The sequence below is a fragment of the Streptomyces sp. NPDC079167 genome (genome assembly GCF_040686735.1).
Classification (GTDB): domain Bacteria; phylum Actinomycetota; class Actinomycetes; order Streptomycetales; family Streptomycetaceae; genus Streptomyces.
Genome location: NZ_JBFBLO010000006.1, coordinates 167958 through 389472 on the forward strand (window position 1 = coordinate 167958; position 221515 = coordinate 389472).

The following is a 221515-nucleotide window of genomic DNA, read 5'->3' on the forward strand; positions in this document are numbered from 1 at the left end:
ACCCGGTGATGTCCGGCAGCTTCGTCGTCGCCGGAGGAGGGGCGTTCACCGCCACCAAGGTCGGCCGCGAGGCCTACGCCGCCCAGCTCGCGGAGGAGGCGTCCCGCTTCACCCTCGTGCAGTCCGAGCTGCGCAGCGGCATCAGCACGATCCTCAAGTACGTGACCTGGATGATGGTGCCGACGGCGATCGGCCTCATCGTCAGCCAGCTGGTCGTCAAGGACAACAACTTCAAGGACTCGGTCGCCCGCACGGTCGGCGGCATCGTCCCGATGATCCCCGAGGGGCTGGTGCTGCTCACGTCGGTCGCCTTCGCGATCGGGGTCATCCGGCTCGGCCGCAAGCAGTGCCTCGTGCAGGAGCTGCCCGCCATCGAGGGCCTGGCCCGGGTCGACGTCGTCTGCCTGGACAAGACCGGCACCCTCACCGAGGGCGGCATGGACGTCACCGAGGTCCGCCCGCTGAACGGCTCGGACGAGGAGTACGTACGCCGTGTCCTGGGCGCCCTCGGCGCCTCCGATCCCCGGCCCAACGCCAGCCTCCAGGCCATCATCGACGCCTGCCCGGACGGAGAGGGCTGGGTCGTCACGCAGGCCATGCCGTTCTCCTCGGCCCGCAAGTACAGCGGGGCCGCCTTCACCGAGGGCGACGGTGACGCGTCCGCCTGGCTGCTGGGCGCCCCCGATGTGCTGCTGGCCGCCGACGACCCCGCGCTCGCGGAGACCGGCCACCTCAACGAGCAGGGGCTGCGGGTCCTGCTCCTCGCCCGGGCACGAGGCGACCTGGACGCCCCCGACGCCGCCTCCGGGGCCGAGCCCACCGCGCTCGTCGTCCTGGAGCAGCGGCTGCGGCCCGACGCCGGTGACACGCTGGCCTATTTCGACGAACAGGACGTCGCCGCGAAGGTCATCTCCGGCGACAACGCCGTCTCCGTCGGCGCCGTGGCCCAGAAGCTGGGGATGCCGGGTGCCGAGCACCCCCTGGACGCCCGCCGGCTGCCGGAGGGCGGCGACGAGATGGCGACGGAGATCGAGCGGAACGCGGTCTTCGGCCGGGTCACCCCGCAGCAGAAGCGGGACATGGTCGGGGCGCTCCAGTCACGCGGGCACACGGTCGCGATGACCGGTGACGGCGTCAACGACGTGCTGGCGCTGAAGGACGCCGACATCGGGGTCTCGATGGGCTCGGGCTCGGAGGCGACCCGGGCGGTGGCCCAGATCGTGCTCCTGAACAACAGCTTCGCGACGCTGCCCTCGGTCGTGGCGGAGGGCCGCCGGGTCATCGGGAACATCACCCGGGTCGCCACCCTGTTCCTGACGAAGACCGTCTACTCGGTGCTGCTGGCGATCCTGGTGGTCTGCTTCCAGGTGGAGTACCCGTTCCTGCCGCGCCATCTCACGCTGCTGTCCACGCTGACGATCGGCGTCCCGGCGTTCTTCCTGGCGCTCGCCCCCAACAAGGAGCGGGCCCAGCCGCACTTCGTACGCCGTGTCATGCGGTACGCGATCCCCTCCGGGGTCATCGCGGCGGCGGCCACCTTCGCCACGTATCTGATCGCCCGGCACCACTACGCCGGCACGGGGGCGCTGGACGCGGAGACGAGCGCGGCGACCCTCACGCTGTTCCTGGTCTCCATGTGGGTCCTGGCGATCATCGCCCGCCCCTACACCTGGTGGCGGATCGCCCTGGTGGCGACGATGGGCCTGTGCTTCCTCATCGTGCTCGCGGTGCCCTGGCTCCAGGACTTCTTCGCGCTGAAGCTGGTGGGGACGACGATGCCGTGGGCGGCGGTGGGGATCGCGGTGGTCGCGGCGGCCGTCCTGGAACTGGCCTGGCGTGTGGTCGGCCGCCGCTTCCGCTCGTGACTACGTCACGACTGCTTCCCGACTACTTCACGTCGACGAAGTCACCCGCGGTCGTGACGGCCGGGGTGGTCGAGGTGCCGGCGAAGCTGTAGCGCCAGAAGCCGTCCACCGATGCCTTGGACGTGGTCTTCAGCGCACCGGTGTTGTTCGTCTTGATGGTCTTGACCGTGGTGTAGGTGTTGCTGGTCTTCTTGCGGAACTGCAGCTTGACGGGCTGCACGGTGTAGCCCATGTACGTGCCGTTCTCCCAGTTGGCACGCGACAGCTTGCCGGTGACCGTGATGGTCTTGCCCTTCTTGACGGGCTCCGGCGCGGCGTTGACGGTCAGCTTGGAGAGGCGCTGGACGCGGGCCGTGGCCTGGTAGTCGTTCCACGCGATCGACTGGTCGCCCGCGAGCGCGCCCGCGGTGACCTTCCAGGTACCGGCCAGCGTGTTCTTGTACAGGTCGTAGCCCGGGTACGCCGTGATCGTCATCGAGCAGGTGGCGGTCGTGGCGTTGACGTTCTTGCAGGACGCCGCGTCCTCGTTCGGCAGCAGCACGCCGTCGAGACCGGTGTCCACGTTCGTCCCGTGCCACAGGTCGATGTAGCCGTCGACGATGCCGGACGGGTGCGAGGCGGTGACGGAGACGGTGAACTTCTTCGCGGCCGTGGTGCCGACGACGACGTCCTTGCCCCCGTTGATGACGACCTTCGAGATCACCGGGGTCGCCGCGACGGCGCGCGCCGCCGCGCGAGGGGCCTTGGCGCCGGTGCCGAAGACCTCGGCGGCGGTGGGCCTGTCCAGGTTCGGGACCTCCTGGTCGCCCGCCTGCGCGGCCGGTACGGCGAGAGCGGACAGAGCCAGGGCGCCGGAAACAGCGGCGACTGTGGCACGAATACGCATGTGTTCCCCTGTGGGGCAGGGGACCTCCCCGGAGGTGGTGTCCTCCCGGCGGGTCCCGATTGGTCGATGAGTCTGGTGACTCGCACCAACAGACAGTGAACGAGTGTGAAAGGTTGTGCCCAAGACGCAACTTTCCTGTGAAGATCGCATAGATGGGCCGAACCGGGGTAGGCGCTCGTTTTTCTGCCTCGGGAGGGATGCGTACATGATCGACCCGCTCACCGGAGTCATCGCGGCCGTGATCTGCGGAGCGCTGGGTGTCGCCGGCGAACGCGCCGCCCGCAGACGGAAGCGCGCGTTCTGGGACCGGTACGGAACCTACGAGGGGTTCCGTACGCAGGTCGACGAGGCCAAGGTCCGCTCCGTACGCGAGGCCCGCGGGGACGTCGCGGCGGTCAGGGCCGTCCGGGAGGACCACCCGCTCGCCTCGCTGGTCATCGCGAACCGGTACGTCCAGGAGTTGTGAGCCCGGCGGGGCGCCCGGTCGGCCGGCACCCGGCCTCAGGCTCAGTCGAACCAGCGGTCCCGGGCCAGCTCCTCCGTGCGGGACGGGTCCTCCAGGAGCGCCGCCACCTCGAAGCGGCGCGGCCACTGGCCGGCCGCCCAGGCCAGGCCGGCCGCCACACCCTCCAGCGTCGACGCGTGGACCACACCGTCCGGGGTGCGGCGCCAGTCCAGCTCCACTCCGCCCGCGCGCAGTTCGCCGTGCTCGACGTAGGTGTCCGGGGTCCCGGCGCCGAGCAGGATCCGTACGGACTCCGGAACCCGGTGCTCCTCGCCCTCCGTCGTCACCACGGCCTCGACGCTCTCGCCCAGCCGGCGCACCTGGAGCAGGTCCGCCAGCTCGGCGGCCCGCGCCGGGGCCACCGGGAGGAGCGGGAGCCCGCCGGTCAGCGGCAGCAGGTCGGGGGCGTCGGCGATCACGACGTCCGCCGCGTCGGCCACCCGCACCTCGTCGTCCACGACGGCCCGCAACTCGTCGGGCAGCGTGACCTGTTCGGGGTCCAGCTCGGCGAGCGCCGTGTAGAGCGAGTGCAGCTGTACGGGGCCGACGGGACGGTCCTCGTCGGCGAGCCGGCCCAGCAGCTCGGCCGCCCCGCCCGGCTCGTCCAGGAGCGCCGCCACCGAGGTCCGTACGCCGAGGGCGCGCAGCACCTGGGCGTCGTCGAAGCCCGTCGCGTCGGCGGAGTCGTACAGGCCCGCCAGGCGCGGGTCACCGCCCGCCGCGCGCAGACCGGCGGGGCGGCGGCCGTCGAGCACGGGGTGGTCGCGCAGCCACCACGCGGTGTAGGGCCGCACCGACTGCGTCGTACCGTCCGGGAGCAGCACCCGTACCGGCTGGGTCAGCGCGTCGCGGAGCGGCGGGCGGGCGAGCATCGCCAGCGCCTGCGGCCAGGCGTCGTCGTCGACGAGGTCCAGGTCGCGTACGGCGACGAGCTCGGTGGCGACCGGCGGGACGGGGGTGTCCGGAAGCTGGTCCAGGACGTCCTCGCACCACACGTCGACGGCGTCGAGCAGCCCGGCGTCGTCCGGCTCGGCGAAGTCGGTGTCGCGGGGCTCCAGTTCGTCCGGGTCCAGGACGACATCGGTGGCGCGTACGAGGGCGAAGGTGGCCAGCACCCCACAGGCGGTCAGGGGCTGCTCGCCCCAGCGTCCGGCCAGCTCGGCGTCGCACAGGGCGAGTTCGCCCTCGCGCATCACCTGGGCGAACGGGCTGTCCGGCAGCACGAGTTCGCCGGCGGGGGCGGGTTCGCCGTCCTCGTCGGGCAGGGCGAGAGCGCCCAGCCAGGGCTCGTCGCCGGGCGAGAGGTCCGCGTCGCGTACGAGCGTGAGGACGGTCTCGGCGAGCTCGTCCCCGTCCAGGGCGTCCTCGTCCCAGATCTCGCCCGCGTCCAGCGACCCGGCGACGGCGGCCCTGACCTGCGGGGTCGTCAGTACGGCCCGGGGGGTGGCGGGCAGCGCGCCCAGCTTCTCCAGCAGGGGGTGGGCGGCGTCCGGGTGGGCGACCTTCAGGCCGAGCCGGGCCAGCCGGGCGAGCACGGGTGAGGTGAGCGCGTCCGGCAGCGGCAGGAGCACCTGGCGGGGGCCGATGGTGGTGCGGGGCGGCGCGCCGGCGGAGCCCGCGAGGGGCACGGGCAGCCCGGAGAGCCGGTCGGGGTCGACGCCGGTCAGGCTGTCGTAGAGCCGCCGCCACCAGTCCGGGTCACGCTCCAGACCGGCCAGCCGGTCGATGGCCTCGGTCAGCGGGACCCGGGCGACACCGAGCGTACGCAGCTCGACGCGGCGTTCGAGACCGGCGGGCAGCAGGCAGGGCAGGACCTCGGCGAGGACCCGTACGGTCCGGTCGCCCACGCCCTCGACCACCTCGGCCTCGACGGGCCGCAGCGCGGTGGTCCCCGGGGCCGGGGCCCCGGCGCCGTCCCAGTCGTCCCACTGCGCCGCGGCCTCGGCGGGGTCGCGGGGCGCGGCGGGCTCCAGGAACGCCACCCGGGGCAGCCGCTCCAGGATCGCGGCGCGCAGCGCGCCGTCGAGCTGCCCCTTGCCGAGCACACCCGGCACCAGCGCGATCGTGGCGGTGGACACGGGCTCCCACCCGGCGAGCAGTTCGGCGTAGGCGTCGGCCGCGCGCTGCACCAGGAAGTCGGTCAGCGGGCCGGGCGCGGGGTGCCGGCGGGTGGTGTCCAGCGGCAGCGAGGCGATCAGCAGGGCGGGGACACCGAGGGGCTCGTCCGTGGGGGTCGGCGCGTGCACGACGGGCGCCGTACGGGGCTGCTGGGGCGCCCCGTCCTCGCTCACGGGCACGGCCCACGTCACGGACCAGTGGGGACGCAGCCGCTCCTCGACGGGCCGGTCGGCCAGCAGAGCGGGCTCCAGGGGGCCCTGCCGGGCGACGGTGCGCCAGCGGTGGAGGCCGTGCGCGGAGTCGTCGACATGCGTGTACGGGCCGTGCTGCGAGCGCCGCAACGTCCGTACGCCTTCGGGGGTTTCGATGACGACCTCGTCGAGACCGGACAGGGTCAGCAGGAGCGCGTCGTCGACGCCGTCGAGCAGCCTGCTCACGAGGTCCTCGGCGACTCCGTCGCGGAGCGGCAGGACGACCACGGTGTCGTAACCGTCGGGTGCGGTGCCCTCGGCCGGCAGCGGGAGCCGTAGCAGCGGTACGTGTCCGTCGCGGCGGCGCAGCTCGTCGCCGAGGCCGGGGCTGCCGACGGCGGCCTGCCGCGCGAGGTCGCGGGCCTCCGCGAGGGACCAGCGGACGCCTCCGTGGCGTCCGATCACGGCGGGCTCGTCACTGACGGCCAGCACGGCGGCGAAGCCGACACCGAAGCGGCCCACGGACGACTCGTGCCCCTCGCGCTTGGCGGAGGCGCGCAGGGTGCTCAGCGACTCGACGCCGGTCGCGTCGAGGGGCGCGCCGTTGTTGGCGGCGGCCAGGACGGCGGGGCTCCCGCCGCCCGCCTCGTGCAGGGTGAGGCGGAGCCGGCCGGGGACACCTGCGCGGGCGGCGGCGTCGGCGGCGTTCTGGGCGAGCTCGACGACCAGGCGGTCGCGGTAGCCGCCCAGCGCGAGGTCCTCCTCGGCGTTGGCGTCCTCCCGGAAGCGGGCCGGGCCCGCGCCCCAGGCGTCGAGCACGCCGCGCCGCAGTCGCGCCGTCCCGAACGGATCGGCCCCCTCGGTCGCATTCATGCTCACGTTCGTACTCCGCTCTTCCGGTTACCCGTGACGCCCAGTGTGCGCCCGAAGGTACCGCGACCGGGAAGCCCTCCAGGCCGGCCGGCCCCGAGACCAGCGATACACAGGGCCCGGCAAAATCAAGCCCGTGGGGGGTCCCCCGGACGAAGTCTGGGGGAGATTGAGGACAAGCCGGTCCCAGGGACAGCAGCGCCCAGGCCCGCGATCAAGCCCGCCACCCGCCGGGCCGGCGATGCGCGGGCACCGCCGGCCCGGGCCCCACAGCGGGCAGGAGCGTCAGGAGTGGCCCAGGTCCTCCGTCGCACCGTCCGGACGGTCCGGGACCGAGCCGGAGCCGTCGGACGGGCGCAGGGAGTAGTCGTCCACCCGCATCGTGTCGAGGGCGTGCGGCGCGGGCTTCGGCGGCTTCGGCATGACCGCCGCCTCGGAGTGGCCCCCGCAGCCGTACGCCAGGGAGACGACCCGGCCGTCCGCCGGGGCGAACTCGTTCGCGCAGACCCCGAAGGCCTGCTTCAGCGAGCCGGCCATCGGCACCAGGAACGCACAGCTGACGCAGGACGCGGGCGCCGCCTGCGCCATGGGCGTCCGCGCGCCGAACTCCTCGTCCCACCGGTCCGCCGCCAGCCGCAGCCCGTACCGGGACAGCACCCTCGCACGCCGCGTGCCGAGCTCATCGGCGACCGCGGCGATCGAGCCCCGGCTCGTCGCGGGCAGCGTCGTCAGCTCCGCGTCCTCGACGTCGGCGAGAGCGGCCAGCTCCTGCGACACCTCGGAGACCGCGGAGTTCGGCAGGGGCTCGTCCTCGCCCGTCCAGCCGGGCTCCAGGCGCGGGTCCTCCGCCTCGGTGGGCAGCAGGTCGCCGGGGCCCATGTCGCCGGGGCGCAGGCGCTCGCTCCAGGGCACCCACTCGGGGGCGAGGAGCGCGTCGGCTCCGGGCAGCAGCACCGTTTCGTCAAGGGTGACCTTCTTGGCGCGGGAGGCCCTGGCGACCGTCACCGCCCAGCGCCAGCCCCGGTAGCCGGGCTCCTTGGCCTCGAAGTAGTGCGTGACCACCCGGTCACCTTCGGAGACCAGGGCCACGTGTTCACCCACCACTCCTGGGGCGGCGGCCTCCTCCGCCGCAGCGCGTGCGAGGTCTACCGCCTCGGCGCACAGACGGTCAGGGGCGGGGGTACGGGCCGTACGGCTTCGCGTCGTCGCAGCACTCACAGGTCTCGCTTCTCTCCATACGCCGTCTCACGAGCGCGCCAGCAGCTCCATCGATGTCCGATTTCGGCCATGACAGTTGTGAGCGGAGCGGACCTGGGGGCCGCGTCGACGTCCACACCCGTTGTGCCTGCCTCGGGCGCGCCTTCTGCCACCCATTCTGCGGGATCGCGGAGAGGCGCGCGGCCAAGAACAACCGCCGGTGGCGCGTGAGTGCACGCTACCCTCTCCGCCGCCCCGCGCCCACCTGCCCGTCCCAAACTGGACCGGAACCCTTTCCCGCCGGTTCGGGTCCGCGGCCAGGCGGAGGGCGGAATCGCCCGGGTCCGGCGGTGCGTACCGGCCATTTCCCGGCCGGGGCGACTCACCCGACGGAGCGTCCGCCGCCGCGCCCCGGCCCGATCATGGGTTCGTGACGGCAGGGGGTGGGGCACTATGACCACGTGGCCGCCGCCAGGTCGTCCGACGGATCCGGCCCGCTCCGCAGGGCGGGACGGGCGATGGCCCGTGCCCTGCGCGCCCCGTTCACGGGCACCGCGCGGGGGATCAGGAAGGCGACCCACGCCCATGGGGCGGGTGAGTCGGGCCTCGGCAAGCTGATCGAACTGCACGCGGTCAACGGCGCCGGTGACGTCATGATCACCGTGGCGCTGGCCTCCACGGTGTTCTTCTCCGTGCCGACGGACGAGGCCCGTGGGCGCGTCGCCCTGTACCTCGCCGTGACCATGGCCCCCTTCACCCTGCTCGCCCCGGTGGTCGGCCCTCTTCTGGACCGTCTGCCGCACGGCCGCCGCGCCGCGATGGCCGGTGCCATGTTCGCCCGGGCGGTCCTCGCGATCACGATGTCGGGCGCGGTGGCCACGGGCGGCCTGGAGCTCTATCCGGCGGCCCTGGGTGTCCTGGTCTGCTCGAAGGCGTACGGGGTGGTGCGCAGTGCCGTCGTGCCCCGGCTCCTGCCGCCCCGCTTCTCCCTGGTGAAGGCCAATTCGCGGGTCACCCTCGCCGGTCTGCTGGCCACGGGTGTCGCGGCGCCGATCGGGGCGGGGCTGCAGAGCGTCGGATCCCCGTGGCCGCTCTACGGCGCCTGTGCGATCTTCCTGGGCGGTACGGTCCTCGCCTTCACCCTGCCCCACAAGGTCGACTCCGCGAAGGGTGAGCGCAAGGCCCGCCTCGTCGTCCCGCACGAGGAGACGGCCACTCCACCGCCCCGCGTCAACACCTCCAGGAGCAACCGGAGCGGCAGCACGAGGCTCAGGAGGAGGAACGGGCGGGAGAAGCCGCCGGGGCTGCGGTCCGTCGGCCCGTCCGTCCTGCACGGCCTCCAGGCGAACGGCGCGCACCGCGCGCTCTCCGGCTTCCTGATCTTCTTCCTGGCGTTCCTGCTGCGCGAGCACCCCCTGGCGGGGCAGAGCGCCGCCGTCTCCCTCGGGATCGTCGGGGTCGCGGCGGGTGCCGGGAACGCCTGCGGCACGGCGGTCGGCTCGTGGCTCAGGGCGCGCGGCCCCGAGGTGATCGTCGCGACGGTGCTGGGCCTCGCCCTGGGGACCGCCGTCCTCGCGGCGGCGTTCTTCAGCACGGTGATGGTCGCCGCGCTCGCCGCGGTCGCGGGTTTCACGCAGGCCCTGTCGAAGCTGTCGCTGGACGCGATGATCCAGCGCGACGTGCCCGAGGAGGTGCGTACGTCGGCCTTCGCCCGGTCGGAGACGCTGCTCCAGATGTCCTGGGTGGCCGGCGGCGCGATCGGTATCGCGCTGCCGCTCAACGGAGTACTCGGCATGTCCGTCGCCGCGGGGCTCCTGGCGCTGGGCGCCGCCGCCTCCGTACGGGGTCTCCTGGGGGCCGCACGGCGCGGCTCACCGCACCCCCGCGTGGCGTGAGCGGCACCGACCGATAACCTTCGGCGCATGACCGTTGCGTTCTTCTCCGGTAAGGGCCGTCGAATCGGCGTCGCTCTTGGTGCCGTGTCCGCGGGACTCCTTGTCCTGTCCGCCTGCGACAAGCCGACGCCGCTCGCCACCGTGACGGTCGGCGACAACTCGGTGAGCACCGAGGCGTCCTGCTACAACGACGGCAAGGCCCTCAAGGAGTCCGAGATCCAGGGCTGCCTGAACAAGAAGGCGGAGAAGTCCGTCAAGGTCGCGATGGACGACAAGGTCCGCTTCGGCGTCGACCCCGAGGTCGCGGACCACGGCTGGACCCTCTTCATCAACGGCCAGCAGGCCGAGCAGGAGCCCTACAAGAAGACGTACCGGTCGATCCCCGGCAGCGCCTTCTTCGCCAGCCAGACCGGTGAGACCACGGCGGACAAGACGCAGGTCAGCGTCGTCGAGACCAAGGGCCAGAAGCTCACGGGCGTCTGGCACTTCCAGCTCACGAAGACCTCCTGACCGACCCTTCGACCCGGAGGACCACCGTGCGGGTGCTTGTCGTGACCGCCGTCCCGGCCGAACGGGACGCGGTCACGCGCGCGTTCGGGGGTGATCCGGAGGTACGGGAGGTTCCCGGCGCCGAGCTGCACCGGGCGGGCCCGTTCGACGTCCTCGCGGGTGGCGCGGGTCCGGCCGCCGCGGCGGCCGCCACCGCCTTCGCCCTCGCCGCCGCGCCCGCCTCGCAGCCGTACGCCGCCGTCGTCTCGGCCGGCATCGGCGGCGGTTTCGCGCCCGCCGCGCCCGTCGGCTCCCTCGTCGTGGCGACCGGGATCGTCGCCGCCGACCTGGGCGCCGAGACCCCGGACGGCTTCGTGCCCGTCACCGGTCTCGGCTTCGGCAGGGACACCTTCCTGCCGCCCGAGGCCCTCGTACGGGACGTGGCGGAGGCCACCGGCGCCGTGCCGGGCCCCGTCCTCACCGTCTCCACCGTGACCGGGAGCGCGGCCCGCACCGCCGAGCTGCTGGCCGCGCACCCCGGAGCCGTCGCCGAGGCCATGGAGGGCTTCGGCGTCGCGGAGGCCGCCGGCAGGTTCGGCGTGCCGGCGCTGGAGCTCCGGGCCGTCTCGAACACCGTCGGGCCGCGCGACCGCGCGGCCTGGCGTATCGGTGACGCCCTGGCGGCGCTCACCGAGGCGTTCGGGAAGACCGCACCCGTAGTGGAAAGTTGGACCTGGCATGACCGACTCGACCGAAACCGTGACTGACTCCGCGACCGACTCCGTCGACGCCTCGCTCCCCGCGCTGCGGATCGCCTTCTCGCCCTGTCCCAACGACACCTTCGTCTTCGACGCCTGGGCGCACGGAAGGGTCCCCGGCGCGCCCGCCCTCGATGTCACCTTCGCCGACATCGACCTCACCAACGGCATGGCCGAGCGCGGCGAACTCGACGTGCTGAAGGTGTCGTACGCCGTCCTTCCATGGGTGCTCGACGAGTACGCCCTCCTGCCGTGCGGAGGCGCCCTGGGGCGCGGCTGCGGGCCGCTCGTCCTCACGAAGGAGGCGGGCGCGGACCTGACGGGGAAGACCGTCGCCGTGCCGAGCGAGCGCTCCACCGCCTATCTGCTGTTCCGGCTGTGGGCGGCCGAGGTCGTGCCGGACGGCGTGGGCGAGATCGTCGTGATGCCGTTCGACGAGATCATGCCGGCGGTGCGCGACGGCCGGGTGGACGCCGGGCTCGTGATCCACGAGGCCCGTTTCACCTATCAGAACTACGGCCTGCACAGCCTCGCCGACATGGGGGAGCACTGGGAGTCGACCACCGGCCTGCCGATCCCGCTCGGCGCGATCATCGCGAAGCGCTCGCTGGGCGAGGAGACGCTGAACAGGCTGTCGGAGTCGATCCGGACGTCGGTGCGGATGGCCTGGGACGACCCGGAGCGTTCGCGCCCGTACGTCCTGGAGCACGCCCAGGAGATGGACCCGGCCGTGGCCGACCAGCACATCGGGCTGTACGTGAACGAGTTCACCGCCGACCTCGGCGAGAGCGGCTACGCGGCGGTCCGCGGCCTGCTGACCCGGGCCGCGGCCGAGGGCCTCGTGCCGGCCCTGGCCCCGGACGCGTTCTCCCTCGCCGGTCGCTGATCGGGGACGCCCGGGCCCTGCCCGGGCGTTCCCGCGTACGTCAGACGTCGAGCTGGTCGGCGACCGCCCTCAGCAGGCCGGCGATCTTCGCGCCCGCCGCCTTGTCGGGGTAGCGGCCGCGCTCCAGCAGCGGCGTGATGTTCTCCAGCACCGTCGTCAGGTCCTGCACGATCGAGGCCAGCTCGTCCGGCTTGCGCCGCTGTGCGGCGGCGACGGACGGGGTGGGGTCGAGGATCACCACGGAGAGGGCCTGGTCACCGCGCTGGCCGGCGACCACGCCGAACTCGACGCGCTGGCCCGGCTTGAGCGCTTCGACGCCGGCCGGAAGAACGGAGGAGTGGACGAAGACGTCGGCGCCGTCGTCGCGCGAAAGAAAGCCGAAGCCCTTTTCCGAATTGAACCATTTGACCTTACCCGTGGGCACGTCTGTCCTCGTCCTCGTACTCGTCGGTGCGCGGGAGAGCCGTGAAACGGCTCCGGATAGCAGTACAGCGGGTCTTCCGACCCGCCATGCCCCAGGCTAATGGTCCAGGGGCCGGACACAAGACGTCGCCGGATGGTTCCGCCGAGCTGGGAACTACCCTGACCGGGTGAGTACTACTCCTTCCGGCGCAGGCGACCGGCTCGTACAGGTCGGCGCGATCATCTTCTTCATCGGCGCACTGGCCACACTGGTCACCGTGGCCCCGCTGTTCCTGGGCACCGACCCGTTCCCGTCCATCGCCTACGCGGTGTGCATGCTGATGGGTCTGGGCTTCCTGATCGCGGCCGCGGGGGTGGTGCGGTCGGTGTGGAAGAACTCCCCGAAGCGCGCCGCCGCGAGGTAACGGCCGGATCCTCCCCGCGGAGCGTCAGGCCGCGGCGAAGGTCCGCAGCCAGGCGGGGAACACCGTGAGGTCCGGCAGGATCACATCGGCTCCGGCGGCGCGGAGCTCGTCCTCGTCGCACGGGCCGGTGGTGACGGCGACCGACAGGGCGTCCGCCGCCCGCGCGCCCCGTACGTCCCCGGTGTGGTCGCCGACGTAGACCCGCGCGCCGTGCTCCAGGAGCGCCTGTGCCTTGCCCTCCGCCCAGAGCCCGCCGATCAGCACGTCCGCGCCTATGCCGAGGTGCGCGAGGTGCAGCTTGGCGTTCGGCTCGTACTTGGCGGTGACGACCATCGCCCGCCCGCCGAGCGCCTGGACCGCCTCGACGGCCTCCCGGGCGCCGGGGAGCGCGGTCGTCGGGGTGATCGCCGTCTCCGGGTACAGGGCGCGGTACCGGTCGCACGCCTCGGCGACCGCGTCGGCCGGGAACCAGTTGCGCATCTCGTCCTGGAGCGGCGGGCCGAGCCGGCTGACGACCAGGTCGGTGTCGATGTACACACCCGTCTCGGCGGCCAGTTTCTCGTAGGCGACCTTGATGCCCGGGCGGGAGTCGATGAGCGTCATGTCGAGGTCGAAGCCGACCGTCAGGCTGGATGAAGGCATGACGTCCATTGTGCCGGTGCCCCGGACCGGGCGTCCCGGCCGTCCGAAGTGCGGGCCCACCACCCGCCCCCTACCGAGGAACGTCCGTTGACCCCGTACTCCCTGGCCTTCTACGTCCATGCCGTCACCACCGGCACCGTGCTCGGCCTCCGCCCCGACGCGTCCCCCGAGGAGGTCGCCTCGGTCCTGGGGACGGACTTCGCCGAGAACGACTTCGGCCGGGCCATGTGCCGTGACTACGGCCTGGCGGAGTTCCACTACCACCGTGCGCGGAGTCGAGACCCGTGGGAGGGGCACCACTTCAGCATCCAGGTGCACCGGCTCGCCCGCCGCGACCGCACCCTCCCGGGCGAGGTGCTCCTCGCCCGCTACGGAAGGTTCGCCCCGCGGCTCCGGTTCGAGAAGCTGGAGCGCCTTCTGCGGCGGCGGGGCGTCCCGCTGGTGGAGATACCGGAGTACCCGGGGAACGCGCCGTACTTCCGCACGTTCTGGCAGCCCGGCTCGCGGACGGCCGTCTCCTTCGTCGCCGTACGCGGGGAGTACAGCACGCCGGACGGCCTGCGCGTGGGGGACGTCTGCAGGATCCAGGCACCCGTCACCGCCGAGGACGTCGCCCTGCGTGGGGCGAGGGCCCGGTGACGCAGCCCATGGGCCCCCTGCCCGGCCTCATGGACCACACATAGACTTAGCCAAGCCTTACCTCGCAATGCCCCGATCCTCGCAGTTCCCGGCTCTCGCTCACCCCGATTGGTTCCGATGGCAGCCGCCGCTCCACGCCTGTCCAGACGCGCGCTGGCGACCGCTGCCGCCGTCGTCGCCCTGCTGCTCTCCGTCCTGCTCAGCCTCGCCGTGGGGGCCAGGACCATCGCGCCGTCCGCGGTCCTCGACGCCCTGCTGCACGGCGGGCACTCCGACGCCGCTGAGGTGATCCGGCAGATGCGGGTGCCGCGCACCGTGATCGGGCTGATGGTCGGCGCGGCGCTCGCCCTCGCGGGCACGGTCCTCCAGGGCATCACGCGCAACCCCATCGCCGACCCGGGGATCCTCGGGATCAGCCAGGGCGCCTCGGTGGCCGTCGTGCTGGCGATCGCCTACGCGGGCGTCCACACCCTCACCGGCTACGTGTGGTTCGCCTTCGGCGGGGCCGCCGTCGCGTCCGTCGCCGTGTACGCCGTCGCGGCCCGGGGCCGGGGCGGCGCGACGCCGGTGAAGCTCGCGCTGGGCGGCGCCGCGATCAACGCGCTGCTCGTGTCGGTGACCATGGCGGTGCTCACCACGAAGGCGTCGGCGCTCGACGAGTTCCGCTTCTGGCAGGTGGGCTCGATCGCCGGCCGCGAGGCCCAGGTCGCCCAGCAGATCTGGCCGTTCCTGCTGATCGGGGCCGTCCTGGTCGTGTCCGTCGCGCGCGGGCTCGACGCGCTGGCCCTGGGTGAGGACGTCGCGAAGGGTCTGGGGCAGAACGTCGCGGCCGTCCGCGTCATCGGCGGTGTCGGCGCGACCCTGCTCACCGGCGCGGGCGTCGCGGCGGCCGGACCCATCGCCTTCGTCGGGCTCGCGGTGCCGCACATCGCCCGCGCGATCGTGGGCGGCGACCACCGGTGGGTGCTGCCGATGGCGGCCCTCGTCGGGCCCGTGATGCTCCTCGTCTCCGACGTCGTCGGCCGGGTCCTGTTCCCGCCCGGCGAGGTCCCGGCAGGCGTCATGACGGCGCTGATCGGCGTGCCGTTCCTGGTCACCCTCGTACGCCGGAAGGCGGTGCCCGCATGAGCGCGGACACGGCAGTGCCCGCACGTACCCCGGTCCGCCCCGCCGGCTACCAGGTCGTCCGGGTCGGCAAGCGGGGCCGCTTCCTGCTCCACCGGCGGGCCGGGCTCGTCGCCGTGGCCCTCGCCGTCCTGCTGGCGGCGGTCTGTGTCGCCTACCTCTGCACCGGTGAGAGCTTCGTGGCGCCCGCGGAGGTCGTGAAGGTCGTCCTCGGGCAGCCGTCGCCGGACGAGCTGGTCGTGGGCACCCTGCGGCTGCCCCGCATGGTCGTCGGGCTGCTCGTCGGCGCGGCCTTCGGGATCGCCGGGGCGCTGATCCAGACCGTCGCCCGCAACCCGCTCGCCAGCCCCGACATCATCGGCATCAGCCAGGGCGCGAGCGCGCTCACGGTCGGCGCGATGACCTTCGGCCTCACCTCGTACACCGTCCTGCCCTACCTGTCCGTCATCGGCGGCGTCGCCGCCGCCGGGCTCGTGTACCTCTTCGCGTGGCGCGGCGGACTCCACGCGACCCGCTTCGTCCTCATCGGGATCGGCTTCGCGATCGCGCTGCGGTCGGTGACCACCCTGTTCCTCACGAAGGGCGACTACCTGGTCGCCCAGCAGGCGCAGATCTGGATGACGGGCTCGCTCAACGGCCGCGGCTGGGACGAGGCCGCCCCCATCGGCTGGGCGCTCCTGGTCCTGCTCCCGGCGGTCCTGTGGGCGGCGCGCGCGCAGCGCACCGTCTCGATGGACGACGACACCGCGACGGCGCTGGGCGTCCGCCTCGGGCGCGTACGGCTGGGGCTCGTCGCCCTCGGGGTGATCCTGGCGTCGGTGGCGACGGGGACGGCCGGTCCGGTCGACTTCGTGGCGCTGCTCGCCCCGCAGGTCGCCCGACGGATGACGCGTACGGCGCAGATCCCGCTGCTGTGCTCGGCGCTGCTCGGCGCCGTGATCGTCGTCCTCGCCGATCTGCTGGCCCGCAGGCTCTTCTCCCCCACCGAGCTCCCGGTGGGTGTGCTGACGGCGGCGGTCGGCGCCCCGTATCTGATCTGGCTGATCATCCGTGGCCACGGCGGCCGCAGTGGAGGCAACGCATGACGACGACCCGTACGCAGGACACCGCCACGTCCAGGCTCACGGCGCGCGCCCTGACCCTCGCCTACGACGACCGCACCGTCGTGCACGAGCTGGACCTGGCCGTGCCCGACGGGTGCGTGACGGTCATCGTCGGCCCCAACGCCTGCGGCAAGTCGACGACCCTGCGCGCGCTGGGCCGGCTGCTGAAGCCGGCCGGCGGTTCCGTGCTCCTGGACGGTACGGAGCTGTCGCGCATCCCCACGCGCACGATCGCCCAGTCGGTCGGGCTGCTCCCGCAGACCCCCGTGGCACCCGAGGCGATCACCGTCTCCGACCTGGTCGCCCGGGGCCGCCAGCCGCACCAGCGCTGGTGGCAGCAGTGGTCGGACGCGGACGAGCGCGCGGTGAGCGACGCCATGGAGCGCACGGACATCACCGCGCTCGGCGACCGGCCGGTGGACGAACTGTCCGGGGGCCAGCGCCAGCGCGTGTGGATCGCGATGGCGCTCGCGCAGGACACGGATCTGCTGCTGCTCGACGAGCCGACGACGTATCTCGACATCGCGCACCAGGTCGAGGTCCTGGACCTGGTGCGCCGGCTCGCCGCCCCGGCCGCGGACGGCAGCCGGGGACGGACCGTCGTCACCGTCCTGCACGACCTCAACCAGGCCGCCCGTTACGCCGATCACCTCGTCGCCATGAAGGCGGGCCGCATCGTCGCCGAGGGGCGGCCCGGGGACGTCGTCACCGCCGAGCTGGTGCGTGAGGTCTTCGGCCTGGAGGCCGTCGTCGTCCCTGACCCGGTCACGGGCTCCCCGCTCGTCGTACCCGGCGCGCCCTGGACTCCCGCCCCCTCCTCCTCCCCTTCCGGAAAGGCTCTCTAGCCATGCCCCTCCCGTCCCGTCTGCTCATCACCGGTTCGCTGGCCGTGACCGCCGCGCTGGCCCTCACGTCCTGCGGCTCGTCGGACTCCGGCTCCGGCTCCGGCTCCGGCTCCGGCGACTCGGCCTCCTCCTCCGGCGGCGACAAGACCCACACGGTCGCCACGGCCATGGGCAACATCAAGGTCCCCGTCGCCCCGAAGCGGGTCGTCGTCCTGGACACCGCGGAGCTGGACTCCGCGCTCACCCTCGGCGTGAAGCCGGTCGGCGCCACGCACACGGGCACGGAGTCGGGTTTCCTGAGCTACCTGCCGAAGGAGAAGGTCGCGGGCATCGAGGACGTCGGCGAGATGATGACGCCGAACCTGGAGGCGATCGCGGGGCTGAAGCCGGACCTGATCCTCACCAGCAAGATCCGCCACGGCGACAAGTACGACGCGCTCTCGAAGATCGCCCCGACGGTCATGACGGAGAACACCGGCTACCCCTGGAAGGAGAACTTCCAGGTCCACGCCAACGCGCTCGGCAAGGTCCCGGCGGCCGAGAAGGTCATCGCCGGCTACGACGCGCACGTCGGCGAGGTCACCGAGGCGCTCGGCGGCAAGGAGAAGGCGGCGGCCACCGAGGTCAACATGGTGCGGTTCGTCGAGGGCGCGGACATCCGCATCTACGGCCGCCAGAGCTACATCGCCACGATCCTCGCCGACGTCGGCCTCGGCCGGCCCGCGATCGTCGACAAGGCGAAGGACGGCTTCTCGTACGACGTCAGCCCGGAGAAGATCGACCAGGCCGACGCGGACGTCGTCTTCCACTCGACGTACGGGGACGCGGAGAAGTCCAAGCAGAAGCAGACCGTGGGCAGCGGGCTGTGGAAGAACATGGGCGCGGTGAAGGCCGGCAAGGCCTTCCCGGTCGAGGACGAGCTGTGGATCCAGGGCATCGGCTACACGGCGGCGGACAAGATCCTGGACGAGCTCCAGGCGGACCTGACGAAGTAGCCGGTCATCCCTCCCGGTTCCGGCGCCCCAGCGCCTCCCGGAGCCTGACGGCCGCCGAGGCCACGAGGAGCGGGGCCACGATGCCGCCCAGCGCCGCGTAGCCGGCCGAGGGGTACTCGCCGCGGACGAAGACGGAGAGGCTGTCCGAGCGGGTGCCTCCCCTGCCGCCGAGCGTCGTCGTCACCACGACGACGCCGGCGGCGCCCAGCAGGCCGCAGCCCGCAGCGAGCAGGCCGTGACCGGCCGCCCCGGCGAGCCGGCGCGGCGCACGGCCCCGGCGCCATGCCGTGACGCTCTCGAAGAGGCCGCCCAGGCCCACGACGACACCTCCCACGCACGGGAAGAGCACGAAGCCGGCCGACGCGGCGAGGCGAGGCCGTAACCGCCTCCGGGCCACCGCGGGGCGACGTCGCGCCACACGTCCTCCGGCAGGGGTGAGAGGAACAGCAGCACAATTCCGCAGACGACGGCGGCCAGGACCAGCACCGCGGTCACCGGCCACAGCTTCCCGCGCCGCTTCTCGCGGCGTTCCCCGCTGCCGTCCTCGGACACGGTCCGCTTCCCGGCGAGCCGCGCCTCCTCGGCCCGCCTCGCCTCGCGCCTGCGCCGCGCCTCCCTGGCCCTTGCCCCGGACCGGCGTGCCATGGAGCCCAACTCCCCTCGTAGAGCGTGAGGGAGATGGTCTCATCGGTGGAGAAGCCTGTGGGGCGCGGTGTCAGGTCCGCGCCCCACAGGCGGTTCGGGTGGGCGTCAGACGCCGGACGTCATGCGGAGCACCGCCAGCCGCGTCAGCTCGCGGTCCTGCGGCTCGGTGTCGAGGGACCGGTGCAGGGCCAGCCCCTCGATCAGCGCGTCCAGCTGGCGGGCCGTGTCCGGGTCGAAGTGCTGCTCCAGCAGGCGGCGGCTGCGGTTCATCCACGCGTGGGTGAGCTCGCGGTACTCGTCGCGCCGGGCGGCCAGTGTGTAGAGCTCCTGGGTGAGGACGAGGTCGCGCCGGGGGCCCTCGGAGAGCACGTGGATGAGGTCGGTGACGGCCTCACGGGCCTCCTCGGGGGTGTCGACCCGGCCCAGGTACAGCTCGAAGACGGCCACGATGTGGTCGGCGAAGCGCGTGAATGCCTCGCGCAGCAGGTCGTCGATGCCGTCGAAGTGATACGTCATCGAGCCCAGCGGGACGTCGGCGCGGCCCGCGATCTTGCGGTGGGAGACGCCGACGACGCCCTCCTCGGCGATGTGGTCGAGGGTGGCGGCGAGGATGCGCTCCCGCCGCTGCGGATCCGTGCGTCCGGTGGCCATGGGCGGGCGGGTCAGACGCCGCGGACGACGCGGGCGGGGTTGCCCACGGCGACGACGTCGGCGGGGATGTCCTTCGTGACCACGGCACCGGCCCCGATCACGGAGTTGGAGCCGATCGTCACCCCGGGGCAGACGATGACCCCGCCGCCGAGCCAGACGTTGTCGCCGATGGTGATGGGGAGCGCCGCTTCCAGCTTGTCCCTGCGGGGTTCGGGCTCCACGGGGTGGGTGGGGGTCAGGAGCTGGACGTTGGGGCCGATCTGGCAGTCCTCGCCGATGGTGATGCGCGCGACGTCCAGCGCCGTGAGGTGGTAGTTGACGAAGGTGCGGGCGCCGATCGTGATGTTGCTGCCGTAGTCGACGTACAGCGGCGGGCGCAGGTCGACGCCCTCGCCCACGGAGTCCAGCAGCTCGGCCAGGATCGTCCTGGCCGCGTCGGCGTCCTCGGTGTAGGCGGCCTGGAAGCGGGCCGCGAGGCGCATGGCCCGCTGCTGCCGCTCGGCGATCTCGGGATCGTCGGCGATGTAGAGGTCCCCCGCGAGCATGCGCTCGAGGTTGGTACGCGGATCGTCGGCAAAGTGGTCCGTCGGCATGCCCGCGAGCGTACACCCCGGAGTGTACGGACGTACACTCTCCGCGCGGGCCGCTCACCCCACCAGCCTGCGCGACCGCCACACCAGATACAACGCCGACGACACCGCCGCCACCCGCACCACCACGGGCCAGACGTCCGTCATCGCGTCCCCCATCGCGTCCGCCGCGAGGGGTTCGCCCCAACGGCCGTCCGTGCGGCCCCACAGCCAGACGAAGGCCCCGGCCACGACCACGCCCGGCAGGCCCAGCGCGACCCACTTCGCCTCGGCGCGCGAGAACTTGCGCGAGCTGTACGCCAGCAGCCAGCCGCCCGCGAGCGCCAGCCACGACCCGGACACGGCGCCGGCCACCAGCAGGGCGGCCGCCAGCAGCAGCAACGGGTTGGAGAGGCGGGGCCGCACGGCGGCCTCACCGTCCACGGCGGCCCGCCGGACGCGGCGCAGCCGCAGCTTCCGCCGCCGGGGCGCCGGCGGCTCGGCCTCCTCCCCGGCCTCCGCAGGCCCGGGCGCCTCCGCCCCGGGCGCCTCCGCGTCGACCGGCACGCGCGGCCCCGGGGCCTTCGGAGCACTCGGCAGTCCGAAGAGCTCGGGGCTCTCCAGCCCGCCCACGAACCCCGGCACGGCGGTGCCGGGACCCATCGCCCCGGGCGCGCCCTGCCCGCCGGGGCCGCCTTCGCCGAAGGGCCCCGGCTCGATCCGCCACCACTCGGGCTCCGCCCCGGCCGGTGCCTGGTCCAGTCCCGCCATGTGCGGCGCGGACGCCGACGGCCAGCCCGGGTCCGGCTCGCCGGCCACCGGCCCCTCGATGTCCGGCTCGCCGGACACGGGCCCCTTGATGTCCGGTTCCCCCCGCACCCGCTCCGGGCTGCCGGCGGCGCTCCGGGGCTCCTTGCGGACGGACGACGCGCCCTTGCGCGACGCGGCTTTCCCGAGCACGCTCCGCCGCGCGCGCGGCAGCCCGCGCGCTTCCGCCGCGTCCGTGGCCGTCCCCGTGGCCGTGACCGGCCTGGGTGAGGGCAGGGACACCGCCCCGTCGCCCGACTCGGCTGCGGCGGCCACGAGTTCACCCGGGACGCCGAGCCGTCCGAGGATGCGCCGGACCGCCGCGGGAGAGTCCGAGCCGTCCGTGGAGCGCTGCCGGTCGATCTCTCCCCGGAGCGTCGCGACGAGCCTCATCCGGGCGCCCGAGGACAGCTGTTGCTGCTGCGCCAGGTCACCGACCCGGCTGAGGTAGTCGTAGACAAGCTGGTCGCTCTCGATCCCCACGCGATCCTTCTCCCTCCACCGCCCTGCCCCGACGGTAGCGTTCCAGGGGCTACCGTGGGACGGATGGGGACGACCACACCACCGCGCACGCTCGCCGAAGCTCTGCGCGCCCGGGGCGACGAATCGCTGGCAGGGCTGCTGCGCGCCCGCCCCGACCTGCTCAGTCCCGTGCCGAACGACATCACCCAGCTGGCGACCCGGGCCGGCACCCGCGCCTCCGTCGTCCGTGCGCTGGAGCACCTCGACCGCTTCGCCCTGCAGACCGCGGAGGCGCTGGCCGTGGCGCCGGACCCGGCACCCTACGACACGCTGCTCGCGCTCCTCACCGGGGACGGCCAGGACGACGGCGACGGGCGTGACGACGCGGGCGCCGCGATCACCGCGGCGCTGCCCGCCGCCCTCACGACGCTGCGCGAACAGGCCCTGGTCTGGGGCGAGGACACCCGGCTGCACCTCGTGCGCACCGCGCGCGAACTGCTGGCCCCGTCGCCGCAGCACCCCTCCCCCACGGGCCTCGGCCCGACCGTCGCCGAGGCCACGGCGGGGATGTCGCCCGGCAGGCTCCAGGAGATCCTGGCCGCCGCCGGGCTGCCCGCCACCCACGACCCGGTCTCCGCCGTCTCCGCGCTGGCCGGGCTCTTCACCGACCGCACCAGGATGGCCGAACTGCTGGACACCGCCCCCGTCGAGGCGCTGTCCGTGCTGGACCGGCTGGTCTGGGGGCCGCCGTACGGGGAGGTCACCCCGAATCCCGCGCCGCCCGTGCAATGGCTGCGCGACCGCGGGCTGTTGCTGCCCGTGTCCACGCGCACCGTCGTCCTGCCGCGCGAGGCGGCGCTGCATCTGCGGGCGGGCCGCGCCCACCGCGTGCCCGAGCCCGTGCCCCCGGCGATCGTGGCGGCGGCCGAGCGGGACCCCCAGGCTGTGGACAGAGCGGCGGCGGGCCAGGGCTTCATGGCGCTGTCCACCGTCGAGGAGCTGCTGAAGCTCTGGAACGACGGCGGCCCGGCCATCCTCCGCGCGGGCGGCCTGAGCGTGCGCGAGCTGAAGCGCGCCGCGAGCGCGCTCGACGTCTCGGAGGCCGTCGCCGCCTTCTGGATCGAACTCGCCTACGCGGCGGGCCTGCTGGCCTCCGACGGCGAGACGGACGAGCGGTACGCCCCGACCCCCGCCTCCGACGAGTGGCTGGACCTCCCCGCCCAGGACCGCTGGACCCACCTCGCCACCGCCTGGCTCGCCGCCACCCGCACCGCGGGCCTGATCGGCGGCCAGGACGCCAAGGGCAGGGCCCTGTCCGCACTCGGCCCCGACCTGGACCGCTCGGCCGCCCCCGAGGTACGCCGCCGGGTGCTGGCCCTCTTCGCCTCGCTCCCGCCGGGAACCGCACCCGACCCGCAGACGCTGCTCGCCCGGCTCCGCTGGGAACGGCCGCTGCGCTCCCAGGCCCCGGGCGGACCGCCGGCGCCGGGCGACGCCTCCGACCTCCGCTCCCGGATCGCCCTGTGGACGGTCAACGACGCGGAGCTGCTGGGGATCACCGGCCGCGGGGCCCTCTCCTCCCAGGCCCGCGCACTGCTCGACGAGGGCCCCGACGCCGCCGCCGCCCGCCTCGCCCCGCTGATCCCCGAGCCCTTGGACCACGTACTGCTCCAGGCCGACCTGACCGCGGTCGCCCCCGGCCCGCTGGAACGCCCGCTCGCCGACATGCTCTCGGTGCTCGCCGACGTCGAGTCCAAGGGCGGCGCGACGGTCTACCGCTTCACCCCCGGCTCCGTACGCCGCGCCCTGGACGCCGGGCGGGCCGCGACGGACCTGCACGCCTTCCTGGCCACCCACAGCCGTACGCCGGTGCCGCAGCCGCTGAGCTACCTCATCGACGACGTGGCCCGCCGCCACGGCCATCTGCGGATCGGCGCCGCCTCCGCGTACGTACGCTGCGACGACGAAGCCGTGCTCAACGAGATCCTGGCCGACAAGCGCTCGGCCACCCTGCGGCTGCGCCGCCTCGCGCCGACCGTCCTGGCCTCGCAGGCGGACCCGGGGTCGCTCCTCGAAGGGCTGCGCGAGATGGGGTACGCACCGGCCGCCGAGTCCGCCGAGGGCGACGTCCTGATCACCCGCGCCGGCGCCCGCCGCACTCCGCCGCGTACGCCCCCGACCCCGGTCCCCGAGGGTCCGCCGGTCCCGGACGCCACCCTGCTGAACGCCGCGGTCCGGGCCATCCGGGCGGGCGACACGGCCGCCAGGGCCGTGCACAGGGACGGCCCGGACACGGCCACGACGGGCTCGCTCCCCCGCACGTCGCCCGCCGAGACCCTGGCCACCGTGCAGGCGGCCGCGATGACCGGCTCGGCCGTCTGGATCGGCTACGTCAACGCCGACGGCGCGGCCAGCCAGCGGGTGATCGCGCCGGTCAAGGTGGAGGGCGGCTTCGTGACGGCGTACGACCACACGGCCGACGAGGTCAGGACGTACCCCCTGCACCGCATCACGGGCGTAGCCGACCTCCCCGACGACGACGCCTGACCGAGCCGTTGGGAGGTTACGGACACCCATCGGCCCCATTTGCCCGTTACAACCGTCCGTAACCTCCCAACGACCGGGCCGTCCGGAGGACGTCGACCAGCATGGGCATCGTCAGGCGGCCTGTGTACGTGTTGCGCTGGCTCGGGTGGTAACTGCCCAGCAGGTGCAGTTCCTGTCGGCGCTCCGTGGCGGGGAGGACGGCGTGCGCGCCGTGGGCGAAGGCGGGGCGGGGACGGGGCAGCCGCCAGCCCGCCTCGGCGAGCACCGGGAGCACCGCCTGCCAGCCGAACCCGCCGAGGACGACCACCACGCGCAGTCCGGGGCTCAGCAGGTCCAGCTCGGCGGCCAGCCAGGGGCGGCAGTTGTCGCGCTCCTCGGGCGTGGGCTTGTTCGCGGGAGGTGCGCAGTGCACGGGGGAGGTGAGCCGTACGCCGCGCAGGGCGAGCCCGTCGTCGGCGTGTACGGAGGACGGCTGCGAGGCCATGCCCAGGGTGTGCAGCGCGGCGAAGAGGAAGTCACCGGCCGCGTCGCCGGTGAACATCCGGCCGGTCCTGTTCCCGCCGTGGGCGGCGGGGGCGAGCCCGACCACCGCCACCGTGGCGTTGGGCGGCCCGAAGCCGGGAACGGGCCGCGCCCAGTAGTCCCAGTCCTGGAAGGCCGCGCGCTTGGCCGCGGCCGTCTCCTCCCGCCAGGCGACCAGCCGGGGGCAGGCGCGGCACTCCGTGACCAGGGCATCCAGCTCGCCCAGCGCGCCGCAGCGCGGCGCGTGGTGGGCCGGGAACCCCCGGTCGTCGGCCCCCGGCGTCCGTCCGGTGGCTCCCTCTCCGTCCATCCCCCCACGCTACGGGCCCGCGGCGTCTGCCCGGGTCAGCGCCAGATGAACATGGCCAGCAGCACCGCCCAGCACACACCGACCAGCGACGGCAGGGCGATCATGATCATGCCCGTCGGGGAACTGCGCAGCCATCCCATGCCCGCGTCGCCCACTTCCCTGCCGACTATGCGCTGGCCGCCGTGCCAGGCCATGTACTCCTCCAGCTCCATGGCGGCGCGCTTGCGGCTCAGCAGGTAGCGGCGGCCGAAGCGGAGCATCTGGGAGAAGGCGAGCGAGGTCAGCAGCCCGATGACGGCGATGATCACGCCGAGACTCCTGGCGTACTCATCGGCCTCCTTCTCCTTGCCGAGGGTCACGGCGAGCCCCGCCGCCAGGGCGGCGGTGATGTAGAAGAAGTTGTTCAACTTGTGCCAGTTGGTGGTGTCCTCGTGTTTGTAGAGGTCCACCGCTATGCCGTACTGGGCCTGGAGCATCGACTCCCGGGGCTTGCGCCACACCCAGACCATGCGCGGCATGCCGTCGGGCGGGGTGAGCCGGGTCAGCTCCTCGAAGCCCAGCTTGCGGTGGAAGCCCGTCGAGGCGTCGTTGGGCGGATCGCAGACGACCGCGGCGATCACCGGCGAGCTCTGCCACTGCTGGAGAACGTGGTGGTAGAGGAGGGAAGCCACCCCTTGTCTGGCCGTCTGGTGCGCCACACAGATCTGCTTGATCACCAGGAACTGGCCCAGAGCCGTCTTGATCCGGTTGTTCAGCCACTCGTCGGACTCCACCTGACCGTCGCTGTACGCCATCAGGAAGCCCAGGACGTCGGAACCCTTGACCGCGACCCAGAAGTGCTCGGCGCTCGTCAGGCGCTGGCGGTAGACGTCCTCCGTGAACGCCGAGACGAGGAACCCGTCCCGGCCGGCACGCGGATCGCCCGGGACCAGCGTGCGCGACTCCGCTAACGCGCAGATCGCCCCGAGGTGCTCCTCGGACGCCCGCACGACCTCGATGCGCTGTTCGACCCCCGCCATACCGCTCCATCCCCTGGTCCGTCCCCTCGGGAACGGACGTCGTCCGTGCCATGACGTGCGTCACAGGCGATCTCAGGGTACGTAGGCGCGGTGCCCGCTTCCAGAGGCGCCGGGGCACAGGAGCCCCGCCCGTCGGCGGCCGATGAGGCACACTGGACGTTTGGCCGTTCGCACCCGGCGGCCACCCCACGCCGGAAAGGGCCGACGCGCGTGACCGGACCCCTCATCGTCCAGAGCGACAAGACGCTGCTCCTCGAAGTCGACCACGACCAGGCCGAGGCCTGCCGTCGTGTCATCGCACCCTTCGCCGAGCTGGAGCGTGCCCCCGAGCACATCCACACCTACCGGGTGACCCCGCTCGGCCTGTGGAACGCCCGCGCCGCGGGGCACGACGCCGAGCAGGTCGTCGACGCGCTCGTGGAGTACTCGCGCTACCCCGTGCCGCACGCGCTCCTCGTCGACATCGCCGAGACGATGGCGCGGTACGGCCGCCTCACCCTGTCCAAGCACCCGGTCCACGGGCTGGTGCTGACGTCCAACGACCGGCCCGTGCTGGAGGAGATCCTCCGCTCGAAGAAGGTCCAGCCGCTGGTCGGGGCGCGTCTCGACCCGGACACCGTGGCCGTGCACCCCTCGGAGCGCGGCCAGATCAAGCAGACGCTGCTGAAGCTGGGCTGGCCGGCCGAGGACCTCGCCGGATACGTCGACGGCGAGGCGCACCCGATCGATCTCGACCAGGACGGCTGGGCGCTGCGTCCGTACCAGAAGCAGGCCGTCGAGGGCTTCTGGCACGGCGGTTCGGGCGTCGTGGTGCTGCCGTGCGGCGCCGGTAAGACGCTCGTCGGGGCCGGCGCCATGGCGGAGGCCAAGGCGACCACGCTGATCCTGGTCACCAATACCGTCTCCGCGCGGCAGTGGAAGCACGAGCTGGTGAAGCGGACCTCGCTGACCGAGGAGGAGATCGGCGAGTACAGCGGTACGCGCAAGGAGATCCGGCCGGTCACCATCGCCACGTACCAGGTGCTGACGACCCGCCGTAAGGGGATCTACCCGCACCTGGAGCTGTTCGACTCCCGTGACTGGGGGCTCGTGATCTACGACGAGGTGCACCTGCTGCCCGCGCCCGTCTTCAAGTTCACCGCCGACCTCCAGGCCCGCCGCCGTCTCGGGCTCACCGCGACGCTGGTGCGTGAGGACGGGCGCGAGTCGGACGTCTTCTCGCTCATCGGGCCCAAGCGGTTCGACGCCCCGTGGAAGGAGATCGAGGCGCAGGGCTACATCGCGCCCGCTGACTGCGTGGAGGTCCGGGTCAATCTGACGGACTCGGAACGGCTCGCGTACGCGACGGCCGAGGCCGAGGAGAAGTACCGGTTCTGCGCCACGACCGCGACGAAGCGGAAGGTCACCGAGGCGCTCGTACGCAAGCACAAGGGCGAGCAGACCCTGGTCATCGGGCAGTACATCGACCAGCTCGACGAGCTGGGTGAGCATCTGGACGCCCCGGTGATCAAGGGCGAGACGAGCAACGCCCAGCGCGAGAAGCTGTTCGAGGCGTTCCGTCAGGGCGAGATCAGTGTCCTGGTCGTGTCGAAGGTCGCGAACTTCTCGATCGACCTGCCGGAGGCGACGGTCGCCATCCAGGTGTCGGGGACGTTCGGCTCCCGCCAGGAGGAGGCACAGCGGCTCGGCCGGGTGCTGCGGCCGAAGGCGGACGGGCACGAGGCCCGGTTCTACTCGGTGGTCGCGCGCGACACGATCGACCAGGACTTCGCGGCGCACCGCCAGCGGTTCCTGGCCGAGCAGGGTTACGCGTACAGGATCGTCGACGCGGACGAGTTGCTCACGGAGAGCTGAGGGCCCGTCCTCGGTTCAGCGGTGGCGGCGGACGACGCCCGCCTCCTCCGCGTACTCCCCGAGGACGGCCACACCGAACGCGGTGCGTGTGAAGACCGAGACGGCACGCACCGCGTTTCCTATGCGGTGGCCGCGAGGGTGACCGGTGGCCGCCGTGGCGCCGTGCGCGGGGCCGGTCCTGCGTGGGTTCAGGTAAACGGTGCTCATGCGTTCCATGGTGCTCCGCCGGACCGCTCCCCTGCATCGGCCGACCGGCCGAAGAACGCGCGGATCCGGGTCGGCCGAAAGAGGGACCCGTCCCCTACGGGACGGACGGGGCCCACGTTTTATTCGTTCGCCCCCGGGGGCGGCGGTCGATACAATCGCCGGTCTGCCCGCCTCCCGCACCGTGGTACCGGCCAGCCCTTCGAGCGGCCGGCAGCCGGGGGAGCGCCGCCGACCGGACGGAAACCGGCCGACAACAGCCGCACGCGCCCACCCCGCGTGCGCATCTGTGTGAACGTCCCCGAGCGGACCGGGCGGTGAGCCCTGTCCGCCGTCCTGCGTCGAAAAGCCGGAGGCAACACCGTGCCCGCGCACGAAGAGTCAAGCAATCCACTGGTCAGGGAGCGGGCGCACCTCGCCGCGTCCCGTGCCGCGCTGCGCGCCATGCGCGAGGACGTGCAGGCACTCGACATCCGCGACGTCACCGCGAACTGGGTCAACGCCGCGGTGCTCCAGTCCCAGATCGACGACCGCATCAAGGCGCTCGCCGATCTCTCCCACACCCCGCTGTTCTTCGGGCGTCTCGACTACCTGCACGTGGTCGGGGGCGAGAAGGCGGAAGGAGCCGAGGGAGAGCGGTTCTACATCGGCCGGCGTCACGTCCACGACGCACATGGCGACCCCATGGTCATCGACTGGCGCGCCCCGGTCTCGCAACCGTTCTACCAGGCGTCCAGGAACAACCCGCTGGATGTCGACCACCGCCGCCGCTTCGGTTACACCGGCGGGGAGCTGACCGCGTACGAGGACGAGTACCTCACCGACCCGGCGGAGACCGAGCAGACCAGCAAGCTCCTCCAGGCGGAGATCGAGCGGCCCCGCGTGGGTCCCATGCGCGACATCGTGGCGACGATCCAGCCGGAACAGGACGAGATCGTCCGGAGTGATCTCGGCGGCACGGTCTGCGTCCAGGGAGGTCCCGGGACCGGGAAGACGGCCGTCGGCCTGCACCGTGTCGCCTACCTGCTGTACGCGCACCGCGAGCGCCTCGCCCGTACCGGCACCCTCGTCGTCGGCCCGAACCGTTCGTTCCTCCACTACATCGAGCAGGTCCTGCCCGCGCTGGGCGAGCTGGAGGTGCAGCAGGCCACCGTCGAGGACCTGGTGGCGGCGCGCGTCGAGGTGCGCGGCACGGACGAGGCCGCCGCCGCGGTGATCAAGGGCGACGCCCGGATGGCGGAGGTGCTGCGGCGGGCGATCCGTTCGCATGTGACGCCCCCGGTGGAGCCGGTCGTGGTGGTGCGCGGCTCCCGCCGCTGGCGGGTCCCGGCGTACGAGGTCGAGGAGATGATCGGTGAGTTGCTGGCCCGCGACATGCGGTACGGGGCCGCCCACGAGGCCCTGCCGCAGCGCATCGCCCACGCCGTCCTCGTACGGATGGAGGAGGCCGGCGAGGCCCCCGACGACCGGGTGCAGAACGCGGTGGCGCGCAACCCGGCGGTGAAGGCGGCCGTCAAGGCGGTGTGGCCGGCGGTGGAACCGGCGAAGCTGGTGCTGCGGCTCCTGACGGACGCGGAGTTCCTGGCCGCGCACGCGGAGGGGATCCTCACCGACGACGAGCAGAAGCGGATCCTGATGGCGAAGCCCGCCCGCAGCGTGAAGTCGGCGAAGTGGACGGCGGCGGACGCCGTCCTGATCGACGAGGCGGCCGACCTCGTGGCCCGGACGCATTCGCTGGGCCATGTCGTGATCGACGAGGCGCAGGACCTGTCCCCGATGCAGTACCGCGCGGTGGGCCGCCGCTGCTCGACCGGTTCGGCGACGGTGCTCGGTGACCTGGCGCAGGGGACGACGCCGTGGTCGACGGGGAGCTGGGAGCAGGCGCTCTTCCATCTGGGCAAGGCGGACGCGGTGGTCGAGGAGCTCACGGCCGGCTTCCGTGTGCCGCGCGAGGTCATCGCGTACGCCTCCCGGCTGCTCCCCGCGATCTCGCCCGGCCTGGCCCCGGTGGAGTCGGTGCGTGAGACGCCCGGCTCCCTCGCGGTGCGTGCGGTGGCGACGGCCGGCGAACTGGACTCCGCGGTGATCGCGGCGTGCGAGGAGTCGCTGCGGCACGAGGGCTCGATCGGTCTGATTGCAGCCGATGCCCGCGTCCCGGCCCTGTCTGCGGCGCTCGACGCGGCGGGCCACACGTATCTCTCCCCCGGCGAGGAGACGACCGCCGAGTCCCGGCTGACCCTGGTGCCGGCCTCGCTGGCCAAGGGGCTGGAGTACGACTACGTGGTGCTGGACGAACCGGCGGCCGTGGTCGACGGCGAACCCGACGAGCGCACGGGCCTGCGCCGCCTGTACGTGGCCCTGACCCGTGCGGTGTCGGGCCTGGTCGTGCTGCACGCGGCGGAGCTGCCGGAGCAACTCGGCTAGGACAGGACCGGCACACGAAGGCAGAGGCCGGCACACGCCGGACCGGACCGGCCGACTCGGGGGCAGGCCGGCACACGCGGGGGCAGGCCGGTTCAGGTCAAGCGGTCACCACCACCGTGGTGGCGACGGTGACCGCCACCATCGCCGCCTGCATCTCGCGTATCGCCGTGCGGACGCCGTCGCCCGCCCACTGGCCGTCCGCGATCTTCTCCATGCGCGGTCTCACCTCCCGCGCCGGCACCTCGGGGAACGCGAGCCGGTGCAGCTTGGCGGCGTGGATCAGGGCGACGAGGCCGGCCGTGCGGTCGTCCGGATCCGTGCCGCGCAGCACCACCGAGGCCAGGCGCTCGCGCAGCTCCGCCTCGGTCGCCCCGTCCGCCTCGGGGTAGCGGCGCACCGGGAAGAGGCCGAGCACCTTGCGCTGCTCCTCGCTCACGAGCCCGCGTGCCCGCAGGCTCTGTGTCGTGGCCCCGACCGCCTTGCCGTGGTCCCTCGTCAGCCAGTCCGTCACCTTGGGCGGCTTGCTCTTCTTCGCCGCCCAGGCGTCGATCAGACCGAGCCGCTCGTCGAGCAGGGCGACACCGGTGGGCGTGCGGTCGGTCACCGACAACCGGCCGCGGTCCACCGAGAGCCGTCCCGCCAGGACGAGTTCGAGCAGGATGCCACCCGCGACGGCCCATCCGGCGGCCTGCCGGTCCTTCGCCGCTCCGGACTCGTCGTCCAGAGACAGCAGCATGATCTCTTCGCCCAGCGTGACCGACATGGTGTCACTCCCCGTTCATTCGCTTACTCCTAGTGACGATCTGGGGCGGCAATCAGTTCCCGGCCACCTGGACTTCCGTAACTCCCGCACGTTGCAGGGAAGTTGCAGCGGTCGCTGGGCGAGGCGTTTACAGACCATCCGGTGCGCGCTACGTTTTTGGGAGCGCTCCCACAGACCTCGCACTCTCCTTCATCCCCCCAGAGGAGATCAACCTCATGGCCATGCGAACCATCTTCCGGAGAACGTCCCCGCTGCGCGCCCCCCGCGTACTGAGCGCCCTGGGAGCAGGCCTGTTGGGCCTCACCCTGGCCGGTCTGCCCTCCCCCGCGTCCGCTCACGGTGTCGCCATGGACCCGGGCTCGCGCAGCTATCTGTGCTACAAGGACATGATCGCGAGCGGCAACCAGATGCCGTCCAACCCGGCCTGCGCCGCCGCGGTCGCGGCGACCGGCACCACTCCGCTGTACAACTGGTTCGGCGTCCTGGACTCCAACGGCGGCGGGAAGACCAAGGGTTACATCCCGGACGGCGAGCTCTGCAGCGGCGGTCACAACGGCCCGTACAACTTCTCGTCGTACAACGCGGCCCGCAGCGACTGGCCGACGACCCATCTCACGGCGGGCACCACCACCCAGGTGAAGTACAGCAACTGGGCCGCGCATCCGGGCAAGTTCAACGTCTACGTCACCAAGGACGGCTGGTCGCCGAGCCAGCCCCTGGCCTGGGACGACCTGACGCTCACCCAGACCGTGAACAACCCGCCGCAGGCGGGCGGGGCGGGCTCGGACGGCGGTAACTACTACTGGAACCTCCAGCTCCCGCAGGGCAAGTCGGGCAAGCACATGATCTTCATCCACTGGATCCGCTCGGACAGCCAGGAGAACTTCTACTCCTGCTCCGACGTCGACTTCGACGGCGGCAACGGCGAGGTCACCGGCATGAAGGGCAGCGGGATGTCGGCGGCCGAGCTGGCGGCAGCCGAGAAGAAGGCCGGGATCGAGCCCGCACAGGTCCACGCGGAGCACGCCGGGCACGCGGCGGCAGCCGGTGAGGCCGAGCTCGCGGCCTCCGCCCAGGATTCCTCGGCCGGTTACCTGCCCGTCGCGACGGCGGTCTCACTGACCGGCGCCGCCCTGATCTTCGCCGCGGGGGCGGTCGCCCAGAGCCGGCGCCGCCGACAGGCCGGACAGGACTGACGGCGCGGGACGGTTCGTGGCCCCGGCTCGGTGATCACCGGGCCGGGGCCACGGGGCGCGCCCCCGCATCACCCGTCCAGCGCGTCGCGCCACTCACGTACCGCCGCCTCGTCGACCGGGCCGGTCCAGCCGCCGGGCCGTGCCGCCCCTCCGATGTGGAAGGCCTTGATGCCCGCGGCGCGCAGGCGCGGCAGGTGGTCCAGGCGCAGGCCGCCGCCCACCATGATCTGCGGTTCGTAGCCGGGCAGGTCGGAGTGGACCGCTTCGGCGAGCAGCGTCTCCATGCCCGCGTCGACGCCCCTCGGTGAGCCCGCCGTGAGGTAGGTGTCCAGGCCGGGGAGGTCGGCGAGGTGCTTGCGCAGGACATCACGGTCGGCCGCGCGGTCGATGGCACGGTGGAAGGTCCATGAGCAGCCGTTCAGCGCGGCGACGAGCCGCTCGACGGCCACCAGGTCGACGTGGCCGTCCTGGTCGAGGAAGCCCAGGACGAATTCGTCGGCCCCGGCGGCGCGCATCGTGCGGGCCTTCTCCACGAGGACGCCGATGTCACCGGCCGCGAAGCCGTCAGCGACCCTGAGCATGACCCGCAGCGGGATCGCGACGGCGGCCCGGATCTCCTCGAAGACGGCGAGCGAGGGGGTCAGGCCGTCGGCGGCCATGTCGGTGACCAGTTCGAGGCGGTCCGCACCGCCCGCCTGCGCCGCGACCGCGTCCTCCGCGTCGAGAGCGATCACCTCCAGGAGTGCACGGTTGCTCATGGTGTTCCCATCCTTCGGAGCGGCTACGGACTACAGGTCTAGTCCAATAAACCAGACTACGGGTCGGCCACCCGGCGCGCAGCTCCCCACGGGGACGCCTGCGTGGAAATGCACGAGGCCGCGGCGGCATCCGTGGAACGGACGCGCCGCGGCCTCGTGGGTCACGGGAGGGGGCAGGTCAGGGCTGGAGCGGCATCGACCAGCAGTTGGAGGCGGCCTTCCTGCCGGAGAGACGGTCGGTCATCCAGGAGATGGCGCTGCCCTGGTCCGTGAGGTAGGGGGCCAGGTGGTTGGTGAGGATCTTGTCGCCGAGGTTGGGCAGCTTGACGGCCTCGTACGTCACGTTCGCACCCTTGGCGCACCAGTCGACCGCGAGCTGCCTGGCCTGCCGGTGACCGACGATGTCGTCGTGCACCCCGGTCGCCAGCCGCACCGGGGCCGCCGGCTTCAGCTTGCCGATGCGCTGCTGGGCGAGGATCGCCTGCAGCTTCGGTTCGGCCGCGATGATGTCGGCCAACGGCTTGCCGTTGGCGGTCCACTTCTTGCTGTCGGTGAAGGCGTAGCCGAGGATCGCGTCGCCCACGCACATGGTCGAGGTGTTCTCGAGCGCGGCCTTGCCCGCGTCGTTCGTGTGCGCGTCGACGACCGCCTTCAGCGACGGGTCGGACTGGACGAAGCCGTTGATCGACCAGCCCAGCGCACCGGCCAGGGCGCTGCCGTCTATGCCCTTCATGACCTCGGTGAGGTCGGCGGGCGGGGCTCCGGCGTAGGTGCCGGCCAGATTGACGTCGGGCGCGTACGTGGCCTGCAGCTCGGCGGCCGACGCGCTCGCGCCGCCGCCCTGGCTGTAGCCGTAGAGGCCGACCCGCGAGGCGGAGGTGACCGAGGCGCCGGAGACGGAGAGCGCCGCGCGGGCCGCGTCCAGGAGGGCGTGCCCCTCGTCGACGCGGTTGACGTAGGTGTGGAGCCGGTCGGTCGCGCCGAGGCCGGCGTAGTCGGTGACGACGACGGCGGCACCGGCGGCGAGGAAGCGGTAGACCGCGATGTTGTCGTAGCCGATGGAGACCGTGCCCTCGCCGATGGTCAGCGGGTGCTGGAGCGAGAGCGAGGGGGCGCACTGGTCGCCCTGGCCCATGGTCCCCGAGGCCAGCGCCACCAGGGGGCGGGGGCCGTCGCCCTTCCACGCGGCGGACGGCTCGATGTACGCGCCGGTGACGGCGACGGGCCCGCCGCCCGCGTCGGTGGACTTGTACATCAGCCGCGTCGCGGTGCCGGGCATCCGGCGGCCGTCCAGGCCGGGCAGGCTGATCCCGAGCGGCAGCGGCTCCGTACGCACGAGGGACCCGTCGGCGGAGGGCAGCCGCGCCGGCGGGTTGTAGAAGTCGGGGATGGTCACTCCCCGGGAGACCACCGGCTCCGACCCGGCGGAGGCGGACGTGGCGGCGGAGGCGGGCACGGCCGCCGCGCCCAGACAGGCCGCGGCGGCCACCGAGGCGGCCAGCAGGCGCCCCGTCCGCCGGAACCCAAGGAGGTGGGGGGTCTTCACGGTCGAGCTCGAACGGGTGGTCTTGCGCGGACTCACGGCTCACTCCTCGCTCTGCTCCGATGAATGTCAGCGCAAGCTAGCACCGTGGCGTTACCTGAGGTAACTCGTCAGTAAGTTACGCTTCGGTAACGTGACGTCCCGAGCCCGAGGGCGGACCCGTCCCCTCTCCTACCGGGGCCGCTGCCCGATCCCGTCCACCACCCCGGCCTTCACACGCCCCCTGACCTCCGTGTACTTCTCGCCGCCCACCAGCTCCTTCCCCACCGTGCGCGTCCCCCGCACGCCCTCCAGACGGAGCCCGAGGTAGGCGTACGTGTCCTGCTGGAAGACGAGCCCGATCGTCATGCCCGGATACGAGACTCCGATCCCGTGCCGCCCGAGCGCGTCCACCTCGTCGTCGTCCAGCACGATCCCGGGCAGCTTCGCGAGCGCTTCGAACGCGGCGGCCTGCAGCCCCGGAGGCATGACCCGCGGGCCACGCATCAGCATGAGGAAGTCCATGTACGTCGCCATTCCGGAGCTGCTCGCGTCGAAAAGCGCGAGCAGTTCGTCCGGATCGGTCGGCAGCTCCGCCAGCTTCGAATACTCGGTGGGCGGCCACATCACTTCGTGATCCAGCGGGGGCTCGTCCTGGACCCGCCCGTCGTAGACGTACCGGGAGCGCCGGGACCCGTCCACGGAGATCCAGAACTCGTCCATGTGCGTCGTCCGCTTCCCGCTCCTCACGATGGTCCGCGTGTAGACCTCCTTGGAATAGAGGTACTGGTCGTCGCGCGGAACCGGCATCCCGGCGCCGTCCGCGCGGGACCTGTCCGCCGCCCGGTCCAGCACCTGGGCGGCGGACAGGGTGGTCATCCGCGGTCCGCCCCGGTCCGTGGCCACGACGACCGTCCCCGTCACCGCGGCGGCCGCCGTGGCGACGAAGCCGGCCCGCAGCACCAGCCGGCGGGACAGCACACCGGCCCACCGGCTCTCCTTCGCCATCGCGCCCGCCAGCCGGGCGCGGCCCGCCGCACGGGCGTCCGTGGTGAGCGCGGGTACATCGGCCTCCAGCTCACGCAGCGCGGTGAGTTCATCCATGGCCGGGCTCCTCGTGGTCGTCGTCGTGCGAGCGGGTGGGATCCGAACCGCCCAGCGCCTCGCGCACCTTCTTCCGCGCCCGGTGCAGCCGTGAGCGCACGGTGCCCACCGGTATGCCCAGCGCCTGTGCCGCCTCCGCGTAGTCCAGGTCACCCCAGGCGACCACCAGCAGCACGTCCCGGTAGCGGGCGGGCAACCGCGCGAGGGCTCCGGCGAGTTCACCTCGGACGCCCTCGGCGCTGACCCGGGCGGCCACCCGGTCCGCCAGGGGCTCGCCGTCACCGCTCGCGGCGCCCGGAGCGGTGGACGCGGCGCGGGACAGCGCCCTCAGGCGCCGGGCCTCGGCACGCCGGTGGCCTCCCACCAGGTTGGTGACGATGCCGTACAGCCAGGGCCGGGCCTGCGGCCTCGACAGGTCGTACCTGCGGCGCTGCTGGAAGGCGATCACGAAGGTCTCGGCCATCAGGTCGTCGGCCGCCTCGGTGCCGAGCCTCCTGGCCGCGTACCGGTGGATGTCGTCGGCGTACCGGTCGAACAGCACGGCGAAGGCGTCGGGGTCCTCCAGGGAACGCCGGACGACCGAGGCGTCGGACTCGGTGCACTCGTCGGCGCCGGCGGGGGCCTCCAGCACTTCGGACCCCGGCGGGGCGCTCACCGGTCGGTTCCTGGGCTCATGGGCATCCCTTGCTGAGGCGGGTTCGGTCACCTCCTGTTGGCCGATGTCCGCGTCCGGGTTCCCGTCATGCCCGTACGAAGCGCACCGGCGTCCCCGGGGCCGCCTGCGCCGCGCCCGCCAGCGCGGCTTCGGCGACCACGCCCACGACCGGGTAACCCCCCGTCGTCGGATGGTCGTTGAGGAACACCAGGGGCAGGCCGTCCGGCGGGACCTGGACGGCCCCCAGCACCATGCCCTCGCTGGGCAGTTCACCGTCCCGGGCGCGCCGCAGGGCAGGCCCCTCCGTGCGCAGCCCGATGCGGTTGCTGCGCTCCGAGACCCGGTACGCGGCGCTCGTGAGCGTGCGCAGTGCCTCCTCGGTGAACCAGCTGTCGCGCGGGCCCCGGTGCAGGGGCAGCACCAGCTCGGCCGGAGCGCCGGGCCAGGGCACGGTCCCGGCGTACGGGGCGGGGCCCGGCCGGCCCAGCGGCAGGACGTCGCCGTCACGCAGGACCGGCGGGCCGAGCCCGGAGAGCAGGTCGGCGGACCGGCTGCCGAGCACCGGCTCAGGCACCAGGCCGCCCGCGAACGCCAGGTAACCGCGCACCCCGTGCACGGCGGGGCCGGCCTCCAGCACCGCGCCGGCGGGCACCCGGACGGGCGCGCCCCAGGCGACGGGACGGCCGTCGACCGTGACCCGGCACCCCGCCCCGCCGACGACTGCGTACACCGGCCGGGTGCCGGTCACCCGGACCGCGCACCCCGTGAGCGTGGTCTCCAGCACGGCCGCGTCCGGCGCGTTGCCGACGAGCCGGTTGGCCAGCCGCAGGGCGGGAGCGTCCAGCGCCCCGGCCCTGGGCACGCCGAGATGGGCCCAGCCCGCCCGGCCCTCGTCCTGCACCGTGGTCAGGGCGCCCGCCCGGACCACTTCGAGCCCCGCGCTCATCCGGACACCCCCGCCGGCACGAAGCGCACACGGACCCCGGGACCGAGCAGCGCGGCGGGTTCGCGCGCCGGGTTCCAGAGCGCGTCCGGTTCCGGCATCCGGCCGATGAGCTGCCAGCCTCCGGGCGACTCGCGCGGATAGACCCCGGTGTAGGGCCCCGCGAGGGCCAGCGCCCCGGCCGGCACCCGGGTCCGGGGTGTGGCCCGGCGCTCCACGCTCAGGTGCCCCGGCAGTCCCGTCAGGTAGCCGAAGCCGGGCGCGAACCCGCAGAAGGCCACCCGGAATTCGGTACGCGCGTGGATGCGCCCCACCTCCTCCACCGCGACGCCCCACGCCCCGGCCACGTCGGCGAGGTCCGGGCCGTCGTAGACGACGGGTATCTCTACGGCCTCCCCCGCGTCCCGGCTCAGCGGCTCCACGGTCCACGACCGCAGCCGTCCGGCGAGCGTCCGGTCCTCCACCCCGTCCAGCAGCACGGTCCGGGCGCCGGGGACGATCTCGCGTACGCCGGGGAGCTCTCCGGCGGCCCGGCGGCGGAGCAGCTCCGCGTGGAATGCCTCCGTCTCCTCGCCGGACGCGAGCTCCACGAGCAGGGCGCGGGGCCCGGCCGCCAGGACCCGGATGCCGCTCACGCGAAGGCCCGTACGCGGACACCGGCTTCTTCCAGTGCCGTCCGCACCCGCAGGGCGAGCGCGGCGGCCCCGGGGGTGTCCCCGTGGACGCACAGCGACCGGGCCTCGACAGCTATCCGGCTGCCGTCCACCCCGGTCACGGCGCCGTCGACGGCCATGCCGACACTGCGGCGTACGACCTCGTCCGCGTCGTGGACCACCGCACCGGCCTGGCTCCGTGGCACGAGCGTGCCCTGCGGGGTGTACGCGCGATCGGCGAAGGCCTCCTCGACGGGGGTCAGTCCCGCCGCCTCCGCGTGGGCGAGCAGCCGCGAACCGGGCAGCCCGAGGACGGCCGGCCGGCCGCCCGCGAGCAGTACGCCCGCGACGACGGCGGCGGCCTGCTCCTCGTCCCGGACGACGCGGTTGTAGAGGGCGCCGTGCGGTTTCACGTACGACACCGTGGAACCGGCCGCCTCCGCGAAGACCCGCAGGGCGCCGATCTGGTAGGCGATCTCGGCGGTCAGCTCGTCCGCCGGCACGTCCATGGCGCGCCGCCCGAAGCCGGCCAGGTCGCGGTAGGAGACCTGCGCCCCGATGCGCACACCCCGCTCGGCGGCCGTGTCGCAGACCCGCCGCATCACGGAGGCGTCGCCCGCGTGGAAGCCGCAGGCGACGTTGGCGCTGGTGACACAGGTCAGCAGCGCCTCGTCCTCGGTGAGGGTCCAGCGTCCGAACCCCTCCCCCAGGTCGGCGTTGAGGTCCATCGACCGCGCGGGGCGCGTCACACTCGTCAGATCCGTCACGGGCGCACGCTAGCGATTGTTCAACAATCTGACAAGGGGCCGTCCACCGCCGGGGACGCCCGTACGGTTCACTGGGCACTGAACACAGCTGACGGGACACCAGGCAAGGGGCGGGGCATGGCGGGGACGACGAGCGGCGGACGGACCGGCGGCACCCCGGACCTCTCGGAACTGGCGACGCACAGCGCCTCCCTGGAGCGGTCGGGCACGGCCGAGCGGGTCGCCGCCATCCTGCGGGACCGGATCACCGAAGGCTACTTCCCGCCGGGCAGCCGCCTGTCCGAGGAGAGCATCAGCGGAGCCCTGGCCGTGTCCCGCAACACGCTGCGCGAGGCCTTCCGCCTGCTGTCGCACGAACGCCTCCTGGAGCACCGGCTCAACCGGGGCGTCTTCGTCCGCATCCTGGCCGTGGACGACCTGGTCGACATCTACCGGGTGCGGCTCCTCGTCGAGTGCGCGGCCCTGCGGGCCCTGGGCGAGCCCCCCTTCGACCTGGCAGCGGTCGAGGCGGCGGTGTCGACGGGCGAGCAGGCCGCCCTGCGCGACGACTGGCCCGCCTGCTCCACCGCCAACATCCGCTTCCACCAGGCGCTGGCCGGCCTGGCGAACAGCCCCCGCACCGACGAACTGATGCGCAACGTCCTGGCGGAACTGCGGCTCGCCTTCCATGTGATGGCCGACCCCCGCCGCTTCCACGAGCCCTATCTCACCCGCAACCGTGAGATCACGGACAGACTGGCCAAGGGGGACGCGGCCGGGGCCGAGCGGATGCTCGCCTTCTACCTGGAGGATTCCCGGCGCCAGCTGGCGGAGGCGTACGCACAACGGCTCACCGAGCGGTAACCCCGGGATTGTTCTCCGGTCCGACCCCGTGCGCCACGCCCGAAAGCCGCCTTCCCGCCCGTACCGCCCGATTCCGATCCATGTAGCCCACACTCTTGTGGGATTGTTGAACAACGCCCTAAGGTCTCGCCTAATAACCCCCGTCTGAGCAGAACCGTGCACCGCCACGTCTCTGCGCGGAAGAAGGCCGACGCGTGATCGTTCTCCTCGGCGTGCTCGTGGTGATCCTCGGATTCGCCACCCGCCGCAATCCCCTCCTTGTCGTGGGTGTCGCAGGCATCGTCACGGGGCTGCTCGGCAAGATGTCCCCGCAGGAGGTGCTGGCCTCCTTCGGGGAGAGCTTCGCCTCCGCGCGTTCCGTGACGGTCTTCGTCATCACGCTGCCGGTCATCGGGCTCCTGGAGCGGTACGGACTCCAGGAGCAGGCCCGTACGCTCATCGGCCGGCTGGGCAAGCTGACCACCGGCCGCTTCCTGACGCTCTATCTGCTGATCAGGCAGCTCACCGCCGCCGTCGGCCTCACCAGCATCGGCGGACCCGCACAGAGTGTGCGGCCGCTGATCGCCCCGATGGCCGAGGCCGCCGCCGAGACGAAGGCGGGTGGTCCGCTGCCGCAGAAGCTGCGGGAGAAGGTCCGCTCGCACGCGTCCGGCGCCGACACCATCGGAGTGTTCTTCGGTGAGGACTGCTTCCTCGCCATCGGTTCGATCCTGCTGATCACCGGCTTCGTGAACTCCACGTACGACCAGCACCTGGAGCCCCTGCACCTGGCGATGTGGGCGATCCCCTCCGCGATCTGCGCCTTCCTGATCCACGGGGCCCGGCTGCTCAACCTGGACCGGCAGCTGGAGCGCGAACTCGCCGTAGCCGCCGCCGAGAACGACCTGACGGCACACGCCGGGCTCCGGACGGAGGACGCCAAGTGATCAAGTCCGAGTACTTCTTCTGGCTGGTCGGCGCGGTGTTCCTCGTCATGGCCGCGCAGATGGCCATGGACCGCACCAACCCGAAGCGCTTCGGCTCCGCCGGCTTCTGGGGTCTGCTCGGTGCCGCGTTCTTCTACTCCACCGGAGTCGTCGACAAGTCCCTCCCCGCCGAACCCCTGGGCGTCGTCGTCCTGGTCCTGATCGTCCTGGGCGGCTTCGGCCTCACCGGCAAGGGCGAGTCACACACCCCGGCCCGCGAGAAGCGCGCGGCCTCGGCCGCCCGCTTCGGCAGCAAGCTGTTCCTCCCGGCTCTCACCATCCCCGTCGTCGCCATGATCTGCGCGACGCTCGTGAAGAACTGGAAGATCGGCGGCGAACCGGTCCTGGAGCCCGGATCCGAGACGATTCTCGGCCTCGGCGTCGGCGCGATCGCCGCGCTGGCCGTGGGCATGGTGCTCCTGCGCGAGCGGAAGGTCTCCGTGCCGCTGCACGCGGGGCGCAACATGCTCGAATCGATGGGCTGGGCCCTGCTCCTCCCGCAACTGCTCTCCGTCCTCGGCTCGATCTTCCAGACCGCCGGTGTCGGGGAGCAGGTCGGAAAAATCACCGAGGCGGTACTGCCGGACGGCCAGCGGGTGGTGGCCGTGGCCGTCTACTGCTGCGGCATGGCGCTGTTCACCATCGTCATGGGCAACGCCTTCGCCGCGTTCCCGGTGATGACCGCCGCGATCGGCTGGCCCGTCCTCATCGAGCAGATGAACGGTAACGCGCCCGCCGTCCTCGCGATCGGCATGCTGTGCGGCTTCTGCGGCACGCTCGTCACGCCGATGGCCGCCAACTTCAACCTCGTCCCGGCGGCACTCCTCGAACTCAAGGACCAGTACGGCCCGATCAAGGCCCAGCTCCCCACGGCAGCGGCCCTGCTGGTCTGCAACGTCGCGATCATGGCCCTCTTCGCCTTCTGAGCCCTCTGAGCCCTCTGAGCCCTCCGACCCGAACGACCCACCCTCTGGCCCTCTGGAGTGACCCCGATGTCCCCCGCGCTCCCCGCTGCGTACGCCGTCCCCTTCGCGGAACTGGCCCTCGCCAACGTCGTACGCGAATACCCCAACGCTCCCGCCCACCTCTACGCCGGGCCCGAGGAACTCGTCGCCCCCCGCACGCTGCACCCCGCGTTCTACGGGGGCTACGACTGGCACTCCACGGTGCACATGCACTGGCTGCTCGTCCGCATCGTGCGTCGCTTCTCCACCACCGGCGACCTCCCCGCCACCCTGACCACGCGCATCCGCGAGGTGCTCGACACCCATCTGACCCCCGCGAACATCACCGTGGAGGCGGACTACCTGCGCGGCCGGCCCCACTTCGAGCGCCCCTACGGCTGGGCCTGGCTGATCGCGCTCGCCGGGGAGTGCCGGGCGCTCGGCACTCCCGACGGCGACCGCTGGGCCGAGGCACTGGCCCCCGGCGTGGCAGCGGTCGGCGACCTGCTCGGCGGCTGGCTGCCCAAGGCGACCTATCCGGTACGGCACGGCGTCCACAACAACAGCGCGTTCGGACTGGGCCTGATCCTCGACGCGGGCGGGGCCGCCGGGCTGCCGGAACCGGTCCTCGACGCGGCGGCGGACCGGCTGCGGACCTGGTTCACCGACGACCACGACGCCCCCGCCCACTGGGAGCCCTCCGGCCAGGACTTCCTCTCCCCCGCCCTGGCCGAGGCGGACGCGATGCGGCGGGTGCTGCCGACTGCGGAGTTCCGTACCTGGATCGCCACGTTCCTGCCGGATCTGGTGTCCGCCACGCCGGGCTCCACGCTGCTCGACCCGCCGGTGGTCTCCGATCACGCCGACCCCCAGATCGGCCACCTCCTCGGCCTCACCCTGAGCCGGGCGGCCGCCCTCCGTTCGATCGCGGGCGCGCTCCCGGACGGCCCGGCCCGCACCGCGCTCCTGGCCTCGGCCGAGGCCCATCTCGCGCTCGGCCTGCCGACGGTGTCCTCCGGGGACTTCTCCTCGGACCACTGGCTGGCGACGTACGCCGCTCTGGCCCTGGACACGGCGCCCGGCCACTGACCGGCGGGGCGCAGGGGCTCAGGCCCTACCCTCGGCGTATGAGCGACAGCGCCCCCGACACGTCCGGCACCTCCGCGCTCCGTGGCCGGTGGCGCGAGGCCCTGCTCGCCGCACGCGGTGGCACGGGCCTCGCGCCCGACCCCGATCCGTACGCCGACGCCCTCCTCGCCCGCTGGGCCGAACCCCAGCGGCGCTACCACACCACGGCTCACCTCACCCAGGTCCTGGACCGCGTCGACACCCTGGCCGGCCACGCCGCCGACCCGGACCTGGTCCGCCTCGCCGTCTGGTTCCACGACGCGGTGTACCGCCCCGACCGCTCCGAGAACGAGGAGCGCAGCGCCGCACTCGCCGAACGGGCCCTGCCCGAGGCCGGTCTCCCCGACGCGGGGACGGCCGAGGTGGCCCGCCTCGTCCGGCTCACCGTGACGCACGACCCGGCGGACGGCGACACCAACGGCGAGGTGCTGTGCGACGCGGACCTCGCGATCCTGGCGGCGCCCCCCAAGGAGTACGCGGCGTACGCGGCGCAGGTCCGGGAGGAGTACGGCTTCGTCCCGGACGACGCGTTCCGCGAGGGGCGCGCCGCCGTCCTGCGTCAGTTGCTGGAGCTGCCCTGCCTGTTTCGCACGCCCCACGGGTCGGCGGAGTGGGAACCCAGGGCGCGGCAGAACCTGACCACGGAACTGGAGCTGCTCACCCACTGAGACATGGGAATGACAGGGACGAAAGCACTGTTGGCCACTGTCATGCCCGACTCCGCTGTCACGCCCGATCCTGCTTCCGGCCGCTCCCGTATGCCGATGGCCGTCTACATCCTCGGCCTGTCCGTCTTCGCCCTCGGCACCAGCGAGTTCATGCTGTCCGGGCTGCTGCCGCCCATCGCCGACGACATGGACGTGTCCATCCCGAAGGCGGGCCTCCTCATATCCGCCTTCGCGATCGGCATGGTGGTCGGCGCCCCGCTGCTGGCCGTCGCCACGCTGCGGCTGCCCCGCCGCACGACCCTCATCGCCCTCATCTCGGTCTTCGGGCTCGGCCAGGTCGCCGGTGCGCTGGCGCCGACGTACGACGTGCTGTTCGTCTCCCGTGTGGTGAGTGCGCTGGCGTGCGCCGGCTTCTGGGCGGTCGGTGCGGCGGTCGCCATCGCGATGGTTCCGGTGAACGCGCGGGCCAGGGCGATGGCCGTGATGATCGGCGGGCTGTCGATCGCCAACGTGCTCGGGGTGCCGCTCGGCGCCTTCCTCGGGGAGAGCTTCGGCTGGCGTTCGGCGTTCTGGGCGGTGGGCGCCGCGTCCGCCGTGGCGCTGGTCGGGGTCGTCACCCGCATCCCGCGCATTCCGCTGCCGGACGAGAAGCCGCAGCTCAAGAAGGAAGTCGCGATCTACAGGGACCGTCAGGTGTGGCTGTCCATCGTGATCACCGCCCTCGCGGCCGGCGGTGTGTTCTGCGCGTTCAGCTACCTCGCGCCGCTGCTCACCGACGTGGCCGGACTGGGTTCGGGCTGGGTCCCGTGGGTGCTCGCGCTGTTCGGACTCGGCGCGATCATCGGTACGACGATCGGCGGCCGGGTCGCGGACGCGCACCTCTTCGGCGTGCTGCTGAGCGGCATCAGCGCCTCGACGGTCTTCCTGGTGGCCCTCGCCCTCTTCGCGTCGAACCAGGTCGCCGTCGTCGTCCTGGCGTTCCTTCTGGGGCTGTCGGCGTTCTACACGGCACCGGCGCTCAACGCCCGGATGTTCAACGTGGCGGGGGTGGCCCCCACGCTGGCGGGTGCGACGACCACCGCCGCGTTCAACCTGGGCAACACCAGCGGCCCCTGGCTGGGCGGTGCGGTGATCGACGCGGACTTCGGCTTCCGGGCCACGGCCTGGGCGGGTGCCGCGATGCTGCTGCTCGGCCTGGTGGCCGTGACGGTCTCCCTGCGGCTGGGCGGCGGGGGCAAGCCGTCCCGGCGCATCGCGTCGGGCACACCGGCGCGCGTCATCCCGGCGCAGGACGCCCCTTCGGCCTCCGCAGCCCCGCGTCCGTGAGCCGGCGCACGATCTCCTTCGAGCCGACCTCCAGCGCCCCGGCGCGCACCGCGTCCGCGTAACGCGCCTCGGGCACGTCGTAGTGGTCGCGCTCGAAGGCGCGGGGCGGGCAGCCGATCGTGGCGGCGAAGGCGTGCAGCTCCTCGAACGACACGTCGCTGACCAGGTGCGACCACAGGCGGCCGTGGCCCGGCCAGGTCGGCGGATCGATGTAGACGGTCACCGCCCGAGCACCTCGGCGAGCGAGCCCACCCGTGCGACGGAGACCGTCGCCTTCGTGCAGACCCAGTGCGGATCGGTGCCGAGCTCCGGCTCGACGTCCAGGGCGTGCGGCCCTCCCTCCGTACACACCGGGCACAGCGGCCAGCGCCCGTGCCGCTCCAGGAGCGCGTCCTGGACGTCCTGCGCCACGAGCCCGGTGACGAAGGCCACACCCTCGGGCCACTGCTCGACCCACCACCGCCGGTGGGCCACCGCGTCCTCGACCATCGAGACGATCCCGGCCTCGGCCACGTCACCCGCGACGAGATCGGCCATCACCAGCGCCCGCGCGGTATGCAGCTCCTGCTCAACCCCATTCAACTCCATCCCCCCATTCTCCCCCGCGCGCCGTGCCCCCCAGCCGGTCGGGGGGAAGCTGTAGACGCGAGAAACGGACATAACCCCCACGTTCCTGTCCGTAATCTCCCAGTGACGGATGAGGGATTGACTGGGAGGGGGGGTGGAAATAACTTTCAGGTGTGACCAATGACGTGAAGGAAAGTTTCAGCCCGGAGTCCCCGCCTGCGCCTGCGGCTCTCGCCGCCAAGGTGCGTACCCTCGCCCCGACCATGACCCGTTCCATGCAGCTGGTCGCCGAGGCGGTCGCGGGGGACCCCGCCGGGTGTGCCGCCCTCACCGTCACCGGTCTCGCCGAGCTCACCGGCACGAGCGAGGCGACCGTCGTCCGCACCGCCCGCCTCCTCGGCTACCCCGGCTACCGCGACCTGCGTCTCGCGCTCGCCGGCCTCGCCGCCCACCAGCAGTCCGGCCGGGCGCCCGCCGTCACCGCCGACATCGCGGTCGACGACCCGATCGCCGACGTCGTCACGAAGCTCGCCTACGACGAGCAGCAGACCCTCGCCGACACGGCGGCCGGTCTCGACACCGTGCAGCTCGGAGCCGCCGTGGCCGCCGCCGCGACCGCCCGCCGCATCGACGTCTACGGCGTCGGCGCGTCCTCCCTGGTCGGCCAGGACCTGGCCCAGAAGCTGCTCCGCATCGGCCTGATAGCCCACGCCCACATGGATCCGCACCTCGCCGTGACCAACGCGGTGCAGCTCCGCTCCGGCGACGTGGCCATCGCGATCACCCACTCCGGTTCCACCGGCGACGTCATCGAGCCGCTCCGGGTCGCCTTCGACCGCGGCGCGACGACGATCGCGATCACCGGACGCCCCGACGGACCGGTCTCGCAGTACGCCGACCACGTGCTGACCACGTCCACCGCGCGGGAGAGCGAGCTGCGGCCCGCCGCCATGTCGAGCCGCACGAGCCAGCTCCTCGTCGTCGACTGCCTCTTCATAGGGGTCGCCCAGCAGACGTACGAGACGGCCGCACCCGCGCTGTCCGCCTCGTACGAGGCGCTCGCCCACCGCCACACCCCCCGCAGCCGCTGACCCCGGCAGCACCCGCACCCGCGAACCGTACGAGCCCGAGAAAGCAGAGCCGCTGTCCATGACCTCCACCACCGACCCCAGCACCGACGCAGACGCCGACGCCGCCGGCGGCTACGGCGAACTGCGCGCCCAGCTCGCCACGCTCACCACCGAGGCATTCCGCCCCGAGCTCGCCGAGATCGACCAGCTCCCCACGCAGGACATAGCGCGGATCATGAACGGCGAGGACACCACCGTCCCCGCCGCCGTGGCCGAGAAGCTGCCGCAGATCGCCGCCGCGATCGACGCCACCGCCGAGCGCATGGCGCGCGGGGGCCGGCTGATCTACGCGGGCGCCGGCACGGCCGGCCGTCTCGGTGTGCTCGACGCCAGCGAGTGCCCGCCCACCTTCAACACCGACCCGTCCGAGGTCATCGGCCTGATCGCGGGCGGCCCCTCCGCCATGGTCACGGCCGTGGAGGGCGCCGAGGACAGCAAGGAGCTGGCCGCGGCAGACCTCGACGGTCTGGGCCTCACCGCCGACGACACCGTGGTCGGCGTCTCCGCCTCCGGCCGCACGCCGTACGCCATCGGGGCCGTCGAGCACGCCCGTACCAGGGGCGCGCTCACCATCGGCCTCTCCTGCAACGCGGACTCCGCGCTCGCCGCCGCGGCCGAACACGGCCTGGAGATCGTCGTCGGCCCCGAGCTCCTCACCGGCTCCACCCGCCTCAAGGCGGGCACGGCACAGAAGCTCGTCCTGAACATGCTCTCGACGATCACCATGATCCGGCTCGGCAAGACGTACGGGAACCTCATGGTCGACGTGCGCGCCTCCAACGAGAAGCTGCGCGCCCGCTCCCGGCGGATCGTCTCGCTCGCCACCGGCGCCTCCGACCAGGAGATCGAGGCGGCGCTCGCCGCCACCGACGGCGAGGTGAAGAACGCCATCCTCACCATCCTCGGCGGGGTCGACGGCCCCACTGCCGCCACCCTCCTGGCCGACTCCGACGGTCACCTCCGCGCCGCCCTCGCGGCCGTCCGAACCACCTGACGCACCACTCCCCGCACAGCAAGGCACCACGCACCATGGCTACTGAAGACAAGAACCGCGCCACTGCCGCCGCGATCCTGCCGCTTGTCGGTGGCGCCGCGAACGTCAGCTCGATCGCCCACTGCATGACCCGGCTCAGGCTCGGCCTGCACGACCGTTCCCTCGTGGACGACGAGGCCCTCAAGGCGGTCCCCGCCGTGATGGGCGTGGTCGAGGACGACACCTACCAGATCGTCCTCGGACCGGGCACCGTCGCCCGGGTCACCCCCGAGTTCGAGCAGCTGGTCGAGGAGGGCCGGGCGGCCGGCACCCCCGCACCCACACCCACCCACACGGCCGAGGAGCTCGCCGACAAGGGCGCGTCCCTCAAGGCGCAGCAGAAGGCGAAGAACGCCACCCCGTTCAAGCTGTTCCTGCGCAAGATCGCGAACATCTTCGTCCCGCTGATCCCCGCCCTGATCGGCTGCGGCATCATCGCCGGCCTCAACGGCCTCCTGGTGAACCTCGGCTGGCTGCCCTCGGTCACCCCCGCCCTGGCGGCGATGGCCTCCGGCTTCATGGCCCTGATCGCGGTCTTCGTCGGCTACAACACGGCGAAGGAGTTCGGCGGTACGCCGATCCTCGGCGGTGCGGTCGCGGCGATCATCGTCTTCCCCGGCGTCGCGAACATCGACGTCTTCGGCCAGACCCTCTCCCCCGGCCAGGGCGGCGTCCTCGGCGCCCTCGGCGCGGCGGTCCTCGCGGTGTACGTCGAGAAGTGGTGCCGCCGCTGGGTGCCGGAAGCCCTGGACGTCCTGGTCACCCCGACCCTGACGGTCCTGGTCTCCGGCCTCGTCACGATCTTCGGCCTGATGTACGTGGCCGGTGAGGTCTCCTCCGCCATCGGGACGTTCGCCGACTGGCTGCTCTCCACGGGCGGCGCGGGCGCGGGCTTCCTGCTCGGCGGCTTCTTCCTGCCCCTGGTGATGCTGGGCCTGCACCAGGCCCTGATCCCCATCCACACCACCCTGATCGAGCAGCAGGGCTTCACGGTCCTGCTCCCGATCCTCGCGATGGCCGGTGCCGGCCAGGTCGGCGCGGCGGCGGCGGTCTACCTCCGCCTCCCCCGCAACGAGTCGATCCGCAAGACGATCAGGTCCGCCATGCCGGCGGGTCTCCTGGGCGTCGGCGAACCCCTGATCTACGGCGTCTCACTCCCGCTGGGCCGCCCGTTCATCACGGCCTGTGTGGGCGGCGCGTTCGGCGGCGGCTTCGTGGGCCTGTTCAACCAGCTCGGCGACTCGGTCGGCTCGACGGCCATCGGCCCGTCCGGCTGGGCCCTGTTCCCGCTCCTCGACGGCAACCACGGCCTCGGCTCCACGATCGCGATCTACGCGGGCGGCCTGCTCGTCGGCTACGTCGCGGGCTTCGTGGCGACGTACTTCTTCGGCTTCAGCAAGGCACTCCTGGAAGAGTTCAACGTGACCCAGGACCCGACCCCGTCACCGATCACAGCCACAGGCGGCACCACCCCCGCGAAGGCCCCAGCGGCCGTCTGACCCGTCACTGGGAAGTTACGGACCACCAAATCGCCACAAACACACCATCCCCGCGTCCCTGATCTCCCAACGACCCGCCAAGTGTGATGAGGCGGTGTGTAAGGGGATTCCTTTCGGGCACTAGGGGGTCGGAGGTTGATAACAATGGTTCCCCTGCTTCTCGTTCTTCTGCTCGCTCTGATCCTTTTCGGTGCCGGTTTCGCACTCAAGGCACTGTGGTGGATCGCCGTGATCGTACTCGTGGTCTGGCTGATCGGATTCTTCGTGCGTCCGGCAGCCAGCGGTGGTAAGCGTGGCCGGTGGTACCGCTGGTAGACCGCCCCGACCAGCACTGACGCGGGTGGCGCAGGACCGACGAGGTCCTGCGCCACCCGCGTTTTCCGTGTTTATGGAATGCGCGGGGTGTGGGGCGGAGAAGTACGGGAAGGCGAAATAGTGAGCGGCACTCGTCCTCATCGCGATGGGATTCGCCGTACCGAAGGAAACCGTCGAGGAAGGAGCCGTAAATGAGCGACAACCTGTGGGGCTATCAGCCCACGAGTGGTCACACCGCGGGCGCCGACCTGACCGGATTCTCGGTCGAGGCGACGGACGGAAGCGTCGGCAAGGTCGACAAGCACTCCGACGAGGTGGGCTCGGCCTACCTGGTCGTCGACACCGGGGTCTGGATCTTCGGCCGGAACGTCCTGCTCCCGGCAGGCACGGTCAAGGGGATCGACACGGAGCACAAGACGATATTCGTCGACCTGACCAAGGACCAGATAAAGGACTCCCCGGAGTTCGACAAGCACAACCACGCGGACGATCCGGGCTACCACGCCCAGGTCGGCGGCTACTACGACAGCTACCGCATCATGTGAACCTGACGCACCACGTGCAGAGGCGGGGTCGGCTCCTCATACGGGCCGGCCCCGCTGTTCAGCCGGAAAGCAGCCCGGAAGTCAGCCCGGAGGTCAGCCCGGGAAGTCCGCCGTGAGCAGGGTGACGGCGAAGGGGTCGGGCAGCGGGAGCGGTTTCCCGAAGGGCACGGCGTCGGAACGCTTGTACGTTCCGTCCTCGTTCGGCTCCGTGAACAGCGTGGCCATCGCACCTCGCGTGTCGAAGCGGTCGATCAGCAGGTACATCGGGACGCCTGCCCGCGCATAGGCGCGGTACTTCTTCGTCCTGTCCTCCCGGGCGTTCCCCTTGGACGTGATCTCGACGATCAACAACGCCTCCGACGCATCCATCGGGTCGCTGGTCTCCGGATCGGCGGCTGCGATCAGCTCCCTGGGCATCACGACGAGGTCTGGGACGTACAGCTTGTCGAGCGGCGCGACGTGCACACCGAGCTTCTGGTAGATCCCCAGCGTCTTGGGGAGGTTCGTGTAGAGCCTGCGCTGGACCGCCGAGGCGATGCCGCTGTGGTGCGCATGAGGCGGTGGCACCAGGACGATCTGGTCTTCGTCGATCTCGGCGCGCCACCCTTCAGGCACGTCCAGCTCCTGCCATGTCTGCAACAGGTACTCCCACGGGGGACCTTCGGAGCCCGGAACGCTTTCGATCGTCACAGCGGTCATTGCACGTCTCTTCTCCTGTGGTCTGGCGTGGAGGGCAGATCGACGTCCCGGAGAACCGGGCGGCCGTTCACCCGCATCTCAGTGTGCAGACGCTGATCACCGAGCAGCGCGCATACGGACGGTGAAGGGTTGAAAGCATGTCGAAGGGTCCCACCACCTCCGAGGAACTGCGGGCGGAGGAGAGCGGGCACGGGCCACGGCATGGTGTCGTCCGCACCGCGTTCGGCGTCCTGCGCCGTGGCGGGCGCCCGCTGGCCGGAGTGACGGCGCGTGTGACCGGGCTGGCGGCGCTGGGGGGCCTGGTGGTGACGGTCGTGGCGTTCCTCGTCATGTGGCCCACCTTCACCGAGATACGCCTGGGCGCGATCCGGGCCCGCATCGACGAGGACTCGTACGCCCCCGACGGCAGCCGGGTGCAAGACATGTGGCTCACCCTCCTCGCCTGCCTGCCGCTGCTGATACTCCTGCTGCACCTGGGATGCGCCGCCATCCAGACGGCCGCCGCCCGTGCGGCCGGGGTGGGACGCGGCCGGTTCCGCGCGGTCCTGGGTGTGTACGCGCTGCGGGGCGTCCTCGTGTGGGCGCCGTTGGTGCTCGGCATCCTGGTGGAGGAGACCTTCACCACCACCCTGTTCAGGGAGCACACCGTGCTCGTCCCGAAGTGGGAGTACCCCAACCTGTTCGAGCTGCTGCGCTACGGTCCGCCCCTGCTCGGCATGGTGATCGCCCTGGTGCTCCGGCTCGGCTGGACCCTGGCCCCGGCCACCGCCGCGACGGAGGGCCTCGGTCCCTGGGCCGCGATGCGCCGCTCCTGGTCGCTCGTGTGGGGCCGGACCTCCGCCTGGTTCCGGACCGTGGCCTTCGCGCTTCCCCTGGGTGTGCTCACCGTCGGCATGTACGTCCTGCTGCACCTCGCCGCCCGGCCCCTGCGCTCCGGCACGGTCCACGTCTTCCTGGAGTGGGGCCCGGACAACACCTACGCCGCGTACGTCGTCGGGCTCCTCGTCCCGATCGCCGTCGCCCTGCTGCTCACCGGCGCCCTGGCCCTTCCGCCGGCGCACGCCGTCCTCGCGGTGCTCCAGCAGCGGCTCGTCGAGGCCCGGGAGCGGCGGGCGGCGGACCGGACCTGACGCCCCGGGGCGGCCCTCACGGCAGCCGCCCCTCCCGGTTGATCTCCCGCACCCGCGCCCGCAGCACGAGTCCCGGCGGGGCCGGGCGCACGGCCTCAGGCGGGCATTCCCACTCCGCGCCGCCGCCCGGCGGACGCAGTTGGACGTACGGGCCGACGCGGCCCATCACCCGGCCCACCCGGCCGTCCCGGCCGTCCACCGCGAAGGTCCCGGGCTCCGGCGTACACGGCTCCAGTCCTTCAACTGTCATGTGCCGCCGCCGCTTCGAGCTGCACGCTCAGCCGCATGGCCGTCTCCAGCGAGCACCGGCCGAGGTCGACGAGCGGGGTCGGCTCGTCGCCCGCGCACGAGACCGGGTCGATCCGCAGCGACGGCAGCTTCACACCGACCCCCGCCAGCCCGGCCCGTAGCCGCTCCACCGCGTCCTCCGCCGCTCGCACTCTGCCCGCTGCTTCTCTGCGCCGTTCCGTAGCCGTCATCATGATCTTCCCCATTTCCACGCTGAGTAGTGGCTATGCCTACACAGCGTGTCCAATTCCTCGCTACCGTGGAAGAGGCGCAGTTCCAACACCCCCAGATGTGTCACAGGGAGTCGCCTTGCCCGGACCCAAGAAGCTCGACCCGTCGTCCTCACCCCGCGCACTCCTCGGCGCCGAACTCCGCCACCGGAGAGAGGCGGCGGGCCTCTCGCAGGACGAGCTGGGGGCGCCGCTGTTCGTCAGCGGCTCCTTCATCGGACAGCTGGAAGCCGGTACGCGGCGCATGCAGGTGGACCAGGCCCAGAAGCTGGACGAGGTGCTGGGCGCGGACGGGTTCTTCGAACGGCACTGCGCGGCCCTGCAGAAGTCCAGGTACCCGGACCACTTCGCGGAGGCTGCAGAGGCGGAGCGGGAAGCGATCACGATCAAGGAGTACGCGCCCCTCCTGATCCCGGGACTGTTGCAGACCGAGGCGTACGCGCGCGCCGTGTTCCGGGCCTACCAGCCGACCGCGACCGAGGACGTGATCGACGAACTGGTGGCGGCGCGCCTTGAGCGGGCGCAGTTGCTGACCGATCCAACAACGCCCCTGGTTTGGGTGGTCCTCGACGAAGCGGTCCTGCGCCGCGAGTCGGGTGGTCGGGCTGTGATGGCCGAAGCGTTGCGACATCTGCTCGGTCTGGCCTACCGCCACCGGGCGATCTTGCAGGTTCTGCCCTTCTCGGCAGGTGCTCACATGGCACTGCAAGGGTCACTCAAGCTGATGTCCTTCCAGGATGCCCCCACGCTCGCTTACCTCGAAGGGCTGGGAACAGGGAGGTTGCAGGATGATCCGGCCACCGTCCGGCACCACGAGCTGACTTACGATCTGGTGGTGGCCAGCGCATTGTCACCGGAAGCATCCCTGGTCCTGATGGAGACCGTGGCGGAGGATTACTCCCATGAAGATCAGCAGCTCTGACTACGACCTGAACACGGCAACCTGGCACAAGTCCTCGTACAGCGGCGGGGACGGCGGCAACTGCCTCGAAATCGCAACCTGGCGCAGATCCACGTACAGCGATGCCAGCGGCGGCAACTGCCTCGAAGTCGCCGACGGGCTCCCCCACGTCGTCCCCGTCCGGGACTCCAAGGTCACCGACGGCCCGGCGCTCATGTTCCGGACCGAGGCGTGGGCTGCCTTCGTCGACGACCTGAAGCGCGCGTAGCTACGTCCGGCTCCCCGCCCGGCGGGCGCGCTCCGCCGGGCGGGGAGCCGGAGCGACTTTCGTCGTCCGGCGTCGCGACCAATGGTTACAGCGGTGCCGGGGCGGGGGTCTCTACGGTGGGCGCGTGACTCGTGTTGATTCGATGGCCCCCGCAGACCCCTCCCCCCTGGCACCGGCAGTGAGGGCGCGGGTGGCGTCCTGGTCGGCCGTGCCGGGGCGGGCCCTTCTCGCGCCCGGGATGTGGCCTGCCCAGCGCATCGTGGGTGAGGTCTTCCTGAGCCTGACGCTCGCGGTGCTGGGGGCGGGCGCCGGGCTGCTGGATGACCAGAGCATGGCGCAGGCCCTCGGAGTCGGGCTGCTGGCCGGGCTGTTGTCGGTCCTGCGCCGGGGGCTGCCCGCCGCCGTGCTGCTGGCTGCCGCAGCCGGCTCCGCGCCGCTCTTCGGCTTCGCGCCGCTGCTCCTCGTCGTCGCCTGGTCGGCCGGACGGCGGATCGACGGGCTCGGCAGGGCGTGCGCCGTCTTCGCGCTCGCTTACGGTCTCGCCCTCGGCCTGACCGCCGCGTGGGAGTCGCACGCCTCGTGGTCGCTGCTGGCCGTCGCCGGGATGTTCATCCTGGTCGCGATCATCGTCCCGGGACTCGCGGGGCGCTACTGGTCGCAGCGCCGGACGCTGACCGACACCCTCCACGAGTACAACGCCCAGCTCCTGCGCGAGCGGACGATGCTCGTCGGGCAGGCCAGGATGCTGGAGCGTCAGCGGATCGCGCAGGACATGCACGACAGCCTCGGCCACCAGCTCGCGCTGATCGCGGTGCACACCGGTGCGCTGGAGGTGGACCGGGAGCTGACCGGGCAGCAGCGCGAGGCCGTCGGGGTGCTGCGTGAGGCGTCGGTGGCCGCGATGCACGAACTGCGGGACGTGGTGGGCGTGCTGCGGGACGGCGCGGACATCCCGGCCGCCGGGGACGGAGTCCAGGGCGAGGACCCAGGGGCGCCGGCGCGTGGTGTGGGCGGCGTCGACAGCCTCGCCGAGACGTCCCGGAAGGCGGGTGCGGCCGTGGAGATCCGGCGCTCGGGCGAGGTGCGCCCGCTCGCGACGACCGCCGACCACGCGGCGTACCGCGTGGTCCAGGAGGGTCTGACCAACGCCCACAAGCACGCCCCGGGCGCGCCGATCACCATCGGTCTGCGGTACGAACCGGACTCGCTGGTCGTGGAGGTCGCCAACGGCCCGGTGGCCCGGCCGGTGAGCGGCGGTGTGGCGAGCGGGGGCCAGGGCCTGACCGGTCTTGAGGAGCGGGCCCGGCTCGTCGGGGGCATGGTGCACGCGGGTCCCACGGCTGACGGCGGGTTCCGGCTGGCCGGCGTGCTGCCGTACACGTCGCCAGGTGACGCGAGGAAGACGTTCGTCGCCCCGCCGGACGACTTTCGGGCGCAGAACCCGGCGGGCCCCGCGGGTGAGAGTGATCCGGTCATCGACTGGAACGGTCTCCCGAAGGAGTTGGCCAAGGCAGTGAACAGGACCAAGAGGGGCAACGGAATAGCGATCGGGTGCGGGGTGGCGGCTCTGGTCGCCGTCGTGCTCGTGATCGGGGTGGTCGTCGCGGGGGTCTTCCTCGTACGGGAGGCGGACAAGGCGATGATCGAGCCCGAGCAGTACGACGCCGTGACGGTCGGTCAGTCGGAGCGGTCGGTGCGCGAGGAACTGCCCAAAGGGGACTCGTTCATGAACACCGGTCCTGGCGACGGCGCACCGCCGGAGCCGGACGGTGCGACGTGCCTCACCCTGCTCTCCACGGAGATCGGGTCCAGCCTGACCGCCGACCCGGTCTTCCGGTTCTGCTTCAAGGACGGCAAGCTGATCGAGAAGAAGTCCTACGAGGCTGGCTGAGGGAGCACGGGCCCCGGCGGGCGGTGTGATCGGGGATGATGGCCCCATGTCCGCGGAGTTGACCGATCAGAACCGCTCAGGAGAGTCGTGATCAGGGTTCTTGTGGCGGATGACGAGCCGCTGATCCGGGCGGGCATCCGGATGATCCTCTCGTCGGCCGACGACATCGACGTCGTCGCCGAGGCGGCGGACGGCCGTGAGGCGGTCGAACTCGCCCGGTCGCAGCGGGTGGACGTCGCGCTGATGGACATCCAGATGCCAGTGATGGACGGGCTGACGGCCCTGACCGAGCTGGGCCGGGTGGCTCCCCAGGTGAGGGTGCTGATCCTGACGACGTTCGGGGAGCGGCAGAACGTGCTGCGTGCCCTGACCGGGGGCAGCGCGGGCTTTCTGCTGAAGGACTCGGCGCCCGCGGAGCTGATGCGGGCGGTGCGGGCGGCGGCGGGCGGGGAGGCGTATCTTTCGCCGGGTGCCACGCGGCATGTCGTGGACTCGCTGGCTTCCGGGGGCGCCGGCCGGCGGGCGGAGGACGCCCGCCGCAGGCTGGAGAAGCTGACCGGCCGCGAGCGTGACGTCCTGGCCCTGCTCGGCGAGGGCCTCTCCAACGCGGACGCGGGCCAGCGGATCCATATGAGCGAGGCGACGGTGAAGGCGTACGTGAGCCGCATCCTCGCCAAGCTGGAGTGCGAGAACAGGGTGCAGGCCGCGCTGCTGGCGCGGGACGCCGGCCTCGGCGTGTGAGTGCCGGGGCGTCTCAGACCACCTGGATCACATGCTTGCCCCGTACGCCGCCGGCCTCCAGGGCCCGGTGGGCGGCGGCGATTCCGGAGAGCGGGTGGACGGTGTCTACGACCGGGCGGATCGCGCCGCTCTCCACGTAGCGGGTGAGTTCGGCGAGCAGGTCGTGGCCCGGGTTGCCGCTGAAGAAGCGGACGCGTCCCCGGCCGTGGGCGGTCGAGGCCAGCATGTAGCCGAGGCTCGCGGCGATGTGGTCGAGGTCGAAGGCGATGGAGACCATGCGGCCTCCGGGTGCCAGCCGTCCCCGGAAGGCCCGGAGTCCGGTGCCGACGGTGTCCATGATGACGTCGAAGGGGCCCAGGTCGGACGGTCCGGTGGTCGCGTAGCTGTGGGCCTCGTCCGCTCCCAGTTCCCGGACGAGATCGAGGTTCTTCGTGCCCGCGAGGCCCGTGACGTGGGCGCCGAGGGCCTTGCCGAGCTGGACGGCGATGCTGCCGACTCCCCCGGCGGCGCCGCGTACGAGCAGGCGCTCGCCCGCCTTCAGCCGTGCCTTGGTCCGGAGGGCGGTGATGGCCGTCGTGCCGACGGGGAGGGAGGCGGCCTCGACGAGGCCGAGGTTCTCGGGGGCGTACGCGAGGTTCCGGGGGCGTACGGCGACGTATTCGGCCGCGCTGCCGAAGGTGCGGGGCAGGACGCCCCACACCCGGGCGCCGGGGCGCAGGCCGGTGACGGCCGGGTCCACCTCGGCGACCTCGCCGGTGAAGTCGATCCCGGTGCGCTGGGGGAAGGTGCGGCCGGTCACCAGGCGGACGCGTCCGGCGCGTCCGTGGAGCTCGCCGCCGTTGACGCTCACCGCGTGGACGCGGACCAGCACCTCGCCCTGCTGGAGTGCCGGTACCGGGACCTTGCCGACGTAGAGGACGTCGGGAGGGCCGTAGCTGTCGTAGAGCGCCGCGCGCATGTCGTTCATGTCCCCAGGCTAGGCGCGTAAGTGGATGACCCCCTCCATTTGGCTTAAAGTGAGAAACATGCCTGATCAGACCTCTCACAAGCCGGCCGGCGAGGGCCTGCGCGCCGATGCCAGGGAGAACCGGGAGCGGATTCTCCGGGCGGCGCGCGAGGCGTTCGCCGCGCAGGGCATCGACGTGCCCGTGGCGGCGGTCGCCCGGCGGGCAGGGGTCGGGGTCGCCACGCTGTACCGGCGCTTCCCCACGCGCGACGCGCTCGTGACGGAGGCCTTCGCGGAGGAGCTCACCCACTGCGTGTCCGTGCTCGACGAGGGACTGGCGGACCCGGACCCCTGGCGCGGATTCTGCTCGGTGATCGAGCAGGTCTGTCTGATGCAGTCGGTGGACCGGGGGTTCACACAGGCGTTCCTCGCGGAGTTCCCCGGCCAGGCGGACTTCGCCCTGGAGCGCACCCGTGCCGAGGAGCGCCTTGCCCTGCTGGTCCGGCGGGCCAAGGAGGCGGGCGCCTTGCGCGAGGACTTCGACCTGAGTGACATCACCCTGCTGCTGCTCGCCAACTGCGGGGTCACGGCCGGCTCGGGCGAGGAGGCCGCCGCCGCGTCCCGGCGGCTGACCGCCTATCTGCTCCAGTCCTTCCGGGCCGACCGGTCGACCCCCCTGCCGCCGCCCGCGTCCCTGCGGCTCGGCCCTGTGCCGATGTCCGGGCACTGACTCCACAGGGCAGCACGTGTGACGCACGTCATATTCAGGTCGCGTCACAGGCAGGCACCCATCTTCCGTCCCGAGGTCATCAGCGAACGGCGGAAGAAGGCGGAAGCGATGAACACACAGCACGAGACGGACCGGCCGGCCCCTCACCACGTCCTGATCCTGGGCGCCGGATACGCGGGCATGGCGGCGGCCGTCCAGCTGGCGGCCCGGGTCGGGCGGCAGCAGGACGTACGCGTCACCCTGGTGAACGCGCAGGACCACTTCACCGAGCGGCTGCGGCTGCACATGACCGCGACCGGGCAGCAACTCGGTGAGCTGAGCATCCCGGAGCTGCTGGACGGCACGGGCGCGCGGTTCGTACGCGGCTGGGTGACGGCGGTGGACGCGGACGCGAGGACCGTACGGATCGACGACGACCGGGTCCTGCGCTACGACACGCTGGTGTACGGGCTGGGCAGCGTGGCCGAGACCACGGCGGTGCCGGGCGTCGAGGAGTACGCGTACACCCTGAACGGTCCGCAGGACGCCGAGGCGGTGGCCCACCGGCTGGCCCGGCTCGGCAGCGGCACGGTGGTCGTCGGCGGCAGCGGGCTGACGGGCGTCGAGTCGGCCGCGGAGATCGCCGAGCGGCACCCGGAGCTCGACGTCCTGCTGCTGGGCCGCGACGAGCCCGGTGCGCTCATGAACCCGAAGGCCGGGGCGTATGTGCGGTCCGCGCTGGACCGCCTGGGCGTCCGGGTCCGCAGTGGGTGCGAGGTGGTGAAGGTGCTGCCGGACTCGGTGGAGCTGGCGGGCGGGGAGAACATCCCGGCCGGCCTCGTCCTGTGGACCAGCGGTACGCGGGTCTCACCGCTGGCCGCCGCCGCCGGTCTGGACGTCGACGAGCGCGGCCGGATCGTCACCGACACCACACTGCGGTCCACGTCCCACCCGGACGTGTACGCCGTGGGCGACGCGGCGGCCGTCCGGCAGGGTTACGGCGTCATGCACGGCACCTGCCAGAGCGGGATGCCGACCGGCGTGCACGCGGCGGTGTCGGTCGTCCGCGCCCTGCGGGGAAAGCGGCCCAAGCCCTTCCGCTTCGGCTACTACCACACACCGGTGAGCCTCGGCCGGCACGACGCCGTGGTGCAGTTCACCCGGCCCGACGACAGCCCGCGCAGGATGTACCTGACGGGCCGTACGGCCGCCAGGTATAAGGAGACCGTGACCGCATCCCCCTGGGCGACCTACGTCCGCATGAAGAAGATGCCCGCGTCGGGCGCGTTCTGGCCCCGTGGCGGCCGCTTCACCCGGGTCCGGGGTGCCCGGTGACCTCGACGGCCCCCGACCCGGGCCAGGATGCCTTCGACCGGTACCGCAATCTGCTGTTCTCGGTGGCCTACCGCATCCTCGGCACGGCGGCCGACGCCGAGGACACGGTGCAGGACGCCTGGATCAAGTGGTCGGCCGCCGACCGTTCCCAGGTGGCCGACCCCAAGGCCTACCTGGCACGGATCGTGTCGAACCTGGCGATGGACCGGCTGCGCTCCACCCGCCACAAGCGCGAGGTCTATGTCGGGCCGTGGCTCCCGGAGCCCATCCTGACCAGCGCGGACACCGCCGACACCGTCATGGACGCCGAGTCGGTGTCGATGGCGATGCTGGTGGTGCTGGAGACGCTGAGCCCGCTGGAGCGTGCGGTGTTCGTGCTGAAGGAGGTCTTCGACTTCAGCCATGCCGAGATCGCGGAGGCGGTGGAGCGGTCCGAAGCCTCGGTGCGGCAGGCCGCGCACCGCGCCCGCGAACACGTCCGGGCCCGCCGCCCGCGCTTCACGGCGGACCGGGCGCGGCAGCGCGACGCCACCGAGCGGTTCTTCACCGCCGCGACCGGCGGGGACATGAACTCCCTGCTGGAGCTGCTGTCCCCGGATGTCACGCTGTGGACGGACGGCGGCGGCAAGGTCCGCCAGGCCCTGCGCCCGGTCGTGGGCGCGTCCACGGTGGCCGCCTGGTTCGCGGCCATCGGGACGGTCACCTACCAGGGCGTCGAGCCCGCCGACATGAAGGCCGAACTCGTCGAGATCAACGGCGGTCCGGGCCTGGTCTTCAGCGGGGCGGGCCGGGTGATCGCCACGGTCACCTTCGACTTCGACGAGGCCGGGCGCATCTCGACCATCCACAACGTCGCCAACCCCGACAAGCTGCGGGCGGTCGGCACGGGAGCGCCGTATCCCCTCCGGACGCGGTGAGCCGGTCGCGGGCCCGAGGCTCAAGCCTTGGGCTCCGAGCGCTCTTTCCAGGGAATGGATGGTGGGTCTCTTTCCCACCCACCCACCCTCCCCGCCTGCACAGTTGACCGTTTGTGACCGACTTGCCACGGACCGTCGCCACGCTCTAGCGTGCCCAGAACCAGACGACCCCCGTCGGTGCGCCAACACCGGACAGGGGTCTGACCAACGAGATCGATGAACGGACGAACCGATCTGATGGCTGTCGACCAGCTTAGTGCCGCCCCCCGCGCCCCGTACGTGCCGCCGCACCCCATGGCGAACCCCGGCTACGGCAAGCGTTCCGCCCCGGGCCAGCGCCCGCGCGACGAGCGCGACTTCTCGCACCTGCCGCCCCGTGAGGCCGCCGTCGCCGCCTACATCGACCGGCTCCCGGACGGCTCCGACATCTCCGTGAAGACCCTCGCCAAGGTGCTTCCGTACGGACAGTGCGCCCTGCGGACCGCGCTCAACAGGCTCCAGGCGACCGGGCATCTGCGCCGGGGCCGCGAGTGCGTCGCCACCGACGAGGTCATGCTCTGGGTGACCCGGACCTTCTTCTCCCGGACCGCGCGCGACGACGACTGGTGGGCGGCGTTCATCCGGGGCGACGTACCGCAGGAGAGGCAACAGCCCACCCGCACACGGGCGTTCGTCCTGCTCGCCGCCCTGGGGCGTACGGCTCCCGCGCTGAGCCTGTCGGCGGCGGAGTGCGCGAGCCTGGAGCCGCAGGTCAGCGAGTGGTTCGCGCGGGGCGCCACGGAGGCGGAGCTGCTGCACGCCCTGACCGACGGGCTGCCCGCGCCCGTCCATCACGCGGCCTCGCTGCTCCGCAGGCGGCTCACCGACAAGCTGCCCCCGCACCGTCCGGCCCCGGAGCGGCGGACCGCGCTGCTCACCCTGGAATGCGGCGAGTGCCGTGCGCCGGGCAGCCCCGAAGCGCTGGCTGGCGGGCTCTGCGCACCGTGCCGGGGCGAGGCCACCCAAGGACCGGCGGGCCCTCCCGGCGCCGTACCCACCGACGACGTACGTCAGCGGATCGCGGCGGTCCGGGCGGGACTCGTCCCCCGGCCGGAGCGGACCGACCACGCGCGGGGCGTACGGGTCCGGCGCTGAAGCACACGCCGGACCCGGACCCGAGCGTCTAGACGTAGGGGATCTTCACGACCGCCGCGTCCGTGCCGGTCTGCACCTGGGTCGTGCCGCTGCCCAGCGCGTTCCAGATCTCCACGCGGACCGTCCCGCCCCTGAGGTCACCCAGGCTTCCCGTCACCGACCTCGGACCCACGGCCTGGGTGTACTCCTCCCAACCCGGGACAGGGTCGGTCGCGAAGTAGCGGAAGGTCTCCGTCCGGTCGAAGGTACCGTCGCCGGTGAGGTCGTAACCGACCCTGACCTGCGGGGCGAGACCCACCTTCGTCCCCGCGTCGACCCGCAGGCGGAACGCGGTGGACGCGCCCGCCGCGAGTGTTCCCTCGACCCCCTTGATCTCGTAGACCGTCGGCCGGTACGGCGTGCCGTCCCGGTTGACACCGTCGGCCGAGGCCAGCGTGTCGGCTCCCGCCGCGCCGTCCGTGGCGGTGGTGAGGGTGCCGCCGGACTTCAGCCGGAACGTGTTGCCGGTGGAGGGGCCCGGCTCCTCCGGGTCGGGGTCACCACCGCCTGCGCCCGTGCCGGTGGCCGTGGAACGGGCCGGCACGGAGAGGGTCTTGCCGTCGGAGAAGGTGACGGTGCGGGCGGTGGAACCGTGGTTGTGGGCGCTGTACGTCCGGACGCCGTTCTTCGTGAAGACGGCGGAGGTCGGGATGTCCCCGCTGACGGTCATGTCGGGCGCGCCCAGACTGTCGAGCGTGCTGATCCAGTGGTAGGTGTGCGCCTTCGACTCGCCCTGCTCCGGGCCGTAGCCCGCGTTGCCCGCGTCCCACTTGGCCTTGGCCGCCGCCGGATCGGCGAGCGACTCGAACTCCCACAGGAGATCGCGCCATTCGACGGCCGGGCCGCCGTTCTCCCGCTGCATCTCCGCGATGTTCCGCCGGATGGCCTCCTTCTCACGGGCCAGGTGCAGCGATCCGCCCGTGACCGGGAGGACGTTGATGCCGTGGATCTCCTCCGGGTTCGCGGTCCACCAGGTGGAGTACGCCCCGCCGCTGCCCCAGACCATGCCGACCGTGTCATGGCCGAAGGAACCGGGGAAGACCTGCTGGCCGGCGTCGAACCAGTACTGCGTGATCGCCTCCGACTCGGTGGTCAGCAGGAAGCTGCCGAGGTCGCGCAGCCCGGTGTCACCGGTCGCGGCGCCCCACAGGACGAGTCCCGCGCTGAGGTTGACGGACTCGGAGGAGGACTCCTGGTTGTTGCCGGCCGCGAAACCCTGGTGGCCCGACGCCCAGCTGTGGCCCGCGTACACGTCGAAGCCGCGCAGGAACGGGTACGCGGCGTCCGTGCGGCTGGGGTTGGCGCTGTCCCGCACCAGGGTCTTGACCATGGTGCCCCAGGCGGAGTCGGCGGCCCACGCCTGGTCGTACTGGGCGACGATCGCCGCCGCGTACACGTAGTAGCTGTAGTGGAAGTGGTGGTCGTTGAGCTCGGTGTCACTGCCGTACGAGGCCGGGTAGCCGGTGAGCGTCTTCCAGTCCTTGTCGTAGCTGAACTCACTGGCCCCGCCCGCCGTGAACCACTCCTGGAGGCGGCCCTTCATCAGGCCGAGGAGCTTGTCCCGGATGCCGGTCTGGCCGATCTGGTCGGCCACGGGCACCAGTTGGGCGAGACGGCCGAGCGCCTTGCCGGTCCAGTACGTGTCAGCGGCACCGGAGAACGGGTCGGAGGCGTTCGCCACCTCGTTGAGGTATCCGGTCAGTCTCGCCTTGTCGACCCCGGTGGAGGCGGGGAGGGCGGGGAGCACACCCTGGTTCTTCTGGCTGGTGGTGAAGGAGGCGGACTCCCGCACCTTCATGGTGCCGCGCGGGGACACGTACGTGTAAGGCGTGAGCGCGTCGGTGGTGTGCAGCCACTGGTGGCGGTACAGCGCCTGGAGCGTGCCGCGCTCGGTTCCCTCCTTCGCCTCCGTGGTCAGGCTGTAGGTCGCCCTGACCGTGCCGCCGGTGGACTGCCAGGCCACCTGGGATCCGGTGACGAAGCTGAAGGCGTACTTCCGGTACGTCGCCAGCGCGTCCGTGGACGGCAGCACGGCGAGCGAGAAGTAGTCCTTGCCGCCGAGGCCCGCCGTGATCGTGGAGCCGGAGACGTTCCAGTCGCTGCCGGTCGGGGCGAAGAGGGCGTAGTGGTGGCCCGCGACCGTGATGCCGAGGACGTTGCCGTTGTCCGCGAAGACGGTCGGGTTGCCGGCCGTGGTGACGCGGGCGTCACCGCCGGAGCCCTTGGCGTACACGAAGGGCATGCCGTGCCCGATGGTCGTGCGCAGGGTGCGGGCGCCGTCCGACCAGTAGGGGGTGACGGTCCAGTCGGACCACGCGTCGGCCTTGGTGTCCGGGGAGTTCAAGCCGGTGAGGCCGACCGTGAGGTCGGCCTTGTGCGCGTACTCGTACTGGCGTCCGTCGCCGACGATCGCGGGCGTGGTCGGATAGCCGACCTCCAGGCCGCCTGAGGTCGCCTGGTAGGTCAGCGGGTGGCCGTACATCGGGGTGGAGTACGGGTTGTCGCCGTACCGCTGGTAGGCCAGCGAGGACCACCAGTCGTTGGTCGGGACCGGCTTGTCCCTGGACGCCGCCGTGAGCTTCGGCGTGACGGGGGCGCCGGTGTTGGTCGTGGGTCCGGAGGTACCGGCGGGACGGCTGTCGGTGTAGCTGCCGGAGCCTGCGGGGACGGTGGCCGCCGCCGCCGGGGACGCGGCGGGGCCGAGACCCACGGCGGCCAGGGCGATGGCCAGGATCGTCGCCGCTGCTGGTCTGGAGAGGGAGGTTCGCATGGGCAGCACCTCGGTCATGGGGGGAGCATGCTTGAGAGCGCTCTCAGTGCCCAGGAACGTAAAAGCCCTGAAGGGTGCTGTCAATAGAGCTGACACAGGCGGGAGTTGGGCGTGACCCACCGTGGCCGTGCGTTCGAGTCTTGACCGGGGGACGGGGTCCGCACAGCGCTCCGGGCACAGGTTGTGAGCGCTCGGGTCAGGAGCTCCTGCGAGCGCCGGTGGGCAGGGGACGCCCCTGAGCGCGGAGGGTTACGGGCGCCCGTGAGTGGTCACGGGCACCCGGTTACGGGCGCCTCACCCCACGCCGCGTGCCCCCAGCGCACCGGCGAGCTCGGACCTGCGCCGTATCCGCAGCTTGCGGTAGACGTGGGTGAGGTGGGTCTCCACCGTGCGCCGGGCCAGGTGCAGCAGCCCGGCTATCTCCGCGTTGGTCCGTCCGCCCGCAGCCAGTTCGGCCACACGGCGTTCACTCGGCGTCAGAGCGGCGGACCCGGTGCGGGGCGAGGAGTGATGGCGGGCGCCTCCCTCGCGCAGCGCCGAGGCGGCCAGGGCGTGGAACCGTACCGCGCCCTTGCGTTCCGCCCGTTCCGATGCCTCGCGCAGGGAGTCACGGGCACGGGAGCGCTCCCCCGCGCCGATGAGCTGACGGCCCTGCGCGAGGAGCGCCGGGATCAGTTCCATGTCGGTGTCGGCCGGTGCGCCGCGTAAGATCCGGACGGCTTCCCCGGCCAGTTCCAGGCCGCGCCGTCCGCCGGTCACGGTGCCCAGCACCCGCAGCGCACGGCCGACCGTGCGCGGGGTGTTCCACACCTCGGCCAGCCGCAGTTCCTCCTCCGCCAGCTCCACGGCCTCCCCCGCCCTCCCCGCCGTCAGGCCGTGCTCGGCGACGGCGGTACGCCACGGTGTGACGACCGGGCTGACCACCTCGCGCGCCAGCTGGCGCCTGCCGCACTCCAGCCAGTCGGTGAGCGCTCCCGCCGGGTCGCCGACGGCGGCCCGCAGCACGCCCCGGGCGTACAGGAAACGGTTCAGCTCCCAGGAGTCCGGCGCCCGGCGCAGGTCGAACTCCGCAGCGAGCCGCTGTGCCTCGTCGGTGCGGTCGGCGTGCACGAGCGCCATCAGCACATGGGCGTCGATGTTGCCCGGCCCCGCGTCGGCCGGCGTCCGGCGCGGGGCCGCGGCGTGGGCGAGCAGCGTGGCCTGGTCACCCCGGGCGGCGGCGATGTCGGCCCGGGTGCTGACCAGGGCGCGGTGCATGGGGTGCAGCAGGGAACAGCTCTGCAGGGCCATGCCGCGCTCCACGAGCCTTTCCGCCTCGTCGAGTTCGTCCGCCCACTGGGCGACGGCGGCCGCCGTGCCCAGCAGGAACGGCTCGGCGGACGGGTCGGCGGGCTCGGCGAGCAGGGCGTGCACCTGTTTCATCGCGTCCTGCGCGGAGACCAGTCCGGCCGTCGCCGCGTGCCGCACGAGCAGGGCCCTTCCCGCGGTGCCGAGCAGTTCGGGGGAGCGCGCGGCGGTCTCGCCCAGCCACCCGTAGGCCTCCTGACGCTGGATCTGGTCGTGGTCGGACAGGAACGCGGTGGCGGTCTGCACGGTGCGGGCCAGTCCGGGGTGGCCCGCCAGCCCCGCCTCGGTCCGGCGCAGCATCCCCATCGCCGTACGGACCTCGCCCTGACCGGCGAGGGCGGTGCCCAGCGCGATGGCCGTGTGCACCCGGTCGCGGGGCTCACCCTCCAGGTGCAGGGCCTCCGCCAGCCGCGATATCGCGGCTCCGGCGTCCGCCGAGTGGTACTCCAGGGAGCCCAGTTCGGTCAGCAGACGCTGCCTGCGGGCGTCGGACAGCGGTTCGTCGAGCGCCCGGCGCAGATAGCCGACGGCGTGTTCGGTCCGCGAGGCGTCGACCGCCACCGTCACGGCGTCCCGCAGGACGCGCAGCGCCCAGGGCTTGCCGACGACGGGGGCGCGCAGCAGATGCCGGGCGACCGCCTCCACGCGTCCGCCCCGGGAGAGCAGCGCCTCGGCGGCCGCCCGGTGCACCTCCTGCCGTCGCGGTGTCGGCCAGCCGGTGAGCACCGCGTCCCGCAGCAGCGGATGGGCGTAGCGGGGCTGCCTGCCGGCGCCGGGGCGCAGCAGTCCGAGCCGGGTCATCGCGGTGAGCCAGCCGGCGACCCGGGCGGGGTCGGCCCCGGTCGTCTCGGCGAGCAGGGCGGGCGGATCGCCGCCGGGGTCCGGCGTCCCCACCTCCTCCAGCGCGGCCAGGGCGCGGGCCACATCGGCGGTCGCCGTCCCGGCGCTGTCCAGCCACCAGGCGACGGCCGCCGGATACGCCCCCGGGTACAGGGCGGCGCAGGAGTCCGGGAGGGGGAGCGGCGGGGTGCCGCGCAGATCGTCGAGCAGGGCGAGCAGCAGCAGCGGATGGCCCGCCGAGGCCCGTACGCACTCCGCCGTCCACTCCGGGTCGGCCTCGGGAAGGTGCGCCCGCAGCATCTCCGCGGACGCCTCGTCGGTGAGGGGGGCCAGGGTGTGCGTGCGGACGAAGGAGGCGGAGAGGGCGTGGGTGAGACCGGCGGGCTGCGGGTCGATGTCGTACTGGCTGCGCTCGGTGGCCACGATCAGCACCGGCATCCGGTCCAGGTGGCCGGCGGCCTCGGCGAGCCAGCGGCGCGAGGAACGGTCCGCCAGATGGACGTCGTCCACGGCCAGCAACAGGGGGGACCGTGCCGCCGACGAGCCCAGCAACTCCCACAACCGGGCGGCTCTGCGGTGGTAATCGGAGGACGGCATGCCCGCGTACTCCGGAACGTGGCCGAGAAGCCTCCCCACGGTCGAGAGGGGCATGCCGTCGTCCTCCGGGGAACAGCGCGCACGCAGCACGCGCAGGCCGCGTTCCGCGGCGTGTGCGGCGGCGGCCTCCAGCACGGCGGTGCGGCCGGTGCCGGTCGCACCGCGCAGCAGGACGAGGCCGCCCACGCCACGGAGGGCGCGCTCGGTGCCGGCCGCCAACAGTGTGTGTGCGTCGTCGCGTTCCCGCAGCGCATTGATCATCCAGGCCTCCTGAGAAGATGGTGCGCGCCGTTGCCCTGTGAGAGGCACCGGCGCGCGCCCGGGTGGCGTGATATGACCCACAGGGCAATTTTTCTGCCCGCTTCTCTGCCCCCTGGTGTGTCGTGTCTCACGGCGGGATGTGCATCGTTCCCGCAGGCCCACCGCCCTGTGGACGCACCCGCGTTGACCTGCGCTGATACGGCTTTCCGGCGGGATGTACGAGTGACCGCCGCGCTGCCCTCGTGGTCCGCGTCGTGGTGGTCCACGATTGCCTGTTCCGCGGCGGGCGCAGAAGTGTGGACCAGGTCCTTCCGCCGAAGGCGCTCACGCCCGGCGGATCCTGAACAGAGGAAAACGGTTGCTCAGCTCACCCCGGACCACCTCCGACACCGCCCTGACAAGCCGGGTGCCCGTGTCCGTGACCGCCCCCGACCCGATCAGCCGCGAAGGTGCCGTCAGCCAGTTGCGCCGGCATCCGGAGGTCGAACTGCGCGAGGAGTCCCGCCCCGGCACGGTGGCCCTGCTGATCGAGGACGCCCTCGACGAGACGGCCCTCACCCGGCTGCGCCGGGTCGTGCGCAGCGAGGGCGCTCGTGCCGTGCTCGTCGTGGACACGATCCGCGAGAACGAGCTGCTGGACGTCATCGAGTGCGGTGTCGGGGCCATCGTGTGGCGTCGCGAGGCCACCGCCCACCGGCTGGTGCAGGCGGTGCTGACCGCCGCCCGCGGCGAGGGCGACCTGCCTGCGGACCTGCTCGGCCGGCTCATCAACCAGGTGGGGTCCCTGCACCGTGGCGGCGCCGGCCGGCAGGGCAGTCCTTCCCTGGGTCTCACGCCCCGCGAGGTCGATGTGCTGCGGCTCGTCGCCGAGGGCCTCGACACCGGTGAGATCGCCGGCAAGTTGTCCTATTCCGAACGGACCGTAAAGAACGTGATGCACGGGGTCACGACCCGGCTCCACCTGCGTAACCGCGCGCACGCCGTCGCCCATGCCCTTCGGGAGGGTTACATCTGACCGTTGGGGCAATCCCGGGAGGGCCGCCGGGCAGGACCGCTGTCCGCCGGCCGTCCCCGGCGTGCCTGGGGCCCTGACGGCACACAGGGCACGATCGGTGGGATACGGCACCGAGCGGCACCGGACGCACGACAGGCACCACGGCAGGGCAGGGAGCGGCAAGAGTGATCCACGAGGTGGACGAGGTCCTCAAGCGCCTGCTCAGCGGCGGGGCGTTGTCGGGTTCCGGCATCGAGGTGTCCTTCGAGGCGCCCACCCGTGACTGGGCGGCCCGGCGCAACGCCCCCGTGGTCAACACCTATCTGTACGACATCCGGGAGGACGTGAGCCGGCGGCAGCGCGGCCACACGTCGGTGCGCGACGAACGGAACATCGTGGTGCGCCGCAGCCAGCCGCCGCGCTGGTTCCGGCTGTCGTACCTGGTGACGGCGTGGACGAAGACCCCGCAGGACGAACACCGGCTGCTGTCCGCCGTGCTGGCGACGCTGCTGCCCCGGGAACTGCTCACCCCCGAGGAACTCCCCGGCTCACTGGGGCGCCTCGGCCTGACGATTCCGCTGACGGTGGCCGGCCTCCAGACGGAGTCGCGCTCCTTCGCCGAGATCTGGTCGGCGCTGGGCGGTGAGCTCAAGCCCTCCCTGGACCTGGTGGTCACCGCGCCCTTCCCGGCCTTCCCCGAATACGACGCCGGGCCCCCGGTCACCGAGGGCGCGACGATCCGCGTGGGCGACCTGGAGGCCGACACCCCCCGGCCCCCGGGGCGCTCCCACCGGCCGCACCAGGTGGCGGCGGCCCGCGCCGCCCACGAGGAGGAGGCGGCGGCCCGCCGCGCGGAGAAGCGATGAACGCCCCGCACCCGGCCGCCGTGTCCGACGTCCTGGACCACCGTGACCCCTCCGAGCCGCTGCTCGCCCGGCTGGCCGGACTGCGGCAGGCGGTGACCGCGCTGGTCGAGCGGCGCTCCGCCGCCGACCCGACGGCGGGCGACCCGCTGCGCGGCCTGTACCTCTCCGACGAGGCCGTGCTCCACCTGCTGAACGCCTGGCCGGCCACGGACCCGGACGGCTCCCTCCCGCCGGGCACGCAGTCGGGACCGCCGGACGACGCCGACGACCGGCTGGCCCGGACGGCCGCCCGGCTGCGGCTGACCGACCGGGACGCGGCCGTCCTGCTCATCGCGCTCGCCCCGGACCTCGACCGCATCTTCGAGCCGCTCTACGGCTACCTCAACGACGACGTGAGCCGGCGCCGCGCCACGGTGGGCCTCGCCCTCGAACTGTGCGGCCTGCCCGCCCACCTGCCGGACGGCCGCGCGCGCTTCCATCCGACGGCGCCGCTCCTCGCCCTCGGGCTGCTGGAGGTCGAGGAACCCGAACGCCCCTTCCTCTCCCGCTCGTTGCGCGTGCCGGACCGGGTGGCCGCCCACCTGCTGGGAGACGACACCCCGGACGCCGCGCTGCTGGGCCGGCTGCACCCGATGCCGGACCCGCAGTCCGCCGCCGAGCAGGACGAGGCCTTCGGCCGGCAGCTGGCCGCCCGGCTGAACGACGGTCCGCTCTCCGTCTACCTGCGGGAACACCGACAGGGTGACGGTCTGGCCGCCCTCGCGTCCGCCCTGCGCACGGCCGGCGTCGACGCGCTGCGTTACTCGGGCCCCTCGGGCCACACCGGCTCCTCGGACCCTTCCGGCCACACCGGCCACACCGGCCCCGGGGGCGTCCACGGCGCTCCTCACGGCACCGCCGCCGGCATCGACGACGGTGTGCACGCGCTGCTGCGCGAGGCGCGCCTCAGCGGGCGGGCGATCGTGGTGTCCGGCCTGCCCGACCGGCCGGCCCCGCTGGTCGAAGCGCTGACCCGGGCCACGGACGTGACCGTACTGCTTGCGGACCCGCGCCCGTACGACCCGCACTGGTCCCCGCACGACCCGCTCGTGCTGGAGGCGCCTCGGCGCCCGGCCGGCGGCGCCGACGTCTGGCAGGCCGAGCTGGGCCCCGAGGCCGGCCATCTCGACCTGACCGCCACCGTGGCGCCGTACCACCTCGGCGGCGAGCGTGTCGGGCGTGCGGCCCGTGCCGCCCTGGCCCTGGCCGCCTTCGACGGGACGCCGCTCACCGCCGGCCACATCCGGCTCGCCGCGCGGCAGCAGTCGGCGTCCGGCCTCGAACAGCACGCCCGCCGGATCCGGCCCGCCGTGGACTGGGGCGACCTCGTCCTCCCCGACGCACCTCTCACGCAGCTGCGCGAACTCGCCCTGCGCGCCCGCCATCGCGACCGGGTCCTCGGCGACTGGCGGCTCAGCGCGGGCGGCGGGCGCGGCCGTGGTGTCGTCGGCATGTTCGCGGGCGAGTCCGGCACCGGGAAGACCCTGGCGGCGGAGGTGGTCTCGGCCGATCTGGGGCTCGACCTCTACGTGGTCCAGCTGTCCTCGATCGTCGACAAGTACATCGGCGAGACCGAGAAGAACCTCGAACGGATCTTCAGCGAGGCCGACAGCACGGACGCCGTGCTCCTCTTCGACGAGGCCGACGCCGTCTTCGGGAAGCGCTCGGAGGTCAAGGACTCCCACGACCGGTACGCCAACATGGAGAGCTCCTACCTCCTGCAGCGGCTGGAGTCCTTCGACGGCATCGCCCTGCTCACCACCAACCTGCGGTCCAACATCGACGAGGCGTTCACCCGGCGCCTGGACCTGGTCGTCGACTTCCCGTTCCCGGACGCCGGCCAGCGGCTGGCGCTGTGGCACCACGGCCTGGCGCACGTCCCGTCGGCCGAGGACATCGACGCCGGCCCCCTGGCCCAGGACTTCGAGCTGGCCGGCGGATCGATCCGCAGCGCGGTCGTCACCGCCGCCTACCTCGCCGCCGGGCGGGACGAGCCGGTCGGGGCGGACGACCTGCTGGAGGGCGCCCGCCGCGAGTACCGCAAGGCGGGCCGGCTGGTTCCGGGCGAGGCGAACTGGTGAGTCCGCCCGGCCGGGGACGACTTGGCCGTCCGCTTCACACAGTGCAGTCACACGGCGGTGTCACACAGCGGTGTCACACGGTGAACTTGACGGCTTCGAGCTGGAGTTTCAGCTTCATGTCGCTTCCGCCGTAGATCCAGTCCTCGGGCTTGGTGCAGAACCGGCCGCCCCACCCCTTGCCCCCGACGCTGGTCGTCTGGCAGACGGTGCCTTCGAGCACCCCGATGGTGAACCCCTGCATCGCGGAGTACGACTCCTTGGTGGAGCCCAGGTACATGTCCTTACCCGTGCTCTGCTGCTGCCACTTGTCGCCCTTCCGCCAGCCCTCGACCACATAGGCGGACGCGCCCCGCACACCCTTGGTCCTGGACACGGCGATGTTGAGGGCCTTGATGGGCAACCCCTTGCCGACCGTGCCGGCCTCGGCACCGTCACACACCGGCTCCTGCCAGCCGCGGTCCGCGACGTACGCGCGGTAGCAGATGTGACGGCCCTCGCTGCGCGCGGCGATCTCGTGCACCGCGACGGCCGCGGTCCGCTCCGGCGGCTTCTCCGTCTCCCCGCCACCACCGCCACCGCCACCGCCGTCGCCGTCGCCGGCGGGGCTCTCCGTCTCGGTCTCAGGGGTCTTCTCCGGCTCCGGGGTGGGCGGCGCGGACGTGGGCGCGGCGCTCTCCTCGGGCGGTGGGATGGCGCTGACGGTCTGCGAACTCTTCTCCGTCGCCATGCTCTTCACCGCGGGCTTGTACGCCAGCCAGATCACCACGAACGCGATGGTCAGCGTCAGGAGCAGCGCCAGCACGGTGGCCAGCCAGCCCGGCAGGAACCCCCGCTGGACGTAGGTGCCGTCCACGTCCATGCTCGTGGCACCGGAGCGGCGCAGGGCCAGCGCGTAGGGCTGCTCCTCCTTCGACCCGAACCAGATGATCTGCCGTGGCTTCAGCGTCGCTTTGACGAACGCGGCCCGGCCCGGCTCGATCTGGACGTTGCTCGGCTGGATGTCGTACGACAGCCGGTCGCCGGAGTCACTGCCGCTGAGCGAGGCGGTGACCTTGGTGTTGCCGAGGTTGTCGACCGCCAGCCGGGGCCGGCCGCGGAAGCGGCCCTTGACGACCGGCGGCACCAGCTCGGCCCGCACCTCCGTGAAGGGGGTGATGGTGAGGTTGCCCTCCGGGACGGTCACCGCCTCCGGATGCTCGGTCGGTGTGATCCGCACGGCGTACGGATTCGGCCCGGCCGTGGCGTCCGGCGTACGCGGCGGGGCGAACGTCACGTCCACCGAGCCGGTGGTGCCGGGGTACAGGCGGAGCGTCTGCGGCTCCACGGTGGTCCAGGGGGCGGGGCCGCCGATCGCTTCGAAGCGGTATTCATCCACCACGTCGCCGGTGTTGCGCAGCCGGAGCCGCACGGTGGTGCTGCTGCCGGGGTCGACGGTGGTGGAGAGAGGTTCGAGAGAAGTCCACAGGCTCACGGGCCCACGCTAGGGGGAGGACGTGGCGGCCGTCAGGGGACGCGGGGGCACTCCGGGATGCCCTCAGGGCTCCCCCGGAGGCCCCGCCCCTCCGCCCCGGGTCCGTACCGCTACTCGTCCCACTCGGAGCCCGACGAGTCAGGATCGTGACTCACGGTCCTCTCCGTCATGGCCCCCTGGAGAACCCCGTTCTCCAGCTTCACGTTGCTCTTGGCGGCCTGCGCCTTCACCTCCGCCACCACCTTCGGGTACGCGGTCATCCACTCCGGCATCCGCCAGCCGGGGAAGAACTGGTTGTGGCTGCCGGACGCCTGGACCTCGTAGCCGTTGGGCCGGCCGATGTGCTCGTTGACGGCCTCGAAGGCCCACTGGCAGCTGGCGCACGCCTTCTTGACGCCGCCCATCATGACCTGCTCGATGTTCCCCGAGGTGTTCGGGTTCGCCACCCAGTGGGCGACGTGACGGCCGAGCACGGTCATCTCACCGTGCTGCGAGCTCTTGTCCGCCTCGGTGCCGCCGACCGCGTACCACTGGACGGTCCGGCGCAGGGCCTCGTCGATCTCCAGCAGCTGGGGAGCGTTGCCGTGCGCCTTGGCGTAGTCCCCCGACGTCAGGGCCTTGAGCTTCGTCCGGTCCTGCTTCTTGGCGTGCTGCATCTCGGGGTCGCCGTTCACGTACTTGCGCAGCTCTGTCTCGACCACTTGCTTGTCGTTGTCGGTGACCCGCTTGTCGCCGGTGTTCCCGGCGATGGCCAGCGCCCCGCCGGGGAGGACCGACACGGCCAGATGGGGGGTGATCTTGCTCTTGCCGCGCAGGGGGTTGCCGCGCTTGTCCGCGTAGTCCTTGTTGGTCTTGGTGATGGTCTCCAGGGCGATACGGGACATCCGGTCCAGCATGCGCAGGGCCACGTCCCGGTCGCCCGGGGCGGACGGCTTCGTCTGCCGGTACTTGGCCGGGGCCTCCTCGGTGTCGGTGCCGGCCCGCTGGACCTCGTGCGTGCCCGGCCCCGCGGAGTCCACGGCACGCTGCACCGGCGCGGACGAGCCCGGCAGAGAGAGGTCCGGCGCGCCACCCCTGGCCAGCTTCCGGCCGTTGGCGGCGGACTGCTTCTCGAAGGGGTCGTCCTGGTGCGAGACCTTGGCCCCCGCGCCGTTGTCCGTACCCGCCACCGGCCCCATCGTCTGCTGACGAACGTGGTCCAGCTCATGGAAGATCGTCTCGTCGTCCAGGCGCGGCTTCTGGCTGACGATGTCCGAACCCGTGGTGTAGGCCACGGCGTTGAACTCCATCGCCGAGCGCTGCGCCACCGGACCGGTGTGCAGCCGGACGTGGTCGAAGCTCATCCCGTACGCCTGCTGCGCCTTGTCGAGGATGCGGGACTCCGGACGGCTGCCCGGCGAGGAGATCGCCTCCTGGACCGACACACTCCGCTGCACGGCCGGCTGTTCGCCGGACGGCGCGGCCTCACCGTGGCCACAGCCGGGCCCGTGCGCGTGCCGCTCCTCCTCGATGGCGCGCGACACGGCCGCGTTCCCCGCCATGCGCTGGAGAGCCAGCATCCGGCCGGCCTGGGTGCCCGGCGCACCGGCCCGGCGAGGTCTGCCCCGCTCTCCGGGCTGCGGGGCCGGTGTTTCATGTGCGCGCACGACGCTCCCTTCCGGACGGACAGCTGACCACCCAGCTCTACCCGCCCGTTCCGGTCCCGGGCAGGTCCGCGAGGGCAGTCCCGCGGGCAACGTCGGGACGCACCGGGGGACGCATCGCACAGAAGTGCCCTTGTGGGCAAGAGGGGTGCCCCCGATCGGGCCCCGCAGGACGTTTCGGGGGACGCGCTTCGCGCGTGAAGGTGAAAGCCGTCCTGTCTCGTACCCCGAGGAGAGCAGAGCATGCCGTCCTACCTGTCGCCCGGCGTATACGTCGAGGAGGTGGCCAGCGGCTCGCGCCCGATCGAGGGTGTGGGCACTTCGGTCGCGGCCTTTGTCGGCCTCGCGTCGACCGGGCCCCTGAACGAACCCACCCTGGTGACCAACTGGACGCAGTACGTCGCGGCGTTCGGTGACTTCACCGACGGGTATTACCTGGCGCACTCCGTCTACGGCTTCTTCAACAACGGCGGCAGCGCCGCCTACGTCGTGCGGGTCGGCGGATCGGCCGAGGGCGCGTCCGACGCCGCCCCCGCCGCCGTGACCGGCTCCAGGACCCCGGCCGCGCTGCCGACGGGTGCGCCGCAGCAGCTGGGCACCTTCACGGTGACCGCGCTCGCGCCCGGACAGAGCGGCCCGCTGACCGTCGAGGTCGCCGACCCCGAGGGCGAGGGCCCGGCCGAGCGCTTCAGGCTGGTCGTCAAGGACGGCGACAAGACCGCCGAGACCTTCGACGTGACCGCGAAGAAGAGCGGCCGCAACTACGTCGTCACGCAGGTCAAGGAGCGCTCCAAGCTCATCACCGTGCAGGAGGCCGCGCCCGCCGCGCAGCTCGCACGGCCCGAGAACCAGACCGTGGCGCTCGCGGCCCCGCCCGCCGCCGCCCCGGCCGTCCCCGCGGCGAACACCTCCGCCCACCCCGGGCCCGCCCAGTACCTCGGCGACTCCGCGGACCGTACCGGCTTCGGTGGTCTGGAAGCCGTGGACGAGATCTCCATGGTCGCCGTCCCCGACCTGATGTCCGCCTACCAGCGCGGAGCGATCGACCTGGAGGCCGTCAAGGCGGTCCAGCTCGGTCTGATCGCGCACTGCGAGCTGATGGGCGACCGCGTCGCGGTCATCGACCCGCCTCCGGGCCTGAACGCCCGCGAGATCAGGGTCTGGCGCCAGGAGACCGCCGGCTACGACTCCAAGTTCGCGGCTCTGTACTACCCCTGGATCAAGGTCTTCGACCCGGCGTCCGGCCAGTCCCAGCTGATCCCGCCGAGCGGTCACGTCTCCGGCATCTGGGCGCGCAACGACTTCGAGCGCGGCGTGCACAAGGCGCCCGCCAACGAGGTCGTACGCGGCGCGGTCGACCTGGAGATCCAGATCACCCGCGGTGAGCAGGACCTGCTCAACCCGATCGGCGTCAACTGCATCCGCGCCTTCCCCGGCCGCGGTGTACGCGTCTGGGGCGCCCGCACCATGTCCTCGGACCCGGCGTGGCGCTACCTGAACGTCCGCAGGTACTTCAACTACCTGGAGGAGTCGATCCTGATCGGCACCCAGTGGGTGGTGTTCGAGCCGAACGACACGAACCTCTGGGCCCGCATCCGGCGCAACGTCTCGGCGTTCCTGGTCAACGAGTGGCGCAGCGGCGCCCTCTTCGGCTCGCGCCCGGAGGAGGCCTTCTACGTCAAGTGCGACGAGGAGACCAACCCCCCGGAGTCGGTCGACGTCGGTCGCGTGATCTGCGAGATCGGCATCTCCCCGGTCAAGCCCGCCGAGTTCGTGATCTTCCGGCTGGCCCAGTTCTCCAGCGGAAACGGTGAGCTGGAGGAGTAGGCCGCCGGCCCGCACCCCCAGCCCTCGTAAGCGATCGACAAGAATTCTTGGCAGGACGGGAAACAGATGAGCATCGGCCCGGGTGACGCGTTCACCTCACATAACTTCGGCCTCCAGATCGACGGCGTGATGGTCGAGTACCTCGCGGAGGTCAATGGCCTCACCATCGAGCAGGACGTCATCAAGCACCTTTCCAACTCCGCGCAGGGCAAGCCTGAGGTCAGCCTCATGCCGGGCACGCAGAAGGACGGGCAGTGCACGGTGGTCCGGGGTATGACCCCGTCGGCCTCGTTCACGACGTGGATCAACGACTCGATCGCCGGTCAGATGTCCACGGCGCGCAAGAACGCCTCCATCATCGTGATGGACTACCAGAACAACCCGACGAAGCGCTACAACATGCGCAACGCCTGGTGCAGCAAGATCGACGCCAGCGCCCTGAAGGCCGGTGAGGCCTCGGCGCTGACGGAGACCGTGACCATCGTCTTCGAAGAACTGGTCATCGAGTAATGCGGCGTTCTACGGCCAGGGCCGGCGCGGGCCCGATCACGGACGTACCGGCGCCCGAGGCCGTGGCGGGTCCGGAGCAGACACCTGCTCCGGCCCCGGCCCCCGCGCCGGCTCCGGCTCCCGTGCCGCAGCGCCTGCAGACGGAGTTCCCCTTCGAGCTGCCGCGCGGGTACGTCGACGACGCGGGCACCGTGCACAAGGACGGCGTGATGCGTCTGTCCACCGCCCGGGACGAGCTGATCCCGCTGCGGGACGTCCGGGTCCAGGAGAACCCCGCGTATCTGTCGGTGGTGCTGCTCGGCCGGGTCATCACCCGGCTCGGCACGCTGTCGATGGTGCACGACGGGACGGTGGAGAACATGTTCGCCTCCGACCTCGCGTTCCTCCAGGACTTCTACCGGCAGATCAACGCCGAGGGCCACACCCGGGCGGCGGTGGCGTGCCCGCACTGTTCCGAGCCCTTCGAGGTGGAACTCGGCGGGAGCCGCCTGGGGGAATCGTGACGTACGCGACCGACCGGCTGCATGAGGAGATCGCGTACGTCGCCTATCACTTCCACTGGAGCCTCGAGGCGATCCTGGACCTGGAACACCACGACCGCCGGCTGTACGCGGACCAGATCGCGTCCTTCGTGACGCGCGCCGGAGCGGAGGGCTGAGACGTGGGGTTCCTGGACCGGATGCGGGGCCGTGAGGCTCGCGCAGACGCACAACACACCGCACCCGCCGAGGCCGCACCGGCCGGGGCCGCCGATCCGGCCGACTCCGGTCCGGGGCCCGGTTCCGGCTCCGGGCCGGTGCCCACGGCCGTCGCGTCCTGGTCCGGCCTGCCGCCGATCCAGCGGGCCATGGGCGCCGGACGCTCGGTGGTCGCGGACGCCGGGTTCGGCGGGCGGCTGCCGACGTGGCAGAACCCGTCGTTCACCGGGACGCCGTCCCTCGGCGTCATGAACACGGCGCCGGACAGTCTACTCTCGGGCGCGCTGAACCGCTCGGCCCACCCGGTGGCGGGGCTCGAAGGCCGCTCGGGCGCACTGCCGTTGGCGTCGGGCGCGGCAGCGGAGCCGGTGGTGCAGCGCGCCCCGGCGGTGCCGCTGCGGGCACTGCCTCCGGCACGGCCGGCACAGCCGGGCCGGCCTGCGCCAGCGCCGGCCCCGTCACCCGCTCCCCCGTCCGCGTCGCAGGGTTCCGGGAGTCCTGCGGCCGGGGGCCACGCTGCTCAGCCGGTCTCCTCGGCGCCCGCGCCGGCGTCTGCCGTTCCGGCCGTGCAGAGGCGGTCCCCGGGCCGTCCTTCCTCCTCAACTCCCGCTCCGCCGCCGGTCACTCCGGCGGCGGCGCCTCCGGTTGCCGGCGCACCGGCCGCAGCGGGGAGCGCGCCGCGTGCGGGCGCCGCACCGGCGCCGTCCGGGACGTCGCCCGCACCCGTACGGGCGGTCCGGAGCCCGGGGTCCGGGAACGCTCCGACCCCGGCGCCCGGTGTCCGCGTGGCGCCGGTACCGCCCGCCCCGTCGCGGGCCCGGCCCCTGACGAAGGCACCGGCCGTGCAGCGGCGGGTCCTGTCCGCCACACGGCGCCGTCCCTCTGCCCCGGGGGACACGCAGAGTGCGCCGGCGTCGGCGACATCAACCGACGGCGACCGAGGGGGAGCCGGCTCGGCCGACTCCCCCGGCGCCACGCGGCCGTCTTCGCCTGCGCCTTCACCGTCTCCTTCACGCCCGCCTTCGCCTTCACCTGCGCACTCCCCCTCCCCTTCGCCTGCGCCCTCACCCTTGCCTGCACCTGCGCCTGCGCCTTCGCCTTCGCCTTCGCCTTCGCCGCAGAGCGCTGTCGGGCATACGCCGGCAGGTGGCGCCGCTGTGCAACGCGCGGTGGCCCGGCGCGACACGGCACCGGCCCGCCCCGGCGACGGTGTGACCGGAGGGACGCGCGGGGCCGAAACGCCCCGAGTCGCCTCGTCCGGCGCGGGATCACCCGGCACCTCACGTGGTGCCGGTTCGCCCGCTGCCGGGCCGCCCGCTGCCGGTTCACGCCCTGCCGGTTCACGTACTGCCAGTACGCCCGGCTCCGGGTCGCCTGCTACCGGGTCACGCGGTACCGGCTCCTCCAGTGCCGGGTCGCCCGCTGGCAGTTCGTCTTCCACCGGCTCCTCCAGTGCCGGGTCGCCCGCTGCCAGTTCCTCTGCCACCGGCTCACGCGGTGCCGCGTCGACCGGCGCGGGTTCACGCGGTGCCGCGTCACCCAGCGCCGCATCGCCCGGCGCCCCCTCGACGGAAGGCGCACGCAGCGCCCCCGGCACGGCTCCCGCCGGTCCGGCCCCGGCCTCTGCCCCGGTCCAGCGGGCCGTGTCGCCGGGCCCGGCACCCCGTGGCCCCCGTGACCGGGCGGCCTCCCCGCCCGTACGGCCTGCCGGTCCCGGCGGAACGGCGCCGGCCGAGCCGAGCGCCCCACGCGGCCTCGGCAGCCCGACGAGCGCGCCCCGGACCACGCCCGCGCAGGCGGCCACGCCCCCGAGCGCGCACCGCGCTCCGGCTGCCCCGGGCGCCCCCGCCACCTCCGCCGGTCCGCGCGACGCGAAGGCCGCCGTGCAGCGGCGCACCGCCGACACCGCCGGCCCCGCCACACCGCCGCCCACCGGCGACCGGGCCCGCCCGGTGACCCCTGCCGGGCCTGCGGGTCCGGCTGCCTCCGCTCCGCGCGGCGGCACCGTACGCGCGGACGGTCAGCCCCCGGTACGCCGCACCGAGCCGACGCCCCCCGCCTCCGGCACGGACGCGCCTGCCGTCCGGCCGTCCGCGTCGGCGGGCTCCGGCAACAGCGGCCCCGCACGTACCACTTCACCGGCACCGGGCCCCTCGGCCCCGGTCCGGCGCGCGGTATCGGACACCCGTGGCCCCGCCGCCCCTTCAGCACCCGTCCAGCGCGCGGCGTCACACACCCATGGCACGGCCCCGGCTGCGGCCCCCAGCGGCCCTTCCACCTCTCCGGCACCCCAGCGCGCGGCCTCGGACGCCCGTGGCCCGGCCTCTCTCAAGCCGCCTGCGGCCCCTGCCCCGGCCGCTCTCCCGCACACCGCACCGACGGGTACGGGCAGCGACCGGCCGTCCGCTCCGCGCACCGGCACGCCGAGAACGGCCCGCCCGGGTCTCGGCGCCCCGATGTCCTCCTCACCGGCCGACGTCCCCGCACCCGCGCCCGCCTCACCACCGCACGTGCGGACGGCACCCCAGTCGCCGCCGCCCGCCCCGAAGCCCCCGGCCGCGCCGGCCCCCGGCTCCCCCGCACCCGCGGCCCCCGCTCCCACCGGGCAGCAGGTCCAGCGCACCACGGCCGCGCCGCCCACGGCACCGCCCGCCGCCGCGCCCCGACGACGTACCCCGCTCGGCGCCCCCATGTCCTCGGCGCCCACGGACGCGGCCCCGCTCATCGCCCCTCCCACCCCGCCGGCCGTCGGCCCCCGCGCCACCGCGCCGGCGTCACAGGCCGGCCCTCGGACCACCACCACGGCCCCCGCCGCCCCGCCGAGCCTCCAGGCCCCGCTGCTGCCCCCGCCCCCTCAGGCCCCCCGGCCCCCGGCCGCCGTCCCGCCCGCGTCGTCCACCCCCCGCGTCCAGCGCCGCGCCATGCCCCTCACCGCCGTACCGCTGCGCGGCCTCACGCCACCCGGGGCCGCCGCCGCGTCGCCGCTCCCCATTGCGCCGCTCACCCCGCCCCCGGCGGCACCGCCGGCGCCCTCCCGTCCCGTGCAGGCCGGCGGCGGCAGTGCCCCGGACCCCGTCGTCCAGCGCCTCGGCGGTGGTTCGTCCATCGGCGCACTCGCCTCCGCGGCAGCCGACACCGTGGCTAGCAGCCTGAGCCGTATCCGGCCGCACCGCAGTGAGCGCACCACCCCGCCCCCTGCGGACGAGCGGGCCTCCAGCAGCCCGCCCCCGGCTTCGCCGCCTCCGTACTCCCCGCCCGCCGGCGGCTCCACCCCGCCCCCGGGCGCCACGACCTCGCAGCAGGAGCCGCCGCCCGAGTACGCGGCCGTCCCGAACGGCGGGTTCGACCCCCGCGATCTCACCGACTTCCAGCTCGACGAGCTCGTCCACCGGATCATCGGCCGCATCACCCGCCTCATCCGCACCGAGTTGCGGATGGACCGGGAACGGGTCGGCAGGCTCCGCGACCCCCGTCACTGACCGGGCGTCCCCACCACCCGACGACCACCACCGACACAGACGTACCGACGAAAGGCCCACCCGCGATGCCCCGCCAGGACCCGGGCTCAACCATCTGGTTCACCCTCACCATCGACGGCGAGAGCCTCGGTTACTTCAACGGGTGCGAAGGCCTGTCGTCCCAGGTGGAGATCGAGCAGCGCCAGGAGGGCGGCAACAACGGGTTCGTGTGGCAGCTGCCCACCCGTGTCTCCTTCTCCAACATCCGGCTGACCCGTCCCCTCACCCCGGACACGGCCAAGGTCGCCAAGTGGATCTCCTCGGTCCAGACGGGGATCAAGCGGCCGACCGCCCAGATCTCCGCCCTGCGCGCGGACGGGTCTCTGGTCGCCCGCTGGGGACTGATCGACGTACTGCCCGTCAGCTGGCAGGGCCCCAGCCTCGACCCCAACAACCCGGCCGTGGCCAACGAGGTCCTGGAGATCGCCCACCACGGTTTCACGGACTGACGGCGCCGAAGAGCAGAAAGGAAGACCATGGCCCAGAGCAAGGGCGCCGGCAAGAGCCTCGTACGCGCCGGCCTCGCCATCCACGAGCCGCCGGTGGGCACGAGCACCACACCCGGCGCGCTCATGCGGACGTTCAGCTTCGAGTTCAACCCGGCGCAGCTGTCCCTCAGCCAGCGCGCCCAGTGGAAGGCGACCCCGACCGCGGCCGTACGGGACGGCTCGAAGCCGGAGTTCATGGGGGCCGAGCCCCGGGAGATGACCCTGGAGATCTTCCTGGACTCCTCCACCAAGCCGACCGGCAACACCGTGCTGAAGAAGGTGGAGTCGCTGCTGGGCTGCTGCGAGGTGACCTCCAACAGCATCGCCGCCAACCAGCCGTCACCGCCGTGGGTGGTCTTCCAGTGGGGCTCGTTCTCCACGGCCCGCTTCACGGCGTACGTCAGCTCCATCGAGGCGTCGTACACCCTCTTCGGCACGACCGGCATCCCCATCCGCGCCACCTGCCAGGTGCAGCTGCACGAGATCCCCGGGAAGACCAAGGGCCAGAACCCGACCTCCGGCGCACTCACCGCCCAGCGCGTGCACCAGGTCGTCGCGGGCGACTCCCTCCAGTCGCTGGCCTGGCGCGAGTACGGCAACGCCACCGCGTGGCGTGCGATCGCCGAGGCCAACGGCATCGACGACCCGTCCCGGCTGCCCTCCGGCACGCAACTCCTGCTGCCCGCGGCCGAGGAGGTGCCTCACTGATGGTGCAGACCGCGTTCTCCAGCATCATGCAGGTCACCGTCGGCGGTGCGAAGCTGCCCCCCGCCATCGCCCCGATGCTCGTCGAGGGCTGGGTCGACCAGGGTGCCGGTGTCCCCGCCGCCTTCCGGCTCACCTTCCGCGACCCGTACCACCTGGTGCTCGGCGAGCTGAGCGTGAAGTTCGGCACCAGGGTGGTCCTCACACCGGTGGCGGACGGCCAGGGCGTCGGCAAGCCGCTGCTGACCGGTGAGGTCACCGGCATGGAGGCCGACTACGACGGCACCGGCAGCTTCACCGTCATCCGCGGCTACGACTTCGGGCACCGCCTGATGCGCCAGCGCCGGGTCGCCGCGTACCGCAACCAGACGGCCTCCGACATCGCCCGCAAGCTCGTCGGCATGGACGGCGTGCCCGTCGGCCGCATCCAGGCGACGAAGGGCGCGTACGGGTTCATCAGCCAGTCCAACGTCACCGACTGGGACTTCCTGGCCCGGCTCGCCGACGAGAACGGCATGGTGATGTCCCTGGACGCCAAGGGGAAGTTCCGGTTCGTCAAACCGAATCCGTCGTCCGGCGCGCCCTCCCCCGGCACGGACGGCGACAAGAGCCCCTTCGTCCTCCAGGCCGGCCACGACATCCTGCGGCTGCGGGCCGCCGTCACCGCCGCCGACCAGGTCGGCGAGGTCGAGTCGCGCGGCTGGAACGTCACCACCAAGAAGAAGATCACCGAGGTCTCGCCCGCCAAGACCGACCCGGGCATCTCCATCGGCCTCACCCCGGGCGAGGCCGCCGGGAAGTTCAAGGCGGCCAAGCTCGTCGAGACGAACAACCCCTACGACAAGCAGGACGAGGTGCGGCACGCCTCGCAGGCCCTCGCCGCCGACGTCACGTCCTCCTTCGCCGAGCTGGAAGTCGTGGTGCGCGGCAACCCGGACCTGCGTCCCGGTGTGCCCGTGGCCCTCGCCGACGTCGGCAAGCCCTTCGAGGGGAAGTACACCGTCACCTCCGTACGCCACGTGTTCGGCGACGGGAAGCACTACGAGTCCTGGGTCACCGTCAGCGGACGCCAGTGGCGCTCGCTGTACGGGCTGGCCTCGGGCGGCGGCGCCCAGGACGGCGGCCGGCTGCCCAGCGTCGCCAACGCCATCGTCACCGACGTGCAGGACCCGCTCAAGCAGGGCAGGGTCAAGCTCCAGTTCCCCTGGCTCGACAACACCTACGTCAGCGACTGGGCGCGCAGCGTGCAGTTCGGCGGTGTGGGCGGTGGCGGCGTCTTCCCCATGGACGTCGGCGACGAGGTGCTGGTCGCCTTCGACCGGGGTGCGCTGGACCACCCGTTCGTGATCGGCGGGCTCTACAACGGCCGGGACGTGCCCACCAGGAACGACGTGCCCCTGCACGACGGCCTGAAGAAGAAGGCCACCCGGCACACCGTGTCCGACCGCCAGGGCAACCGCGTCGACCTGCTCAGCCAGCGGACCGGAGGGCGGAAGCAGGGCGTCCGGATCGCCAGCGGCGACGACAGGCTGACCATCAACCTCGACCGCACCAAGACCGAGATCACCGTAGACAGCAAGGGCTCGGTCAGCATCACGGGCAGCCGCTCGGTGTCGGTGGAGGCGGGGACGGACCTCTCGCTGAGCGCACGCCGCGCGGTGACCATCAAGAGCGGCGGGCCGCTCACCCTCCAGGGGCAGGGCATGGTCAACCTCCGGTCCACGGGCGGTGTGGTCAGCGTGAACGCGATGGGCGCCCTGAACCTGTCGGCGACCGGCGCCGCGTCGCTCTCCGCCACGGGGATCGTGTCGGTCCAGTCGGTGGCCAACGTGAACATCAAGGCCATCAAGCTCGACCTCATGGGTGGCTTCTTCGTCAACACCATCAAGTACCCGTTCGGATGAGCGGCGGACCGCACCCGTGTGCCGGGTCCGTATCGAGAAGAAGGCAGGTGGCTCTCTGATGGCCGAACAGTTCGTCGGTTCCGGCTGGGCCTTCCCGCTGCGCATCGGCCCCACGGGCGGCATCGCCCTCGTCAGCGGGGAGCGGGAGGTCGAGGAGGCCATCCGGCTCGTCCTGGCCACCGCACCGGGTGAGCGGCCGATGCGCCCGGAGTTCGGCTGCGCCATCCACGACCTCGTCTTCGCACCGGTCAACGAACAGACCGCCGGCCGCATCCAGCACGAGGTCCACGTCAGCCTGGACCGCTGGGAGCCCCGCATCGAGGTCCACGAGGTCGAGGTCACCGCCGGCGCCGAACAGAACGTCCTGTTCATCGACGTGCGTTACGCCATCCGCGGCACCAACAACCCGCGCAGCCTGGTCTTCCCGTTCTACGTCATCCCCTCCCACGACGAACCCGGGGAGCCGGGCCCCTCCGGCGGCTCCGGTGCCCCTTCCGAAAGCGACGGCTGATGTCCCTGCCCTCCCCCAATCTCGACGACCGCCGCTTCCAGCAGTTCGTCGACGACGCCAAGCGCTACATCCAGCAGCGCGCCCCGGAGTGGACCGACCACAACGTCTCCGACCCGGGAGTCACCCTCGTCGAGACGGTCGCGCACATGGCCGACCAGATCGTCTACCGCCTCAACCGCGTGCCGGAGAAGAACCATCTGGCCTTCCTCGACCTCGTCGGCATCACCCTGTTTCCTCCGGCCGCCGCCCGCACCGAGGTCACGTTCTGGCTGTCCGCCCCGCAGGAGGAGGCGATAGCCGTGCCGGTCGGCACCGAGGTGGCGACCGTACGCACGGAGCGGGAGAGCGCCGTCGTCTTCGCCACCGAACGCGAACTGAGCGTCGTGCCCACCGCGCTCCGGCGCCTCGTGGTGCAGCACCAGGGCCAGCCCGTCGCCGACCGGACCGACGACCTCGCCGAGGGCAAGGACCTGCACTGCTTCGCGGAGTCCCCCACCCCCGGCGACTGCATGCTGATCGGCCTCACCGCCGCCGTCCCGCACTGCGCCCTCGCCCTCGAACTCGACAGCCGCGTCGACGGTGTCGGCGTCGACCCCCGGCAGCCCCCGCTCGTGTGGGAGGCGTGGACCGAGGACGGCTGGCGGTCCTGCGAGGTCGACCGCGACGGCACCGGCGGACTCAACCGGCCCGGCGACATCGTCCTGCACATCCCCGGCGGCCACGTCCTCTCCCGCAACGGCGGACAGGAGGCGGGCTGGCTGCGCTGCCGCGTCACCGAACCCCAGCCCGGCCAGCCCTTCTACGCCACGTCGCCGACCATCAGGTCCGCCGAGGCCTACACCATCGGCGGCACCACCGGCGTCGTGCACGCCGAGGCCGTCCACGACGAGATGCTCGGCGAGTCCATCGGGCTCCCGGGCCAGCGGCTGCGGCTCACCCACGCCCCCGTGGTCGGCGACGACCCGCCCCTGTGGCTCCAGACCGCCGAGCACGACGGCTGGGAGGACTGGCAGGTGGTCCCGCACTTCGCCGCGTCCCGGCCCGACGACCGGCACATCACCCTGGACGCCGCGACCGGCGAGATCGCCTTCGGCCCCGCCGTCCGCGAACCCGACGGCACCCTCCGCCAGTACGGCGCCGTCGCCCCCAAGGGCTCCGTCATCCGCGCCCGCCGCTACCGCACGGGCGGCGGCCGGGAGGGCAACGTGGCCCGCGGCACCGTCCAGGTCCTGCGCACCTCCATCCCGTACGTCGCCGAGGTCGTCAACCGCGAAGCCGCCCGCGGCGGCGTCGACGGCGAGACGGTCGAGGAGGCCAAGCTCCGGGCGCCCATCACCCTCCGCGCCCAGGAACGCGCCGTCACCCTGCGCGACTACGAGGAACTCGCCCGCCGGGCCGCCCCCGAGACGGCCCGCATCACCTGCCTGGAAGGCGAGGAGAGCGAGTACGGGGCCTACGCGATACGGGTCCTCGTCGTGCCCCAGGCCGTCCCCGACCCCGGCGGCCGGCTCCGCTTCGAACAACTCGTCCCGGGCGACGCGCTGCTCGGCCGCATCACCCGCCACCTCGACGAACGCCGCCTCATCGGCACCCGGGTCGCCGTGGGCCCGCCCTACTACCAGGGGGTCACCGTGGTGGCCACCGTCCACGCCTTCCGCGGGGTGGACACCGACCGCGTACGCCGCCAGGTCCACGACGCCCTCTACCACCACCTCGACCCGCTCACCGGGGGCGCCGACGGACGGGGCTGGCCCTTCGGCCGCCCGGTCCAGGCGGGCGAGGTCTTCGCCGTCCTCCAGCGGGTCCCCGGTGTCGAACTGGTCGACGAGGTCATCCTGCACCCCGCCGACCCGCTGACCGGCAAGCGCGGCGACCCGACCAACCGCATCGACCTCGACCCGCCGGCCCTGGTCTTCTCCTTCGACCACCGCGTCCGGGTGATCGGAGACGGGGCGTGACGGCCGACACCCGCACAGGAGACCACCGATGAGAGGCTCGATCGACGGCCTCGGCTCGTCCACACCCATCAGCACGATGCTCCCCGCCGTCTTCGCGGAGGACGATCTCGCCCAGCGCTTCGTCGGCGGCCTCGACGACGTCCTCGCGCCGATCCTGAACGTACTCGACTGCGTGGACGCCTACTTCGACCCCGCCCTCACCCCGGTGGACTTCGCCCAGTGGCTCAGCACCTGGGTCGGCGCCGAGACCGACGGCACCGAACCGGAGCCACGGCTGCGCGCCGCCGTGGCCGCCGCCGCACGCCTGCACCGCGTACGGGGCACCCGGCGCGGGCTCTCCGAAGCCGTACAGCTCGCCTTCGGCACCGAACCGGAGATCTCCGAGAGCGGCGGCGCCACGTGGAACGCCCGCCCCCTCGGCCCGGTACCCGGCAAGCCCCGCCCGCACCTCCACGTCTCCATCGCCCTCCCTGACCCCACACCCGCGGACACGCACCGCCTGGACGCCCTCGTGGCCGCCGCCCGCCCCGCGCACATGCCCTACACCGTCACCGTGACGGCAGCCGAAAGGACCCCGGAGAGATGACCACGCAGAACTGCGCCGAGTGCGGCACCCGCGCGGAACCGGGGCAGTCGTTCTGCGACGCCTGCGGCGCCGTGCTCAGCTGGAGCCCAAGTCCCCGCAGCGGTTCCACCCCACCCGCGGGATCGACACCGCCCGGTGGACGCCCCTCGGCCGGAGCCACGCCCTCCGGCGGTTCCTCCGAGGAGTCCGCCGGGGGCGGCTGGGACGGCTTCGCGCGTACCGGCGGCGCCCACACCCCGCCGCCGGGCAGCGGCGCGAACGCGACGCACGCCGCCGGCACCGGCACCACCCCCTCGACGGCACCGGCCGAGGCCGGGCCTTCGGCCGCGACACCCGACGCCTCGCGCCTGCCGCGACACCACCGCGACACCCAGGAGCCCGGCCGGGCGAACACGGCGGACGACTGGCCCGTGGCGGCCTCACCGGCCCCCGGCGGCCGCCACCCGGGCGAGACCGACCCCACCGTCCCGCTGCCCACCTCCGGCGAGAGCGCCGCCGACCGCGCCCGCTCCCTCCTCGTCCCGGTCGCCGAGCCCGAGCCGTCCCACTCCTCGCCGCCCCCCGCCGCCGCCCCGGTCCTGCCCGGCCGCCCGGACACCGACCGGCCGCAGGTACGCGTCCCCGGCCCCCAGCAGGACACCGGCAACGGCCCGCCCTGCTCCTGGTGCGCCACCCCCAACCGCCCCGACCGCCACTACTGCGCCCGCTGCGCGATGCCGCTGGCCGACAACGCGGAGCGCGCGCCCGCCCCCCTCCCGTGGTGGCGCCGTCTCGCGGGCTCCCGCCGCAACGAGAACCCGTGGGCCGGCGACAGGCCCCGCATCCGCCGCGTCTTCGACCGCATCGGCACATGGATCACCGCGGCCGTCGTCATCACCCTGGCCGTCCTCGGCGTGATGTATCTGCCCGACGGCATCCAGGCCACCAAGGACCACTTCGCCAAGCGCGCGATGGTCGCCCCCAACGACCTCGCGGCGTCCCGCTCGTGGACCGGCCACAAGCCGCAGCTCGCCTTCGACAAGGTGAACAACACGTGGTGGGGCCCGGGGGTCGATCAGTCCGGTGCGGGCGAGTGGATCGAGGCCCGCTTCGACCAGCCGACCCGGCTGCTGGACGTGATCATCACCCCGGGTGTGTCCATCAAGGCCGACGACCTGAACAAGTCAGCGCTGCCGCAGCGCATCAAGGCGACGATCACGACCAAGGACGGAAAGCAGACGACCCGCCATCTGACCCTGGACCAGGGCGTCGGCGGCCAGCGGCGGGCCTTCCGCGTCGGCGACGCCGTCAAGGTGCGCTTCACCGTCGAGTCGGCCCACGCCGCGTCCTCGGACAAGCAGGTGGCCATCGCCGAGATCGAGTTCTTCGGCCCGTCGAACACCGACGGGTCCTGACCCGGCCCCACCCGAACGCCGCACAGCGGCGACAACGACGACGCCGGCCCCCGGGAACGAATCCCGGGGGCCGGCGTCGTACGGATACCGCGGTACTGCTGGAGCTGCTGATCCGAGGATCAGAAGTCCATGTCACCGCCCGGCATGCCGCCCGGAGCGGCCGCGGAGGCCTTCTCCGGCTTGTCGGCGATGACGGCCTCGGTGGTGAGGAAGAGCGCGGCGATGGACGCGGCGTTCTGCAGAGCGGAGCGCGTGACCTTCGCCGGGTCGATGATGCCCTCGGCGATCATGTCGACGTACTCGCCGGTCGCGGCGTTGAGGCCGTGACCGATCGGCAGGTTGCGCACCTTCTCGACGATGACGCCACCCTCGAGACCACCGTTGACGGCGATCTGCTTGAGCGGGGCCTCCAGCGCGAGCTTCACGGCGTTGGCGCCCGTGGCCTCGTCACCGGTCAGGTCGAGCTTCTCGAAGACGGCCGAGGCCTGGAGCAGCGCCACGCCACCACCGGCGACGATGCCCTCCTCGACGGCGGCCTTGGCGTTGCGCACCGCGTCCTCGATGCGGTGCTTGCGCTCCTTGAGCTCCACCTCGGTGGCAGCGCCGGCCTTGATGACGGCCACGCCGCCGGCCAGCTTCGCGAGGCGCTCCTGGAGCTTCTCGCGGTCGTAGTCCGAGTCGGAGTTCTCGATCTCGGCACGGATCTGCTTGACGCGACCCTGGACCTGGTCGCTCTCGCCGCCACCGTCGACGATGGTCGTCTCGTCCTTGGTGATGACGACCTTGCGAGCGGTGCCGAGCAGGTCGAGACCGGCGTTCTCGAGCTTGAGGCCGACCTCCTCGGAGATGACGGTGCCACCGGTGAGGATGGCGATGTCGCCGAGCATGGCCTTGCGGCGGTCACCGAAGCCCGGAGCCTTGACGGCGACGGACTTGAAGGTGCCACGGATCTTGTTGACGACCAGGGTCGACAGAGCCTCGCCCTCGACGTCCTCCGCGATGATCAGCAGCGGCTTGCCCGACTGCATGACCTTCTCGAGCAGCGGAAGGAGGTCCTTCACGTTGCTGATCTTGGAGTTGACGATCAGGATGTACGGGTCGTCGAAGGACGACTCCATACGCTCCATGTCGGTGGCGAAGTAGGCCGAGATGTAGCCCTTGTCGAAGCGCATACCCTCCGTGAGCTCGAGCTCCAGACCGAAGGTCTGGGACTCCTCGACGGTGATGACGCCTTCCTTGCCGACCTTGTCCATCGCCTCGGCGATCTTGGCGCCGATCTCGGTGTCGGCAGCGGAGATGGAGGCCGTCGAAGCGATCTGCTCCTTGGTCTCCACGTCCTTCGCCTGCTCCAGCAGAGCGGCGGAGACGGCCTCGACGGCCTTCTCGATGCCACGCTTCAGAGCCATCGGGTTGGCACCCGCGGCGACGTTGCGCAGGCCCTCGCGGACGAGCGCCTGGGCGAGAACGGTGGCGGTGGTCGTACCGTCGCCGGCGACGTCGTCCGTCTTCTTGGCGACCTCCTTGACCAGCTCCGCACCGATCTTCTCGTACGGGTCCTCGAGCTCGATCTCCTTGGCGATGGAAACACCATCGTTGGTGATCGTGGGCGCGCCCCACTTCTTCTCGAGGACGACGTTACGGCCCTTGGGGCCGAGGGTGACCTTGACGGCGTCGGCGAGCTGGTTCATCCCGCGCTCGAGACCGCGCCGTGCCTCCTCGTCGAACGCGATGATCTTGGCCATGTGAAGTGGTCCTCCCGGACAGGGGTGGATTCTCCGGACCGAGTGGCGCCCGCGACGGACGGCCAGCGTGCTCAGTGGTTCCTTGCCCCACCGGGCCTGCGGGCCTCACCGGCCCGGTCCAAGTTTCTGTCACTCTCACCTGGAGAGTGCTAACGCCAATGATTAGCACTCGACCCCTTCGAGTGCAAGCGTCCCCCTCGGATGTGGACAACCTCAAGGCGTCCGGGGAGTGACGCGGACGCACGTGAGGCCCGTACCCCCGGCCGGGGTACGGGCCTCACGTGCGTGAGTAGTGTCGTCGGACGACCGCGCCGAGCTCAGCCGACGGCGAGCTTGACCATGTCCGCCTGGGGCCCCTTCTGGCCCTGCGAGATCTCGAATTCAACTCGCTGACCCTCTTCGAGGGTGCGGTACCCGTCCATCTGGATCGCGCTGTAGTGGACGAAAACATCCGCACCACCGTCGACCGCGATGAAGCCGTACCCCTTCTCCGCGTTGAACCACTTGACGGTGCCCTGAGCCATGCCTAACTCCCCTATTACTGGCCCTTGCACGAGCGCCGCACTTCGCGGGCCCGGGTCAGAACTCACCCTCCGACAGGAGAGGGTGGCGTGCGCCGGAACGCGTCGACCGCGGCCGAATGTATCTGCCCAACTGCCCTCTGCAACAGGTCAATCGGACGAGAATTCTGGGCACAGGCGACTGCCCGCAATGGGGGAATTCATAGGATTCCAGGGCAAGTCGGGCCTGACAAAGGCCACTTATGCCGCAAGGAGTTCACTTACTTTGGCTGCTTCTTGTCGCGGCCGGGCGCATTCTCATATGCGGGCGGCACGGGCAGCTGCGGGGACTTCCCCAACTGTACCGTGCTCAACCATGCAGAATGGCCCCCTCCGCTTTCCGGCGGAGGGGGCCACTGGGCTCACGTCATGCGGTCGGGCGCCGAAAGGCCCCGGGCGGTCAGCCTCCGGCGACGGCCGGAATGATCGACACACCGGCGCCGTCCGGGGTGACCGCGTCCAGGCCGCCCTCGAAGCGCACGTCGTCGTCGTTGACGTACACGTTGACGAAGCGGCGCAGCTTGCCCTGGTCGTCCAGGACACGGGCACCGATGCCCGGGTGGTTCTGCTCCAGGGACGCGATGACCTCGGAGAGGGTCGCACCCTCGGCCGGGACCTCGGCCTGACCGCCCGTGTAGGTGCGGAGGATGGTGGGGATACGGACCTTGACGCTCATGTGGGTGCCTTCCTTCGGTCTCGGGTGTCAGTTGGCGGCGGCGAGGCCCGCGTCGCGGAACGCGTCCAGGCTGGGCCGGATCGTCGCCGACAGGCCGGTCGTCGGGGCGACCGCGTCGAGCGTCTTCAGTCCGTCACCGGTGTTCAGGACGACGGTGGTGAGGGACGGGTCGAGCAGGCCGGCGTCGATCAGCTTCTTCGTCACGCCGACCGTCACCCCGCCCGCGGTCTCCGCGAAGATGCCCTCGGTGCGGGCCAGCAGCTTGATCGCGTCGACGACCTGCTCGTCGTTCACGTCCTCCACCGCGCCGCCGGTGCGCCGGGCGATGTCCAGGACGTAGGGGCCGTCGGCCGGGTTGCCGATCGCCAGGGACTTGGCGATGGTGTTCGGCTTCTGCGGACGCACCACGTCGTGGCCGGCCTTGAAGGCGGTGGAGACCGGGGAGCAGCCCTCGGCCTGGGCACCGAAGATCTTGTACGGCTTGTCCTCGACGAGACCGAGCTTGATCAGCTCCTGCAGCCCCTTGTCGATCTTCGTGAGCTGCGAGCCGGACGCGATCGGGATGACGAGCTGGTCGGGCAGCTGCCAGCCGAGCTGCTCACAGATCTCGTACGCCAGGGTCTTGGAGCCCTCGCCGTAGTACGGCCGGAGGTTGACGTTGACGAAGCCCCAGCCCTCGCCGAGCGGGTCGCCGATGAGCTCCGAGCAGAAGCGGTTGACGTCGTCGTAATTGCCCTCGATGCCGACCAGCTCGCCGCCGTACACCGCGGCCATGACGACCTTGCCCTGCTCCAGGTCGTGCGGGATGAACACGCAGGAGCGGAAGCCGGCGCGGGCGGCGGCGGCGCCCACCGCACCGGCGAGGTTGCCGGTGGAGGAGCAGGAGAGGGTGGTGAACCCGAAGGCGCGGGCGGCCTCGACGGCGATGGCGACGACACGGTCCTTGAAGGAGTGCGTCGGGTTGCCGGAGTCGTCCTTGACGTACAGACCACCGGTCACGCCCAGTTCGCGGGCGAGGTTGTCGGCCTTGACCAGCTTCGTGAAACCGGGGTTGATGTTGGGCTTGTCCGCGACATCGGAGGGAACCGGCAGCAGCGGCGCGTAGCGCCAGATGTTGTTCGGGCCCTCGGCGATGCGCTTCTTCAGCTCTTCGGGGGAGCCGCTCGGCAGGTCGTACGCCACTTCGAGCGGCCCGAAACAGGACGCACAGGCGAAAATGGGACCGAGCTCGAAACGCTCGCCGCATTCGCGGCAGGAAAGTGCCGCGGCGGGACCGAGGTCCACTGCGGAGGTATTGGTGTCGGCTGCAACTGTCTGCACGGCCATGATGGCGGAGGCCCTTTCTCCTCATCTTCCTTGCGACGTATTTCGCCACAAGACGGAATTGGCACCTTCCCCACCGTGACCTCGCGGTCGGCAGGAGGGTTGCCGGGACTTCGACGGGCCGTTCCCTCAGTCCCTCTGGATGAGCGCTATGGCACCGGACCATGGATCCGGGCGTTTATTCGCGGACCGACCCCGACATGCGAGGGTCATCCGCGTTGTTCAAGACTGTAACCGAAGCACCGGACGGTTGAGATAGTCGTCCGAACCGCGAGATGGATCACATACAGGGAGTATCGACCGTGCTGGAAGAGGTGGAACGCTGGCTGACCAGGCGTTCCTGGTCTGCTGCCGACCGCCCGCCGGACCGGCTCACGGCCGCGCGGGCGAAGGATCCGCACCGCTCGCGCGTGAGCGTGGTCCTGCCCGCGCTGAACGAGGAGGCGACGGTCGGCGCGATCGTCGCGGAGATCCGGCGCGAGCTGATGGAGAAGGTCCAGCTCGTCGACGAACTGGTGGTGATCGACTCCGGATCCACCGACCGCACCGCCGACGAGGCACGGCTGGCCGGCGCCCGGGTCGTGCACCGGGACGCGATCCTCCCCCGTATCCCCGCCCTCCCCGGCAAGGGCGAGGTCCTGTGGCGCTCACTGCTGGTGACCGGCGGGGACATCGTCTGCTTCGTCGACGCGGACCTCAAGGACTTCTCCGCCGACTTCGTCTCCGGGACCGTCGGCCCGCTGCTGACCGACCCCTCGGTGCACTTCGTGAAGGCCATGTACGACCGGCCGCTGGGCGACGCCGCAGGCCAGGGCGGCCGGGTGACCGAACTGGTGGCCCGCCCGCTGCTCAATCTGCACTGGCCGCGGCTGGCCGGCTTCGTACAGCCGCTGGGCGGCGAGTACGCGGTGCGGCGCTCCCTCCTGGAGCAGCTTCCCTTCCCCGTCGGTTACGGGGTGGAGCTGGGCCTGCTCGTAGACGCGCTGCACACGGTCGGCCTGGACGCACTGGCCCAGGTCGACGTCGGCGTACGCAAACACCGCCACCAGGACGGCCAGGCCCTCGGCCGGATGGCCGCCACGATCTACCGCACGGCACAGCTGCGGCTCTCCCGGGGCGCCCTCGTGCGCCCCGAGATCACCCAGTTCGAGCGGGGGCCCGACGGATTCGTCCCGCACACCCATGCGGTGGACACCGAGGAGCGCCCCCCGATGCGGGAGATCGCGGAGTACGCCTCGCGGAACGCGGCGTAACGGTTCTCCACGCCCGGCTCCGCGGACGCTTCACGTTTGGCGGCTTCCCGAACGGGCTAGGTTCGGGTACATGGTCTCCGAGCACGCTGCCCAGGTACTCGTCGCGTCCAACCGCGGCCCGGTGTCGTACACCCGGCGGGAGGACGGCACGCTCGACTCGAAACGGGGCGGGGGCGGGCTCGTCTCCGGCCTCAGCGCCGTCGACGACAAGCTGTGGGTGTGCGCCGCACTCGGCGACGGCGACCGCGAGGCGGTCCGGCGGGGGGTCTCCGAGCCCGGCGTCCGGATGCTCGACATCGACGCCGGGGTCCACGCCGACGCGTACAACGGCATCGCGAACTCCGTGCTCTGGTTCGTCCACCACATGATCTACGAGACGCCGGTGGAGCCCGTCTTCGACGCGGAGTTCCGCCGGCAGTGGGCCTCCTTCGAGGCGTACAACCGGGCCTTCGCCGAGGCGCTCGCCGAGGAGGCGGGCGAGGGGGCGGCGGTCCTGGTGCAGGACTACCACCTCTCGCTGGTCCCCGGCATACTGCGCGAACTCCGCCCCGACCTGCGGATCGGGCACTTCTCGCACACCCCTTGGGCGCCCGTCGACTACTTCAGGCTGCTGCCCGACGACATCGGCGAGCAGCTGCTCAACGGCATCCTGGGCGCCGACCGCGCCGCGTTCCTCACCCGCCGCTGGGCGGACGCCTTCATCGGCTGCTGCACGGAGATCCTCGGCGGCACCGGCCGCACCCGGATCGGGGTGCACGGGCTGGGCGCCGACGGGGACTTCCTGCGCCGCCGCTCCCACGAGGCGGACGTGGACGAGCGCATGGAGATCCTGCGGGAGCAGATCGGCGCGGACCGACGCACGATCGTGCGGGTGGACCGCACGGAGCTCTCCAAGAACATCGTGCGCGGCCTCCACGCCTACCGTGCGCTGCTGGAGGAGCGCCCCGAATGGCGCGAGCGGGTGGTGCACATCGCCTTCGCCTACCCGTCCCGGCAGGACCTCGCGGTCTACCGCGACTACACGGCGGAGGTACAGCGGGTCGCCGACGCGATCAACGCGGAGTACGGCACGGAGGGCTGGACCCCGGTCCTGCTCCACGTCGACGACGACTTCGCCCGCTCCCTCGCGGCGTACCGGCTGGCGGACGTGGCCCTGGTCAACCCGATCCGCGACGGCATGAACCTCGTCGCCAAGGAGGTCCCGGTCGTCTCGGACCACGGCTGCGCACTGGTGCTGTCCCGCGAGGCGGGGGCGTACGAGGAGCTGGGCGAGGACGCGATCGTGGTCAACCCGTACGACGTGTCGGCCACGGCGGCGGCGCTGCACGAGGGTCTCACGATGGACCCCGACGAGCGCGGCGCCCGCTCGAAGCGCCTGGCCGCCGCCGCGACCGCACTGCCACCGCAGCAGTGGTTCCTGGACCAGCTCGACGCGCTGCGGGCCTAGGAGGCCCGCGTGACCCGCCCGGCGACGGAGCGGAGCAGTTCCGCGACCGCCGCCGGGCCCGGCAGCAGCAGGTCGGCCCGGTCGGCGAGTTCGGGGACCTCGGTGCCGCTGCACACCAGCAGGCCGGCGGCGCCCTGGGTGCGGAGCCTCTCCACGGCGGCGTACGCGGCGAGGTCGCCGAGGTCGTCACCGGCGTAGAGCACCGTCTCGGCGCCGGTCTCCTTCACGTACTCCTCCAGCGCCACGCCCTTGTCCATGCCCGGCGGGCGCAATTCCAGGACGAGGCGGCCCGGCTCGACGATCAGGCCGTGGCGCGCGGCCAGGCTGCCCAGCGGAGCGCGCAGGGCCTCGAAGGCGGCCTGCGGGTCGGCGGCACGGCGGGTGTGCACGGCGACCGCGCGACCGCCCTTCTCCTCGACCCAGATGCCGCTGTCCGCCCCTTCCAGCACCGCGGGGAGCTCCGCCCGTACGGCTTCCACTCCGGGGTCCGGCGGAGGGGCGTGGACGGTGGCGGTGGCGGCGTCCCAGCGTTCGGCGCCGTAGTGGCCCAGGACGACGAGATGGTCCAGGCCCGGTGCTCCCGCGAAGCCTCCGTACCGTACGGCGGTGTCGGCCGGGCGGCCGGTGATGACTGCGACGGCGGCGACGCGGGGGGCGAGCGCGGAGAGGGCCGGAACGACATCGGGGTGCGCCCGGGACCGCTCCGGGTCCGGGACGATGTCGGCGAGCGTGCCGTCGAAGTCCAGTGCGACGACCGCACGGGAGGGACGGGCCAGGAGCGCGGCGAGGCCTTCGCGGCCGGCCTGGGTGGACGGGGTCGGGATGGGGTGTGCCGGATTGCCCATGGCCCGAGCGTAGCGGTGAGCAGGGCCGATGCCAGCCCCGCCGGCGTTCGAGACACAGGGCCAATCCCAGCCCCGCCGGCCTCCCCCGCCCACCGGGGCAGCATCCAGCCCCGCGGCACTTGAGGCGCACAGGACCAATCCCAGCCCCGCCGGCGTTTGAGGCGCGGGGTCCGGGGCGGAGCCCCGGCACTGACGGGAGCCAAACCAGCCGCGGCAGTCGGCGCTCAGCGCCGCCCCCGCCTCGCATCCCGCACCCGCCGCAGCCGGTTCACCGTCACCGGATCCGCCTCCAGCGCCCGCCGGTCGTCCAGGAGCGCGTTGAGCAGCTGGTAGTAGTGGACCGGCGAGATACCCAGGTCTTCCCGGATCGCGCGCTCCTTCGCGCCGGGGCCCGGCCAGGAGCGCCGCTCCAGGGCCAGCACCGCGCGTTCCTGGCCGGAGAGCGGGGCGGCGGAGTCCGCGTCGTCAGTGGGAGGGCCGGTCATATGAACCAACCTACCTACTCGGCGCTCTCCGCCTGCCGCGCCTGGGTCGCGATGGTCCCCAGCACGCTCTCCGGGTTGCCGCCGGGCTCGACCGCGGAGCCGATCTTCTCCTTGATGCTCTCGCTGGCCTGCGCCCACGACGTCTTGCCGAACGGGTACAGCTGCGAGTTCGGCAGCGCCGACAGGAACTCGCGCAGCTGCTTGTGCTTGCCGTCGGCCTCCATCGCGGTGGACGCGGTGCCGGTCACGGGCAGCAGGTCGTACTGGTCGGCGAAGGCGAGCACGTTCTCGTCCGTGTAGGCGAAGTCGAGGAACTTGCCGATCTCAGCCCGGTGGCCGTTCTGCTTGAAGCCCATCATCCAGTCCGCGACACCCATCGAGCCCTTGGTCGGCCCTTCGATCCCGGGCAGCGGGACCATGCCGACCTCGACGCCCTTCTTCTCGGCCTCCTGCATCAGCGTCGGGTGGCCGTTGAGCATGCCGACGTCGCCGTCGGTGAACGCGTCGAATGCCTTCGCCCGGTCGAGCTTCCCCGGGGCGACGGGGCCGGTGAGACCCTTGCCCACGAGGTTGTTCTTCAGCCACTTGAAGGTTTCTATGTTGGCCTGGGAGTCGATGTTGTAGTTGCCGACCTCGTCCGTGTAACCGCCGCCCCCGCTGAGCAGCCACATCAGCGTCTCCGCCTGGGACTCCTCCTGGCCGAGCGGCAGGGCGAAGGGGTAGGTCACCCCGCGCTCCTTGAGCGCGGCGGCGTCGCTCTGGATGTCGTCCCAGGTCTGCGGCGCCCCGAGGCCAGCCTTGGCGAAGAGGCCCTTGTTGTAGAAGAGCAGCCGGGTGCTGGCGACGAACGGCAGGCCGTACAGGGTGTTGTCGACCTCACCCGCGTCCGTGAGCGAGGGCAGGAAGTTGGACCCGGTGCGGATGGCGATCATCTCGTCGGCGGCGTAGAGCTTGCCCGCCTTGGCGTAGTCGGCGTACGCGCCGATCTGCGCGATGTCGGGGGCCTTGCCGGCCTTCACCATCTCGGCTACCTCGCGGTCGACGTCCTTCCAGGAGTAGACGCTGACCTCGACCTTGATGTCGGGGTTGGCCTTCTCGAACTTCCCGGCGACGTCGTCCCAGTACTTCTGGGAGCTGTTCTCCGCGTTCGTGCCGTAGTCGGCCGCGACCAGCCGCAGGGTGACGTCGCCGCCCCCGGTGTCCGAACCGCACCCCGACAACGTCGCCGTCATCCCGAATGCGGCCACCACCGCGGTCAGACCCACATAGCGCCGCTGCACAGCCTTGCCCATCCCTACCTCGGTCGACGCGGACACCTCCGCTGCCGACTGCGAACCCGGCGATACCGCCTCACGACCGCACGAGGTCTACACCACCTGCGTATCGATTCGGCAATCTAGCAGGGCCGTTTTGTATGGGTGCTCAACAAACCACGATAGTGGACTAGACCTTTTAGGGGTCGGCGGGCGAAACTGTCTCCCGTGAGACACGTCATCGCCCTCGATGTGGGCGGCACAGGAATGAAGGCCGCTCTGGTCGGGGCCGACGGCACCCTGCTCCACGAGGCGCGCCGGGCCACCGGCAGGGACCGCGGTGCGGAAGCCGTCGTGGAGACGATCCTCGGCTTCGCAGAGGACCTCCGCGCGTACGGCACCGAGCACCTCGGCGAGAGCGCCGTCGCCGCCGGGGTCGCCGTGCCCGGCATCGTCGACGCGGAGCGCGGGATCGCCGTCTACTCCGCCAACCTGGGCTGGCGCGACCTACCCCTGCGCGAACTGCTCGGCGAGCGGCTCGGCGGCGTACCCGTCGCGCTCGGCCACGACGTGCGGACCGGCGGCCTCGCCGAAGGGCGGATCGGCGCCGGCCAGGGAGCGGACCGCTTCCTTTTCGTACCGCTGGGCACCGGGATCGCCGGCGCCATCGGCATAGCGGGCACCATCGAGGCGGGCGCCCACGGTTACGCGGGTGAGATCGGGCACATCGTGGTCCGCCCGGACGGGCCGGAGTGCGGCTGCGGCCAGCGCGGCTGCCTGGAGACCCTCGCCTCGGCCGCCGCCGTGTCCAGGGCCTGGGCCGCCGCGTCCGGGGACCCCGACGCGGACGCCGCGGACTGCGCGAAGGCCGTGGCCGCGGGCGACCCGGCGGCCCTGCGCGTGTGGCGGGACGCCGTCGACGCGCTGGCCGCGGGGCTGGTCACCGCGCTCACCCTGCTGGACCCCCGCACGCTCATCATCGGTGGCGGTCTTGCCGAGGCAGGGGAAACCTTGTTCACACCACTGCGTGCGGCTGTCGAGGAACGGGTCACGTTCCAGAAGCTGCCTCACATCGTCCCGGCGGCCCTCGGGGACACCGCCGGATGCCTGGGCGCAGGGCTGCTCGCCTGGGATCTACTCTCCACGGAGGTTTCCGCCTGATGGCCGGACGCGCAGACAGCACGGTTCTCGCAGGTGCCCGGGTGGTGCTTCCCACCGGCACCGTCGAGGACGGCCGGGTGATCGTCGAAGGCACCCGGATCGCCGGCAGCACGCGGGAGGACGCCCGGACCGTCGACCTCTCGGGCCACTGGGTGGTCCCCGGGTTCGTGGACATCCACAACCACGGCGGCGGCGGCGCGTCCTTCGCCACCGGCACCGCCGAGGACGCCCTGACCGCCGTGCGGGCGCACCGCGCGCACGGCACGACGACCGTCGTCGCCTCGACCGTCACCGGCGAGATGGACTTCCTGGCCCGGCAGGCCGGCATGCTCTCCGAGCTGGTCGAGCAGGGCGAGCTCGCCGGAATCCACTTCGAGGGCCCCTTCATCTCCCCGTGCCGCAAGGGCGCCCACAGTGAAGGCCTCCTGCGCGATCCCGACCCGGCGGAGGTGCGCAAGCTGCTCGACGCGGCGCGCGGGAGCGCCAGGATGGTCACCCTCGCCACCGAGCTCCCCGGCGGCATCGAGTCCGTACGGCTGCTCGCCGAGCACGGGGTGATCGCCGCCGTCGGCCACACGGACGCGACGTACGAGCAGACCGTCGAGGCGATCGACGCGGGCGCCACCGTCGCCACCCACCTCTTCAACGCGATGCCCGCCATAGGCCACCGCGCGCCCGGCCCCGTCGCGGCACTCCTGGAGGACGAGCGGGTCACCGTCGAGCTGATCAACGACGGCACGCATCTGCACCCCGCCGCCCTGGAGCTCGCCTACCACCACGCGGGCGCCGGCCGGGTCGCGCTGATCACCGACGCCATGGACGCGGCCGGCGGGGGCGACGGCTTCTACGAGCTCGGACCGCTCGCCGTCGAGGTCAAGGACGGTGTCGCACGCCTGGTGGAGGGCGGTTCGATCGCGGGCTCCACCCTCACCCTGGACACCGCCTTCCGCAGGGCCGTGACCGTCGACCGCATTCCCGTCGACGACGTCGTCCGGTCCATCTCCGCCAACCCGGCCAGACTCCTCGGCCTGTACGACAGGGTCGGCTCGCTCGACCCCGGCAAGGACGCCGACCTGGTGGTCCTGGACGCGGACTTCGCGGTCAAGGGCGTCATGCGCCGGGGCGAGTGGATCGTCGAGCCCCCGGCCGTCTGACGGCCGACCAGGGCCCACGGGCGGTTGAAAACGTAACGAAGCGACGGCGGTTGTCCCGGAAACCTGGGACGACCGTCGCCTCTTTGGCATGATCACCAGGGACGGCGCCGCAGGGAGACGGCGCGGGTACGGACGACCAGAGGAACCGGGGGCCGGTACAGGTGATACTGACCGTCACGCTGAACACGGCACTCGACCTGACCTACGCCGTCCCCGCACTCGTCCCGCACAGCAGCCACCGCGTCGACGAGGTGACCGAACGCCCCGGCGGCAAGGGTGTCAACGTGGCCCGGGTGCTCTCCGCCCTCGGCCACGACACCGTGGTGACCGGCTTCGCCGGAGGCGCCACCGGAGCGGTCCTCCGCGAACTCCTCGGCCGACTCCCCCACCGCCCCACCGACGCGCTCGTCACCGTCGCGGGGAACACCCGCCGCACCCTCGCCGTCGTCGACCGCTCCAGCGGTGACACCACCCAGCTCAACGAGCCGGGCCCGCACATCGGCGCCGCCGAGTGGACGGCCCTCCTCGGCACGTTCGGGGAGCTGCTCCCCGGGGCCGCGGCCGTCGCCCTCTGCGGCAGCCTGCCCCCCGGCGTCCACGTCGGCGCGTATGCCGAACTCGTACGGCTCGCCCGCGCGGCCGGCGTACCCGTGCTCCTGGACACCGACGGCGAACCCCTGCGCCGCGGCATCGCCGCCCGCCCCGACCTCGTCAAGCCGAACGCCGACGAGCTCGCCCGGCTCACCGGCGCCCGCGAACCCCTGCGCGCCACCCGCGACGCCCGCCGCCGGGGCGCACACAGCGTCGTCGCGTCGCTCGGCGCGGACGGACTCCTCGCCGTCACCCCCGACGGCGTCTGGCGCGCCGCACCGCCGTCCGCCGTGCGCGGCAACCCGACGGGCGCGGGCGACTCCGCCGTGGCCGGGCTGCTGTCCGCCCTCGCCGAAGGGCTCGGCTGGCGGGACCGGCTGACGCGCGCGGTGGCCCTGTCCACAGCGACCGTGCTGGCCCCGGCGGCCGGCGAGTTCGACCGTGCGGCCTACGAGGACCTGCTGACCCGCGTCACCGTCGAACAGCACGCACCGGCGGCCTGAACGGCCCCCGGAACGACCGCGTCCCGGCTCGCGCTGGGCGAGGACCGGGACGACGGTGGTGCGGACTTCCTGAGCGGCGGATCAGTTCTGGACGTGACCCGACTTCAGCGACAGCTGGTCGAGATTGGCGTCACACGAGTCGCCCTCGTTGCACGACAGCATCAGCGTGTTCGACCCCTTGTCGAGCTGCACGTACGCGTACGTGTTCGTCCAGCCCTTCTCCAGGTCACCCTCCGCGGCGTTCGCGAAGTTCTTCATGTTGATCGAGCGCGGGTCCTCGTCGTTGACCGTGAGGGACGTCTTGGCGTCCTTGCCCGGCACCCCGTACGTCACGTACAGCGTGTACGGGCCGCTCTCCGGCACATCGACGGTCCAGGTCGCCGACCGGCCGACCTCGTTGAGGCTGATGTACTGGCCGTTGGCGCTCTTCGCGCCCTTGACGCTGTTGTCCAGGGACGCCGTACCGCCGAGCGTCAGCGTCGCCGCGTCCTGCTCCGGCAGATCGACCGGCTCCTGGGACTTCGTCGGCGAGGACTTCTCGGGCTTCGGGGACTCCTGGACCTCGTCGGCCGGACCCGCCGACGACCCGGCCTCGGCCTTCTTGCCGTCGCTGTCGTCGTCCGTCATCAGCGCCGCGCCGATGCCGATGAGCACGACCGCGACCACCGCGACGGCCGCGATCAGCAGCGCCTTGGTGTTGGGACCCCCACGGCCGGGGCCGGCGTTCCTGCCGTCGCCGGGGTGCTGGGGCGCACCGCCGGGGTAGGTCTCCGGCGCCGCGTACTGCGGGTTCGGCTGGCCGTACTGGGGCTGACCGTACTGCGGCGGAGGCTGCTGGCCGTACGCATGCTGCGGCGGTACCTGCCCGTACTGGCGCTCACCGACCGTCCGCACCTGGTTGTACGACGTTCTGGGCACGCCGGGCTGCGCGGCCGGACCCGGGTAGCCGTATCCACCCTGCCCGGGCGGCTGTGCGCCTGCCGCCCGCCCGTCCTCGTACAGATAGCCGAACGGATCGTCGTCCTCGGGCTTGCTCGCGCCGTTGTTTCCGGCCGTCATCCCTGGGTCACTCCTCACCATGTCGCCAGCCGTCGCCGACCGGCCGAGCCTACCCCGAACGGAGCACGCGTCGAATTGCTCTCGGCCCCCCGGAAAACCGGGCGGTGTACGGGGACAGCCAGGGCGTGAACGTCAGCCGGCTCTGCGGTGAACCTTCGACCGGGACCGCTTTTCCACATACATCCGCTGGTCGGCGGAGTGCAGGACCTCTTCCTCGGTCATGCCGCACTCGGCCCAGCCGATACCGAAACTCGCCCCGACCCTGACTGCCCGGCCGTCCACCCGGATGGGCGGAATGATGGCGTTACGCAAGCGTACGGCCAGATCTGCGGCATCTGCGGCCCCGAGGCCGTCCGCGAGGACGACGAATTCGTCACCCCCGAGCCGCGCGACCGTGTCACCGTCCCGTACGCAGGTCGTGAGCCGCCGGGCGACCTCGATGAGAACCGCGTCACCCGCGTGATGCCCGAAGCGGTCGTTGATGGACTTGAAGCCGTCCAGGTCGCAGAAGAGCACCGCGAGCCCCTTGGTGCCGTCGTCGCGGTCCGCGTCGGGCGCCACGATGTGCACGTGGTGGTCGTAGGGGCCGACGCCCGGGGCGGCCTCCCCCTCGTAACCGTCCGCCCGGTAGGCGTGCGCCGGGCTCTCGACGTCGCCGTAGGCCGCGTCCAGCGCCTCGATCGCGCTGGAGGTGACCGAGTGAGGCCTCTCACACAGCCGCGCGCCGAGCCGGGAGCGCAGCTCGGCACTGTTGGGCAGACCGGTGAGCGCGTCGTGCGAGGCGCGGTGCGCGAGATTCAGCTCGTTGCGCTTGCGCTCCTCGATGTCCTCGACGTGCGTGAGCAGGAAGCGCGGGCCGTCGGTGGTGTCGGCGACGACGGAGTTGCGCAGCGAGACCCAGAGGTACGTGCCGTCCCTGCGCCCGAGCCGCAGCTCCGCCCGCCCGCCCTCGGCGGACGTGCGGAGCAGGGTGCCGATGTCCTCGGGGTGGACCAGGTCGGCGAAGGAGTAGCGGCGCAGGACGGACGCGGGGCGTCCCAGGAGCCGGCAGAGCGCGTCGTTGGTGCGCAGCAGCCTGCCGTGCTGGTCCCCGCCCATCTCGGCGATGGCCATGCCGCTGGGGGCGTACTCGAACGCCTGGCGGAAGGATTCCTCACTGGCGCGCAGTGCCTGCTGTTCGCGCTCGAGCCTGACCAGGGCGCGCTGCATGTTTGCTCTGAGGCGAGCGTTACTGATCGCAATGGCCGCCTGGGAGGCGTACATCTGGAGGGCCTCACGGCCCCAGGCGCCGGGGCGGCGGCCGTTGCGCGGCCTGTCGACCGAGATGACGCCCAGGAGGTCCAGACCTCCGCCGGAGGCGTACATGGGGGCGTAGAGGCGGTCCAGGGGGTGCCACTCGTCCTCGAAGCGGGGCTCGGGCCCCTCGGTGTGCCACTGCGGTACGTCGTCGTCGAGGAGCACCCAGCCCTCGGTGTGGGGTATGAACCGGAGCTCGTCCCAGGCCTCGCCCATCGACAGCCGGCGCTCCCAGGACTCACGGGAGCCGACACGGCCGGTGATCAGGGATTCCGCGGCACTGTTGCCGGCGAACGCGGCGACCACGAGATCACCGTCGGGGCGGACGAGGTTCACACACCCCAGCTCGTAACCGAGCCCGGTGACGATGCCGTCGGCCACGGACTGCAGCGTGTCCGCCAGGCTCCGCGCCGTGTTGAGATCAGCGACGGCCTGGTGCAACTGCCGCATGGTCGCAAGGCGGACGTACGGCTCCGACTCGGCCTCCATTGCTCGCACTCCCTGAGACCTCGACAGCAACTCCAGGTTTCATATCGACGTACTTGTTGCACTGTCACGGCCACTGAATCACAGTGAGCTGTGCACCCGGTACACAGGGTCAACAAATATTGCTCTCTGTGACTCAAGTCACAACAGATCGTAAAGGCTGTCCGGGGCTCTTCCGAGGACTCCCTCTATTTACCGAACGCAAATCGGAGCGCCCGGGACGGTGGTCCTAGGACCCGGCTGGTCCCCTGGCCCGATGCGACGGGGCGTACCGCGGCACTAGCGTGCCCCGTGTGCTGCAGAAGACTCCCCCCGCCCCGCGCCCCGAAGCCGTCCCCCATGCTGAAGGGGTGAGCAACGACGAATTCCGCGCCGCCCTGTCCAGACTCGCCGCCGGGGTGGTGTTGGTCACCGCGCAGGAACCGCCGCTGGACGAGGACGGCCGGGGCGAGGACGTCGGGATGACGGCGACCGCCTTCATGTCGGTGTCCCTGGACCCGCCGCTGGTCATGGTGAGCCTGCGCAACGACTCACGGATGGACGACCTGCTGGCCGAGCAGGAGCTGTGGGCGGTGTCGGTGCTCGCCGGGAGCCAGGGGAGCGTCGCCGGGCGGTTCGCCATGAAGGGGCGGATCAGCGACCGGCTGCTCTTCGAGACCATCCCCTGCATACGCGGCGAGGTCACGGGGGCGTTCCTGGTGGAGGGCGCACTGGCCACCCTGGAGTGCCGCACGGAGCAGCGCGTCCCGGCCGGGGATCACACGCTGGTGATCGGCAGGGTGCTGACGGCTTCGCTGCCGAGCCCGGACGGAGAGCCGCTGACCTACTTCAAGGGCCGCTACCGGCAGCTGGGCTGACCGGTAAGCCCTTCACGGGGGCCCTCACCAGTCGCGGCCGGAGCGCCCGCGCTTCGTGTCGCCCCGCTGCTTCTTCTCGCGCAGCCTGCGCTCGTTGATGCCACGCGGGATCTTCTTCTTGAGGCGCGGCTTGGGCGGCGGGGCCGTGGCCTCCGCCAGCAGCGCCGCGAGCCGCACGGCGGCCGTCTCACGGTTGCGCCACTGGGAGCGGTGCTCCGAGGCGCGTACGGACACGACACCGCCGACCAGCCGGCCCGCCAGCCGTTCGAGCGCCCGGGCCTTCCACACCTCGGGAAGGGCCTCGGTCGCCGCGAGGTCGAAGCGGAGCTCCACCTGCGAGTCGCTCGTGTTGACGTGCTGCCCGCCGGGCCCGGAGGACCGCGAGAAACGCCACATGAGTTCGGCCTCCGGAAGGGAGACCGAACCGCGGATGACATAGGGCCCGGACATGACACCCATGTTCCCTGGCGCCCGACCGGTTCGTCACCTTGTTTTGCGAGCGTTCGGCCAGAAGTTCGGCAAAGAAAGTAAAGGGAACAGGAACCTCGTGGTCTCTTGTCTGCGTTAGGACGGGTGACGGTAGCTTTCGTGATGGCACGAAGCCCGCACACGACGAGGAAAGGGACTTCCCATGGCTGTAAGCCTGTCCAAGGGCGGCAACGTCTCGCTCACCAAGGAGGCCCCGGGCCTGACCGCCGTCACGGTCGGCCTCGGCTGGGACGTCCGCACCACCACCGGCACCGACTTCGACCTCGACGCCTCGGCGATCGCGGTCAACACCGCCGGCAAGGTCTACTCCGACGGCCACTTCGTCTTCTTCAACAACAAGGCGACGCCGGACCAGACCATCGTCCACACCGGTGACAACGTCACGGGCCAGGGCGAGGGCGACGACGAGCAGATCAACGTCAACCTCGCGGGCCTCCCGGCGGACATCGACAAGATCGTCTTCCCGGTCTCCATCTACGACGCCGAGGCCCGCAGCCAGAACTTCGGCCAGGTGCGGAACGCCTTCATCCGCATCATCAACCAGGCCGGCGGCACCGAGATCGCCCGCTACGACCTGAGCGAGGACGCCGCCACCGAGACCGCCATGGTCTTCGGCGAGCTCTACCGCAACGGCGCCGAGTGGAAGTTCCGCGCCGTGGGCCAGGGCTACGCCTCGGGCCTGCGCGGCATCGCCCAGGACTTCGGCGTCAACCTCTGACGCGAACGCCTTCCCCACGGGAGCCCTCGCCCGACCCAGGTCGGCCGGGGGCTCCCGTGCGTCCGCTTCATATAGCGGACGCGAATGAACCTCAGTCGGACAAGAACTGGTCAAAAACTTGTGAGGTAATTGTCGGCGCCCCGTCAAAACTGTTCACTCGGTGGCACGCTCTCCGCTCGTACCCCCCACAGGACGAGCAACGGAGAAGGCATGACCCCCCACATGAACACCCGTCGCGCCGCCGCCCTGGCCGCAGTTGCCGCGATGGTCGTCGTCGGCGTCCAGACCGGCACGGCAACGGCCGGTTCCCGCACGGCGGATGACACCGCCTCTCCCGCCGGCGCCACCGCGCTCGGTGTGAACACCGCCGGCCCCCGCGCCACCGCCCTCCGCGCCGCCCAGGCCGACGCGTCGTCGGCTGCCGAGGCCCTCGGACTCGGCAGCCAGGAGAAACTGATCGCCCGTGACGTGATCAAGGACGCCCACGGCACCGTCCACACCCGCTACGAGCGCACCTACGCCGGACTGCCGGTCCTCGGCGGCGACCTCGTCACCCACACCGCCGCTGACGGCACCTCCAAGGGCGTCGACAAGGCCACCGAGGCCCGCATCACCGTGCCTTCGACCCAGCCGGAGCTGAAGGCCGCGGCCGGCGCGCGCACGGTCGTCTGGGCGGGCAGCGGCAAGCCCGCCCTCGCCTTCGAGGCCGTCAGGAGCGGCGTCCAGAAGGACGGCACCCCCAGCCGGCTCCACATCATCACCGACGCCACGACCGGCAAGCGCCTGCACAGCTACGAGGCCGTCGAGACCGGCACAGGGAACAGCCAGTACAGCGGGGAGGTCACGCTCTCGACCACCCAGGGCGGTTCGGGCTTCGAGCTCACCGACGGCGACCGGGGCGGCCACAAGACGTACGACCTGGGCCAGAGCGAGACCGGCACCGGCACCCTCGTCACCGACGACGACGACACCTGGGGCGACGGCACCGGGAACGACCGCCAGACCGCGGCGGTCGACGCCCACTACGGCGCCGCCACGACCTGGGACTTCTACAAGTCCGAGCTCGGCCGCGACGGCATAGCCGGGGACGGCCGGGCGGCGTACTCCCGCGTCCACTTCAGCACCGGCTACGTCAACGCCTTCTGGGACGACAGCTGCTTCTGCATGACGTACGGCGACGGAGCCGACGACAAGAGCGCGCTCACCGCGATCGACGTCGCCGGCCACGAGATGAGCCACGGCCTGACCTCGGCCACCGCCAACCTGGACTACGCGGGCGAGTCCGGGGGCCTCAACGAGGCGACCAGCGACATATTCGGCACGTCCGTGGAGTTCTTCGCCGACAACGCCACCGACCCCGGTGACTACCTCATCGGCGAGAAGATCGACATCAACGGCGACGGGACGCCCCTGCGCTACATGGACAAGCCGAGCAAGGACGGCGGCTCGGCGGACTACTGGGACTCCGGCGTCGGCGACCTCGACGTGCACTACTCCTCCGGTGTCGCCAACCACTTCTTCTACCTGCTGGCCGAAGGCAGCGGCGCCAAGACCATCGACGGCGTCGACTACGACTCCCCGACCGCCGACGGCTCCACGGTCACGGGCATCGGCCGCCAGAAGGCCTACCAGATCTGGTACAAGGCGCTCTCCGTCTACATGACGTCGAGCACCGACTACGCCGGAGCCCGCGAGGCGACCGAGGAGGCGGCCACCGACCTGTTCGGCGCCGACAGCGCCGAACTGACGGCCGTCCAGGCAGCCTGGACCGGCGTCAACGTCAAGTAACCGGAGCACCGCCGTGAGCCGGTCGGCCTGTGGCCGGCCGGCTTCCGCCGTCGAGCCCGAACACATCACCGCCACGCTCGTGCTTGTATGTTGATATACAAATTGTGGTCAACGGTGAACACAGAGCACGACCAGGTGGCGGGGGCCGGGATTCCATGGCATGGGACGAGTGGGAACAGATCAAGTCCGATCAGCGTGCGGGCTCATCGACCGGTATGCAGTTGAACCAACTGCCGGCCGACCCAGGCGGACCCCCTATACGGTCCCTTCGCCCCCTCCTTCGCGTCCTCACCCGCCCAGAAGAAGGCCGCCGCCGACGCGATCGACGACCACATCCTCGGCGACACGCGTGCCGCGGGTAAGTTCGCCGACGAGGCCAACAGTGCGGCGGCCAAGGCGTTCGGGCCCAAGGACGCCGACGGCTGGGACACGGCGAGCGCGCTGAAGACGGCGGACAAGGCCTGGGACGACTCGGTCCGGGTGCTCTGCAACCGGCTTGCGTCGGAGAGCACCTCCTTGCGCGAGACCCGCCTCCTGTTCCAGTCCAACGATCTCGGCACGGGTACACAACTCATCGGACCGTCGAAGCTCAACGGTCTCTGAGAGGCAAGCGACACACCATGCCGAGCTACCACGAAGTCATGACGACGGACCTGTCCGCGCTGACCACTGCCGCCGATAAGTGGGAGTCGATGGCGGGGGAACTGTCCAAGGTCGAAACCGCCTACAGGCGCGACGTGCACGGCATCAGCCTCGGCCCGGCCTGGGTGGGCCAGAGCGCCGAGGCAGCCAACCGCCGCTTCGACGTCACCCTCAAGGAGTACTCGGGGGCCCAGACCGAGGCGAAGGCCATCGCCTCGCTGATCAGGGACGCACACACCCAGTTCGTCGAACTGCGGGGCAAGGTGAAGGCAGCCGTCAACGAGGCCGTCGCCGCCAAGATGACCGTCTCCGACCAGGGCCAGTGCCGCCTGGACTTCAGCAAGCTGACGGAAAGTGAGCGCTTCTCCGCCCACCACGATCCCGATCTGCGGACCACCGAGCAATCGTGGACCGACCACATCGCCAAGGCCGTCCAGGCGGTCGCCGACGCCGACGCCGGATTCGCCGTGGCCATGAAGGCCGTGACCAAGGACAGCGACGACCGGGACGGCACCGAGGGCGGCTTCAACCACAAGGCCACCGGCGACATCGAGGGCTACGAGGCGAAGGCCGCCGCCGTGACCGCGATGAAGCTCAACTCGGGCGAGAACGTGTCCGCCGCGGAACTGGCCGGCCTGGAACGCTCGCTGCGCGACAACAGCGGGAACAAGGAGTTCAGCCAGCCCTTCCTCGCGAAGATCGGCGCGGACGGCACGATCAAGCTCGGCAACAAGCTGTTCGACATGGCGGAGAGCGACAAGAGCAGCCGGACCCAGCTGCTCGGGATGCAGCGCGAGCTCGCCAACTCCATCGCGAACGCCACCACGAACCCTGAGGGCGCCAAGGAGCGTGCCTTCTACGAGGACTTCACCAAGGACCTCAAGGAGAACGGCACCAAGAACTTCGGTGAGTCGAACAACCCGATCAAGGGCTACTCGGGATTCGTCGCCATGATGAACATGGCCGACGAGAAGTTCGACCCCGACTTCATGACGCAGCTGGGCGACGACATGATCGCCGCCGAGAGGAAGGACAAGGGGCTCTTCGTCCAGATCGGCGCCGGCCACGACGGCATCCGGGCCGACGCCATCGACAACCTCCTCGGCATCATGAGCCGCGACCCCGACACCGCGACCGCATTCCTCGACCCCGGCCCGGACCCGGCCAAGGGAAACGGCAGGCTGGAATACCTCACCGGCCACGGCGAGGACGCCCGCGAGTGGCCCAAGCTTCTGCTCTCCATGTATCCCGAGGTCGAGGTCGAGGATCCGTACGGGCACGTCGGGATCGGCGCCGCCCTGGAAGCCGCCACCACCGGCCACCCCCCGCTGGCCGAGGGCGAGTCCAACGGCCGTCCCGGCCCGCACAGCCCCGCCCAGGCCCGGGTCATGCAGAACACGATCGAGTTCCTCGACTCCGGGGCCTCCGGCACCGACGTCCCGAAGAACATGCATCAGAACCTCGCGAACGCCCTGGCGGACTACGCGGCGGACAACCACAACATCCTCGCCGAGAACGACAGCCGGCGGTACGGCAGCCCGGAAGGGCTGGACGGCGTCTGGCAGGACGGCTCCGACGCAGGTATCACCGTGGGCAAGGACTCGCTCATGCGGGTCATGCGCGGTGTAACCGAGGAGGCCGACACCGCCGATCTCCTCTACTCCACCCAGCGCGACTACGCAATGGAACAGCTGGGGAACGCACCGGCCCAAGGCGGTGAGGGCCAACTGCGCTGGATCAACCCCGCCAGCGACCTCGGCCAGGTCATGGGAGCGATGAACTCCATAGGGTCCGACGTGATCCTCGACCAGCGCGACGGCAAGATCGCCGAGACCAACGACCAGGCCCGGTACGCCTACCACACCATCGGCGCTCCGATCACAGGTCTGCCGGTCTTCGGTGACACGGCCCAGCGCCTCGTCGACGCGGCCACGTACGAGTGGTCCAAGGACGTCATCGACTCGGCGAACTCGGCGGCCCAGGAGAAGAACTCCGAGCACTACAGCTCAGGCATCGGCGGTACGTACAGTCTCATCGACGCCTGGGCGGTGGAGCGCGGCGTGGACGTCGACGACCGCACCAACAGCAAGAACGACCCGCACCGGGATGCTTGGCAGGCCATGCGTGACGAAGCCAAGCAGTCCTACTCGGGATCGCGCGGCGACGCCGCTGTCTACCTCGGACGGGATTGAGCACCAGTGAGCACGGAAGCACCCCGCAAGCGCCGCAGAACGTGGCTGGTCACGGCTGCCGTCTGCGCACTGGCCGTGGTGGCGGGTGGGACGGTGGCGACCAACACCAACGTCCTGGGGCCCCATGACCTGTGCGACGGCCGGCTGAGCAGCGAGGACGCCGGGAAGAGCCTCGACGGCTTCGGCCGGGTGACCGGAAAGGTCAACCATGCCGACGGCTGCTTCGTGGAACAGTCCGGCTGGCTGCCGGGCGCCAAGGACGCGCAGGTACGCCTTGAGCCCATGTCCGTCAACGCCGTCGATCCCTTCGGCCGAAGCGGGTGGGGTATATCCGGTGCCCAGAACATCCTGCCCGGCGCCCTGCCCGGCGCCTTCGATCAGCACGGCAACGGCTGGGTGTCCCTTCCCTCCGACTGCACGTCCATAGCCGCCGGAACCGCACAGGGATCCCGTACGGTCCTGCACGTCAACGTCGAACAGGGTGACGTGGACCCGGCGGAGCTTGCCCGGCTGGCACAGGGAGCCGCCCGTGAGCTCGCCGCCGGCCATGACTGCGCACCGGCCGTTTCGGAGCCCGAGAACGCCGGGACGGACCTCCTCGAAGCGTCCGCGGTCACCAGGAGTGACCCTGCCGAGGTATGCGGCCTGACCGGCTTCACCCTCGCCGCCCCGGCTCCTGCGGGCAGCCCCCTCAAGGAGCAGACCTCGGGCTCCCGCGACGACGCCTGGTTCTGCGACCTCTCCCTCGAACAGCCCACCACAGGCCTGGCCAGGGACAAGGAACACGGAGCCTTCGCCCGCCTCGCGATCATCAAGAACCCCGCACTGCTGCCCAGCGCGAAAGAGGGGAAATTCGAGCATGCCGTCTGCGGCGGCAAGGAAACCTACTTCGCGACAGACAGCCTCACCTTCGTATGGGCCTCCCCGGAGACCCCGGAGGAACGCGCCGCAGCCTCCTTCTTTCCGAAGTCCGACGTATGGGACCGCTTCACCGCCGCCGCCCGCAAAGCACTCGCCTGCGACTGATCCGGAAGCCGCCTCACCCGTCGTCGGCCGAGCGGCCTCTACCTGGAGACGGCGGCGACGCCCGCAGCCGCGAACTTCTCGTCCAGGTCGCCGCTCGGGGCTCCCGCTACGCCGATGCCCGCCACCGGAGCGCCCTTGGCCTGCACGGGTGCGCCGCCCGCCAGGAACAGGGTGCCGGGGATGTCCTTCAGGTTCGGGGCCTGCGCCAGGCGCTTGACCAGCTCGGAGGTGGGCGCGTTCCAGGACACGGCGGTGTACGCCTTCTTCACGGCCGACTCGGGGGACTGCGGGCCCGCACCGTCGCCGCGCAGGGTGACGAGGGTGTTGCCGTTACGGTCGACGACGGCCACCGAGATCCGCTGGTTCTCCTTCTTCGCGGCGTCCAGAGCGGCCTGCGCGGCCTTGGTGGCGGCGGCGACGGTCAGGTGGGTGGACCGCTGGAGGTTCCGGTCGGAGGCGTCGGCCTTCACGGTGGTGGCGGGCGCGGCGGCCGGGGTGGACGCGTTCGCGGACATCGCGCCGAAGGTCCCGGCGCCCAGGGCGGCTGCGGCGACGGCACCGGTCAGGACTCGGGTGCGCAGCGACATCTTCTTCATGGTGGGTCTCCTCAGGTGATTGCGGCCCGGCCTCGGACCGTCCGGCTTCCTGCTATCGATCCTCCGGCCGCATCCGGACCCGCGAGGTCGGCGTACCGGCTGGAAGCCGCGCCCGGGTCGGCTGACCGCCCCGTCAGCCGATCGGTTGATGCGGAGGCGGCCCCGTGGGGCGACCATGGGGTGTCCGCGCAGGTCAACCGCGCGGTGCTGAGGGCTGGGGCAGCGCAGATCACGGTCGAGGGAGCGCGGGTACGAGGTGCGGCGGAACGGAAGCGGCCCGGACACGGAGCGGTCGGCAGCGCCGGACACGGCGGGTGACCCGGACGCCCGGTGGATGGCACTCCTCATGCACGCCGCGTTCTTCCTGCTGCTCGGCGCCTCCCTCGCGCGCTTCCTGATGCGCCACCCCGGCGAGACCCGCACCCCCTGGATCATCGCCCTGTCGGCCGTGCTCGCCCTGCTGTACCTCGTCGGCCCTGTGCTCGGCTCCCGTCCCACCCCCCGACGGCTGACCTGGCTCGGCGTCCTCGTCGTGGTGTGGATGGTCCTGGTCGTCCTCGCCCCGAGCTTCGCGTGGTGCGCCGTCCCGCTCTTCTACACGGGCCTGCGGATCCTGCCGCCGCGCGCCGCCCTGGCACTCGTCGCCCTGCTCACCGTCTTCGTGGTCGCCGCCCAGCTGCGGCTCGCCACGGGCTTCGACCCCAATCTCGTCCTGGCCCCGCCCGCGGTCGCCGCCGTCGCCACCGCCGTCTTCGTCCACATGCGGCGCCAGGCCGTACGCCAGCGCGACCTTGCCGCACGGCAGCGCGAACTGATCGACGACCTGCTGCGCACCCGGCGGGAACTGGCCGCCACCGAACGCCGGGAAGGCACCCTCGCCGAACGCCAGCGGCTGTCCATGGAGATCCACGACACCCTCGCCCAGGGCCTCTCCAGCCAGCAGATGCTGCTCCAGGCCGCCGATCGCTCCTGGGACACCGACCCGGCCGCCGCCCGCCGCCACGTCCTGACGGCGACGGGCATCGCCGAGCGCAACCTCGCCGAGGCACGCCGCTTCGTCCACGACCTCGCCCCGGCCGACCTCGCGGAGGGCGGCGGACTGGAGGCGGCGCTGCACGCGCTCGCCGCCCGGGAGACCGCCCAGGCCGGAGGCCGCCTCACCGTCCGCTGCCATGTCGAGGGCGTGCCGGCCGCCGCGCTGCCCGACCGGGTGCAGTCGGCGCTGCTGCGGATCGCGCAGGGCGCCCTCGCGAACGTCACCGAGCACGCCGAGGCCACCGTCGCCGCGCTGACCCTGACCCACCTCGGTGACCGGGTCGCCCTGGACGTCGCCGACAACGGCCGGGGCTTCAGTCCCGGCCGGGCGGTTCCCCGCCCGCCCGAAGGCGTACGCGGCCACGGGCTGCCGGCGATGCGTGCCCGGGTCCAGCAGCTCGGCGGCACCCTGGCCGTCGAATCGGCGCCCGGCGAGGGCACCGTCCTGTCCGCCGCCGTGCCGCTGCCCCAGACCGCCCCACCTGACCCGCCTGCACCGCCTGCCCCGCCTGCCCCGTCGGCCCCGGAGGAACGCGCATGACCCCGCCCGCACGGCCCGTACGGATCCTGCTCTGCGACGACCACGCCGTCGTACGGGCCGGGCTGCTCGCACTCCTCGGCGGCGAACCCGACATCGAGGTCGTGGGCGAGGCCGGCAGCGGCGAGGAGGCCGTCGCCCTGGCCGCCCGGCTCAGCCCCGACGTCGTCCTCATGGACCTCCAGCTGGGCCCCGGGATCGACGGCGTCGAAGCCACCCGCCGCATCACCACCGGAACCGGAGCCCGAACCGGAACGGAAGCCCGAACCGGATCCGGAGCAGGCACCGGCACCGGCACAGGAACCGGAACCGGACCGGGCACCGGAACCGCCAACGTGCTCGTCCTCACCACGTACGACACCGACGCCGACATCACCCGTGCCATCGAGGCCGGGGCCACCGGTTACCTCCTGAAGGCCGAACGCCCGGAGGAGCTCTTCGCCGCGATCCGCGCCGCCGCGCAGGGCCGCACGACGCTCTCCCCGCCGGTCGCCAGCCGGGTCATGGCCCGGATGCGCAGCCCCCGGCCCACCCTCACCGAACGCGAACTCGACATCCTCGGCCAGCTCTCCCAGGGCCTCGGCAACCGTGACATCGCGCGGGCCCTCTTCATCAGCGAGGCCACCGTCAAGACCCACCTGGGCCGGATCTACGAGAAGCTCGGCGTGGACACCAGGGCCGGGGCGGTCGCCGTCGCCAACGAACAACGTCTGCTCCCGTGAGCCCCCGCCGGCGAGCGGCGCGGGGCGCTCGCACGGCATGACACCATCGAACCGTGCTCGACATCGGCTACTCCCTCTCCCGGCGCTTCCCGGACCCCCCGCAGACCGACTACCGCCGCGCGGACGTCCACGCCCTGCGGCACGACCTGTTCTCCGGCGACGTCTACCTCGCCGACACCAAGGCCGACCGCGAGGTGTCCACAGCCTGGGGATGGGTCCCCGTGCTCGACTTCGCCTGGGCACTCTGCGACATCGTCGAGCAGATCGACCGCGACCCCCGGGGCAACCGCTCACACCGCCAGCAGTACGCCGAACTCGACTTCACCGAATCGTCCGACCGCATGCTCTTCGAGCGCCGCTTCGGCTGGGTGGACGTCGAGGCCGACTGGATGCCCGGCGACGAACCCCCGCTCACCTTCAGCCACTCCCTGCTGCGCCGCGAGGCCCGCGACTTCCTGCACGACCTCATCGCCGACCTGGCCGACATGCACGAGGGCCTCGCCGACAACCCCGTCGTCTGGGACCTCCAGGCCCGCTTCCCCCGCCTCTGAGGGCCCTGGCTACGCCTCCACCCGCACCCCGATCTGCGCCGCGAACGCCGGAGCCAGCTCCATCAGCTGCGACGGGCTGATCACCGCCCCCGCCAGCCGCTCCACACCCCGCGCGATGTCCAGCTCCGCGACCGTCCGCAGATCGACGGACTCCATCCGCACCGCACTGAAGTCGGCACGCTTCAGCACACAGTCCCGGAACTCCACCCGGACCAGCTGCGCCTCCCCGAAATCCGGCTCCGAGAGCACACACCCCTCGAACACGACGTCCTTCAGCCGCGCCTTGCGGAGATTCAGGTAGTCGATCTTCCCGCCCCGCACCAGCACCCGCTCCAGCACCGCGCCGTGCAGCTGCACCCCGCCCAGCCGCGCGTCCAGGACCTCCACGTCCCGCAGCGACGCCCCCGCGAGATCGGTGCCCACACCCCGCACCCCCGACAGCACCGAGTCGATGAACCTGGCCCGCACCAGCTCCGTACGGTCCAGGGCGCAGCCGCGCAGCTCGCAGTCCATGAAGCGCGCGCCCGGACCCGACGCGTCGGCCAGGTCCGTCTCCCCGAACCGCACCCCGTCGTAGTCCCCGTCGGGCTCCAGGCCCTCCCCTTCGTACTCCACGAGGGGCGGCAGCCGGACCTCCGGCCGCCGCGCCTCGGCCACCCCGTCCCTGGCGCCCGCGCTCCTGCTGCTCCTGTTGCCTGTACGTGCCATGCCCCCCATCGTGACGCACAGCACTGACATCGCCCCGGCCCGGTGTCACAGAACGCGAAGACCGAACCGTCCTCCCTGCAGAAGCGCCCCACAGCAAGGAGACCCAGCCATGCAGCGCATCCACATCGTCGGCGGCGGCCTCGCCGGACTGACCGCCGCCATCACAGCCGCCGAGTCCCGGGCCCAGGTCACCCTCCACGAGGCCCACCACACCCTCGGCGGACGGGCCAGGACCTCCGACGGCCCCTACCTCACCAACGAGGGGCCGCACGCCCTGTACCGCCGTGGACCGCACTGGACCTGGCTCGAACAGCGGAAACTCCTCGGCCCGATGGCCTCCGTACCGCCCCTCGAAGGCACCCGCTTCCTCTTCCGCCGCGACGGCGCCCTGCGCAGGACCCCGCCCCTCGCCATGCTGCGCCTCGCCCGTCGCAGCGCCCGCACGGCCCCCGTCGACACCGACTTCCTCAACTGGGCCACCGGTCAGGTGGGCGAGGACGGCGCCCGCGCGGCGGCGCACTACATGGGCGTGGCCCTCTTCCACCACGACCCCGGTTCGCTCTCCGCCGCCTTCGTCCAGCCACGCCTGCGCCGCGCGACCACGCTGCCGCCCGAGGCCCACTACCCCGTCGGCGGCTGGGCACAGCTCGTCGACCGGATGGCCTCCCTGGCCTGGAAGCTCGGCGTCCGCATCGAGACCGCCGACCGCGTCGGCCCCCGCGACCTGGCCGGCCTCCTCGCCGGCGGACCGGTGATCGTCGCCACCCACCTCGACTCCGCCCGCACCCTGCTGGAGGACCCCACCCTCACCTGGGACAGCGGCCGCACCGTCCTGCTCGACCTCGCTCTGCGGACCCGCCGCGGCGACCCGTTCATCGTCTCCGACCTCGACACCCCCGGCTGGATCGAACGGTTCACCGCCCAGGACCCGACCCTCGCCCCGGCCGGTGAACAGCTCATCCAGGCGCAGATCCCCCTCGCCCCCGGCACCCCGCGCGCCGACGCGGTCCGCCGCGCCGAGGACCTGCTCGACCTCGGCTTCCCCGGATGGCGCGACCGCACCACCTGGCGCCGCGAAGCACTCGCGGCCGGCCGCACCGGTGCCGTCGACAAGCCCGGCACCACCTGGCGCGACCGGCCCGCCGTCGACCGCGGCGACGGAATCCTGCTCGCGGGCGACCAGGTCGCCGCCCCGGGGCTCCTCAGCGAAGTCGCGTTCAACAGCGGCATCGAAGCGGCGGTCCTGGCACTGAAGCTCGTCGGCCGGACACCACAGGAGACGCCCCGCACAGCAGAAGCTCCTTGACCTCAAGCGCGCTTCAGGTCGGAAGGTGGGAAACACCAGTCACCGGCCAGCCACCACACCGCCACCCGGGGAGCCCACCATGCACGCCATCCGCCTCCACGCCTTCGGCCCCGCGGAGAACCTCCTCCACGAACGGACCGAGGACCCCGTCCCCGCCCCCGGACAGGTCCGCGTCGCCGTGGCCGCGGCCGGCGTGCACCTCCTGGACACCCACCTGCGCGAGGGCAGACCCGGCCCCTACCCGGTCACCGCCGCCGATCTGCCGACCATCCCCGGCCGCGAGATCGCGGGCACCGTCGAAGCCCTCGGAGAGGGCACCGACCCCGCCTGGCTCGGCCGCGACGTCGTCGCCCACATCGGTACGGCCCCCGGCGGCTACGCCGAACTGACCGTCGTCGACGCCGGGAAGCTCCACCCGCTCCCCACAGGGCTCGACGCGGCCGAGGCCGTCGCCATGATCGGCACCGGCCGCACCACCCTGGGCATCGTGCAGTTCACCGACCTCGGCCCCGGCTCCGTCGCCCTCGTCACCGCCGCGGCCGGCGGCATCGGCACGCTCCTCGTCCAGTACGCCAAGAACGCCGGAGCCACCGTCGTCGGACTGGCCGGCGGACCCGCCAAGACCGCCCGCGTCGCGGAGAACGGAGCCGACCTCGCCATCGACTACACCCTCCCCGACTGGCCACGCCGCGTCCGCTCCCACCTCGAAACCCTCGGCCGCCCCGCCACGGTCCTCTTCGACTCGGTAGGCGGGACCACGGCCCGTGCCGCCCTCGACCTCCTCGGCCCGGGCGGCGAACACCTCGTCTACGGCGCCTCCGGCGGACAGACACCGGACCTCGGCGAGCAGGAACTCGCCGAGCGCGGCATCACGTCCCGCAGCGTCCTGGGGCCCTCCATGATCGAGAAGGGCGGCGGCATGAGGGCCCTGGAGACCCGCTCCCTCGCCGAAGCCGCCGCAGGCCGCCTCCGCCCCGCCGTCCAGCGCTTCCCGCTCGCCGCAGCGGCCGAGGCCCACCGCGCACTGGAAACCCGTGGCACGGTGGGCAAGGTCGTCCTCGTACCGTAGAAAGCCCTCAGGCCGCTCCGAGCTCCGCCAGCGCCCCGTCCGTCAACCGGTACACCGTCCACTCGTCCTGGGGACGCGCGCCCAGCGACTCGTAGAACGCGATGGACGGGGCGTTCCAGTCCAGCACCGACCACTCCAGGCGCCCGTAACCGCGCTCCACACAGATCCGCGCCAGCTCCGTCAGCAGCGCCTTCCCGTAACCTCCGCCACGCCGCCCGGGGCGCACGTACAGATCCTCCAGATACACCCCGTGCACCCCGCGCCACGTCGAGAAGTTGAGGAACCACAGCGCGAAACCGACCACCTCGCCGTCGTCGTCGGCCACCGCGACATGCGCGTACGCCGCGGGACGCTCACCGAACAGGGCCTCGCGCAGCTGCTCCTCGGTGGCGTTCGCCTCGTCGAGCGCCTTCTCGTACTCGGCGAGCTCACGGACCATGGCATGGATGGCGGGGACGTCTTCAGCAGTGGCTACGCGAATCATGGGGGGCAGCCTAGACAAACGGGCCGGCCCCTCGCGCCTCAGTCCCGCCCGAGCAACTGCCGGGCGATCTCCGCATGGTCCGCGTACAGCCGCGGCCTCCCCCGGCGGATCCCCCACAGCGCGTTCTGCAGCACCCGCCCCAGCGTCCACGCCCTCGCCCGCTCCCGGTCCAGCTCCAGCACCCCGCACAGCAGACCGAACCTCCAGAGCACCTCCGACGCGTCCCACCTCTGGTCCAGCGCCGGAAAGAGGTCGAACGCCGGATCACCCGCCAGCGGCTTCGGATCCAGGGCCACCCACTCCCCCGCCCGGCCCTCCTCGGCGCGCCCCGCCAGGATGTTGGCGTAATGCAGGTCCCAGTGCAGCAGACGGTCCCCCGGCTCCCCCGCCACCTCCCGCACCGCGGCCGCACAGTCCAGCAGCAGCCGCCGCTCCCCCGCGTCCTCCAGCACCCCGACCGCCCCGGGCGTCTCCGCCAGCATCCGCGCCGCCAGATCCCCCAGCCGCCGGATCCCCGGCGGAGCCGGCACACGCACCAGCCGGGACAACGACTCCGCGAGCACCCGCACCGCCACCCGCGCATCCGGCACCTCCGTCAACGGGCGCCGCTCGTCCAGCCGTTCCAGCAGCATCGCCCCCGTCGCCGCGTCGTGCTCCAGCAGGCCCACCGCCCCCGCACCCGCCGCACCCCACACCCGCAGCGCGACCGGCTCACCCACCGTCTCCGCGTCCACCATCTGAAGCTTCAGCGCCGCCCCACGGCCGTCCGCCTCCCGCACCACCGGAAGCACCAGCGCACACATCCCGCACATCGAAGCCCCGTCGAGCCGCAGCCCCCACTCATCCAGGAACCTCCCGGCCAGCACGGGCAACCCGGCGGCGAACGCCCGCCCCTCCGCGCCGCTGTGCTCACTCAGCTTCACAACCAGCTCATCCGGAACATCGATCACACCCCGAGCCTAGGCCGTGTACGTCGGGAGGTACCCTCCAGCGACCGGTCTGCACACGGACAAGCAGGGGACACATGAGCACCGTCAGTACGGTCAACGGCGGCATATCGTTCTGGTACGCGGACGATGGCACCCCCGCCCCACGCGAACCCCTGCCCGGCGACACCGGCGCCGACGTCTGCATCGTCGGCGGCGGCTACACCGGACTCTGGACGGCGTACTACCTCAAGAAGGCCGTCCCCTTCCTCAACATCACCGTCCTGGAAGCCAAGTTCTGCGGATACGGCGCCTCCGGCCGCAACGGCGGCTGGCTCTACAACGGCATCGCCGGCCGCGACCGCTACGCCCGGCTCCACGGCCACGACGCCGCGGTCCGCCTCCAGAAGGCCATGAACGACACCGTCGGCGAGGTCATCCGCATCGCCGGCGAGGAGAAGATCGACGCCGACATCCACCACGGCGGCGTCCTCGAAGTCGCCCACACCCCCTCCCAGCTCGCCCGCCTCAAGGACTTCCACTCCGTGGAGATCGCCTTCGGCGAGCAGGACCGCGTCCTGCGCGGAGCCCGCGAGACCGCCGAACGCATCCGCGTCTCCGGAGCCGTCGGCTCCAGCTGGACCCCGCACGGCGCGCGCCTGCACCCCGCCAAACTCGTCAAGGGCCTCGCCGACACCGTCGAAGCCCTCGGCGTCACCATCCACGAGTCGACACCCGTCACCGAGATCAAGCCCAAGCACGCCGTCACCCCCTACGGCACGGTCCGCGCCCCCTACGTGCTGCGCTGCACCGAAGGCTTCACCGCAGGGCTCAAGGGCCAGAAGCGCACCTGGCTCCCCATGAACTCCTCCATGATCGTCACCGAGCCCCTGCCCGAATCCCTCTGGGACACCATCGGCTGGGACGGCCGCGAAACCCTCGGCGACATGGCCCACGCCTACATGTACGCCCAGCGCACCGCCGACGACCGCATCGCCCTCGGCGGCAGGGGCGTCCCCTACCGCTACGGCTCGGCCACCGACCACGACGGACGCACCCGGCCCGCCACCGTCGAGGCCCTCCGCGACCTGCTCGTCCGCTTCTTCCCCACCACCGCCGGCACCCGCATCGACCACGCCTGGTCCGGCGTGCTCGGCGTCCCCCGCGACTGGTGCGCCACCGTCACCCTGGACCGCTCCACCGGCCTAGGCTGGGCCGGCGGCTACGTCGGCTCCGGCGTCGCCACCGCCAACCTCGCGGCCCGCACCCTGCGCGACCTGATCCAGCAGGACTCCGGCCAGGCCGGACCCACCGACCTCACCGCCCTGCCCTGGGTCAACCACAAGGTCCGCCGCTGGGAACCCGAACCCCTCCGCTGGCTCGGCGTCCACAGCCTCTACGCCGCCTACCGCGCCGCCGACCGCCGCGAGGCCGCCTCACCGCGCCTCGGCACCGACCGCCTCGCCAAGGCTGCGGACCGCATCGCCGGCCGGCACTGACCGACCCGCGACACGGTCCGCCTCCGGACCTCAGGCGGCCTCCGCCCCGGCCGGCCGCCTCCCGTCGTGGTGGATCGGCGTCGCCGCACCCGTGAGAGGAACACCCGTCCCGCCCCGCCGGGCCGCGACGATCTCCGCCGCGATGGACAGGGCCGTCTCCTCCGGCGTACGCGCCCCCAGGTCGAGTCCGATCGGCGACCTGAGCCGCGCCAGCTCGCCCTCCTCCAGCCCCGCCTCCCGCAGCTTCCGGTCACGGTCCGCATGCGTACGGCGCGACCCCATCGCCCCGACGAACGCGACCGGCATCCGCAACGCCTGCTTCAGCAAGGGGACATCGAACTTCGCATCGTGCGTGAGCACGCACAGAACCGTCCGCCCGTCCGTCGCGGTGCGCCGCAGATAACGGTGCGGCCAGTCCACGACCAGATCGTCCGCCTCGGGGAAGCGGGCCCGGGTCGCGAAGACAGGACGGGCATCACACACCGTGACGTGATAACCCAGGAACTTGCCCGCACGCACCAGCGCCTCCGCGAAATCGATCGCACCGAACACGATCATGCGAGGCGGCGGCACATTCGACTCCACGAGAAGCGTGAGGCCACCGGGACAGTGCGTTCCGTCCTCCGCCAGGTCCCGGGTGCCCGTGACTCCCGCGTCGAGCATCGCCCGCGCCTCCGCCGCCACCGTCCGGTCCAGCCCCGAGTCACCGCCGTACGACCCCTCGTACGACCCGTCGGCGCGCACCAGGAGCACCCCGCCCAGGAGCCCGGCCGGACCACGGACGACCCGGGCCAGGGCCGTCGGCTCACCCGAAGCGGCGGCCGACAGCGCCGACCGGACCACCTCCCGGGCGGACGACCGCAGGCCGAACGGAGTGACCATCACATCGATGACCCCACCACAGGTCAGCCCGACCGCGAAGGCGTCCTCGTCGCTGTAACCGAACCGCTCGACCACGGTCCCGCCGTCCTCCAACGCCTGGACGCACAGGCCGTACACCGCCCCCTCCACACACCCGCCGGAGACCGAACCGACAACCGTGCCCTCACTGTCGACGGCGAGGGCCGCACCCGGACCACGCGGCGCGCTGCCGCCGACCGCCACGACGGTCGCGACGGCGAACCCCCTTCCCTCCTCGGCCCAACGGGACAGCTCACCGGCGATGTCAAGCATGCGGACCAGCCGTGAGAACACGGTCGGGCCTGATCGGCAGCGAACGGTGACGCACACCCGTCGCGTGCCATACGGCGTTGGCGATCGCCGCCGCCGCACCCACGATCCCGATCTCACCGATGCCCTTGAACCCCACCGGATCGTCCGGGTCCGGGTCGTCCACCCACTCCGCCTCCACGACCGGCACATCGGCGTTCGTGGAGACGTGATAACCCGCCAGATCCGGACCGTAGAGGGCGCCCGTCCTCCTGTCCCTCACCGCCTCCTCGTGCAAGGCCATGGAGATACCCCAGGTCATCCCGCCCACCAACTGGCCACGCGCCGTCAACGGGTTGACGATCCGCCCCGCGGCGAAGACACCGAGCATGCGGCGCACCCGCACCTCACCCGTCGACACGTCCACGGCCACCTCGGCGAACTGCGCCCCGAACGAATGCCGCTCCTTCTGCGTGAGCGCCCCGATCGCCTCCGTCGTGTCCGACCGCACCGTGATGCCCTCCGCCGGAACGACACCACTCAGCGCGAGCCGCTCCCGCAGCTCCTCCGCCGCGGCGGTGACCGCCCACGCCCACGACCGGGTGCCCATCGAGCCCCCGGCGATCATCGCCGGACCGAAGTCGCTGTCACCGATCCGTACGCGCACCCGGCCGGTCGGCACCTCCAGGGCATCCGCCGCGACCAGGGTGAGCGCCGTCCGCGCCCCCGTGCCGATGTCCGCCGCGTTGATCCGCACGGTGAACGTGCCATCGGCCTCAGCCGTCACAGCCGCCGTCGACGGCATCGCTCGCGCACCGAAGGAAGCCGCCGCCGTCCCCGTACCGAGCAGCCAGCGCCCCTCCCGGCGCACACCCGGACGCGCATCCCGGCCGGCCCAGCCGAACCTCCGGGCCCCCTCCCGGAAACACGCCGGCAGGTTACGCGTCGCGAACGGCAGCCCGGAGACCGGACCCACCTCGGGCTCGTTACGCAGGCGCAGCTCGATCGGGTCGACACCGCACTTCTCCGCGAGCTCGTCGAGCGCCGACTCCAGCGCGAACGATCCCGGCGCCTCCCCCGGCGCGCGCATGAACGTCGGACTCGGCACATCGAGCGGTACCACCCGGTTCGCCGTGTGGTGGGCGGGCGCGTCGTACATCACCCGGGCCGGCCCGGCCCCCGACTCGACGAACTCGTACACCGTCGAGGTCAGACTCACGCAACGGTGCGCCAACGCCCGCAGCCGCCCCTCCGCGTCGGCGCCGAGCCGGACCCGCTGAGTCGTGGGGCTCCGGTAACCCGCGAGCGAGAACGTCTGCCGCCGCGTCATCACCACCCGCACCGGACGCGACAGAGCGGTCGCCGCCATCACAGCGGCCACCTGGTGCGCACGGACACCCTTGCTCCCGAATCCACCCCCGACGTGCTCGGACCGCACGCGCACCGACGCCGGATCCAGCGAGAACAGATTCGCGAGCTCACCCGCCACCCACAGCGTGCCCTGGTTGGAGTCCACGACCTCCAGCCGGCCACCGTCCCACAGGGCGGTCACCGCATGCGGCTCCATCGAGTTGTGGTGCTCCTCAGGAGTGGAGTACACCGCGTCCAGGACGACGTCGGACGCCGCCAGTTCGGCCTCCAGGTCCCCCTTCTCCTCCACTCCCGCGCCGCTGGGGCCGGCCACCGCGTGCGCGTCCGGGTACTCACCGGCGAAGGTGACGTCGTGCGGCTCCTCCTCGTACCGCACCACCAGCGCCTCGGCGGCCTCCCGGGCCTGCTCGGAGGTCTCGGCCACCACCAGCGCGACCGGCCAGCCCGCGTGCGGCACCCTGTCGTGCTGGAAGACGGCGACGGTCGGGTCCGGCGGCATACCGAGCATGCCGACGTAGTCCGTGTCGACCCGCGGGGCGTTCCCGTGGTGCAGGACCATGAGGACGCCCGGCATCCCCGTCACCGTCTCCGTATCCACCGAGCGGATACGGCCACGGGTGATCGTCGACAGCACCAGCCATCCGTGCGCGAGCCCGGCGAAGGGGATCTCGCCCGCATAGCGGGCCGCACCGGTGACCTTGTCGCGGCCCTCCACGCGGGTGTGCGCGGTGCCGACGGCCTTGGCCGCCCTCGTACCGGTCGTGGTGGTGGTCATCGGGCGGCCTCCTCGGTGAGTTCGCTGAGCACGGCGACGACGAGATTGCGCATCAGCGTCACCTTGTACGCGTTGTCCGGCAGCGGCCGGGCGGCCGCCAGTTCGGCATCGGCAGCCGCGGCGAAGGCCGCAGCGGAGGCCGGCCCGCCGGTCAGGGCCTGTTCGGCGGCGACGGCCCGCCACGGCCGGGACGCGACGGCCCCGAAGGCCAGCCGCACCTCCCGCACGACACCGTCACGAACGTCGAGCGCGGCGGCGACCGAACCGATCGCGAAGGCGTACGACGCACGCTCGCGCACCTTGCGGTAGAGCGAGTTGACCGCCACCGGGGCGGGTGGCAGGGCCACGCCGGTGATCAGCGCCCCCGCCGGCAGGGCGGTCTCCCGGTGCGGGGTGTCCCCCACCGGAAGATAGAACCCGGCGAGCGGCACCCGGCCCGGCCCGTCGGCCGTCTCGTACTCGACGACGGCGTCGAAGGCGGTCAGCGCCACCCCCAGGTCGGAAGGGCTGGTGGCCACGCAGTGGCCGGAGGCGCCCAGGATCGCGTGGTTGTGGTGCTCGCCCTCGATCGCGGGGCAGCCACTGCCGGGAACACGCTTGTTGCAGGGCTTGGACACGTCGGCGAAGTAGCCGCAGCGGGTCCGCTGCAACAGGTTCCCGCCGACGGTCGCCATGTTGCGCAACTGCCCGGAGGCACCGGCCAGCACCGCCTGCGTCAGCGCCGGGTAGCTCCGCCGCACCTCCGGGTGGGCCGCGAGGTCGCTGTTGGTGACGGTCGCACCGATGCGCAACCCGCCGTCCTCGGTCACCTCGACGCGGTCCAGGGGGAGTTCCCGTACGTCGACGAGCCTGCCGGGCCGCTCGACACCGGTCTTCATCAGGTCGACGAGACTCGTGCCGCCGCCCAGGAAACGGGCGTCGGGGTCGGCGTCGAGCAGCGCCAGGGCGCCGGAGACGTCGACCGCGCGTTCATATCCGAACTCCCTCATGCCGAGGCCCCCTCGCGCTTGCCGTCCCACGTACTCTCATCGGCGCGGACAGCCTCCGCGTGGATCCCGGCCGCGCGTTCGACCGCCTGCACGATCGACACGTACGCACCGCAGCGGCACAGGTTGCCGCTCATCCGCTCCCGCACCTCATCGGCGGTCAGCGGTGGCGGCCCCGCCTCGGGACTCAGATCACCGGTGACGGCGCTCGGCCAGCCGGCGGCGTGTTCCTCGATCACCGCGACGGCCGAACAGATCTGGCCGGGCGTGCAGTAACCGCACTGAAAGCCGTCGAGGTCGAGGAACGCCTGCTGCACGGGGTGCAGTTCCTCACCCTCGGCGATGCCCTCGATGGTGGTGATCTCCCGCCCCTCGGCCGCCACCGCCAGCTGCAGACAGGCGACGGCCCGGCGTTTGTCGAGGAGGACGGTGCACGCACCGCACTGCCCTTGGTCGCAGCCCTTCTTCGTACCGGTCAGATCGAGACGCTCGCGCAGGGCGTCGAGCAGGGTGGTGCGGTGGTCGACGGTCAGCGTGTGCTTCTCGCCGTTGATGTTCAGAGTGACGGCGCTGTACGTCGACGAGGGCGTAGGGGCCATGATCAGCCTTCTTTCGCGTTCCCGGACCACATCGCGAGGACGGTCCGGCAGGCAGGGGAGACGGAAGTCGCAGAGACGTAGAGGGAGGCCGGTGCGTACCACCGGCTGTCCACCCGGGCCATGCACCGCTAAGGTGTACCTAAGTGGACAACTGTCCGTTCACTGGGAAACGTAGTGGACAGTTGTCCACTTATCAAGGGTGGGTTTCGGCCACGGACCCGCGAGGAGGACGAGTGCAGCAGAAGAAGGACGCGCCTCTGCGCTCGGACGCGCAGCGGAACCGCGAGCGCATCCTGGAAGTCGCCCTGACGGAACTGACGCTCTGCGCGGACGTCCCGCTCAGCGTGATCGCCAGAAAGGCGGGCGTCGGCCAGGGCACGTTCTACCGCAACTTCCCCAAGCGCGAGTCCCTGGTCCTGGAGATCTACCGCCACGAGATGCAGCAGGTCGCCGATGCCGCGACCGACCTGATCAGAACCCACGAGCCCGACCGGGCCCTGCGCGAGTGGATGGACCACCTCGCCCGGTTCGCCATGACCAAGGCCGGCCTGGCGAACGCGATCCGCCAGGCCACCAGCGCCCCCGGCAGCCCCGAAAAACCGGGCCACACCCCGGTGACCTCAGCGGCGGAACTCCTGCTCCGCGCCAACGAGGAGGCCGGCACCATCCGCCCCGGAGTCACCGCGGACGACTTCGTCCTCGCCATCGCCGGCCTCTGGCAACTCGACCCCGCCGGCGACTGGCAGACCCGCGCCACCCGCCTGCTCGACCTCGTCATGGACGGGCTGCGGGCGGGGGCGCCGGGCGGAAAACAGCAGTAAGACCTCGGGCCCCGCAGCTCAGCGGCTATGCCACCTCGATGCCGTACTCCCGCACCAAAGCCTCCAGCCCGCCCGGATACCCCTTCCCCCCAGGCACGAACTCCCAGTCGCCGGAACCCCGCAGCCGGAACGACCCCAGGACCAGCGCCACCTCACCCGCCCGACCGTCGGACACCTCCAACCGGTCCAGCTCCACACCTGCCGCGTCCCGCAGCCGGATACCGGCCTCCGTGAAGCCCGCAAGGTCTCCGCCCGGGTCGGCCTCCGGGTCCACCGCAGCCACGAGCACCACCCGATCCGCCTCCCCGGGCAGCGCGTCGAACGACACCCGCACCGCAGCACGGTCCCCCGCGAACCCGGGCACCGCCCGCACCGCACCCTCAGGAGTCCGCGGATTGTTGAAGAACACGAAGTGGTCGTCACTCAACACCTGGCCACCACGGCACACGAGCACACACACATCCAGCGCCACGCCGCCCGACCACGTCATGCCCAGCACGTTGTAATCCCCGCCCGGTGCGTCCTCATCGTCCGGCGACGACCGCTGAGCGGGCACCATCGCCTCACCCGCACCGCCCGACAACCTTCCCCGCAGACCACAACGCCCCAGAAGGTCAACCAGCTCGGCACCCGACACGAGCGTCAACGGCTTACCGTTGGCGAACGCGTACGAACCGGGCCCGAAACCGGACGTCGTCACCAACACCCCCTTGTTGGCGCCCGCTCCCTGCACCGTGCCGTACAGATCGCGCACCGCGCTCGGAGGAACCGTGTTCCGATAGCGCTTCACCTGCACGATGATCTTCCCGCCGCTGATCGGATCCGGATCCAGCGCCTCCACGTCGACACCGCCGTCATTCGAGCGCTGCGTCGTCACCGCACGCATCCCCCGCGCCCGGAACAACTCGGCCACCAACCCCTCGAACTCGATCGGATCCATCTCCAGCAGATCCGGCTCCCCACCACCACCGTGCGACACAGCACCTGAACCCAAATCCGCAGGCACCCTCCCCGGCCGCACAGCCACCCGCTGATCCGGACGCGCCGACAACTGCCCCCGCAACCCCTCCGTCAGGCAGTCCACAGCACTCACCTGCTCCAGGTTCAGCCCACCGAAATCAGCCCGCGAAACCATCACCGTGCTCAGGAAGACCACAGCCTGCCGCCCCGTCGCCGGATCCACGTCATCCACGAAACCGTTCAGCGCGACAGACTCCACGACCCCGAACTCGTCCGCCGCGAACACATCCCGCAACACCAACAACACGCACTGAGCCAGAACATCCCGGTACAGAGCCCTCCGCTGACCGACAGGCCGGGGCGTCTCCTTCTCCCGGTCCGAACCCACCAGATACCGCACGATCTTCGACTCCGGAACCACCGACAGGCCCGGCAACTCCCAGTCCAGCACCAACTGCCGACCCGCCGGATCGAACGCAGCCGTCACCTGACGAGGAAACTCCGCCGGCCACGCCGACGACGCGTACAGCGCAGCCGAAAAATACTCCACCACCGCATCCACATCACCCCGCCGCAGCGCCACAGCCATCTCCGCGACCCCGGCATTGTGCCGACGGATCTCACCCAGCTGCCCCTGCGCCCAGTCGTCGTACTGACGCCGGTACAGCGCGAGCTGCTGCTGACGCAACGCCTCCGCCGCCTGCGCTGCCTGCCAGTCCAACTGGTAGCGCGCATGAGCCTCATGCTGCGCCTGCGCCCGCCTCCCCGCGCTCCAACCACCCTGCGCCTGGTAGCGGTTCACGTCAGGCATGGGAACGGGGTGCGCCAACTGCCCGGGCGCAAACAGCTCGATGCTCTCCGCACGCGCCAGCGACGCGGTCCGGAACGCAGGCATCCGCGAACCGGCGGCCAGCAAGCCCTCCAGCACACCGACCCGAGCCTCCAACTCCTCCGTCCGCCGCGCAGCGTCCGCCTCACGCCGCCGCCGGTACTCCGCCTGCTGCTCCCGATGCAACCGCGCCATGTCGCGCTCATGGGCCCGCTGCAACCGCTCCTGCTCACGCGCACCCTGTACGGCGGCCCGATGCTGCGCTTCGTGCTGACGCTGGAGCTGACGCTGGGACTCCGCCCACGCACCGACCAGACCATTGGACCGACGACTCATCTCCCGCGCCCCCACCCGTCTCCACGTTTCCTGCACATGTCTTACACGGAGGGAAACACCCATGTCCCGGGAGTGGCAGATCTGGGAGCGACACAGCGGTCCGAGCGACAAAAAAACCAGGCCAGCATGGCGCTGACCTGGTGTTTTGAGCCGCCTGTCGGAATCGAACCGACGACCTGGAGCTTACAAGGCAACCGCTCTGCCAACTGAGCTAAGGCGGCAGCGCGCACGCAAAAACCGCGCGCGCAAGCCCTCACTCTACACAGCGGCTCGCCCACCGCTCCACGAAGTTTTGCCGCCACCGTGACCATCCGACCACCCGTGCGTTAAGAGGACTGACGTGCTGTTCCGTATATCGGACAGTCGGGGGGAGCGGGCATGACGGACACAGCTGACCAGCCGGTACGGGTGACAGGCGAAGAGGCCAAGCGCATCAAGCGCGACGCCCTGGGCATCGCCGACCGTAAGAAGCACCACGGCCGCGCGTCCACCGCCATGAGGGGCCGGGCCAAGGAGCCCGGCACGCAGCAGCGCGTGTACCGCTACCGCTTCTATCCGACTCCGTCACAGGCCGAGCAGCTGGAGAAGACCTTCGGAGCCTGCCGCTGGGTCTACAACGAAGGGCTGGCCCTGCGCGTCGGCGCGTGGGAGCGGCATCGGGTGTCGGTGGGGTTCGCCGAGTCGTGCCGTGCGTTGACGGGGTGGCGGCAGGCGTCGGAGACGGGGTGGCTGCGTGAGGTGTCGTCGACGGTGTTGCAGCAGTCGTTGCGGCATCTGGACGGGGCGTTCACGCGCTTCTTCAAGCAATCGGCGAAGTATCCGCAGCGAAAGAGGAAGCACCGCTCGCGGGACTCGGCGACGTACGTACGGACGGGTTTCCGGTGGGTCGAGAACCCGGAGCTTCCGGGTACGGGGCGGTTGACGCTGGCGAAGCAGTCGGAGCCGCTCGACGTGCGGTGGTCGCGGCCGTTGCCGGCGGGCGTGGCTCCGGTGAAGTTGTCCGTGACGCGGGACCGGGTCGGCCGGTATTTCGTCTCGGTTCTCGTCGAGGAGCGGATCGAGCCGTTGCCTGCCGTGTTCCTGCCGGGTGGGCAGGAGCCGAGGGCGGTGGGGATCGATCTGGGTCTGGCGGCGCTGGTGACGCTGGACGACGGGACGAAGGTGGATCACCCGCGGCTGTTGCGGAAGTACGAGAAGGAGCTGGCGCGGTTGCAGCGGGGGCTGCACCGGAAGAAGAAGGGGTCGGCGAACCGTGGGAAGGCTCGGGAGCGTATCGCTCGGCTGTATGCGCTGATCAGCGATGTGCGCAGGGACATGCTGGACCAGCTGACCACCCGCCTCGTGCGCGAGAACCAAGTGCTCGTGGTGGAGGATCTGGCGATCATGAATCTGCTGCGGCCGGCCGTGGGGAAGGGGCGTCGGCGGAAGGCGGCGCTGAGTCGGTCGATCACGGACGCGGCCTGGGGGGAGCTGTTGCGGCAGCTGCGTTACAAGTGCGAGTGGTACGGGCGGACGCTGGTGATCGTCGACCGGTTCTTCCCGTCGACGCGGCGGTGCTCCGACTGTCACGCGAAGGGGTCGTCGCTCGATGTGTCGGTGCGGGAGTGGACGTGCGCGGAGTGCGGCGCCGTGCATGACCGGGATGTGAATGCGGCGCGGAACCTCCGGGAGGAGGGGATGCGGCTGTACTGGCTGGTGGCGTCCGCGCTGCCGCCGCGGCGGGCGGCCCCGTCCGTGATCAAGGCGTCGGAGCTGGCAGACGTGCTGCTGGCTGCGTGAGCAAGTGCGGTACGGACCGACGGGCCGTCGGCCGTGAGGCCTGTGGAGCCCATGTAAGACCGGGCGGGTGTGCCCCTCAGGGGTGCGCCTGGTCGGCGGAGGGTGCTGAAGCAGGAAGTGCTGCGTCTGCGGCAGAGGTCAAAAGTATTCTGCTCTGCCCGCAGGCCGCACACGGTCAAAAGTGCGTTGCTCTGCCGACGAATTTTCGTGACCTTCGGACTACTGACAGATTCGAAAACGCCAGGTAGCGTCACCTCAGGTTCACTCCAGTGGACCACACCACTCCCTACTCGGATCGTCCGGCACGTTCCTGCCGGTTGAGGAGAAGCATCGTCATGGCCAGTGTCACGTTCGACAAGGCGTCCCGCGTCTACCCCGGCTCCACGAAGCCGGCTGTGGACCAGCTCGAGATCGACATCGAGGACGGCGAGTTCCTCGTCCTCGTCGGTCCTTCCGGTTGCGGCAAGTCGACCTCCCTGCGCATGCTCGCGGGTCTCGAGGACGTCAACGGCGGTGCGATCCGCATCGGTGACCGCGACGTCACGCACCTGCCCCCGAAGGACCGGGACATCGCCATGGTGTTCCAGAACTACGCGCTGTACCCGCACATGTCCGTCGCGGACAACATGGGCTTCGCGCTCAAGATCGCCGGTGTGAACAAGACCGACATCCGGGCGAAGGTCGAAGAGGCCGCCAAGATGCTGGACCTCACCGACTACCTGGACCGCAAGCCGAAGGCGCTCTCCGGTGGTCAGCGTCAGCGTGTGGCGATGGGCCGTGCCATCGTGCGTGAGCCGCAGGTCTTCCTCATGGACGAGCCGCTGTCGAACCTCGACGCCAAGCTCCGTGTCTCGACGCGTACGCAGATCGCCTCGCTGCAGCGCCGCCTCGGCATCACCACCGTGTACGTCACCCACGACCAGGTCGAGGCCCTCACCATGGGCGACCGTGTCGCGGTCCTCAAGGACGGTCTGCTCCAGCAGGTCGACTCGCCGCGCAACATGTACGACCGCCCGGCGAACCTCTTCGTGGCCGGCTTCATCGGCTCCCCGGCGATGAACCTCGTCGAGGTCCCGATCACCGACGGCGGCGTGAAGTTCGGCAACAGCGTCGTCCCGGTCTCGCGTGAGGCGCTCACCGCCGCCGCGAACCGTGGCGACACCACCGTCACGGTCGGCATCCGCCCCGAGCACTTCGACATCGTCGAGCACGGTGGCGCCGCCGCGACGGGCCTCTCCAAGGCCTCCTCCGACGCCCCCGCCGGTCTGGCCGTCTCGGTCAACGTGGTCGAGGAGCTCGGCGCCGACGGTTTCGTCTACGGTGGCGCGCAGGTCGGTGGCGAGCACAAGGACCTGGTCGTCCGCGTCGGCGGCCGCGCCGTCCCGGAGAAGGGCACCGAGCTGCACGTCGTGCCGCGCCCGGACGAGCTGCACGTCTTCGCCACCTCGACCGGTGAGCGTCTGACCGCCTGATCCTCACGATCCAGCCGCTACGGCCCCGCTCCCTCCGAGGGACGCGGGGCCGTTCGCGTGTCGCGGGCCGGATCGGGTTTCGGACCGGGCGGGCGCCGAATACCCTGGCACACCGGTTGTTTCGCCCCAGGGCGTCAACGCGCAATTCGAAAAGACTCCTCGAACCATCCCCCGCAAGGGTGACGAAATGTCGCCAAGTCATCACTGACCGCTACGCTCGCCTGCGTGACCCACACCGCGCGCCGAATCGGCCGAACCCTAGCTCTCGTACTGCCCGTCGTCATGGTTCTGTCCGGGACCCTCGCGGTCACCCGTGTGCAGTGGTCGGGGCAGGACACCGAGACCCAGCTGCTGACCGCCGCCTCGGAGACCGTGTCCAAGCGGGCGAAGGCCCGGGCACCTCAGGACGTCCTGCGGGACAAGCTCCTGCTGGAGCTCCGTGAGAAGGACCCGGGTGTCGCGCTGACGAGTCTCCAGCGCACCGTCGAGGGGCGGCCCTCCCTGGCCAAGCACTGCATGTCGATCGCCAAGGCGCTGGGCAAGGCCGCCGTGGACCAGTACGGTCCGACGCGCGCCCACCGCTTCTCGCGTCCGGTCTGCGACACGTCGTTCGCGTCCGGGGTCGCGCAGTTCAGCTGAGCCGGGCATGTCCGGGCACGGCATATCGTGCCTGGCATGCATACGTATCCGACGCAGGCCGTGATCCTGGCGGGTGGTCAGGGCTCGCGGCTGCGCCCGTACACCGATGACCGCCCCAAGCCGATGGTCGAGATCCCGGGGACCGGGACCCCGATCATCGGCCATCAGCTGTCCTGGCTGGCCGCCGAGGGCGTCACTGACGCCGTGATCTCGTGCGGCCATCTTGCCGATGTGCTGCAGGAGTGGCTGGACTCGGCCGTTCTTCCGTTGCGTGTCACGACCGTCGTCGAGACCGAGCCCTTGGGCCGGGGCGGCGGTCTCAAGCATGCCGCGGCTCGGCTGCCTGATCCGTCGGAGCCCTGGTACGCGACGAACGGCGACATCTGGACCCGTTTCTCGCTGCGGGAGATGGCCGCGTTCCACGCCGAGCGGGACGCCACCGCGACGCTCGCGCTCGCCCGTCCCCGGATTCCGTGGGGGGCCGTGGAGACCGACGCGTTCGGGCACATCACCGACTTCATCGAGTCGCCACCGTCGCCGTATCTGATCAACGCGGGCGTGTACGTCTTCGCGCCGGCGTTCACCGCGATGCTCCCGGACCGTGGCGACCACGAGCGGACGACCTTCCCCCGGCTGGCCCGGGAGCGCCGGCTGGCCGGGTACCCGCTGCCGCACGGGGCGTACTGGCGGGCGATCGACACCGCGAAGGACCTCACGGAGGCGGCGAAGGAGCTGGGCGCCCACGCGGGCGGCTGACCCGGTTCTGCGGGGCGGCTGGCCCGGACCCCCAGGGCGCGGACCCGCCCCTGTACGTAGGCGAGGACGGTCACCGGGTTTCGGTGACCGTCCTCGTGGTGTGTGGTGCCGGTGTCAGCCGAGCAGCCCGCCGATGGGGTTCTGACCGGCGCCGCCGGACGAGCCGCCGTCGGATCCGCCGGTGGTACCGCCGTCGTCCGAGCCGCCCGTGGTGCCGCCCGAGCTGTCGGATCCCGATGAGCTGGGGCCCGCGTCGCCGGTGGGCGGCTGCTGGGGGGCCGGCTCCTGCGGAGGCGCCTGGCCGGTGCCCTGGGTCTGGCTGGGCTGACCACCGGTGCTCGCTCCGGCCGTCGGGCTGGAGTCACGTCCGGTGTCGGCGCCCGGGGTGGACTCGTCGGCCGAGGGGGTGCCGGGGGCGCTGGAGGGGGAGGTCTCCGGGGTGCGGTTGTCCGGGGTCCTGGAGGGCTTGCCCTTCCTGTCCTTGAACTTCTCGGGGAGCGGGGAGCCGGGCAGCTGGTTGGTCGGGTAGCTGTCGGGGCCCGGCACGGTGACGACCTCGGTGGAGCGGACCGCTCCACCGAGCATGGAGCCGACCAGCAGGGTCAGGCCGACGACCACGGTGGCGACGGCGCTGCCGCGGCGCAGTACGCGGCGGCGGAGGTCCCAGATGCCGGAGCGCGGGCCGAGGGTGCGCCAGGCCTCCCCGGCGAGGCGTCCGTCGAGGGAGTAGACGGGGGCGCCGGCGATGACGAGGGGGCTCCAGGCGGCCAGCAGGATGATGTCGGGGGTGTCGTAGGCGGCGGCGGTGCGCCAGCTGACCGTCACGAGGATGGCGGCGGAGAGCAGGGCGCCGAAGGCCGCCGCGACGCGCTGCCAGAGCCCGAGGACGGTGAGGACTCCGACGACGACCTGGAGGAAGGCGACGGAGAGGCCGGCGGCGACGGGGTGGCCGAGTGCGAAGTCGCGCAGGGGTTCGGCGGCGGTCCAGGGGTGCAGCGAGGTGAGCCACTTGACCATGGAGCCGCGGTCGCCGCCGTCGAAGTAGGCGGGGTCGCAGAGTTTGCCCATGCCGGCGTAGATGGCGAGGAAGCCGAGGATGACGCGCAGCGGGAGGAGCACGACGCCGAGGTTCATCCGGCGGCCGGGGTAGTAGGCGTGCCGGACGGTGTCGCCGGCGGGGCGTCGTTCCCCGGCCGAGGTGCTGTCCTGGTCCTCGGTGTCGGGTTCGTAGGTGATGTCGTACGTGTCGCGGGCCGGGGTGTCGACGGTGTCGTACGCTCCGACGGCCTGCCGCATGGGTGGCAGCAGCGGGCCGGTGCGTCCGCCGGGCCGGAGTACGGGGTTGGGCTGGGTCTCGTCGAGGCGCGGGATGACCTGCGTGCCGCCGCCCGCGTCGTCGTGGCCCGCACCGAAGTCGCCGCCGGTGCGGGAGTCGAGGTGGCCGGCGGTGGAGTTCCGTACGGCCTGCAGGAGTCCGGTCGCTCCGGGGTCGCCCGGTTCGGACCTGCCGCTCCAGACGACGGGGGCCCGCCTGCGGCCGCCCGCGCCGCTCATGGCGGGGATCCTGGCCGGTCCGGCGGGGCCCACGGGGCGCAGACGGGTGCGCTGGCCCGGGGCGAGCTGCACCCGGAAGCTGGCGTGGCTGACGATGACCTGCGCGGGGTCGCTGTCCACCTTCGTCATGCTCAGGGCGGGTTGGTCGTCGAACCGAGGCGTTCTGGTGTCCACACTCATCTAACCGAGTGATGTGTGATTAGGACACTGCCTTGACGCGTCCGAAGTGTCCGAGACCCGTCAACAGTCCTCACCGGTACGTGTGTCCGCGTATTCCGGCAGGTCCCGGGGCGGTGGCGTGGGTCCACCAGCGGGCGTACCCGGTCCGGCCGGGGGCGCCCCGCGCGGCGTCCGCCGGCCGCGGGGCCCGGTCCCGTACGGCGGGGGTCACGCCCGGCGGCGTGCGACCTCGTACATCACGATGCCGGCGGCGACACCGGCGTTGAGGGATTCCGCGCCGCCCGGCATGGAGATGCGGACCCGGTAGTCGCAGGTCTCGCCGACGAGGCGGCCGAGGCCCTTGCCCTCGCTGCCGATGACGACGACGACGGGGCCGCCGAGGGCTTCGAGGTCCTCGACGGTGTGCTCGCCGTCGGCGGCGAGGCCGACGATCGCGATGCCTTCCTTCTTGTACGCCTCGAGCGCGCGGGTCAGGTTGGTGACCCGGGAGACGGGCGTGCGGGCGGCGGTGCCGGCGGAGGACTTCCAGGCTCCGGCGGTCATGCCGGCGGCGCGGCGTTCGGGCACGACGACGCCGTGGCCGCCGAAGGCGGAGACGGAGCGGACGATGGCGCCGAGGTTGCGGGGGTCGGTGACACCGTCGAGGGCGACGATGAGGGGGTCCTCGCCGTTGTCGTAGGCGGCGGCGGTGAGGTCCTGCGGGTCCGCGTACTCGTAGGGCGGGACCTGGAGGACGAGGCCCTGGTGGTTCAGGCCGTTCGTCATCCGGTCGAGCTCGGGGCGCGGGGCCTCCATGAGGTGGATGTTGCCGCGCTCACCGGCGAGCTGGAGTGCCTCGCGGACCCGCTCGTCGTTGTCGATGTACTGCTGGACGTAGAGGGTGGTGGCGGGCACGCCGTCGCGGAGGGCCTCGAAGACGGGGTTGCGGCCGACGACCATCTCCGAGGTGCCCTTGACGCCGCCGCGCCGGGGGGCGGGGCGGCGGTTGGCGGCCTGCTTGGCCTTGGCGGTGGCGATGCGGTTCTTCTTGTGCTTCTTGCGTTCCTCGGCGGGCGGCGTCGGTCCCCGGCCTTCGAGGCCACGGCGACGCTGCCCACCGCTGCCGACCTGCATGCCCTTCTTGTTGGACGTGCGGCGGTTCCTGCGCTGGCTGTTCCCGGCCATGACCTACCTGTTTCGTTGCTTCAGAAAGACGTCTTCAAGTGAAAGTGTGCCGCCCGGACGGCCGGGCGGCACATTTGCGCTGCTCACGCATGGTGCGCTGTCCGCTCAGCGCGGTCCGAGTGTCCACCGGGGTCCGCTGGGGCTGTCCTCGATGACGAGGCCGGACTGGTTGAGCTGGTCGCGGATGGCGTCGGCGGCGGGCCAGTCCTTGCGTTCGCGCGCGGACTGGCGCTGGTCGAGGACGAGGCGTACGAGCGTGTCGACGACGCCGTGGAGGTCCTCGCCGCGGTCGCTCTCGCCGGCCCAGTGGGGGTCGAGGGGATCGAGCCCGAGGACGCCGAGCATCGCACGGACCTCTGCGAGGCGGGCGACGGCGGCTTCCTTGTCGTCGGCGGCGAGGGCGGAATTGCCCTGCCGGACGGTGGTGTGGACGATCGCGAGTGCCTGCGGGACTCCGAGGTCGTCGTCCATGGCCTCGGCGAAGGCGGGCGGCACCTCGGGGGCGGCCTCGACGGGGCCGGCCTTCTCGACCACGCGCTGGACGAAGCCCTCGATCCGCGCGAACGCGGACTCGGCGTCGCGCAGCGACTCCTCGCTGTACTCGATCATGGAGCGGTAGTGCGGGGTTCCGAGGTAGTAGCGCAGGACGATGGGACGCCACTGCTTGACCATCTCGCTGACCAGCACGGAGTTGCCGAGGGACTTCGACATCTTCTCGCCGGCCAGGGTGACCCAGCCGTTGTGCACCCAGTACTTCGCGAACTCGTCGCCGAAGGCCTTGGCCTGGGCGATCTCGTTCTCGTGGTGCGGGAAGATCAGGTCGATGCCGCCGCCGTGGATGTCGAAGGCGGTGCCGAGGTATTTGTGCGCCATGGCGGAGCACTCCAGGTGCCACCCGGGCCGGCCGCGGCCCCAGGGCGTCTCCCAGCTGGGCTCGCCGGGCTTGGCGGCCTTCCACATGGCGAAGTCGCGCTTGTCCCGCTTGCCGGTCTCGTTGTCGCCGGAGGGCTGCCGCAGGTCGTCGAGGTCCTGGTTGGAGAGCTCGAGGTATCCCTCGTACGAGCGGACGTCGAAGTAGACGTTGCCGTCGGCCTCGTAGGCGTGGCCGCGCTCGATGAGGCCGCGCATCATCTCGACCATCTCGGTGATGTGGCCGGTGGCGCGCGGCTCGTACGTGGGCGGGAGGCAGCCCAGGGCGTCGTAACCGGCGTTGAACGCGCGCTCGTTCTCGTAGCCGATGGACCACCAGGGGCGGCCCTGCTCGGCGGACTTCTTGATGATCTTGTCGTCGATGTCGGTGACATTCCGGATGAACGTCACGTCGTATCCGCGGTATTCGAACCAGCGGCGCATGATGTCGAAGTTCAGTCCGGACCTGATGTGCCCGATGTGCGGGGCGGCCTGGACAGTCGCGCCACAGAGGTAGATCGAGACACAGCCCGCTGTGAGCGGGACGAAGTCACGAATCTGCCGGGCGTTGGTGTCATGCAGGCGAATAGTCACCCCTCAAGGGTAGTGGGCCCGCACCCGTGCCCAGCGCCCCCTGTGGAAAACGTGTCACAACTAATCGGTGACGGTGGTGACGGGCTCCGGCGTGCGCCGCCCGGTGGGCAGGGTCAGGGAGAGCGCGGCGCCGGCGAGGGGGACGGCGGCGAGCACCGTCCAGAGGACGGGTCCGGGGGCGTCGAGAAGCGTTCCGGTGGCGGCGCTGCCCACGAGGACGGCGAGGCCCGACACGGAGGACAGGGCGCCGGTGGCGAGCCCGAGCCGCCGGTCGTCGACCAGGTCGGGTACGAGGCCCCGGGCGGCGGGGACCAGCAGCATCTGGCCGAGCGTGAGCAGGACGACGAGGACGGCCCCGGGGAGGAGCCCCGCGGGCCCGTCCGGCGCGAGGGGCAGGGCGGCGAATCCGGCGGCGACGACCGCGAGCCCGGCGACGAGCGCGGTGCGCGGCGCGACGCGGCGGGCGGACCAGCGGGTCAGGGGCAGCTGGGCGGCGACGACGAGCAGGGAGGAGAGCGCGAAGAGTGCGCCGAGCGCGCTCTGGGAGCCGGTGGCCCGCTCCACCTCCACGGGCAGGGCGAGGTAGAGCTGGTTGTAGGAGACGAGATAGGTGCTGTAGGCGAGGCAGAGCACGAGGAAGGGGCGGTTGGCGAAGACCGTGCGGAGGGGTGCGGTGTCCGTCCGGTCGGTGCGGACGCTGCGGGGCCGACGGGGCATGAGGCGGGCGTGTCCGGCGAGTACGCCGACGAAGACGACGGCCCCGGCCAGGCATGCCGTACGGAAGTCTCCGCCCAGGAGCAGCAGCAGGCTGCCGAGGAGGGGGCCGAGGAATGCGCCGGCCTGGCCGGCGGCGGAGAAGACGGCCAGCACCTGGGCGCGTGGCGTCCCGGTGCTGGCCTCGTGGGCGACGGCGGCCCGTGCGGTCTCGGATTCGACGGCGGGTGAGAAGAGGGCGGCGGCGAAGCCGATGAGGAGGACGGCGCCGATGACGGTGGCGGTGGTGCCGGCCTGGGCGAGCCAGCAGAATCCGGCGATGCGCAGGACGCAGCCGGCGAGGACGACGGGCCGGGGGCCGTAGCGGTCGGTGAGGGCACCTCCGACGACGAAGAGGCCCTGTTGGCTGAAGGTGCGCAGGCCGAGCACGAGGCCGACGAGCCACCCGGCCATGCCGAGTCCGTCGCCGAGGTGGGCGGCGAGGTAGGGCAGGACGGCGTAGAAGCCGGTGTTGAAGGCGAACTGGGTGGCGGTCAGGAGCCGGAGGTAGGGCGTGAGCCCGCGGGCGGTGCCGGTCCGGATCCGGGCCTTGGAGGTGGTCATCGGTGCCGCCTGCCGCGTACGGCACGGGTGCGCGTCGTGGGGGCCGTCATCGGTGCCGCCTGCCGCGTACGGCCGCCGAGGTCAGCACCGCGAGTGCGCCGAGGGCGGCGAGGGCGGCGGCGGGGGCGAGTACGGCCCAGGGGGCGCGTTCGGCGTAGGGCATGTTCTCGGAGAGCATGCGGCCCCACTCCGGTGCGGGGGCCGGGGTGCCGAGGCCCAGGAAGCCGAGGGAGGCGAGGGCCAGGGCGATGGCGGGGATCCGCAGGACGGCGTGGCGTGCGACGGGCGGCAGGACGCCGGGCAGGATGTGGCGGCGCAGCCGGTGCCAGGGTCCGGCGCCGAGGGCGCGGGCGACGGCGAGGTGCGGGGCGGCGCGCTCCTGGGCGTACAGCGCGGAGGTGTGTGCGGCGAGCGGCGCCCAGGCGACGGCGGCGACGGCGGCGGCCGCGCCCCAGGGGCCGGGGCCCGCGATCCCCGCGACGACGAGGCCGGCCAGGACGGCGGGCAGGGCGTTGGCGGTCTCGGTGAGGGCTCCGGCGCGGGCGGCCCCGGCGAGCAGTCCGAGGAGGAGCGTGACGGCGCCGACGGCGATCGCGGTGAGCACGGTCCGGGCCGCCCCGTGGCCGAGGCGGGCGAGGACGTCGCGGCCCAGGGAGTCGGTGCCCAGCGGGTGCGCGGCCGAGGGGGACGCGAGGCGGGCGGCGGTCTCGGCGTGGAGGGGGTCGCGCAGGAGGCCGGTGAGGACGACGGTGACGAGGAGGGCTCCCAGGACCGCCGCCCCGGCGGCCACGGTGCGGCGCGTGGGGAGGGGCGGTGCGACGAGCGGGGGGAGGGCGCTGTCGGCCCGTGCGGGGCCGAGCAGGGCCCTGGAGCCGAGTCTGGCGGTGAGCCCGGCCGCGACGCCCAGGAGGAGCAGGAGCAGTACGCAGGCCTGGAGGACGGGCAGGTCCTGGGCCAGGGCGGCGGCCAGGGCCGTGCCGCCGAGGCCGGGGATGGCGTAGAGCGTCTCGACGGTGACCGCTCCGCCGGTGAGTCCGACGACGACGAGGCCGAGTTGGGGCAGCAGTGAGGGCAGGGTGCGGCGCAGGGCGTGGGCGGCGATCCGGCGGGCGGGCATCCCGTGGGCGGTGGCGGCGCGTGCCCAGGGTTCGGCGAACGCGGCGGGCAGCGCGTCGTCGAGCAGCCGTCCGAGGAGCGCGCCGGCGGGGACGCCCATGGCGAGGGCGGGCAGGACGAGCTGTTCGGTCCCGCCCCAGCCGAGGGCGGGGAACCAGCCCAGTTGTACGGCGAGGACGGTGGCCAGGACGGCGGCGAGGAGGAACTCCGGCAGGGCGGCGAGCACGGCCGCGCCGACGCCCGCCCGGGTGGTGACGAGCCGGCGGCGGGCGCCCCGACGGAGCGTTCCGGCGACGAGCGCGAGTGCCAGGAGTACGGCGACGGCGAGCGAGGCGCCCATGAGGGTGAGGGAGACGCCGAGCGCGGAGGTCACGTCGGGGCCGACCGGCTGTCCGGAGACCCAGGACTCCCCCAGGTCGCCGCGGAGCACTCCGGACGCCCAGTCGCCGAGTACGTGCAGGGGGCCGCCGTCGAGGCCGGTCTCGGCGCGGATGGCGTCGAGCACGGCCGGTGTGGGCGGACGGTCTGCGTAGCGGGCGTGCAGGATGGTCAGCGCCGGATCGGTGCGGGTCAGCCTGGGCAGCAGTCCGATGACGGCGAGGACGGCCAGGAGTGCGCCCAGCCGTCCTGCCAGGTACTTCACGCGGTCACCCGACGTGGGTGTCGGCGGTGATGAGGGTGCGTTCCATGGGGTCGAGGGCGACGCCTTCGACGCGGGCGTCGTCGTAGCCCTGGACGAAGCGTTCGTGGACGAGCGGTACGAGGGCGTCGGCGCCCAGGACGGCGGCCTCGGCGGTCATCTCGGCGGTGTGCCGGGCGTCGGTGCCGGTCAGTGAGGCGGCCTTGCCGACCGCGGTGTCGACCCGCTCGTCGCAGAGCTGGGAGATGTTGAAGCTGCCGTCGCAGGTGAAGTCGGAGGCCAGGTAGGAGACGGGGTCGGCGGTGTCCAGGAGGGTGTTGCGGGCCTGGATGAAGGCGTCGTACTTCCCGGCGAGCGCATCGGCCTCCATCTGCGCGTAGTCGCGGACGACCTGCTTGACGGTGAACCCGCGCTTCTCCAGCTGCTGCTGGACGAGCGTGGCGACCTCGGGGAGCTCGGGCCGGTTGGTGTAGGTGGCGAGGGTGATCTCCTTCGTCGCCGCCACCTCGGTGCGGGTCGCCGCCCGGGGGCGGCCGGTGGGCGGGGTGCGCTTCTCGGCGGCCCAGGGGATGCCGGGGCCGAGGAGACCCTGCGCGGTGTCGGCGCGGCCTTCGTACACCCCGTCGACCAGGGCCTTGGAGTCGATGGCCTCGCGGGCGGCGGCGCGCATGGCCGGGTCGGCGAAGACACCGCGCTCGGTGTTGAGCGAGAGGCCGTTGGTCCGGGCCGAGGGGAATTCGTGGACGTACGCGTCGCCGAGCAGGGAGGCCTGCGCGATCGGTACGTACTCGGCCACGTCGACGGTCTTGGTGCGCAGTGCGTTGGCGCGGGCGGTGCCGTCCGCGGCGAAGGTGACGTCGACTCCCGGGGCCTCGGCCTTGTCGCCCCAGTAGTCGGCGTTGCGTTCGAGTGTGGCGGCGACGGCGCCCTTGACGTCGGTGAGCGTGAACGGGCCGGTGGCGTGCCCGGCGGGGTTCACCTTGCCGTTCTCGTAGGCGCCGGCGGACAGGATCGTCAGGGACGGGTTGGCGAGCCGCTGCGGAAGCAGGGGGTCGGCCTCTTCGGTGACGATCCGTACGGTGTCCTTGCCTGCGGCGGTGGCCTTCAGGGTGGTGTCGGAGAGGACACGGGGCAGCGGGGAAGCCTTGGTCGCGGCGGTGAGGGACCGGGCGACCGCGTCGGCGTCGACCTTCGCGCCGTCCTGGAAGACGGCGTCGCGGAGGGTGAACGTCCAGGTGGTGGGGTTGTCCTGCTTCCAGGACGTGGCGAGGGCGGGTTTCGCGGCGCCGTTCCTGTCCAGGGTGGTGAGGCCCTCGATGACGGCGAGCCGGCTGAGGGTGACCGCGTCGTCGCCGTACGGGGACATGGCCTGGGCGGGCGGGAAGGCCATGACGACCCGGAGCCGCTGTGCGTCACCGGACGCTCCGGAGCCGTTCGACGAGGAACAGGCGGCGAGCGGGAGCAGCAGGGCGGCTGTGGCGGCTATGGCCGGCAGCGGGAAGCGGCGGCTTCGGGACGTTGGCATGACGGAGACCCTATGTGAAAACGATTGTCATCTGATATTCGGGGTGGCCATCCGGACCGTCCCGGCAGGCCCCAGGGGTGCGGGCATCGGCAGCTCGAAGTGGATGATGCCCTGTCCGCCGCCCGGCAGCGCGCGCTCGTCGCAGACCTCAAGGGCGAGCGACCGCCAGAACGGCTCGGCGCCCGGCACGGCCGGGTCGGTGTGCAGATAGAGCGAGGTGTAGCCACCCGCCCGGGCGGCGAAGTCCCCGAGCTCCCGCACCAGCCTGCGGGCGAGTCCGTGCCTGCGGTGGTCGGGGCGTACGTAGATCCGGCACAGCTGCGCGGTCGACCCGGAGGGGAAGCGGTCCGCGACCCACTGCGGATTGGGCGGTGCCTGCGGCCCCCGGTCGCGTACCGCTCCCGTCGCCACCACCTCGTCACCGCGCACGACGACCATCAGGGTGCAGCGCCCGGGGCGCAGATAGGCGCCTTCGAGGTCGATGATGTCGGCGTGCCAGCGGGGTACGTAGCCCGAGCGCAGGTCGTGGTAGACGGTGTCCAGCATGACGGCGCGCGCGCCGCCGATGTCCTGGGCGGTGGCGGTCCGCAGGACGTATCCGTCCGCTCCGGCCGGTGCTTCCGGCGTCACTGTCGCCCCGGCGGTCGCGCTCACCACTGACGCTCACCCTCGCTCTCGGCCGTACGGCACATCACTTGCCGTACCAGCGTACGTGCAAGCGATGTGCAATAAGGCGGGCGGGGTCGGGGCTCAGCCGGCGGCGCGGTAGACCAGGGCGGTGGCGATGCCCGCGATGCCCTCACCGCGGCCGGTGAAGCCGAGGCCGTCGGAGGTGGCGGCCGAGAGCGAGACAGGGGCGCCGACCGCGTCGGAGAGCACCTTCTGGGCCTCGTCGCGCCGCTTGCCGATCTTCGGCCGGAGGCCGACGACCTGCACGGCGACGTTGCCGATGGCGAAGCCCTCGGCGCGGACGATCCGGGCGGCCTCGGTGAGCAGGGTGACACCGGAGGCGCCCGACCACTCGGGGCGCCCGGTACCGAAGTGCTGCCCCAGGTCACCGAGTCCGGCGGCCGAGAACAGGGCGTTGCAGGCGGCGTGCGCCACCACGTCGGCGTCGGAGTGGCCGGCGAGACCGGGGCCCTCGCCCTCCCACAGCAGGCCCGCGCACCAGAGGTCGCGACCCTCCTCGAAGGCGTGGATATCGGTCCCGATACCGACGCGCGGGATCAGGGGGGCCGGTTGCGGCATCGCTGTCTCAGAATCCATCGTTCGCCCTCCGGCGTGCGAGTACGGCCTCCGCCAGGACCAGGTCCAGGGGGCGGGTCACCTTGAACGCTTCCTCGTGTCCGGGCACGACGACGACCGGCGAGCCCAGCCGCTCGACCATGCCCGCGTCGTCGGTCGCACCCTCGCCGTCGACGGCAACGCGCCTGTGGGCCTCGGCGAGCGTGGACCGGTCGAAGCCCTGGGGCGTCTGCACGGCCCGCAGCCGCGCCCGTACGGGGGTCGAGAGGACCGGCTCCGGCACACCCGGCTCCCCCGGCTCGACCTCCTTGACGGTGTCGGCGAGGGGGAGCGCGGGAACGACGGCCGGAGCCCCGTCCCGTACGGCCTCGATGACGGCGTCCACGGTGTCGACCGGCACGAGGGGCCGGGCCGCGTCATGGACGAGGACGACGGAGACGTCGTCCGGCAGGGCGTCGAGGCCGAGCTTCACCGACTCCTGGCGTGTCGCACCGCCGGGGACGACGACGTAGTCGGTGCGCTCGGGCAGCGCGTGCCCGTCGATGAGGTTCTTGACCTCGGGCGCCCCGTCCGGGGGCGCGACCACGACGACGAGGCTGACGGCCCGGGAAGCGGCCATGGCCCGTACGGCGTGGATCAGCATGGGGGTGCCGCCGAGCGCGCGCAGCGCCTTCGGGGCGCCGGGGCCGAGCCGGACCCCGCGGCCCGCCGCGGGGATCACGGCCGCGGTGCGGGAAGGGCTCGGTTCAGCGGGCATCGGTGACATCGGTGACATCGGTTGCACTCCGAAGCTTCGGCAGGTTTGTTTCCACGGCCCACATGGGTATGGCCTGGGCGTGCCCCGACCGTAGGCCGGGGGACGAGCCGGGCGCGACGCCTCGACCTGACCGGGACCCCTTCCGTGACCCCCGGTCGGCCGAGCGGCAGCGGGGCCCGGTGGAGGCTGCCGAGGGACGGCACCGGGTGCGTCGGCGGCCTTCCGGACGGATCCTCGCGGATCTTCTTGGACGGATCTTCTTCTCGGGTCCGGGACACACCACCGGGGGCATGACGCTCGGACCGGGCACACCGCAGCGCCCGGACATGCAGCAGCGCCCGACGACTGCCGTGAAACGGCTGGTCAGCGGGCACCGCTGCATATCTTGTCGACACCGGGTCCGGCTGGTCGGCGTCATCCGGTCGCCGGCGAGGTCCGGCTACCGGTGTCCGGTCACCTTGGTCACCGGTGTCGTCCCGTTCAGGACGCGAGAACCTCGTCGAGCAGGGCCTCGGCCTTGTCCTCGTTCGTGTTCTCCGCGAGAGCGAGCTCGCTCACCAGGATCTGGCGGGCCTTGGCGAGCATGCGCTTCTCACCTGCGGAGAGTCCACGCTCGCGCTCGCGACGCCACAGGTCACGCACCACTTCGGCGACCTTGATGACATCGCCTGAGGCGAGCTTCTCGAGATTTGCCTTGTAGCGCCGGGACCAGTTCGTCGGCTCTTCGGCGTACGGCGCGCGCAGCACCTCGAAGACCCGGTCCAGACCCTCCTGACCGACCACGTCACGCACACCGACGAACTCCGCATTGTCCGCCGGTACACGAACCGTCAAGTCGCCCTGGGCGACCTTGAGCACCAAGTAGGTCTTGTCCACGCCTTTGATCTGGCGAGTTTCGATAGCCTCGATCAGCGCGGCCCCGTGATGGGGATAGACCACGGTGTCGCCAACCTTGAACGTCATGTGACAGGTACCCCTTCCGTGGCTATCCAGAGTAACACGAGAACGGCTTCTCCTGAATGGCGTTTTCGCAGGTCAGGGCATATCTCGGGGCTTGACAACTGAGACAGGAACGTGCTGCGGAAGCCTTCCGGAAGGTGATATTCGCAGGTCGGAGCGGGCGTACGACCGAGCCGAAACACACGCGTCACAGGTGCCGGAAGCCCTCAAGAAGGTGCCGAACGTCCCGTTTTGCCGGATTCCGGAAGGTGAACTTTCTCTACTCCGTTCGGCCCTCGATCACCCGTACGGCTCTTAGCGTCCGTGGTCATTGAAATTGATCAACGACGTGGGACCGGGTGGATTATGCGCGGGAAATGCGCCACCGCCGGAAATCGATCATCGGCACATCAACGCGCCGGTCACCCGCGTTTTGTGAACACCGCGCGAATCATCGTGCCCGGGGAGACGGCCGGGACGCGACCGGGGGATGCCGGACACCGGCCGACGGCCCCGGTCCGCAGCTCGGGCGTCCTCAGGGGCGGGTCGGGTGCGGGCCCAGGACGGCGGCTCGGTAACCTGAGCCCGCTGACACACACTTAGGGCGGCTTTACGGCCGCTCGGGCCTTCCTGTCCGCAGAGTCCGAAGTCCGCAGTCCGAACGTTCAAGGAGTTGCCGCCGCCGTGAGCCGCAGCCTTCGACACGGCGCCTTCGCCGCCACTGCCCTCGTGTTCTCGATCGCCGCCCTGTCCGCGTGCGGTGCCGGCAACAACGCACAGACGCTTCAGGTCAGGCCGGACAACGCAGCCACCGCTGTCGACTCCATCAAGATCCAGAACCTGAACATCATCACCCAGCCCGAGCCGGACGCCGAGGGCCCCGCGGCCGTCGCCGCCACCCTCTTCAACGACGGCCCGAAGCGCGAGGTCGTGGAGACGATCGCCCTGCCGGGCACCGACGCGACGGTGGAGCTGAAGCCCGCCAAGGGCAAGGGGCCGCTCGTGGTCCCGGCCGGCGGACGGCTCATCATCGGCGGGAAGAACAACGCCTCGGCCATGATCGAGAACGGAAGCCAGGCAGTGTCCGCCGGCAACGTGCAGAACGTCGCCTTCACGTTCAGCGAGACCGGCGAGATCTCGCTGGGCGCGTCCGTCGTCCCCGCGACCGGCTTCTTCAAGGACTTCGGCCCGAGCGCACTGCCGTCGGCGAAGCCCACCCCCTCGGACTCCGCGTCCGGCACGCCCGGCGCGTCCGAGACGCCTGGTGCCTCCGAGACGCCGGGGGCGCAGGAGGGCGAGCAGTCCGGAAGCTCCTCGGGCGAGGCTGCCGACACGGTCCCGCCGGCCGACGACGCGGCCGCCGAGCACTGATCGCACGCGTGGGGGGTGTCTCCGCCGGAGACACCCCCCACGCAGCCCGCAGCCCCCGGTTTACGGCTCGAACTTGTAACCCAGGCCCCGCACCGTCACCAGGTAGCGCGGCGCACCCGGGTCGGGCTCGATCTTGGCGCGCAGCCGCTTGACGTGGACGTCCAGGGTCTTGGTGTCGCCCACGTAGTCCGCACCCCAGACCCGGTCGATCAGCTGCATACGCGTCAGCACGCGCCCCGCGTTGCGCAGGAGCATCTCGAGGAGGTCGAACTCCTTCAGCGGGAGGTCGACCTTGCCCCCGGAGACCGTGACGACGTGGCGGTCCACGTCCATCCGGACCGGTCCGGCCTCCAGGGCCGCCGGGGTGACCTCCTCCGGCTCGCCACGGCGGCGCAGGACCGCGCGGATGCGGGCCACGAGCTCCCGCGAGGAGAAGGGCTTGGTCACATAGTCGTCGGCTCCTATTTCCAGGCCCACGACCTTGTCGATCTCGCTGTCCTTGGCGGTGACCATGATCACCGGGACGTTGGACCGGACGCGCAGCTGCCGGCAGACCTCCGTGCCGGGCAGACCCGGCAGCATCAGGTCGAGCAGCACGAGATCGGCGCCGTTGCGCTCGAACTCGTCGAGGCCGTCCGGGCCGGTGGCCGCGATGGCCACCTCGAAGCCTTCCTTGCGGAGCATGTAGGACAGGGCGTCGCTGAAGGATTCCTCATCCTCGACGACAAGCACTCGGGTCACGGAAGGGCCTCCGGGGCAGGAAATGGTTCAAAAGAATCGGTCTCGTACGGCCCGTCGTCGTCAACAGCACCGTTGACGACGAGGGGTCCGCCGGTGGTACGACCCCGTACGACGCCCGACTCGGGCAGCCGCAGGGTGAACGTGGAGCCCTGTCCCTCCGAGCTCCATACGGTGACCTCCCCGCCGTGCGAGGCGGCCACATGCTTGACGATGGCGAGGCCGAGACCGGTGCCACCGGTGGCCCGAGAGCGGGCCGGGTCGACGCGGTAGAACCGCTCGAAGACGCGTTCACGGTCCTTCTCGGAGATGCCGATGCCCTGGTCGGTCACGGCTATCTCGATCAGCTCCCCGCCGGGCGCGGCCAGCTTCCGGGCGGCGATACCGACGCGTGTGCGGGCGGGACTGTAGTTGACGGCATTCTCCACGAGATTGCCGAGTGCGGCCGCGAGCTGGCTCCGGTTGCCCCAGACGAAGAGGTCCGCGGTGCCGCCCGCGGCCATGGTGATCTGCTTCGAACCGGCCTGCTGGCGGCACCGGTCGATCGCCTCGTCGACCAGATCCTCCACCCGTACGGGTTCGGCGTCCTCCAGCGGGTCGTCGTTCTGCACGCGGGAGAGGTCGATCAGCTCCTGTACCAGGTTGGTCAGCCGGGTCGCCTCGATCTCCATGCGGCCGGCGAACCGCTCCACCGCCTCCGGGTCGTCGGAGGCGTCCATGACCGCTTCGGAGAGCAGGGAGAGCGCTCCGACCGGCGTCTTCAGCTCATGGCTGACGTTGGCGACGAAGTCACGCCTCACCGCTTCTATGCGTCGGGCCTCCGTGAGGTCCTCGACCAGCAGGAGGACCAGGCGTGAGCCCAGCGGGGCGACGCGGGCCGACACGGCGAGCGCCTCACCCCTGCCCGTGCCACGGCGCGGCAGGTCCAGCTCGACCTGCCGTATCTCACCGTCGCGCCGGGTGTCCCTGGCCATGTGGAGCATCGGCTCGACCGCCAGACGTCCGCCCCTGACCAGGCCCAGCGCATAAGCGGCGGAGCTGGCCTTGACGACGCTGTCGCTCTCGTCGAGCACGACTGCCGAAGAGCTGAGCACGGAGAGCACCGTGTCCACCCCCGGGGGCAGCGCGGCGTTGCCGTCGGGCCGCAGGGACGTACGCGTGGGCCGCTTCTGCTCGCGCTCGCTCCAGCGGAACGCCAGCATCGCGATCACACCGGTACAGAGACCGGCGATCGCGGCAGCTGCGGCAACCGCCGCGTTCACGTCCATGCCTCAAGGTTATGCGGGCGCGCCGACACTCTCCCAGCCATCCGGGTGCCATCTCGAACACTCGTCGCCCAGAGTTCACCAAGGGGATAGTGACGGTTCACTTCGGGGGCCGGATCCCGACGCGTTGGCCCCGCACCGTGGCAACGTGGGGGTCGGCCCCAAGACCCCGGCCTCAGGATCTGGAGAGGGACTTCCATGCGCGACGCTTATCACGAGGAACTCGATTCGATCGGCGAGGACCTGGTCGAGATGGCCAGGCTCGTCGGCTCGGCGATCGGCCGGGCCACGACGTCCATGCTCGACGCCGATCTCAAGCTCGCCGAGAGCGTGATCGCCGCGGACCAGAAGGTCGACGACCTCCAGCACGACCTGGAGGCCCGTGCCATCGCGCTGCTGGCCCGCCAGCAGCCGGTCGCCACCGATCTGCGGATAGTGGTCACCTCACTGCGGATGAGCGCCGACCTGGAGCGCTCGGGCGACCTCGCCCAGCACGTCGCCAAGCTGGCGCGGCTGCGCTTCCCCGAGTCGGCGGTTCCGCACGACCTGCACGCCACCATCCTGGAGATGGGCCAGCTCGCCCAGCGGCTGATGGCGAAGGCCGCCGAGGTGATCATCACGAAGGACGTCGACCTGGCGCTCCAGCTGGAGCAGGACGACGACGAGATGGACCTGCTGCACCGCACGCTGTTCCAGCACCTGATGGACGACCGCTGGAAGCACGGCATCGAGACCGCTGTCGACGTCACCCTGCTCGGCCGCTACTACGAGCGCTTCGCCGACCACGCCGTCTCGGTCGCCAAGCGGGTCGTCTACCTGGTCACCGGTGAGCACGCCGACGAGATCCAGGCGGCGACGCCGGTCGAGGGGGCGTAGGGGGCGCGGCTCTCCCCGCGGCCGCACGTCTGTTCCCGCGCTCGTGCGCCGTTGATGCGCCGTCCTGGCTGGGCATGCAATGGGTGCGGGGGCGGCGCGGCATGCCTGCGGCCCCCGCCGTCGGCATGTGTGCGCCATACATGTGCCGTACGCCGTCGAGTCGTACGCCCTGAGGAGGGACCATGGCCGATTCCCCCATGACCGAACCCCAGCAGCAGGAGACCCCGACCGAAGTGGTGCATCTGCCGTTGCTGGGAGCCTGCGGCTGCGGCTCGGGCTGCGGGTGCGGCTGCCAGTCCGGCGCGCCGTGCCAGTGCGGCGGCTGAGTCCGGCCGAATCCGGCGGCGGTGCCCCGCGACGGACACCCGTCCGTCGCGGGGCGGCGGCGCCGCGTTCCGCGTACCGCGTACCGCGTACCCGAGGCTCCCTCCTCAGGCCGCGGGCTCCCGTTCCTCAGGCCGCGGGCTCGGTGACCGCCCGGTCCTCGGGCACCGGCGAGGCGGCGACCACGGGCTCCGGCAGTTCCAGGTTCCGCATCAGCAGCCAGTAGCCGAACGCGGCCACCGTCCCGAGGACCGCGCACGTCCCCCACAGCCAGGCTGCGCCGTAGTGGTCGATCACGAAGCCGGACATCAGCGGGGCGACGAGCGCCGCCACCGACCACGACATCGTGTACATGCCCTGGTAGCGGCCCCGGCCGTGGGCAGGTGACAGCTGCACGACGATGCCCGTCTGCGTCGGCGCGTTGACGATCTCGGCCAGGGTCCAGACGCACACCGTCAGGGCGTACACCCCGACCGATCCCGCGAAGGCGGTCAGCCCGAATCCGTAGCCGGCGATCAGGGACGAGAGGATCAGCAGCCGACGCGGGTCGCGATGCTGGATGAACCGGGTGACGGGGATCTGCAGGGCGACGATCAGCACGCCGTTGACGGCGATGGCCGTACCGAAGTCGGAGCTGGACAGCCCGTCCGTGCCCATCGCCACCGGCAGGCCCACGTAACCCTGCTGGAAGATCAGCGCGACCAGGAACGACAGCCCGACGACGCCCATGTAGCGCCCGTCGCGCAGGACCGTACCCAGCCTCACGTCGTCCGGTGCCCGCGTCCCGGCGGCCCGGGGCGCCGCCTCGGGACGGGACTCCGGCACCCTGAGGAAGACGACGACCGCGCAGAGCAGGGTCAGAGCCGCCTCACCCAGGAACCCGGCCAGATAGCTGTACTCGGCGATGAACCCCGCCCCGGCCGACGAGACGGCGAACCCCAGGTTGATGGCCCAGTAGTTCAACGAGAAGGCCCGCACCCGGTCCTCGGGCCGGACGATGTCGGCCATCATCGCCTGCACGGCCGGCCGGGACGCGTTGCTGGCCATACCCACGACGAAGGCCACACCGGCGATCGCCACCGGATGGACCATGAAGCCGAGCACGGCCACGGACACGGCGGTCGAGAGCTGGGCGATCAGCATGGTCGGGCGGCGCCCGAGCCGGTCCGTCATCACCCCGGCCCCCAGGGACGACACGACCCCGCCGAGCCCGTGGAGCGAGGCGACGAGACCGGCGTACGAGGCCGAGTAGCCGCGGTCCAGGGTCAGATAGAGCGCCATGAACGTGGCGACGAACGCCCCGAGGCGGTTGACCAGCGTGCTGGTCCACAGCCACCAGAACTCCCTGGGGAGACCGGCGACCGTCTCGTGTGCCGCCTTTCTGAGACCAGCGACAGACATAGGGCTACTCCCCCGGGACGTACGTGTACGGATGACCCGCCGACCCGTGTAAGTGGCCCGACGACTGTCCGAACATTACGAAAGCGGAGTCCCCGACTGCCACTCGATTGACGCCGCCCGTCAACAGTCGCTCCCCGGCCCCACGCTCCGGTTCTCCCCCGGTCCGCCCTTCGGCCGCGCGCGCGTGGGGAGCGCGGGTTCGATTACGCTCGGACCCATGGCCGACGCACCGTACAAGCTGATCCTCCTCCGCCACGGCGAGAGCGAATGGAACGCGAAGAACCTGTTCACCGGATGGGTGGACGTAGACCTCACCGACAAGGGCGAGAAGGAGGCGGTCCGCGGCGGTGAGCTGCTCAAGGACGCCGGCCTGCTCCCCGACGTCGTACACACCTCCCTCCAGAAGCGCGCGATCCGCACCGCCCAGCTCGGGCTGGAAGCAGCGGACCGCCACTGGATCCCCGTGCACCGCTCCTGGCGCCTGAACGAGCGCCACTACGGCGCCCTCCAGGGCAAGGACAAGGCCCAGACGCTCGCCGAATTCGGCGAGGAGCAGTTCATGCTCTGGCGCCGCTCGTACGACACCCCGCCGCCCGCCCTCGAGGACGGCACCGAGTTCTCGCAGAGCGACGACGCCCGCTACGCGACGATCCCGCCGGAGCTGCGCCCGCGCACGGAGTGCCTCAAGGACGTCGTCATCCGCATGATGCCGTACTGGTACGACGCCATCGTCCCGGACCTGCTGACGGGCCGCACGGTCCTGGTCGCCGCCCACGGCAACAGCCTGCGCGCCCTGGTCAAGCACCTCGACGGCATCTCCGACGCCGACATCGCGGGCCTGAACATCCCGACCGGCATCCCGCTCACGTACGAACTGGACGCCGACTTCCGCCCCCTGAACCCGGGCGGCACGTACCTCGACCCGGAGGCGGCGAAGGCCGCGATCGAGGCCGTGAAGAACCAGGGCAAGAAGAAGTAGCCTTCGTGATCACGCCCCCGACCTGCGCTCACGGCGCGGGGCGGGGGCATTTTCACGGGCTGGGCCCGCTGTGGGGCCTTGGTGCGGCGGAGCCTCCGGTGGCCGACGTGCCTGCTCGAAGACCTTCTGGGCCGCGCGCCCGCCGTCAGGCCCTGGCAGCGCCCATGCCGCTGACCATGGGGCCGGTGGCGCCCACGGAATGGGGCGGTGCGCGGTCGGCTCTGACGGGGCATCCGCTGGCCATCGACGAAGCCCGGCCGTCGGTTAGGTCCCGGACTGTTCTCCGGGCCGCCCCCGGACAGGCCGGGGATGCAGCCATTCCTTCCAGAGCTGGAACCCCCGGAAGCCGACCGCGCGCTTGAGAGCCTAAGGGCCGGCACTGACACAACGGCCGTGCCCATGCACGGCCGTTGAGCGGTGGCCGCCCCTTCTCCGGGTCCGAGCCTCGCCCACAACAGACCGGTCCGCCGGGCGCCCCTACGGGGCCGCACCCGCTAACGTGACCTTCACACCCGCCCGTTGCCCAGGCTCACGCCCTCGGCGGCAGAGGCGGGCGGGGCGCGGAGAGCAGGGAGATCGGGGAGAGCGATCATGGGCGAGTCTCTGAAGACCTTCGTCGGTGGCACCGAGGTCGAGGTGCCCAACAGCATCCCGGCGATCCGTGCCGCGCTGCCCGAGGGAAGACGCGAGGAGTTCGACCACGCGATCAACGAGGCCGGGGTGCACGAGATCCAGGCCGTCATGCGGCACTGGATGCTCGAGTCCGTACCCGATCCCGAGGCCGAACAGATCCTGGACCGGCTGGCGCAGGACGAGGCCGAGAGGCGGAACGTCGCTTGAGCTTCCGCATCTCCTACGCACCGCCCGCCGACGACACCCTGGCCAAGATGCGGGACAGCGACTCGTTCCGGGACGAGATGGCGCGCACCCTGGCCCTGGATCCGTACGGACACGCCTCGTCCGCCGTGAAGCGTGAACGCGACCGGCGCGAGGCGACCGTGTACGGCGCCATCGTCCTCTACTACGTCTCCGGGTCCGTGCTGACGGTCACCGTCGTCAGGCTCGTACCGCTGCCGTGACCCGGAGAGGCGGCCGAAGGCTCAGCCGAGCTTCTTCACCTGCGCGTCGATCACCGCGGTCGGCTGGTCGAAGTCGGCGTCCGCACCCGTCTTGCCGAGGTTGAAGGAGAAGAAGGTGGCGACCGTGCCGCCCTGACGAAGGCTCACGAGCTTGAAGGGCGTCGCCTCCTCGCCCTCTCCCGCCTGTACGCGCCAGGCGAGGGCCTCATCGCCGCCCGTCACCTTCTCCTCGGTCAGCTTGGTGACCTTCTGCTTCGAGCCCTTCATGGAGAGGGTGAACCCGCCGGTGCACTTGGCCGCGGAGTCGCGGAGCTCGGCGAGGCTCTTCGCCGCACCGTCTCCCTCGTACGAGGCCAGGGTGACCAGCGACGACGTGATGTCGAGCATGCCGGCGAGCAGGTCCTCGGGGTCGGCGGACTCGTCCTTCTTGGGCTCCTGGACGACCTTGCGCCCCGCGTTACCGGCCGGAGTTCCCCGCTTCACCCCGTAGAAGGCGAAGCCGATCGGCTCGCACTCCTTCTTGTCGACCGTGACGTCCCCGGGCTGGGCGATGTCCTCGGGCCCGGTCTTCGAGACCTTGTAGCCCGCGACGTCACCCTGCTCCAGCGACGCCTTCTCCAGCTCGGCCGACGTCAGCGCCTTGACCGCAGCGGGCTTGGAGGAGGCGTCGTCCTTGCCTCCCGAGGTTCCGCCGTCACCCTTGGCGTCGGAGTCCGAGCCGCTGCAGGCGGTCGCGAGCAGGGTCATGGAGGCCGCGGCGGCGACGAGGGCGGTACGGCGTACGGCGGTGGCGCGCATGGTTCGTTCATCTCTCCGTCTGAAGAAGCAACAGCCGCTCCTCCGGCAGCGATTCGTGGCCGGTTCGGGGGGCTGTGGCAGTGCAGGACACTCTACGATCGGACACCTGTCCGATGATCGCGCCGAACGGTCACGGGATGTGATCGTGACTACGATGTGATCACTCTGTGAAGCACCTGTGGGGTGGTCGACTCCGCAGGTGAGCCACAGAGGGGACCCCCGCCCGTGCCCGTCGATGCGACAACAGCCGTACTGGAAGCCGTGGGAGCCCCCGAGCCCATGTCCGTCGAGCCTCTCGCCGGGGGCACGTACAACACCGTCGCCCGCGTGACCTTCGGCGACGGCAGGGACTGGGTGGTGAAGATCCCTCCGGCGCACGCCACCGGGCTGAGCTACGAACACCGCCTGCTCGTCAACGAGGTCACCTTCTACGGCGCCGCCGCCGGGGCCACCGCCTCGATCCCGCGGGTCGTGCACAGCGAGCTCGACCCCGGCGCGCCGGCCGGGGCGTACGTCGTCATGACCGCGTGCCCCGGGCGGCCCTGGAGCGCCCTCGGAGGTGACCTGACGGCCGATGAGACGCGGGCTCTGCGTGTCGAGTTGGGGGGCGTCGTCGGCAGGCTGCACGGCGTCACGGGCCCCGGCGGTTACGGGTATCCCGCCGAGCCCCTGGGGCCGCTCGCCCCCACCTGGCGCGAGGCGTTCACGGCGATGGCCGAGGCCGTGCTCGCCGACGCCGAGAGGTACGGGGTGAGGCTGCCGTACTCCGTGGGACGGATCCGCGAGGTGCTCGCCGGGGCGTCGGACGTGCTGGACGAGGTCACCCGGCCGGCCCTCGTCCACTTCGACCTCTGGCAGGGGAACGTCCTGGTGACCGGGGAGCCCGGCGCCCGGCGCATCGGGGGGATCGTCGACGGTGAGCGGATGTTCTGGGGCGACCCCGTCGCCGATCTCGTCTCCACGTCGCTCTTCGGCGACCCGGAGACGGACCTGGACTTCCTCGCGGGATACGCGGCCGCGACGGGCGCACCGCTCGACTTCACGCCGGCCGTACGCCGCCGGATCGACCTCTGCCGCAGCTACCTCTACCTGATCATGCTCACCGAGACGGTGCCGCGGAGTGCGGGGCCCGACGCCGTGGAGACGACGTGGAACGAGGTGGCGCCGAGGCTCGTCACGGCGATCGAGGGGCTGGGGCAGCCCCCAGGTCGGCGGCAGCGGGCCGGCCTCAGGACGGGCGCTGCGTCAGATGCGTGAAGGCGTCCAGGTTGCGCGTCGACTCGCCGCGCTCCACCCGCCAGGCGTACTCCTTGCGGATCGCGCTCGCGAAGCCCAGCTCCAGCAGCGGGTTGAACGCGCCGTCCGCCGCCTCCAGGACCGCGCCGAGCAACCGGTCGAGCTCGTCGCGCGTGACGACCGAGAGCGGGAGCTTGCCGACGAGATAGACGTCACCGAGCTGGTCGATGGCGTAACTCACCCCGAAGAGGCGGAGGTTGTGCTCCAGGAGCCAGCGGTGCACGGCGGCGTCGTTCTCGTCGGGGTGACGGATGACGAACGCGTTGAGGGAGAGGGAGTGCTGCCCGACGATCAGGGAACAGGTCGTGGACAGCTTGCGCGTGCCGGGCAGCTTCACGACGTAGTTCCCGGGCCCGGGGCTCTCCCATTCGAGCTCCGCGTCCTTCAGCGTCGCCTCGATGACCTGCGCCGCTGCTGCCTCGTCGGATACGTCAGCCATGGTGCGAGCGTACGACAACGCGTCCGCGTCCTCAGCGGGAGACTCAGCCGTGGTGCGCGCGGGCGCGGCGCCGGTGGTCGTGCATCGCCGCCGTGTACACGTCGGCGGTGGCCGAGGCCGCCGTGTCCCAGCCGAACGACTGGGCGTGCAGGGCCGCGGCCTCACCCATCCGGCCGGCCAGCTCCGCGCTGTCCGCGAAGCGGCCGAGGGCCTGTGCGTACGCCTCCGGGTCGTGGCCGGGGATCAGGAAGCCGCTGACCCCGTCCCGTACGGCGACCGGGAGGCCGCCCACCGCCGCCGCGACCACGGGCGTGCCGGCCGCCTGGGCCTCTATGGCGACCAGCCCGAAGGACTCGTTGTACGAGGGCATGACCAGGACGGATGCCGCCCGGAACCAGTCGGCGAGCTGGTCCTGGCCGACCGGCGGGTGGAACCGTACGACATCGGCGATGCCGAGGCGCGCGGCGAGCTTCTGGAGGCCCTCCGGCTTGGCGAGGCCGCTGCCGCTCGGCCCCCCGACGACCGGTACGAGGATGCGCGAGCGCAGCGAGGGGTCCCGCTCCAGGAGCACGGCGACGGCGCGCAGCAGCACGTCCGGGGCCTTCAGCGGCTGGATGCGGCCGGCGAAGAGCGGGATCAGCGCGTCCTGCGGCAGTCCGAGGCGGGCGCGCGCGGCGGCGCGGCCGTCGCCGGGGCGGAAGCGCTCCAGATTGACGCCGGGGTGCACGACGGCGACGGACGACGGGTCGGCGTCGTAGAAGCGGACGAGCTCGTCGGCCTCGCCCGCGGTGTTCGCGATGAGCCGGTCGGAGGCGTGCACGATCTGGGTCTCGCCGATGACGCGGGCGGCCGGCTCGGGGGCGTCGCCCTCGGCGAGCGCGGCGTTCTTGACCTTCGCCATGGTGTGCATGGCGTGGACGAGGGGAACGCCCCAGCGCTGTGCGGCGAGCCAGCCGACCTGGCCGGAGAGCCAGTAGTGGGAGTGGACCAGGTCGTAGTAGCCGGGGCGCTGGCCTGCCCATGCCTGCATCACGCCGTGGGTGAAGGCACAGAGCTGCGCGGGCAGCTCTTCCTTGGCGAGGCCCTCGTAGGGCCCCGCGTCGACGTGCCGGACCAGGACTCCGGGAGCCAGTTCGACCGTGGGGGCCAGCCCGCCGGTGGTGGCCCGGGTGAAGATCTCGACCTCGATGCCGATCGCGGCGAGGCGCCTGGCCAGCTCCACGATGTAGACGTTCATACCGCCGGCGTCGCCCGTGCCGGGCTGGTGCAGCGGAGAGGTGTGCACGGAGAGCATCGCGACACGGCGCGGCTTACGGTGTCCGGCGAAGGTGCCCGGGAAGCGGATACGGGGTGCCGCACGGCTGCTGCCGAGCCGGGAGACGTACTGGCTCACGGGTCCGCTCCTCCTCGCTCAGGGCATGACACGTACAGGGCACACGGCCCCTTCGAAGTGCCAGAACAGCGGAACCCCGTCTTTCATTTCCACTTTGCCAAAACATTGCGAACTCCCCGGCGCGCCGGACGGCTGCTCCCACGCCGCGACCCCCACATCCCGCCCCGCCTGCTCCCGCCGGGGTTCGCATACGCTCCTTCGCATGCACCAGCGCCCCATCGGCACCGCGACCCGCGGAACCACCAACCCCAACCGACTGCGCCGCATGGACCGCTGGATCACCGCCACCCACGGCCCCGCACTGCGCCGCAGCGACGCCCCCGTCGCGGTCGACCTCGGCTACGGTGCCGCCCCCTGGACCGCCGTCGAACTGCTGGAGCGGCTGCGCACCGCCGAGCCGCGCACGGCCGTCGTGGGCGTCGAGATCGATCCCGCCCGGGTCGCGGCGGCGCAGCCGTACGAGCGCGAGGGCCTCACCTTCGTGCACGGCGGCTTCGAGATCCCCACCGCCGGCCGGCCGCTCCTCATCCGGGCCGCGAACGTGCTGCGCCAGTACGACGAGGGCGAGGTCGCCGCGGTCTGGCAGCGGCTGTGCGCCCGGCTCGCCCCGGGCGGACTGCTGGTCGAGGGCACCTGCGACGAGATCGGGCGCCGGCACGTGTGGGTCGCGCTCGGCCCCGAAGGCCCGCGCACGGTCACCTTCGCGACCCGGCTCGGCTCGCTGGACCGCCCCTCCGACCTGGCCGAACGCCTTCCGAAGGCCCTGATCCACCGCAATGTGCCGGGCGAACCCGTCCACGCCTTCCTGCGGGATCTCGACCGCGCCTGGGCCACGGCCTCCCCTTACGCCTCGCTCGGCGCCCGGCAGCGCTGGATCACGGCGGTCCGCACGGTCTCCGCCGACTGGCCCCTGACGGACGGCGTACGGCGGTGGCGGCAGGGCGAGATCACGGTGCGCTGGTCCGCACTGCGGCCGGCCACGGGGTGAACGGCACCGGACCGGAACACGTCGATGCGGGACGATGCCGAATCCGGGAACACCGACGGATCACCGTTCGTCCCCCTGTGTGACGGGGAGGGTGACGCGGACCTCTGTCGCTTTACGGGACGACATGGCACGATCGCGTCGTCACGGAATTGTTACTGACGGTAAGTCAGATGTGCGCGATACGGCTTTCGTTGCCATTCGCCCGGAGGGGGAGCTTGTGAACCGACGCCACTGTGCCGCTGCCGCGATCACCCTGGTCTGCGCACTGGCCCTGCTGACCGCGCCGGTCCAGGCCATGGCGGCCCCGGTCCCCGTGCCCGGCCCGGCAGCCACCTCGTCCGCCTCCCCGAAGAAGACTCTCGAGGAGGTCCGCGAGGAGATCGACACCCTCTACCGCAAGGCCGGGGCGGCGACGGACGCGTACAACCTCGCGGAGGAGCAGTCGGAGAAGCAGTCCGCCGAGATCGTCCGGCTGACCAAGTCGATCGCCGACGGCCAGGCCAGGATCGCCGAGCTGAAGAACAGGGCAGGCGCCCAGGCCCGCGAGCAGTACCGCAACGGCGGGCTCCCCCCGGGTGCGCAGCTGATGCTGAGCGGCGATCCGGACCTCTTCATGGACGGCATCAACCAGGCCAGGCAGGGCCAACAGGCCACCAAGGGCATGCTGACGGAACTGGAGCAGGCCCAGGAGGACTTGGAGACCTACACCAAGGACGCCGGCCTCAACCTGGAGAAGATCGAGGCCGGCCGCGCCAAGCAGGCCAAGGCCAAGAAGAGCATCGACGGGCAGATCGCGGCGGCGGAGAAGCTCGAATCGCAGCTGGCGAAGGAGGAGCGGGCCAGGCTCCTCCAGCTGGAGAAGGACGCCGCCTCCACGGCACAGGCCGCCTGGCTCTCCTCCGGCGCGCTGAAGGACATCGACCGCGAGGCGAGCGCCGCCGGCAAGCAGGCGGTGGCCTTCGCGACCGCCCAGATCGGCAAGCCGTACGTATGGGGGGCCGAGGGCCCCGGTTCGTACGACTGCTCGGGGCTGACCTCACAGGCCTGGGCGGCGGCGAAGCGGCCGATCCCCCGGACGTCGCAGGAGCAGTGGCGGCTGCTGCCCCGCGTCGCCATCGAGGACATGCGCCCCGGCGACCTGATCATCTACCACAGCGACGCCAGTCACGTCGGGATGTACGTCGGCGACGGCTCGATCGTGCACGCCCCCCGCCCCGGCCGGGACGTCACGCTGACGGGCGCGGGCACCATGCAGATCCTGGGCGTGGTCCGGCCGGACAAGTAGGCCGTCCGGGGCGGTCCGGCGAGTTGTGCGCAACGCGTGTCGGGTGCGTGATGTTTGTCATGGCCACATGTCCGTTTCGTGCGCGCCCATCACGCCGGATCCGTGGCGTGAAGCGGCTTATGGCCGCGCATATGACAAAGGATGATCGGCAGACGCCATTCCGTTCCCCTGCCGCGGACCGCTATCGTCCCCGTCGGCGGGTCGTCGATCGTCGTCCCGCCGCGCCCTCGGGGGGAGGGAAGGAAACCCGAACCGATGCCCGTACCCGTACCGCAGCAGCGCGCCGTTCCCGCTGCGGAGACCACTCATGGCGCCGACCTCACACTCCTGGTGATCGAGGACGACCCTGCGGGCACCTTCGCCGTCCCCGATCTGTCGTCCACGACCGGGGCGCGGGTCCGCGTCCGTACCGCCCGTAACCTCACCGAGGCCGGACGGCTGCTCACCGACGACGTCGACTGCATCCTGCTCGACCTGGACCTGGAGGCGGCCGCGCTGCCCGCCGGCGCACGCACCGACGGCCGGGACGACGGCGAGCCCGGCCGGCCGGACGGGCTCGCCGCCCTCAAGCACGTCCTGCGCATCGCGCCGCGCCACGCCGTCCTCGCCCTCACCGCGGAGGACGACGCCGAGAGGGCCGCCGAGGCCGTACGTGTCGGGGCCCAGGACTACCTCTTCCGCGACGAGCTCGACGGCCGCCTCCTCAGCCGCGCCATCCGGTACGCCGTGGAGCGCAAGCGCGCGGACACCGCCCAGCACCAGCTGACCGAGTCCCGGCTGCGCGCCCAGGAGAACGCCCGGCTGGAACGCGGACTGCTGCCCACCCCGCTCCTCGACGGCTCCGATCTCGCCTTCGCCGCCCACTACCGGCCGGGCCGCAGCCGCGCCCTGCTCGGCGGGGACTTCTACGACACGGTCCGCACACCGGACGGCACGGTCCACGCGATGATCGGTGACGTCTGCGGACACGGCCCGGACGAGGCGGCGCTCGGCGTGGAGCTGCGCATCGCCTGGCGGGCGCTCACGCTGGCCGGGCTCTGCGGCGACGCCCTGCTCTCCACGCTGCAGCAGGTCCTGGAGCACGAGCGGCAGAGCGAGGAGATCTTCGCGACGCTCTGCACCGTCGACATCGCACCCGACGGCCGCCGCGCGGGCCTGTGCATCGCGGGTCACCCCGCGCCGCTGATCGCCCGCCAGGGACGGGCCGCGCACCTGCTCCCGTACGAGGACGGCGGCCCGGCCCTCGGCCTGCTGCCGCACGCCCGGTGGCCACGCCGGCAGGTCGAGCTGGGCGGCTCCTGGAGCCTGATGATGTACACCGACGGGCTCATCGAGGGGCGCGTCGGGCAGGGAGGCACCCAGCGGCTGGGTCAGGACGGCATGGTCGCGATGGTCAACGGCCGACTGGACCAGGGGCTCGGCGGCGAGGCCCTGCTGGAGGCCGCGGTCACCCAGGTGCAGGAGCTGAACGGCGGCGAGCTGACCGACGACGTGGCCGTCCTCCTGCTGGAACGCGACGAGGCGCGGATACGACGGAGGGGCGGGCGCGCCTCGCGCTCCCGCCCCGGTGCCGCATCGTCGGCGAACGCTCAGCGCCCGCCGTTGTAGGGGCCGTACGGTCCGTCGCTGCTGGAGCCTCCGCGGCGGCCGCCGCCACCGCCCGACACGGCCTTGATCGCCGGCCGGACGTCCACCATGAAGACGATGGACGCGATCACGCCCGCGATCTGCAGGAACAGGATCGGGATGACGAGGTTCACGAAGACCGTGACGCCGAGGATGATCAGCCAGAAGGACTTCTTCTGCTTGTCCGCGGCCCGGTAGGCGTCCTCCCGCGCCGTCACGGCGAAGACCAGCGCGATCACGGCCAGGACGAGCATGGCCAGGTACAGCAGCTGGAGGATCGAGCCGAATGCTTCGAGCAACACGGTGAGCACCGCCTAGTCAGTGGATGAGCGCCTCGCGGCCAAGGTACCGGGACAACGACCCGGGCACCCCCAAAGGTGCCCGGCCCGTTCTTCCGGCAATCCTGAGCCGCCGCTTCCGGCTACTTCGCGGAGGGCGGGGTCGTCTTCTTCGCCGCGGGCTTGCGCACGGGCGCCGTCTTCCTCGGCGTCGCGGCGGGCGCCGCCTTGGACTCGGCGGCCTTCGGCGCGGGCTTCTTCGCGGCGGGCGCCACCGGCTTCGCGGCGGGCGCCACCGGCTTCGCGGCAACCGGCTTCACGGGGGTCACCGGCTTGGCCGCCGCCTCGGACTTCTGCTTCGGCACGGACTTCGGCTCGGCCTCGACGACGGCGGCGATCTCGACGATCTCGTCGGCCGTCTCGCCGCGCCACGTCCGCACGCTCTGCTCGCCGCGCTCGGCGACCTTCTCGTACGTCTCCCGGGCGCGGACGGCGTACTCGGCGGCCATACCCACGCTCCGCAGCGCCAGATCCTGGGCCGTCTCGCCCCACTTCTTCAGGTCGGTGTCCAGCGCCCCGAAGACCTCGGTCACCTTCGCCTGCACGGTGGCCTGAGCCTCCTTGGCCTGCGTGGTGACCCGCTCCTGGACGGCCTTCGGGTCGGTGTTGCGCACGGCCTCGATCCGCTCGGGCGCCTCGGCCCTGAGCTGGTCGAGCAGGGCCGGGACCTTGCGCGCCTGCTCCACGGCGAGGTCGGCCGTGCCGGCGGCGAAGTAGAGGGGGGTGGGGTCGGTGAGGGTCTTGCGCAGGTCATCGGTGATGGCCATGACTGTGGTCCTCCCGGATCATCAGAAGTCAGTTCGCTGGTGGGTCTGCATCACTGCCGCCGGCCGTGCGGGGGCCGCGGGCATCCGGACCGGCACCGTCCGTGCCGGCACCGCTTTCCGCGTCGGCGTCGATTCTGCTCTCCGCGTCGGCGGCACCGTGGAACCCGGCGCCGGTGTCGGGCGCGACATCGAATCCGTTCTCCCGGCGGAAGGAGTCGTAGATCTGCAGCAGCACGTTCTTCTGCCGCTCGTTGATCGACGGATCGGCCAGTATGACCGCCCGCGTCTCCAGCTCCTCCCGCTCCCGCTCGTCGAGGATCCCGGCCCGCACATAGAGCGTCTCGGCCGAGATCCGCAGCGCCTTGGCGACCTGCTGCAGCACCTCGGCACTCGGCTTGCGCAGACCGCGCTCGATCTGGCTGAGATACGGATTGGACACCCCGGCGGCGTCGGCGAGCTGCCGCAGGGAGAGCTGCGCGGTACGCCGCTGCTCACGCAGGTACTCGCCGAGATTGCCGACGTTGAGTGATGCCATGAGTCGATACTGCACCCACCTTGCTAACTATTGCAAGCGCATGCTTGCAAAAGTGTTCCGCGTCATGTCACAGCGCCGTACCGAACCCCCGCCGCGCACGCCGCCCACGCCCCGCGCGGCGCTAGCGTCGAGCCCATGATCGTATGGCTCAACGGCACCCACGGCGTCGGCAAGACGACGACCAGCACGCTCGTGCAGCGGCTGATCCCGGACTCGCGGGTGTTCAACGCCGAGAAGGTCGGCGAGACGCTCATGGACATCACGCCGGGGCTGCCCTGGACGGGCAACTTCCAGGACTGGCCGCCGTGGCGGCCCCTCGTGGTCGAGACCGCCCGCCAGGTACTCGACTACACCGGCGGCACCCTGGTGATGCCCATGACCGTCCTGGTCGAGCAGTACTGGCGCGAGATCAGCGCGGGCCTCGCCCAGCACGGGATCCCGGTGCGGCACTTCGTCCTCCACGCCGACCAGGAGACCCTCCGCGGCCGCATCGAGGGCGACCTCGTCCTGGGCCCCTCGGAGTTCCGCCTCCAGTACCTGGAGCCCTACGCCGAGGCAGCCCGCACCTGGCTGCACGCCGAGGCAGAGGTAATCAACACGACCTCCCTGACCCCTACCCAAACCGCGCGGCAGATCCTCCGGTCGTTGGGGAGTTTCGGACAACCAAACCGGGCATAAGCGGCGACTCTGCGTCCGTAACCTCCCACCGACCGTCGACAGGGGTGGGTGGGGCGGGGGAGGGTGGGGGGATGAGCGCAGCTGATGGCAAGGGCGACCTCCACTTCTATCTGCAGGCGGCTCGTGACGCGTTGCTCTGGAAGCTCGAAGGGCTCTCCGAGTACGACGCGCGACGCCCTCTGACGCCGACCGGTACGAACCTCCTCGGCCTGGTCAAGCACGTGGCGAGTGTGGAACTGGGCTACCTCGGCGACACGTTCGGGCGGCCGTCCGGCGAGGCGCTGCCGTGGGTCGAGGAGGGGGCCGAGCCCAACGCCGACATGTGGGCGACCGCCGACGAGTCACGTGAGCAGATCGTGGGGCTCTACCACCGGGCCTGGGCCCACGCGGACGCGACGCTCGACGCGCTGCCGCTGGACGCGGTCGGCACCGTCCCGTGGTGGCCGAGCCACCGGGCCGAGGTGACGCTGCACCACGCCGTGGTCCGCGTGATCAGCGACACGCACCGGCACGCCGGGCACGCCGACATCGTCCGGGAACTCATCGACGGCGCCGTGGGGATGAACAAGGGCAACGACAGCATCCCGCCGGGCGACGCCGCGTGGTGGGCGGACCACCGGAGCAGGCTGGAGCGCGCGGCCCGTGAAGCCGGCCGGGATGCGTGACATCGCGGGACGGCGGCGGGGCCTGGCCGCCGGTCCCGTGGCTTCGGCCCTATGAGCGACCTCCTTCCGCTGCTCGTGCTCGCGGGTGCACTCGCCGCCGTCATGGGCCTCTTCTGGTGGCTGGCGTCCCGCGTCCGGCGACGCGGCACCGCCGGTGCGGCCATCAGCGCGGCGCTGGCGTCCTACGACGAGGCGTTCCGGGTGACCGCCCACGACGCCCACCACGAGATCCGGGCGCAGGCCGAGCGCAAGGCCCCGTTGCTCTCGCCCGACCGCCCGTGGGAGAGCGGCCGTGGCGGCCCGCCGTCGGGCGGACGCCCGCGGAGCCGGCGTCCGCTGCGGCACCGGGCCGGCCGCCTGTGGCGCGGGCGAGGGCGCGGGCGCCGGGCCGGGGGCGCGTGAACCGGCGGCCACCAGCTCGCGTTCACCGTCGGCACGGGACTGCTCGTCGCCGCCCCCGAAGCAACCGACTCCGAACCCCGAAGCCCGAAAGGTGCGCACCGTGAACACCACCGACGAGACGAAGAGCGGGCCCCCGCCCCGCGTCCTCACCGACCGGGCGCTCTCCCGGATACTCCAGGAGCAGCAGTTCGGAGTGCTGGCAGCGGTCCGTTCCACAGGTCATCCGCACCTGTCGACCGTGCTGTACCGCTGGGACGCCGAGGAGCGCGTCGTGCGCGTCTCCTCCACCGAGGGCCGCCTCAAGACCCGCGTCCTGCGGCGGAACCCTCATGCCTCCCTGCATGTCGACGGTGGCGACGTCTGGTCGTTCGCCGTGGCCGAGGGTCTTGCCGAGGTGTCGGCGCCGACCGTGGCCGCCGGAGACGCCGTCGGGCGCGAACTCCTCTCCCTGGCACCGGCCTTCGACGACCCCGCTGACGAACGGCTCTTCCTGGAACAGGCGGTGGCCGAGCACCGTGTGGTGATCAGACTCCGGGTGTCGAGGCTGTACGGAGCGGCCCTGGACGTGACGGAGAAGACCGGGCGGTGACGCACGACCTGGCCTACGACGCCGTGCTGTGCGACCTCGACAACGTGGTCCGCTTCTACGACGTGACGCACCTGGCCGCACTGGAGCGGGCGGCCGGCCTGCCGGAGGGCACCACGGAGGACATCGCGTACGCCCCCGAGGTCGACCTCCCGCTCCTCCTCGGCCGGATCACCCTGGAGGAGTGGACCGGCACCGTCGCGCTCGCTCTCGCCCGCCGGGTCGGCGAGGCCAAGGCCCTGGAGCTGGGCAGGGCGCTCGCCCGGGCGCCGTTCCGGGCGGACGGAACGGTCGTCGCGCTGCTGCGCCGGATACGGGCCCGCGTGCCACTGGTGCTCGTCACCAACGCCACGCCCCGGCTGGCCGAGGACCTCGCCGCCCTGGGACTCACGGACCTGGCCCACCACGTGGTCAGCAGCGCCGTCGAGGGGGTCGCCAAGCCGGACCCCGCGATCTACCGGATCGCCGCCGCACGGGCCGGGGTGCCGACGGACCGTTGCCTCTTCGTCGACGACAGCCGCGAGAACGTCGACGCGGCCGTCGCGCTCGGCATGACCGGCGTGCATTTCCGCGAACCGGCCGATCTGCACGGGCCGTTCGGCATCACCCCGGGCCCACCGAGGGGGCTTCTCCGGGACGGGGCATGAGCAGCCCGTTCTCCAGCTGGGCGAAGGCCAGGGCAGCGGCCTCCACCGCGTCCGCGTGGACCTGGCCGGCGCTCTCGCCCGCGTCGATCCGCCGCCAGTTCTCATCGGCCAGGATCCGCAGTACGGCGATGATCTGACCCGCCGCGAGCCGCGCCGCCACCGGGGTGCCGGGGTCGAGGGCGCGGGCGAGCGCCGCTTCGGAGCGGCCCTGGTAGCCGTACAGGCGGGCGACGAGCGACGGGGTTCCGTAGAGCAGGCGGTGGAAGGCCAGCACGTCCGGGTGGTCGCAGAGCCCGGTCACCGGGTCGCGGCGGTCCAGTCCGTCGAGGAAGTGGCGGCGCAGCGCGTCCAGGGGGGAGGTGCCGTCCGGCCGGCCGGTGACGACGCGGGCGGCCTCGTCCTCGTGGTCGGCGAACCGGTGCAGGACCAGGTCCTCCTTGGCGGGGAAGTAGCGGAACAGCGTCGGCTTGGAGATGTCGGCCGCCGCCGCCACCTCGGCCACCGAGACCTTGTCGAAGCCTCGTTCGAGGAACATGGAGATCGCGGCCTCGGAGACGGCCTCGTAGGTCAGCTGCTTCTTCCGCTCCCGCAGGCTGAACTTCTCCGCGCTCATGACGGTGCGTCCTTCTTGATCAGCGCCTCGACACCGTCGAGGATCCGTTCCAGACCGAACACGAACTCGTAGTCGGGTTCGTCCGGTTCGCTCAGGACCCCGGTTTCCAGCAAGTCGGCCAGTTCCGGGTGCCGTGCCGGGTCGACCAGCCTGCGCACCGTCCGCTCCCACCGCGCCATGAACTCGTCGGGGGGCACGCCCTTCTCCTGGACGGCGGCGGCGATGTCGCTCATCAGCGTGGCCTCGTTCCGTACGAAGCCCGAGACGAGCAGGATGACCGAGATCTTGGCCCCCGGAGACAGCCCGCTGCCCGACAGCGCCTGGAGCCCCTGCTCCCACCACACCACCATGTTGGGGCTGGCCGGCGGGCCCGCGATCGGGATGCGCAGGGACCACAGGTGGCGCTGGAACATCCGTCGCTGTGCCCATGCCCACTCCGCCAGCGCCTCCCGCCAGCCCGCTCCGGCCTCCAGCGCGGGCAGCGGTTCGGGGAGGCCCATGACTGCCTCCTGCATGAGGACGTAGAGCTCCTCCTTGGCGGAGACGTAGCGGTAGAGAGACATCGTGGAGGCGCCGAGTTCCTTGGCGACCCGGCCCATCGAGACGGCCGGGAGCCCCTCCGCCGCCGCCACCTGCACGGCCGCGGCGACGATGCGGTCCAGCGTCAGGCCGGGCTTCGGGCCCTTGACCGGCCGTTCGCGCAGTCCCCACGCGGCCTCGATGCTGGCCGGCAGGCCCGTGCCGCCCGACGCGCTGCTCTTCTCCGTCACCCGAAAGCCGCCCTTCCCCGGTCATGGCTTGCCACCATCCTAGGTTTGCGTAATGCTTACGCAGTAACGCGTATGTCATACGCAGAAGGGGGATCTTCATGTCCACGGCCATGAACGACGTCATGATCGAGGCGCGCGGTCTGACCAAGTCCTACGGGAAGGCGGGAGCCCGGGTCCGGGTCCTGGACGGTGTCGGCCTCCAGGTCGCCCGCGCCGGGATCCACGCGCTGCTCGGCCCCAACGGCGCGGGCAAGACCACGACCGTGCGCATCCTCGCCACCCTCACCACCGCCGACTCCGGCACGGCACGCATCGCCGGGTACGACGTCGTCACCGACCGGCGCCGGGTGCGCCGCGCCATCAGCCTGACCGGGCAGTTCGCCGCCGTGGACGAGACTCTGACCGGCGAGGAGAACCTGCGCATGATGGCGCGGCTGTCCGGCCTGCCCCGCGGCCAGGCCCGGCGCCGCGCCGAGGAACTCCTCGGGCGCTTCGGCCTCGCCGACGCGGGCCGCCGGCAGGCCCGTACGTACTCCGGGGGGATGCGGCGCCGCCTGGACCTGGCGGCGGGACTGGTGGGATCGCCCGAGCCCGGCGTCTTCTTCCTCGACGAGCCCACCACCGGCCTCGACCCCCGCAGCCGCCGCGAGCTCTGGCAGGTCGTCCGCGACCTCGCCGGCCGGGGCGCCGCGGTGCTGCTCACCACCCAGTACCTGGAGGAGGCGGACCAGCTCGCCGACCGCATCACCGTCCTCCACCAGGGCGGCAGCGTCGCCGAGGGCACCCCGGAGGCCCTGAAGTCACGCGTCGCGGGACACCGCCTGGACCTCGTCCTCAGCAGCCGCGACGCCTATCTCCGGCTCGCGACCCGCGCCGTCCACCACTCCCCCGAGACGCTCACGCTGGGCCTCCCCACGGACGGCACCGCCGCCCACGTCCGCGCCCTGCTCGACGAGATCGACCCGCACCGCACCGACGTCGACCGCTTCTCCCTGCACAGCGCGACCCTCGACGACGTGTTCCTCGCCCTCACCGCGGAGAAGCCGGAGGCACCCGCCCATGTCTGACGCACCCGGAGCCCTGACCCACGCCACGGTCATGACCGGCCGCAGCCTGCTCATCAGCCGCCGCAACATCGACGCCGTCATCACGTCGATGATGCTGCCGATCATGCTGATGCTGATCTTCGTCTACTTCTTCGGCGGCGCGATCGAGACGGGCGCGGACTACGACTCGTACGTCATGTACGTCGTCCCCGGCGTCCTGTTCCTCTGCGCCGGTTTCGGCTCCGCCACCACCGCCGTGGCGGTGAGCGAGGACATGAAGGGCGGCATCATCGACCGCTTCCGCTCCATGGACATCGGCGGGACGCCGGTGCTGGCCGGCCATGTCGTGGCGAGCACGGTACGCAACCTGGTCTCCACCACGCTGGTCTTCGCCGTGGCCCTGCTCATCGGCTTCCGCCCCGCCGCCACCCCTGCGGGCTGGCTCGCCGTCGCCGCCGTGCTGCTCGCCTACATCGTGGCGCTGTCCTGGATCTCGGCGGCGATCGGCCTGCTCGCCCGCACACCGGAGGCGGCCGGCGGGTTCACCTTCTTCATGTCGTTCCTCCCGTACCCGAGCAGCGCGTTCGTCCCGGTCGACAGCATGCCGGGCTGGCTCCACGGCTTCGCCGACAACCAGCCGGTCACCCCCGCCATCGAATCCCTCCGCGGCCTCCTCCTCGACCAGCCCGTCGGCAACGCCCCCTGGACCGCGCTCGCGTGGGCGGCCGGGATCCTGCTGGTGGCCGTGTCCCTGTCGGGGGCGCTCTTCAGGGCGCGGACGCGGTGACGCCCCGGAGCCGGCGCTCGTAGGCGCCCATGATCTCGCGCAGGGACGGCAGCGAGGTGCGGCCGAAGTGCGGCCGGGGCCACCGTGTGGAGGATGGAACGGGGGACGAGAAGGCTCCTGCCTGCCGCAGACCCGAGAGGTTCACCATGCCGATCTGCACGACCCGCGACGGTGTCGACATCTTCTACAAGGACTGGGGCACGGGCCGCCCCGTGGTGTTCATCCACGGCTGGCCACTGAACGGCGACGCCTGGCAGGACCAGCTGAAGGCCGTCGCGGACGCGGGCTTCCGGGGTATCGCCCACGACCGCCGGGGCCACGGGCGCTCGACGCCGGTCTACGACGGGTACGACTTCGACACCTTCGCCGACGACCTCGACGACCTCCTCACCCAGCTCGACCTGCGGGACGTCACGCTGGTCGCCCACTCGATGGGCGGCGGCGAGCTGGCCCGCTACATCGGGCGGCACGGCACGGGCCGTGTCAGGTCGGCCGTGCTGCTCTCGGCGATCACGCCCCTGATGCTCCAGGGCCCGGACAACCCCGAGGGCGTGCCGCAGTCGGTCTTCGACGGCATCAAGGACGGCATCCTGGCCGAGCGCTCGCAGTTCTGGAAGGACACCGCCGTCGGGTTCTTCGGGGCGAACCGGGACGGCAACAAGGTCACCCGGGGAAACCAGGACGCCTTCTGGTACATGGCCATGGCCCAGACCATCGAGGGAGGCGTGGACTGTGTGGACGCCTTCGCCGCGACCGACTTCCACGAGGACCTGAAGAAGTTCGACATCCCGACGCTCGTCGTCCACGGCGACGACGACCAGATCGTGCCGATCGACGCCACCGGACGCAAGGCCGCACAGCTCGTGAAGAACGCGACCCTCAAGGTGTACGAGGGCGGCTCGCACGGCATCGCGCTCGTCCCCGGTGACAAGGAGAGGTTCAACAAGGACCTCCTGGAATTCCTCGCGACCTGACGCCCACAGGCCCGCGCCGAAGCGGTGAAGCCTCAGAACACGTCCGGACACCACGCCCGTCGTGGTGTCCGGAACACCGCGTCCGCCGTCGCCACCGCGCCCGCCCGGTGCTCGTCGAGCCGGCCGAGCGCCGCCAGCCGCACCGGCGACTCGTCGCCCAGGTAGAGGGTGGCCAGCTCCGCCACGTCCAGCGTGAGGTCGGCGCCCCGCGTCGTGGGCGCGCACGAGGCGCCGGACGGTGACACCTCCAGCAGGAAACGGCCGCCCGCCAGGCCCGCCCCGTCCCGGACGTCCAGGACCAGGGAGCCCTCGGTCGCGTACGTACGTGCCTCCAGGGCCCGCGGGACGTCCAGGAGCCGCAGCCACAGCCAGTCCGCCTGGGTCACCACGCGGGCGGCGCGCGGGTCCGGGAGGAGGAGCGGGAGCAGGTCGTCGGGCGCGCGGTAGCCCGAGCGGACCGTGGTGATCCAGTCGATGGAGCAGACGAAGTGCCACAGGGCCCGTTCCGCCGCCGGGGTCGTCGCGATCATGTCGGCCACCGTCGCCGTGTTGAGCGGCTGCTTACGGTCGCCCCACCTGTCGTCGGCGCGGTAGACGATCAGCCCGTCCGTCTCCCCGTCCGCCGACCGGTACACCGCGTAGAACGGCTCCGTCCACTTGTCCGACGCCGGGACGTCCACACCGGTGTTGCGCTGCCACCAGCGCTCGTCACGGGAGACCACACCGTGCCGGCTGGCGGCCAGTCGGCTGTGGAGCTCGGGGCCCAGCTTGCGTACGTCCGCTCCGTCCACCAGCTCGATCCGCCCGCCGTCCGCCCCGGACGGGACCCGGCCGCGCGGGTCCAGGCCCGCGCGGGGGACGTCGATCTCCCACTCGGCGGTCCAGGAGGCCGGCCCGAAACCGTAGCGCCCGTAGATCGGGTACTCGGCGGCGATCAGCGAGGCTGCCACGTCACCGCGCTCCTTCGCCGCCGCCAGGTCGGCCGCCATCATCCGGCTGAGCAGCCCGCGCCGGCGGTGCGTCGGGGTCACCGTCACGCCCGTGACCGCGTCGGCCGGGACCTTCGCGCCGCCGACGACGGTCAGCTCCTGCGCGAACGACCGGAAGGTGGCGACACAGCGTCCGGCGTCGAACACCCCCTGGACACGGGAGAGATCGGTGTGGGCCAGGCGCACCGCGACCTCCTCCTCCGACGGCACCGAGGCCGCCCGGAGGAACCCGGTCCCCACGGCACGCATCCAGTCGGGGTATTCGGCTTCGGAGACGGTACGCGGATCAAGGCTCATGCGGCCCACGCTAGGCACCGGCGCAGGGGATGTCGCGCGGTTTTCCGGCAGGCCCGCAGCTCAGAACGCCGCCCGGATCTCGCCGACCTCGGCGCCGCCGCCCAGCAGCGGGGCCCGCCCGACGCGGGACACCACCGGGGCGTCGACGCCCAGGAGTCCGAGGGCGCGGGCCAGCACCGGGCCGAGCGCGCGCGTGGAGCCGTCGTCGATCTTGAAGGCCAGGGCCCTGCCGTCCGGAAGGGCCACCGCCTGGACCGCCTCCGCGCCCATCTTGGAGAGCGTGCCCGGCAGCTCCCGCATCAGCCAGGTGTCCGGCCGCCGCGTGCCCGCGACGTACTCCGGGTGCGCCCGCATCGCGTCCGCGACCCGCCGCTCCGCCGTCCCCGGCTCCGCCAGCACGAACGCCCGGAACGCGCGGGCCAGGCCCACCAGACCGATCGCCATCAGCGGCGCCCCGCAGCCGTCCGTGCCGATCGACGCCACGGGCTCACCCGCCGCCTCCGCGACGACTTCGCCGACCAGCCGCTGGAGCGGGTGGGCCGGGTCGAGATAGGTCGCGGTGTCCCACCCGTTGAGTACGCACACGGCGAGCATCGCCGCGTGCTTGCCGGAGCAGTTCATGGTGAGCGGCTCCCGCACGCCCCCGGCGGCGAGGTACGCCTCCGCCTCGACGGGGTCCAGGGGCAGATCGGGCGGGGTCTGGAGGTCGTCCGGGGTCAGCCCGTGCTCGGCGAGCATCGTGCGGACCAGGTCGAGGTGGAACGCCTCGCCCGAGTGGCTCGCGGCCGCCAGCGCCAGCCGCTCCCCGGAGAGGTCGAGACCGGCCCGGAGGATCGCGGCGGCCTGCATCGGCTTGTTGGACGAACGCGGGAAGACCGGGGCCGCCGGGTCGCCGAGCGCGAGCTCCACGCTCCCGTCCGCGGCCAGGACGACCAGCGACCCCCTGTGGTGGCCCTCGGTGAAGCCGGACCGCACGACCTCGGCCAGGACCGGGGGCACGGACGACGAGGACGCGTACGAGGCTATGGAGGAGCTCATGGGCTGGTGGCCTTCCGGGGACGGGCGTGACCCGCCCCCGGAAGGGTCACCTCAGGCGAGCAGGTCCTCTACTTGTGCTTCCCCGTCACGGTACCTGCGGGCGATCTCCGCGCTGCAATCGTCGACGGTCCGCTGGAGCCGGTGACGGCGCCGGGACACCTGCCGCTCGTAGCGGACGAGCCGCCCCATGGCGGTGAGGAGCTCCTCGTCCGTCCGGGCGTCGAGGTCGGACAGCTCGACCTCCGCGAGCGTGTCCGCCGCCAGCCGGCGGTACTCGTCGCTGCGCGGCGTGGTGAGGGTGACGTGCCGGGCCGAGGAGCGGTGGACGGACGGGGTGTCGGCGAGGATCTCCGAGAGCCGGTCCACGACGGGCGACTCGGGGTCCACCCGGCGGGCGAGTTCGGCGCGCAGGATGTCGATTCGGCCCTGGACCAGACGGCGTACGTAGCTGAGGTCCGCCTCGTCGCGCTGGGCGTCCCGGCGCAGTGAGCGCAGGTCCGGCAGCCGCAGGCCCCCGAATTCGGGCTGGGGGCGGACGGAGGCCAGTGCTTCGACCGCACCGCCCCCGGTCTGTCCGGGCACGGACACCGCTCCCGGCAGCTGTACGAGCGGTGGGGCGGGCAGTTGGCCGGGCGGCGCGGTACCGGTCCGCTGCACCGGCGGCCGCAGGCCGGCAGCTGTACGTGTCCCTGGTACGGCACCGGGTGATGGCCCGGTTCCATGTGTCGTCATGATGTTCCGTCCCCTCGACCGGTGCGTCGGCACACCGACACCGTGCATGGTGCCACTACGCAGGGTGTTCACGCAGGTGCTCTGTACCCGTTCAGCCCAAGATAGGTTGGTCTGTATGCGTGCAGTGATACAGAGAGTGGACGGCGCGAGCGTCACCGTGGCGGGCGCCGGGGACGATCCGTCGGGGACCGGAACGGTCGGCGAGATCACCGGCGAGGGCCTGTGTGTGCTGGTGGGGGTCACTCACGACGACACGGCGGAGAAGGCGGCGCAGCTCGCCCGCAAGCTGTGGACCCTTCGGATCCTGGAGGGCGAGAAGTCCTGCTCGGACGTGAATGCACCGCTTTTGGTCATTTCTCAGTTCACTCTCTACGGGGACGCCAGGAAGGGCCGCAGGCCCACGTGGAACGCCGCCGCGCCGGGCGAGGTCGCCGAGCCGCTGGTCGACGAGGTGGTGGCGCGACTGCGCGCCCTCGGGGCGCGGGTGGAGACGGGCCGGTTCGGGGCGGACATGCGCGTCTCGCTCACGAACCACGGCCCGTTCACCGTGCTCGTCGAGGTGTAGCGGGCCCTCCAGGGCCCGCGGCCTACGGCTCTACGACCGTCTCCTGGGCCGCCGCGGTGTCACCCGCGATCAGCTCCGCGTCCACCGCGACGTTCCGCTTCACCAGCGCCAGGGCGATCGGCCCCAGCTCGTGGTGGCGGGCCGAGGTGGTGATGAAGCCGAGCTGGCGGCCCTCCTGGCCGTCGGCGGCGAGCCTGACCGGCGTCCCGTGGCCCGGCAGGTGCACCTCGCTGCCGTCGAGGTGCAGGAAGACGAGGCGGCGCGGCGGCTTCCCCAGGTTGTGGACACGGGCGACCGTCTCCTGGCCCCGGTAGCAGCCCTTCTGGAGGTGCACGGCACTGCCGATCCAGCCCAGCTCGTGCGGGATGGTGCGATGGTCGGTCTCGAAGTTCAGACGCGGGCGGTGCGCCTCGACGCGCAGCGCCTCGTACGCCAGGATCCCGGCCACCGGGCCGTGCTCGGCGGCGTACGCCTCCAGGTCGGCCCGGGGCAGGAAGAGGTCGCGGCCGTGCGCCGTCTCCCGCACGGCGGCACCGTCCGGGACCTCGGCGATGGATCCGGCCGGAAGGTGCACGACGGCGATGTCCTCGGTGCGGTCGGCGACCTCGACCCGGTAGAAGAACTTCATCGACTCCAGATACGCGATCAGCTCGCCCTGGGTCTCCGGCTCGGCGTGCATCCACACCGTCGTGCCGTCGTCGACCAGATAGAGGGCGTGCTCGATGTGCCCGTTGGCGGAGAGGATCAGCGCCTCGGTCGCCTGGTTCGGCGCGAGGTCGCTGACGTGCTGGGTGAGCAGCAGATGCAGCCAGGCCAGCCGGTCGTCGCCGGTGACCGTGACGACCCCCCGGTGCGAGAGGTCGACGAGGCCGCTGCCGTCGGCGAGTGCGCGTTGCTCACGGAACAGGTCGCCGTAGTGCGCGGCGACGCCTTCGTCGCGCCCCTCGGCGGGGACGGCGCCGGGCAGGGACAGCAAGGGGCTCTTCATGCGACCAGCGTACGACCCGCGCGGACCTGGTCAGGGTCCTGTCGTCGCACCGGCCTTCGCCGTGCAGTCGGCGCAGCGCCCGAAGATCGCGAAGTGCTTCATGTCGGTCTCGAAGCCGAAGGTGTCCCGCAGCTTCGCCGTGAAGTCGGCGACCACGTCGACATCGGCCTCGATGACGTCCGTGCAGTCCCGGCAGACGAGGTGGATGTGGTGGTGGCGGTCCGCGAGGTGGTAGGTCGGGGAGCCGTGCCCGAGGTGGGCATGGCTGACCAGCCCGAGCTCCTCGAGGAGCTCCAGGGTCCGGTAGACGGTGGAGATGTTCACGCCCGACGCCGTCCTGCGCACCTCGCAGAGGATGTCGTCGGGCGTCGCGTGCTCCAGCTTGTCCACGGCCTCGAGGACGAGCTGGCGCTGAGGCGTCAGCCGGTAGCCACGCTGCCGAAGATCGGTCTTCCAGTCGGTGCTCACCACATGCCCAGTGTAGGGCGGAGCGAGCCCCGGCCCGCCGGACCGGGAAGTGCGACGGCCCTGACGGGGCCTACTTGAAGAACGCGATGCCGTCGTCCGGCATGTCCCCGAGGCTCTTCGCCATGGCGGCGACCTCCTCCGGGGTGACGACCTTCTTCAGGTGCGCCGACATGTACGGCCGCAGCTCGACGTCGGGGGTCGACTTCTCGCCGACCCACATCAGGTCGCTGTTCACATAGCCGTAGAGACGCTTGCCGCCGCTGTACGGGCCGGAGGCCGCGGTGCGGGCCACCGCGTCGGTGACGATGTCGATCTGCGGCTTCTGCTTCGCCAGCTCGCCGTACCAGACCTCGACGACGCCCTGGTCGCGGACCATGACGATCTCGACCTTGCGGTCCTTGTCGATGCGCCAGTATCCGGACTCGGACTCCAGCGGCTTGACCTGCTTGCCCTCGGCGTCCAGCACCCAGGAGTGCGAGACGTACTCGAGGAAGTCACGGCCGTCGTGGCTGAAGGTGACCTCCTGGCCGAAGTTGCACTTCTCGGCACCGGGGAAGTCGGAGACGCCCGCACCCGCCCAGTTACCGAGGAGGAAGGCCAGCGGCACGAGGTCCGGGTGGAGGTCGGACGGAATCTCGATCATGAGCGGCTCAGACGATCTGTGAGGGTGTACGGGAAGTGTTCGGCGAGGGTCAGCGCTGGCCCTGGTACAGCTTCTTCACGGTCACGACCGCGAAGGCGAGCACGCCGACGCAGACCAGGACCAGCAGGGCGGAGAAGAAGGCCTCAAGCACGGGAGCTCCTCGGAACGAACGACATGACGGCAGCGGGCGGCCGGGCCCCCAGCCTAATGGGTGGGAGCCCGGCGCGGCGGCCCGGGGTTTCGCCCGGGCCCGGTCGGCTCAGCCCAGGAGCTGGTCCTGGAGGATCAGGGTCTGGTGGAACGGGACCTCCGGGACCGGCTTCGAGCCCTTCCGCTCGTGGACGATCAGCGCGACCGTGTCACCGGCCTGCACGTAGGCGGCGCGGATCCGTTCCTTCCCGTCCGGCTGCGCGTCCGTGAAGACGAACGTGGTGGTGTCCGGGTCCTTGTCCGAGCCTTCCCAGCCCTCGTCGAAGACGAGGTCTTCCTTCCAGTCGAGTGCCTGGCCGGGACCGCCGCCGATGTACATGTCATCCCGGAAGCCCTCGGCGTAGGCCGTCGAATTGAACCGGAGCAGGTAGACCCGGGAGGTCGTGCCGTCCGGCATGCTCCAACCGCGGGCCGCGATGTGGCGCAGCGCCGAGTCGGCGAGCAGGCCGCGGATGCGGTCGCGGCCGTCCTTGCGGTACTCGGACGCGAACTGTTCCGGCGTCGTCCAGCCACCGTCGATCTTGCTGTCCACGGCCGCGCCGGCCGGTGCCGGAATCAGCAGGTCCCGCAGATCCGCGTGGTGGATCTGGGCGGTGTTGCCGGGGCTGAAGGGCCTCGGTGAGCCGGAGGGGAGCGCGGGCAGCGTCAGCGCCGGGTACTCCCAGCGCCCGTCGTGCTCCGTGGCGAGACCCGGCACGTCGGTGCGCTCCATCGAAGCGATCCCGAAGGCCGTACCCGTCCCCAGGGAGCCGAGAACGAGCACGACGGCGGTCCACCGTGCCACGGCTCGGAGCACCCGGCGCGGTGGCTTCACGGGCTCAGGTCCACCGGGACCCCCCGGCCCGGCGCCTGCGGGCTGTTGCGGCATCGGCGGGGCGGTGGGCGGGGGCGGGAGCACGGGGGCGGCCGCCTCCGGGGACGCGGGAGCCTCCGTCGGCTCGGGCTGCGCGGCCGTCCGCTCCGGCTCGGCAGGCGTAACCGTCTGCTCGGTCATACGTACTCCCCCGGGGACGCTATGTGGTCGAGCTGGTCCTTCAGCAGGTTCACGACCTCGGTCTTCTCGAACGGCTCGATGCCGGTGGCGACGAGGTTGACGCTCAGTTCGCCGTCGTACGCCGTGCACTGCATGCCGGCGAGTTCCACGGCATCACCGCTTGCGTCCTTCTCCTTCGGCACGAGGAAGCACGCGGCGTGCTTGTGACCCTTGACCGCAGGCCCCTTCCGGAACTCCCCGACGGATTCCAGCAGGTCCTTCCGGAACAGATGCGTGTCGCGGACGGCCTTCCGGTCCTTCATCTTCGTGATCTTGATTTCGACGGCCAGGTCGTCGCTGTCCGCTCGGTACGTACGCACGGCCACGCCCTGGATCTTGAGCTTGTCGATGCGCCTGTCGAGTTCCCGGCGCTGCTTGCCGGCCAGGCCCCTGCCCGTCTCCTTCAGCGCGGCCGTGGCCTTCTTCCCGCTGATCTCGCTGTCGTTGCCGTCACCCCCCGAGTCGGGACCGAGCGTGTAACCCGGGGGCACGGGAAGCTGGAGCTTGCTCAGCTCCGTGGACGTCCGGCCGGCGGACACGTCTCCGGCGGGGTCCTTGCCGGACACGCCCTCCGGCTTCTGCCACACCGTTGTCCTCGCCGTACGGTCGGCGCCGCCGACCTTGTGCACGGTGTAGCCGACAGCGCCGCATGCCGCTCCGATCGCGATCGAGAGCGCCACAGCAAGGAGCCGCCCGTCCCTCCGGGAGGGTGCGGGGGGCCCGGCGGCAGGGGTCGCCCCGTCGCCGGGGGCGGGGGTGGTTTCCGGTTCCGAAGTCGCGGAGGTGACCGGGGTGGATACGCCGTCCGCGGTGGGCTCCGGCACGTTCTCGTCGGTCACAGGAGCCCCAACTGCCGCTCGGCCATGCTGCGGATGTCCTTCTTGCCGAGCGGCTCGGTGTCGAACAAGTTGATCTCCATCATCACGTCGCCCCGTTGCGCGACGGCCCTGGCCCGGTACATCGGCAGGTATCCCGCTTCGTTGTGGACCTCGTAGAGGTAGTAGCGGCCGTTCCCGCTGCCCTTGATCGGATCGCCTGTGTTGCCCGCGCCGATATCGCTCTCGCCCATGTACGACAGCTGGCTCTCCGCGTGGCCGACCGCGCCCAGCTGGTCACCGCTGCGGAACTGGACGAGCGCCACGTTGACCACCCTGTTGCCCTTCTCCCAGGAGGCGCCCGCCGCCCGGCGGAAATCGGCCCCGAGCAGCTCCTCGTACATGTAGGCCTCGTCGTCGAAGAGCCGCGCGTCGTCCGCGAGGTCCATCCACCCGTCCCGCAGCCACAGGCCGTCGGACTTCTCGAATCCCTTCGGCTTGGGCAGCAGCAGCTTGCGCAGGTCGCCGTCCGTCCTGACCTGCCGGTCCTGCGAGGCGGGCAGTGGGGCCGGGACCTTGTCCGCAGGGAGCGCCTTCGCCGGGTAGGCCAGCTCCGCCTGCGACAGCGCGGGCAGCGGCGTCGGAGGCCGCTCCGCCTGGATGTCGTAGCCGACCGCTGTGCCCCAGGAGATGCCGAGGAGTGCGGCGGCGGCGATCAGCAGAGTCGTGCGTCCCCGTGGACGCTTCCGTTCCGGGGCGACGGCCGGCGGCTCGGCCGGCAGGCCGGAAATGGTGTCGTTCGGTTCCAAAAGGGTCCCCCCCAAGAGACCTGAGGCGCGGGTTCCATTACCTGCGCACACAACTGACCCACAGGTCACAGGGGAGGTTGCCCGGCCGAGGATTACAGTTCGGTACATGCCGAAGAAGCTCGTGATCAAGGTGACCGCCGGAGCCGATGCCGCCGAGCGCTGCTCGCAGGCCTTCACCGTGGCGGCCGTGGCCGTCGCCAGCGGGGTCGAGGTCTCGCTGTGGCTGACCGGCGAGTCCGCCTGGTTCGCCCTGCCGGGGCGCGCCGCCGAATTCGAACTGCCGCACTCCGCGCCGTTGCCCGACCTGATCGACTCGATCCTGGCGGGCGGCGGGATCACGCTCTGCACGCAGTGCGCGGCGCGGCGCGACATCACGGAGAAGGACGTCCTGGAGGGCGTACGCATCGCCGGCGCCCAGGTCTTCGTGCAGGAGGCCATGGCGGACGGCACCCAGGCCCTCGTCTACTGACCGCTAGCGGCGGTGGTCCCTGCCGTCGAGCTCGTCCCACCACTCGTCCGACTGCGGGTCGCCCGTGCGCTTCTCGCGGGACGAGGGACGGCCAGGGGGGCGGGAGACACGGGACGGATCGTCGTACCAACGGTCATCAGGTCCACGGCGGTTGGCGACGATCGCGGCGACAGGCGGGATGACCATGGCGACCACGCACATCCCCACGGCGGCCGGGACGGACCACAGACGCACGAAGGCCCAGGCGGAGACGAAGAGGAAGAGGCATCCGCCCATCATCAGAAAATAGACGCGCCTGCGCCGGGCGTACATGCTTCCAGCGTAGAGCTCTTCGGCGCGGACGCGAACGCGGACGGCACGAAGGGCCGCACCCCTGTTCAGGTGGCGTCCAACCCCCTGGGGTGCGGCCCTCCGGCCGTATGCGCGCGTGAACTACACGGCGATGGCGACCTCGGCGAGGCCACCGGTCTGCGCCACGACCGTGCGGTCGGCGGTGCCGCCGGGGACCAGGGCGCGGAGCGTCCAGGTGCCCTCGGCCGCGTAGAAGCGGAACTGTCCGGTCGCCGAGGTCGGGACCTCGGCGGTGAACTCACCGGTCGAGTCCAGCAGACGGACGTAGCCGGTGACGGGCTCGCCGTCGCGGGTCACGCTGCCCTGGATGGTCGTCTCGCCCGGCTTGATCGTCGAAGCGTCGGGGCCGCCGGCCTGTGCTCCACACATGGTGTTCTGTCCTTCTGGTCGGGGTCCTGCTGATCGGGTCATGCGTAATTGGAGGGTCCCCCAATTGCCGGACCCTCTTACTTGTTGGCGCCGAGCTCGATCGGCACGCCCACGAGGGAGCCGTACTCGGTCCACGAACCGTCGTAGTTCTTGACGTTCTCCTGGCCGAGCAGCTCGTGCAGGACGAACCAGGTGAGCGCGGAACGCTCACCGATGCGGCAGTACGCGATGGTGTCCTTGGACAGGTCGACCTGCTCGTCCTCGTAGAGGGCCTTGAGCTCGTCGTCCGACTTGAACGTGCCGTCGTCGTTGGCGTTCTTCGACCACGGGATGTTGCGGGCGCTCGGCACGTGGCCGGGACGCTGCGACTGCTCCTGGGGGAGGTGCGCCGGGGCGAGCAGCTTGCCGCTGAACTCGTCGGGCGACCGTACGTCGACGAGGTTCTGGCTGCCGATGGCCTTCACGACGTCGTCGCGGTAGGCGCGGATCGACTCGTCCTGGGCCTTGGCCTTGTACTGGGTGGCCGGGCGCGTCGGGACGGCGTCGGTCAGGTCGCGGGAGTCGAGCTCCCACTTCTTGCGGCCGCCGTCGAGCAGCTTGACGTTCTCGTGGCCGTACAGCTTGAAGTACCAGTACGCGTACGAGGCGAACCAGTTGTTGTTGCCGCCGTAGAGGACGACCAGCGTGTCGTTGCCGATGCCCTTCTCGGACAGGAGCTTCTCGAAGCCGGCCTGGTCGACGAAGTCCCGGCGGACCGGGTCCTGGAGGTCCTTGGTCCAGTCGATCCGGATCGCGTTCTTGATGTGGTTCTTCTCGTACGCCGAGGTGTCCTCGTCGACCTCGACGATGGCGACCTGCGGGTCGTCGATGTGGGCCTCGACCCAGTCGGCGTCGACCAGAACGTCTGCGCGGCTCATGTGTTTCTCCTCCGGGGCAGTCTGCGGCGGGGTGGTGCGGTGTGCGGAGTGCGAGGTGTACGCGCAGGGGCTGTGAGCGGAACGCGTACGGAAGGCACGGGCTCGGCCCTGACGTGGTCGAAGGGCCGGGGGAAACGGGAGAGGGTCCCGCTCAGAAGGTGCGACAGAGCATGGCGGCGACGCGGCACAGGTCTACTGCCCGCCGCTTCGTGAGGTCCGCCTGTCGCTTCATGCGTCCGATCGTAGGGAGGTACGGCCGGAGATGTCACCGTCGTGTCGGATGATGAGACACGATCGTCCGTGATGCGAGACAAGAGCGGCCCCGGCGCCATCGCGGACCCGGACGCGGGCGGCCTCCGGGCGGCGGTCATCTGCGGAACGGACGAGCTCGTCTCATTATCTGGATCGGCCGTCCCGGGCCACCTTCGCGGACCCCTACCCCGGCCACCCGGGAGTTACCCGTGGCGTCCGTTCCGTGTCGTCATCCGGCGAGCCGGATGTCGGCGCCGGTCATGGATATCTCCAGGCCGCCCGGCGTCACCTCGATCTTCTCCATCTTCAGGCCGTCGGGCAGGCCGGCGATCTCCCGGTCGAAGTCGGTCTTCTTCCTGACCAGGCCCTCCAGACCGGGGATGCCCTCACCCGGGACCTCGTCGGCGTGCACCTTCACGGTGTCCCCGTCGACCAGGGTGACCGTGGAGAGCACGCTGCGCGTGACCTTCTCGCCCAGCAGCGGGATCTCGACCGAACCGGTGACCTTGACCTTGCCGTCGCCCCCGTAGGCGACCGAGACGCCGTCGTCCGCCGCCGCGGTGAGCGCCTCGTACGACAGGAAGGCCGTCCCGGTGGCCCGGGCGGCCGTCGCGCTGGTGTACCCGCCGCCCACCTTCACCTGGTGCAGCTGGGCCTGGATCTTCCGTATCCGGATCTCCCGCCCGGCCGCTCCGGCCTGGACGTCGTCGACCGTGACGTCGACGCGGTCGAACTCCGCTCTGGCCGCCTGGGTCAGAAAGGGGAAGCCCTTGATCGAGACCCGGGTCGGACCGGACTCGACGCCGCCGAAGGCGATCCGTCCCTCGGCCTCCGACTCCGCGAAATGCACGGCGGCGCGGTCCACGGCGACGAAGACGCCACCCAGCACCACGGCGATGATCAGCAGTATTCGCAGTGCTCGCATGCCTGTTGTTCCCCCACTCGGACCGGGCTGACCCCTGTGGGCGTGAGCCTACTTCGGCCGTGCGGCGCGCCCGGAGTGATCGACGAGCGGGCGGCCCGGGCGGTTCCCGGATACGTGGAGTGTGAGTGAGGGAACGTCAGGGACGCCCGGCGTCAGGCGATCGCGCGACCGATCAGATAGACGGCGGGAGCAGCGGCCGTGAGCGGCAGCGCCACCCCGGCCGTCATGTGCACGAAACGGGACGGGTAGTCGTAGCTCGCGACCCGCAGGCCGATCAGCGCGCAGCCGCCGGCCGCGAACCCGAGGAACGCGGCCTGCGCGCCGAAGTCCGTGAACGCTCCGCCGGCCAGGCCGGCACCCGCCGCGACGAGCAGCGCCCCGACGACCGAGACCGGTCCGGGCAGCGGCAGGGCCCTGACGAGGACCGCCGCGGCGACCGCGAGGCCGCCGACGGTCACCGCGTCCGGGACGGCCGCCAGGTGCCCGGCGGCCAGCACCGCGAGCGCGGCCGACGCGACCGTGGCCGTCAGGCCGTACATCCGCTCGTCCGCGCCGGCCCGGCTGCGCAGTTGGAGGACCAGGGTGAGGAGCACCCAGACACCGAGCGTGCCGAGGATGGCCGCCGGGGCGTTGTCACGGCCCGCGGCGAGCAGCACGACGTCGGCCACCACGCCGCCGGCGAACGCGAGCGCGATGCCCTGCCTGGCCGGCCACATGCCGTTGAGCCGGAACCACCCTGCGGCGGTCACCGCCTGGAGCAGGACCAGGGGCACGAGCAGGGCGTACGGGCCGATCGCGGCGCCGAGAGCGAGGAGCACACCGAGGCCCGCGGTGATCGCGGCGGGCTGGATGCCCGGCGCGATGACCGGCGAACGCCCCTCGGCCCGGGCACGCTGTGCGTCGGTGATCCGGCTGTTGCCCAGGGTGGTGGGCGCGCTGTAGCCGGCGTCGGCCGGCGCGGCCGCCTCCGGAGCCGACGGGGCGGGCGGGGCCGCCGGGGCCTCGGGGGGCAGCGGGTAGGCGACCGGTGCGCCCTGCACGGACGCGGGGGCGGAGGCGGGCGCGTTCTGGTGCTGCGGCCGGATCGTCGGCTGGTACTGGGTGTCCCAGGTCTGCCCCTGCCACGTCTGCGTCGCGCCCTGGTCGGCGGGGGCCTGGGGAGCGCCCTGCTCCGGGTACGCGGAGGGCTGCTGCTGCGCGTACGGCTGCTGCGAGCCGTATCCGGGCGTCACGGGCTCCTGGCCGTAGGCGGGCTGCTGCTGCCCGTACACCGGCTGCCGGCCCTGCTGCCCGTACACGGGCTGCTGGTCCTGCCCGTACACGGGCTGCTGGTCCTGCTGCCCGTGAGCCGGGTCGTACGGCTGCTGCGCGTACGCCGGGTCGTAGGGCTGCTGCCCCTGGTGCTGCCGCCCGTGTCCCGGATCGTACGGATACTGCTGATCGCTGTTGCTCATGGTCTGCGGTTCACCCTCCTGCGAACGGCGGGAGCACCTCGACCGTGCCGCCCTCGGCAAGCCGTACGGTCTCATGACCGCGGGTCCCCACAGGATTCCCGTCGATCAGGAACGAGCATCGGAGCAGTACGCGCGTCAGCTCACCGGGGTGCCGTTCGCGCACCCCGTCGAGCGCCTCGGCGAGCGTGTCCGCCGTGTACGGCTCCTCCGCGGTTCCTGCGGCGGCCTTGGCCGCGGCCCAGTAGCGGATCGTTCCCGCTGCCATGGCGGCACCCCTTTCGTCGTACGTCAGCTGTCCATCATGGAGCACGCCGCGTCCGTCCAGTCGGCGATACGGGTCAGCAGTTTCTCGTCCGCGGCGTTCTCCGCGTGGCCCATGCCGTGCTCCAGCCAGAGCTCCGCCCGGTCGTCTGCGGCTCCTGCCAGCATCCGGGGGTGGTCCACGGGGAAGTATGGATCACGGTCGCCGTGCACGATCAGCAGCGGCGCGGTGATCAGCGGGACGGCCTCCACCGGAGAGAGCGGCACGGGGTTCCAGTCCTCGCGGTGGATCCGGGTGCGGAAGCCGTAGCGGCCGACGAGCCGGCCCGTGGGACGGGTGACGACCCAGTGCAGGCGGCGCATCGGAGCCGTGCCCCGGTAGTACCAGCGAGCGGGCGCGCTCACCGAGACGACGACATCTGCGTGTGCGCCTGAATGCGCCCCTGCGCGCTCCCCCTGCGCCTCGTGCGCCCCGGTGCGCCGCTCCACCCGTTCGGCCCCCGGCGTTTCCGATTCCTCGGCCACGGATTCAGTGGCTTCCGGCGCCGTATACAGAGCGGCGTGCCGGAGCACCACGGAACCGCCCATCGAGAAGCCGACCGTAATGACGCGACGGTGTCCCAGCGACCGCGCCCAGGCGACCGCGGCTGCCAGGTCCAGCACCTCGCGGTCACCCACCGTGGACCGCCCTCCCGACTTTCCGTGGCCCCGGAAGGAGAAGATGATCACGGCCGCACGCTGGGCGAACACCTCCGCGGCGCGCCGCACGGCCGGCCGGTCGACGGAGCCGGTGAAACCGTGCGCGAGGACGATGGCGGTCCCCGCGGTCCCCTCGCCGCCGACGGCCCCGGAACCCGCCGTACACGGGGTGTACACCGCCTCGATACGGACCCCGTCACCGGTCAGCAACGTGGTGCGCCGGGGGTGCCGCGTGATCGAGGGAACAGAAGAACTCGAGAAACGACCCTCGGACACAGAACTCATGTGGGCTATTCTGCTGCGAAGAGGATCCGGGCAAAGCAGCCCCCGGGTCCTTTTGTGCTTTCCGAGCGTTGTTACGGCAGCGTTTCCACAAGCTCAGCGTTCCCCGGGCGCGGGACCGCACAGTAAAAACCGTATGACGGCCGTCGGGATAAATGGTCGTACGGGAGTACGAAGCAGTGCCGCATACTCCCCCGGGTCCGACCCGGGAGTGCCCCTCTCGCAGGGAACGAGGAGGACCGACGTAATGGGCGAGCTGAACGTGCACGATCGACCGACGACCCAGGCAGGTGGGCGGCGATGAGTTCACTGCTGCTTCTGACGAATGCCCTTCAACCGTCGACGGAGGTGCTCCCCGCCCTCGGCCTTCTGCTGCACAGTGTGCGGGTCGCCCCCGCCGAGGGACCAGCTCTCGTCGACACCCCTGGTGCCGACGTCATACTCATCGACGGCCGGCGCGACCTCCCCCAGGTCCGCTCGCTCTGTCAGCTCCTGCGGTCCACCGGGCCCGGCTGTCCGCTGATCCTCGTCGTGACGGAGGGCGGCCTGGCGGCCGTCACCGCCGACTGGGGCATCGACGACGTCCTGCTGGACACCGCGGGGCCCGCCGAGGTCGAGGCCCGGCTGCGGCTGGCCACCGGACGCCAGCAGATCACCGCCGACGACTCCCCCATGGAGATCCGCAACGGCGATCTGTCGGTCGACGAGGCGACGTACAGCGCCAAGCTCAAGGGCCGGGTCCTCGACCTGACCTTCAAGGAATTCGAACTGCTCAAGTACCTCGCGCAGCACCCGGGCCGGGTCTTCACCCGCGCCCAGCTGCTCCAGGAGGTCTGGGGCTACGACTACTTCGGCGGCACCCGCACGGTCGACGTCCATGTGCGGCGGCTGCGGGCCAAGCTCGGCCCCGAGCACGAGTCGCTGATCGGCACCGTCCGTAACGTCGGCTACCGCTTCGTCACCCCTGAGAAGGGTGACCGGGGAGCCGAGAAGGGCGACCGGGCAGCCGAGGAGGCGAGGGCCAAGGCGACGCCCGGGCCCGTGGACGAGGTGGTCACCCGTTCGGAGCAGTCCGTGGAGGGTGAGATCGCGGAAGAAGCCCCGGTCCGGCCTGCCAAGCGGTAGGTCTCTCCGCGTAGACTGCCGCGCGTGGCCAAGGTGACGCGGGACGATGTGGCGAGACTGGCGGGGACCTCGACAGCGGTCGTCAGCTACGTCATCAACAACGGACCCAGGCCGGTCGCCCCGGCCACGCGCGAGCGGGTGCTCGCCGCGATCAAGGAGCTGGGGTACCGGCCCGACCGGGTCGCCCAGGCCATGGCCTCGCGGCGCACCGACCTCATAGGGATGATCGTGCCGGACGCCCGGCAGCCGTTCTTCGCCGAGATGGCACACGCCGTCGAACAGGCGGCGGCGGAGCGCGGGAAGATGGTGCTCGTCGGCAATTCGGACTACCGCGACGAGCGCGAGGTCCACTATCTGCGGGCCTTCCTCGGCATGCGGGTCTCGGGGCTGATCCTGGTCAGCCAGGGCCCCAGCGAGCGGGCCGCGGCCGAGATAGAGGCATGGGACGCCCGCGTGGTCCTGCTGCACGAACGCCCCGAGGCGATCGACGACGTCGCGGTCGTCACCGACGACGTCGGCGGCGCCCAGCTCGCCACGCGCCACCTCCTGGAGCACGGCAACGCCTACGTGGCGTGTCTCGGCGGCATGGAGTCGACCCCGGTGGTCGGTGACCCGGTCGCCGACCACATCGAGGGGTGGCGCCGGGCGATGCAGGAGGCCGGACGGCCGACCGAGGGCCGGCTCTTCCACGCCCCGTACAACCGTTACGACGCCTACCAGGTGGCACTGAAGCTGCTCTCCGGACCCGACAGACCCCCGGCGATCTTCTGCTCCACGGACGACCAGGCGATCGGGGTGCTGCGGGCCGCGCGTGAGCTGCGGATCGACGTGCCGGGTGAGCTGGCGGTCGCGGGCTTCGACGACGTGAAGGAAGCGGGACTGACCGATCCGCCGCTCACGACGGTCTTCTCGGACCGTCCGGCGATGGCCCGGGCGGCCGTCGACCTGGTCCTCGACGACTCCCTGCGGGTCTCGGGGTCGCGGCGCGAGCGGCTGAAGCAGTTCCCTTCGGCCCTGGTGGTGCGCCGGTCGTGCGGCTGCGGCGAACCGACGGTCGCCAGGCCGTAGCGGGGGCCCTTCCTTATATCGGGCATACGAGGTTCTGCCAGGCTTCTCAGGACGTACTCAGGCTGTTCTCATGTTCGCTGGCCACTCTCGTAGACATGACCGACAGCCACCGCCCGAGCGGCGAGTACCCGATGTCCCCCTCGCACGGCAGCGGTACGTACGGCGACGGTACGTACGGCGACGGTACGTACGCCGGCGCCTCGCACGGCACCGGCTCGTACGACAGTGCCCCGCGCGGTGGTGCTGAGGCGGCCTACCCGCCGCCGCCGGCCTACGGGCCCGAGCGGCAGACCGCCGAGGTGCCCGCCGCCGCCCACGCCTGGCCCGCCCCGGCGCCCGAGCCCGTCCCGGCCGACGCCCCGAAGGCCGAGCGCCGCGTCAAGCGGCCGCTCGCCCTGCTGGCGGCCGTCGCGATAGCCGCCGCGGCGATCGGCGGCGGCACCGCCACCCTCATCGGCGAGCTCGCGGGCGGCGGCTCCGGCGGCTCGGCCTCCGGCGGCGTGGTCAACGGCACCACCGTCTCGCAGAGCACCGCCGGCACCGTCTCCGGCGTGGCGGCAGCCGTGTCCCCGGCCATCGTCGAGATCGGCGCGACGTCCTCGTCGGGCGAGGCCACCGGTTCCGGCGTCGTCATCACGGCGGACGGCGAGATCGTCACCAACAACCACGTCATCTCGGGCGCCTCCCAGATCAAGGTGACCCTCAGCACCGGCAAGTCGTACACCGCCGACGTCGTGGGCACGGACCCCGACAAGGACCTGGCCCTCATCAAGCTCCAGGGTGCGAGCGGGCTGAAGACGGCCTCGCTCGGTGACTCCTCCTCGGTGAAGGTCGGCGACGAGGTCGTGGCGATCGGCTCGCCCGAGGGCCTCACGGGCACGGTCACCAGCGGCATCGTCTCGGCCCTCGACCGCGACGTCACGGTCGCCAAGGAGGACGAGCAGGGCCAGCAGCAGCAACAGGGGGGCCAGAACTGGCCGTTCGAGTTCGGCGGCCAGCAGTTCAACGGCGACACCGGCTCGTCCCAGACGACGTACAAGGCCATACAGACCGACGCCTCGCTCAACCCCGGCAACTCCGGCGGCGCCCTGATCAACATGAACGGCGAGATCATCGGCATCAACTCGGCGATGTACGCGCCCAGTTCGTCCAGCGCCTCGGGCAGCTCGGCAGCGGGCAGCGTGGGCCTCGGCTTCGCCATCCCGGTCAACACGGTCAAGGCCGACCTGGACGCCCTGCGCGCCGGCGACGGCTCCTGACGAGGAGGTCCCCATGACCACCGACACCGCCGTGGACGCCGGCCCCTCCGGTCTGGCCCTCCCGCTCGCCCTGGCCGCGGAACTGGCCACCTCGGCTCCCGCCGCGCCCGCACGCCGCCCGGCCGAGATCCGCAGCGGCTCCGGCCGTGGGCGACGTGCCGCACGACGCCGCGCGGCGGCCGTGCGAGGCTGAGAACCGAGCACGCAGCACCCGGCCCGAAGGAAGAGGACGAAGAAGCGATGAGCCCCGCCGAAGACGATCCCCAGCGCGTCCTGATCGTCGACGACGAGCCCGCCGTGCGCGAGGCCCTGCAGCGCAGCCTCGCCTTCGAGGGGTACGGCACCGAGGTGGCCGTGGACGGCTACGACGCCCTCGCCAAGACCGAGTCGTACGCCCCCGACCTGATCGTCCTGGACATCCAGATGCCCCGCATGGACGGCCTCACCGCCGCCCGGCGCATCCGGTCCACCGGATCGACCACGCCCATCCTGATGCTCACCGCCCGCGACACCGTCGGCGACCGTGTCACCGGGCTCGACGCGGGCGCCGACGACTACCTGGTCAAGCCCTTCGAACTGGACGAGCTCTTCGCCCGCATCCGCGCCCTGCTGCGCCGCAGCTCCTACGCGGTCGCGGCGGGCGGGCCCCTCCCCGACGACGACGTGCTGTCCTTCGCGGACCTCCGCATGGACCTGAACACCCGCGAGGTCACCCGGGGGACACGCCGGGTCGAGCTCACCCGGACCGAGTTCACCCTCCTGGAGATGTTCCTGGCCCACCCCCGGCAGGTGCTGACCCGCGAACAGATCCTCAAGGCGGTCTGGGGCTTCGACTTCGAGCCGAGCTCCAACTCCCTGGACGTGTACGTGATGTACCTCCGCCGCAAGACGGAGGCGGGCGGCGAACCGCGCCTCGTCCACACGGTCCGGGGCGTCGGGTACGCCCTGCGCTCCGGCGGCGGTGACGGGTGACCGGCCTGCCCCGCCGGCTCCGCGCCCTGCCGCTGCGCTCACGGCTCGCCCTGCTGGTCGCCACGGCGGTCGCGGTGGCGGTCGCGGCGGTGGCGGCGGCGTGCTGGTTCGTGACGCAGCAGCAACTGGAGCAGCAGCTGGACAAGACGCTGCGCGGTTCCAAGGTCGACCAGATCTATCTCTCGCAGCTGTACGCGTACTGCCAGGGCGGCTCCTCCCAGGAACCCCGGCCCTTCACCGGCGTGACGGTGCAGCTCATCGACTCCCAGGGCACGGTCTGCATCGCCTCCGAGGCCGCGACGTCGAAGCTTCCGGTGACCCCCGAGGACCTGGAGGTGGCCAAGCGGGAGCGTTCCTACGCCCTGCACACCGAGACGGCCGAGAACGGCACGGACATGCGGGTCTACACCACACCGCTCGAAGTCCGGGGCCCGGGGGCGCAGGCAGGGAGCCTCGCGCTGTCCACCGCCCGCCCCATGAGCGAGGTCACCGCCCCGCTCTCCACCCTCGCCTGGGTGCTGTTCCTCGTCGCCGGCATCGGCGTCGTCGGGGCCGGCGCGGCGGGTCTGTGGATCGCCCGTACCGGTCTTCGCCCCGTCGACGACCTCGCCCACGCGGTCGAGCACGTGGCCGAGACCGAGGACCTGACCATCCGGATCCCCGCCGAGGGCGAGGACGAGATCGCGCGCCTCTCCCGCTCCTTCAACGCCATGGCCAGCTCCCTGGCCACGTCCCGCGACCGCCAGGCCCAGCTCATCGCGGACGCCGGGCACGAACTGCGCACCCCGCTCACCTCGCTCCGTACCAACATCGAGCTGCTCGCCCGAAGCGACGAGACGGGCCGTGCCATCCCGCCCGACGACCGCAAGGCACTGATGACCTCGGTCAAGGCCCAGATGACGGAACTGGCCGCGCTCATCGGCGACCTCCAGGAGCTCTCCCGCCCCGACGCCGCCCAGCCGGGCCCCCTCCAGGTGGTCGCGCTGCACGAGATCACCCGTAACGCCCTTCAGCGTGCCCGGCTGCGCGGCCCCGAGCTCACCATCAACGCCGAGCTCGCCCCCTGGTACGTACGCGCGGAGCCCGCGGCCCTGGAGCGGGCGGTCGTCAACGTCCTGGACAACGCCGTGAAGTTCAGCCCGGCCCGCGGCACGGTCGACGTCGTCCTCCACCGCGGCGAGCTGACCGTACGGGACCACGGCCCCGGCATCCCGGCCGAGGACCTCCCGCACGTCTTCGACCGCTTCTGGCGCTCCCCCTCGGCCCGCCAGCTCCCCGGCTCCGGCCTCGGCCTGTCCATCGTGGCCCGTACGGTCCAGCACGCGGGCGGCCAGGTCACCCTGAGCCCCGCGGAGGGCGGCGGCACGGTGGCGTCGATCCGCCTCCCGGGGGCGCCGCAGCCGCCGCCGGGGGCGTGACGGCCGGCTAAGGGGCCTTCCCCGTGGGGTCGTGGGTGATCAGGTCGCCCGGCTGGCATCCGAGGACGTCGCAGATCCTCGACAGGGTCGAGAAGCGGATGGCCTTGGCGCGCCCGTTCTTGAGCACGGACAGGTTGACGACGGTGATGCCCACCCGCGCGGACAGTTCGGTGAGCGTCATGTCCCGCTCGGCCAGGATCCGGTCGAGGTGGATCCGGATCCCGTGGAGTTCCTCTTCGGCCATCAGATGGTCCCTTCGAGGTCCTCTCGCATGCGCACGCCTTCGCGCATGAACGATCCTACGATCACCGCGGCCAGGCCGGCCAGGATGAGCACCATCGGCCCGTCGATCTCCACCCCGAAGCCCACGTTCGGCGACATGCTGTCGACGAGCCAGGACTGCGAGGTGCCGACCACGAGACCGGCCGCCGGTGTGCCCAGGGCGACGACCCAGCCCAGCACGGAGAGCCGCTTCGCCACCGCGTGGGTGAACGGGCCCTGGCGCAGGACGGCCTCCAGCAGACGGTTGAAGAGCAGCAGCGCGAGGGAGCTGAACAGCAGCCAGGGCAGTTGGCCCCCGAGGTCGGCGGCGCGCTGACCCACGGAGGGTCCGTCCTGACAGAGGCGCGTCATACTGCTGGACTCCTGCACACCGTCGCCGGTCGACGCCTTGTCCGCCGGCGAGGCGTTGCGCCAGAAGTCCGTCTCCACGCAGACCGCGCCGTCGTCGAGCATGTGCGTGACCGCCGTGCCGATGAAGGCGAGCCCGAAGAGCGTCGCCATCACGAAGGTCACAGTGGCCAGGATCCTGGTGATTCGCGTGTGCATGGCGCCCCGTTCCCATCGATATTCGATATGCCGAGGTTAGGGGCCATATCGATATTCGACAAGTCCATGTTCGTCGGCGGTCCGCCCCGAAGGGCCGGGAGACCTGGTGTTTCCGGGCCGCGCGCAGTACAACTGGGCGCCATGGCAGACCAGCAGCCCGCCCATCGCCCGGACCGGGCGCCCGGTGCACACACGGCGTACGCGCCACCGCAGCCCCCGGTCAGCGACGGCTACCGGCGGTGGGCCGGCATCCTCGTCCGCCTCGCCGCCGTCATCGCGTTCCTCATGGCGGCCGCGCTCGTCGCGAGCGTCGTCCTTCTCGTACGGGCGGACGCGGACACGCGGAACGCCGCCTACGGCTACCTCGCCCTCGCCCTCTGGGCGGGGATCGTCCTCGCGATCCCGGTCCTGCTCGCCGTCGGCATCCCCGGGGTGGTCATGACACGGCGGGTACGGCAGCAGCGGACGGGGCCCTCGTAGGCGACGCCGGCGGGCGGCTCAGCCCGTCGGATTGTGCCGGATCAGCGACTCGACGAGCCCGGAGCGGGTCGCCGGGTAGTCCAGGGGCACGATGCCGAGCCCGGTCCAGCCCGCCGCCTCCGGTCCGTCGAGGAACGAGTGCACCTGCGGGTTGAGCCGGTCGGAGTTCCAGCGCGGCGGCATCAGGGCGGCGGTGCTCACGTAGTTCATGAACAGCTTGCCGGGCTGCTGCGCGGCCTTGCGGAACTGGGCCTCGATCTCGGTGTACTTGCGGAACGGCTCCGCCATGTAGTCGTCCTGGATGTCGAAGACCGCCGGGTCGGCGTACCGGACACCGGGCAGGCCGCCGTTGTCCGCGAGCAGGACCACCTTGCCGCGGGCGCCGCCGAGGTCCGGCAGCGCGGGTTCGAGGTGGAGGAGCGGGCGCCAGCCCTTGCCGTCGAGGTAGAGGTCGAAGATCCGCCGGAACGCGGCGTCGCTCTCCTCGGAGTACTCCTGCTTCACCCGCATCAGCACGGTCTCCGACGGCTGCCGGGCCAGGAAGTCCCGGCAGGCGCCCAGCACGTCGTCGAAGTTCAGGTGCTGGTACGACGCCCCGTGATGGATGGCGTACGCGTCACCGCTGATCCGGCACCGTATGTCGAGGAAGCGGACGCCGCTGTCGAACTGTGCGGCGATCGTGGTGTTCTGGCACTCCGTCCACGGACCGCCGTACCGCGCGCCCGCGTTGTGCGTGCCAGGGATCGTGAGTCGCCGCAGCGGGGTGGCGTCGGCGATGCCCGACATCCAGTTCAGGGTGCCGAGGGCCTCGGCGGGAGCGGCGACGGCGGGCGCCCCGCCGATGAGGACTCCGGCGGTGGCGGTGAGTGCGCCGGCGAGGAAGGTCCGGCGACTGACGGTGTACGGGCTCATGAGGGGAGAGGCCTCCGTCGGCTGTGGGGGGAGGCTTGGATTATGTCGGGTGCACCTCAATATCGGAACGGGGCCTGCCGCCACAGGAGTTCGCGGAATTCCGGAGGACCGAGGCCAGAACCCGGAGCCCGCCGCTCGGCGTGTGGCCGTCTTCAGCTACCGGCCTGAGGTCGCCGTTCCGCCTCGGCCTGGCTGTTCCCCGCACTCGTCAGGATCGCGGACATGATCACCTCGGAGAGATGACCGGCGCGTGGCGCGAGCGCGGGCTGATCGCCGAGCCACGCGAGCGCCGCTATCAGCGCGAACAAGTCGACGCCGTCGATGTCGCTCCGCGCCGTGCCCGCGTCCTGGGCACGAACGAGGAGCCGTGAACCAGCCGCACGCAAGGTGACGCACGAGGCGTGGAGCGCGGACTCGCGATCCTCGATGGCGGCCGCCATCAGCACGGTCACGCCCCGGTACTCGGTCGTCCACGCGACGCAGTCGCGCAGCCACGACACGAGAGCGTCCGCCGGCGAGCTCGACCTCTCGAGCTCGGCCGCCTGTGCCGTCAGCTCGTCGAAGCTCGTCCTGAGCAGCGCGTCGAGCAGGGCCTCCCGGGTCGGGAAGTGGCGCAGCAGCGTCGCGAGCCCGACATCCGCCCTCCGCGCGATGTCGCGCATCGACACGTCGACGCCTTGCTCGGCGATGGCGGCGCCCGCCACTGCGAGCAGGTGGTCGCGGTTCTTCCTGGCATCGGCCCGCATCTGTCCCCCTTGACTATTCGGATCAGTGGTCCATATATTTGGACCACTGATCCACTTCATGTGGACCACCGATCCGGAACAAGCGTATCCCGCAGCACGGTCAGGAGAAAAAGATGCCGACCCACACGATGAGGGCAGTCCGGCTTCACGAGCACGGCGGCCCCGAAGTCCTGCGCCACGACGAGGTGCCGGTCCCCGAGGTGGGGCCGGGCGAGGTGCTCGTCCGCGTGCACGCGGTCGGCGTCAACCCTCCGGACTGGTACCTGCGCGACGGGATGTCCAACCTGCCGCCGGAGACGAGGCCGAAGTTCGACCTGCCCGTGATCCCGGGGACGGACCTGTCGGGCGTCGTCGAGGCCGTCGCCTCGGATGTGGACGGCTTCTCCGTCGGCGACGAGGTCTTCGGCCTCCTTCGCTTCCCCAGCTTCGACGGCAGCACATACGCCGAGTACGTGACCGCGCCCGCGTCGGACCTCGCACTCAAGCCGGCCGGCATCGACCACGTGCACGCCGCAGGGGCGCCCATGGCCGGGCTCACCGCGTGGCAGTTCCTGATCGAGCTCGGCCACGACCACCCCTCGCCCTTCCAGGCGGCGCGGCATCGCCCGGTGCCACTCGACGCCGACATGACGGTGCTCGTCAACGGCGCCGCGGGTGGGGTGGGGCACTTCGCGCTGCAACTGGCGAAATGGAAGGGCGCACACGTCATCGCGGTGGCATCGGGCGCGCATGAGACGTTCCTCCGCGAGCTCGGCGCCGACCAGTTCATCGACTACACCAAAGGTCGCCCCGAGGAACTCGTACACGACGTCGACGTCGTTCTCGATGCCGTCGGCGGCCCCGGAAGCAGGCGCTTCCTGCGCACGCTCAAGCGCGGTGGCTCCCAGTTCCCCGTGTTCTTCGGCGAGTTCGACGAGGAGGAGACCGCCAGGCTGGGCGTCACGGTCACGGGCACCCAGGTCCGCTCGAACGGCGCGCAGCTCGCCGAACTGGGACGCCTGCTCGACACGGGGGTGGTCCGCGTCGCGATCGACAGCACGTTTCCGCTGGCCGAGGCCCAGGCCGCGCACGAACGCGCTGCTCAGGGACACATCCAGGGCAAGATCGTACTCACGGTCGCTTAGGCACGAGCCGTTTCACCCACGCGCCCGGCGCCCGTACACAGGTACCCGTGGCCATCGCGCAGGCAGCACACTTCTCACGCCACGCTCCGCCCTCCAGCTCACGCCGGGCGACCGCCGGCGCTGTGCGCGCCCGGTCTTTCACCAACCACGCACGAACGAGGTTTCGGCATGACGACGACCGCGGCATTCGGCTGGGGAAACAGCCACCTCCTCACGACACCGGCGGGAGAGGTGGATCTCGACCCCGCAGGGCAGCTCGCCGTCCAGCAGACGCTGGCGCGCTATGCCTTCGCCCTGGATCACGGAGATCCGGTGGCATTGGAGGGCGTCCTCGCCGAGGACGCCACCTGGACGGCCTCGATCGCCGGTGAGGCCGAGCAGGGCCCGTTCATCGGACGCGCGGCGATCCTCGACCTGGTGCGGGAGGCAACGGAAGCACAGACCGAGCAGCGAAGGCACAACCTGGTCAACCTGGTCTTCCACCGCGCGGAGGCCGACACGGCAGTGGTGTGCGCCTACCTGATGCTGACGTCGAACGCGGGCGGGAGCCCGACCGTGATCGCTACCGGCTTCTACGCGTTCACGCTGCGACATGCCGAAGGCGAGTGGCGTATCGCGAAGGTGTTCGTCGGTCTGGACAATGCCGCGTGAAGGACAAGCGCCCCCGGTTGCATCCGGCAGCTTCATCACCCCCGGACCGGCCCGAACGAGCCGACGGCCCGCCACGTGGCGTGGCGGACCGTCGGTCTGCGGCCCCGTCCGAGCGGGCGAGGCCTTCACGTGGCGGAGTTACTGCACGATCGTGATCCGGTCCGTGGCCGGCGGGGCCAGCGGCGCGGCGACCGTGGAGTGCGCGGCCAGGTAGGTGTTGAACAGGTCCAGGTCGGACGGGCCGACCAGCTTGTTCGTGCCGGCGCCGAGGGCCGCGAAGCCGTCGCCGCCGCCCGCGAGGAACTCGTTCATCGCGACGCGGTACGTCTTCGCCGGGTCGATCGCCTCACCGTTCAGACGGATCGTGTCCGCGACCACCCGCTCGGCGCCCGACTTCGTCATGTCCAGCGTGTAGGTGAGGCCCTTCGAGACCTGGAGGATCTTCGGGGACGCCTCGTTGGAGCCGCTGACCTGCTGCTGGAGCGCGGTGACGAGTTGCGCGCCGGTCAGATCGACGACGTTCATCATGTTGGTGAACGGCTGGACGGTGAACGCCTCGCCGTACGTCACCACCCCGTCGCCCTCGCTGCCCGACGCCGCGTACACCAGGTCCGAGCGGATGCCGCCCGGATTCATGAACGCGACGACCGCGCCGCCCTTGTCGGCGGGGGCCAGGCCCTCCAGCTGGGCGTCGGCGATCAGGTTGCCCAGCGGCTTCTCCGGGGCCGTGGAGCCACGGCCGTCGATGTCGGCGGAGATGAAGCCCTGGGGGCGGCCGGCGATGGGTGCGGCGAGCGTGTTCCAGCGGGCGATCAGCGCCGTCATGTCGGTGGCCTTGGCCTGGTCCCGGCTGACGACGTGGTTGGCCGACTCCACCGACGTACGCACGATGTCCTTGGTGCGGCGGTCGTAGGTGAGGGTCGTGTCGGTGTAGACCTTGCCGAACGACGACGCCGAGGTGACCATGCGCGGCTTGCCCGAGGGGTCCGGGATCGTGCAGACGTACGCCTGGTGGGTGTGGCCCGTGACCAGGGCGTCGACCTTCGGCGTGATGCCCTTGGCGATGTCGGTGATCGGTCCGGAGATGCCGTCACCGGCGCCCGGGCTGTCGCAGTCGTAGTTGTACGAGGAGGAGGCCGGGGCCCCGCCCTCGTGGATCAGCGCGACGATGGACTTGACGCCCTGCCGGTCGAGCTCCTTGGCGTACTTGTTGACCGTCTCGATCTCGTCGTGGAACTTCAGGCCCTTGACGCCGTTGGCCGTGACGATGTTCGGCGTGCCCTCCAGGGTCACCCCGATGAAGCCGATCCTGACGCCGTTCTTCTTCCAGACCGTGTACGGCTTGAGGATCGGCTTCCCGGTCTTCTCGTCCGTCACGTTGGCCGCGAGGTACGGGAAGTCCGCCCCCTCGAACTTCTTGTCCTTCTCGTAACAGCCCTCGACGGGGTGGCAGCCGCCGTTCTGCAGACGGGCCAGCTCCGTGGCCCCCTCGTCGAACTCGTGGTTCCCCACGGCCGTCACATCGAGGTCGAGCCCGTTGAGCGCCTCGATGGTGGGCTCGTCGTGGAAGAGCCCCGAGAGCAGCGGGCTCGCGCCCACCATGTCGCCGCCGGCCGCCGTGACGGAGTACGGGTGGCCCTTGCGCGCGGTGCGCAGCGAGGTGGCGAGGTACTCGACGCCTCCGGCCGGGACCGACTTCACCGTGCCGTCGGCCTGCGTCTCACTGACCGTCCCGGCGGAGCCGGCCGGCGGCTCCAGGTTGCCGTGCAGGTCGTTGAAGGAGAGCAGCTGCACGTCGACGGTGCGGGACGGGTGGCCGTGGCCGTGGCCGTGCCCCCGGTCGTGGGCACCGGCCGGCATCGCGGCGACGAGCGCGCCGACGGTGGCCAGTCCGGCCGCGGCGGCGAGCACCCGCCGGGGTGCACGGTTCTTCTGCGGATGCGGAGTCGCTGACATCGGTCCCCTTCGAGTCTCTGGATCCTGCGAGCCGCAGCCTAGAGTCAACGCGCGTAGCGCGACAGATATCCGGGGTTACGAACTGGTTGCCGTGCCGCCGGAAAGGGGCCGATCACCCGTAGGGCGTACATATACGAGCAGAAACGTCACCGCGCGCGTACTTGCCGGAAGCATGTGCCACATGGACAACGAACTCATGGCCGAGGCGACGGTGCCGGCCCAGCAGCGGGGCGAACTTCCCGCCGGCTTCTACGAAATGGTCGACGACCTGAAGTCGATCGTGAGGGGCGCGCACATGCGCGCGCAGCTCAAGGTGAACACCGAGATGCTCCTGATGTACTGGGAGATCGGGCGGACGATTCTGGAGCGGCAGGGCGAGGAGCGGTGGGGGACGAAGGTCGTCGCACGGATCGCCACGGAGCTGCGGACCGAGTTCCCGAACCAGCGGGGGTTCAGTCACAGCAACGTCAAGTACATGCAGCAGATGGCTCGGACGTGGCCCGACCCAATTGGCCAACAAGCTGTTGGCCAATTGCCCTGGGGTCACATCGTCACCCTCATGAGCAAGTGCAAAACCCGCTTCGAGCTGGACTTCTACGCCCAGCACGCCGTCCACCACGGCTGGTCCCGGGACCGTCTCAGCACACACATCCGCAGCGGCCTCCACCTGGCTCAGGGCGCCGCTGCGAACAACTTCGGTGTCACGCTTCCCCAGGCGTCCGAGGCGGCCGAGCAGGCGTTCAAGGATCCGTACCGCCTGGACTTCACCCAGCTGTCGGACACCGCCGCCGAGCGCGACCTCGAGGAGGCGCTCGTCACCAGGATCGTGCAGTTCCTCACCGAGCTCGGCTTCGGGTTCGCCTTCGTCGGCCGGCAATACCCCCTCACCGTGGGCGATACGGAATTCCGCCTCGACCTGCTCTTCTACCACTTCAGGCTGCACCGCTTCGTGGTGGTCGAGCTGAAGACCACCAAGGCTCAGCCTTCCCACCTCGGACAGCTCGGCTTCTACGTCACCGCGGTGGACCGCCTCCTCCGCGACCCCGAGCGTGACGACCGGACACTCGGGATCCTCATCGCGGAGAGCAAGGACGAGACCGTCGTCGAATTCGCCCTCCAGTCGCAGAACGAGCCACTCGCGGTCAGCACGTACGCGGCCCTTCCCTCACGCGTACGGGAGCTGATGCCCAGCTCGGACGACCTCTCCCGCATCGCCAAGGAGGTCCTGCACCGGAAGGGGTGAGAGGGCGCGGGAAGGCGTCCGGACGGACCGCGCGGCAACGTACCCCGGCCTCCCGCCCCCGCGCCGTAGGCTCGTACCCATGACGACTGACGTACCCCTCCCCTCCCCCGGGCGCGAGATCGAGACGCTCGACGCGCTCACCGCCGAACAGGCCCAGGCGGTGTCCGCCCTCCTCGACGAGGCCGCGGAGGCCGACGGACGGCAGGCGGTCTCGGAGCAGGGGCGGTTGCAGCTGAGGGGCGGGCATCGGGAGGGCGTCCGGCACCTCCTGCTCACCGTCGACGGCGTGCTCGCCGGATACGCGCAGTTGGAGGACGCCGACCCCGTCGAGGCCCCCGCAGCCGAACTCGTCGTCCACCCCTCCCACCGCGGACGCGGACACGGTCGCGCCCTGGGCGCCGCGCTCCTCGCCGCGACCGGGAAGCGGCTGCGCGTCTGGGCGCACGGCGGCAAGTCGGCCGCCCGGCATCTCGCCCAGGTGCTGGGGCTCTCCCTCTTCCGTGAACTGCGCCAGCTGCGCCGCTCCTTGACCGACCTCGACATCGCCGAGCCGGTGCTTCCGCCGGGCGTCACCGTCCGCACCTTCGTCCCGGGGCAGGACGACGCGGCCTGGCTCGCCGTCAACAGGGCCGCCTTCGCCCACCACCCCGAGCAGGGCTCCCTCACCCAGCGCGACCTGGACGACCGCAAGGCCGAGCCGTGGTTCGACCCCGAGGGCTTCTTCCTGGCCGAGCGCGACGGCGGGATCATCGGCTTCCACTGGACGAAGGTGCACGCCGAGGACGAGCTCGGCGAGGTCTACGTCGTCGGCGTCCTCCCCGACGCTCAGGGCGGCGGGCTCGGCAAGGCGCTCACCGCCATCGGGCTGCGGCACCTGGCCTCCCGGGGGCTGCCGACGGCGATGCTCTACGTGGACGCCGACAACCCGGCCGCCCTGTCGGTGTACGAGCGGATGGGCTTCGCCACGCACGAGGTCGACCTGATGTACCGCACGGAGTCCTGACCAGGCACAACCACCCCAGGGGCGGCGTCATTTGACTCCGCCCCCGCTTTACGCCACCCTTTCACTACTCAATTAGTGAAAGGGTGGTGCAGATGGCAGGATCCGCAGCGGTCGAGTTCCGCATCGACCGGCGCAGCGGCGTCGCCACCTATCTGCAGATCGTGCAGCAGGCCAAGCAGGCGCTCCGCCTCGGTGTGCTGGAGCCGGGCGACCGGCTGCCGACGGCCCGTGAGGTCGTCGAGGCCACGGCGATCAATCCGAACACCGTGCTCAAGGCCTACCGCGAGCTGGAACGCGAAGGCCTCGTCGAGGCCCGCCGCGGCCTCGGCACCTTCGTCCGCCGCACCCTGGGCAGCGCCGCGGTCACCACCGACGCGCCCCTGCGCGCCGAACTCACCGCCTGGACCCGCAGGGCCCGCGCCGCGGGACTGGACAAGGACGACGTGAGCGCGCTCTTCACCGACGTACTGGACAGCACATTCGACAAGGGGGACCAGCACTGATGACAGGTGCCGCGATCGAGGCGAGCGGCCTCGGTATGACGTACGGACGGAAGCGGGGGTGGGCCCTGCGCGACTGTTCGTTCCGGCTGCCCGCAGGACGGGTCTGCGCCCTCGTCGGGCCCAACGGAGCCGGGAAGTCCACGCTGCTCGCCCTCGCCGCCGGGCTGCTGCGGCCCACCGAGGGGTCGGTGAGTGTGCTCGGCTCCGCCCCCGCCGAGGCCCGGCCCCGCATCGCCTACGTCTCCCAGGACAAGCCGCTGTACCCCCAGCTCACCGTGGCCGACACCCTCTGGGCGGGCCAGGAGCTCAACCCCGCCACCTGGGACCGCGCGGCCGCCGACCGGGTCGCCGGAAAGCTCCCGCAGGACGCGAAGGTCCGGTCCCTCTCCGGCGGCCAGCGGACCCGGCTCGCCCTCGCCCTCGCGCTGGGCAAGCGGCCCGAACTGATGCTGCTGGACGAGCCGATGGCCGACCTCGACCCGCTCGCCCGGCACGAGCTGATGGGCCTCCTGATGGTCGAGGCCGCCGAGAACGCCACCACCATCGTGATGTCCTCGCACATCCTCACCGAGCTCGAAGGCTCCTGCGACTACCTCCTGTTCGTCGACGGCGGCCGGGTCCGGCTCGGCGGCGAGAGCGAGGACATCACCGCCGCGCACGCCCTGGTCACCGGCCGGGCCCGCGACCTCGCCCCGCACACCGTCGTCGAATCGCGCACGACGGGACGTCAGCTCACCGCACTCGTACGCAAGGAGGGTCCGTTGGACCCCGCCGACTGGGACGTCACGCAGCCCTCCCTGGAGGAGCTGCTGCTCGCCCACCTCCGCTCCCCGGAGGCACCGCCGCTGCTCACCCCCAGCGCCTCCAACGAACCGGCCCGGACGGTGACAGCGGCATGAGCACCCTCACCCCCCTGCGCGGCCCCGCCCGCGTCGTCGTACGCCAGCACCGCATCACCCTGCGTGTCGCGGGGCTCCTCGCCCTGGCGGGAGCCGTCGCCCTCATCGGCTTCGCCCTGTGGGCGTCCCACGTCATCGACAGCTTCGAGGCCGGTTCCTGCGAGGCATCGGGCCTCTCGGGCCCCGCGTGCGACCAGCGGATCGTGGACTTCAGCGGGTCGATGTCCTTCTTCCAACGCGGGCTCACGTACGCCGGGCTGGTCCTGACGGTTCTGCCCGGGATCGTGAGCGCGTTCGTCGCCGGCCCTCTGATCGCCCGGGAGCTGGAGAGCGGCACCTACCGAGTGGCCTGGACCCAGTCCGTCACACCCACCCGCTGGCTGGTGGCCAAGCTCGCCGTGCCCACCGTGTTCCTCGTCGCCGGCGTGACGGTGCTGTCCGCCGTCCTCGCCTGGGCACAGACACGGACGGCCACCGACTACACGGTCGACTGGTTCGACGCCCCCCTCTTCGGCGCGACCGCCCCCGTGGTCATCGGCTACACCCTGCTCGGCGTCGCCGTCGGCGCGCTCACGGGCCTGCTGGTGCGCCGCATCGTGGCCGCGATGGCGGTGGCCGTCGTCGTCACCGGCGCGGTGATGGTCGCGCTCGCGACCCTGCGGAGCAGTCTCTGGCCCCTGCGGACCACGATCGGCACGACCGAAGGACGCCTGGACATCCCCATCGAGTCCTGGGTGGTCGACCTCGGCCTCGTCACCACGGACGGCGACCGGCTGCCCACGGACGTGTGCTGGCGGAACGCGAGCGAGGCTCAGACGGCCCGCTGCATGGCCGAGCGTGACATCACCGGCTGGTTCGTCGACCACCACCCGCCCTCCCACCTCTGGCCCCTCCAGTTCGTCGAGACGGGCATCGTGCTCGTCCTCGCCGCCCTGGCCGTCGCCGGCGCGTTCCGCGTCCTGCGCCGCCGCACCGCCTGAGAACCCTCTCCTGCCCGGGCCCCGGGGGGAGCCCGGGCGGGAGGTTCACCTACGGTGAGAAGGGGTCGGCACCCGCAGTCACACCGCTTCCTGTACGTCATGTCACCGTTACCGGCCATTCAGACAGCCTTGCGACCCTCACGGGATGCAGCCAGCTGTGCCCACCCCCGCAACGGGAGCGGCCCCGGTCCAGGGGCCACTTCCGCTCCTTCCGCGATCTTTCCGGGCTCCGACGCGCCTGAGGAGCCGAACGCGCGGAAGAATAGGTCCATGAGCCAGCAGCCCAGCTCCGAGGTCCCGGTCCAGCCCGCCCAGCCGTCGGTCGGCTCCCTCGCCGCCCACCGGCCCCACGCCGTCGCGGGCTCGGTGCCCGCAGGTCTGTCCACAGCCGCCGACCTCGACCCCGATCTGGACAACGACCCGGACGCGTACGAGCCCGAGGGCGACGGCGACGAGCTGCCCCAGGGACGGTTCCTCGACCGGGAACGCAGTTGGCTCGCGTTCAACGAACGCGTACTGGAACTCGCCGAGGACCCCGCCACACCGCTACTCGAACGGGCTAATTTCCTCGCGATCTTCGCCTCGAACCTGGACGAGTTCTTCATGGTCCGGGTCGCCGGCCTCAAGCGCCGTATCGCGACCGGTGTCGCCACCCGCTCCGCGTCCGGGCTGCAGCCCCGCGAGGTCCTCGACCTGATCTGGACCCGCTCCCGCGAGCTCATGGCCCGGCACGCCGCCTGCTACCAGCAGGACATCGCGCCGGCCCTGTCCGACGAGGGCATCCAGCTCGTCCGCTGGCCCGAGCTGACCGAGAAGGAACAGGCCCGCCTCTTCACCTTCTTCCGGCAGCGGGTCTTCCCCGTGCTGACACCACTGGCCGTGGACCCCGCGCACCCGTTCCCGTACATCTCCGGGCTCTCGCTGAACCTCGCCGTCGTCGTGCGCAACCCGGTCAGCGGCCACCGCCACTTCGCCCGTGTCAAGGTGCCGCCGCTGCTCACCCGCTTCCTGGAGGCGTCCCCGCAGCGCTACGTCCCGATAGAGGACATCATCGCGGCCCACCTCGAAGAGCTCTTCCCCGGCATGGAGGTCCTCGCCCACCACATGTTCCGGGTCACCAGGAACGAGGACCTGGAGGTCGAGGAGGACGACGCCGAGAATCTGCTCCAGGCCCTGGAGAAGGAGCTCATGCGGCGCCGCTTCGGCCCGCCGGTCCGCCTGGAGGTCGAGGAGTCCATCGACCCGTACGTCCTGGACCTGCTCGTGCGCGAGCTGAAGATCTCCGAGACCGAGCTCTATCCGCTGCCGGGCCCGCTCGACCTGACCGGACTGTTCGGCATCGCGTCGCTGGACCGGCCCGAGCTGAAGTACCCCAAGTTCGTCGCCGGCACCCACCGCGACCTCGCCGAGGTCGAGTCCGCCTCCGCGCCCGACATATTCGCCGCCCTGCGCGAACGCGACGTGCTGCTGCACCACCCCTACGACTCCTTCTCCACCTCCGTCCAGGCCTTCCTGGAGCAGGCGGCGGGCGATCCGGACGTCCTCGCGATCAAGCAGACCCTGTACCGGACCTCGGGCGACTCGCCGATAGTGGACGCCCTGATCGACGCGGCCGAGTCCGGCAAGCAGGTCCTCGTCCTCGTCGAGATCAAGGCACGCTTCGACGAGCAGGCCAACATCAAGTGGGCCCGCAAGCTGGAGGAGTCCGGCTGCCACGTCGTCTACGGCCTCGTCGGCCTCAAGACCCACTGCAAGCTCTCGCTCGTCGTGCGCCAGGAGGGCGACACGCTGCGCCGCTACTCCCACGTCGGCACCGGCAACTACCACCCCAAGACGGCCCGGCTCTACGAGGACCTCGGCCTGCTGACCGCGGACCCGCAGGTCGGCGCGGACCTCTCCGACCTCTTCAACCGGCTCTCCGGCTACTCCCGCCGCGAGACCTACCGCCGGCTGCTGGTCGCCCCCAAGTCCCTGCGTGACGGCCTGATCGCCCGGATCAACAAGGAGATCACCCACCAGCGCGCCGGACGCCTCGCCTATGTACGCATCAAGGTCAACTCGATGGTCGACGAAGCGGTCATCGACGCCTGCTACCGGGCGGGACAGGCCGGTGTACCGGTCGACATATGGGTGCGCGGCATCTGCGCGATCCGCCCCGGCGTGACCGGACTCTCCGAGAACATCCGGGTCCGCTCGATACTCGGCCGCTTCCTCGAACACTCCCGGCTCTTCGCCTTCGGCAACGGCGGCGAACCCGAAGTGTGGTTCGGCAGCGCCGACATGATGCACCGTAACCTCGACCGCCGGATCGAAGCACTGGTCCGCGTCACCGACCCCGCGCATCGCGCCGCCCTCAGCAGGCTCCTGGAAACAGGCATGTCCGACACCACCTCCTCCTGGCACCTGGGCCCCGACGGAAACTGGACCCGGCACTCCACGGACGCGGACGGACAGCCGCTGCGGCACGTACAAGAGATGCTCATTGACGCCCGGAGGCGCCGGCGTGCGACGCCCTGACCACCAGACGACGACCCTCTCCGCGGAGGCGGTCCTCGCGCCCTACCTGCGCGAACAGGCCGCCTGCTTCCTACGGGGGCTGCGGCTGCACCACGAGCACAGCGCCCCCGCGGACGCCGGCACGCAGACCGCCGACGAGGCCGCCCGCGCGCTGCGCCACGCTGCGCGCCGGATCAGCGGCACGCTGCACACCTTCCGGTGTGCGCTCGACCCGGCCTGGGCCGACCAGCTCCGCGCCGAGCTGGCCTGGCTCTCCGGCACCCTGGCCCGCGAACACGCGTACGCCACCCGGCTCGGCCGGCTCCTGGAGGCGCTGCACCAGCTCTCCGGCGCCTCGCTCCCGGCGGCCCGGCCCGCCTCGGGCGAGGGGCCGGACGGCAGCGACAAGGAACGGGCGGCGCTCGGTGTGGGCGCGGCCCGGGCCGGAGCGCTCCTGGAGCGCCGGCTGACCCTCGCCAGGACCCGCGCCCACTCGGCGGCGCTCCAGGCCATGGGCTCCTCCCGCTTCCACGCCGTCGCCGACGCCGTCGCGCTGCTCGCCTCGGACGTCCCCCTGTCGGCCTCGGCGGCGGAGCCCGCCGACGAGGTGCTGCGCGCACCGGCCGAGCTGGCCGAACAGCGGATGCTGGACGCGGTGGCCGCGCTCCCGCCCGACGAGGCGGTGGAGCCGTACAACGAGGCCCACGACGCCCTCTGGTACCAGGCGCGCCTGCTGCTGCGGCTCCACCGGTACGCGCACGAGATGCTGCGGGGCGTCCCCGATCCGGCGCTCGCCGGGCCGGGACACGCACTGGACCTGCACCGGGACGCGGCAGAGGCCGCCGCGGCCGCCGCGGCGGCGGCACGCACCCCGCGCATCGCCCCCGCGACGGCGTACGCCCTGGGCGTGCTCCACGCCGACCAGCGGCACGAGGTGGAGGCGGCACGCGCCGTGTTCCGTGAGGCATGGCCGTACGCGGCGGCCGTGACCGCGCCATGAGCGACACGCCGGTCCTGGCCGCGGGGTGCGTGCTGTGGCGCCGCGCCCCGGGCGGCGGCCTGGAGATCTGCCTGGTCCACCGGCCCCGTTACGACGACTGGTCCTTCCCCAAGGGCAAGCTGAAGCGCGGCGAGACACCCCTGGAGGCCGCCCTGCGCGAGGTCCTGGAGGAGACGGGCCACCACTGCGCGCCGGGCACGGCCCTGCCCACCGCCCGGTACCTGGCGAACGGGCGCCCCAAGGAGGTCAGCTACTGGGCGGCGGAGGCGGTGGACGGCGCTTTCGAGCCGAACGACGAGGTCGACCGGCTGGCGTGGCTCGCCCCCGGCGCGGCCCGTGCCCGCCTGAGCCGCCCCGGCGACCGCGTCCAGCTGGACGCCTTCCTGGACAGCGCCCCGCAGGTCTGAGGTCCTCGCCGGCCGGCCGCCCCGTCCTGCCCCGCAGGTCGGAGGGCCGCGCCGGCCTGCCCTGCCGACCCGCCGCCGGACCGCCGGACCGCGCATACGCCCCCGCCGGGCCCGCCGGCCACTCCTTCCGGCCACTCCGCCGCGCGGCGGAACCAGCCCGCCCGACACGGTTCACCTGCCGTTCACTCTCCCCCGCAGACCGCTTCACCTGTTCTGCCTAATTTCGGACGTACAAGGTGCACGGCGCCAAGCCGCCGCACCGATCCTCATCGCACGCCGCCTCGTCCCCACCAGCCGCGGCGGCTCCTGGAAGGAACACCCCGAAAGTGAAGCTTCAGCGCAAGAACCGGCTTCGTGCCACCGCGCTCGGTGCCCTCGCCGTCTCCGGCGCCCTGGTCCTCACGGCGTGCGGTTCGGATGACAACACCGGCGCCGACGCTGACGGCGGCAAGACCAGCGCCGCCGCGTCGAACATCAAGTGCGACGGCGCCGAGGGCCAGCTGCGCGCTTCCGGGTCCAGCGCCCAGAAGAACGCGATGGACCTCTGGGTCAAGAACTACATGGCCGCCTGCTCCGGCGTGGAGATCAACTACGCCTCCTCGTCCTCCGGCGAGGGCATCGTCGCGTTCAACCAGGGCACCGTCGGCTTCGCCGGCTCGGACTCGGCCCTGAAGCCCGACGAGGTCGCCGACTCGAAGAAGATCTGCAAGACCGGCCAGGGCATCAACCTCCCGATGGTCGGCGGACCGGTCGCGATCGGCTTCCACCTCGACGGTGTCGACAAGCTCACGCTGGACGCCTCCACGATCGCCCAGATCTTCGACACCAAGATCACGAAGTGGAACGACAAGGCGATCGCCGCGCTCAACGAGGGCGTCGACCTCCCGGACAAGGCCATCCAGCCCTACCACCGCTCCGAGGACTCCGGCACCACGCAGAACCTCGGCAAGTACCTGAACGCCGCGGCCCCGAGCGACTGGAAGTACGAGGCCGAGAAGAAGTGGCCCGCCCCCGGTGGCCAGGCCGCCTCCGGCTCCTCCGGCATCGCCAGCCAGGTGAAGTCCGTCGACGGCTCCATCGGCTACTTCGAGCTGTCGTACGCCAAGTCGCAGGACATCACCACCGTCGACATCAACACCGGTGGCGCCAACCCGGTCGAGGCCACCTCGGAGAACGCCTCCAAGGCCATCGCCGCCGCCAAGGTCAAGGGCACCGGCAAGGACCTGGCGCTCGACCTCGACTACACCACCAAGGCCGAGGGCGCCTACCCGCTGGTCCTCGTGACGTACGAGGTCGTCTGCGACACCGGTAACAAGGCCGACACCCTCGGCACCGTCAAGTCCTTCCTGACCTACACCGCCTCCGCGGACGGCCAGAAGGTCCTCACCGACGCCGGCTACGCCCCGATCCCCGAGGCGATCAACGCCAAGGTCCGCGAGACGGTCGCCGGCCTGAAGTAACGCACGACGCGCACGCACAGGCGGGCCGGTCCGGCGCACCCCTCCGGACCGGCCCCCACCGCCCGACCCATCCGGTGCACCGCCGCCAGGGGAGCCAGCCGCTCCCCCACACAGACCGGAAAGACCATGGCTTCCACGACACCGCTCGACATCCCACCGGCTCCGCCGGAAACACGCGACCGCCCCAAATCCACCGGGCGCGCAGGCGACAAGATCTTCCTGGGCCTCTCACGCGGCTCAGGCATTCTGCTGCTCGTGCTCATGGCGTCGATCGCCGTGTTCCTCAGCTACCGCGCCTACCTCGCCATATCGAAGGACGAGGGCAACTTCCTCACCACCTTCGACTGGAACCCGTCCGGTGACCCGCCGGTCTTCGGCATCGCGGTCCTGCTCTTCGGCACGGTCGTCAGCTCGATCATCGCGATGGTCATCGCGGTTCCGATCGCTGTCGGCATCGCCCTCTTCATCTCGCACTACGCGCCGCGCAAGCTGGCCGCCCCCCTCGCCTACGTGATCGACCTGCTCGCCGCGGTGCCCAGCATCGTCTACGGCATCTGGGGCGCTCTCGTCCTCGTCCCGTACCTGGAGGGCCTGAACCTCTGGCTCGACCAGTTCTTCGGCTGGACGTACATCTTCGAGAAGACCGAGATCGGTGTCGCCCGCTCGCTCTTCACCGTCGGCATCCTGCTCGCGATCATGATCCTGCCGATCGTGACCAGCGTCAGCCGCGAGGTCTTCCTCCAGGTCCCGAAGATGAACGAGGAAGCGGCGCTCGCCCTCGGCGCCACCCGCTGGGAGGTCATCCGCCTCTCGGTGCTGCCCTTCGGCCGCTCCGGCATCATCTCGGCCTCGATGCTCGGCCTGGGCCGTGCGCTCGGCGAGACGATGGCCGTCGCCACGGTCCTGTCGCCGAGCTTCCTCATCTCGATGCACCTGCTCAATCCGGGCGGCGGAACCTTCGCCCAGAACATCGCGGCCAAGTTCGGTGAGGCCAACCCCCTCGGACGTGACGCCCTGATCGCCTCGGGCCTCGTCCTCTTCGTCCTCACCCTGCTGGTCAACGGCGCGGCCCGGCTCATCATCGCCCGCCGCAAGGAGTACTCGGGGGCCAACGCATGAGCAACGCCACCACCACCGGCATCCAGGACAACCGTCCGCGGATCGCACCGGAACCAGGCAAGGGCGGCCTCAGCAGCCGCGCCCTCCCCCGCTGGTCCCCGATCGGCTTCGCCGCCGTCGCGATCGCGCTCGGCGTGGGGATCTCCCTCGCAGCCGGCTGGCACAGCCGCATCCAGTGGGGCCTGATCTCCGCCCTGCTCTTCCTGGCCCTCTCGTACGTCGCGACGACCGTGGTCGAGAACCAGCGCCAGGCCAAGGACCGCCTCGCCACCAGCATCGTGTGGGTGTGCTTCCTCATCGCGATCGTCCCGCTCGCCTCACTGCTCTGGACCACGATCGTCCGCGGCTCCGAGCGTCTCGACGGCTACTTCCTCACCCACTCGATGGCCGGTGTCCTCGGTCCCGAGGCCAGCGGCGGTGTCTACCACGCGCTGATCGGCACCCTGGAGCAGGTCGGGATCGCCACGGTGATCGCCGCCCCGATCGGACTGCTGACCGCGGTCTACCTGGTCGAGTACGGCAAGGGCGCGCTCGCCAAGGCCGTCACCTTCTTCGTCGACGTCATGACGGGCATCCCGTCCATCGTGGCCGGTCTCTTCATCCTGTCGATCATGCTGATGGCGGGCATCGAACCGTCCGGTCTCATGGGCGCGCTGGCCCTGACGATCCTGATGATCCCCGTCGTGGTCCGCTCCACCGAGGAGATGCTCAAGCTCGTCCCCAACGAGCTCCGCGAGGCCTCCCTCGCCCTGGGCATCCCGAAGTGGCGCACCATCCTGAAGGTGGTTCTGCCCACCGCGATCGGCGGCATCACGACGGGCGTCATGCTCGCCATCGCCCGTATCGCCGGAGAGACCGCGCCGATCATCCTGCTGGTCTTCGGCAGTCAGCTGATCAACACCAACCCCTTCGAAGGCGCCCAGTCCTCGCTGCCGTTCTACATCTACGAGCAGTACAAGGTGGGTGAGGCCGCGTCCTTCGACCGCGCCTGGGCCGCCGCACTGGTGCTGATCGCCTTCGTCATGATCCTCAATCTGGTGGCCCGCGGCATCGCCCGCTGGAAGGCCCCGAAGACCGGCCGCTGAGGCCACGCAGAAAGCAGTTGATTCCACATGGCCAAGCGCATCGACATCGGCGGACTCTCCGCCTTCTACGGCTCCCACAAGGCCATCGAGGACATCTCGATGACGGTGGAGCCCCGCTCCGTGACCGCCTTCATCGGCCCGTCCGGCTGCGGTAAGTCCACCTTCCTGCGCACCCTGAACCGCATGCACGAGGTCACCCCCGGTGGCCGCGTCGAGGGCAAGGTGCTGCTGGACGACGAGAACCTGTACGGCTCCGGCGTCGACCCCGTCACCGTGCGCCGCACGGTGGGCATGGTCTTCCAGCGCCCGAACCCCTTCCCGACCATGTCGATCTTCGACAACGTCGCGGCGGGCCTGCGGCTGAACGGCTCGTACCGCAAGAGCGAGCTGTCGGACATCGTCGAGAGGTCCCTCAAGGGCGCCAACCTCTGGAACGAGGTCAAGGACCGCCTGAACAAGCCGGGCTCCGGGCTCTCCGGCGGTCAGCAGCAGCGCCTGTGCATCGCCCGCGCGATCGCGGTCGAGCCGGACGTGCTGCTGATGGACGAGCCGTGCTCGGCGCTCGACCCGATCTCCACCCTCGCCATCGAGGACCTGATCGGCGAGCTGAAGGAGCGCTTCACGATCGTCATCGTGACGCACAACATGCAGCAGGCGGCACGCGTCTCGGACCGTACGGCGTTCTTCAACCTCTCGGCGGTGGGCAAGCCCGGCCGGCTGATCGAGATCGACGAGACGGAGCGGATCTTCTCCAACCCGTCGGTCCAGGCGACCGAGGACTACATCTCGGGCCGCTTCGGATAACCACAGACGGCCTTGGGGTGCTGCATGGCGGTGCCACCACAAGGCGAAGGGCCCGCCCCCGCTCTCCACAGGAGAGCAGGGGCGGACCCATGAGCACCAAGACGGGCCCAATCAAGCCCAACCCGGCAAAAGCAAGCCCGCCCGGCGAACTCAAGCTCAGCCAGCCCGCACAATCAAGCCCAACCCGGCAAAACCAAGCCCGCCCGGCGATTGAGGGCATCCTTTTGAGCCCGTCCGGCGATTGAGGACATCTTTTCAAGCCCGTCCGGCGCTTGAGGACACCTCACCCGAAGAGCAGCACAACAACCCCGTAGCTGAGCGCCGCCACCAACGCCGCAGCCGGCATGGTGATGAACCACCCCAGGATGATGTTCTTGGCCACCCCCCACCGCACGGCGTTCACCCGCTTCGTGGCGCCGACACCCATGATCGCCGAGGTGATCACATGAGTCGTGGAGATCGGTGCGTGGAAGAGGAACGCCGAGCCGAACATGATCGACGCCCCCGTCGTCTCCGCGGCGAAGCCCTGCGGCGGGTCCAGCTCGATGATCTTGCGGCCGAGCGTACGCATGATGCGCCAGCCGCCCGCGTACGTCCCGAGGGACAGCATCGCCGCACAGGCGATCTTCACCCAGACCGGGATCTCGTCGTTCGGGCCCTCGACATCGGCGATGACCAGTGCCATCACCACGATGCCCATCGTCTTCTGGGCGTCCTGCAGACCGTGTCCGAGCGCCATGCCCGCAGCCGAGACCGTCTGCGCGATCCGGAAGCCGCGCTTGGCCTTGTGGGGGTTGGTCTTCCGGAATATCCACATGATCCCGACCATCACCAGATAGCCGACGACCAGGCCTATGACCGGCGACAGGAACATCGGGATGACGATCTTGGACAGCACGCCGTCCCAGTGCACCATCGTCCCGCCGGCCAGCGCCGCGCCGACCATGCCGCCGAACAGGGCGTGCGAGGACGACGACGGCAGACCGTAGTACCAGGTGACGAGGTTCCATATGATCGCGCCGACCAGCGCCGCGAAGAGGATGCCCATCCCCTTCTGGCCCTCGGGCGTGGCGATCAGACCTTCGCTGACGGTCTTGGCGACCCCCTGGCCCAGGAAGGCACCTGCGAGGTTCATCACAGCGGCCATCGCCAGAGCCGCACGCGGGGTCAGCGCCCGGGTGGAGACCGAGGTGGCGATGGCGTTCGCCGAGTCGTGGAAGCCGTTCGTATACGTGAAGCCGAGCGCGACACCGATGGTCACGATCAGCGCAAAGGTGTCCACGAGGTTCAGGACTCCTTGACCGCGATGGTCTCCACGGTGTTGGCGACGTGCTCGAACGCGTCAGCCGCCTCTTCCAGCACATCCACGATCTGCTTGAGCTTCAGCACGTCCATGGCGTCGTACTTGCCGTTGAACAGCTGCGCGAGCAGTTTGCGGTGGATCTGGTCGGCCTGGTTCTCCAGGCGGTTGACCTCGATCCAGTACTCGGTGAGGTTGTCCATGGTCCGCAGACTCGGCATGGCCTCGGCGGTGAGTTCCGCCGCCCTGGCCAGGACCTCGATCTGCTGCTCGACACCCTTCGGGAGCTCGTCGATCTGGTACAGCACGACCAGGTCGACGGCCTCCTCCATGAAGTCCATGATGTCGTCGAGCTGTGAGGCGAGGTTGTAGATGTCCTCGCGGTCGAACGGCGTGATGAACGAGGAGTTCAGCTGGTGGAAGATCGCGTGGGTGGCATCGTCCCCCGCGTGCTCCGCTGCCCGCATACGCTCCGCGATCTCGACTCGGGAGGCAGAATCCGCCCCGAGCAGTTCCATCAGGAGCTTCGAGCCCGTGACGATGTTGTCCGCGGATGCGGAAAACATGTCGTAGAAGCTCGTCTCCCTGGGGGTCAGACGAAAGCGCACGTGGGGTCCTCGGGGTGCTTTGGATTCGGTCAGGCTGATGCTAGGCGCATCATCCGGCCACGGCTAACCGGCGTTCTTCAGTGTCGCGCATCGGGCACAGTGATCAGCACGGCCCCCCGGTCACGTTTCGGCTGGATTCGGTACGATATACCCGGCAGGGGTATGCAGACGGTACAGAACGGCACGCGCACCGCAGGCCACGAGGACAACGGGAGGACCCCATGACCACCACCGAGGCCACCGAAGCAGGCGGTACGGAAGCGGTCGTCACCGATCACGACCGCGGCATCCACGGGTACCACCACCAGAAGGAGGAGCACCTCAAGCGGCTGCGCCGCATCGAGGGCCAGATCCGCGGCCTCCAGCGGATGGTGGACGAGGACGTCTACTGCATCGACATACTCACCCAGGTCTCGGCCTCCACCAAGGCCCTGCAGTCCTTCGCACTCCAGCTGCTGGAGGAGCACCTGCGCCACTGCGTCGCGGACGCCGCTCTCAAGGGCGGCGAGGAGATCGACGCGAAGGTCGAGGAGGCCACCAAGGCGATCGCCCGCCTCCTGCGGACCTGACCCCGCCCGGCGGAGGAGAGGTCATCCCCGCTGGCGGCCCTGCCGGGGGATCGTCGGCACCGGCTCGCAGGGCACGTCCCTGACGTTGAGCACCTCGTCGATACGGTCGGGACTGAGCCGGTCCTCGAGCGCGTCCGCCGCGGCGATCATGAGTTCGCCGCAGAGTTCGATCTCGGCGAGGGCCACACAGTCCTGAGCGTTCGGAGCGCTGAGCGTCACCACCTGCGTCACCTCTCTCTGCTGTCGCCGACTCCTGGCGCACCGAGTCCCTAGCGTAGGGAGCGCAACACGCGCCGCGCATGGCACGGACGGACCATTTCGGCCCCCTCCCTACGGCGTTTCCGGGCCACTCCCGCCCTGCTGGACCCGCCCCGTATAGATGTCCGCCTCCGGCGGGAGCTCCACGGAGACCGGCGCCCCGAAGCCGTACAGCAGCATCGTCGAGACCACCGCGACCGCCGGGCCCTCGGTCGCGAAGGTGAAGCGATGACGCACCTTCCGCAGCAGGCCCTCGTCGTCCAGATAGGCGTCGAAGGGCACCGTGTCCGTGCTGAACCCTTTCGCCGCGGCTGCCAGTGCCCCGCGCGAGGACGGCGACGCCTCCCGCGCCGCCCTCCCGAGCTCCGCCGTCCCCCGGTAGTGCCGGACCGCCACCCCGGCCAGCTCCGTCCGCCCGACGTACGTCACCTCACCAGCACCGCGCAGCAACTCGGCGGAGGCCGTCGGATCGGTCACACCGCCGGTGACCAGATTCCCGTCCTCCAGGGCCGTCGTGTCGATCCGTACCCATTTGTCGTCCGGCACCCCGGCCCCACGGTTCTTCATGTACAGCGCACCGGGCGCCAGCAGCTCGGTGATCGGCCGGTGCTCGTCGGAGCCGGCTGCGTCCTTGGGCAGGATGACCTTGATCCGGCCCAGCTGCCTGCGGAAGTCGTACGCCCCCTGGCCCCTGATCGTCACCCTGGTGCCCCCGGCCGCGGTCTCCATCGACGTACGCGTCTCGGCGCTGCCCGCACCGGCGAGCGCCTCGGCCGCCCCGCGCACCACGGCCGCCGGAGCGCCCGCCGGGCCGGCCCGGGCGACGCGTTCACCGGTCACCTCGCCGCCGTCACCACCCGCACCGGAGCATCCGCTGCCCACCGTCACCACTCCTGCGACGGCAAGGGCCAACACAGCCAGCGGCCCGCCTCCGCACCTGCGCTGCTGCACCACCATTGCCTGCCAGCCCCCAACGACGTACACCTGACCGAGTTCCCGCCCGCCTCGCCTAACGACGGCCGGGGCGCCCCGTCACGCCACCGTGCCCCTTCCGGAAGCCGATCGGCCCACTCGGTGACGGCACCGACCGGCCCGCAGTACCGTGGATCCGTGCATGAGGACCCCCCAGCCCACGCCCCGGCCCCGCCGCTCGCTCCGGGCTCCGCACCCACCACCGCCCTCTCCCCGCCGCACAGCACCACCACGGTCGAACGAGGCTCGTTCTGCGTCGCCCGGTGCAGCTGCGGCTGGTCGGGTCCGGCCCGGCGCGCGCGCGACCGGGCCCGCACGGACGCGGCCGAACACCTCGTCGGCGCGGACAGCTGAGCGGTCAGGCGAGCGCTTCCCCCAGCCGACGCACGAGAGGGTCGGAGCCGGGCACCAAGGACGGCTGTACGCACCGGAGCAGTGAGAGGTCTTCCAGCACCTCCCGGATCACGTGCGCCTCCGGCGTCCGGCCGAGAAGGTCGTCGCACCGCGCGGTGGCACGCCCCCATTCCTGGAGCGCGCAGTCCATAAACAGGACGCACCCCAGCACCAGAGCCTGCCTGCTGCTGTCCCCTGCCCGGTCCGCGAGGAGCATGCGGATCGCGCGCAGGAAATGCGTCCCGGCCTCCTGCTCGTCACCCGTCAGACGGGAGGAGAGGGCGTACAGGCCTACGTACCAGCCCTCATCCGGGTTGATCTCCACAGCCCGTACGCAGTCGGCGAGCGCCTCCTCGTAACGCCCTAGCCGCAGACGCAGCTGCGCACGGCCGGCGTACGACCACGCGGCCGGAGCCTCGGCCGCCATGACCAGGCGGTAGTCGGCGGACGCCTCCTCGTGGAGGCCCGCGCGCCGGTACATCTCCGCGCGGTGGGAGACGAACGTCCCAGACCGGGGGTCGATCTCCATGGCCCGCGTGTAGTCGGCGGCGGCCTCCGCGTACCGGCCCAACCGCCGGAGGACCATCCCTCGGTTGAGGACGGCCCAGTCGTAGCGCGGGTTGCTCTCGAGGGCCAGGGAGTGGTCGGCCAGTGCTTCCTCGTAGCGGCCGAGCCGCCGGTACAGCTCCCCGCGGCCGGTGAGGGCCCATTCGTAGCGTGGGTCGGCCTCGATGGCCCGGGTGTAGCCGGCCAGTGCTTCCTCGTGACGGCCGAGCTTCTCGTAGGTGCTCGCCCGGCTGGCGAGGGCCCACGCGTAATCCGGGTCGATCTCGACGGCCCGGGCGTAGTCGGTGAGAGCGTCCTCGTACTCGCCCATGATGTGGTGGACCCGGGCGCGGCTGGCGAAGGCCCACTGGTAGCGCGGGTTGATCCCGATGGCCCGGGTGTAGTCGGCGAGGGCCTCGGCGTGACGGCCCTGGACCTGGTGGACGTACGCCCTGCTCCCGAAGGCCCACGCGTACTGCGGGTTGATCCCGATGGCCCGGGTGTAGTCGGCGATCGCGTCCTCGGGGCGGCCCGACGCCTCGTGGACCTGGGCGCGGCCGCCGTACGCCCACGCGTACCCCGGGTCGAGATCGATGGCGCGGGCGAAGTCCGCGAGGGCCTTGTCGTGGCGGCCCAGGTTCCGGTAGGCGTCCCCGCGGCTTCCGACGGCCCGTGCGTCGAGGGGATCGAGCTGCAGCGCACGGGTACAGGCGGCGACCGCCTCCTCGTGACGGCCCATCAGCCGGTACGTCTCACCACGGCCCGCGTAGGGGCGCGAGGCGTCCGGATCGAGGTCCGTGGCCCGCGCGTAGTCCGCCAGCGCCCTCTCGTGGTCGCCCGCGATCCGGTGCTCCCCGGCCCGGACGGAGTAGGCCAGGGCGCGCCCCGGCGCACCGAGTTCGGGAGCGGCCAGCAGCACTTCCAGCACCGCGGTGCCCGCCCGGTCGTGCTCACCGGCGGATTCCAGACGCCGCCCCCAGGCACCGAGGACCGCCGTCTCCGTGTCGTCTCCCGCCTGCCCGAGGATCTGGGCCCAGCGCCGCAGCGTGGCGAGGTCGTGGTCGATCGCGTGGACGGCCTGGTGGAGGGCGTCGGGCAAGGCGGTCCGGTGGTTCGCGCACAGCCGGTGGTAGGTCTCGTTGAGCCGGTGTTCGCGCCAGACGGCGTCCTCCCAGCACCTGGACGTGCCGGCTGCGGTGCCGAGGCCGGACTCCGCATCCAGGCGCCACCTCTCGAACACCTCTGCAAGACGGGTGTGCGCCCGCTGCCACCGGGCCGGCGACCGGCCGCGCTGCAGGCGCAGCATCGCCGCACGCACCACGTCGTGGTAGCGGCACCGGCCCGCCTGCGTGGAGACGAACGCGAGGCCGCGCAGCCACGGGTAGTCGTCGGCGGCGGCCTCCGGCACGGCGGCCCGGTACACGTCCTCGTCGATCTGCAGCGGAAGCGCACAGGCCAGCGCCGCCTCACGCCGCCCGGCGTCCGGCTCCCACTTCAGGAACCGCTCGACCGCCGTCTCCGACGGGTCCCCGAAGCTGTCGCCGCTGCTGGCCTCGCTGCGCGCCAGCATGTCCACCAGCAGCGGAAGCCGCCCCGACAGGCGCAGGACCAGATCGACGCTGGGCTCCTCGGTGACGCCGTGGGTGGCGAGCAGCGTGCGCGCCTCTCCCTCCGTGAACACCTCCAGGCGCACCTCGGTGACCTGGCCCAGCCGGTCGCCCCAGACCCGGGTGTCCAGGCGCGGCCGGCCGGAGAGCACGACCTGGACGTTGACCGGCAGGCCCCCGTACTCCTCGCCGAAGACGATGTCGTGCAGCCAGGCGTCGAGCACGGGCCCGGTCCGCTCGTACACGTCGAAGAACAGCACCACCCGCGCGCACCGCTCCGCGACCTCGGCCAGGTCCTCCAGGAAGACCGGGGCGAGGACGGCTACCGGATTCATCACCAGCTGGACGTCGTCATGACTGCGCAGCCGCATGTTGAGGGCCGCCCGCACCCGGTCCGCGCCCAGCGCGACCTGCTGCGGATCCACCGCGCCGACGAACGCGCCGACCCCGGGCACCATGCCCAGGCCGACCAGCCCGACCTGGGCGGCCACCGTGCTGGACGGCGAGGCGGGCGGGCTGCCCGAGGGGTCGGTCTGCGGTGCGGGGGCAGCGCTCTCGGCCTGGTGCCTGCGCTGCCGGTAGGTCGCCAGCTGCTTGTCGAACCGCTTGAGCGGGTGCCCCTGCCGGCCCAGCCGGGCACTGACGGCCTCCATCGCCTCGACGGCGTCGTGCACCTCGTCGTCCACGAACGCCGTGACGACGGTGGACTGCTCGCGGGCGGTGGACTCCCACTGCCGTACGAGGGTGGACTTGCCCACACCCCCGTTGCCGCGCACATGGAACAGGAACGGGAAGTCGGCTTCCTCGGGATCACGCGCGAACGTCTCCCGGAACACCGCGAGCTCACCGCGGCGCCCCACGAACCCCGTCCGCTCGTGCCGACGATTGACTTCCTGCCGTGTCAGCCGCCGACCGGCCACATGCACCACCCCCCGGATCTCCGGCCATGATGCCGCGCCGTCGGCGGCACGGGCTCGGAACCACCGAAGTGGCCACCGTGGGGCTGCCCCGGCCCATGCGTGAGGGGCGCCCCCCGCGGGACGCCCCTCATGAACCGCCGGTTCTCTCCGCCTACGCGGCGAGGTCCCTCTCGCCGGGCGCGCCGCCCCGGCCGGAGCCCGTGCTCGGCTCCGGAATCCCCTGCGCCCCGCCGCGCCCGTCCGCAGCGGTGACCGCTTTGCCCGAGCGGACGAGCCGGCCAACCGCTCCGGCGCGGGCCACGGCCCCCACCAGAGGAGTCAGCAGCATCATCGCGAGCGGGGCGAGCAGCAGCGCCACAGCGGTGCCGAGAGCGAAGCCGCCGATCACGTCGGTCGGGTAGTGCACGCCCATGTAGACGCGGCAGAAGCCCTCGAGGAGTGCCAGCGCGATCGCCACCAGGCCGAACTTCCTGTTGGCCACGAACAGCCCCACGGCGATCGCCATCGCCATCGTCGCGTGGTCGCTCACGAAGGAGAAGTCCGTCTTGCCCTTCACCAGGACTTCGAGTCCCTTGTGGTCGAAGAACGGACGTGGCCGCTCCACGAAGCCCCTGATCGGGATGTTGACGAGCAACGCGATCCCGGCGGCGAGCGGTGCCCACACGAGCCCGGCAACCGCCGTCACCGAGTCCTCGGTCGTCCCGCGTCGGCGCACGCTCCACCAGCACCACAGGACCGCCAGGACCATGGCGAGCATGATCCCGAATTCACCGACGAACTCCATGACCCGGTCGAACCAGGTCGGAGCGGCCTTCGCCAGCCCGTTGATGTCGTAGAGCAGGCTGACATCGGGGTTCGACCCATCGAGTGCGAGTCCAGCCATCTGCCGCGGCCCCTTGCCTTGTCTGCTTCTGCTGCGACGCACAACGGCGTGCGTCGCCTTGGTCTGACCCCCGTGGTCGGTGCGGATTCGGTGCCGCGCCACGCCATGATGCCGTCACGCCTGACCGGTCTGGACAGCCGCGCATGGTCATGTGCGCATGCTGTCCCAGTCCAGGGAACGGTCTGTCAGCTCTCTGCGTTCCGCTCTCCACCGAATGATCACCATGACGTTATCGAAGAGTGACTCATCGTCGCAGCTCAGGGCCTGGGCTTCACGGAGAGTTCCGGCCACGGCCGACTGCCCGTCAGCTTTCCGGGAGCGCGGTGGGAAGCGCCGCGGCCCCGTCCTTCGTGACCCTTGTCGCACCGAAGTAGTCGGGGGTGTCGATCTTGTCGAACCGGATCACCGCGCCGGTGTACGGCGCGTTGATCATGTAGCCGCCCCCGACGTAGAGCCCCACGTGCCGGATGGCCCGCGAGTTGTTCAGATCGTCCGAAAAGAACACCAGGTCTCCGGGGAGGAGCTCCTCCCGTGAGGGGTGCGGGCCGGCGTTGTACTGGTCGTTCGCCACCCGGGGCAGCTCGATGTCGACCGTCCGGTACGCGGCCTGAGTCAGCCCGGAACAGTCGAACCGGCCCCCCTGGTCGGCCGTCCCGTTCCCGCCCCAGAGGTAGGGGGTACCCAGCTTCTTCTGCGCGAAGTAGATGGCCCCGGCGGCCTGCTGCGAAGGCTGCACCCGGCCGACCGGCTTGGCGAAACTCTTCTCCAGGGAACGGATGATCTTCACGTAGTTCTGCGTCTCGCTGATCGCGGGCACCCCGCCCGCCCGGATCACGCGGTACGCACCCGCGTTGTACGCGGCGAGCATGTTGTCGGTCGGGTCGCCCGGGACCTTCTTGACGTAGCCGGCGATCTCGCAGTCGTAGGACGCGGCGGACGGGATCGCGTCGGCCGGATCCCACACGTCCCGGTCCCCGTCCTTGTCCCCGTCGATGCCGTGAGTGGCCCAGGTCCCGGGGATGAACTGCGCGATGCCCTGCGCGGCGGCATGGCTCTGGGCGCGCGGATTCCAGCCACTTTCCTGATACAACTGCGCGGCCAGCAGGGCGGGGTTGATGGCGGGGCACAGATTGCCCCACTTCTCGACGAGCGGCTGGTACCGCGCGGGCACGGCCCCCTTGGCCAGCCCGACGGCCCCGCTCGCCCCGGAGATCCCGGCGGCGGCGGAGTACGTCCCGACGACGAGCAGGGCGATGAAGCACAGGCCCAGCCCGATCCCACCGCCGACGAACACCCAGTATTTCCGCACGCCTCAACCATCCCCCATTCGGGCGCGGTTCACGACGCGATTCGCTGGTGTGTACGGGTGGATGGAGGCATGAGGGGGCGTCAGGGGCGGCCGAGGGGGATCAGGGGGCGCCGGCGGACCAGAAGGGCGAGCGGATGTTGGGGCGGGGGATGTGCTCCATGCCCTCGTAGGTGGGGGCCGTCGCCTTGGTGGTGGATTCAGCGACCTCCGACTCCTCGACGCAGGGGCTGTCCACCTCGAAGAACACTTGCCCCTCGCCTCCGACGATCAGACTTACACCGAAACCATCCTTTGTCTGGGCAAAGATTGCCGGCACATCCGGGTCATTGTTGATGGATTTCATCCGATAGCCGCTACTGCGCCATGAGCGATCCACCACGCCCAGGAAACTTCCCCTACGTTGCGCAGACACGATGGTCATCACTGCGCGCCGTCTGGTTACGTCGCAACTCCCAGTGGTTGTCGGGCCGTGGGTCCAGCTGACCGCCGGGCGAACCTGGTCGAACATGTCGTCCAGAATCCTGTCAGCACGATTCGCCGCTTCCTGCATATTCATTCCAGGACTCCCTGTTTCACCAGACGGCTCAACTGCACCAGCGCAACCCGACATGACCAATGCGGCGGCTAGAACTGCAGGTGCGTAGCAGAACGCACGACTCATCGATACTCCTGATTTCGAATCTTGTCAGAACGCCCGGCGGCAATTAGGGCAATGTTGGACGATGACTCCGCATCCCTCTTCGGGTCAAAGTACAGAGAGTGCGCGGCGATTGTCGGACCACTGGATCCGGCGAGCCCGGGGCCGTCATCGACACGGAAGCGCCTTGCGCCGAATTCTTCACTCGCCGGATCCTTGCCGAACCAGAGGTCATCGTCGCCTCTGTCAGCAACGTCACCTGCAAGGAAGGAAAGCGGGCCTAACACGCCAGCCGAAGCACCCACGACCGCCTGCCTTTTCGACGGCACCATTGTCACCCCGTCGTTCTCCGCAGCCCCGACAAAGACGTGGGACTCCCCTACCCCCAGATCCTCGGCACGATCAACGCCCACCCCCGGGCTCCCCACCAAAACGATATCGTCAACTCCTGGAATTCCATCGCCTTGCTGAGTGGCCGCACCCACTGTGCGCGATCCGTACGAGTGCCCGATGGCCGTGAAGTGCGGATCAGCGTTAATGTTCGTAGCAGTCAATCCGCTGGAAAATTCATGCAAGCGCTGCCCACCCTCCACGGCCCGATCATCAAGAGCCACGGAGAAAGTGCCGAGACCGTCGATAGCCTGAGGAGCGTCATATCCGAGCCATGCAATGGCCGCGCTAGATGGGTCGTGGTACCGAGATCCAATCGCCGTGTCACGAGCCCGCTTCAGGTCTCCCTCCGCAAATTCCTTGTCCAAGGAGGTATTTAAGCCGGGCACATAGGTCGAAACGTTCTTTGCTGTATCAGGGTTGCCGAACGCGACGATCGCTCGCCCGTTTCCCTCGTCGCTGACACCCAGCAGGTACATCGGCGGTTCCCCAGGCTTGGCAGCCGCCCCCAACTGCCGATCAATCTCCCGCAGCCCCGCCAACTGCGTCACCGCCTTCTCGTCGTCCCGCCCCTCCAACTCCCCGATCAGCAGCCGCAGGTTGTCCCGGTTGGCCGCGTCGCGGACGAGGGCCGGGATGCCGTCCAGGTTCCCGATCTGGTCCGGGTAGACCGCGAGGTACTCCTCGCGCTGTTCCTGGGTCAGCCCCGCCCACCAGTCACGCCGCTCCGCCGGAGACGCGCCGAGCGGGATGGCGTCCTTCAGGTAGGCCCCCGCCGCCCCCCGCACCGCCGCCGCGTCACCCGCCGCGTCCTTCCAGGTGGAGTCCGGGACCTTCAGCCCCTCTTCCGCCTTCAGCCGGCGCAGGATTCCCGCGTATCGCCAGTCGATCTCGGAGGCGGCCCGCACCGCCCCCGTCACCCGGTCCGCGATGTCCTGCGCCTTGGCCGCGTGGGGGTTGGGCGCGACCAGGCCCGACGGCGGGACCAGCCCCGGAAGGCCGTTCGACGACGCCGTCCCGCCTCGCAGCGGCGCACCGTCGACGAGCCCCGCGCCCGCAGCCGGGTACGTCACCGAGCCGTCCGCGTGCACCGTGAACTTCAGTGCGGCCGCGTCCTCCAGGGCCTCGTTCAAAGCCCGTTGCTGCGTCTTCAGCTCGTGGGCCAGGGAGTTCAGCGTCGTACGGAGCAACCCGCACTCGGTGTACACGTACTGGAAGTTCCGCCCCAGCTGCCGCAGCCGCGCGACCACCGCCCGTGCCGCCTCGCCCTCCTGCGTGTCGCGGAGGCCGGTGAGCAACTGCTGCTCGATGCGGTCCCGCGCCGCGTCGGCCCGGTTGCTCGACCTGCCCCAGCCGTCGGCCGCGCCCTCCAGCTCGGCGCACTCCAGGTCCCGTAACTCCGCCCAGGTCAGCATCCGCGTCACCGCTCGTCACCTACGCAGGGCTTCACCGAGGCGAAGGACGACCTGACGGCCTCGTTCGTGGCGCCCTGCGTACGCGCGACGTCCCGCAGCCCGGCTGCCAGGCTTCCGCACTCGCCCTGCGCCGCCT

General features: G+C 71.6%; 220 protein-coding genes, 1 tRNA gene, 1 pseudogene and 1 riboswitch (2 of these 223 only partly in view). Of the genes and pseudogenes, 117 read left to right on the plus strand and 105 right to left on the minus strand.

The window, feature by feature from the left end:
- A protein-coding gene (locus tag AB0P41_RS15030) for an HAD-IC family P-type ATPase (protein WP_356707871.1) crosses the window boundary here: on the plus strand, positions 1-1865 show its 3' portion. 544 nt of this gene lie to the left of the window's left edge; 1865 of the gene's 2409 nt are visible here — the last part of the coding sequence; its start codon lies off the left edge, out of view; its stop codon occupies positions 1863-1865.
- Between the two features lie 22 nt (positions 1866-1887).
- Here AB0P41_RS15030 and AB0P41_RS15035 read toward each other — a convergent pair whose 3' ends face one another.
- Positions 1888-2751 carry a calcium-binding protein gene (locus AB0P41_RS15035; RefSeq protein WP_365932296.1) on the minus strand — a complete coding sequence of 288 codons (864 nt, stop codon included), beginning with the start codon at positions 2749-2751 and terminating at the stop codon, positions 1888-1890.
- Positions 2752-2956: 205 nt separating this feature from the next.
- On the opposite strand from AB0P41_RS15035, the gene AB0P41_RS15040 reads away from it, so the two are divergent.
- Positions 2957-3217 carry a hypothetical protein gene (locus AB0P41_RS15040; protein ID WP_365932297.1) on the plus strand — a complete coding sequence of 87 codons (261 nt, stop codon included), beginning with the start codon at positions 2957-2959 and terminating at the stop codon, positions 3215-3217.
- A gap of 41 nt (positions 3218-3258) precedes the next feature.
- On the opposite strand, the gene AB0P41_RS15045 is transcribed toward AB0P41_RS15040, so the two are convergent.
- Positions 3259-6438: a molecular chaperone Hsp90 gene (locus AB0P41_RS15045; protein ID WP_356707874.1), complete on the minus strand. Its 3180-nt coding sequence runs from the start codon at positions 6436-6438 to the stop codon at positions 3259-3261.
- A gap of 282 nt (positions 6439-6720) precedes the next feature.
- The gene (locus AB0P41_RS15050; RefSeq protein ID WP_356707875.1) at positions 6721-7653 is read right to left on the minus strand and encodes a DUF3027 domain-containing protein; all 933 of its coding nucleotides are present in this window, start codon (positions 7651-7653) and stop codon (positions 6721-6723) included.
- 440 nt (positions 7654-8093) lie between these two features.
- Between AB0P41_RS15050 and AB0P41_RS15055 the strand changes: the two genes are divergently transcribed.
- From AB0P41_RS15055 to AB0P41_RS15070, 4 genes are read left to right on the plus strand one after another with little or no spacing between them, the layout of a single operon-like run.
- Positions 8094-9527, plus strand: a complete 1434-nt coding sequence (locus tag AB0P41_RS15055; protein ID WP_356707876.1) for an MFS transporter — start codon at positions 8094-8096, stop codon at positions 9525-9527.
- A 27-nt stretch (positions 9528-9554) separates the two neighbouring features.
- Positions 9555-10037, plus strand: a complete 483-nt coding sequence (locus tag AB0P41_RS15060) for a DUF2771 domain-containing protein (RefSeq protein ID WP_356707877.1) — start codon at positions 9555-9557, stop codon at positions 10035-10037.
- A 26-nt stretch (positions 10038-10063) separates the two neighbouring features.
- On the plus strand, positions 10064-10783 hold the full coding sequence (locus tag AB0P41_RS15065; RefSeq protein ID WP_356707878.1) for a futalosine hydrolase: 720 nt from the start codon (positions 10064-10066) through the stop codon (positions 10781-10783).
- Positions 10755-11660, plus strand: a complete 906-nt coding sequence (locus AB0P41_RS15070) for a 1,4-dihydroxy-6-naphthoate synthase (protein ID WP_365932300.1) — start codon at positions 10755-10757, stop codon at positions 11658-11660. Before AB0P41_RS15065 ends, AB0P41_RS15070 begins: the two co-directional genes overlap by 29 nt.
- Before the next feature lie 40 nt (positions 11661-11700).
- Here the strand turns inward: AB0P41_RS15070 and AB0P41_RS15075 are convergent, their stop codons facing one another.
- On the minus strand, positions 11701-12084 hold the full coding sequence (locus AB0P41_RS15075; RefSeq protein WP_356707880.1) for a cold-shock protein: 384 nt from the start codon (positions 12082-12084) through the stop codon (positions 11701-11703).
- 166 nt (positions 12085-12250) lie between these two features.
- On the opposite strand from AB0P41_RS15075, the gene AB0P41_RS15080 reads away from it, so the two are divergent.
- Positions 12251-12487: a hypothetical protein gene (locus AB0P41_RS15080; protein WP_356707881.1), complete on the plus strand. Its 237-nt coding sequence runs from the start codon at positions 12251-12253 to the stop codon at positions 12485-12487.
- Positions 12488-12511: 24 nt separating this feature from the next.
- Here the strand turns inward: AB0P41_RS15080 and AB0P41_RS15085 are convergent, their stop codons facing one another.
- Complete coding sequence (locus tag AB0P41_RS15085) at positions 12512-13129, minus strand: HAD hydrolase-like protein (protein ID WP_356707882.1); 618 nt, start codon at positions 13127-13129, stop codon at positions 12512-12514.
- A gap of 87 nt (positions 13130-13216) precedes the next feature.
- On the opposite strand from AB0P41_RS15085, the gene AB0P41_RS15090 reads away from it, so the two are divergent.
- The 5 genes from AB0P41_RS15090 to AB0P41_RS15110 all read left to right on the plus strand — a co-directional run bounded on the left by AB0P41_RS15090 (position 13217) and on the right by AB0P41_RS15110 (position 17836).
- Positions 13217-13768 (plus strand): hypothetical protein, encoded by a 552-nt coding sequence (locus tag AB0P41_RS15090; RefSeq protein WP_365932303.1) that lies wholly within the window; start codon positions 13217-13219, stop codon positions 13766-13768.
- A gap of 117 nt (positions 13769-13885) precedes the next feature.
- Entirely contained in the window at positions 13886-14896 is a 1011-nt protein-coding gene (locus AB0P41_RS15095; protein ID WP_356707884.1) for an iron ABC transporter permease, read from the plus strand.
- On the plus strand, positions 14893-15978 hold the full coding sequence (locus tag AB0P41_RS15100; protein ID WP_356707885.1) for an iron ABC transporter permease: 1086 nt from the start codon (positions 14893-14895) through the stop codon (positions 15976-15978). Before AB0P41_RS15095 ends, AB0P41_RS15100 begins: the two co-directional genes overlap by 4 nt.
- Complete coding sequence (locus tag AB0P41_RS15105) at positions 15975-16841, plus strand: ABC transporter ATP-binding protein (RefSeq protein WP_365932305.1); 867 nt, start codon at positions 15975-15977, stop codon at positions 16839-16841. The genes AB0P41_RS15100 and AB0P41_RS15105 overlap by 4 nt, the downstream gene beginning before the upstream one ends.
- A 2-nt stretch (positions 16842-16843) precedes the next feature.
- On the plus strand, positions 16844-17836 hold the full coding sequence (locus AB0P41_RS15110) for an iron-siderophore ABC transporter substrate-binding protein (protein WP_356707887.1): 993 nt from the start codon (positions 16844-16846) through the stop codon (positions 17834-17836).
- A 4-nt stretch (positions 17837-17840) separates the two neighbouring features.
- Here the strand turns inward: AB0P41_RS15110 and AB0P41_RS15115 are convergent, their stop codons facing one another.
- The 4 genes from AB0P41_RS15115 to AB0P41_RS15130 form a co-directional block, all read right to left on the minus strand.
- Positions 17841-18254 (minus strand): hypothetical protein, encoded by a 414-nt coding sequence (locus AB0P41_RS15115; protein WP_365932307.1) that lies wholly within the window; start codon positions 18252-18254, stop codon positions 17841-17843.
- Positions 18255-18586: 332 nt separating this feature from the next.
- Positions 18587-19132 (minus strand): TetR family transcriptional regulator, encoded by a 546-nt coding sequence (locus tag AB0P41_RS15120; protein WP_356707889.1) that lies wholly within the window; start codon positions 19130-19132, stop codon positions 18587-18589.
- Positions 19133-19143: 11 nt separating this feature from the next.
- Positions 19144-19725, minus strand: coding sequence for a sugar O-acetyltransferase (locus tag AB0P41_RS15125; RefSeq protein WP_356707890.1), 582 nt, complete (start codon positions 19723-19725; stop codon positions 19144-19146).
- Between the two features lie 54 nt (positions 19726-19779).
- Positions 19780-20991 carry a hypothetical protein gene (locus AB0P41_RS15130; protein ID WP_365932308.1) on the minus strand — a complete coding sequence of 404 codons (1212 nt, stop codon included), beginning with the start codon at positions 20989-20991 and terminating at the stop codon, positions 19780-19782.
- A 63-nt stretch (positions 20992-21054) separates the two neighbouring features.
- Here AB0P41_RS15130 and AB0P41_RS15135 point away from each other — a divergent pair, with 63 nt between their 5' ends.
- The gene (locus AB0P41_RS15135; RefSeq protein WP_365932309.1) at positions 21055-23517 is read left to right on the plus strand and encodes a helicase C-terminal domain-containing protein; all 2463 of its coding nucleotides are present in this window, start codon (positions 21055-21057) and stop codon (positions 23515-23517) included.
- Between the two features lie 46 nt (positions 23518-23563).
- On the opposite strand, the gene AB0P41_RS15140 is transcribed toward AB0P41_RS15135, so the two are convergent.
- Both AB0P41_RS15140 and AB0P41_RS15145 read right to left on the minus strand, forming a co-directional pair.
- Positions 23564-24349 (minus strand): uracil-DNA glycosylase, encoded by a 786-nt coding sequence (locus tag AB0P41_RS15140; RefSeq protein WP_365932311.1) that lies wholly within the window; start codon positions 24347-24349, stop codon positions 23564-23566.
- Positions 24350-24384: 35 nt separating this feature from the next.
- Positions 24385-25368, minus strand: a complete 984-nt coding sequence (locus AB0P41_RS15145; protein ID WP_365932313.1) for a GNAT family N-acetyltransferase — start codon at positions 25366-25368, stop codon at positions 24385-24387.
- 210 nt (positions 25369-25578) lie between these two features.
- On the opposite strand from AB0P41_RS15145, the gene AB0P41_RS15150 reads away from it, so the two are divergent.
- Positions 25579-27222, plus strand: a complete 1644-nt coding sequence (locus AB0P41_RS15150) for a DNA repair helicase XPB (protein WP_356707895.1) — start codon at positions 25579-25581, stop codon at positions 27220-27222.
- A 15-nt stretch (positions 27223-27237) separates the two neighbouring features.
- On the opposite strand, the gene AB0P41_RS15155 is transcribed toward AB0P41_RS15150, so the two are convergent.
- Positions 27238-27429 (minus strand): hypothetical protein, encoded by a 192-nt coding sequence (locus AB0P41_RS15155; RefSeq protein WP_356707896.1) that lies wholly within the window; start codon positions 27427-27429, stop codon positions 27238-27240.
- A gap of 360 nt (positions 27430-27789) precedes the next feature.
- Here AB0P41_RS15155 and AB0P41_RS15160 point away from each other — a divergent pair, with 360 nt between their 5' ends.
- Positions 27790-29850, plus strand: coding sequence for a UvrD-helicase domain-containing protein (locus AB0P41_RS15160; protein WP_365932316.1), 2061 nt, complete (start codon positions 27790-27792; stop codon positions 29848-29850).
- 97 nt (positions 29851-29947) lie between these two features.
- Here AB0P41_RS15160 and AB0P41_RS15165 read toward each other — a convergent pair whose 3' ends face one another.
- Positions 29948-30613 carry a GPP34 family phosphoprotein gene (locus tag AB0P41_RS15165; RefSeq protein ID WP_356707903.1) on the minus strand — a complete coding sequence of 222 codons (666 nt, stop codon included), beginning with the start codon at positions 30611-30613 and terminating at the stop codon, positions 29948-29950.
- Positions 30614-30960: 347 nt separating this feature from the next.
- Between AB0P41_RS15165 and AB0P41_RS15170 the strand changes: the two genes are divergently transcribed.
- Complete coding sequence (locus tag AB0P41_RS15170) at positions 30961-31809, plus strand: lytic polysaccharide monooxygenase (protein WP_365932539.1); 849 nt, start codon at positions 30961-30963, stop codon at positions 31807-31809.
- Between the two features lie 68 nt (positions 31810-31877).
- On the opposite strand, the gene AB0P41_RS15175 is transcribed toward AB0P41_RS15170, so the two are convergent.
- The 7 genes from AB0P41_RS15175 to AB0P41_RS15205 form a co-directional block, all read right to left on the minus strand.
- Positions 31878-32567: a copper homeostasis protein CutC gene (locus tag AB0P41_RS15175; protein ID WP_365932317.1), complete on the minus strand. Its 690-nt coding sequence runs from the start codon at positions 32565-32567 to the stop codon at positions 31878-31880.
- A 178-nt stretch (positions 32568-32745) separates the two neighbouring features.
- Positions 32746-34113, minus strand: coding sequence for a lipase family protein (locus AB0P41_RS15180; RefSeq protein ID WP_365932541.1), 1368 nt, complete (start codon positions 34111-34113; stop codon positions 32746-32748).
- A gap of 168 nt (positions 34114-34281) precedes the next feature.
- Positions 34282-35193, minus strand: a complete 912-nt coding sequence (locus tag AB0P41_RS15185) for a CU044_5270 family protein (RefSeq protein WP_365932319.1) — start codon at positions 35191-35193, stop codon at positions 34282-34284.
- Positions 35186-35821: an RNA polymerase sigma factor gene (locus AB0P41_RS15190; protein ID WP_365932542.1), complete on the minus strand. Its 636-nt coding sequence runs from the start codon at positions 35819-35821 to the stop codon at positions 35186-35188. The genes AB0P41_RS15185 and AB0P41_RS15190 overlap by 8 nt, the downstream gene beginning before the upstream one ends.
- A gap of 112 nt (positions 35822-35933) precedes the next feature.
- Positions 35934-36794, minus strand: a complete 861-nt coding sequence (locus AB0P41_RS15195; protein WP_356707907.1) for a biotin-dependent carboxyltransferase family protein — start codon at positions 36792-36794, stop codon at positions 35934-35936.
- Complete coding sequence (locus AB0P41_RS15200) at positions 36791-37426, minus strand: allophanate hydrolase subunit 1 (RefSeq protein WP_365932321.1); 636 nt, start codon at positions 37424-37426, stop codon at positions 36791-36793. Before AB0P41_RS15200 ends, AB0P41_RS15195 begins: the two co-directional genes overlap by 4 nt.
- Entirely contained in the window at positions 37423-38172 is a 750-nt protein-coding gene (locus tag AB0P41_RS15205; RefSeq protein ID WP_356708112.1) for a 5-oxoprolinase subunit PxpA, read from the minus strand. The genes AB0P41_RS15200 and AB0P41_RS15205 overlap by 4 nt, the downstream gene beginning before the upstream one ends.
- Positions 38173-38328: 156 nt before the next feature.
- Between AB0P41_RS15205 and AB0P41_RS15210 the strand changes: the two genes are divergently transcribed.
- The 6 genes from AB0P41_RS15210 to AB0P41_RS15235 all read left to right on the plus strand — a co-directional run bounded on the left by AB0P41_RS15210 (position 38329) and on the right by AB0P41_RS15235 (position 44085).
- The gene (locus AB0P41_RS15210) at positions 38329-39054 is read left to right on the plus strand and encodes a GntR family transcriptional regulator (RefSeq protein WP_356707909.1); all 726 of its coding nucleotides are present in this window, start codon (positions 38329-38331) and stop codon (positions 39052-39054) included.
- A 194-nt stretch (positions 39055-39248) separates the two neighbouring features.
- Positions 39249-39980 (plus strand): DUF969 domain-containing protein, encoded by a 732-nt coding sequence (locus AB0P41_RS15215; protein ID WP_124274071.1) that lies wholly within the window; start codon positions 39249-39251, stop codon positions 39978-39980.
- Positions 39977-40945 (plus strand): DUF979 domain-containing protein, encoded by a 969-nt coding sequence (locus AB0P41_RS15220; RefSeq protein WP_356707910.1) that lies wholly within the window; start codon positions 39977-39979, stop codon positions 40943-40945. The genes AB0P41_RS15215 and AB0P41_RS15220 overlap by 4 nt, the downstream gene beginning before the upstream one ends.
- Before the next feature lie 66 nt (positions 40946-41011).
- Positions 41012-42052: a DUF2891 domain-containing protein gene (locus AB0P41_RS15225; protein ID WP_356707911.1), complete on the plus strand. Its 1041-nt coding sequence runs from the start codon at positions 41012-41014 to the stop codon at positions 42050-42052.
- A gap of 38 nt (positions 42053-42090) precedes the next feature.
- Positions 42091-42759: a hypothetical protein gene (locus AB0P41_RS15230; RefSeq protein WP_365932324.1), complete on the plus strand. Its 669-nt coding sequence runs from the start codon at positions 42091-42093 to the stop codon at positions 42757-42759.
- A gap of 90 nt (positions 42760-42849) precedes the next feature.
- Positions 42850-44085: a Cmx/CmrA family chloramphenicol efflux MFS transporter gene (locus tag AB0P41_RS15235; protein WP_365932544.1), complete on the plus strand. Its 1236-nt coding sequence runs from the start codon at positions 42850-42852 to the stop codon at positions 44083-44085.
- Here AB0P41_RS15235 and AB0P41_RS15240 read toward each other — a convergent pair.
- Together AB0P41_RS15240 and AB0P41_RS15245 are read right to left on the minus strand one after the other, a co-directional pair.
- On the minus strand, positions 44036-44308 hold the full coding sequence (locus AB0P41_RS15240; protein WP_356707913.1) for a DUF4031 domain-containing protein: 273 nt from the start codon (positions 44306-44308) through the stop codon (positions 44036-44038). The genes AB0P41_RS15235 and AB0P41_RS15240 overlap by 50 nt on opposite strands.
- Positions 44305-44673, minus strand: coding sequence for a hypothetical protein (locus tag AB0P41_RS15245; protein WP_356707914.1), 369 nt, complete (start codon positions 44671-44673; stop codon positions 44305-44307). The genes AB0P41_RS15240 and AB0P41_RS15245 overlap by 4 nt, the downstream gene beginning before the upstream one ends.
- Positions 44674-44825: 152 nt before the next feature.
- On the opposite strand from AB0P41_RS15245, the gene AB0P41_RS15250 reads away from it, so the two are divergent.
- The 5 genes from AB0P41_RS15250 to AB0P41_RS15270 all read left to right on the plus strand — a co-directional run bounded on the left by AB0P41_RS15250 (position 44826) and on the right by AB0P41_RS15270 (position 49174).
- Positions 44826-45743, plus strand: coding sequence for a MurR/RpiR family transcriptional regulator (locus AB0P41_RS15250; protein WP_356707915.1), 918 nt, complete (start codon positions 44826-44828; stop codon positions 45741-45743).
- A 58-nt stretch (positions 45744-45801) separates the two neighbouring features.
- A complete protein-coding gene (gene murQ / locus AB0P41_RS15255) occupies positions 45802-46776 on the plus strand; it encodes an N-acetylmuramic acid 6-phosphate etherase (protein ID WP_365932326.1) in 975 nt (324 codons plus the stop codon).
- Positions 46777-46811: 35 nt separating this feature from the next.
- Positions 46812-48314, plus strand: a complete 1503-nt coding sequence (locus AB0P41_RS15260) for a PTS transporter subunit EIIC (RefSeq protein ID WP_365932328.1) — start codon at positions 46812-46814, stop codon at positions 48312-48314.
- 144 nt (positions 48315-48458) lie between these two features.
- Entirely contained in the window at positions 48459-48629 is a 171-nt protein-coding gene (locus AB0P41_RS15265; RefSeq protein WP_104787922.1) for a hydrophobic protein, read from the plus strand.
- 191 nt (positions 48630-48820) lie between these two features.
- Positions 48821-49174: a PRC-barrel domain-containing protein gene (locus AB0P41_RS15270; protein ID WP_356707918.1), complete on the plus strand. Its 354-nt coding sequence runs from the start codon at positions 48821-48823 to the stop codon at positions 49172-49174.
- Positions 49175-49267: 93 nt separating this feature from the next.
- On the opposite strand, the gene AB0P41_RS15275 is transcribed toward AB0P41_RS15270, so the two are convergent.
- A complete protein-coding gene (locus tag AB0P41_RS15275) occupies positions 49268-49873 on the minus strand; it encodes a Uma2 family endonuclease (protein WP_365932330.1) in 606 nt (201 codons plus the stop codon).
- A 137-nt stretch (positions 49874-50010) separates the two neighbouring features.
- Here AB0P41_RS15275 and AB0P41_RS15280 point away from each other — a divergent pair, with 137 nt between their 5' ends.
- Positions 50011-51003: a hypothetical protein gene (locus tag AB0P41_RS15280; protein ID WP_365932332.1), complete on the plus strand. Its 993-nt coding sequence runs from the start codon at positions 50011-50013 to the stop codon at positions 51001-51003.
- A gap of 16 nt (positions 51004-51019) precedes the next feature.
- On the opposite strand, the gene AB0P41_RS15285 is transcribed toward AB0P41_RS15280, so the two are convergent.
- Positions 51020-51253, minus strand: a complete 234-nt coding sequence (locus tag AB0P41_RS15285; RefSeq protein ID WP_356707921.1) for a hypothetical protein — start codon at positions 51251-51253, stop codon at positions 51020-51022.
- Positions 51243-51443 (minus strand): hypothetical protein, encoded by a 201-nt coding sequence (locus AB0P41_RS15290; protein WP_356707922.1) that lies wholly within the window; start codon positions 51441-51443, stop codon positions 51243-51245. Before AB0P41_RS15290 ends, AB0P41_RS15285 begins: the two co-directional genes overlap by 11 nt.
- A gap of 157 nt (positions 51444-51600) precedes the next feature.
- Between AB0P41_RS15290 and AB0P41_RS15295 the strand changes: the two genes are divergently transcribed.
- The 4 genes from AB0P41_RS15295 to AB0P41_RS15310 all read left to right on the plus strand — a co-directional run bounded on the left by AB0P41_RS15295 (position 51601) and on the right by AB0P41_RS15310 (position 55322).
- Positions 51601-52443: a helix-turn-helix transcriptional regulator gene (locus tag AB0P41_RS15295; RefSeq protein ID WP_365932334.1), complete on the plus strand. Its 843-nt coding sequence runs from the start codon at positions 51601-51603 to the stop codon at positions 52441-52443.
- Positions 52424-52690 (plus strand): DUF397 domain-containing protein, encoded by a 267-nt coding sequence (locus AB0P41_RS15300; RefSeq protein WP_365932336.1) that lies wholly within the window; start codon positions 52424-52426, stop codon positions 52688-52690. Before AB0P41_RS15295 ends, AB0P41_RS15300 begins: the two co-directional genes overlap by 20 nt.
- Before the next feature lie 238 nt (positions 52691-52928).
- The gene (locus tag AB0P41_RS15305) at positions 52929-54581 is read left to right on the plus strand and encodes a histidine kinase (protein ID WP_365932546.1); all 1653 of its coding nucleotides are present in this window, start codon (positions 52929-52931) and stop codon (positions 54579-54581) included.
- 87 nt (positions 54582-54668) lie between these two features.
- Positions 54669-55322 (plus strand): response regulator transcription factor, encoded by a 654-nt coding sequence (locus tag AB0P41_RS15310; protein WP_356707925.1) that lies wholly within the window; start codon positions 54669-54671, stop codon positions 55320-55322.
- A gap of 13 nt (positions 55323-55335) precedes the next feature.
- Here the strand turns inward: AB0P41_RS15310 and AB0P41_RS15315 are convergent, their stop codons facing one another.
- Positions 55336-56289, minus strand: a complete 954-nt coding sequence (locus tag AB0P41_RS15315) for an NAD(P)-dependent alcohol dehydrogenase (RefSeq protein WP_356707926.1) — start codon at positions 56287-56289, stop codon at positions 55336-55338.
- Between the two features lie 58 nt (positions 56290-56347).
- Here AB0P41_RS15315 and AB0P41_RS15320 point away from each other — a divergent pair, with 58 nt between their 5' ends.
- From AB0P41_RS15320 to AB0P41_RS15335, 4 genes are all read left to right on the plus strand, one after another.
- The gene (locus tag AB0P41_RS15320; protein WP_365932339.1) at positions 56348-56998 is read left to right on the plus strand and encodes a helix-turn-helix domain-containing protein; all 651 of its coding nucleotides are present in this window, start codon (positions 56348-56350) and stop codon (positions 56996-56998) included.
- A gap of 108 nt (positions 56999-57106) precedes the next feature.
- Positions 57107-58312, plus strand: a complete 1206-nt coding sequence (locus AB0P41_RS15325) for an FAD-dependent oxidoreductase (RefSeq protein WP_365932341.1) — start codon at positions 57107-57109, stop codon at positions 58310-58312.
- Positions 58309-59229: an RNA polymerase sigma-70 factor gene (locus AB0P41_RS15330; RefSeq protein ID WP_356707929.1), complete on the plus strand. Its 921-nt coding sequence runs from the start codon at positions 58309-58311 to the stop codon at positions 59227-59229. Before AB0P41_RS15325 ends, AB0P41_RS15330 begins: the two co-directional genes overlap by 4 nt.
- A 294-nt stretch (positions 59230-59523) precedes the next feature.
- Positions 59524-60363, plus strand: a complete 840-nt coding sequence (locus AB0P41_RS15335) for a hypothetical protein (RefSeq protein WP_365932548.1) — start codon at positions 59524-59526, stop codon at positions 60361-60363.
- 28 nt (positions 60364-60391) lie between these two features.
- Here the strand turns inward: AB0P41_RS15335 and AB0P41_RS15340 are convergent, their stop codons facing one another.
- Positions 60392-63190, minus strand: a complete 2799-nt coding sequence (locus AB0P41_RS15340) for a glycosyl hydrolase (RefSeq protein ID WP_365932343.1) — start codon at positions 63188-63190, stop codon at positions 60392-60394.
- Positions 63191-63466: 276 nt separating this feature from the next.
- Positions 63467-66217 carry a LuxR C-terminal-related transcriptional regulator gene (locus tag AB0P41_RS15345; protein ID WP_365932345.1) on the minus strand — a complete coding sequence of 917 codons (2751 nt, stop codon included), beginning with the start codon at positions 66215-66217 and terminating at the stop codon, positions 63467-63469.
- Positions 66218-66575: 358 nt separating this feature from the next.
- Between AB0P41_RS15345 and AB0P41_RS15350 the strand changes: the two genes are divergently transcribed.
- The 3 genes from AB0P41_RS15350 (at position 66576) to AB0P41_RS15360 (ending at position 70197) form a co-directional block, all read left to right on the plus strand.
- Positions 66576-67232 carry a response regulator transcription factor gene (locus tag AB0P41_RS15350; RefSeq protein ID WP_356707932.1) on the plus strand — a complete coding sequence of 219 codons (657 nt, stop codon included), beginning with the start codon at positions 66576-66578 and terminating at the stop codon, positions 67230-67232.
- A gap of 164 nt (positions 67233-67396) precedes the next feature.
- On the plus strand, positions 67397-68077 hold the full coding sequence (locus tag AB0P41_RS15355) for a DUF4255 domain-containing protein (protein ID WP_365932347.1): 681 nt from the start codon (positions 67397-67399) through the stop codon (positions 68075-68077).
- Entirely contained in the window at positions 68074-70197 is a 2124-nt protein-coding gene (locus AB0P41_RS15360; protein WP_365932349.1) for an ATP-binding protein, read from the plus strand. The genes AB0P41_RS15355 and AB0P41_RS15360 overlap by 4 nt, the downstream gene beginning before the upstream one ends.
- Before the next feature lie 73 nt (positions 70198-70270).
- Here the strand turns inward: AB0P41_RS15360 and AB0P41_RS15365 are convergent, their stop codons facing one another.
- Both AB0P41_RS15365 and AB0P41_RS15370 read right to left on the minus strand, forming a co-directional pair.
- Positions 70271-71668: a hydrolase gene (locus AB0P41_RS15365; RefSeq protein ID WP_365932351.1), complete on the minus strand. Its 1398-nt coding sequence runs from the start codon at positions 71666-71668 to the stop codon at positions 70271-70273.
- Between the two features lie 110 nt (positions 71669-71778).
- Entirely contained in the window at positions 71779-73314 is a 1536-nt protein-coding gene (locus AB0P41_RS15370) for a DUF4157 domain-containing protein (RefSeq protein WP_365932353.1), read from the minus strand.
- Positions 73315-73554: 240 nt separating this feature from the next.
- Here AB0P41_RS15370 and AB0P41_RS15375 point away from each other — a divergent pair, with 240 nt between their 5' ends.
- The 4 genes from AB0P41_RS15375 (at position 73555) to AB0P41_RS15390 (ending at position 76306) form a co-directional block, all read left to right on the plus strand.
- A complete protein-coding gene (locus AB0P41_RS15375) occupies positions 73555-75138 on the plus strand; it encodes a phage tail sheath subtilisin-like domain-containing protein (protein ID WP_356707937.1) in 1584 nt (527 codons plus the stop codon).
- 66 nt (positions 75139-75204) lie between these two features.
- Positions 75205-75648 carry a phage tail protein gene (locus AB0P41_RS15380; RefSeq protein ID WP_104787890.1) on the plus strand — a complete coding sequence of 148 codons (444 nt, stop codon included), beginning with the start codon at positions 75205-75207 and terminating at the stop codon, positions 75646-75648.
- Positions 75648-76151, plus strand: coding sequence for a hypothetical protein (locus tag AB0P41_RS15385; protein ID WP_356707938.1), 504 nt, complete (start codon positions 75648-75650; stop codon positions 76149-76151). The genes AB0P41_RS15380 and AB0P41_RS15385 overlap by 1 nt, the downstream gene beginning before the upstream one ends.
- Complete coding sequence (locus AB0P41_RS15390) at positions 76148-76306, plus strand: DUF6760 family protein (RefSeq protein WP_187355792.1); 159 nt, start codon at positions 76148-76150, stop codon at positions 76304-76306. Before AB0P41_RS15385 ends, AB0P41_RS15390 begins: the two co-directional genes overlap by 4 nt.
- Before the next feature lie 560 nt (positions 76307-76866).
- On the opposite strand, the gene AB0P41_RS15395 is transcribed toward AB0P41_RS15390, so the two are convergent.
- A complete protein-coding gene (locus AB0P41_RS15395) occupies positions 76867-77214 on the minus strand; it encodes a hypothetical protein (RefSeq protein ID WP_365932356.1) in 348 nt (115 codons plus the stop codon).
- 1588 nt (positions 77215-78802) lie between these two features.
- Here AB0P41_RS15395 and AB0P41_RS15400 point away from each other — a divergent pair.
- From AB0P41_RS15400 to AB0P41_RS15435, 8 genes are all read left to right on the plus strand, one after another.
- Positions 78803-79825 carry a hypothetical protein gene (locus tag AB0P41_RS15400; protein WP_365932358.1) on the plus strand — a complete coding sequence of 341 codons (1023 nt, stop codon included), beginning with the start codon at positions 78803-78805 and terminating at the stop codon, positions 79823-79825.
- A gap of 65 nt (positions 79826-79890) precedes the next feature.
- Positions 79891-80313, plus strand: coding sequence for a phage tail protein (locus AB0P41_RS15405; RefSeq protein WP_356707941.1), 423 nt, complete (start codon positions 79891-79893; stop codon positions 80311-80313).
- Positions 80314-80340: 27 nt separating this feature from the next.
- Entirely contained in the window at positions 80341-81060 is a 720-nt protein-coding gene (locus tag AB0P41_RS15410; RefSeq protein ID WP_356707942.1) for a LysM peptidoglycan-binding domain-containing protein, read from the plus strand.
- Positions 81060-82961, plus strand: coding sequence for a VgrG-related protein (locus AB0P41_RS15415; protein WP_356707943.1), 1902 nt, complete (start codon positions 81060-81062; stop codon positions 82959-82961). The genes AB0P41_RS15410 and AB0P41_RS15415 overlap by 1 nt, the downstream gene beginning before the upstream one ends.
- 58 nt (positions 82962-83019) lie before the next feature.
- A complete protein-coding gene (locus AB0P41_RS15420; protein ID WP_356707944.1) occupies positions 83020-83472 on the plus strand; it encodes a GPW/gp25 family protein in 453 nt (150 codons plus the stop codon).
- Positions 83472-85430, plus strand: a complete 1959-nt coding sequence (locus tag AB0P41_RS15425; protein WP_356707945.1) for a putative baseplate assembly protein — start codon at positions 83472-83474, stop codon at positions 85428-85430. Before AB0P41_RS15420 ends, AB0P41_RS15425 begins: the two co-directional genes overlap by 1 nt.
- A gap of 28 nt (positions 85431-85458) precedes the next feature.
- Positions 85459-86016, plus strand: coding sequence for a phage tail protein (locus tag AB0P41_RS15430; RefSeq protein ID WP_365932362.1), 558 nt, complete (start codon positions 85459-85461; stop codon positions 86014-86016).
- Positions 86013-87410, plus strand: a complete 1398-nt coding sequence (locus tag AB0P41_RS15435; protein WP_365932363.1) for a zinc ribbon domain-containing protein — start codon at positions 86013-86015, stop codon at positions 87408-87410. Before AB0P41_RS15430 ends, AB0P41_RS15435 begins: the two co-directional genes overlap by 4 nt.
- Positions 87411-87529: 119 nt before the next feature.
- Here AB0P41_RS15435 and groL read toward each other — a convergent pair whose 3' ends face one another.
- From groL to thrC, 4 genes are all read right to left on the minus strand, one after another.
- Entirely contained in the window at positions 87530-89152 is a 1623-nt protein-coding gene (gene groL / locus AB0P41_RS15440) for a chaperonin GroEL (RefSeq protein ID WP_351272810.1), read from the minus strand.
- Between the two features lie 317 nt (positions 89153-89469).
- A complete protein-coding gene (locus AB0P41_RS15445; RefSeq protein WP_003967346.1) occupies positions 89470-89676 on the minus strand; it encodes a cold-shock protein in 207 nt (68 codons plus the stop codon).
- Positions 89677-90112: 436 nt separating this feature from the next.
- Positions 90113-90388 carry a MoaD/ThiS family protein gene (locus AB0P41_RS15450; RefSeq protein WP_099174090.1) on the minus strand — a complete coding sequence of 92 codons (276 nt, stop codon included), beginning with the start codon at positions 90386-90388 and terminating at the stop codon, positions 90113-90115.
- A gap of 27 nt (positions 90389-90415) precedes the next feature.
- A complete protein-coding gene (thrC, locus tag AB0P41_RS15455) occupies positions 90416-91714 on the minus strand; it encodes a threonine synthase (RefSeq protein WP_365932365.1) in 1299 nt (432 codons plus the stop codon).
- A gap of 18 nt (positions 91715-91732) precedes the next feature.
- Positions 91733-91860, minus strand: a riboswitch (SAM riboswitch).
- A 153-nt stretch (positions 91861-92013) separates the two neighbouring features.
- Here thrC and AB0P41_RS15460 point away from each other — a divergent pair.
- A complete protein-coding gene (locus AB0P41_RS15460; RefSeq protein WP_365932552.1) occupies positions 92014-92964 on the plus strand; it encodes a glucosyl-3-phosphoglycerate synthase in 951 nt (316 codons plus the stop codon).
- A gap of 70 nt (positions 92965-93034) precedes the next feature.
- The gene (locus tag AB0P41_RS15465) at positions 93035-94411 is read left to right on the plus strand and encodes a trehalose-6-phosphate synthase (protein ID WP_365932367.1); all 1377 of its coding nucleotides are present in this window, start codon (positions 93035-93037) and stop codon (positions 94409-94411) included.
- Here the strand turns inward: AB0P41_RS15465 and otsB are convergent.
- From otsB to AB0P41_RS15480, 3 genes are all read right to left on the minus strand, one after another.
- Positions 94408-95256, minus strand: coding sequence for a trehalose-phosphatase (otsB, locus tag AB0P41_RS15470; RefSeq protein WP_365932369.1), 849 nt, complete (start codon positions 95254-95256; stop codon positions 94408-94410). The genes AB0P41_RS15465 and otsB overlap by 4 nt on opposite strands.
- Positions 95257-95480: 224 nt before the next feature.
- Positions 95481-95741: a DUF3263 domain-containing protein gene (locus tag AB0P41_RS15475; RefSeq protein WP_356707951.1), complete on the minus strand. Its 261-nt coding sequence runs from the start codon at positions 95739-95741 to the stop codon at positions 95481-95483.
- 14 nt (positions 95742-95755) lie between these two features.
- On the minus strand, positions 95756-97033 hold the full coding sequence (locus tag AB0P41_RS15480; protein WP_356707952.1) for an extracellular solute-binding protein: 1278 nt from the start codon (positions 97031-97033) through the stop codon (positions 95756-95758).
- A 189-nt stretch (positions 97034-97222) separates the two neighbouring features.
- Between AB0P41_RS15480 and AB0P41_RS15485 the strand changes: the two genes are divergently transcribed.
- From AB0P41_RS15485 to AB0P41_RS15495, 3 genes are all read left to right on the plus strand, one after another.
- Positions 97223-98155 carry an ROK family protein gene (locus tag AB0P41_RS15485; protein ID WP_356707953.1) on the plus strand — a complete coding sequence of 311 codons (933 nt, stop codon included), beginning with the start codon at positions 97223-97225 and terminating at the stop codon, positions 98153-98155.
- On the plus strand, positions 98155-99309 hold the full coding sequence (gene nagA, locus AB0P41_RS15490; protein WP_365932371.1) for an N-acetylglucosamine-6-phosphate deacetylase: 1155 nt from the start codon (positions 98155-98157) through the stop codon (positions 99307-99309). Before AB0P41_RS15485 ends, nagA begins: the two co-directional genes overlap by 1 nt.
- Positions 99310-99470: 161 nt before the next feature.
- Positions 99471-100403 (plus strand): 1-phosphofructokinase family hexose kinase, encoded by a 933-nt coding sequence (locus AB0P41_RS15495; RefSeq protein ID WP_356707955.1) that lies wholly within the window; start codon positions 99471-99473, stop codon positions 100401-100403.
- Between the two features lie 81 nt (positions 100404-100484).
- On the opposite strand, the gene AB0P41_RS15500 is transcribed toward AB0P41_RS15495, so the two are convergent.
- Both AB0P41_RS15500 and cdgB read right to left on the minus strand, forming a co-directional pair.
- The gene (locus AB0P41_RS15500) at positions 100485-101462 is read right to left on the minus strand and encodes a carbohydrate-binding protein (RefSeq protein ID WP_356707956.1); all 978 of its coding nucleotides are present in this window, start codon (positions 101460-101462) and stop codon (positions 100485-100487) included.
- Positions 101463-101594: 132 nt separating this feature from the next.
- Positions 101595-103247, minus strand: coding sequence for a diguanylate cyclase CdgB (cdgB, locus tag AB0P41_RS15505; RefSeq protein WP_356707957.1), 1653 nt, complete (start codon positions 103245-103247; stop codon positions 101595-101597).
- 347 nt (positions 103248-103594) lie between these two features.
- On the opposite strand from cdgB, the gene AB0P41_RS15510 reads away from it, so the two are divergent.
- Positions 103595-104101 carry a flavin reductase family protein gene (locus AB0P41_RS15510; protein ID WP_356707958.1) on the plus strand — a complete coding sequence of 169 codons (507 nt, stop codon included), beginning with the start codon at positions 103595-103597 and terminating at the stop codon, positions 104099-104101.
- A gap of 24 nt (positions 104102-104125) precedes the next feature.
- On the opposite strand, the gene arfB is transcribed toward AB0P41_RS15510, so the two are convergent.
- Positions 104126-104560, minus strand: a complete 435-nt coding sequence (arfB, locus tag AB0P41_RS15515) for an alternative ribosome rescue aminoacyl-tRNA hydrolase ArfB (protein ID WP_069171362.1) — start codon at positions 104558-104560, stop codon at positions 104126-104128.
- A 172-nt stretch (positions 104561-104732) separates the two neighbouring features.
- Between arfB and AB0P41_RS15520 the strand changes: the two genes are divergently transcribed.
- The 5 genes and pseudogenes from AB0P41_RS15520 to AB0P41_RS15540 all read left to right on the plus strand — a co-directional run bounded on the left by AB0P41_RS15520 (position 104733) and on the right by AB0P41_RS15540 (position 110956).
- Positions 104733-105308, plus strand: a complete 576-nt coding sequence (locus tag AB0P41_RS15520) for a TerD family protein (protein ID WP_031093417.1) — start codon at positions 104733-104735, stop codon at positions 105306-105308.
- Positions 105309-105518: 210 nt separating this feature from the next.
- Positions 105519-107096, plus strand: coding sequence for a M4 family metallopeptidase (locus AB0P41_RS15525; RefSeq protein ID WP_365932375.1), 1578 nt, complete (start codon positions 105519-105521; stop codon positions 107094-107096).
- A 155-nt stretch (positions 107097-107251) separates the two neighbouring features.
- Positions 107252-107699 (plus strand): annotated as a pseudogene (locus tag AB0P41_RS15530) (hypothetical protein).
- A gap of 38 nt (positions 107700-107737) precedes the next feature.
- Positions 107738-109930 carry a hypothetical protein gene (locus AB0P41_RS15535; protein ID WP_365932376.1) on the plus strand — a complete coding sequence of 731 codons (2193 nt, stop codon included), beginning with the start codon at positions 107738-107740 and terminating at the stop codon, positions 109928-109930.
- A gap of 6 nt (positions 109931-109936) precedes the next feature.
- Positions 109937-110956, plus strand: a complete 1020-nt coding sequence (locus AB0P41_RS15540) for a hypothetical protein (protein WP_365932377.1) — start codon at positions 109937-109939, stop codon at positions 110954-110956.
- 38 nt (positions 110957-110994) lie between these two features.
- Here AB0P41_RS15540 and AB0P41_RS15545 read toward each other — a convergent pair whose 3' ends face one another.
- On the minus strand, positions 110995-111552 hold the full coding sequence (locus tag AB0P41_RS15545) for a heme-binding protein (RefSeq protein WP_365932379.1): 558 nt from the start codon (positions 111550-111552) through the stop codon (positions 110995-110997).
- Between the two features lie 256 nt (positions 111553-111808).
- Here AB0P41_RS15545 and AB0P41_RS15550 point away from each other — a divergent pair, with 256 nt between their 5' ends.
- The 3 genes from AB0P41_RS15550 to AB0P41_RS15560 are packed head-to-tail and all read left to right on the plus strand — an operon-like array spanning position 111809 to position 114398.
- Positions 111809-113128: a sensor histidine kinase gene (locus tag AB0P41_RS15550; RefSeq protein WP_365932381.1), complete on the plus strand. Its 1320-nt coding sequence runs from the start codon at positions 111809-111811 to the stop codon at positions 113126-113128.
- Positions 113125-113847, plus strand: a complete 723-nt coding sequence (locus AB0P41_RS15555; RefSeq protein WP_356707962.1) for a response regulator transcription factor — start codon at positions 113125-113127, stop codon at positions 113845-113847. Before AB0P41_RS15550 ends, AB0P41_RS15555 begins: the two co-directional genes overlap by 4 nt.
- 53 nt (positions 113848-113900) lie before the next feature.
- Positions 113901-114398 carry a hypothetical protein gene (locus AB0P41_RS15560; RefSeq protein WP_033297163.1) on the plus strand — a complete coding sequence of 166 codons (498 nt, stop codon included), beginning with the start codon at positions 113901-113903 and terminating at the stop codon, positions 114396-114398.
- A 9-nt stretch (positions 114399-114407) separates the two neighbouring features.
- On the opposite strand, the gene AB0P41_RS15565 is transcribed toward AB0P41_RS15560, so the two are convergent.
- Positions 114408-115106, minus strand: a complete 699-nt coding sequence (locus AB0P41_RS15565; protein WP_365932383.1) for a pentapeptide repeat-containing protein — start codon at positions 115104-115106, stop codon at positions 114408-114410.
- Between the two features lie 109 nt (positions 115107-115215).
- On the opposite strand from AB0P41_RS15565, the gene AB0P41_RS15570 reads away from it, so the two are divergent.
- Both AB0P41_RS15570 and AB0P41_RS15575 read left to right on the plus strand, forming a co-directional pair.
- Positions 115216-116412, plus strand: coding sequence for an NAD(P)-binding protein (locus tag AB0P41_RS15570; protein ID WP_365932385.1), 1197 nt, complete (start codon positions 115216-115218; stop codon positions 116410-116412).
- A gap of 79 nt (positions 116413-116491) precedes the next feature.
- Positions 116492-117481 (plus strand): zinc-binding dehydrogenase, encoded by a 990-nt coding sequence (locus AB0P41_RS15575; RefSeq protein WP_365932387.1) that lies wholly within the window; start codon positions 116492-116494, stop codon positions 117479-117481.
- A gap of 7 nt (positions 117482-117488) precedes the next feature.
- Here the strand turns inward: AB0P41_RS15575 and AB0P41_RS15580 are convergent, their stop codons facing one another.
- Both AB0P41_RS15580 and AB0P41_RS15585 read right to left on the minus strand, forming a co-directional pair.
- Complete coding sequence (locus tag AB0P41_RS15580) at positions 117489-117965, minus strand: GNAT family N-acetyltransferase (RefSeq protein WP_356707966.1); 477 nt, start codon at positions 117963-117965, stop codon at positions 117489-117491.
- 38 nt (positions 117966-118003) lie between these two features.
- A complete protein-coding gene (locus AB0P41_RS15585) occupies positions 118004-118915 on the minus strand; it encodes an aminoglycoside phosphotransferase family protein (RefSeq protein WP_365932389.1) in 912 nt (303 codons plus the stop codon).
- A 74-nt stretch (positions 118916-118989) separates the two neighbouring features.
- Between AB0P41_RS15585 and AB0P41_RS15590 the strand changes: the two genes are divergently transcribed.
- Entirely contained in the window at positions 118990-120390 is a 1401-nt protein-coding gene (locus tag AB0P41_RS15590; RefSeq protein WP_365932391.1) for an FAD-dependent oxidoreductase, read from the plus strand.
- A 30-nt stretch (positions 120391-120420) separates the two neighbouring features.
- Here the strand turns inward: AB0P41_RS15590 and AB0P41_RS15595 are convergent, their stop codons facing one another.
- The 4 genes from AB0P41_RS15595 to AB0P41_RS15610 are packed head-to-tail and all read right to left on the minus strand — an operon-like array spanning position 120421 to position 125270.
- Positions 120421-121563, minus strand: a complete 1143-nt coding sequence (locus AB0P41_RS15595; protein WP_365932393.1) for an XdhC/CoxI family protein — start codon at positions 121561-121563, stop codon at positions 120421-120423.
- Positions 121556-123685 (minus strand): xanthine dehydrogenase family protein molybdopterin-binding subunit, encoded by a 2130-nt coding sequence (locus tag AB0P41_RS15600; protein ID WP_365932395.1) that lies wholly within the window; start codon positions 123683-123685, stop codon positions 121556-121558. Before AB0P41_RS15600 ends, AB0P41_RS15595 begins: the two co-directional genes overlap by 8 nt.
- A complete protein-coding gene (locus AB0P41_RS15605; protein WP_365932397.1) occupies positions 123682-124674 on the minus strand; it encodes a xanthine dehydrogenase family protein subunit M in 993 nt (330 codons plus the stop codon). The genes AB0P41_RS15600 and AB0P41_RS15605 overlap by 4 nt, the downstream gene beginning before the upstream one ends.
- A complete protein-coding gene (locus tag AB0P41_RS15610) occupies positions 124671-125270 on the minus strand; it encodes a 2Fe-2S iron-sulfur cluster-binding protein (protein WP_356707972.1) in 600 nt (199 codons plus the stop codon). The genes AB0P41_RS15605 and AB0P41_RS15610 overlap by 4 nt, the downstream gene beginning before the upstream one ends.
- Before the next feature lie 233 nt (positions 125271-125503).
- On the opposite strand from AB0P41_RS15610, the gene AB0P41_RS15615 reads away from it, so the two are divergent.
- Positions 125504-126091: a TetR/AcrR family transcriptional regulator gene (locus AB0P41_RS15615; protein WP_356707973.1), complete on the plus strand. Its 588-nt coding sequence runs from the start codon at positions 125504-125506 to the stop codon at positions 126089-126091.
- Positions 126092-126116: 25 nt separating this feature from the next.
- On the opposite strand, the gene AB0P41_RS15620 is transcribed toward AB0P41_RS15615, so the two are convergent.
- Positions 126117-128216, minus strand: coding sequence for a restriction endonuclease (locus tag AB0P41_RS15620; RefSeq protein WP_365932399.1), 2100 nt, complete (start codon positions 128214-128216; stop codon positions 126117-126119).
- A 148-nt stretch (positions 128217-128364) separates the two neighbouring features.
- A tRNA-Thr gene (locus AB0P41_RS15625) sits at positions 128365-128437 on the minus strand.
- A 157-nt stretch (positions 128438-128594) separates the two neighbouring features.
- On the opposite strand from AB0P41_RS15625, the gene AB0P41_RS15630 reads away from it, so the two are divergent.
- From AB0P41_RS15630 to AB0P41_RS15645, 4 genes are all read left to right on the plus strand, one after another.
- Positions 128595-129995, plus strand: a complete 1401-nt coding sequence (locus tag AB0P41_RS15630) for an RNA-guided endonuclease TnpB family protein (protein WP_365932401.1) — start codon at positions 128595-128597, stop codon at positions 129993-129995.
- Positions 129996-130330: 335 nt separating this feature from the next.
- Positions 130331-131467: a sn-glycerol-3-phosphate ABC transporter ATP-binding protein UgpC gene (gene ugpC, locus AB0P41_RS15635; RefSeq protein ID WP_365932403.1), complete on the plus strand. Its 1137-nt coding sequence runs from the start codon at positions 130331-130333 to the stop codon at positions 131465-131467.
- A 225-nt stretch (positions 131468-131692) separates the two neighbouring features.
- Positions 131693-132106 (plus strand): hypothetical protein, encoded by a 414-nt coding sequence (locus tag AB0P41_RS15640; protein ID WP_356707977.1) that lies wholly within the window; start codon positions 131693-131695, stop codon positions 132104-132106.
- Between the two features lie 36 nt (positions 132107-132142).
- Complete coding sequence (locus AB0P41_RS15645; protein WP_356707978.1) at positions 132143-132862, plus strand: nucleotidyltransferase family protein; 720 nt, start codon at positions 132143-132145, stop codon at positions 132860-132862.
- Positions 132863-132976: 114 nt separating this feature from the next.
- Here the strand turns inward: AB0P41_RS15645 and AB0P41_RS15650 are convergent, their stop codons facing one another.
- From AB0P41_RS15650 to AB0P41_RS15695, 10 genes are all read right to left on the minus strand, one after another.
- Entirely contained in the window at positions 132977-134596 is a 1620-nt protein-coding gene (locus tag AB0P41_RS15650) for a DoxX family membrane protein (protein ID WP_365932405.1), read from the minus strand.
- Between the two features lie 207 nt (positions 134597-134803).
- The gene (gene rlmB / locus AB0P41_RS15655; protein ID WP_356707980.1) at positions 134804-135760 is read right to left on the minus strand and encodes a 23S rRNA (guanosine(2251)-2'-O)-methyltransferase RlmB; all 957 of its coding nucleotides are present in this window, start codon (positions 135758-135760) and stop codon (positions 134804-134806) included.
- A 105-nt stretch (positions 135761-135865) separates the two neighbouring features.
- The gene (cysS, locus tag AB0P41_RS15660) at positions 135866-137263 is read right to left on the minus strand and encodes a cysteine--tRNA ligase (protein WP_356707981.1); all 1398 of its coding nucleotides are present in this window, start codon (positions 137261-137263) and stop codon (positions 135866-135868) included.
- Positions 137264-137323: 60 nt separating this feature from the next.
- Entirely contained in the window at positions 137324-138580 is a 1257-nt protein-coding gene (locus AB0P41_RS15665; protein WP_365932407.1) for an MFS transporter, read from the minus strand.
- Positions 138581-138626: 46 nt separating this feature from the next.
- Entirely contained in the window at positions 138627-140339 is a 1713-nt protein-coding gene (locus tag AB0P41_RS15670) for an ABC transporter permease subunit (protein WP_365932409.1), read from the minus strand.
- Between the two features lie 4 nt (positions 140340-140343).
- On the minus strand, positions 140344-141861 hold the full coding sequence (locus AB0P41_RS15675) for an ABC transporter substrate-binding protein (RefSeq protein ID WP_365932411.1): 1518 nt from the start codon (positions 141859-141861) through the stop codon (positions 140344-140346).
- 27 nt (positions 141862-141888) lie between these two features.
- Positions 141889-142518 (minus strand): GNAT family N-acetyltransferase, encoded by a 630-nt coding sequence (locus AB0P41_RS15680; protein ID WP_365932413.1) that lies wholly within the window; start codon positions 142516-142518, stop codon positions 141889-141891.
- A 93-nt stretch (positions 142519-142611) separates the two neighbouring features.
- The gene (gene ispF, locus AB0P41_RS15685; RefSeq protein ID WP_356707986.1) at positions 142612-143127 is read right to left on the minus strand and encodes a 2-C-methyl-D-erythritol 2,4-cyclodiphosphate synthase; all 516 of its coding nucleotides are present in this window, start codon (positions 143125-143127) and stop codon (positions 142612-142614) included.
- Positions 143117-143863: a 2-C-methyl-D-erythritol 4-phosphate cytidylyltransferase gene (gene ispD / locus AB0P41_RS15690; RefSeq protein WP_365932415.1), complete on the minus strand. Its 747-nt coding sequence runs from the start codon at positions 143861-143863 to the stop codon at positions 143117-143119. Before ispD ends, ispF begins: the two co-directional genes overlap by 11 nt.
- Before the next feature lie 480 nt (positions 143864-144343).
- Positions 144344-144826 carry a CarD family transcriptional regulator gene (locus AB0P41_RS15695; RefSeq protein ID WP_006380568.1) on the minus strand — a complete coding sequence of 161 codons (483 nt, stop codon included), beginning with the start codon at positions 144824-144826 and terminating at the stop codon, positions 144344-144346.
- 660 nt (positions 144827-145486) lie between these two features.
- Here AB0P41_RS15695 and AB0P41_RS15700 point away from each other — a divergent pair.
- Positions 145487-146173, plus strand: a complete 687-nt coding sequence (locus AB0P41_RS15700; RefSeq protein ID WP_356707988.1) for a DUF461 domain-containing protein — start codon at positions 145487-145489, stop codon at positions 146171-146173.
- Between the two features lie 60 nt (positions 146174-146233).
- Here the strand turns inward: AB0P41_RS15700 and AB0P41_RS15705 are convergent, their stop codons facing one another.
- Both AB0P41_RS15705 and AB0P41_RS15710 read right to left on the minus strand, forming a co-directional pair.
- The gene (locus tag AB0P41_RS15705) at positions 146234-146914 is read right to left on the minus strand and encodes a response regulator transcription factor (RefSeq protein WP_014047499.1); all 681 of its coding nucleotides are present in this window, start codon (positions 146912-146914) and stop codon (positions 146234-146236) included.
- On the minus strand, positions 146911-148179 hold the full coding sequence (locus AB0P41_RS15710) for an ATP-binding protein (protein WP_365932417.1): 1269 nt from the start codon (positions 148177-148179) through the stop codon (positions 146911-146913). Before AB0P41_RS15710 ends, AB0P41_RS15705 begins: the two co-directional genes overlap by 4 nt.
- 195 nt (positions 148180-148374) lie before the next feature.
- Here AB0P41_RS15710 and phoU point away from each other — a divergent pair, with 195 nt between their 5' ends.
- Both phoU and AB0P41_RS15720 read left to right on the plus strand, forming a co-directional pair.
- Entirely contained in the window at positions 148375-149052 is a 678-nt protein-coding gene (phoU, locus tag AB0P41_RS15715; protein ID WP_099174137.1) for a phosphate signaling complex protein PhoU, read from the plus strand.
- Between the two features lie 182 nt (positions 149053-149234).
- On the plus strand, positions 149235-149378 hold the full coding sequence (locus AB0P41_RS15720; RefSeq protein WP_356707990.1) for a hypothetical protein: 144 nt from the start codon (positions 149235-149237) through the stop codon (positions 149376-149378).
- Positions 149379-149505: 127 nt separating this feature from the next.
- Here AB0P41_RS15720 and AB0P41_RS15725 read toward each other — a convergent pair whose 3' ends face one another.
- Entirely contained in the window at positions 149506-150777 is a 1272-nt protein-coding gene (locus AB0P41_RS15725; protein WP_365932420.1) for an MFS transporter, read from the minus strand.
- Between the two features lie 217 nt (positions 150778-150994).
- Here AB0P41_RS15725 and AB0P41_RS15730 point away from each other — a divergent pair, with 217 nt between their 5' ends.
- The 3 genes from AB0P41_RS15730 to AB0P41_RS15740 all read left to right on the plus strand — a co-directional run bounded on the left by AB0P41_RS15730 (position 150995) and on the right by AB0P41_RS15740 (position 152835).
- Entirely contained in the window at positions 150995-151756 is a 762-nt protein-coding gene (locus AB0P41_RS15730; protein ID WP_356707992.1) for a phosphoglyceromutase, read from the plus strand.
- A 591-nt stretch (positions 151757-152347) separates the two neighbouring features.
- Positions 152348-152596: a hypothetical protein gene (locus AB0P41_RS15735; protein WP_124273995.1), complete on the plus strand. Its 249-nt coding sequence runs from the start codon at positions 152348-152350 to the stop codon at positions 152594-152596.
- Positions 152593-152835, plus strand: a complete 243-nt coding sequence (locus tag AB0P41_RS15740; protein ID WP_356707995.1) for a hypothetical protein — start codon at positions 152593-152595, stop codon at positions 152833-152835. The genes AB0P41_RS15735 and AB0P41_RS15740 overlap by 4 nt, the downstream gene beginning before the upstream one ends.
- 21 nt (positions 152836-152856) lie before the next feature.
- On the opposite strand, the gene AB0P41_RS15745 is transcribed toward AB0P41_RS15740, so the two are convergent.
- Positions 152857-153633: a hypothetical protein gene (locus AB0P41_RS15745; protein WP_365932423.1), complete on the minus strand. Its 777-nt coding sequence runs from the start codon at positions 153631-153633 to the stop codon at positions 152857-152859.
- A gap of 225 nt (positions 153634-153858) precedes the next feature.
- Here AB0P41_RS15745 and AB0P41_RS15750 point away from each other — a divergent pair, with 225 nt between their 5' ends.
- Positions 153859-154890: an aminoglycoside phosphotransferase family protein gene (locus AB0P41_RS15750; RefSeq protein WP_365932425.1), complete on the plus strand. Its 1032-nt coding sequence runs from the start codon at positions 153859-153861 to the stop codon at positions 154888-154890.
- Here AB0P41_RS15750 and AB0P41_RS15755 read toward each other — a convergent pair.
- Both AB0P41_RS15755 and mshA read right to left on the minus strand, forming a co-directional pair.
- The gene (locus AB0P41_RS15755; RefSeq protein ID WP_356707998.1) at positions 154862-155368 is read right to left on the minus strand and encodes a YbjN domain-containing protein; all 507 of its coding nucleotides are present in this window, start codon (positions 155366-155368) and stop codon (positions 154862-154864) included. The two genes, AB0P41_RS15750 and AB0P41_RS15755, sit on opposite strands and share 29 nt — an antisense overlap.
- 43 nt (positions 155369-155411) lie before the next feature.
- Positions 155412-156761 carry a D-inositol-3-phosphate glycosyltransferase gene (mshA, locus tag AB0P41_RS15760; RefSeq protein WP_356707999.1) on the minus strand — a complete coding sequence of 450 codons (1350 nt, stop codon included), beginning with the start codon at positions 156759-156761 and terminating at the stop codon, positions 155412-155414.
- A gap of 202 nt (positions 156762-156963) precedes the next feature.
- On the opposite strand from mshA, the gene AB0P41_RS15765 reads away from it, so the two are divergent.
- The 3 genes from AB0P41_RS15765 (at position 156964) to AB0P41_RS15775 (ending at position 160642) form a co-directional block, all read left to right on the plus strand.
- A complete protein-coding gene (locus AB0P41_RS15765; RefSeq protein WP_356708000.1) occupies positions 156964-157749 on the plus strand; it encodes a class I SAM-dependent methyltransferase in 786 nt (261 codons plus the stop codon).
- A 217-nt stretch (positions 157750-157966) separates the two neighbouring features.
- Positions 157967-159034, plus strand: coding sequence for an NlpC/P60 family protein (locus tag AB0P41_RS15770; RefSeq protein WP_365932427.1), 1068 nt, complete (start codon positions 157967-157969; stop codon positions 159032-159034).
- A gap of 255 nt (positions 159035-159289) precedes the next feature.
- A complete protein-coding gene (locus AB0P41_RS15775) occupies positions 159290-160642 on the plus strand; it encodes a fused response regulator/phosphatase (RefSeq protein WP_356708002.1) in 1353 nt (450 codons plus the stop codon).
- Here the strand turns inward: AB0P41_RS15775 and AB0P41_RS15780 are convergent.
- The 3 genes from AB0P41_RS15780 to AB0P41_RS15790 form a co-directional block, all read right to left on the minus strand.
- Complete coding sequence (locus tag AB0P41_RS15780; protein WP_356708003.1) at positions 160624-160962, minus strand: DUF2516 family protein; 339 nt, start codon at positions 160960-160962, stop codon at positions 160624-160626. The two genes, AB0P41_RS15775 and AB0P41_RS15780, sit on opposite strands and share 19 nt — an antisense overlap.
- Positions 160963-161081: 119 nt before the next feature.
- Complete coding sequence (locus AB0P41_RS15785; protein WP_365932429.1) at positions 161082-161765, minus strand: hypothetical protein; 684 nt, start codon at positions 161763-161765, stop codon at positions 161082-161084.
- Between the two features lie 28 nt (positions 161766-161793).
- Complete coding sequence (locus AB0P41_RS15790) at positions 161794-162300, minus strand: helix-turn-helix domain-containing protein (RefSeq protein WP_356708005.1); 507 nt, start codon at positions 162298-162300, stop codon at positions 161794-161796.
- Between the two features lie 135 nt (positions 162301-162435).
- Between AB0P41_RS15790 and AB0P41_RS15795 the strand changes: the two genes are divergently transcribed.
- The 5 genes from AB0P41_RS15795 to AB0P41_RS15815 all read left to right on the plus strand — a co-directional run bounded on the left by AB0P41_RS15795 (position 162436) and on the right by AB0P41_RS15815 (position 165278).
- The gene (locus AB0P41_RS15795; RefSeq protein ID WP_356708006.1) at positions 162436-162978 is read left to right on the plus strand and encodes an ATP-binding protein; all 543 of its coding nucleotides are present in this window, start codon (positions 162436-162438) and stop codon (positions 162976-162978) included.
- 71 nt (positions 162979-163049) lie between these two features.
- A complete protein-coding gene (locus tag AB0P41_RS15800) occupies positions 163050-163643 on the plus strand; it encodes a DinB family protein (RefSeq protein ID WP_365932431.1) in 594 nt (197 codons plus the stop codon).
- Positions 163644-163694: 51 nt separating this feature from the next.
- Entirely contained in the window at positions 163695-164045 is a 351-nt protein-coding gene (locus tag AB0P41_RS15805) for a hypothetical protein (RefSeq protein WP_365932433.1), read from the plus strand.
- Between the two features lie 100 nt (positions 164046-164145).
- Positions 164146-164634 (plus strand): TIGR03618 family F420-dependent PPOX class oxidoreductase, encoded by a 489-nt coding sequence (locus AB0P41_RS15810; protein WP_365932434.1) that lies wholly within the window; start codon positions 164146-164148, stop codon positions 164632-164634.
- Positions 164631-165278: an HAD-IA family hydrolase gene (locus tag AB0P41_RS15815; protein WP_365932436.1), complete on the plus strand. Its 648-nt coding sequence runs from the start codon at positions 164631-164633 to the stop codon at positions 165276-165278. The genes AB0P41_RS15810 and AB0P41_RS15815 overlap by 4 nt, the downstream gene beginning before the upstream one ends.
- Here the strand turns inward: AB0P41_RS15815 and AB0P41_RS15820 are convergent.
- Positions 165235-165891, minus strand: coding sequence for a TetR family transcriptional regulator (locus AB0P41_RS15820; protein ID WP_365932437.1), 657 nt, complete (start codon positions 165889-165891; stop codon positions 165235-165237). The two genes, AB0P41_RS15815 and AB0P41_RS15820, sit on opposite strands and share 44 nt — an antisense overlap.
- Complete coding sequence (locus AB0P41_RS15825; RefSeq protein WP_365932439.1) at positions 165888-166661, minus strand: TetR/AcrR family transcriptional regulator; 774 nt, start codon at positions 166659-166661, stop codon at positions 165888-165890. The genes AB0P41_RS15820 and AB0P41_RS15825 overlap by 4 nt, the downstream gene beginning before the upstream one ends.
- A 98-nt stretch (positions 166662-166759) precedes the next feature.
- Here AB0P41_RS15825 and AB0P41_RS15830 point away from each other — a divergent pair, with 98 nt between their 5' ends.
- Complete coding sequence (locus tag AB0P41_RS15830; RefSeq protein WP_365932441.1) at positions 166760-167728, plus strand: ATP-binding cassette domain-containing protein; 969 nt, start codon at positions 166760-166762, stop codon at positions 167726-167728.
- A complete protein-coding gene (locus AB0P41_RS15835) occupies positions 167721-168494 on the plus strand; it encodes an ABC transporter permease (RefSeq protein ID WP_356708013.1) in 774 nt (257 codons plus the stop codon). Before AB0P41_RS15830 ends, AB0P41_RS15835 begins: the two co-directional genes overlap by 8 nt.
- On the opposite strand, the gene AB0P41_RS15840 is transcribed toward AB0P41_RS15835, so the two are convergent.
- Entirely contained in the window at positions 168475-168654 is a 180-nt protein-coding gene (locus AB0P41_RS15840) for a hypothetical protein (protein ID WP_356708014.1), read from the minus strand. The two genes, AB0P41_RS15835 and AB0P41_RS15840, sit on opposite strands and share 20 nt — an antisense overlap.
- Between AB0P41_RS15840 and AB0P41_RS15845 the strand changes: the two genes are divergently transcribed.
- Positions 168641-169468: an alpha/beta hydrolase gene (locus AB0P41_RS15845; protein ID WP_365932443.1), complete on the plus strand. Its 828-nt coding sequence runs from the start codon at positions 168641-168643 to the stop codon at positions 169466-169468. The genes AB0P41_RS15840 and AB0P41_RS15845 overlap by 14 nt on opposite strands.
- A gap of 32 nt (positions 169469-169500) precedes the next feature.
- Here the strand turns inward: AB0P41_RS15845 and AB0P41_RS15850 are convergent, their stop codons facing one another.
- From AB0P41_RS15850 to AB0P41_RS15860, 3 genes are read right to left on the minus strand one after another with little or no spacing between them, the layout of a single operon-like run.
- Positions 169501-170754, minus strand: coding sequence for a GNAT family N-acetyltransferase (locus AB0P41_RS15850; protein WP_365932445.1), 1254 nt, complete (start codon positions 170752-170754; stop codon positions 169501-169503).
- Positions 170755-170814: 60 nt separating this feature from the next.
- Positions 170815-171792, minus strand: coding sequence for an asparaginase (locus AB0P41_RS15855; RefSeq protein ID WP_365932447.1), 978 nt, complete (start codon positions 171790-171792; stop codon positions 170815-170817).
- Positions 171793-171843: 51 nt separating this feature from the next.
- On the minus strand, positions 171844-172524 hold the full coding sequence (locus AB0P41_RS15860) for an ABC transporter substrate-binding protein (RefSeq protein ID WP_356708018.1): 681 nt from the start codon (positions 172522-172524) through the stop codon (positions 171844-171846).
- Positions 172525-172639: 115 nt separating this feature from the next.
- Between AB0P41_RS15860 and dtd the strand changes: the two genes are divergently transcribed.
- Entirely contained in the window at positions 172640-173089 is a 450-nt protein-coding gene (gene dtd, locus AB0P41_RS15865) for a D-aminoacyl-tRNA deacylase (RefSeq protein ID WP_356708019.1), read from the plus strand.
- Between the two features lie 22 nt (positions 173090-173111).
- On the opposite strand, the gene AB0P41_RS15870 is transcribed toward dtd, so the two are convergent.
- The 6 genes from AB0P41_RS15870 to AB0P41_RS15895 all read right to left on the minus strand — a co-directional run bounded on the left by AB0P41_RS15870 (position 173112) and on the right by AB0P41_RS15895 (position 178055).
- Positions 173112-174077, minus strand: a complete 966-nt coding sequence (locus AB0P41_RS15870) for a folate-binding protein (RefSeq protein ID WP_356708020.1) — start codon at positions 174075-174077, stop codon at positions 173112-173114.
- Positions 174078-174107: 30 nt separating this feature from the next.
- Positions 174108-174548 (minus strand): transcriptional repressor, encoded by a 441-nt coding sequence (locus tag AB0P41_RS15875; RefSeq protein ID WP_356708021.1) that lies wholly within the window; start codon positions 174546-174548, stop codon positions 174108-174110.
- A 67-nt stretch (positions 174549-174615) separates the two neighbouring features.
- Entirely contained in the window at positions 174616-175188 is a 573-nt protein-coding gene (locus tag AB0P41_RS15880) for an FABP family protein (protein ID WP_356708022.1), read from the minus strand.
- A gap of 259 nt (positions 175189-175447) precedes the next feature.
- A complete protein-coding gene (locus tag AB0P41_RS15885; RefSeq protein ID WP_365932450.1) occupies positions 175448-176392 on the minus strand; it encodes a hypothetical protein in 945 nt (314 codons plus the stop codon).
- A complete protein-coding gene (locus AB0P41_RS15890) occupies positions 176389-177270 on the minus strand; it encodes a hypothetical protein (protein WP_365932452.1) in 882 nt (293 codons plus the stop codon). The genes AB0P41_RS15885 and AB0P41_RS15890 overlap by 4 nt, the downstream gene beginning before the upstream one ends.
- Positions 177267-178055: a hypothetical protein gene (locus tag AB0P41_RS15895; protein ID WP_356708025.1), complete on the minus strand. Its 789-nt coding sequence runs from the start codon at positions 178053-178055 to the stop codon at positions 177267-177269. The genes AB0P41_RS15890 and AB0P41_RS15895 overlap by 4 nt, the downstream gene beginning before the upstream one ends.
- A 106-nt stretch (positions 178056-178161) precedes the next feature.
- On the opposite strand from AB0P41_RS15895, the gene AB0P41_RS15900 reads away from it, so the two are divergent.
- Complete coding sequence (locus AB0P41_RS15900; RefSeq protein WP_356708026.1) at positions 178162-178524, plus strand: DsrE family protein; 363 nt, start codon at positions 178162-178164, stop codon at positions 178522-178524.
- A 3-nt stretch (positions 178525-178527) separates the two neighbouring features.
- Here AB0P41_RS15900 and AB0P41_RS15905 read toward each other — a convergent pair whose 3' ends face one another.
- From AB0P41_RS15905 to AB0P41_RS15940, 8 genes are all read right to left on the minus strand, one after another.
- Complete coding sequence (locus AB0P41_RS15905) at positions 178528-178836, minus strand: DUF3099 domain-containing protein (RefSeq protein ID WP_356708027.1); 309 nt, start codon at positions 178834-178836, stop codon at positions 178528-178530.
- Positions 178837-178956: 120 nt separating this feature from the next.
- The gene (locus tag AB0P41_RS15910) at positions 178957-179244 is read right to left on the minus strand and encodes a DUF1416 domain-containing protein (protein WP_014154938.1); all 288 of its coding nucleotides are present in this window, start codon (positions 179242-179244) and stop codon (positions 178957-178959) included.
- Between the two features lie 77 nt (positions 179245-179321).
- Positions 179322-180161 (minus strand): sulfurtransferase, encoded by an 840-nt coding sequence (locus AB0P41_RS15915; protein ID WP_356708028.1) that lies wholly within the window; start codon positions 180159-180161, stop codon positions 179322-179324.
- Between the two features lie 151 nt (positions 180162-180312).
- Positions 180313-180393 (minus strand): putative leader peptide, encoded by an 81-nt coding sequence (locus AB0P41_RS15920; protein ID WP_350310325.1) that lies wholly within the window; start codon positions 180391-180393, stop codon positions 180313-180315.
- A 249-nt stretch (positions 180394-180642) separates the two neighbouring features.
- Positions 180643-181338: a DUF2993 domain-containing protein gene (locus tag AB0P41_RS15925; RefSeq protein WP_365932455.1), complete on the minus strand. Its 696-nt coding sequence runs from the start codon at positions 181336-181338 to the stop codon at positions 180643-180645.
- A gap of 152 nt (positions 181339-181490) precedes the next feature.
- On the minus strand, positions 181491-182792 hold the full coding sequence (locus AB0P41_RS15930; RefSeq protein WP_365932457.1) for a hypothetical protein: 1302 nt from the start codon (positions 182790-182792) through the stop codon (positions 181491-181493).
- A gap of 10 nt (positions 182793-182802) precedes the next feature.
- On the minus strand, positions 182803-183057 hold the full coding sequence (locus tag AB0P41_RS15935; RefSeq protein WP_104787757.1) for a MoaD/ThiS family protein: 255 nt from the start codon (positions 183055-183057) through the stop codon (positions 182803-182805).
- A 23-nt stretch (positions 183058-183080) separates the two neighbouring features.
- Positions 183081-184037 (minus strand): alpha/beta hydrolase, encoded by a 957-nt coding sequence (locus AB0P41_RS15940; RefSeq protein WP_365932459.1) that lies wholly within the window; start codon positions 184035-184037, stop codon positions 183081-183083.
- A gap of 297 nt (positions 184038-184334) precedes the next feature.
- On the opposite strand from AB0P41_RS15940, the gene AB0P41_RS15945 reads away from it, so the two are divergent.
- From AB0P41_RS15945 to AB0P41_RS15970, 6 genes are all read left to right on the plus strand, one after another.
- Positions 184335-185159 carry a response regulator transcription factor gene (locus AB0P41_RS15945; protein WP_356708032.1) on the plus strand — a complete coding sequence of 275 codons (825 nt, stop codon included), beginning with the start codon at positions 184335-184337 and terminating at the stop codon, positions 185157-185159.
- 24 nt (positions 185160-185183) lie between these two features.
- Positions 185184-186227, plus strand: coding sequence for a LacI family DNA-binding transcriptional regulator (locus AB0P41_RS15950; protein WP_356708033.1), 1044 nt, complete (start codon positions 185184-185186; stop codon positions 186225-186227).
- A 95-nt stretch (positions 186228-186322) separates the two neighbouring features.
- Positions 186323-187486, plus strand: coding sequence for a trypsin-like peptidase domain-containing protein (locus AB0P41_RS15955; protein ID WP_365932461.1), 1164 nt, complete (start codon positions 186323-186325; stop codon positions 187484-187486).
- A 13-nt stretch (positions 187487-187499) separates the two neighbouring features.
- Positions 187500-187679 (plus strand): hypothetical protein, encoded by a 180-nt coding sequence (locus tag AB0P41_RS15960; protein WP_356708035.1) that lies wholly within the window; start codon positions 187500-187502, stop codon positions 187677-187679.
- Between the two features lie 47 nt (positions 187680-187726).
- Positions 187727-188458: a response regulator transcription factor gene (locus tag AB0P41_RS15965; protein WP_356708036.1), complete on the plus strand. Its 732-nt coding sequence runs from the start codon at positions 187727-187729 to the stop codon at positions 188456-188458.
- Positions 188455-189876, plus strand: coding sequence for a HAMP domain-containing sensor histidine kinase (locus AB0P41_RS15970; protein WP_365932463.1), 1422 nt, complete (start codon positions 188455-188457; stop codon positions 189874-189876). Before AB0P41_RS15965 ends, AB0P41_RS15970 begins: the two co-directional genes overlap by 4 nt.
- Before the next feature lie 7 nt (positions 189877-189883).
- Here AB0P41_RS15970 and AB0P41_RS15975 read toward each other — a convergent pair whose 3' ends face one another.
- Together AB0P41_RS15975 and AB0P41_RS15980 are read right to left on the minus strand one after the other, a co-directional pair.
- Positions 189884-190120, minus strand: a complete 237-nt coding sequence (locus AB0P41_RS15975) for a helix-turn-helix transcriptional regulator (RefSeq protein WP_365932465.1) — start codon at positions 190118-190120, stop codon at positions 189884-189886.
- Positions 190120-190704 (minus strand): DUF2975 domain-containing protein, encoded by a 585-nt coding sequence (locus AB0P41_RS15980; RefSeq protein ID WP_365932467.1) that lies wholly within the window; start codon positions 190702-190704, stop codon positions 190120-190122. Before AB0P41_RS15980 ends, AB0P41_RS15975 begins: the two co-directional genes overlap by 1 nt.
- Before the next feature lie 141 nt (positions 190705-190845).
- On the opposite strand from AB0P41_RS15980, the gene AB0P41_RS15985 reads away from it, so the two are divergent.
- The gene (locus AB0P41_RS15985; RefSeq protein ID WP_365932469.1) at positions 190846-191184 is read left to right on the plus strand and encodes a hypothetical protein; all 339 of its coding nucleotides are present in this window, start codon (positions 190846-190848) and stop codon (positions 191182-191184) included.
- Between the two features lie 18 nt (positions 191185-191202).
- On the opposite strand, the gene AB0P41_RS15990 is transcribed toward AB0P41_RS15985, so the two are convergent.
- Complete coding sequence (locus AB0P41_RS15990) at positions 191203-192096, minus strand: phosphatidylinositol-specific phospholipase C (RefSeq protein ID WP_365932471.1); 894 nt, start codon at positions 192094-192096, stop codon at positions 191203-191205.
- Between the two features lie 152 nt (positions 192097-192248).
- Positions 192249-192842 (minus strand): TetR family transcriptional regulator, encoded by a 594-nt coding sequence (locus AB0P41_RS15995; RefSeq protein ID WP_365932473.1) that lies wholly within the window; start codon positions 192840-192842, stop codon positions 192249-192251.
- A 113-nt stretch (positions 192843-192955) separates the two neighbouring features.
- Between AB0P41_RS15995 and AB0P41_RS16000 the strand changes: the two genes are divergently transcribed.
- Positions 192956-193966 carry an NADP-dependent oxidoreductase gene (locus AB0P41_RS16000; RefSeq protein ID WP_365932475.1) on the plus strand — a complete coding sequence of 337 codons (1011 nt, stop codon included), beginning with the start codon at positions 192956-192958 and terminating at the stop codon, positions 193964-193966.
- 168 nt (positions 193967-194134) lie between these two features.
- Positions 194135-194617, plus strand: a complete 483-nt coding sequence (locus tag AB0P41_RS16005; RefSeq protein ID WP_365932477.1) for a nuclear transport factor 2 family protein — start codon at positions 194135-194137, stop codon at positions 194615-194617.
- Positions 194618-194755: 138 nt separating this feature from the next.
- Here the strand turns inward: AB0P41_RS16005 and AB0P41_RS16010 are convergent, their stop codons facing one another.
- Positions 194756-196573 carry a bifunctional metallophosphatase/5'-nucleotidase gene (locus tag AB0P41_RS16010; protein WP_365932479.1) on the minus strand — a complete coding sequence of 606 codons (1818 nt, stop codon included), beginning with the start codon at positions 196571-196573 and terminating at the stop codon, positions 194756-194758.
- A gap of 181 nt (positions 196574-196754) precedes the next feature.
- Here AB0P41_RS16010 and AB0P41_RS16015 point away from each other — a divergent pair, with 181 nt between their 5' ends.
- From AB0P41_RS16015 to AB0P41_RS16075, 13 genes are all read left to right on the plus strand, one after another.
- Positions 196755-197816: a PDDEXK nuclease domain-containing protein gene (locus AB0P41_RS16015; RefSeq protein WP_365932481.1), complete on the plus strand. Its 1062-nt coding sequence runs from the start codon at positions 196755-196757 to the stop codon at positions 197814-197816.
- Between the two features lie 79 nt (positions 197817-197895).
- A complete protein-coding gene (gene mshD / locus AB0P41_RS16020; protein WP_356708047.1) occupies positions 197896-198819 on the plus strand; it encodes a mycothiol synthase in 924 nt (307 codons plus the stop codon).
- A gap of 92 nt (positions 198820-198911) precedes the next feature.
- Entirely contained in the window at positions 198912-199322 is a 411-nt protein-coding gene (locus AB0P41_RS16025) for a GntR family transcriptional regulator (protein WP_356708048.1), read from the plus strand.
- Positions 199322-200221 (plus strand): ABC transporter ATP-binding protein, encoded by a 900-nt coding sequence (locus AB0P41_RS16030; protein ID WP_365932482.1) that lies wholly within the window; start codon positions 199322-199324, stop codon positions 200219-200221. Before AB0P41_RS16025 ends, AB0P41_RS16030 begins: the two co-directional genes overlap by 1 nt.
- On the plus strand, positions 200218-201201 hold the full coding sequence (locus AB0P41_RS16035; protein ID WP_365932484.1) for a hypothetical protein: 984 nt from the start codon (positions 200218-200220) through the stop codon (positions 201199-201201). Before AB0P41_RS16030 ends, AB0P41_RS16035 begins: the two co-directional genes overlap by 4 nt.
- 270 nt (positions 201202-201471) lie before the next feature.
- A complete protein-coding gene (locus AB0P41_RS16040; RefSeq protein ID WP_356708051.1) occupies positions 201472-203718 on the plus strand; it encodes an RNA degradosome polyphosphate kinase in 2247 nt (748 codons plus the stop codon).
- Complete coding sequence (locus tag AB0P41_RS16045) at positions 203705-204697, plus strand: CHAD domain-containing protein (RefSeq protein WP_365932486.1); 993 nt, start codon at positions 203705-203707, stop codon at positions 204695-204697. The genes AB0P41_RS16040 and AB0P41_RS16045 overlap by 14 nt, the downstream gene beginning before the upstream one ends.
- Positions 204694-205104: an NUDIX hydrolase gene (locus AB0P41_RS16050; RefSeq protein WP_365932488.1), complete on the plus strand. Its 411-nt coding sequence runs from the start codon at positions 204694-204696 to the stop codon at positions 205102-205104. The genes AB0P41_RS16045 and AB0P41_RS16050 overlap by 4 nt, the downstream gene beginning before the upstream one ends.
- A gap of 326 nt (positions 205105-205430) precedes the next feature.
- Positions 205431-206564: a phosphate ABC transporter substrate-binding protein PstS gene (gene pstS, locus AB0P41_RS16055; protein ID WP_365932490.1), complete on the plus strand. Its 1134-nt coding sequence runs from the start codon at positions 205431-205433 to the stop codon at positions 206562-206564.
- Between the two features lie 126 nt (positions 206565-206690).
- The gene (gene pstC, locus AB0P41_RS16060; protein ID WP_356708055.1) at positions 206691-207683 is read left to right on the plus strand and encodes a phosphate ABC transporter permease subunit PstC; all 993 of its coding nucleotides are present in this window, start codon (positions 206691-206693) and stop codon (positions 207681-207683) included.
- The gene (pstA, locus tag AB0P41_RS16065) at positions 207680-208768 is read left to right on the plus strand and encodes a phosphate ABC transporter permease PstA (protein WP_356708056.1); all 1089 of its coding nucleotides are present in this window, start codon (positions 207680-207682) and stop codon (positions 208766-208768) included. Before pstC ends, pstA begins: the two co-directional genes overlap by 4 nt.
- A gap of 27 nt (positions 208769-208795) precedes the next feature.
- Positions 208796-209572 carry a phosphate ABC transporter ATP-binding protein PstB gene (gene pstB / locus AB0P41_RS16070; RefSeq protein WP_356708057.1) on the plus strand — a complete coding sequence of 259 codons (777 nt, stop codon included), beginning with the start codon at positions 208796-208798 and terminating at the stop codon, positions 209570-209572.
- A gap of 89 nt (positions 209573-209661) precedes the next feature.
- Positions 209662-209817, plus strand: coding sequence for a hypothetical protein (locus tag AB0P41_RS16075; RefSeq protein ID WP_356708058.1), 156 nt, complete (start codon positions 209662-209664; stop codon positions 209815-209817).
- A gap of 38 nt (positions 209818-209855) precedes the next feature.
- On the opposite strand, the gene AB0P41_RS16080 is transcribed toward AB0P41_RS16075, so the two are convergent.
- Both AB0P41_RS16080 and AB0P41_RS16085 read right to left on the minus strand, forming a co-directional pair.
- Complete coding sequence (locus tag AB0P41_RS16080; protein WP_205018016.1) at positions 209856-210854, minus strand: inorganic phosphate transporter; 999 nt, start codon at positions 210852-210854, stop codon at positions 209856-209858.
- A gap of 5 nt (positions 210855-210859) precedes the next feature.
- A complete protein-coding gene (locus AB0P41_RS16085) occupies positions 210860-211480 on the minus strand; it encodes a DUF47 family protein (protein WP_356708059.1) in 621 nt (206 codons plus the stop codon).
- 221 nt (positions 211481-211701) lie between these two features.
- Here AB0P41_RS16085 and AB0P41_RS16090 point away from each other — a divergent pair, with 221 nt between their 5' ends.
- Complete coding sequence (locus AB0P41_RS16090) at positions 211702-212049, plus strand: metal-sensitive transcriptional regulator (RefSeq protein WP_356708060.1); 348 nt, start codon at positions 211702-211704, stop codon at positions 212047-212049.
- Between the two features lie 21 nt (positions 212050-212070).
- On the opposite strand, the gene AB0P41_RS16095 is transcribed toward AB0P41_RS16090, so the two are convergent.
- Positions 212071-212280: a hypothetical protein gene (locus tag AB0P41_RS16095; RefSeq protein WP_356708061.1), complete on the minus strand. Its 210-nt coding sequence runs from the start codon at positions 212278-212280 to the stop codon at positions 212071-212073.
- A gap of 99 nt (positions 212281-212379) precedes the next feature.
- Positions 212380-213264, minus strand: a complete 885-nt coding sequence (locus AB0P41_RS16100; RefSeq protein WP_365932553.1) for a hypothetical protein — start codon at positions 213262-213264, stop codon at positions 212380-212382.
- Positions 213265-213417: 153 nt separating this feature from the next.
- Between AB0P41_RS16100 and AB0P41_RS16105 the strand changes: the two genes are divergently transcribed.
- Entirely contained in the window at positions 213418-213633 is a 216-nt protein-coding gene (locus AB0P41_RS16105) for a hypothetical protein (RefSeq protein WP_365932493.1), read from the plus strand.
- A 4-nt stretch (positions 213634-213637) separates the two neighbouring features.
- On the opposite strand, the gene AB0P41_RS16110 is transcribed toward AB0P41_RS16105, so the two are convergent.
- The 6 genes from AB0P41_RS16110 to AB0P41_RS16135 all read right to left on the minus strand — a co-directional run.
- The gene (locus tag AB0P41_RS16110) at positions 213638-216685 is read right to left on the minus strand and encodes a tetratricopeptide repeat protein (RefSeq protein ID WP_365932495.1); all 3048 of its coding nucleotides are present in this window, start codon (positions 216683-216685) and stop codon (positions 213638-213640) included.
- A 211-nt stretch (positions 216686-216896) separates the two neighbouring features.
- A complete protein-coding gene (locus tag AB0P41_RS16115) occupies positions 216897-217628 on the minus strand; it encodes a phosphatase PAP2 family protein (RefSeq protein ID WP_356708064.1) in 732 nt (243 codons plus the stop codon).
- 304 nt (positions 217629-217932) lie between these two features.
- Positions 217933-218937 carry a bifunctional lytic transglycosylase/C40 family peptidase gene (locus AB0P41_RS16120; protein WP_356708065.1) on the minus strand — a complete coding sequence of 335 codons (1005 nt, stop codon included), beginning with the start codon at positions 218935-218937 and terminating at the stop codon, positions 217933-217935.
- A gap of 100 nt (positions 218938-219037) precedes the next feature.
- A complete protein-coding gene (locus AB0P41_RS16125) occupies positions 219038-219493 on the minus strand; it encodes a hypothetical protein (RefSeq protein WP_365932496.1) in 456 nt (151 codons plus the stop codon).
- A gap of 101 nt (positions 219494-219594) precedes the next feature.
- A complete protein-coding gene (locus tag AB0P41_RS16130; RefSeq protein WP_365932554.1) occupies positions 219595-221379 on the minus strand; it encodes an alpha/beta hydrolase in 1785 nt (594 codons plus the stop codon).
- A 5-nt stretch (positions 221380-221384) separates the two neighbouring features.
- Positions 221385-221515 carry the final stretch of a hypothetical protein gene (locus AB0P41_RS16135; protein WP_365932498.1) on the minus strand. The gene runs 274 nt beyond the window's last position, so the window shows 131 of its 405 coding nt (coding positions 275-405); the start codon falls outside the window, past its right edge; the stop codon is at positions 221385-221387.

What these genes read in the sequence shown, in the direction of transcription:
- AB0P41_RS15100 (WP_356707885.1), top strand. Translation starts at nt 14,893, where the DNA reads ATGAGCGCGGACACGGCAGTGCCCGCACGTACCCCGGTCCGCCCCGCC.
- arfB (WP_069171362.1), bottom strand. Translation starts at nt 104,560, where the DNA reads ATGGGTGTCATGTCCGGGCCCTATGTCATCCGCGGTTCGGTCTCCCTT.
- AB0P41_RS15610 (WP_356707972.1), bottom strand. Translation starts at nt 125,270, where the DNA reads ATGGCCCCTACGCCCTCGTCGACGTACAGCGCCGTCACTCTGAACATC.
- AB0P41_RS15880 (WP_356708022.1), bottom strand. Translation starts at nt 175,188, where the DNA reads ATGATCGAGATTCCGTCCGACCTCCACCCGGACCTCGTGCCGCTGGCC.
- AB0P41_RS15070 (WP_365932300.1), top strand. Translation starts at nt 10,755, where the DNA reads ATGACCGACTCGACCGAAACCGTGACTGACTCCGCGACCGACTCCGTC.
- AB0P41_RS15980 (WP_365932467.1), bottom strand. Translation starts at nt 190,704, where the DNA reads ATGCACACGCGAATCACCAGGATCCTGGCCACTGTGACCTTCGTGATG.
- AB0P41_RS15335 (WP_365932548.1), top strand. Translation starts at nt 59,524, where the DNA reads ATGGCGAACCCCGGCTACGGCAAGCGTTCCGCCCCGGGCCAGCGCCCG.
- AB0P41_RS15775 (WP_356708002.1), top strand. Translation starts at nt 159,290, where the DNA reads ATGCCCGTACCCGTACCGCAGCAGCGCGCCGTTCCCGCTGCGGAGACC.
- AB0P41_RS15320 (WP_365932339.1), top strand. Translation starts at nt 56,348, where the DNA reads ATGCCTGATCAGACCTCTCACAAGCCGGCCGGCGAGGGCCTGCGCGCC.
- AB0P41_RS15045 (WP_356707874.1), bottom strand. Translation starts at nt 6,438, where the DNA reads ATGAATGCGACCGAGGGGGCCGATCCGTTCGGGACGGCGCGACTGCGG.
- pstA (WP_356708056.1), top strand. Translation starts at nt 207,680, where the DNA reads ATGAGCAACGCCACCACCACCGGCATCCAGGACAACCGTCCGCGGATC.
- AB0P41_RS15985 (WP_365932469.1), top strand. Translation starts at nt 190,846, where the DNA reads ATGGCAGACCAGCAGCCCGCCCATCGCCCGGACCGGGCGCCCGGTGCA.
- pstC (WP_356708055.1), top strand. Translation starts at nt 206,691, where the DNA reads ATGGCTTCCACGACACCGCTCGACATCCCACCGGCTCCGCCGGAAACA.
- AB0P41_RS15420 (WP_356707944.1), top strand. Translation starts at nt 83,020, where the DNA reads ATGGCCGAACAGTTCGTCGGTTCCGGCTGGGCCTTCCCGCTGCGCATC.
- AB0P41_RS15735 (WP_124273995.1), top strand. Translation starts at nt 152,348, where the DNA reads ATGGGCGAGTCTCTGAAGACCTTCGTCGGTGGCACCGAGGTCGAGGTG.
- AB0P41_RS15325 (WP_365932341.1), top strand. Translation starts at nt 57,107, where the DNA reads ATGAACACACAGCACGAGACGGACCGGCCGGCCCCTCACCACGTCCTG.
- AB0P41_RS15430 (WP_365932362.1), top strand. Translation starts at nt 85,459, where the DNA reads ATGAGAGGCTCGATCGACGGCCTCGGCTCGTCCACACCCATCAGCACG.
- ispD (WP_365932415.1), bottom strand. Translation starts at nt 143,863, where the DNA reads ATGCCCGCTGAACCGAGCCCTTCCCGCACCGCGGCCGTGATCCCCGCG.
- AB0P41_RS15110 (WP_356707887.1), top strand. Translation starts at nt 16,844, where the DNA reads ATGCCCCTCCCGTCCCGTCTGCTCATCACCGGTTCGCTGGCCGTGACC.
- AB0P41_RS15790 (WP_356708005.1), bottom strand. Translation starts at nt 162,300, where the DNA reads ATGGCATCACTCAACGTCGGCAATCTCGGCGAGTACCTGCGTGAGCAG.
- AB0P41_RS16100 (WP_365932553.1), bottom strand. Translation starts at nt 213,264, where the DNA reads ATGGTGGTGCAGCAGCGCAGGTGCGGAGGCGGGCCGCTGGCTGTGTTG.
- AB0P41_RS15720 (WP_356707990.1), top strand. Translation starts at nt 149,235, where the DNA reads ATGGCCGATTCCCCCATGACCGAACCCCAGCAGCAGGAGACCCCGACC.
- AB0P41_RS15275 (WP_365932330.1), bottom strand. Translation starts at nt 49,873, where the DNA reads ATGACCGCTGTGACGATCGAAAGCGTTCCGGGCTCCGAAGGTCCCCCG.
- AB0P41_RS15415 (WP_356707943.1), top strand. Translation starts at nt 81,060, where the DNA reads ATGGTGCAGACCGCGTTCTCCAGCATCATGCAGGTCACCGTCGGCGGT.
- AB0P41_RS15035 (WP_365932296.1), bottom strand. Translation starts at nt 2,751, where the DNA reads ATGCGTATTCGTGCCACAGTCGCCGCTGTTTCCGGCGCCCTGGCTCTG.
- pstB (WP_356708057.1), top strand. Translation starts at nt 208,796, where the DNA reads ATGGCCAAGCGCATCGACATCGGCGGACTCTCCGCCTTCTACGGCTCC.
- AB0P41_RS15620 (WP_365932399.1), bottom strand. Translation starts at nt 128,216, where the DNA reads ATGAGTCGTCGGTCCAATGGTCTGGTCGGTGCGTGGGCGGAGTCCCAG.
- AB0P41_RS15935 (WP_104787757.1), bottom strand. Translation starts at nt 183,057, where the DNA reads ATGGCAGCGGGAACGATCCGCTACTGGGCCGCGGCCAAGGCCGCCGCA.
- AB0P41_RS15665 (WP_365932407.1), bottom strand. Translation starts at nt 138,580, where the DNA reads ATGACCACCTCCAAGGCCCGGATCCGGACCGGCACCGCCCGCGGGCTC.
- AB0P41_RS15060 (WP_356707877.1), top strand. Translation starts at nt 9,555, where the DNA reads ATGACCGTTGCGTTCTTCTCCGGTAAGGGCCGTCGAATCGGCGTCGCT.
- AB0P41_RS15230 (WP_365932324.1), top strand. Translation starts at nt 42,091, where the DNA reads ATGAGCGACAGCGCCCCCGACACGTCCGGCACCTCCGCGCTCCGTGGC.
- cdgB (WP_356707957.1), bottom strand. Translation starts at nt 103,247, where the DNA reads ATGGAGGCCGAGTCGGAGCCGTACGTCCGCCTTGCGACCATGCGGCAG.
- AB0P41_RS15955 (WP_365932461.1), top strand. Translation starts at nt 186,323, where the DNA reads ATGACCGACAGCCACCGCCCGAGCGGCGAGTACCCGATGTCCCCCTCG.
- AB0P41_RS15345 (WP_365932345.1), bottom strand. Translation starts at nt 66,217, where the DNA reads ATGATCAATGCGCTGCGGGAACGCGACGACGCACACACACTGTTGGCG.
- AB0P41_RS15380 (WP_104787890.1), top strand. Translation starts at nt 75,205, where the DNA reads ATGAGCATCGGCCCGGGTGACGCGTTCACCTCACATAACTTCGGCCTC.
- AB0P41_RS15210 (WP_356707909.1), top strand. Translation starts at nt 38,329, where the DNA reads ATGGCGGGGACGACGAGCGGCGGACGGACCGGCGGCACCCCGGACCTC.
- AB0P41_RS15990 (WP_365932471.1), bottom strand. Translation starts at nt 192,096, where the DNA reads ATGAGCCCGTACACCGTCAGTCGCCGGACCTTCCTCGCCGGCGCACTC.
- AB0P41_RS15410 (WP_356707942.1), top strand. Translation starts at nt 80,341, where the DNA reads ATGGCCCAGAGCAAGGGCGCCGGCAAGAGCCTCGTACGCGCCGGCCTC.
- AB0P41_RS15205 (WP_356708112.1), bottom strand. Translation starts at nt 38,172, where the DNA reads ATGGACCTCAACGCCGACCTGGGGGAGGGGTTCGGACGCTGGACCCTC.
- rlmB (WP_356707980.1), bottom strand. Translation starts at nt 135,760, where the DNA reads ATGGCCGGGAACAGCCAGCGCAGGAACCGCCGCACGTCCAACAAGAAG.
- AB0P41_RS15175 (WP_365932317.1), bottom strand. Translation starts at nt 32,567, where the DNA reads ATGAGCAACCGTGCACTCCTGGAGGTGATCGCTCTCGACGCGGAGGAC.
- AB0P41_RS15580 (WP_356707966.1), bottom strand. Translation starts at nt 117,965, where the DNA reads ATGATTCGCGTAGCCACTGCTGAAGACGTCCCCGCCATCCATGCCATG.
- AB0P41_RS16025 (WP_356708048.1), top strand. Translation starts at nt 198,912, where the DNA reads ATGGCAGGATCCGCAGCGGTCGAGTTCCGCATCGACCGGCGCAGCGGC.
- AB0P41_RS15940 (WP_365932459.1), bottom strand. Translation starts at nt 184,037, where the DNA reads ATGAGTTCTGTGTCCGAGGGTCGTTTCTCGAGTTCTTCTGTTCCCTCG.
- AB0P41_RS15185 (WP_365932319.1), bottom strand. Translation starts at nt 35,193, where the DNA reads ATGGATGAACTCACCGCGCTGCGTGAGCTGGAGGCCGATGTACCCGCG.
- AB0P41_RS15555 (WP_356707962.1), top strand. Translation starts at nt 113,125, where the DNA reads ATGACCCCGCCCGCACGGCCCGTACGGATCCTGCTCTGCGACGACCAC.
- AB0P41_RS15280 (WP_365932332.1), top strand. Translation starts at nt 50,011, where the DNA reads ATGTCGAAGGGTCCCACCACCTCCGAGGAACTGCGGGCGGAGGAGAGC.
- AB0P41_RS15445 (WP_003967346.1), bottom strand. Translation starts at nt 89,676, where the DNA reads ATGGCTCAGGGCACCGTCAAGTGGTTCAACGCGGAGAAGGGGTACGGC.
- AB0P41_RS15425 (WP_356707945.1), top strand. Translation starts at nt 83,472, where the DNA reads ATGTCCCTGCCCTCCCCCAATCTCGACGACCGCCGCTTCCAGCAGTTC.
- groL (WP_351272810.1), bottom strand. Translation starts at nt 89,152, where the DNA reads ATGGCCAAGATCATCGCGTTCGACGAGGAGGCACGGCGCGGTCTCGAG.
- AB0P41_RS15675 (WP_365932411.1), bottom strand. Translation starts at nt 141,861, where the DNA reads ATGCCAACGTCCCGAAGCCGCCGCTTCCCGCTGCCGGCCATAGCCGCC.
- AB0P41_RS15800 (WP_365932431.1), top strand. Translation starts at nt 163,050, where the DNA reads ATGAGCGCAGCTGATGGCAAGGGCGACCTCCACTTCTATCTGCAGGCG.
- AB0P41_RS15855 (WP_365932447.1), bottom strand. Translation starts at nt 171,792, where the DNA reads ATGAGCTCCTCCATAGCCTCGTACGCGTCCTCGTCGTCCGTGCCCCCG.
- AB0P41_RS15545 (WP_365932379.1), bottom strand. Translation starts at nt 111,552, where the DNA reads ATGAAGAAGATGTCGCTGCGCACCCGAGTCCTGACCGGTGCCGTCGCC.
- AB0P41_RS15900 (WP_356708026.1), top strand. Translation starts at nt 178,162, where the DNA reads ATGCCGAAGAAGCTCGTGATCAAGGTGACCGCCGGAGCCGATGCCGCC.
- AB0P41_RS16030 (WP_365932482.1), top strand. Translation starts at nt 199,322, where the DNA reads ATGACAGGTGCCGCGATCGAGGCGAGCGGCCTCGGTATGACGTACGGA.
- AB0P41_RS15040 (WP_365932297.1), top strand. Translation starts at nt 2,957, where the DNA reads ATGATCGACCCGCTCACCGGAGTCATCGCGGCCGTGATCTGCGGAGCG.
- AB0P41_RS16005 (WP_365932477.1), top strand. Translation starts at nt 194,135, where the DNA reads ATGACGACGACCGCGGCATTCGGCTGGGGAAACAGCCACCTCCTCACG.
- AB0P41_RS15945 (WP_356708032.1), top strand. Translation starts at nt 184,335, where the DNA reads ATGAGTTCACTGCTGCTTCTGACGAATGCCCTTCAACCGTCGACGGAG.
- AB0P41_RS16050 (WP_365932488.1), top strand. Translation starts at nt 204,694, where the DNA reads ATGAGCGACACGCCGGTCCTGGCCGCGGGGTGCGTGCTGTGGCGCCGC.
- AB0P41_RS15850 (WP_365932445.1), bottom strand. Translation starts at nt 170,754, where the DNA reads ATGAGCCTTGATCCGCGTACCGTCTCCGAAGCCGAATACCCCGACTGG.
- AB0P41_RS16000 (WP_365932475.1), top strand. Translation starts at nt 192,956, where the DNA reads ATGCCGACCCACACGATGAGGGCAGTCCGGCTTCACGAGCACGGCGGC.
- AB0P41_RS15830 (WP_365932441.1), top strand. Translation starts at nt 166,760, where the DNA reads ATGTCCACGGCCATGAACGACGTCATGATCGAGGCGCGCGGTCTGACC.
- AB0P41_RS15930 (WP_365932457.1), bottom strand. Translation starts at nt 182,792, where the DNA reads ATGAGCAACAGCGATCAGCAGTATCCGTACGATCCGGGACACGGGCGG.
- AB0P41_RS15450 (WP_099174090.1), bottom strand. Translation starts at nt 90,388, where the DNA reads ATGAGCGTCAAGGTCCGTATCCCCACCATCCTCCGCACCTACACGGGC.
- AB0P41_RS15520 (WP_031093417.1), top strand. Translation starts at nt 104,733, where the DNA reads ATGGCTGTAAGCCTGTCCAAGGGCGGCAACGTCTCGCTCACCAAGGAG.
- AB0P41_RS15095 (WP_356707884.1), top strand. Translation starts at nt 13,886, where the DNA reads ATGGCAGCCGCCGCTCCACGCCTGTCCAGACGCGCGCTGGCGACCGCT.
- AB0P41_RS15805 (WP_365932433.1), top strand. Translation starts at nt 163,695, where the DNA reads ATGAGCGACCTCCTTCCGCTGCTCGTGCTCGCGGGTGCACTCGCCGCC.
- AB0P41_RS15765 (WP_356708000.1), top strand. Translation starts at nt 156,964, where the DNA reads ATGCACCAGCGCCCCATCGGCACCGCGACCCGCGGAACCACCAACCCC.
- AB0P41_RS15860 (WP_356708018.1), bottom strand. Translation starts at nt 172,524, where the DNA reads ATGACGACACATGGAACCGGGCCATCACCCGGTGCCGTACCAGGGACA.
- AB0P41_RS15525 (WP_365932375.1), top strand. Translation starts at nt 105,519, where the DNA reads ATGACCCCCCACATGAACACCCGTCGCGCCGCCGCCCTGGCCGCAGTT.
- AB0P41_RS15475 (WP_356707951.1), bottom strand. Translation starts at nt 95,741, where the DNA reads ATGACCGGCCCTCCCACTGACGACGCGGACTCCGCCGCCCCGCTCTCC.
- AB0P41_RS15120 (WP_356707889.1), bottom strand. Translation starts at nt 19,132, where the DNA reads ATGGCCACCGGACGCACGGATCCGCAGCGGCGGGAGCGCATCCTCGCC.
- AB0P41_RS15235 (WP_365932544.1), top strand. Translation starts at nt 42,850, where the DNA reads ATGCCGATGGCCGTCTACATCCTCGGCCTGTCCGTCTTCGCCCTCGGC.
- AB0P41_RS15565 (WP_365932383.1), bottom strand. Translation starts at nt 115,106, where the DNA reads ATGGCACGTACAGGCAACAGGAGCAGCAGGAGCGCGGGCGCCAGGGAC.
- AB0P41_RS16040 (WP_356708051.1), top strand. Translation starts at nt 201,472, where the DNA reads ATGAGCCAGCAGCCCAGCTCCGAGGTCCCGGTCCAGCCCGCCCAGCCG.
- AB0P41_RS15725 (WP_365932420.1), bottom strand. Translation starts at nt 150,777, where the DNA reads ATGTCTGTCGCTGGTCTCAGAAAGGCGGCACACGAGACGGTCGCCGGT.
- AB0P41_RS15745 (WP_365932423.1), bottom strand. Translation starts at nt 153,633, where the DNA reads ATGCGCGCCACCGCCGTACGCCGTACCGCCCTCGTCGCCGCCGCGGCC.
- AB0P41_RS15155 (WP_356707896.1), bottom strand. Translation starts at nt 27,429, where the DNA reads ATGAGCACCGTTTACCTGAACCCACGCAGGACCGGCCCCGCGCACGGC.
- AB0P41_RS16035 (WP_365932484.1), top strand. Translation starts at nt 200,218, where the DNA reads ATGAGCACCCTCACCCCCCTGCGCGGCCCCGCCCGCGTCGTCGTACGC.
- AB0P41_RS15260 (WP_365932328.1), top strand. Translation starts at nt 46,812, where the DNA reads ATGGCTACTGAAGACAAGAACCGCGCCACTGCCGCCGCGATCCTGCCG.
- AB0P41_RS15105 (WP_365932305.1), top strand. Translation starts at nt 15,975, where the DNA reads ATGACGACGACCCGTACGCAGGACACCGCCACGTCCAGGCTCACGGCG.
- AB0P41_RS15405 (WP_356707941.1), top strand. Translation starts at nt 79,891, where the DNA reads ATGCCCCGCCAGGACCCGGGCTCAACCATCTGGTTCACCCTCACCATC.
- otsB (WP_365932369.1), bottom strand. Translation starts at nt 95,256, where the DNA reads ATGGGCAATCCGGCACACCCCATCCCGACCCCGTCCACCCAGGCCGGC.
- AB0P41_RS15135 (WP_365932309.1), top strand. Translation starts at nt 21,055, where the DNA reads ATGGGGACGACCACACCACCGCGCACGCTCGCCGAAGCTCTGCGCGCC.
- AB0P41_RS15885 (WP_365932450.1), bottom strand. Translation starts at nt 176,392, where the DNA reads ATGACCGAGCAGACGGTTACGCCTGCCGAGCCGGAGCGGACGGCCGCG.
- AB0P41_RS16125 (WP_365932496.1), bottom strand. Translation starts at nt 219,493, where the DNA reads ATGAATATGCAGGAAGCGGCGAATCGTGCTGACAGGATTCTGGACGAC.
- AB0P41_RS15145 (WP_365932313.1), bottom strand. Translation starts at nt 25,368, where the DNA reads ATGGCGGGGGTCGAACAGCGCATCGAGGTCGTGCGGGCGTCCGAGGAG.
- AB0P41_RS15630 (WP_365932401.1), top strand. Translation starts at nt 128,595, where the DNA reads ATGACGGACACAGCTGACCAGCCGGTACGGGTGACAGGCGAAGAGGCC.
- AB0P41_RS15480 (WP_356707952.1), bottom strand. Translation starts at nt 97,033, where the DNA reads ATGGGCAAGGCTGTGCAGCGGCGCTATGTGGGTCTGACCGCGGTGGTG.
- AB0P41_RS15535 (WP_365932376.1), top strand. Translation starts at nt 107,738, where the DNA reads ATGACGACGGACCTGTCCGCGCTGACCACTGCCGCCGATAAGTGGGAG.
- AB0P41_RS15340 (WP_365932343.1), bottom strand. Translation starts at nt 63,190, where the DNA reads ATGACCGAGGTGCTGCCCATGCGAACCTCCCTCTCCAGACCAGCAGCG.
- AB0P41_RS15385 (WP_356707938.1), top strand. Translation starts at nt 75,648, where the DNA reads ATGCGGCGTTCTACGGCCAGGGCCGGCGCGGGCCCGATCACGGACGTA.
- ugpC (WP_365932403.1), top strand. Translation starts at nt 130,331, where the DNA reads ATGGCCAGTGTCACGTTCGACAAGGCGTCCCGCGTCTACCCCGGCTCC.
- AB0P41_RS15645 (WP_356707978.1), top strand. Translation starts at nt 132,143, where the DNA reads ATGCATACGTATCCGACGCAGGCCGTGATCCTGGCGGGTGGTCAGGGC.
- AB0P41_RS15905 (WP_356708027.1), bottom strand. Translation starts at nt 178,836, where the DNA reads ATGTACGCCCGGCGCAGGCGCGTCTATTTTCTGATGATGGGCGGATGC.
- AB0P41_RS15600 (WP_365932395.1), bottom strand. Translation starts at nt 123,685, where the DNA reads ATGACCACCACCACGACCGGTACGAGGGCGGCCAAGGCCGTCGGCACC.
- AB0P41_RS15465 (WP_365932367.1), top strand. Translation starts at nt 93,035, where the DNA reads ATGGTCTCCGAGCACGCTGCCCAGGTACTCGTCGCGTCCAACCGCGGC.
- AB0P41_RS15315 (WP_356707926.1), bottom strand. Translation starts at nt 56,289, where the DNA reads ATGAACGACATGCGCGCGGCGCTCTACGACAGCTACGGCCCTCCCGAC.
- AB0P41_RS15975 (WP_365932465.1), bottom strand. Translation starts at nt 190,120, where the DNA reads ATGGCCGAAGAGGAACTCCACGGGATCCGGATCCACCTCGACCGGATC.
- AB0P41_RS15500 (WP_356707956.1), bottom strand. Translation starts at nt 101,462, where the DNA reads ATGACGGCCGGAAACAACGGCGCGAGCAAGCCCGAGGACGACGATCCG.
- AB0P41_RS15435 (WP_365932363.1), top strand. Translation starts at nt 86,013, where the DNA reads ATGACCACGCAGAACTGCGCCGAGTGCGGCACCCGCGCGGAACCGGGG.
- AB0P41_RS15245 (WP_356707914.1), bottom strand. Translation starts at nt 44,673, where the DNA reads ATGGAGTTGAATGGGGTTGAGCAGGAGCTGCATACCGCGCGGGCGCTG.
- AB0P41_RS16010 (WP_365932479.1), bottom strand. Translation starts at nt 196,573, where the DNA reads ATGTCAGCGACTCCGCATCCGCAGAAGAACCGTGCACCCCGGCGGGTG.
- AB0P41_RS15695 (WP_006380568.1), bottom strand. Translation starts at nt 144,826, where the DNA reads ATGACGTTCAAGGTTGGCGACACCGTGGTCTATCCCCATCACGGGGCC.
- AB0P41_RS15710 (WP_365932417.1), bottom strand. Translation starts at nt 148,179, where the DNA reads ATGGACGTGAACGCGGCGGTTGCCGCAGCTGCCGCGATCGCCGGTCTC.
- AB0P41_RS15730 (WP_356707992.1), top strand. Translation starts at nt 150,995, where the DNA reads ATGGCCGACGCACCGTACAAGCTGATCCTCCTCCGCCACGGCGAGAGC.
- AB0P41_RS15360 (WP_365932349.1), top strand. Translation starts at nt 68,074, where the DNA reads ATGAACGCCCCGCACCCGGCCGCCGTGTCCGACGTCCTGGACCACCGT.
- dtd (WP_356708019.1), top strand. Translation starts at nt 172,640, where the DNA reads ATGCGTGCAGTGATACAGAGAGTGGACGGCGCGAGCGTCACCGTGGCG.
- AB0P41_RS16075 (WP_356708058.1), top strand. Translation starts at nt 209,662, where the DNA reads ATGAGCACCAAGACGGGCCCAATCAAGCCCAACCCGGCAAAAGCAAGC.
- AB0P41_RS15285 (WP_356707921.1), bottom strand. Translation starts at nt 51,253, where the DNA reads ATGACAGTTGAAGGACTGGAGCCGTGTACGCCGGAGCCCGGGACCTTC.
- AB0P41_RS15300 (WP_365932336.1), top strand. Translation starts at nt 52,424, where the DNA reads ATGAAGATCAGCAGCTCTGACTACGACCTGAACACGGCAACCTGGCAC.
- AB0P41_RS15570 (WP_365932385.1), top strand. Translation starts at nt 115,216, where the DNA reads ATGCAGCGCATCCACATCGTCGGCGGCGGCCTCGCCGGACTGACCGCC.
- AB0P41_RS15910 (WP_014154938.1), bottom strand. Translation starts at nt 179,244, where the DNA reads ATGTGTGGAGCACAGGCCGGCGGCCCCGACGCTTCGACGATCAAGCCG.
- AB0P41_RS15170 (WP_365932539.1), top strand. Translation starts at nt 30,961, where the DNA reads ATGGACCCGGGCTCGCGCAGCTATCTGTGCTACAAGGACATGATCGCG.
- AB0P41_RS15140 (WP_365932311.1), bottom strand. Translation starts at nt 24,349, where the DNA reads ATGGACGGAGAGGGAGCCACCGGACGGACGCCGGGGGCCGACGACCGG.
- nagA (WP_365932371.1), top strand. Translation starts at nt 98,155, where the DNA reads ATGGCCGGACGCGCAGACAGCACGGTTCTCGCAGGTGCCCGGGTGGTG.
- AB0P41_RS15590 (WP_365932391.1), top strand. Translation starts at nt 118,990, where the DNA reads ATGAGCACCGTCAGTACGGTCAACGGCGGCATATCGTTCTGGTACGCG.
- AB0P41_RS15125 (WP_356707890.1), bottom strand. Translation starts at nt 19,725, where the DNA reads ATGCCGACGGACCACTTTGCCGACGATCCGCGTACCAACCTCGAGCGC.
- mshD (WP_356708047.1), top strand. Translation starts at nt 197,896, where the DNA reads ATGACGACTGACGTACCCCTCCCCTCCCCCGGGCGCGAGATCGAGACG.
- AB0P41_RS15085 (WP_356707882.1), bottom strand. Translation starts at nt 13,129, where the DNA reads ATGCCTTCATCCAGCCTGACGGTCGGCTTCGACCTCGACATGACGCTC.
- AB0P41_RS16090 (WP_356708060.1), top strand. Translation starts at nt 211,702, where the DNA reads ATGACCACCACCGAGGCCACCGAAGCAGGCGGTACGGAAGCGGTCGTC.
- AB0P41_RS15595 (WP_365932393.1), bottom strand. Translation starts at nt 121,563, where the DNA reads ATGCTTGACATCGCCGGTGAGCTGTCCCGTTGGGCCGAGGAGGGAAGG.
- AB0P41_RS15965 (WP_356708036.1), top strand. Translation starts at nt 187,727, where the DNA reads ATGAGCCCCGCCGAAGACGATCCCCAGCGCGTCCTGATCGTCGACGAC.
- ispF (WP_356707986.1), bottom strand. Translation starts at nt 143,127, where the DNA reads ATGGATTCTGAGACAGCGATGCCGCAACCGGCCCCCCTGATCCCGCGC.
- AB0P41_RS15915 (WP_356708028.1), bottom strand. Translation starts at nt 180,161, where the DNA reads ATGAGCCGCGCAGACGTTCTGGTCGACGCCGACTGGGTCGAGGCCCAC.
- AB0P41_RS15960 (WP_356708035.1), top strand. Translation starts at nt 187,500, where the DNA reads ATGACCACCGACACCGCCGTGGACGCCGGCCCCTCCGGTCTGGCCCTC.
- AB0P41_RS16015 (WP_365932481.1), top strand. Translation starts at nt 196,755, where the DNA reads ATGGACAACGAACTCATGGCCGAGGCGACGGTGCCGGCCCAGCAGCGG.
- AB0P41_RS15575 (WP_365932387.1), top strand. Translation starts at nt 116,492, where the DNA reads ATGCACGCCATCCGCCTCCACGCCTTCGGCCCCGCGGAGAACCTCCTC.
- AB0P41_RS15820 (WP_365932437.1), bottom strand. Translation starts at nt 165,891, where the DNA reads ATGAGCGCGGAGAAGTTCAGCCTGCGGGAGCGGAAGAAGCAGCTGACC.
- AB0P41_RS15165 (WP_356707903.1), bottom strand. Translation starts at nt 30,613, where the DNA reads ATGTCGGTCACGCTGGGCGAAGAGATCATGCTGCTGTCTCTGGACGAC.
- AB0P41_RS15995 (WP_365932473.1), bottom strand. Translation starts at nt 192,842, where the DNA reads ATGCGGGCCGATGCCAGGAAGAACCGCGACCACCTGCTCGCAGTGGCG.
- murQ (WP_365932326.1), top strand. Translation starts at nt 45,802, where the DNA reads ATGACCTCCACCACCGACCCCAGCACCGACGCAGACGCCGACGCCGCC.
- AB0P41_RS16115 (WP_356708064.1), bottom strand. Translation starts at nt 217,628, where the DNA reads ATGGCTGGACTCGCACTCGATGGGTCGAACCCCGATGTCAGCCTGCTC.
- AB0P41_RS15305 (WP_365932546.1), top strand. Translation starts at nt 52,929, where the DNA reads ATGTGGCCTGCCCAGCGCATCGTGGGTGAGGTCTTCCTGAGCCTGACG.
- AB0P41_RS15270 (WP_356707918.1), top strand. Translation starts at nt 48,821, where the DNA reads ATGAGCGACAACCTGTGGGGCTATCAGCCCACGAGTGGTCACACCGCG.
- AB0P41_RS15870 (WP_356708020.1), bottom strand. Translation starts at nt 174,077, where the DNA reads ATGAAGAGCCCCTTGCTGTCCCTGCCCGGCGCCGTCCCCGCCGAGGGG.
- AB0P41_RS15375 (WP_356707937.1), top strand. Translation starts at nt 73,555, where the DNA reads ATGCCGTCCTACCTGTCGCCCGGCGTATACGTCGAGGAGGTGGCCAGC.
- AB0P41_RS15925 (WP_365932455.1), bottom strand. Translation starts at nt 181,338, where the DNA reads ATGCGAGCACTGCGAATACTGCTGATCATCGCCGTGGTGCTGGGTGGC.
- AB0P41_RS15650 (WP_365932405.1), bottom strand. Translation starts at nt 134,596, where the DNA reads ATGAGTGTGGACACCAGAACGCCTCGGTTCGACGACCAACCCGCCCTG.
- AB0P41_RS15835 (WP_356708013.1), top strand. Translation starts at nt 167,721, where the DNA reads ATGTCTGACGCACCCGGAGCCCTGACCCACGCCACGGTCATGACCGGC.
- AB0P41_RS16130 (WP_365932554.1), bottom strand. Translation starts at nt 221,379, where the DNA reads ATGCTGACCTGGGCGGAGTTACGGGACCTGGAGTGCGCCGAGCTGGAG.
- thrC (WP_365932365.1), bottom strand. Translation starts at nt 91,714, where the DNA reads ATGGCCGTGCAGACAGTTGCAGCCGACACCAATACCTCCGCAGTGGAC.
- AB0P41_RS15265 (WP_104787922.1), top strand. Translation starts at nt 48,459, where the DNA reads ATGGTTCCCCTGCTTCTCGTTCTTCTGCTCGCTCTGATCCTTTTCGGT.
- AB0P41_RS15845 (WP_365932443.1), top strand. Translation starts at nt 168,641, where the DNA reads ATGCCGATCTGCACGACCCGCGACGGTGTCGACATCTTCTACAAGGAC.
- AB0P41_RS15785 (WP_365932429.1), bottom strand. Translation starts at nt 161,765, where the DNA reads ATGGCCATCACCGATGACCTGCGCAAGACCCTCACCGACCCCACCCCC.
- AB0P41_RS15400 (WP_365932358.1), top strand. Translation starts at nt 78,803, where the DNA reads ATGTCCTCCTCACCGGCCGACGTCCCCGCACCCGCGCCCGCCTCACCA.
- phoU (WP_099174137.1), top strand. Translation starts at nt 148,375, where the DNA reads ATGCGCGACGCTTATCACGAGGAACTCGATTCGATCGGCGAGGACCTG.
- AB0P41_RS15755 (WP_356707998.1), bottom strand. Translation starts at nt 155,368, where the DNA reads ATGGCTGACGTATCCGACGAGGCAGCAGCGGCGCAGGTCATCGAGGCG.
- AB0P41_RS15795 (WP_356708006.1), top strand. Translation starts at nt 162,436, where the DNA reads ATGATCGTATGGCTCAACGGCACCCACGGCGTCGGCAAGACGACGACC.
- AB0P41_RS15605 (WP_365932397.1), bottom strand. Translation starts at nt 124,674, where the DNA reads ATGAGGGAGTTCGGATATGAACGCGCGGTCGACGTCTCCGGCGCCCTG.
- AB0P41_RS15195 (WP_356707907.1), bottom strand. Translation starts at nt 36,794, where the DNA reads ATGAGCGCGGGGCTCGAAGTGGTCCGGGCGGGCGCCCTGACCACGGTG.
- AB0P41_RS15225 (WP_356707911.1), top strand. Translation starts at nt 41,012, where the DNA reads ATGTCCCCCGCGCTCCCCGCTGCGTACGCCGTCCCCTTCGCGGAACTG.
- AB0P41_RS15920 (WP_350310325.1), bottom strand. Translation starts at nt 180,393, where the DNA reads ATGAAGCGACAGGCGGACCTCACGAAGCGGCGGGCAGTAGACCTGTGC.